Source organism: Mesorhizobium sp. M3A.F.Ca.ET.080.04.2.1 (genome assembly GCF_003952525.1).
In the GTDB taxonomy this organism is placed as follows: Bacteria; Pseudomonadota; Alphaproteobacteria; order Rhizobiales; family Rhizobiaceae; genus Mesorhizobium.
The window spans coordinates 2,654,833-2,880,554 of sequence record NZ_CP034451.1 but is presented as its reverse complement, the minus strand read 5'-3'; the positions used below and the strand labels follow the sequence as shown (position 1 = coordinate 2,880,554).

Annotated in this window: 206 protein-coding genes, 1 tRNA gene, 1 other RNA gene and 2 pseudogenes (2 of these 210 only partly in view); 116 read left to right on the top strand and 94 right to left on the bottom strand. The window is 63.9% G+C overall.

Annotated features, from left to right (window positions below; genetic code table 11):
- The 3 genes from EJ074_RS13735 to EJ074_RS13725 form a co-directional block, all read left to right on the top strand.
- Positions 1–283, top strand: partial view of a glycosyltransferase family 2 protein gene (locus tag EJ074_RS13735; protein WP_095806687.1) — the 3' portion only. The gene continues 668 nt to the left of window position 1, outside the view; the window shows 283 of its 951 coding nt (coding positions 669–951); its start codon lies beyond the left edge, outside the window; the stop codon is at positions 281–283.
- A gap of 74 nt (positions 284–357) precedes the next feature.
- Positions 358–1,254, top strand: a complete 897-nt coding sequence (gene galU / locus EJ074_RS13730; RefSeq protein ID WP_095806686.1) for a UTP--glucose-1-phosphate uridylyltransferase GalU — start codon at positions 358–360, stop codon at positions 1,252–1,254.
- A 167-nt stretch (positions 1,255–1,421) separates the two neighbouring features.
- Complete coding sequence (locus EJ074_RS13725) at positions 1,422–3,806, top strand: polysaccharide biosynthesis tyrosine autokinase (RefSeq protein ID WP_095806685.1); 2,385 nt, start codon at positions 1,422–1,424, stop codon at positions 3,804–3,806.
- A gap of 74 nt (positions 3,807–3,880) precedes the next feature.
- On the opposite strand, the gene EJ074_RS13720 is transcribed toward EJ074_RS13725, so the two are convergent.
- The 3 genes from EJ074_RS13720 to EJ074_RS13710 form a co-directional block, all read right to left on the bottom strand.
- Entirely contained in the window at positions 3,881–4,588 is a 708-nt protein-coding gene (locus tag EJ074_RS13720; protein ID WP_165349932.1) for a metallophosphoesterase family protein, read from the bottom strand.
- A gap of 204 nt (positions 4,589–4,792) precedes the next feature.
- Positions 4,793–5,872, bottom strand: a complete 1,080-nt coding sequence (locus tag EJ074_RS13715) for an acyltransferase (protein ID WP_095806684.1) — start codon at positions 5,870–5,872, stop codon at positions 4,793–4,795.
- Between the two features lie 130 nt (positions 5,873–6,002).
- Positions 6,003–7,910, bottom strand: a complete 1,908-nt coding sequence (locus EJ074_RS13710; protein WP_095806683.1) for a propionyl-CoA synthetase — start codon at positions 7,908–7,910, stop codon at positions 6,003–6,005.
- 478 nt (positions 7,911–8,388) lie between these two features.
- Here EJ074_RS13710 and EJ074_RS13705 point away from each other — a divergent pair, with 478 nt between their 5' ends.
- The 3 genes from EJ074_RS13705 to EJ074_RS13695 are packed head-to-tail and all read left to right on the top strand — an operon-like array spanning position 8,389 to position 10,093.
- Complete coding sequence (locus tag EJ074_RS13705) at positions 8,389–8,676, top strand: PqqD family protein (protein ID WP_095806682.1); 288 nt, start codon at positions 8,389–8,391, stop codon at positions 8,674–8,676.
- Positions 8,676–9,110: a lasso peptide biosynthesis B2 protein gene (locus tag EJ074_RS13700; RefSeq protein WP_095806681.1), complete on the top strand. Its 435-nt coding sequence runs from the start codon at positions 8,676–8,678 to the stop codon at positions 9,108–9,110. Before EJ074_RS13705 ends, EJ074_RS13700 begins: the two co-directional genes overlap by 1 nt.
- A complete protein-coding gene (locus EJ074_RS13695) occupies positions 9,107–10,093 on the top strand; it encodes a serine kinase (protein WP_095806680.1) in 987 nt (328 codons plus the stop codon). The genes EJ074_RS13700 and EJ074_RS13695 overlap by 4 nt, the downstream gene beginning before the upstream one ends.
- A gap of 109 nt (positions 10,094–10,202) precedes the next feature.
- Here the strand turns inward: EJ074_RS13695 and EJ074_RS13690 are convergent, their stop codons facing one another.
- Together EJ074_RS13690 and EJ074_RS13685 are read right to left on the bottom strand one after the other, a co-directional pair.
- Positions 10,203–11,237: a nucleotidyltransferase family protein gene (locus EJ074_RS13690; protein WP_095806679.1), complete on the bottom strand. Its 1,035-nt coding sequence runs from the start codon at positions 11,235–11,237 to the stop codon at positions 10,203–10,205.
- 92 nt (positions 11,238–11,329) lie between these two features.
- Entirely contained in the window at positions 11,330–12,022 is a 693-nt protein-coding gene (locus EJ074_RS13685) for a PIG-L deacetylase family protein (RefSeq protein WP_095806678.1), read from the bottom strand.
- Positions 12,023–12,143: 121 nt separating this feature from the next.
- Here EJ074_RS13685 and hrpB point away from each other — a divergent pair, with 121 nt between their 5' ends.
- From hrpB to nhaA, 4 genes are all read left to right on the top strand, one after another.
- Positions 12,144–14,645 (top strand): ATP-dependent helicase HrpB, encoded by a 2,502-nt coding sequence (gene hrpB, locus EJ074_RS13680; protein WP_095806677.1) that lies wholly within the window; start codon positions 12,144–12,146, stop codon positions 14,643–14,645.
- A gap of 48 nt (positions 14,646–14,693) precedes the next feature.
- Entirely contained in the window at positions 14,694–16,019 is a 1,326-nt protein-coding gene (locus EJ074_RS13675) for an ActS/PrrB/RegB family redox-sensitive histidine kinase (protein WP_165350077.1), read from the top strand.
- Between the two features lie 214 nt (positions 16,020–16,233).
- Positions 16,234–16,797 (top strand): ActR/PrrA/RegA family redox response regulator transcription factor, encoded by a 564-nt coding sequence (locus EJ074_RS13670; protein ID WP_095806675.1) that lies wholly within the window; start codon positions 16,234–16,236, stop codon positions 16,795–16,797.
- Positions 16,798–16,975: 178 nt separating this feature from the next.
- A complete protein-coding gene (gene nhaA, locus EJ074_RS13665) occupies positions 16,976–18,166 on the top strand; it encodes a Na+/H+ antiporter NhaA (protein WP_095806674.1) in 1,191 nt (396 codons plus the stop codon).
- A gap of 43 nt (positions 18,167–18,209) precedes the next feature.
- Here nhaA and EJ074_RS13660 read toward each other — a convergent pair whose 3' ends face one another.
- Positions 18,210–18,710: an MmcB family DNA repair protein gene (locus EJ074_RS13660; RefSeq protein ID WP_165349931.1), complete on the bottom strand. Its 501-nt coding sequence runs from the start codon at positions 18,708–18,710 to the stop codon at positions 18,210–18,212.
- A gap of 111 nt (positions 18,711–18,821) precedes the next feature.
- Here EJ074_RS13660 and EJ074_RS13655 point away from each other — a divergent pair, with 111 nt between their 5' ends.
- Positions 18,822–19,763 carry an IS1595 family transposase gene (locus EJ074_RS13655; protein ID WP_129553522.1) on the top strand — a complete coding sequence of 314 codons (942 nt, stop codon included), beginning with the start codon at positions 18,822–18,824 and terminating at the stop codon, positions 19,761–19,763.
- A 100-nt stretch (positions 19,764–19,863) separates the two neighbouring features.
- On the opposite strand, the gene EJ074_RS13650 is transcribed toward EJ074_RS13655, so the two are convergent.
- Positions 19,864–20,484, bottom strand: a complete 621-nt coding sequence (locus EJ074_RS13650; protein WP_129553521.1) for a winged helix-turn-helix domain-containing protein — start codon at positions 20,482–20,484, stop codon at positions 19,864–19,866.
- Positions 20,485–20,773: 289 nt separating this feature from the next.
- Between EJ074_RS13650 and EJ074_RS29685 the strand changes: the two genes are divergently transcribed.
- A complete protein-coding gene (locus tag EJ074_RS29685; RefSeq protein ID WP_165349930.1) occupies positions 20,774–20,944 on the top strand; it encodes a hypothetical protein in 171 nt (56 codons plus the stop codon).
- Here EJ074_RS29685 and EJ074_RS13645 read toward each other — a convergent pair.
- From EJ074_RS13645 to EJ074_RS13630, 4 genes are all read right to left on the bottom strand, one after another.
- Positions 20,941–21,207: a hypothetical protein gene (locus tag EJ074_RS13645; RefSeq protein ID WP_129553520.1), complete on the bottom strand. Its 267-nt coding sequence runs from the start codon at positions 21,205–21,207 to the stop codon at positions 20,941–20,943. The genes EJ074_RS29685 and EJ074_RS13645 overlap by 4 nt on opposite strands.
- A gap of 473 nt (positions 21,208–21,680) precedes the next feature.
- Entirely contained in the window at positions 21,681–21,887 is a 207-nt protein-coding gene (locus EJ074_RS13640) for a hypothetical protein (RefSeq protein WP_245454851.1), read from the bottom strand.
- A gap of 59 nt (positions 21,888–21,946) precedes the next feature.
- The gene (locus EJ074_RS13635) at positions 21,947–22,246 is read right to left on the bottom strand and encodes a hypothetical protein (RefSeq protein ID WP_129553518.1); all 300 of its coding nucleotides are present in this window, start codon (positions 22,244–22,246) and stop codon (positions 21,947–21,949) included.
- 210 nt (positions 22,247–22,456) lie between these two features.
- A complete protein-coding gene (locus EJ074_RS13630; RefSeq protein ID WP_165349929.1) occupies positions 22,457–22,729 on the bottom strand; it encodes a hypothetical protein in 273 nt (90 codons plus the stop codon).
- Positions 22,730–22,898: 169 nt separating this feature from the next.
- On the opposite strand from EJ074_RS13630, the gene EJ074_RS13625 reads away from it, so the two are divergent.
- On the top strand, positions 22,899–23,195 hold the full coding sequence (locus EJ074_RS13625; RefSeq protein ID WP_095806671.1) for an immunity 53 family protein: 297 nt from the start codon (positions 22,899–22,901) through the stop codon (positions 23,193–23,195).
- A 163-nt stretch (positions 23,196–23,358) separates the two neighbouring features.
- Here the strand turns inward: EJ074_RS13625 and EJ074_RS30605 are convergent, their stop codons facing one another.
- The 3 genes from EJ074_RS30605 to cueR all read right to left on the bottom strand — a co-directional run bounded on the left by EJ074_RS30605 (position 23,359) and on the right by cueR (position 24,432).
- A complete protein-coding gene (locus EJ074_RS30605; RefSeq protein WP_280952445.1) occupies positions 23,359–23,484 on the bottom strand; it encodes a hypothetical protein in 126 nt (41 codons plus the stop codon).
- Between the two features lie 131 nt (positions 23,485–23,615).
- The gene (locus EJ074_RS13620; RefSeq protein WP_095806670.1) at positions 23,616–23,909 is read right to left on the bottom strand and encodes a DUF1330 domain-containing protein; all 294 of its coding nucleotides are present in this window, start codon (positions 23,907–23,909) and stop codon (positions 23,616–23,618) included.
- Between the two features lie 109 nt (positions 23,910–24,018).
- The gene (cueR, locus tag EJ074_RS13615; protein WP_095806669.1) at positions 24,019–24,432 is read right to left on the bottom strand and encodes a Cu(I)-responsive transcriptional regulator; all 414 of its coding nucleotides are present in this window, start codon (positions 24,430–24,432) and stop codon (positions 24,019–24,021) included.
- Between the two features lie 227 nt (positions 24,433–24,659).
- Here cueR and EJ074_RS13610 point away from each other — a divergent pair, with 227 nt between their 5' ends.
- On the top strand, positions 24,660–25,277 hold the full coding sequence (locus tag EJ074_RS13610) for a L,D-transpeptidase (protein ID WP_129553517.1): 618 nt from the start codon (positions 24,660–24,662) through the stop codon (positions 25,275–25,277).
- 261 nt (positions 25,278–25,538) lie between these two features.
- Here the strand turns inward: EJ074_RS13610 and EJ074_RS13605 are convergent, their stop codons facing one another.
- The 4 genes from EJ074_RS13605 to EJ074_RS13585 form a co-directional block, all read right to left on the bottom strand.
- Complete coding sequence (locus EJ074_RS13605; RefSeq protein WP_129553516.1) at positions 25,539–26,108, bottom strand: NifU family protein; 570 nt, start codon at positions 26,106–26,108, stop codon at positions 25,539–25,541.
- A gap of 188 nt (positions 26,109–26,296) precedes the next feature.
- Positions 26,297–26,788 (bottom strand): universal stress protein, encoded by a 492-nt coding sequence (locus tag EJ074_RS13600; RefSeq protein WP_095806667.1) that lies wholly within the window; start codon positions 26,786–26,788, stop codon positions 26,297–26,299.
- Between the two features lie 94 nt (positions 26,789–26,882).
- On the bottom strand, positions 26,883–27,950 hold the full coding sequence (trpS, locus tag EJ074_RS13595; RefSeq protein ID WP_095806666.1) for a tryptophan--tRNA ligase: 1,068 nt from the start codon (positions 27,948–27,950) through the stop codon (positions 26,883–26,885).
- A 584-nt stretch (positions 27,951–28,534) separates the two neighbouring features.
- The gene (locus EJ074_RS13585; protein ID WP_129553515.1) at positions 28,535–29,293 is read right to left on the bottom strand and encodes an SDR family oxidoreductase; all 759 of its coding nucleotides are present in this window, start codon (positions 29,291–29,293) and stop codon (positions 28,535–28,537) included.
- Between the two features lie 97 nt (positions 29,294–29,390).
- Here EJ074_RS13585 and EJ074_RS13580 point away from each other — a divergent pair, with 97 nt between their 5' ends.
- Positions 29,391–30,317, top strand: coding sequence for a LysR family transcriptional regulator (locus tag EJ074_RS13580; RefSeq protein WP_095806664.1), 927 nt, complete (start codon positions 29,391–29,393; stop codon positions 30,315–30,317).
- A 518-nt stretch (positions 30,318–30,835) separates the two neighbouring features.
- Here the strand turns inward: EJ074_RS13580 and murJ are convergent.
- The 3 genes from murJ to EJ074_RS13565 are packed head-to-tail and all read right to left on the bottom strand — an operon-like array spanning position 30,836 to position 36,141.
- The gene (murJ, locus tag EJ074_RS13575) at positions 30,836–32,428 is read right to left on the bottom strand and encodes a murein biosynthesis integral membrane protein MurJ (protein ID WP_095806663.1); all 1,593 of its coding nucleotides are present in this window, start codon (positions 32,426–32,428) and stop codon (positions 30,836–30,838) included.
- A gap of 46 nt (positions 32,429–32,474) precedes the next feature.
- Complete coding sequence (locus tag EJ074_RS13570) at positions 32,475–35,279, bottom strand: [protein-PII] uridylyltransferase (RefSeq protein ID WP_095806662.1); 2,805 nt, start codon at positions 35,277–35,279, stop codon at positions 32,475–32,477.
- Between the two features lie 10 nt (positions 35,280–35,289).
- The gene (locus tag EJ074_RS13565; RefSeq protein ID WP_095806661.1) at positions 35,290–36,141 is read right to left on the bottom strand and encodes a glycosyltransferase family 25 protein; all 852 of its coding nucleotides are present in this window, start codon (positions 36,139–36,141) and stop codon (positions 35,290–35,292) included.
- A gap of 183 nt (positions 36,142–36,324) precedes the next feature.
- On the opposite strand from EJ074_RS13565, the gene EJ074_RS13560 reads away from it, so the two are divergent.
- From EJ074_RS13560 to EJ074_RS13550, 3 genes are all read left to right on the top strand, one after another.
- Positions 36,325–38,829: a heavy metal translocating P-type ATPase gene (locus EJ074_RS13560; RefSeq protein ID WP_165349928.1), complete on the top strand. Its 2,505-nt coding sequence runs from the start codon at positions 36,325–36,327 to the stop codon at positions 38,827–38,829.
- 43 nt (positions 38,830–38,872) lie between these two features.
- Positions 38,873–39,262, top strand: coding sequence for a DUF305 domain-containing protein (locus EJ074_RS13555; RefSeq protein ID WP_129553513.1), 390 nt, complete (start codon positions 38,873–38,875; stop codon positions 39,260–39,262).
- 96 nt (positions 39,263–39,358) lie between these two features.
- On the top strand, positions 39,359–40,204 hold the full coding sequence (locus EJ074_RS13550) for an aldo/keto reductase (protein WP_095806658.1): 846 nt from the start codon (positions 39,359–39,361) through the stop codon (positions 40,202–40,204).
- A 67-nt stretch (positions 40,205–40,271) separates the two neighbouring features.
- On the opposite strand, the gene mutS is transcribed toward EJ074_RS13550, so the two are convergent.
- On the bottom strand, positions 40,272–43,007 hold the full coding sequence (mutS, locus tag EJ074_RS13545; protein WP_095806657.1) for a DNA mismatch repair protein MutS: 2,736 nt from the start codon (positions 43,005–43,007) through the stop codon (positions 40,272–40,274).
- Positions 43,008–43,267: 260 nt separating this feature from the next.
- On the opposite strand from mutS, the gene EJ074_RS13540 reads away from it, so the two are divergent.
- A complete protein-coding gene (locus EJ074_RS13540; RefSeq protein WP_095806656.1) occupies positions 43,268–45,547 on the top strand; it encodes an NADP-dependent malic enzyme in 2,280 nt (759 codons plus the stop codon).
- 78 nt (positions 45,548–45,625) lie between these two features.
- On the opposite strand, the gene EJ074_RS13535 is transcribed toward EJ074_RS13540, so the two are convergent.
- Together EJ074_RS13535 and EJ074_RS13530 are read right to left on the bottom strand one after the other, a co-directional pair.
- Positions 45,626–46,750: a porin gene (locus tag EJ074_RS13535; protein ID WP_095806655.1), complete on the bottom strand. Its 1,125-nt coding sequence runs from the start codon at positions 46,748–46,750 to the stop codon at positions 45,626–45,628.
- Between the two features lie 375 nt (positions 46,751–47,125).
- Entirely contained in the window at positions 47,126–47,830 is a 705-nt protein-coding gene (locus EJ074_RS13530; RefSeq protein WP_095806654.1) for an antitoxin Xre/MbcA/ParS toxin-binding domain-containing protein, read from the bottom strand.
- A gap of 297 nt (positions 47,831–48,127) precedes the next feature.
- Here EJ074_RS13530 and EJ074_RS13525 point away from each other — a divergent pair, with 297 nt between their 5' ends.
- Entirely contained in the window at positions 48,128–48,331 is a 204-nt protein-coding gene (locus EJ074_RS13525) for a hypothetical protein (protein ID WP_095806653.1), read from the top strand.
- A gap of 164 nt (positions 48,332–48,495) precedes the next feature.
- On the opposite strand, the gene EJ074_RS13520 is transcribed toward EJ074_RS13525, so the two are convergent.
- Positions 48,496–49,488 (bottom strand): adenosine kinase, encoded by a 993-nt coding sequence (locus tag EJ074_RS13520; RefSeq protein WP_095806652.1) that lies wholly within the window; start codon positions 49,486–49,488, stop codon positions 48,496–48,498.
- A gap of 269 nt (positions 49,489–49,757) precedes the next feature.
- Here EJ074_RS13520 and EJ074_RS13515 point away from each other — a divergent pair, with 269 nt between their 5' ends.
- Together EJ074_RS13515 and EJ074_RS13510 are read left to right on the top strand one after the other, a co-directional pair.
- Positions 49,758–50,660: an EamA family transporter gene (locus EJ074_RS13515; protein ID WP_095806651.1), complete on the top strand. Its 903-nt coding sequence runs from the start codon at positions 49,758–49,760 to the stop codon at positions 50,658–50,660.
- A gap of 71 nt (positions 50,661–50,731) precedes the next feature.
- Positions 50,732–51,427 carry a sulfate transporter family protein gene (locus EJ074_RS13510; RefSeq protein WP_095806788.1) on the top strand — a complete coding sequence of 232 codons (696 nt, stop codon included), beginning with the start codon at positions 50,732–50,734 and terminating at the stop codon, positions 51,425–51,427.
- On the opposite strand, the gene EJ074_RS13505 is transcribed toward EJ074_RS13510, so the two are convergent.
- From EJ074_RS13505 to EJ074_RS13485, 5 genes are all read right to left on the bottom strand, one after another.
- Positions 51,424–52,236, bottom strand: coding sequence for an oxaloacetate decarboxylase (locus EJ074_RS13505; RefSeq protein ID WP_095806650.1), 813 nt, complete (start codon positions 52,234–52,236; stop codon positions 51,424–51,426). The genes EJ074_RS13510 and EJ074_RS13505 overlap by 4 nt on opposite strands.
- A gap of 76 nt (positions 52,237–52,312) precedes the next feature.
- Entirely contained in the window at positions 52,313–53,137 is an 825-nt protein-coding gene (locus tag EJ074_RS13500) for a hypothetical protein (protein WP_095806649.1), read from the bottom strand.
- A 64-nt stretch (positions 53,138–53,201) separates the two neighbouring features.
- Positions 53,202–53,873, bottom strand: coding sequence for an HAD family phosphatase (locus EJ074_RS13495; RefSeq protein WP_095806648.1), 672 nt, complete (start codon positions 53,871–53,873; stop codon positions 53,202–53,204).
- Entirely contained in the window at positions 53,873–54,358 is a 486-nt protein-coding gene (gene dut, locus EJ074_RS13490) for a dUTP diphosphatase (RefSeq protein WP_095806647.1), read from the bottom strand. Before dut ends, EJ074_RS13495 begins: the two co-directional genes overlap by 1 nt.
- Positions 54,359–54,442: 84 nt before the next feature.
- A complete protein-coding gene (locus EJ074_RS13485) occupies positions 54,443–54,913 on the bottom strand; it encodes an Lrp/AsnC family transcriptional regulator (RefSeq protein ID WP_095806646.1) in 471 nt (156 codons plus the stop codon).
- Between the two features lie 115 nt (positions 54,914–55,028).
- On the opposite strand from EJ074_RS13485, the gene EJ074_RS13480 reads away from it, so the two are divergent.
- From EJ074_RS13480 to EJ074_RS13470, 3 genes are all read left to right on the top strand, one after another.
- Entirely contained in the window at positions 55,029–55,286 is a 258-nt protein-coding gene (locus tag EJ074_RS13480; RefSeq protein ID WP_095806787.1) for a DUF6356 family protein, read from the top strand.
- Between the two features lie 13 nt (positions 55,287–55,299).
- On the top strand, positions 55,300–56,100 hold the full coding sequence (locus EJ074_RS13475; RefSeq protein ID WP_095806645.1) for a class II glutamine amidotransferase: 801 nt from the start codon (positions 55,300–55,302) through the stop codon (positions 56,098–56,100).
- A 164-nt stretch (positions 56,101–56,264) separates the two neighbouring features.
- Complete coding sequence (locus EJ074_RS13470; RefSeq protein WP_095806786.1) at positions 56,265–57,065, top strand: class II glutamine amidotransferase; 801 nt, start codon at positions 56,265–56,267, stop codon at positions 57,063–57,065.
- Positions 57,066–57,111: 46 nt separating this feature from the next.
- Here EJ074_RS13470 and EJ074_RS13465 read toward each other — a convergent pair whose 3' ends face one another.
- Positions 57,112–58,185: an FAD-binding oxidoreductase gene (locus EJ074_RS13465; protein ID WP_095806644.1), complete on the bottom strand. Its 1,074-nt coding sequence runs from the start codon at positions 58,183–58,185 to the stop codon at positions 57,112–57,114.
- Positions 58,186–58,255: 70 nt separating this feature from the next.
- Entirely contained in the window at positions 58,256–60,070 is a 1,815-nt protein-coding gene (locus EJ074_RS13460) for a winged helix-turn-helix domain-containing protein (protein ID WP_095806643.1), read from the bottom strand.
- 202 nt (positions 60,071–60,272) lie between these two features.
- Between EJ074_RS13460 and EJ074_RS13455 the strand changes: the two genes are divergently transcribed.
- The 3 genes from EJ074_RS13455 to EJ074_RS13445 all read left to right on the top strand — a co-directional run bounded on the left by EJ074_RS13455 (position 60,273) and on the right by EJ074_RS13445 (position 62,549).
- Complete coding sequence (locus EJ074_RS13455) at positions 60,273–60,554, top strand: DUF4242 domain-containing protein (RefSeq protein ID WP_095806642.1); 282 nt, start codon at positions 60,273–60,275, stop codon at positions 60,552–60,554.
- A 110-nt stretch (positions 60,555–60,664) separates the two neighbouring features.
- A complete protein-coding gene (locus EJ074_RS13450) occupies positions 60,665–60,826 on the top strand; it encodes a DUF1127 domain-containing protein (RefSeq protein ID WP_165349926.1) in 162 nt (53 codons plus the stop codon).
- Positions 60,827–60,956: 130 nt separating this feature from the next.
- On the top strand, positions 60,957–62,549 hold the full coding sequence (locus tag EJ074_RS13445) for a peptide chain release factor 3 (protein ID WP_095806640.1): 1,593 nt from the start codon (positions 60,957–60,959) through the stop codon (positions 62,547–62,549).
- A 159-nt stretch (positions 62,550–62,708) separates the two neighbouring features.
- On the opposite strand, the gene EJ074_RS13440 is transcribed toward EJ074_RS13445, so the two are convergent.
- Positions 62,709–63,176, bottom strand: a complete 468-nt coding sequence (locus EJ074_RS13440) for a VOC family protein (RefSeq protein ID WP_095806785.1) — start codon at positions 63,174–63,176, stop codon at positions 62,709–62,711.
- A gap of 274 nt (positions 63,177–63,450) precedes the next feature.
- On the opposite strand from EJ074_RS13440, the gene ilvD reads away from it, so the two are divergent.
- Entirely contained in the window at positions 63,451–65,295 is a 1,845-nt protein-coding gene (gene ilvD, locus EJ074_RS13435; RefSeq protein ID WP_095806639.1) for a dihydroxy-acid dehydratase, read from the top strand.
- 50 nt (positions 65,296–65,345) lie between these two features.
- Here ilvD and EJ074_RS13430 read toward each other — a convergent pair whose 3' ends face one another.
- A complete protein-coding gene (locus EJ074_RS13430; protein ID WP_095806638.1) occupies positions 65,346–67,100 on the bottom strand; it encodes an ABC transporter ATP-binding protein in 1,755 nt (584 codons plus the stop codon).
- Between the two features lie 173 nt (positions 67,101–67,273).
- Here EJ074_RS13430 and EJ074_RS13425 point away from each other — a divergent pair, with 173 nt between their 5' ends.
- Both EJ074_RS13425 and EJ074_RS13420 read left to right on the top strand, forming a co-directional pair.
- Positions 67,274–68,554 (top strand): amidohydrolase family protein, encoded by a 1,281-nt coding sequence (locus tag EJ074_RS13425; RefSeq protein WP_095806637.1) that lies wholly within the window; start codon positions 67,274–67,276, stop codon positions 68,552–68,554.
- Between the two features lie 81 nt (positions 68,555–68,635).
- Positions 68,636–69,559, top strand: a complete 924-nt coding sequence (locus tag EJ074_RS13420; protein WP_095806636.1) for a DMT family transporter — start codon at positions 68,636–68,638, stop codon at positions 69,557–69,559.
- 18 nt (positions 69,560–69,577) lie between these two features.
- Here EJ074_RS13420 and EJ074_RS13415 read toward each other — a convergent pair whose 3' ends face one another.
- Entirely contained in the window at positions 69,578–70,480 is a 903-nt protein-coding gene (locus EJ074_RS13415) for a phosphotransferase family protein (protein ID WP_095806635.1), read from the bottom strand.
- 100 nt (positions 70,481–70,580) lie between these two features.
- Between EJ074_RS13415 and EJ074_RS13410 the strand changes: the two genes are divergently transcribed.
- Positions 70,581–71,213, top strand: coding sequence for a methyltransferase domain-containing protein (locus tag EJ074_RS13410; RefSeq protein ID WP_095806634.1), 633 nt, complete (start codon positions 70,581–70,583; stop codon positions 71,211–71,213).
- A gap of 12 nt (positions 71,214–71,225) precedes the next feature.
- On the opposite strand, the gene EJ074_RS13405 is transcribed toward EJ074_RS13410, so the two are convergent.
- Positions 71,226–73,682: an FAD-dependent oxidoreductase gene (locus tag EJ074_RS13405; RefSeq protein WP_095806633.1), complete on the bottom strand. Its 2,457-nt coding sequence runs from the start codon at positions 73,680–73,682 to the stop codon at positions 71,226–71,228.
- Entirely contained in the window at positions 73,679–74,578 is a 900-nt protein-coding gene (locus tag EJ074_RS13400) for a phosphotransferase family protein (RefSeq protein ID WP_095806632.1), read from the bottom strand. Before EJ074_RS13400 ends, EJ074_RS13405 begins: the two co-directional genes overlap by 4 nt.
- Positions 74,579–74,961: 383 nt before the next feature.
- Between EJ074_RS13400 and EJ074_RS13390 the strand changes: the two genes are divergently transcribed.
- From EJ074_RS13390 to EJ074_RS13350, 8 genes are all read left to right on the top strand, one after another.
- Complete coding sequence (locus tag EJ074_RS13390; RefSeq protein WP_095806631.1) at positions 74,962–75,726, top strand: DeoR/GlpR family DNA-binding transcription regulator; 765 nt, start codon at positions 74,962–74,964, stop codon at positions 75,724–75,726.
- An 81-nt stretch (positions 75,727–75,807) separates the two neighbouring features.
- Positions 75,808–76,719 (top strand): LysR substrate-binding domain-containing protein, encoded by a 912-nt coding sequence (locus EJ074_RS13385; protein WP_095806630.1) that lies wholly within the window; start codon positions 75,808–75,810, stop codon positions 76,717–76,719.
- Positions 76,720–76,925: 206 nt separating this feature from the next.
- Entirely contained in the window at positions 76,926–78,080 is a 1,155-nt protein-coding gene (locus tag EJ074_RS13380; RefSeq protein ID WP_095806629.1) for an ABC transporter substrate-binding protein, read from the top strand.
- Between the two features lie 194 nt (positions 78,081–78,274).
- The gene (locus EJ074_RS13375; protein ID WP_095806628.1) at positions 78,275–79,273 is read left to right on the top strand and encodes an ABC transporter ATP-binding protein; all 999 of its coding nucleotides are present in this window, start codon (positions 78,275–78,277) and stop codon (positions 79,271–79,273) included.
- Between the two features lie 286 nt (positions 79,274–79,559).
- On the top strand, positions 79,560–80,465 hold the full coding sequence (locus tag EJ074_RS13365; RefSeq protein ID WP_176478388.1) for an ABC transporter permease: 906 nt from the start codon (positions 79,560–79,562) through the stop codon (positions 80,463–80,465).
- Positions 80,455–81,270, top strand: a complete 816-nt coding sequence (locus tag EJ074_RS13360; RefSeq protein ID WP_095806626.1) for an ABC transporter permease — start codon at positions 80,455–80,457, stop codon at positions 81,268–81,270. Before EJ074_RS13365 ends, EJ074_RS13360 begins: the two co-directional genes overlap by 11 nt.
- A 210-nt stretch (positions 81,271–81,480) precedes the next feature.
- Complete coding sequence (locus tag EJ074_RS13355; protein WP_129553512.1) at positions 81,481–82,908, top strand: gamma-aminobutyraldehyde dehydrogenase; 1,428 nt, start codon at positions 81,481–81,483, stop codon at positions 82,906–82,908.
- A gap of 185 nt (positions 82,909–83,093) precedes the next feature.
- Positions 83,094–83,579: an ester cyclase gene (locus tag EJ074_RS13350; RefSeq protein WP_129553511.1), complete on the top strand. Its 486-nt coding sequence runs from the start codon at positions 83,094–83,096 to the stop codon at positions 83,577–83,579.
- 337 nt (positions 83,580–83,916) lie between these two features.
- On the opposite strand, the gene EJ074_RS13345 is transcribed toward EJ074_RS13350, so the two are convergent.
- The 7 genes from EJ074_RS13345 to EJ074_RS13315 all read right to left on the bottom strand — a co-directional run bounded on the left by EJ074_RS13345 (position 83,917) and on the right by EJ074_RS13315 (position 91,312).
- Positions 83,917–84,231 carry a formate dehydrogenase subunit delta gene (locus EJ074_RS13345; protein WP_095806623.1) on the bottom strand — a complete coding sequence of 105 codons (315 nt, stop codon included), beginning with the start codon at positions 84,229–84,231 and terminating at the stop codon, positions 83,917–83,919.
- Positions 84,221–85,051 carry a formate dehydrogenase accessory sulfurtransferase FdhD gene (fdhD, locus tag EJ074_RS13340; protein WP_095806622.1) on the bottom strand — a complete coding sequence of 277 codons (831 nt, stop codon included), beginning with the start codon at positions 85,049–85,051 and terminating at the stop codon, positions 84,221–84,223. Before fdhD ends, EJ074_RS13345 begins: the two co-directional genes overlap by 11 nt.
- Complete coding sequence (locus tag EJ074_RS13335; RefSeq protein WP_095806621.1) at positions 85,048–85,272, bottom strand: hypothetical protein; 225 nt, start codon at positions 85,270–85,272, stop codon at positions 85,048–85,050. The genes fdhD and EJ074_RS13335 overlap by 4 nt, the downstream gene beginning before the upstream one ends.
- Before the next feature lie 58 nt (positions 85,273–85,330).
- Positions 85,331–88,243: a formate dehydrogenase subunit alpha gene (gene fdhF / locus EJ074_RS13330; RefSeq protein ID WP_095806620.1), complete on the bottom strand. Its 2,913-nt coding sequence runs from the start codon at positions 88,241–88,243 to the stop codon at positions 85,331–85,333.
- Between the two features lie 10 nt (positions 88,244–88,253).
- On the bottom strand, positions 88,254–89,810 hold the full coding sequence (locus tag EJ074_RS13325) for an NADH-quinone oxidoreductase subunit NuoF (protein WP_095806619.1): 1,557 nt from the start codon (positions 89,808–89,810) through the stop codon (positions 88,254–88,256).
- The gene (locus tag EJ074_RS13320; protein WP_095806618.1) at positions 89,807–90,286 is read right to left on the bottom strand and encodes a formate dehydrogenase subunit gamma; all 480 of its coding nucleotides are present in this window, start codon (positions 90,284–90,286) and stop codon (positions 89,807–89,809) included. Before EJ074_RS13320 ends, EJ074_RS13325 begins: the two co-directional genes overlap by 4 nt.
- 120 nt (positions 90,287–90,406) lie before the next feature.
- Positions 90,407–91,312 (bottom strand): LysR family transcriptional regulator, encoded by a 906-nt coding sequence (locus EJ074_RS13315; RefSeq protein ID WP_129553510.1) that lies wholly within the window; start codon positions 91,310–91,312, stop codon positions 90,407–90,409.
- Between the two features lie 181 nt (positions 91,313–91,493).
- Between EJ074_RS13315 and EJ074_RS13310 the strand changes: the two genes are divergently transcribed.
- Together EJ074_RS13310 and EJ074_RS13305 are read left to right on the top strand one after the other, a co-directional pair.
- Positions 91,494–92,135, top strand: coding sequence for a DUF47 domain-containing protein (locus tag EJ074_RS13310; protein WP_095806617.1), 642 nt, complete (start codon positions 91,494–91,496; stop codon positions 92,133–92,135).
- 3 nt (positions 92,136–92,138) lie between these two features.
- On the top strand, positions 92,139–93,143 hold the full coding sequence (locus tag EJ074_RS13305) for an inorganic phosphate transporter (RefSeq protein ID WP_095806616.1): 1,005 nt from the start codon (positions 92,139–92,141) through the stop codon (positions 93,141–93,143).
- Between the two features lie 19 nt (positions 93,144–93,162).
- Here the strand turns inward: EJ074_RS13305 and EJ074_RS13300 are convergent, their stop codons facing one another.
- On the bottom strand, positions 93,163–93,540 hold the full coding sequence (locus EJ074_RS13300; protein ID WP_095806784.1) for a VOC family protein: 378 nt from the start codon (positions 93,538–93,540) through the stop codon (positions 93,163–93,165).
- A 216-nt stretch (positions 93,541–93,756) separates the two neighbouring features.
- Between EJ074_RS13300 and EJ074_RS13295 the strand changes: the two genes are divergently transcribed.
- The gene (locus EJ074_RS13295) at positions 93,757–94,941 is read left to right on the top strand and encodes an Mrp/NBP35 family ATP-binding protein (RefSeq protein ID WP_095806615.1); all 1,185 of its coding nucleotides are present in this window, start codon (positions 93,757–93,759) and stop codon (positions 94,939–94,941) included.
- Positions 94,942–95,017: 76 nt separating this feature from the next.
- Here EJ074_RS13295 and EJ074_RS30600 read toward each other — a convergent pair whose 3' ends face one another.
- Together EJ074_RS30600 and EJ074_RS30595 are read right to left on the bottom strand one after the other, a co-directional pair.
- A complete protein-coding gene (locus tag EJ074_RS30600) occupies positions 95,018–95,275 on the bottom strand; it encodes an SRPBCC domain-containing protein (protein ID WP_245518829.1) in 258 nt (85 codons plus the stop codon).
- Positions 95,276–95,399: 124 nt separating this feature from the next.
- Positions 95,400–95,507, bottom strand: a pseudogene (locus EJ074_RS30595) (SRPBCC domain-containing protein); the annotation flags it as partial.
- Between the two features lie 150 nt (positions 95,508–95,657).
- Here EJ074_RS30595 and EJ074_RS13285 point away from each other — a divergent pair.
- Together EJ074_RS13285 and EJ074_RS13280 are read left to right on the top strand one after the other, a co-directional pair.
- On the top strand, positions 95,658–97,463 hold the full coding sequence (locus tag EJ074_RS13285; RefSeq protein ID WP_095806783.1) for an IlvD/Edd family dehydratase: 1,806 nt from the start codon (positions 95,658–95,660) through the stop codon (positions 97,461–97,463).
- Between the two features lie 126 nt (positions 97,464–97,589).
- Positions 97,590–97,988 (top strand): hypothetical protein, encoded by a 399-nt coding sequence (locus EJ074_RS13280; protein ID WP_095806614.1) that lies wholly within the window; start codon positions 97,590–97,592, stop codon positions 97,986–97,988.
- A 195-nt stretch (positions 97,989–98,183) separates the two neighbouring features.
- On the opposite strand, the gene EJ074_RS13275 is transcribed toward EJ074_RS13280, so the two are convergent.
- Positions 98,184–99,773 carry a trimethylamine methyltransferase family protein gene (locus EJ074_RS13275; RefSeq protein ID WP_095806613.1) on the bottom strand — a complete coding sequence of 530 codons (1,590 nt, stop codon included), beginning with the start codon at positions 99,771–99,773 and terminating at the stop codon, positions 98,184–98,186.
- Between the two features lie 222 nt (positions 99,774–99,995).
- Positions 99,996–101,489 carry a PLP-dependent aminotransferase family protein gene (locus tag EJ074_RS13270; protein WP_095806612.1) on the bottom strand — a complete coding sequence of 498 codons (1,494 nt, stop codon included), beginning with the start codon at positions 101,487–101,489 and terminating at the stop codon, positions 99,996–99,998.
- 337 nt (positions 101,490–101,826) lie between these two features.
- Here EJ074_RS13270 and pgi point away from each other — a divergent pair, with 337 nt between their 5' ends.
- Both pgi and EJ074_RS13260 read left to right on the top strand, forming a co-directional pair.
- Positions 101,827–103,470, top strand: a complete 1,644-nt coding sequence (pgi, locus tag EJ074_RS13265; RefSeq protein WP_095806782.1) for a glucose-6-phosphate isomerase — start codon at positions 101,827–101,829, stop codon at positions 103,468–103,470.
- A gap of 5 nt (positions 103,471–103,475) precedes the next feature.
- A complete protein-coding gene (locus EJ074_RS13260; protein ID WP_095806611.1) occupies positions 103,476–104,201 on the top strand; it encodes an HAD family hydrolase in 726 nt (241 codons plus the stop codon).
- Here the strand turns inward: EJ074_RS13260 and EJ074_RS13255 are convergent.
- Both EJ074_RS13255 and EJ074_RS13250 read right to left on the bottom strand, forming a co-directional pair.
- Complete coding sequence (locus EJ074_RS13255; RefSeq protein ID WP_095806781.1) at positions 104,198–104,824, bottom strand: 50S ribosomal protein L11 methyltransferase; 627 nt, start codon at positions 104,822–104,824, stop codon at positions 104,198–104,200. The two genes, EJ074_RS13260 and EJ074_RS13255, sit on opposite strands and share 4 nt — an antisense overlap.
- Positions 104,825–104,901: 77 nt before the next feature.
- Positions 104,902–106,938 carry a long-chain fatty acid--CoA ligase gene (locus EJ074_RS13250; protein ID WP_095806610.1) on the bottom strand — a complete coding sequence of 679 codons (2,037 nt, stop codon included), beginning with the start codon at positions 106,936–106,938 and terminating at the stop codon, positions 104,902–104,904.
- A 480-nt stretch (positions 106,939–107,418) separates the two neighbouring features.
- Between EJ074_RS13250 and EJ074_RS13245 the strand changes: the two genes are divergently transcribed.
- The 6 genes from EJ074_RS13245 to EJ074_RS13220 all read left to right on the top strand — a co-directional run bounded on the left by EJ074_RS13245 (position 107,419) and on the right by EJ074_RS13220 (position 113,166).
- Positions 107,419–109,017, top strand: a complete 1,599-nt coding sequence (locus EJ074_RS13245) for an ABC transporter substrate-binding protein (protein ID WP_095806609.1) — start codon at positions 107,419–107,421, stop codon at positions 109,015–109,017.
- A 47-nt stretch (positions 109,018–109,064) separates the two neighbouring features.
- The gene (locus tag EJ074_RS13240) at positions 109,065–110,072 is read left to right on the top strand and encodes an ABC transporter permease subunit (protein ID WP_095806608.1); all 1,008 of its coding nucleotides are present in this window, start codon (positions 109,065–109,067) and stop codon (positions 110,070–110,072) included.
- A gap of 26 nt (positions 110,073–110,098) precedes the next feature.
- Positions 110,099–110,983, top strand: a complete 885-nt coding sequence (locus EJ074_RS13235; protein WP_245420377.1) for an ABC transporter permease subunit — start codon at positions 110,099–110,101, stop codon at positions 110,981–110,983.
- Positions 110,983–111,834: an ABC transporter ATP-binding protein gene (locus EJ074_RS13230; protein WP_095806606.1), complete on the top strand. Its 852-nt coding sequence runs from the start codon at positions 110,983–110,985 to the stop codon at positions 111,832–111,834. Before EJ074_RS13235 ends, EJ074_RS13230 begins: the two co-directional genes overlap by 1 nt.
- Before the next feature lie 13 nt (positions 111,835–111,847).
- Entirely contained in the window at positions 111,848–112,672 is an 825-nt protein-coding gene (locus EJ074_RS13225; protein WP_095806605.1) for a dipeptide ABC transporter ATP-binding protein, read from the top strand.
- Positions 112,673–112,908: 236 nt separating this feature from the next.
- Positions 112,909–113,166 (top strand): hypothetical protein, encoded by a 258-nt coding sequence (locus EJ074_RS13220; RefSeq protein ID WP_095806604.1) that lies wholly within the window; start codon positions 112,909–112,911, stop codon positions 113,164–113,166.
- 150 nt (positions 113,167–113,316) lie between these two features.
- On the opposite strand, the gene EJ074_RS13215 is transcribed toward EJ074_RS13220, so the two are convergent.
- Complete coding sequence (locus tag EJ074_RS13215; protein ID WP_095806603.1) at positions 113,317–113,505, bottom strand: DUF2158 domain-containing protein; 189 nt, start codon at positions 113,503–113,505, stop codon at positions 113,317–113,319.
- 207 nt (positions 113,506–113,712) lie between these two features.
- Between EJ074_RS13215 and fghA the strand changes: the two genes are divergently transcribed.
- Entirely contained in the window at positions 113,713–114,549 is an 837-nt protein-coding gene (gene fghA / locus EJ074_RS13210; protein WP_095806602.1) for an S-formylglutathione hydrolase, read from the top strand.
- 87 nt (positions 114,550–114,636) lie between these two features.
- On the opposite strand, the gene EJ074_RS13205 is transcribed toward fghA, so the two are convergent.
- Positions 114,637–114,712: transfer RNA gene (locus tag EJ074_RS13205), tRNA-Thr, on the bottom strand.
- Between the two features lie 337 nt (positions 114,713–115,049).
- Here EJ074_RS13205 and EJ074_RS13200 point away from each other — a divergent pair.
- Positions 115,050–116,255, top strand: coding sequence for a hypothetical protein (locus EJ074_RS13200; RefSeq protein WP_095806601.1), 1,206 nt, complete (start codon positions 115,050–115,052; stop codon positions 116,253–116,255).
- 174 nt (positions 116,256–116,429) lie between these two features.
- On the opposite strand, the gene EJ074_RS13195 is transcribed toward EJ074_RS13200, so the two are convergent.
- Entirely contained in the window at positions 116,430–118,031 is a 1,602-nt protein-coding gene (locus EJ074_RS13195) for a cisplatin damage response ATP-dependent DNA ligase (protein ID WP_095806600.1), read from the bottom strand.
- 238 nt (positions 118,032–118,269) lie between these two features.
- On the bottom strand, positions 118,270–119,280 hold the full coding sequence (locus tag EJ074_RS13185) for a ligase-associated DNA damage response exonuclease (protein ID WP_095806599.1): 1,011 nt from the start codon (positions 119,278–119,280) through the stop codon (positions 118,270–118,272).
- A 208-nt stretch (positions 119,281–119,488) separates the two neighbouring features.
- Between EJ074_RS13185 and EJ074_RS13180 the strand changes: the two genes are divergently transcribed.
- Together EJ074_RS13180 and EJ074_RS13175 are read left to right on the top strand one after the other, a co-directional pair.
- Positions 119,489–120,403 (top strand): methyltransferase domain-containing protein, encoded by a 915-nt coding sequence (locus tag EJ074_RS13180; protein WP_095806598.1) that lies wholly within the window; start codon positions 119,489–119,491, stop codon positions 120,401–120,403.
- A gap of 72 nt (positions 120,404–120,475) precedes the next feature.
- The gene (locus tag EJ074_RS13175; RefSeq protein WP_095806597.1) at positions 120,476–120,862 is read left to right on the top strand and encodes a hypothetical protein; all 387 of its coding nucleotides are present in this window, start codon (positions 120,476–120,478) and stop codon (positions 120,860–120,862) included.
- On the opposite strand, the gene EJ074_RS13170 is transcribed toward EJ074_RS13175, so the two are convergent.
- From EJ074_RS13170 to EJ074_RS13140, 7 genes are all read right to left on the bottom strand, one after another.
- Positions 120,856–121,797 carry a glyoxylate/hydroxypyruvate reductase A gene (locus tag EJ074_RS13170; protein WP_095806596.1) on the bottom strand — a complete coding sequence of 314 codons (942 nt, stop codon included), beginning with the start codon at positions 121,795–121,797 and terminating at the stop codon, positions 120,856–120,858. The two genes, EJ074_RS13175 and EJ074_RS13170, sit on opposite strands and share 7 nt — an antisense overlap.
- Before the next feature lie 92 nt (positions 121,798–121,889).
- Positions 121,890–123,518 (bottom strand): ABC transporter ATP-binding protein, encoded by a 1,629-nt coding sequence (locus EJ074_RS13165; protein WP_095806595.1) that lies wholly within the window; start codon positions 123,516–123,518, stop codon positions 121,890–121,892.
- Positions 123,515–124,654, bottom strand: coding sequence for an ABC transporter permease (locus EJ074_RS13160; protein ID WP_095806594.1), 1,140 nt, complete (start codon positions 124,652–124,654; stop codon positions 123,515–123,517). The genes EJ074_RS13165 and EJ074_RS13160 overlap by 4 nt, the downstream gene beginning before the upstream one ends.
- On the bottom strand, positions 124,654–125,754 hold the full coding sequence (locus EJ074_RS13155; RefSeq protein WP_095806593.1) for a microcin C ABC transporter permease YejB: 1,101 nt from the start codon (positions 125,752–125,754) through the stop codon (positions 124,654–124,656). Before EJ074_RS13155 ends, EJ074_RS13160 begins: the two co-directional genes overlap by 1 nt.
- Before the next feature lie 30 nt (positions 125,755–125,784).
- On the bottom strand, positions 125,785–127,662 hold the full coding sequence (locus tag EJ074_RS13150) for an extracellular solute-binding protein (protein ID WP_129553509.1): 1,878 nt from the start codon (positions 127,660–127,662) through the stop codon (positions 125,785–125,787).
- Positions 127,662–129,539: an extracellular solute-binding protein gene (locus EJ074_RS13145; protein ID WP_129553508.1), complete on the bottom strand. Its 1,878-nt coding sequence runs from the start codon at positions 129,537–129,539 to the stop codon at positions 127,662–127,664. The genes EJ074_RS13150 and EJ074_RS13145 overlap by 1 nt, the downstream gene beginning before the upstream one ends.
- A gap of 217 nt (positions 129,540–129,756) precedes the next feature.
- The gene (locus tag EJ074_RS13140) at positions 129,757–130,410 is read right to left on the bottom strand and encodes a cytochrome c family protein (protein WP_095806590.1); all 654 of its coding nucleotides are present in this window, start codon (positions 130,408–130,410) and stop codon (positions 129,757–129,759) included.
- Between the two features lie 191 nt (positions 130,411–130,601).
- Here EJ074_RS13140 and EJ074_RS13135 point away from each other — a divergent pair, with 191 nt between their 5' ends.
- Together EJ074_RS13135 and EJ074_RS13130 are read left to right on the top strand one after the other, a co-directional pair.
- Positions 130,602–131,330 (top strand): 3-deoxy-manno-octulosonate cytidylyltransferase, encoded by a 729-nt coding sequence (locus EJ074_RS13135; RefSeq protein WP_095806589.1) that lies wholly within the window; start codon positions 130,602–130,604, stop codon positions 131,328–131,330.
- 26 nt (positions 131,331–131,356) lie between these two features.
- Positions 131,357–132,220 carry a prephenate dehydratase gene (locus EJ074_RS13130; protein ID WP_129553507.1) on the top strand — a complete coding sequence of 288 codons (864 nt, stop codon included), beginning with the start codon at positions 131,357–131,359 and terminating at the stop codon, positions 132,218–132,220.
- 9 nt (positions 132,221–132,229) lie between these two features.
- On the opposite strand, the gene EJ074_RS13125 is transcribed toward EJ074_RS13130, so the two are convergent.
- Genes EJ074_RS13125 through EJ074_RS13115 form a run of 3 tightly spaced genes read right to left on the bottom strand, consistent with a single transcriptional unit; the run spans position 132,230 to position 133,951 of the window.
- A complete protein-coding gene (locus EJ074_RS13125; RefSeq protein ID WP_095806587.1) occupies positions 132,230–132,529 on the bottom strand; it encodes a Dabb family protein in 300 nt (99 codons plus the stop codon).
- 16 nt (positions 132,530–132,545) lie between these two features.
- The gene (gene nudC / locus EJ074_RS13120) at positions 132,546–133,490 is read right to left on the bottom strand and encodes an NAD(+) diphosphatase (RefSeq protein ID WP_095806586.1); all 945 of its coding nucleotides are present in this window, start codon (positions 133,488–133,490) and stop codon (positions 132,546–132,548) included.
- Positions 133,491–133,531: 41 nt separating this feature from the next.
- The gene (locus EJ074_RS13115) at positions 133,532–133,951 is read right to left on the bottom strand and encodes an HIT family protein (protein ID WP_095806585.1); all 420 of its coding nucleotides are present in this window, start codon (positions 133,949–133,951) and stop codon (positions 133,532–133,534) included.
- Between the two features lie 179 nt (positions 133,952–134,130).
- Here EJ074_RS13115 and ffs point away from each other — a divergent pair.
- The 12 genes from ffs to EJ074_RS13055 all read left to right on the top strand — a co-directional run bounded on the left by ffs (position 134,131) and on the right by EJ074_RS13055 (position 146,973).
- An RNA gene (ffs, locus tag EJ074_RS13110) (signal recognition particle sRNA small type) lies at positions 134,131–134,227 on the top strand.
- Positions 134,228–134,333: 106 nt separating this feature from the next.
- Positions 134,334–136,166, top strand: coding sequence for a DNA polymerase III subunit gamma/tau (locus tag EJ074_RS13105; RefSeq protein ID WP_095806584.1), 1,833 nt, complete (start codon positions 134,334–134,336; stop codon positions 136,164–136,166).
- An 18-nt stretch (positions 136,167–136,184) separates the two neighbouring features.
- Positions 136,185–136,508, top strand: coding sequence for a YbaB/EbfC family nucleoid-associated protein (locus EJ074_RS13100; protein ID WP_095806583.1), 324 nt, complete (start codon positions 136,185–136,187; stop codon positions 136,506–136,508).
- Between the two features lie 216 nt (positions 136,509–136,724).
- A complete protein-coding gene (locus EJ074_RS13095) occupies positions 136,725–137,672 on the top strand; it encodes a cell wall hydrolase (RefSeq protein WP_095806582.1) in 948 nt (315 codons plus the stop codon).
- A gap of 116 nt (positions 137,673–137,788) precedes the next feature.
- Entirely contained in the window at positions 137,789–138,394 is a 606-nt protein-coding gene (gene recR, locus EJ074_RS13090) for a recombination mediator RecR (protein WP_095806581.1), read from the top strand.
- 172 nt (positions 138,395–138,566) lie between these two features.
- Positions 138,567–139,844, top strand: a complete 1,278-nt coding sequence (locus EJ074_RS13085) for a lytic murein transglycosylase (RefSeq protein WP_095806580.1) — start codon at positions 138,567–138,569, stop codon at positions 139,842–139,844.
- A 271-nt stretch (positions 139,845–140,115) separates the two neighbouring features.
- Positions 140,116–141,744, top strand: coding sequence for an ABC transporter substrate-binding protein (locus EJ074_RS13080; protein ID WP_176478387.1), 1,629 nt, complete (start codon positions 140,116–140,118; stop codon positions 141,742–141,744).
- A 24-nt stretch (positions 141,745–141,768) separates the two neighbouring features.
- Positions 141,769–142,830, top strand: coding sequence for an ABC transporter permease (locus tag EJ074_RS13075; RefSeq protein WP_165350075.1), 1,062 nt, complete (start codon positions 141,769–141,771; stop codon positions 142,828–142,830).
- A gap of 208 nt (positions 142,831–143,038) precedes the next feature.
- Positions 143,039–143,965 carry a nickel transporter permease gene (gene nikC / locus EJ074_RS13070; RefSeq protein WP_095806577.1) on the top strand — a complete coding sequence of 309 codons (927 nt, stop codon included), beginning with the start codon at positions 143,039–143,041 and terminating at the stop codon, positions 143,963–143,965.
- Positions 143,962–144,807, top strand: a complete 846-nt coding sequence (locus EJ074_RS13065; RefSeq protein WP_129553506.1) for an ABC transporter ATP-binding protein — start codon at positions 143,962–143,964, stop codon at positions 144,805–144,807. The genes nikC and EJ074_RS13065 overlap by 4 nt, the downstream gene beginning before the upstream one ends.
- Entirely contained in the window at positions 144,804–145,553 is a 750-nt protein-coding gene (locus EJ074_RS13060; RefSeq protein WP_095806780.1) for an ABC transporter ATP-binding protein, read from the top strand. The genes EJ074_RS13065 and EJ074_RS13060 overlap by 4 nt, the downstream gene beginning before the upstream one ends.
- A gap of 142 nt (positions 145,554–145,695) precedes the next feature.
- Positions 145,696–146,973: a 4-aminobutyrate--2-oxoglutarate transaminase gene (locus EJ074_RS13055; protein ID WP_129553505.1), complete on the top strand. Its 1,278-nt coding sequence runs from the start codon at positions 145,696–145,698 to the stop codon at positions 146,971–146,973.
- A 55-nt stretch (positions 146,974–147,028) separates the two neighbouring features.
- Here EJ074_RS13055 and EJ074_RS13050 read toward each other — a convergent pair whose 3' ends face one another.
- A complete protein-coding gene (locus EJ074_RS13050) occupies positions 147,029–148,282 on the bottom strand; it encodes an FAD-dependent oxidoreductase (RefSeq protein ID WP_095806574.1) in 1,254 nt (417 codons plus the stop codon).
- A gap of 433 nt (positions 148,283–148,715) precedes the next feature.
- Between EJ074_RS13050 and EJ074_RS13045 the strand changes: the two genes are divergently transcribed.
- From EJ074_RS13045 to EJ074_RS12965, 17 genes are all read left to right on the top strand, one after another.
- Entirely contained in the window at positions 148,716–150,005 is a 1,290-nt protein-coding gene (locus tag EJ074_RS13045) for an imelysin family protein (protein WP_129553504.1), read from the top strand.
- A 105-nt stretch (positions 150,006–150,110) separates the two neighbouring features.
- Positions 150,111–150,422, top strand: a complete 312-nt coding sequence (locus EJ074_RS13040) for a (2Fe-2S)-binding protein (RefSeq protein ID WP_095806572.1) — start codon at positions 150,111–150,113, stop codon at positions 150,420–150,422.
- Positions 150,388–150,873, top strand: coding sequence for a bacterioferritin (bfr, locus tag EJ074_RS13035; protein WP_095806571.1), 486 nt, complete (start codon positions 150,388–150,390; stop codon positions 150,871–150,873). The genes EJ074_RS13040 and bfr overlap by 35 nt, the downstream gene beginning before the upstream one ends.
- Positions 150,874–150,885: 12 nt before the next feature.
- Complete coding sequence (locus tag EJ074_RS13030) at positions 150,886–152,487, top strand: di-heme oxidoredictase family protein (protein WP_095806570.1); 1,602 nt, start codon at positions 150,886–150,888, stop codon at positions 152,485–152,487.
- Positions 152,487–153,566 carry an imelysin family protein gene (locus tag EJ074_RS13025; protein ID WP_095806569.1) on the top strand — a complete coding sequence of 360 codons (1,080 nt, stop codon included), beginning with the start codon at positions 152,487–152,489 and terminating at the stop codon, positions 153,564–153,566. Before EJ074_RS13030 ends, EJ074_RS13025 begins: the two co-directional genes overlap by 1 nt.
- Positions 153,567–153,817: 251 nt before the next feature.
- A complete protein-coding gene (locus tag EJ074_RS13020; RefSeq protein WP_129553503.1) occupies positions 153,818–154,924 on the top strand; it encodes a DUF1513 domain-containing protein in 1,107 nt (368 codons plus the stop codon).
- A 125-nt stretch (positions 154,925–155,049) separates the two neighbouring features.
- Positions 155,050–155,763, top strand: coding sequence for a tRNA (adenosine(37)-N6)-threonylcarbamoyltransferase complex dimerization subunit type 1 TsaB (gene tsaB, locus EJ074_RS13015; protein ID WP_095806567.1), 714 nt, complete (start codon positions 155,050–155,052; stop codon positions 155,761–155,763).
- A complete protein-coding gene (gene rimI, locus EJ074_RS13010; protein ID WP_095806566.1) occupies positions 155,763–156,257 on the top strand; it encodes a ribosomal protein S18-alanine N-acetyltransferase in 495 nt (164 codons plus the stop codon). Before tsaB ends, rimI begins: the two co-directional genes overlap by 1 nt.
- 30 nt (positions 156,258–156,287) lie before the next feature.
- Positions 156,288–157,088, top strand: a complete 801-nt coding sequence (locus EJ074_RS13005) for a lysophospholipid acyltransferase family protein (RefSeq protein WP_095806565.1) — start codon at positions 156,288–156,290, stop codon at positions 157,086–157,088.
- 40 nt (positions 157,089–157,128) lie between these two features.
- Positions 157,129–158,556, top strand: a complete 1,428-nt coding sequence (gene miaB, locus EJ074_RS13000; RefSeq protein ID WP_095806564.1) for a tRNA (N6-isopentenyl adenosine(37)-C2)-methylthiotransferase MiaB — start codon at positions 157,129–157,131, stop codon at positions 158,554–158,556.
- 79 nt (positions 158,557–158,635) lie between these two features.
- Entirely contained in the window at positions 158,636–159,685 is a 1,050-nt protein-coding gene (locus EJ074_RS12995; protein WP_095806563.1) for a PhoH family protein, read from the top strand.
- Between the two features lie 12 nt (positions 159,686–159,697).
- Complete coding sequence (gene ybeY / locus EJ074_RS12990) at positions 159,698–160,195, top strand: rRNA maturation RNase YbeY (protein ID WP_095806562.1); 498 nt, start codon at positions 159,698–159,700, stop codon at positions 160,193–160,195.
- Positions 160,196–160,223: 28 nt separating this feature from the next.
- Entirely contained in the window at positions 160,224–161,297 is a 1,074-nt protein-coding gene (locus EJ074_RS12985; RefSeq protein WP_095806561.1) for a hemolysin family protein, read from the top strand.
- Positions 161,298–161,406: 109 nt separating this feature from the next.
- Positions 161,407–162,996 (top strand): apolipoprotein N-acyltransferase, encoded by a 1,590-nt coding sequence (gene lnt, locus EJ074_RS12980; protein WP_095806779.1) that lies wholly within the window; start codon positions 161,407–161,409, stop codon positions 162,994–162,996.
- A gap of 140 nt (positions 162,997–163,136) precedes the next feature.
- Positions 163,137–163,556, top strand: a complete 420-nt coding sequence (locus tag EJ074_RS12975; RefSeq protein WP_095806560.1) for a helix-turn-helix transcriptional regulator — start codon at positions 163,137–163,139, stop codon at positions 163,554–163,556.
- A 165-nt stretch (positions 163,557–163,721) separates the two neighbouring features.
- Positions 163,722–164,987 carry a methionine adenosyltransferase gene (gene metK, locus EJ074_RS12970; RefSeq protein ID WP_095806559.1) on the top strand — a complete coding sequence of 422 codons (1,266 nt, stop codon included), beginning with the start codon at positions 163,722–163,724 and terminating at the stop codon, positions 164,985–164,987.
- Positions 164,988–164,992: 5 nt separating this feature from the next.
- Positions 164,993–165,694 (top strand): tRNA (guanosine(46)-N(7))-methyltransferase TrmB, encoded by a 702-nt coding sequence (locus EJ074_RS12965; RefSeq protein WP_095806558.1) that lies wholly within the window; start codon positions 164,993–164,995, stop codon positions 165,692–165,694.
- 17 nt (positions 165,695–165,711) lie between these two features.
- Here the strand turns inward: EJ074_RS12965 and EJ074_RS29680 are convergent, their stop codons facing one another.
- Entirely contained in the window at positions 165,712–165,873 is a 162-nt protein-coding gene (locus EJ074_RS29680) for a hypothetical protein (RefSeq protein ID WP_095806557.1), read from the bottom strand.
- 285 nt (positions 165,874–166,158) lie between these two features.
- Here EJ074_RS29680 and rimP point away from each other — a divergent pair, with 285 nt between their 5' ends.
- The 4 genes from rimP to infB are packed head-to-tail and all read left to right on the top strand — an operon-like array spanning position 166,159 to position 171,680.
- On the top strand, positions 166,159–166,791 hold the full coding sequence (rimP, locus tag EJ074_RS12960) for a ribosome maturation factor RimP (protein WP_095806556.1): 633 nt from the start codon (positions 166,159–166,161) through the stop codon (positions 166,789–166,791).
- A 46-nt stretch (positions 166,792–166,837) separates the two neighbouring features.
- Positions 166,838–168,430, top strand: a complete 1,593-nt coding sequence (gene nusA / locus EJ074_RS12955) for a transcription termination factor NusA (RefSeq protein ID WP_095806555.1) — start codon at positions 166,838–166,840, stop codon at positions 168,428–168,430.
- Between the two features lie 32 nt (positions 168,431–168,462).
- Positions 168,463–169,113 (top strand): RNA-binding protein, encoded by a 651-nt coding sequence (locus EJ074_RS12950; RefSeq protein WP_095806554.1) that lies wholly within the window; start codon positions 168,463–168,465, stop codon positions 169,111–169,113.
- Positions 169,110–171,680, top strand: a complete 2,571-nt coding sequence (infB, locus tag EJ074_RS12945; RefSeq protein WP_095806553.1) for a translation initiation factor IF-2 — start codon at positions 169,110–169,112, stop codon at positions 171,678–171,680. Before EJ074_RS12950 ends, infB begins: the two co-directional genes overlap by 4 nt.
- Positions 171,681–171,804: 124 nt before the next feature.
- On the opposite strand, the gene EJ074_RS12940 is transcribed toward infB, so the two are convergent.
- On the bottom strand, positions 171,805–172,182 hold the full coding sequence (locus EJ074_RS12940; protein ID WP_129553502.1) for a hypothetical protein: 378 nt from the start codon (positions 172,180–172,182) through the stop codon (positions 171,805–171,807).
- A 151-nt stretch (positions 172,183–172,333) separates the two neighbouring features.
- Here EJ074_RS12940 and rbfA point away from each other — a divergent pair, with 151 nt between their 5' ends.
- The 6 genes from rbfA (at position 172,334) to EJ074_RS12910 (ending at position 179,090) form a co-directional block, all read left to right on the top strand.
- Complete coding sequence (gene rbfA / locus EJ074_RS12935; protein WP_095806551.1) at positions 172,334–172,753, top strand: 30S ribosome-binding factor RbfA; 420 nt, start codon at positions 172,334–172,336, stop codon at positions 172,751–172,753.
- Positions 172,754–173,722, top strand: a complete 969-nt coding sequence (gene truB / locus EJ074_RS12930) for a tRNA pseudouridine(55) synthase TruB (protein WP_095806550.1) — start codon at positions 172,754–172,756, stop codon at positions 173,720–173,722.
- 118 nt (positions 173,723–173,840) lie between these two features.
- Positions 173,841–174,935, top strand: coding sequence for a magnesium/cobalt transporter CorA (gene corA, locus EJ074_RS12925; RefSeq protein WP_095806549.1), 1,095 nt, complete (start codon positions 173,841–173,843; stop codon positions 174,933–174,935).
- Positions 174,936–175,087: 152 nt separating this feature from the next.
- Positions 175,088–175,399 (top strand): 30S ribosomal protein S15, encoded by a 312-nt coding sequence (gene rpsO / locus EJ074_RS12920; protein ID WP_280952446.1) that lies wholly within the window; start codon positions 175,088–175,090, stop codon positions 175,397–175,399.
- A 383-nt stretch (positions 175,400–175,782) separates the two neighbouring features.
- Positions 175,783–177,930, top strand: coding sequence for a polyribonucleotide nucleotidyltransferase (gene pnp, locus EJ074_RS12915; RefSeq protein WP_095806546.1), 2,148 nt, complete (start codon positions 175,783–175,785; stop codon positions 177,928–177,930).
- A gap of 137 nt (positions 177,931–178,067) precedes the next feature.
- A complete protein-coding gene (locus tag EJ074_RS12910; protein WP_095806545.1) occupies positions 178,068–179,090 on the top strand; it encodes a class I SAM-dependent methyltransferase in 1,023 nt (340 codons plus the stop codon).
- 87 nt (positions 179,091–179,177) lie between these two features.
- Here the strand turns inward: EJ074_RS12910 and EJ074_RS12905 are convergent, their stop codons facing one another.
- The 4 genes from EJ074_RS12905 to fabA form a co-directional block, all read right to left on the bottom strand.
- Complete coding sequence (locus EJ074_RS12905) at positions 179,178–180,728, bottom strand: bifunctional diguanylate cyclase/phosphodiesterase (RefSeq protein ID WP_095806544.1); 1,551 nt, start codon at positions 180,726–180,728, stop codon at positions 179,178–179,180.
- A gap of 112 nt (positions 180,729–180,840) precedes the next feature.
- Positions 180,841–181,641, bottom strand: a complete 801-nt coding sequence (gene fabI / locus EJ074_RS12900; protein ID WP_095806543.1) for an enoyl-ACP reductase FabI — start codon at positions 181,639–181,641, stop codon at positions 180,841–180,843.
- A gap of 29 nt (positions 181,642–181,670) precedes the next feature.
- On the bottom strand, positions 181,671–182,891 hold the full coding sequence (fabB, locus tag EJ074_RS12895; protein WP_095806542.1) for a beta-ketoacyl-ACP synthase I: 1,221 nt from the start codon (positions 182,889–182,891) through the stop codon (positions 181,671–181,673).
- A gap of 125 nt (positions 182,892–183,016) precedes the next feature.
- Entirely contained in the window at positions 183,017–183,532 is a 516-nt protein-coding gene (fabA, locus tag EJ074_RS12890) for a 3-hydroxyacyl-[acyl-carrier-protein] dehydratase FabA (RefSeq protein WP_095806541.1), read from the bottom strand.
- 242 nt (positions 183,533–183,774) lie between these two features.
- Between fabA and irrA the strand changes: the two genes are divergently transcribed.
- Both irrA and EJ074_RS12880 read left to right on the top strand, forming a co-directional pair.
- Entirely contained in the window at positions 183,775–184,206 is a 432-nt protein-coding gene (gene irrA, locus EJ074_RS12885; RefSeq protein ID WP_095806540.1) for an iron response transcriptional regulator IrrA, read from the top strand.
- A 10-nt stretch (positions 184,207–184,216) separates the two neighbouring features.
- Positions 184,217–184,576, top strand: a complete 360-nt coding sequence (locus EJ074_RS12880; RefSeq protein ID WP_095806539.1) for a DUF4260 domain-containing protein — start codon at positions 184,217–184,219, stop codon at positions 184,574–184,576.
- A gap of 46 nt (positions 184,577–184,622) precedes the next feature.
- Here EJ074_RS12880 and EJ074_RS12875 read toward each other — a convergent pair whose 3' ends face one another.
- The gene (locus EJ074_RS12875) at positions 184,623–185,180 is read right to left on the bottom strand and encodes an SH3 domain-containing protein (protein ID WP_095806778.1); all 558 of its coding nucleotides are present in this window, start codon (positions 185,178–185,180) and stop codon (positions 184,623–184,625) included.
- Between the two features lie 168 nt (positions 185,181–185,348).
- Here EJ074_RS12875 and EJ074_RS12870 point away from each other — a divergent pair, with 168 nt between their 5' ends.
- Positions 185,349–186,350, top strand: coding sequence for a D-glycerate dehydrogenase (locus EJ074_RS12870; protein WP_095806538.1), 1,002 nt, complete (start codon positions 185,349–185,351; stop codon positions 186,348–186,350).
- 9 nt (positions 186,351–186,359) lie between these two features.
- Here EJ074_RS12870 and EJ074_RS12865 read toward each other — a convergent pair whose 3' ends face one another.
- The 14 genes and pseudogenes from EJ074_RS12865 to EJ074_RS12800 form a co-directional block, all read right to left on the bottom strand.
- The gene (locus EJ074_RS12865; RefSeq protein WP_095806537.1) at positions 186,360–186,773 is read right to left on the bottom strand and encodes a DUF126 domain-containing protein; all 414 of its coding nucleotides are present in this window, start codon (positions 186,771–186,773) and stop codon (positions 186,360–186,362) included.
- Positions 186,770–188,014: an aconitase X catalytic domain-containing protein gene (locus EJ074_RS12860; protein ID WP_095806536.1), complete on the bottom strand. Its 1,245-nt coding sequence runs from the start codon at positions 188,012–188,014 to the stop codon at positions 186,770–186,772. Before EJ074_RS12860 ends, EJ074_RS12865 begins: the two co-directional genes overlap by 4 nt.
- Positions 188,015–188,019: 5 nt before the next feature.
- The gene (locus EJ074_RS12855) at positions 188,020–188,508 is read right to left on the bottom strand and encodes a GNAT family N-acetyltransferase (RefSeq protein ID WP_095806535.1); all 489 of its coding nucleotides are present in this window, start codon (positions 188,506–188,508) and stop codon (positions 188,020–188,022) included.
- 4 nt (positions 188,509–188,512) lie between these two features.
- Positions 188,513–189,264: pseudogene (locus EJ074_RS12850) on the bottom strand (molybdopterin-synthase adenylyltransferase MoeB).
- A 123-nt stretch (positions 189,265–189,387) separates the two neighbouring features.
- Positions 189,388–190,545, bottom strand: coding sequence for a DNA replication/repair protein RecF (recF, locus tag EJ074_RS12845; protein WP_095806777.1), 1,158 nt, complete (start codon positions 190,543–190,545; stop codon positions 189,388–189,390).
- Positions 190,546–190,736: 191 nt separating this feature from the next.
- On the bottom strand, positions 190,737–191,855 hold the full coding sequence (gene dnaN, locus EJ074_RS12840; RefSeq protein WP_095806533.1) for a DNA polymerase III subunit beta: 1,119 nt from the start codon (positions 191,853–191,855) through the stop codon (positions 190,737–190,739).
- A gap of 359 nt (positions 191,856–192,214) precedes the next feature.
- Positions 192,215–193,687 (bottom strand): chromosomal replication initiator protein DnaA, encoded by a 1,473-nt coding sequence (dnaA, locus tag EJ074_RS12835; protein ID WP_245420368.1) that lies wholly within the window; start codon positions 193,685–193,687, stop codon positions 192,215–192,217.
- Positions 193,688–194,598: 911 nt separating this feature from the next.
- On the bottom strand, positions 194,599–194,865 hold the full coding sequence (gene rpsT / locus EJ074_RS12830) for a 30S ribosomal protein S20 (protein WP_095806531.1): 267 nt from the start codon (positions 194,863–194,865) through the stop codon (positions 194,599–194,601).
- A 243-nt stretch (positions 194,866–195,108) separates the two neighbouring features.
- On the bottom strand, positions 195,109–195,882 hold the full coding sequence (locus EJ074_RS12825) for an enoyl-CoA hydratase (protein ID WP_095806530.1): 774 nt from the start codon (positions 195,880–195,882) through the stop codon (positions 195,109–195,111).
- Positions 195,883–195,919: 37 nt separating this feature from the next.
- Entirely contained in the window at positions 195,920–196,810 is an 891-nt protein-coding gene (gene mutM / locus EJ074_RS12820) for a bifunctional DNA-formamidopyrimidine glycosylase/DNA-(apurinic or apyrimidinic site) lyase (protein WP_129553501.1), read from the bottom strand.
- On the bottom strand, positions 196,794–198,041 hold the full coding sequence (locus tag EJ074_RS12815; RefSeq protein WP_095806528.1) for a phosphopentomutase: 1,248 nt from the start codon (positions 198,039–198,041) through the stop codon (positions 196,794–196,796). Before EJ074_RS12815 ends, mutM begins: the two co-directional genes overlap by 17 nt.
- Positions 198,042–198,308: 267 nt before the next feature.
- On the bottom strand, positions 198,309–198,929 hold the full coding sequence (locus EJ074_RS12810) for a TadE/TadG family type IV pilus assembly protein (protein ID WP_095806527.1): 621 nt from the start codon (positions 198,927–198,929) through the stop codon (positions 198,309–198,311).
- A gap of 26 nt (positions 198,930–198,955) precedes the next feature.
- The gene (locus EJ074_RS12805) at positions 198,956–199,546 is read right to left on the bottom strand and encodes a TadE/TadG family type IV pilus assembly protein (protein ID WP_095806526.1); all 591 of its coding nucleotides are present in this window, start codon (positions 199,544–199,546) and stop codon (positions 198,956–198,958) included.
- A gap of 141 nt (positions 199,547–199,687) precedes the next feature.
- A complete protein-coding gene (locus EJ074_RS12800; protein WP_095806525.1) occupies positions 199,688–200,110 on the bottom strand; it encodes a pilus assembly protein N-terminal domain-containing protein in 423 nt (140 codons plus the stop codon).
- Between the two features lie 336 nt (positions 200,111–200,446).
- Here EJ074_RS12800 and EJ074_RS12795 point away from each other — a divergent pair, with 336 nt between their 5' ends.
- The 9 genes from EJ074_RS12795 (at position 200,447) to EJ074_RS12755 (ending at position 209,480) form a co-directional block, all read left to right on the top strand.
- Positions 200,447–200,617 (top strand): Flp family type IVb pilin, encoded by a 171-nt coding sequence (locus EJ074_RS12795; RefSeq protein ID WP_095806524.1) that lies wholly within the window; start codon positions 200,447–200,449, stop codon positions 200,615–200,617.
- 147 nt (positions 200,618–200,764) lie between these two features.
- Entirely contained in the window at positions 200,765–201,283 is a 519-nt protein-coding gene (locus EJ074_RS12790) for a prepilin peptidase (RefSeq protein ID WP_095806776.1), read from the top strand.
- A 192-nt stretch (positions 201,284–201,475) separates the two neighbouring features.
- The gene (gene cpaB, locus EJ074_RS12785) at positions 201,476–202,288 is read left to right on the top strand and encodes a Flp pilus assembly protein CpaB (RefSeq protein ID WP_095806523.1); all 813 of its coding nucleotides are present in this window, start codon (positions 201,476–201,478) and stop codon (positions 202,286–202,288) included.
- A complete protein-coding gene (locus EJ074_RS12780) occupies positions 202,285–203,814 on the top strand; it encodes a type II and III secretion system protein family protein (RefSeq protein ID WP_095806522.1) in 1,530 nt (509 codons plus the stop codon). Before cpaB ends, EJ074_RS12780 begins: the two co-directional genes overlap by 4 nt.
- A gap of 14 nt (positions 203,815–203,828) precedes the next feature.
- The gene (locus EJ074_RS12775; RefSeq protein WP_095806521.1) at positions 203,829–204,569 is read left to right on the top strand and encodes a CpaD family pilus assembly protein; all 741 of its coding nucleotides are present in this window, start codon (positions 203,829–203,831) and stop codon (positions 204,567–204,569) included.
- A 30-nt stretch (positions 204,570–204,599) separates the two neighbouring features.
- Positions 204,600–205,883 (top strand): CpaE family protein, encoded by a 1,284-nt coding sequence (locus EJ074_RS12770; RefSeq protein ID WP_176478385.1) that lies wholly within the window; start codon positions 204,600–204,602, stop codon positions 205,881–205,883.
- Positions 205,884–205,913: 30 nt separating this feature from the next.
- The gene (locus tag EJ074_RS12765; RefSeq protein ID WP_095806519.1) at positions 205,914–207,407 is read left to right on the top strand and encodes a CpaF family protein; all 1,494 of its coding nucleotides are present in this window, start codon (positions 205,914–205,916) and stop codon (positions 207,405–207,407) included.
- Positions 207,408–207,436: 29 nt separating this feature from the next.
- The gene (locus EJ074_RS12760; RefSeq protein ID WP_095806518.1) at positions 207,437–208,450 is read left to right on the top strand and encodes a type II secretion system F family protein; all 1,014 of its coding nucleotides are present in this window, start codon (positions 207,437–207,439) and stop codon (positions 208,448–208,450) included.
- A gap of 13 nt (positions 208,451–208,463) precedes the next feature.
- Entirely contained in the window at positions 208,464–209,480 is a 1,017-nt protein-coding gene (locus EJ074_RS12755; protein ID WP_095806517.1) for a type II secretion system F family protein, read from the top strand.
- A gap of 88 nt (positions 209,481–209,568) precedes the next feature.
- Here the strand turns inward: EJ074_RS12755 and EJ074_RS12750 are convergent, their stop codons facing one another.
- Positions 209,569–210,390 (bottom strand): tetratricopeptide repeat protein, encoded by an 822-nt coding sequence (locus tag EJ074_RS12750; RefSeq protein ID WP_095806516.1) that lies wholly within the window; start codon positions 210,388–210,390, stop codon positions 209,569–209,571.
- A gap of 344 nt (positions 210,391–210,734) precedes the next feature.
- Between EJ074_RS12750 and EJ074_RS12745 the strand changes: the two genes are divergently transcribed.
- The 3 genes from EJ074_RS12745 (at position 210,735) to EJ074_RS12735 (ending at position 213,409) form a co-directional block, all read left to right on the top strand.
- Positions 210,735–212,099 (top strand): leucyl aminopeptidase family protein, encoded by a 1,365-nt coding sequence (locus EJ074_RS12745; RefSeq protein ID WP_095806515.1) that lies wholly within the window; start codon positions 210,735–210,737, stop codon positions 212,097–212,099.
- 73 nt (positions 212,100–212,172) lie between these two features.
- The gene (locus EJ074_RS12740) at positions 212,173–212,523 is read left to right on the top strand and encodes a MarR family winged helix-turn-helix transcriptional regulator (RefSeq protein WP_095806514.1); all 351 of its coding nucleotides are present in this window, start codon (positions 212,173–212,175) and stop codon (positions 212,521–212,523) included.
- 25 nt (positions 212,524–212,548) lie between these two features.
- Positions 212,549–213,409 carry an NlpC/P60 family protein gene (locus EJ074_RS12735; protein WP_165349924.1) on the top strand — a complete coding sequence of 287 codons (861 nt, stop codon included), beginning with the start codon at positions 212,549–212,551 and terminating at the stop codon, positions 213,407–213,409.
- A gap of 30 nt (positions 213,410–213,439) precedes the next feature.
- Here the strand turns inward: EJ074_RS12735 and EJ074_RS12730 are convergent, their stop codons facing one another.
- Complete coding sequence (locus EJ074_RS12730) at positions 213,440–214,534, bottom strand: ISAs1 family transposase (protein ID WP_245454792.1); 1,095 nt, start codon at positions 214,532–214,534, stop codon at positions 213,440–213,442.
- Between the two features lie 139 nt (positions 214,535–214,673).
- Here EJ074_RS12730 and EJ074_RS12725 point away from each other — a divergent pair, with 139 nt between their 5' ends.
- The gene (locus EJ074_RS12725; RefSeq protein WP_129553500.1) at positions 214,674–217,205 is read left to right on the top strand and encodes a ligase-associated DNA damage response DEXH box helicase; all 2,532 of its coding nucleotides are present in this window, start codon (positions 214,674–214,676) and stop codon (positions 217,203–217,205) included.
- A gap of 120 nt (positions 217,206–217,325) precedes the next feature.
- On the top strand, positions 217,326–218,042 hold the full coding sequence (gene pdeM / locus EJ074_RS12720; RefSeq protein ID WP_129553499.1) for a ligase-associated DNA damage response endonuclease PdeM: 717 nt from the start codon (positions 217,326–217,328) through the stop codon (positions 218,040–218,042).
- 6 nt (positions 218,043–218,048) lie between these two features.
- Here the strand turns inward: pdeM and EJ074_RS12715 are convergent, their stop codons facing one another.
- Genes EJ074_RS12715 through EJ074_RS12705 form a run of 3 tightly spaced genes read right to left on the bottom strand, consistent with a single transcriptional unit; the run spans position 218,049 to position 222,655 of the window.
- A complete protein-coding gene (locus EJ074_RS12715; RefSeq protein ID WP_129553498.1) occupies positions 218,049–218,987 on the bottom strand; it encodes a DmsC/YnfH family molybdoenzyme membrane anchor subunit in 939 nt (312 codons plus the stop codon).
- A gap of 6 nt (positions 218,988–218,993) precedes the next feature.
- The gene (locus tag EJ074_RS12710; protein ID WP_095807743.1) at positions 218,994–219,728 is read right to left on the bottom strand and encodes a 4Fe-4S dicluster domain-containing protein; all 735 of its coding nucleotides are present in this window, start codon (positions 219,726–219,728) and stop codon (positions 218,994–218,996) included.
- On the bottom strand, positions 219,725–222,655 hold the full coding sequence (locus tag EJ074_RS12705; protein WP_129553497.1) for a molybdopterin oxidoreductase family protein: 2,931 nt from the start codon (positions 222,653–222,655) through the stop codon (positions 219,725–219,727). Before EJ074_RS12705 ends, EJ074_RS12710 begins: the two co-directional genes overlap by 4 nt.
- Before the next feature lie 278 nt (positions 222,656–222,933).
- Here EJ074_RS12705 and EJ074_RS12700 point away from each other — a divergent pair, with 278 nt between their 5' ends.
- Positions 222,934–223,842, top strand: a complete 909-nt coding sequence (locus tag EJ074_RS12700; RefSeq protein ID WP_129553496.1) for a LysR family transcriptional regulator — start codon at positions 222,934–222,936, stop codon at positions 223,840–223,842.
- Positions 223,843–223,845: 3 nt separating this feature from the next.
- Here EJ074_RS12700 and EJ074_RS12695 read toward each other — a convergent pair whose 3' ends face one another.
- Positions 223,846–225,102 (bottom strand): Hsp70 family protein, encoded by a 1,257-nt coding sequence (locus EJ074_RS12695; RefSeq protein ID WP_129553495.1) that lies wholly within the window; start codon positions 225,100–225,102, stop codon positions 223,846–223,848.
- Positions 225,103–225,363: 261 nt separating this feature from the next.
- Positions 225,364–225,722, bottom strand: partial view of a TIGR02186 family protein gene (locus EJ074_RS12690; RefSeq protein ID WP_129553494.1) — the 3' portion only. The gene runs 436 nt beyond the window's last position; the window shows 359 of its 795 coding nt (coding positions 437–795); its start codon lies beyond the right edge, outside the window; it ends in the stop codon at positions 225,364–225,366.

Here is a 225,722-nt window from a genome sequence, read left to right as displayed (position 1 = left end):
GCTCGAACTGCATCATGTCGAGGCGATGGCGTGCGCCGACGCCGCTTTCGCCGCTTCCCATGCCATGGACAGCGAGGCCCAGGCGGCGTTTGCCAGGCGCAGCCGCAGCCTGCGCAAGGCGGCATCGTTCCTGTCGCTGGTTCAGCACATCAAGGCGCGCGCGCCGCTCAAGGCGATACGCACCGCGCTCCGCGATCCGGCCGCGATCAAGCATCTCAGCATGCCGATCGCGGTACGGCTGAGAAGGGTTACGGCACAGTTTGCCGTGGGGGCGGGGAGGTGAAGCATGCCGGCAGATGGAATGTGTTTTTCATAGCCAGCAACAGATGAAATCGATCTCCGCAGAAGGAATATGCGATGCAGAAAGTCAGGAAGGCAGTCATACCGGTGGCAGGTCTCGGAACACGGTTCCTGCCGGCGACCAAGTCGATGCCGAAGGAAATGCTGCCCGTCGTCGACAAGCCTGTCGTGCAATATGCGGTGGACGAAGCCTTCGAGGCCGGCATCGAGCACATCGTCTTCGTCACCGGTCGCAACAAGGCGGTCATCGAGGACTATTTCGACCTCCATCCGGAACTGGTCGGAACCCTCGAACAGACCGGCAAGAAGGCGCAGCTGCAGTCGCTGGAAAGCCTGCTTCCGGTAGCGGGCGCCACCAGCTTCATCCGCCAGCAGTCGCCCCAGGGTCTCGGGCATGCCGTGTGGTGCGCGCGCGAGGTGATCGGCAACGAACCCTTCGCCCTGCTGCTTCCCGACATGGTGTCGTTCGGCGCGCGCGGATGCCTGGCCGAAACCGTCGATCTCTATGAGCGGACGGGCGGCAACGTCATCGCCGTCGAGCGCTGCGATCCCTCCGAAACCAGCAAATACGGCATTGTCGGGCGCGGCGCGGAAGTGGGCTCCGGCTTCGAGGTCACCGCCATGGTCGAGAAGCCTGCACCGGCCAACGCGCCGTCGAATTTCTACATCAACGGCCGCTACGTCCTGCAGCCGGAGATCTTCGCGCTGCTCGGCAACCAGCAGCGCGGCGCCGGCAACGAAATCCAGCTCACCGACGCCATGGTCCGCCTGGCACAGAGCCAATCGTTCCATGCCCAGCCTTTCAACGGCCGCATGTTCGATTGCGGCTCCAAGGAAGGCTTCATCGAGGCCACGATCGCCTTTGCGCTCGCGCGCGACGACATGAAGGGGCCAGTCATGGAGATGCTGCAGCAGTTCGTCCGGTCGCATGAGCGCCGGGAAGTAGCCGCATAATGCCCAAATTTTGGGTGCATATGCGAAATCGCGATGGCGCGACATCGACGCTGGCGCCCGGCCTTCCTGGCCGGGTGCCCCATGGCACGAATGTTGCGTGGTCTTTTCTGGTGACGACGCCACTTTTCGAAGGCCGCTAGAGCCTGCAACCTGGAATTGGACCGACGATGAACTATGCCAACTTCCCTCTCGATAAGAGGATGCCATTGCCCAATACCGAAGCGGAAAAGGGCGACGACTTCATCGACGTCGAGCGCCTGCTTGGCATGGCGGCCCGGCAGGTCAAGGTGGTGGCGGTCTGCGCCGTCATCGGCCTGTTCCTGGGCGTGGTGTATCTTCAGACCACGCCCAAGCAGTTCACCTCGCTTTCGAGCGTTTTGATCGACGAGGGCCTGAACAAGGTCGTGGACGACATCTCGGCCGCCAGCGCCACGGTGCAGACGGACGCGACTATCCTCAGCCAACTCGAAATCCTGTCGTCGGCGCGGCTGGCGTCGGTGGTGGTCGACAAGCTGAAGCTCGACCAGAACGACGAGTTCATGAACCCGCCGCAATCGGCCCTTGCCAAGGGCATCGGCTTTCTGCGCGGCGTGGTCGCCTATTTTCGCGGCGGCTCCGGAACGGATGACATTCCCGGCATCCAGAATGTCGACGCAGCGACGCGGGAGGCGATGATCACCGCAGCGCGTCACGACTACGCGGTGCTCAAGCTCCAGACGGAGCTGATGGCTGATCGCGTCGGCCGCAGCAACGTCATCACCTTGGGTTATCAGTCGACGAATCCGGCGCTCGCAACGTCGATCACCAAGGCCTATGCCGAGGCCTATCTCGCCGATCAGCTCAATGCCAGCTTCGACGCCACCGAGCGCGCGGCCGTCTGGCTGCAGGGCAGGCTGACCGAGCTCCGCCAGAGCTCGCAACAGGCCGCGATGGAAGTCGAGAAATTCAGGGCCGAGCATGGGCTGTCAGCGAACAGCGACGGCCAGCTGATGAGCGGCAAGCAACTGTCCGACCTCAACGCCCAGCTCATCATAGCGCAGGCCGACACCGCGCGCGCCAGCGCCCGCTACCAGCAATACAAGGCGATCGTCGACAGCGGCTCCGAAAATGCCTTCAACGATTCGGCGATCGCCGCCGATCAGCCGAGCAGCTCGGTCATCATCGGGCTCAAGACCCGCTATCTCGCCGTTTCCAAGCGGCTGCAGGATGTCGAGGCGAATTTCGGCAAGGATCATCCCCAGGCGGTGGCGCTGGCCAAGGAAAAGGCCGATGTGGCGGCGCAGATCTTCGGTCAATTGAAGCAGATCACCGAAAGCTACCGCAACGACTTCCAGGTGGCGCAGGCGCGCGAAACCGAACTCAAGCAAAAGATCGCGGCCGCTGCCGGCAGGAGCTCGATCGACAATGAATCGCAGGTGAGGCTGAGGGAACTCGACCAGCAGGCGCAGGCGCTCTCCACCCTCTACCAGACCTTCCTCAGCCGCTACCAGGAAGCTTCGCAGCAGCAGACCTTCCCTGTCGGCAAGGTCCGCATCATCTCGGATGCGAACATGCCGCTGGCCGCGTCGAGCCCGCGCACCCTGCGCGTGCTGGCGCTGTCGCTCGTTCTAGGCCTGATGCTGGGAGTGGGCTTCGGCGGTCTCAACGAGTTCAACGAGCGCTTCTTCCGGACGGGCGAGGACATTCGCGACCGCGTCGGCCTCAAGTTCCTCGGTTATCTGCCGATGATCGGCGGCGGCAAGCCCAAGGACGCTAAGTCGGACGACTCGCCGGCGGATGCCAAGGTCGCCAGCCTTTCGGCCGTGGAGAAACGGGCGCGAATGCGAGTCAGCATCGACGCGCCGGCCTCGATGTTCGCCGAGACGCTGCGTAACGCCAAGATCGCCTTCGATGTCGTTATGGAGGGCCAGGGCAGCCGGGTCATCGGCGTCATCTCGGTGCTGCCCGGAGAAGGCAAGTCGACCGTGGCGGCGAACCTTGCCGGATTGCTGGCCGCCAACGGCGCCAGGACGTTGCTGATCGATGGCGACCTGCGCAATCCGGGCCTCAGCCGCAGCCTCGGCATGGAGGCCGAGCATGGCCTGATGGAAGCCGTGGTCAGCGGGCAGACATGGCAGTCCGTCGGCAAGGTCGACCGCCAGACCAAGCTGGCGATCATTCCGGCCGTGCTGCGCGGTCAGTTCTCCCACACCAGCGAGCTTTTGAGCTCGGCCGGCATGCGGCGCTTCCTCGACAATGCCAAGGAGACATTCGAGTACATTGTCGTCGACCTGCCGCCGCTCGGCCCGGTGGTCGACGCCAAGGCCTTCGCGCCGTTTGTCGACGGCTTCGTCCTGGTCGCCGAATGGGGTCGCACCCCGCGCGCCATGGTCCGGTCGATGCTGGAATCGGAAACCTACCTCGCCGACAAGATCGTCGGCGCGGTGCTCAACAAGGTCGATCTGAAGAAGCTGGCGAAATATGGGTCCTTCGGCGGCTCGGAAAAATTCTTCGACCGCTATTCGAGCTATTATCTGGAGAAGCCCGAGACGCGCGCCAAGCAGGCCGCCTGATTGCGTTCCAGGACACTGCGGCGGCGGAGTGGGTTGGCGTTTTCTGTGAAAGCTGAACCGCTCCAAGGCTGCGCTCAGTCCCCCGAGGACAGCAACCGGCCGTATTTGCCGATGATCCGGACGGCGGTCAGCCGGCCGGTCCGGAAGGCACCGGTATCGATGCCGAGTCGACGCCCGTCCGGGTGCGGCGCGTCTTCGATCGTGTGCCCATGCACGACCCAGTGATCCAGGCGATTAGCGGCTGAGAGAAACTCTGATCGGATATTGAGCAGGTCGGCCTCGTCCTGCGTCTCGAGCGCGATTCCCGGCCTGATGCCGGCATGGACGAACACGAATCTCTCCGAGCTGACCATCACCGGCAGCGTGCGCATGAAGCCGACATGGCTGGCCGGGATGACCTCGCGGATGCGCGCGTCGACATCGTCGCTCGAACCATAGAGTTCGGCCAGCCGGTCCGGATCGATGCCATAGGAGAACAGCGTCTCGCGTCCGCCGACGCGCAGCCAGGGCTCGCGTGACAGAAGTCCGTCGAGATAGTTGAGCATCGCCACCTCGTGGTTCCCTGCCAGGCAGACGCGCAGAAAACCTTTTGGCGACGGTGCAATGAGATGCTCGATCACGCGACGCGAGTCGGGCCCGCGATCGATATAGTCGCCGAGCATGATGATGATCTTGCGGCCGCGGAACTGCAGCGCGTCGAGCAGGATCTTCTGCTCCAGCGCGAGCAGTTCGTTATAGCAGCCATGCACATCGCCGATCGCGTAAACCACAGTGTCCCGCATATCCAGGATCAGGCGTTCGCGCGGTAAGGGTCGGGGTCGTCTCGATCGCTGGAACAGGCTCACGGGATTGGCTCGGTGCTCGCACAGGCGCTGCGCCACACCGGCGCAGACCAAGCCTCGATATCATGCCGAATGCAAACAATTCCACACCAGCGCAGGCTCGCCCCGGCCAGGAACCGACCTGGTGTCAGGCAAGGTTCGCGCTCAGGCGGGCTTCAGCCGGTAGCGGAAAAGCGTGTGGTCGAGCAGAAGCCGGATACGCGGCTCGGCCTCGCTCGCCACCAGCCAGCTTGTCGCGACCATGGTTGCGCCGACGATCGGAATCGAAACGAGATATGGCACGCCCGTCCGCATCAGGCTGCCCAGCATCGCCGCGCCGACGACGTCGTGGATCAGATAGAGCGGATAGGTCATCAGCCCCAGCCGGCGCCAGCCGCGCCAGGAAAGATCGAGCCTGAGCGACCAGGCCATCAGTGCCACCGCCGCCAGGAAGATGACGATCGGGGGCGCATAAGGCATCGTGGCTCCAACCTTGAGGCTATGGACGTCCACCGAGCTCACGATCTGCAGCACGCCGCCGGCGAGGCACAGCGCGCAGAAGCCCAGGCGCGCCGCGGTCAACCCTTTGAACCGCATCAGCCACAGCAGCACGCCCACCGCGAAGAACGCGCCATGATGCACCAGCGTCAGCTGCAGCCAGCGCGTCTCCGCAAGGTCGGTCCAGCCGAAGGCGAAAAAGAGGCACCAGAACAGCGTGCTTGCGAGCCCGATGATAATCGCGACCGTCTCGATCAGGTCGAAGCGGCCAAGGCGCAGCATTGCCCAAACGATAGCGTAGAAGGCAATCTCGATGCCGAGCGTCCAGTAGACGCTGTCCACCCACGGCTCGAACGGCACGAACAACGCCGTGCGGGCAAGTCGCACCACGGCGTCGGTCGGCCAGGAAAGATCGGCCAGCAACAGCACGATCGCCGAGATCGGCGCGCAGATCCACACTGCCGGCGCCAGTCGCCTGACGCGCGCCTCGAAGAATTTGAGCGGCGTCGAGTTCTCGGCGCTGAAGGCGATGACGAAGCCGCTGATGACGAAGAACACCTGCACGCCGACCCAGCCTGAGCCGACAAAGGCCATCTCGGGATGGGCAGGGACGCCGCCGCTTGCGCAAGCCGAGACGCCGTCGGGGAATGCCCATACCCAGAAGCCGTAGTGATAGAACATCACCATGACGGCCGCCAGGAAACGCAATATGTCCACGCCGCCGAATGTTATTTTCTGCTGAGCCAATGCCGTGCCGCCGGATGGCCCCCCGCCGCAACTCTAGGGTGGCCTGCTGCGTCGCACAATAAAGATTGGGCGCTGCGGCAATCACAAAAATCGCCACGTCGCAACATCCCGAACGGTGGCGGGTATCGTGCTAGAGCCCGATGCCTCGTCCCTTCAACGCCGCCGTGATCTCGTCGAGAATTGCCGGATCGTCGATGGTCGCCGGCATCGACCATTCTTCCTTGTCGGCGATCTTCTGCATCGTGCCGCGCAGGATCTTGCCGGAGCGCGTCTTGGGCAGGCGCTTGATCGTGACCACCGTCCTGAAGGCGGCGACCGGACCGATGCGTTCGCGCACCAGCCCCACCACTTCGCTCTCGATGGCGGCGACATCCCGCGAGACGCCGGCGTTGAGCACCACGAAGCCGAGCGGCACCTGGCCCTTCATTGCATCGGCGATGCCGATGACGGCGCATTCGGCGACATCGGGGTGCGCGGCCAGAACCTCCTCCATGGCGCCCGTCGACAGCCGATGACCGGCGACATTGATGATGTCGTCGGTACGGGCCATGACATAGAGGTAGCCGTCCTCATCCATCATGCCGGCGTCGGCCGTCTTGTAGAAGCCCGGGAACTCCTCCAGATAGGCCTGGCGGAAGCGGGCATCGGCATTCCACAGCGTCGGCAGGCAGCCTGCCGGCAGGGGCAGCTTGACCACGACGTTGCCCAGCGTGCCGCGCGGCACGTCATGGCCGGCATCGTCGAGAATTTGGATGTCATAGCCGGGCATCGGCACGCCGGGCGAGCCGTATTTGACCGGCAGCAGCCCGAGCCCCGCCGGGTTGATCGTCATCGGCGAGCCGGTCTCGGTCTGCCACCAATGGTCGATCACCGGCCGGTTCAGCTTCTGCTCCGCCCATTTGATGGTTTCGGGGTCGGCGCGCTCGCCGGCAAGGAACAGCGTGCGGAATTTCGACAGGTCGTATTTCGGCACGAACTCGCCCTTGGGATCCTGCCCCTTGATGGCGCGGAAGGCCGTCGGCGCGGTGAACAGCGCCACCACACCGTGCTCCGCGATCACCCGCCAATAGGTGCCGGCGTCCGGCGTGCCGATCGGCTTGCCTTCGAAGAGCACGCTTGTCGCGCCATGCAGCAGCGGGCCGTAGACGATGTAGGAATGGCCGACCACCCAGCCGACGTCGGAAGCCGCCCAGAACACTTCGCCCGGCTTGACGCCGAACTCGTTGTCCATCGTCCATTTCAGCGCCACCATGTGCCCGCCATTGTCGCGCACGATGCCCTTCGGCTGGCCGGTCGTGCCGGACGTGTAGATGATGTAGAGCGGATCGGTGGCCATTACCGGGACGCAGTCGACATTGGCGCCGGCGGCCCGCTCGCGGGCGACCGCGTCGGCATAGTCGATGTCGTAATGGTCCTTCATCTCGCAGCGCAACTGGTCGCGCTGCAGGATGAGGCAGGCGTCGGGCTTGTGCCTTGACATCTCGATTGCTTTGTCGAGCAGCGGCTTGTAGGCGACCACGCGGCCGGGCTCCAGGCCGCAGGATGCCGAGATGATCAGCTTCGGCTTGGCGTCATCGATGCGGGTGGCAAGCTCATGCGAGGCGAAGCCGCCGAACACCACCGAATGTATCGCGCCGATGCGCGCCGTGGCGAGCATGGCAATGGCCGCTTCCGCCACCATCGGCATGTAGATGATCACCCGGTCGCCCTTGGTGACGCCCCGGTTCTTGAGCACGGATGCGAGCGCCACCACTTCGCGTTTCAATTCGGCATAGGTGAATTTGCGAACAGTGCCGGTGATCGCACTATCGTGGATCAGCGCCAGCTGGTCGGCGCGCCCGCCCGCGACGTGGCGGTCGATGGCGTTGAAGCAGGTGTTGCAACTGGCGCCCGCGAACCAGCGGCCATAAACGCCGGCTTCGGCATCGAAGACCTTGTCGTAGGGCGAATACCAGTCGATCGCCTTGGCGGCCTCGGCCCAGAACCCTACGGGGTCGCGTTTCCAGCCCTCATAGACTTCATGGTAGCGTGAGGCCATCGACCTTCCTCCTCGGAATATTTCGTCGTATGGCGAATAGCCTAAGCCGCTTCTGCCGGCCAGTCTTCCTGCATTTTGGCCGACATCGCCGCCAAACCGATCCGAGCGACGCTTCCAGGCGGAGCGCCGTTACACAAGCCGGGTCGAAAGTCGCTTACTTTTAGATAGGCAGTGCCGCAAGCATCAGCCCGACCCCGCCGGCGATCAAAATGGCAGCCGCCAAGGCTTTCCGATGGCGCTCGAAAGTCGTCGGAGCCCGATCCCAATTGTAACGCATACAACTCACTCCGCGGAACCCGGCGGACTCTTAGCTTACTTTGGGGAAGGATGGCAACCCTGGCGGTATCATTGCGCTCACCGCAACCAGCCGTCGTTCCGGCCGTCGCCGGGCCGATGCCCTGACGGCCTGATGCAGGCGATGGACAGCGCCGCATCGTCGCGCTAATTCCTCTCCGGCAATTGGGTCTGGAGCGCATCCTTGGTCGAAATCGCCTCTGAAACGGTGCTGCGCCTGGCGGACGACGCGTCCGTTCAGCATGTCGGAGACGGCGCGGTCGTGCTTTTGGCGCGCAGCGGCCAGCTCTACACTTGCAACGGCACCACCGAGGCCTTTCTCGACAAGGTCGACGGCGCACGCAGCCTCGACCAGATCGTCGGCCTGCTGTCGGATGAATTCGAAGTCGCCAGGGACACGCTCGACCAGGATATGGCCGAACTGGCGGCCGAACTGGTGGCCGAAGGCATCCTCGCCGACCCGGGCGCCTGATGGCCGACAGACCGTTCCTGCGCGCGCTGTTTCGCCTTCATCTGTGGCTGAGCGCGCGGCTGATGCCGGTCCTGATTGGCCAGCGTGACTTCGAGACGGTGCTCAAATGGGCGCCGCTCCAGGCGCCGACGCCCTATCGTGGCCTGCCGTCGGCCTACATCGTCGCCAGCGTCAACCGCACGGTCCGGCACCCCTGGCTGATGCGCGACCGCAGATGTCTGCGCGAAGGGCTGCTCGGGTTCCGTTTCCTGCGCATGGCGGGTTTTGATCCGGACCTGCGTTTCGGTGTCGATGCCAAGTCGATGCAGGAACCGCGCCTGTCGGCGCATTGCTGGGTCTGTCTGGACGATAAGCCGGTGGTCAGCGACAGCCTGCCCGGCATGGTGGAGATCTACCGCCACCACGCCGGCACTGCCAGGGCGAAGCCAGCTTGACCGCATCGGCCGCTTCCGTCTGCTATGATCTCAATGGCCGCGTCTTTGGCGTCGATGCACCGCGCCCCGAGCTCTGGCGGGATTTCGAGGCCATGCTTGGCAGCTTGCGGCTGGCGGCGCCGGCAAAGCCGGGCTTCAGGCTGAGCATCAGCGAGACGCAATCCCTGGACGAAGCGCCGGAAGGTTCGCTCGCCTTCGACGGCGAGGTGCCGCTCGACGGCCATTGCCGCATGATCGATGCCGGCTCGGCCCTCCATCTGATCTTCCCGGGTCGGCAGGCCGCCGCGATTCACGCCGCCGATGCCAAGGCCGAGATCCGGGTTCTGGCAGGCGCGAGGGTCCTCTGGACGTTGGGGATGCTGGCGCTCGACGCCGCCCTCGACGCCGGTAGCCAGCATATGCTGCACACTGCCGGCCTGACGCTGCCGGATCGCGACGGCGTGATCCTGATCCATGCGCCGAGCGGAACCGGCAAATCGACGACATCGCTGGCGCTGACGTCGCAAGGATTTGGCCTCTGCTCCGACGATGCCATGATCGTCGACGCCGCCTCATCAGCGCCTTTGGCCTGGGGGCTGCCGCGCGCGGCAAAAATCCACCGCAACACGGCCGCGATGCTGCCCTTCGTCTTGCCCTGCCTCGGTGGCCAATGGGACGGCAACGGCGAGCAGGCCGTGTCACTGGAGCGGCTGAAGGAAATTATCCGCATCGAGGATGCCGGTGCCCGGCCGGTCGCGGCACTGCTTCATCTCGCCCGCGCCGCCGACGGCCAGACCAGGCTCATACCCATGGCGAGGACCGACGCCATGGTGGCTTTAGCCGCCGACAATGTCAGGACCGGCATGACCGGCCTGCTGGCGATGCAGAAACGGCGGATGGCGACAATCGCCGCGCTTGTCAAAGCCGTGCCGACCTTCACACTCGAAGTGGGCGCAAGCCCGGCGGACGCAGCGGCTCTGATCCTTGCTGCGCTGGCTCGTTAATGCATGTCGTCCAGGAGTGTGTAGCGGTTCTGGGGCGACGACATGCGTAGAAACAAAGCCGAAAAGCGCGTCGGCTGAAGCCGTTTCAGCGCGACGTTTCCGGCGAACTCTATCGGCCTGAGGCCAAATAGGGCCTTGGCCGGGCCAGCCTCTGCACCCAGCGGAACGCATCGCGGCTCAGACGGGAGCGCATCTTCTCTTTCGAATTCACGCGAAGCAGCATGTTCCCCGTGATCAGCCATTTGGCCACACGTATCGCCAGATCCGGCTTGATGCGGCCGGCTAGCTCGATCGCCCGCGGCATGTCGAACAGATGTCCGGTCACGTTGAGCACGGTAGCCAACTCGAGCTCGATGCCGGTCATCCACGCCGCCTCCAGCAGGCGCGCTTCCGCTTCCGGCGATTGCAGCGCGCGCACGCCCTGCAGCACGTCGACGCAAAGCTGCAGCCGATGGAATTTGTGACCCCCGGCGGCATGGACGATGGCGATGGTAAGCAGCGAAGCCGGGCTGTCGGGTTCGTCGCCGTCGATGATCCGCAGCTCGCGAAAGCCGAGCGACAAGCGTCGGCGCATGCCTGAATCATGGACCAGATTGCCATGCAGTTCGATCAGCAGGCTGGAATTCTCGTTCTCCAGCCATTTGAATTCCTGCAGGTCGTGCGACTTGGCCTCGCCGCTGGCAAGCTTGAAGCCGCATTCGGCGATCACGCTGTTGGCTTCGCCGATGCTGGTCGGGTCGACCAGGATGTCGATGTCGGTGAACGGCCGGTCGGCGGCATGGCGATAGAGCTTGCGCGCGAAGACCGGTCCCTTGACGATCCGCGCCGGAACGCCTCTTGCCGCCAGAGCCTTCATGACGCGGTCGCCATGATATTGCAGCAGCATGGACTGGCCGGTTGCCAGTGTGGTCTGGTCGCGCAATTCAACCAACTTCTGCCGCAAGGCGGCATCGTCCGGCAGGTTGGCGTCGCCGCGCTCGCCGAGCTTGCGCAGCATGATCGGCAGCACGCCGTGGAACTCGGCATTTGTTAGCAAGGCCATCCAACGGCTCGCCGAAACGGTCTGGCCCCCGCCGGCCGGCGCTTCGGGGTCGGCGAAATCGAGCAGCAATTTCTCTTCGGCAGGCGAAAGTGATGGCAGCATCAGCTGGTAAAGTCGCGAATTGGCCGCCCGGATATCGCAGAAAAGCCGCGCCTAGGCCAGAGAGAGCATGTCGAACTGCCGGCGGCAGAGAACTAGCCGACCGGTTTGGTGCTTCCCATCACCGGCCGGAGCGGCGGCGCCGGCGGCAGCAATGCGCGTATGTCGGCGAAAGGAAAGACAGGCTCGAAGCGGAAAGCCTCGGCCAGCGCGCCGGGCCCGCCGTTGCACTGGCCGGCACGGAATTCATTCTGTATCCGCGCCCTGTCGACATAGTGCTCCGGACCCTGCGATCTATGCGCCCGGATCGCTTTCGCCTTGACGTCCCAATGATGGGAAATCTCGACATAGTGTGTCGGTGAGAAACCCGTGCCGCCGAGCGTGTCGGCATGCAGCACCGGTACCGCGAAGGATGCGGCGATGCGCATCCCGTCCGACAGCGCGCGGTGGTCGCCGTGATAGTCGTTCGGCGCATGCGTGATCGCGAGATCGGGCTCGATCTCGCCGATCAGTGCCTTCAGCGCGGCAATGAGAGCGGCATCCGCGACCAGTGACCCGTCGGGAAAATCCATGAAGCGCGGCGTGACCCCAAGCAGCCCGGCCGCCGCGGCCGCCTCACTGCGCCGCGCCTTGGCGAGCGCCGCTGGGTCGCCGCCCGTGCCGCCCCTGGCGCCATCCGTGGCTATCGCAAAGCTCAGCTCGGCGCCCAGCGCGGCATAGGCGGTCATCGTGCCGAACATGAAGATCTCGATGTCGTCCGGATGAGCGCCCAGCGCCAGTATCTTCACTTGCCTCTCCCGGAATGAAATGTGCCGAACGGGATTCTGCCCGGCCTGGCCGCCTGTGCAAGCTATTCGTGCAGTGACGCCGTCATTGCGCCCCGGCCATGGCCGCTGATATGCGGGCGCAATGAAGACAAGACCTTTGCCGGAGCTTCCGGTAACTGCCGTGCTGCCGGTACTTGCTGAGGCACTCGCCGCGCGCAATAGCGCCGTGCTGGTGGCGCCGCCCGGCGCCGGCAAGACCACGCTCGTGCCGCTGGCGCTGCTCGACGCGCCCTGGCTGGGCGAGGGCAGGATCGTGCTGCTCGAGCCGCGCCGGCTGGCCGCCCGCGCCGCCGCGCGCCGCATGGCCGAGCTGCTCGGAGAAGAGCCCGGCGGCACCGTCGGCTATGCCATGCGCATGGAGAACCGCATCTCGGCGCGGACAAAGATCCTCGTCGTCACCGAAGGCGTGCTCTCACGCATGATCCTCGACGACCCGGAACTGCCTGGCGTGTCGGCGGTGATCTTCGACGAATTCCATGAACGCTCGCTCGACGGCGATTTCGGTCTCGCGCTGGCGCTCGACGTGCAGGGCGCGCTCCGGCCGGACCTGCGTCTGCTGGTCATGTCGGCGACGCTCGATGGTGCGCGCGTCGCCAGACTTCTGTCCGGGGCTCCGGTGATCGAAAGCGAGGGCCGCGCCTTCCCCGTAGAGGTCCGTTACGACGAACGGCCGGCGGGTGTGGCGATCGAGGATGCCATGGCGAGGGCGGTGCGTTCGGCTTTGGCCACCGAGCCAGGCAGCGTGCTCGCCTTCCTGCCCGGACAGCGTGAGATCGAGCGCACCGCCGAGCGGTTGCAGGGCAACACCGCTGCCGACACCGATATCGTTCCGCTCTATGGCCAGCTCGACAACAGGATGCAGGACGCGGCGATCAGGCCGGCTCCGCCCGGCCGCCGCAAAGTGGTGCTGGCGACCTCGATTGCCGAGACCTCGATCACCATCGACGGGGTGCGGGTTGTCATCGATTCCGGCCTGTCGCGGCTGCCGCACTACGAGCCGGCGAGCGGCCTGACCCGGCTGGAAACGGTGCGTGCGAGCAAGGCCTCGGCCGATCAGCGCGCCGGCCGCGCCGGGCGCACTCAAGAAGGAGTCGCCATCCGGTTGTGGCGGGCCGAGCAGACGGCCGCGCTTCCCGCCTTCACGCCGCCGGAAATCCTCGAGGCCGATCTGTCGGGCCTGCTCCTCGACTGCGCCGCCTTCGGCGTCGCCGATCCGACCAGCCTGGCCTTTCTCGATCCGCCGCCGACACCGGCGCTCAACGAGGCGCGGACGCTGCTCCAGGCACTGCACGCCATAGACGACACCGGCCGGCTGACGGAGGCGGGCGCCGCGATGCGCGGATTGGCGCTGCCGGTGCGGCTCGCTCACATGGTGGCGGAAGCATCGACCACGGGTCATGCGCTCGAAGCGGCAGCGCTCGCGCTGCTGCTCACCGAGCGCGGCCTGGGCGGCGACAGCGCCGACCTCGAACGCCGGCTGATACGCTTTCGCGCCGAGAAATCGCCCCGCGCCAATGCCGCGCGGCAGCTGGCCGAGCGGCTTGCGAAGCAGGCCACCTCAAGGGGCGGGGTCGCCGGCCGCGTGCCCGGACCGACCCTTCTCCTCAAGGGGGAGGGTAAGAACGCCGGCGCTCTCCTCATCCACGCCTGGCCGGATCGTGTCGCCAGGGCGCGCGGCGAGCGCGGCCGCTTCGTGCTCGCCAACGGTTCGGGCGCGATGGTCGACGCCGCCGATCCGCTGGCAGACGAGACCTGGCTGGTCGTGGCCGACCTGCAGGGCAAGGCGCAGAACGCCCGTATCACCGCGGCGGCTCCAGTCGACGAAGCCGACATCCGCGCGGCTCTTGCCGACCGCATCGAGACCCGGCGCGACACGAGCTTCGACCGCGAGCGTCGCGCCGTGCGCGTGCGCGAGGCCGCGCGGCTTGGCGCCATCACGCTATCCGAGCGCATGCTGCCGCCGCCCTCCGGCGCCGATGCCGACCGCGCCATCCTGGACGCCCTGCGCCAGCATGGCCTATCGCTGCTCGATTGGGGCAAGGAGGCCGAGGCGCTGCGCCAGCGGCTCGGCTGGCTCCATCGCGGCCTTGGCGTGTCCTGGCCGGATGTCTCGGACCAGGCGCTGCTCGACCGGCTTGACGGCTGGCTGCTGCCCTTCCTGCAGGGCGAGGCCTCTTTTGCGGCGATCAGGCCGGCAACGCTCACAGCCGCCCTCATGTCGCTGGTCCCGCACGAGCTGCAGCGCAAGGTCGACGCGCTGGCGCCGACCCATTTCAATGCGCCGTCGGGCAGCCATGTGCCGATCCGCTATGACGGCGAATGGCCGGTGCTGGCGATCCGCGTGCAGGAACTGTTCGGCCTCGACCGCCATCCTGCGATCGCCGACGGCACGGTGCCGCTGACGCTGGAGCTCCTGTCGCCGGCGCATCGCCCGATCCAGACGACGCGGAACCTGCCGGGCTTCTGGCGCGGCTCCTGGGCGGATGTGCGCGCCGACATGCGCGGCCGCTATCCCAAGCATGTCTGGCCGGAAAACCCGCTCCTGGCGGCCGCCACCGCCCGCGCCAAGCCCCGCGGAACCTGAGAGAGTCATGCTCTATCGCTTCCGCGCGAGCGGATGTAATCCTTGTCCATGATCAAGATCCTGCGCACGCCCGATTTCCAGCAGAGCCAGCGTCTGCGGCTGAACACGCTGGTCCGCTTGCGCTGGCTCGCCATAGTCGGTCAGAGCCTGGCGGTTCTCGTCGTCGCCTATGGGCTGAAATTCCCGCTGCCGGTCTCGATGTGCTTTGCGCTGATCGCCTGCTCGGCCTGGATGAATCTGTGGCTGACCTTCCGCTATCCGGCGGCGCACCGGCTGGCGCCGCTCTCGGCCTTTGCCATCCTGACCTTCGACAGCCTGCAGCTTGCCGGCCTGCTCTACATGACTGGCGGCCTCACCAATCCCTTCTCGGTGCTGCTCTCCGTGCCGGTCGTCATCTCCGCCGCGTCGCTGCCGCTGCGCCTTACCGCAATCTTGGGGGCGCTCGTCATGGTGATGGCGAGCCTGCTGGTGTTCTTCCATCTGCCGCTGCCCTGGTATGAGGGCTCGCCGCTGCAGATGCCTTTCATTTATGTCGCGGGCATGTGGATGGCGGTGTTCGCCTCCATCGCGTTCACTGCCATCTATGCCTTCCGCGTCGCCGAGGAGGCTCGCCTGCTTGCCAACGCGCTTTCCGCTACCGAGCTGGTGCTGCAGCGCGAGCAGCATCTGTCGGCGCTCGACGGGCTTGCCGCCGCCGCCGCGCACGAGCTCGGCACGCCTTTGGCCACCATCACCGTCGTCTCCAAGGAAATGGAAAAGGCGATCGGCAAGGATTCGAAATTTGCCGACGACGTGAAGCTGTTGCGCTCGCAGAGCGAGCGCTGCCGCGAGATTCTCAAGCGGCTGACCAGCCTGTCCTCGGAAGGCGAGGCGCATCTGTCGCGCCTCCCGCTGACCTCGCTGGTCGAGGAGGTGACGGCGCCGCATCGCGATTTCGGCATCGCGATCCGCCTGCGGCCCGGGGAGCGCATCGGTCCCGAACCGGTCGGGCAGCGCAATCCGGGCGTCATCTACGGGCTTGGCAATCTGGTCGAGAACGCCGTCGACTTCGCCCGCGAATCCGTCACTGTGAGCTGGAGCTGGAACGAGACCACCGTCACCTTCTCGATCATCGACGACGGCAGGGGCTTCCCGGCCGAGATCATCGACCGCATCGGCGAGCCCTACATGTCGACGCGCCAGGGCACCGAGGCCGGCGGCGGCCTCGGGCTGGGGCTGTTCATCGCCAAGACCTTGCTGGAGCGGTCGGGCGCGACGCTCGATTTCCGCAATTCGAGCGGTCTCGGCGAAGGCGCGATCGTGCATATCGCCTGGCCGCGCGGCGCCTTCCTCAATTCCGAGCAGGCTTCCGCCTCCATGTTCGACAATGCCTGAGCACCCATGCGCATTGCGCATGGCAGCTCTGTTGCCGGCTCTAAAAATTGGACATTGCTGTTGCGGAATTGTATCTGCGTAAAATTAACGCATGTCGCTCTAAAAGTGTGCGGCGGTTTTGGGGAAGGCAGGCGTGGGGAAAAGGACTTTAAGGCGCATTGCTTGATCAGCGAGTAGGGCGACGCGCTTTAAGCCAGCAGGAACTCTGAAAGCGATGAGCGCAGACGAAAGCACCGGTGCAATGGTAGAGGGCGAGGACACCTCGCTGCTGATCGTCGACGACGACAAGCCGTTTTTGACCCGGCTTGCCCGCGCCATGGAAACCAGGGGCTTCACCGTCGACACCGCCGAGAGCGTCCAGGAGGCGGTGGCCAAGGCGCGCGCCAATCCGCCGGCCTATGCGGTGGTCGACATGCGGCTGGGCGACGGCAACGGGCTCGACGTCGTCGCCGCCATCCGCGAGAAGCGCGACGATGCCCGCACCATCATTTTGACCGGCTACGGCAACATCGCCACGGCGGTCACCGCCGTGAAGCTCGGCGCCGTCGACTATCTCTCCAAGCCGGCGGACGCCGACGACGTCTTCGCGGCGCTCACCCGCACCTCAGGCGAGCGCGCGGCCCCGCCGGAAAATCCGATGTCGGCCGACCGTGTGCGCTGGGAACACATCCAGCGCGTTTACGAAATGTGCGATCGCAACGTCTCCGAGACCGCACGCCGGCTCAACATGCATCGCCGCACCTTGCAGCGCATACTGGCCAAACGCGCGCCGCGCTGAGCGCGTCGTTTGGGGAGCCGTCGCAAGCTCACTGTTGGCGAAGGCCTCCCCAACGAAGCGACGGTCGTCTCGGCCATTCTCCAAGGCCCTGGGCGACTTGCGTCGCCGACAAGGCTTGCCCATCATCATGCCCATCATCATGAATGAATCCGGCCAACAGGTTGGGTAGGGAGGGGACATGCGCGACCAGCGGCCGAAATCGATGCTTCGCGAATTCCTTGACGGCGAGGCGGCCGGCGGCATCGTCCTGATGGCGGCTGCGGCGCTCGCCTTGATCGTCGCCAACTCGCCGCTCGCCGAAACCTATTTCGCGCTCCTGCATGCCTATCTCGGGCCGCTCAGCGTCTCGCACTGGATCAATGACGGGCTGATGGCGGTGTTCTTCCTGCTGGTCGGGCTGGAGATCAAGCGCGAGGTGCTGGACGGGCAGCTCTCCACCTGGCCGCGCCGCATGCTGCCGGGCATCGCCGCCGCCGGCGGTATGGTGGTTCCGGCGCTGGTCTATGTCCTCATCAACCGCGGCAACCAGGCAGCACTGTCCGGCTGGGCGATCCCGACCGCCACCGACATCGCCTTCGCGCTCGGCGTGCTGTCGCTGCTCGGCAGCCGGGTCCCGGCCTCGCTAAAGGTGTTCCTCACCGCTTTGGCCATCATCGACGATCTCGGCGCCGTCATCATCATCGCGCTGTTCTACACCGGCGGCCTGTCGCTCGCCTATCTGGGCGCCTCCTTCGCGGTCATCGCCGCGCTCGTCGTGCTCAACCGCATCCGGGTGATGAGCCTCATGCCTTATCTCGTGCTCGGCGCGCTGCTTTGGGTGCTGGTGCTGAAATCGGGCGTGCATGCCACGCTGGCCGGGGTGGCGCTGGCGCTCACCATTCCGCTCGAACGCTCCGCCGGCACGGGCCACGATGCCGAGCATTCGCCGCTGCACCGGCTGGAGCACGGCCTGCACCGGCTGGTGCCCTTCATCGTCATCCCGGTCTTCGGCTTCGCCAATGCCGGCGTCTCGCTCGGCGGCCTGAGCCTCGCCGCTCTGGTCGAGCCGCTGACCTTGGGCGTCGCCGCCGGCCTGGTGCTCGGCAAGCTGATCGGCGTGTTCGGCTCCTCGGCGCTCGCCATCCGCCTCGGCCTCGCCGACCTGCCGGCCAATGCCGGCTGGCTGCATATGATCGGCATTTCGTTGCTGTGCGGCATTGGCTTCACCATGAGCCTGTTCATCGGCCTGCTCGCCTTCGCCAACGACGCCGCCCTTCAGGACGCGGTCAAGGTCGGCATCCTCGCCGGCTCGCTGATTGCCGCGCTTGCCGGCGCGGCGGTGCTCCTGCTGGCGCCGGAGGCGGGTGGGGTCGAGGAGGAAATTGAATAGGGCCGCCGACGGGTGGAAATTTATTGCAAGCCCAAGCAGCCAGCTACTCGCTCTCGCCGTCCAGCACCGGCACCGAAACACCGGCGAGTTCCGCCGCCAGCAGCCGCGCGGCGCCCGCACGAGCAATCCGCAGCATCAGCGCCTTGCGCGTCGCCGCCGCCATGCGGTGCTCCGGCGCATCGCGCAGGATCTCGGCGCCGTAGCCGTCGGAGAGGATGAAGCCGCATTCCTCCGGAAAGATTTCCGCGGGCACGCCGGGATGGGTGGCAAAGAAGAAGCGGTCGGAGTGGAGCCGATAATCCGGCCATTTGCGGTCGACCCGAAAATCCTCGATCGACGATTTGATCTCGATGATCCAGATGTCGCCCTGCCGCGTCAGCGCCACGAGATCGGCGCGACGTCCGGTGGCCAGGGACAGCTCCGGCAGCACATGCGCGCCCATCTGGCTCAAGAGCCGCTGCACGCCGCGCCTCACCAGCATGGCGCGCTCGGACTGGCGACCGTCGATCAGAGGGTTGAGGGGAATCGGGGAAACGATCGGCATGGCCGGTACCATGCCAGATTTTGTTCACGGTTTGAACCCTCCAGTCGCCGGCGATTATCTGGTTGACAAACCCAACGGGAACTGCGATAACGATTCCAAGGAGTTATCGCTATGTCCGTTTTGTCCCGCCCCGAATTCCATGACGAAGCCAAGGCTTTCGAGCATGTCGAATCCATACTGTGGCCGAACGGTCCTGTTTGCCCGAAGTGCGGTAGCGTTGATCGCCACTACGCATTGAAGGGCGTTCGCACCAAGCCTTCGAAGAAGAACCCGAACGGCATCGAGCGTCATGGCCTGTACAAGTGCAGCGCCTGCCGTTCACAGTTCACCGTCCGCATGGGTACGATCTTCGAGGAAAGCCATCTGCCGCTCACCAAGTGGCTACAGGCCATCCACCTTATGTGCGCCTCTAAGAAGGGTATCAGCGCCCACCAGATGCACCGCATACTCGAATGCACCTATGAGGCCGCTTGGTTCCTGTGCCATCGCATTCGCCTTGCTATGGCTTCTGGCGCGCTTGCCCCGATGGGCGGCAATGGCAGCACCGTTGAAGCCGACGAAACCTATATCGGTCGTTTGCAAGGCTCGCCCCTCAAGCGTGGCGGCAGCGCCCACAAGAACACGGTCGTTACGCTGGTCGAGCGCGGTGGCCGTGCCCGTTCCTTCCATGTCGATACGGCGCGCATGGGCAACGTCATGCCTATCGTCCGCGCCAACATCGCCAAGGAAAGCGCATTGATAACCGACGAGAGCGGCATCTATCGCCGCGCGGGCCAGGATTTCGCCTCGCATGAGTTCGTCACGCACTCCAAGGACGAATATGTTCGCGGCAACGTCCACACCAATACGGTCGAAGGCTTCTTTTCGATCTTCAAGCGTGGCATGAAGGGCGTCTATCAGCATTGCAGCGAACACCACCTGCACCGCTACCTTGCCGAATTTGATTTCCGCTATTCGAACCGCGTTGCGCTTGGCGTCGATGACGGCACCCGCGCTTCCATCGCGTTGAACGGCGTCAAGGGAAAGCGCCTCACCTATCGCAGACCTGCTTGACGATAAGCGAAGGCACTACCGCAAGCCGGTGCAGTTAGAGCTACCGCTCTGGCGATACGCGAGGCACAGGAAAAAGCCGGGGCGATGAACCCCGGCTTTGCTATGCGAGCAAGTCCAAATATTGGTCGGCTTCGGCTTTCGGCATTGCCCGAAGTTCTTCCTCGGTCATGCCAGCTGCCTTCAGCTTGGCAAGTTGGTCTACAGAAAGCATGCGGGTATCGCCGAGGAATTCCTCATCTGACAGGAGCGGCGATGCAACCGCCTCACCCTTTTCGACAGGAGCGCCCTTTTTGAAACTCCTGTTGGGATACCATTCTTTGAGACCCCAAGTTCCGCGATCAACCTTCACCAGATCGCCAACTTCGTTGGAGCGGCGGGTAAGCACCGAGCCAATTGTGTTGACGGCATCTTTCGAGTTCAAAGCCAACCCACCACGCTTGAATGCAGCCGCGATGTCGGGATTTCGCAACGGTTGGCGCTTGGCTGCGAGCAACTTCTTTGCCGCGTCCACGATGGACATGCCAAGGAATGCACCGGGCGAATCAATATCGCCATTTTGTGCCGTAGCCGCCGCAGAAGGTGCGCCAGAATAAGGGCCGGCAGGCATCCCGCCTCGGATTGCTTCGATGGCGCTAATGGCTTGTTCTATTTGAGCCTTCTTGGCCCGCAGATCGTTAAGCACGACATCGTACGGGTCTGTGGACATTGATTCCACTGACATTTTTCTTGCTCCCAGAGCTTAGCAGTGTTATACGGGAGACCGTCGATACTGACTGCGAAGCAGCCGACAGGCGGCCTTCTCAGTGGGACATCAGGGGTCGTGGACCCCCTCCTGCTATTCTGACCGTCATCTTCTTCGCAACCTCCTCGTCTCTTGGCCTACCGGGCTGGGTTGAGGTTTCAGGGCTGTGCGGAGCCACGAACTCCACACAGCCCTTATCGCATGAGTCGGCATGTCATTCAAGCGTGCCTGTGTGGATTGCACACACACAAATCAAGCGGATGTCGCGATGAAAGAATCCCAGATCGAAAAATTCCGCAAAGCAGCGCGCGAACTTGGAACCGATCAGTCGGACGAAGCCTTCGAGGCCGCGGTTGAAAAGATCGCCAACGCGCCCAAGCTCACCAATGAGCAGATAAAGGAACTCGCGCGGCGCAAGCGTGACGACACCAAGAACTAGGCCTTCGGTTTCCCCGCATTGTATGGGTCGCTGAATTCCCAATCGGGCGGCGCGAGTTCGGCCATGTCGCGCATGATGCCTTGAAAGGCCCATTCGTCCATCGACCCATCGAACTCTGATGAAACAGTGAAGGGCGCGCCTCCCCAAGGCCAGCGCCACCATTCAGACGTGTTTAGCTCGGTCAGACCGTCAATGGGATAGCAGCCGTAGGACCGAAGGCGCTTCTCCCATTCGTGCCGCTGAAGCAGCCGAACTGCGATCATCAGGCGGCTATCTTAGCCACGTAGTCAGCGGTTGTCTGTTGCAGAGCTTCCGACGGGAGAGGGAGCCGTTTGCCCGCCATTGTTACGCGAACTGGCTTCCCAATCATTGCGCCGATTATCGTTTCAAGCGCTGGAATTATATCGGCTGTAACCAAGTCTGCCCGACTGTGCGACAGTCTAAAACCTGGCACGTCGGGGCTTGATACTCGAAGCCCGCCATCGGGCCGCTTTTCGAAGATCACCGAAACTCGCTGCAACTGCGAATGATCGATATGGCTCATGGCGTCCCCCAGTAGTGAACTGGATAGTAAAGTGATTTGCCGTGAAAAGCCATATCAGCCTCTTGACTCGAATCGGTTAACGAGTCCTCAGGCCGAAGGTTGCCGCGATTCACCCTTCGTTCACGACATTAGCGCAAGCTAACGTTAGGTCATGCATGTACAGCGTACCTGCCTAAGCCCTGGCGCCGATCCCTAGCCTTGCGTTGAATTCAAAAGCCGATCCCGGTGAGCGACGTGCAAAATCTGCATCTGCTCGAACAGGTCCAAAAGCTCTTCGGCTAGGTCAGTCCGGTAGCCCCTGTGGCGGAAGTCAGCAACGATCTCTCGCTGGCGCTCTATGTGGCGCTCTCCCAAGAGAACGTGGCGCTCTAGCATCTCAAGCGTCGTGGTTTCGGGCATAACCATCTCTTCCCAAGAGGGGACTGTACACCTTTAGGCGGTAGAAAGTCGAATGCCGGCTAGTCAGCGCTGGGGCTTTTCGATTGAACCTGACCTGATATCAGTTCCCAGCGGGCGACGTTCTCCGCTTGCGTTTTCATGAACTTGCGCAGGAATTTTTCGGCCTCCTCTGTCGGATGCCCATCCTGTGCGAGCTTTTCGATGAGAGCGCGCTGGCGTGCGATTATTGCTTCGCCTTCGACGAGTGCCGCAGCGAAGTCCCGCCATTTGCTCTCGGGGAGTTTGTCGTCCCGGGTTTCGTTTGTGACCGATCTTGGGGTTTCGGCATCCATTGCCGACAAGGATTCTGAATCCGCCATGTTGCCCTCATTTGCGGGGGCGAAGACCATTCCCCGCGAACGGGCAGATTATAACTCTACACGCTTAATTTCGCGAGTCCTTATGAATGCCGGCCTGTCTGGATTATATTCCTATCGCACCCTTGGTTTGTCAACCAGATAATCGCCCAGTCGCCAACTCTCTCGACGGCCTTCTAGCCTTCCACGCTCTGCAAAGCTGCGCCGGAACGATCACTGCGCCTGCAGGGCGTCGATTACCTTCGTGTCTGGCTTGCCGGTGCAATTGTCCCACATCACAAGGGATAATTCGGCTTGATTGAGCGAGCCGAGCTTAGGATCGTTCTTCATTGCCTCGTGAAACGCCGTCTCCATCGCCACCATCAAATTGTGATCGCTGTCGAGGTACTCTTTGCAGGTGACTTTTGCAGTATCGACCGTGTCCTCGGCGAAGGTCGGAAGAGCAAGCGTGGCGAAAGCGACTGATAGTGCAAAAATGCGGACCATGGTATTCCCCTCCCTTGCAAGAACCATCGCCCTCCGCACCTGAAATCATCAGCCCGTTATCCGGACCTGTCAAATATAGGATCATCCTAGTTGTGGGCGTCATATTCGACAAATCCGGCTTGGTTGAAGGCCGTCTTTCCATGCTGGGGCAGTTCGCTAGCTTAGTCTGATGGATGTTCTGGATTGGTTGGCACACTGGTACGAAGCCCAATGCGATGGGGATTGGGAACACGGGGCTGGTCCTTCAATCAACACCATCGATAACCCGGGTTGGTCATTAAAAATCGACCTAGCCGGGACAGACTGCGACGGACGGACCCTTGATCCAGTCTCGCACAATTATGAGCATGAAACCGACTGGTGGACGTGCTGGACAGAGGGCAACGTGTTTCACGGCGCCGGCGGCCCGCTCCAGCTTCGTTCCCTGCTTGAGAAGTTTCGAGAGTGGGCGACGCAAATTCGCTAGCGCGACCCAGCCCCAAAACAGGGGATGAATGCGGCGTCCCTCCCGGTGATCTCCCGCACGGACTTCAACGGCGCCGTACGAGTCCTGCATTGACCGATAGTGGTCTCATTGCGCGATATCAGTAGGCGACTTTATTTTTGACAAATCCGAATTTGACAGGGGCCTAGTTAACGTCGGTACCGGAGCCATCGCTATTATCATCCACTGGCGGCTGGGAGCTCACTTGTTGAGCCGTCAGCGCTTGCAGGCGGGCCGCCTTGACCAGTGTGGGCTTCTCATATTTCTTCATCTGCCAAATCCCCCTTTTTGCGAGGAGCATTGATTAGCAGCGGTTAAAGCAATGTGTCCATGCCCGCCGGCCGAGTGCCAACTGGTTTTGTCAAACGGTTATGCGGTCGATTGCAGGGCCCTTCACTCCAGCTACCCGAGGTCCCCTTCGAAGATCAGCAAGACGCGGCTCGACGCCTGCAGCGCGAACCGCTTCGCTTCCTCGTAAGCCGGGTCATCGTAGCAGGCCTTGGCAGCCTCCAATGACGGGAATTCGACGACGAGCACCCGGCCGGCATCGCGCGCCTCTTTAAGCAAGGGCGGCGTTTTCGAGGGGTTGGTGCGCGCCTGATACTTCTCGCCGATGGGTTTCCACAGCCGTCCATACTCGGCCTGCGCTTCCTGATCGGAAATCTCGGTGCCGATGATGAGCCAGTATCCCTTCACAGTTAAGCGCTCCTGCCGCTGAGTGGTGGTTGTTGCGAGCTAAGACCGGGATCGAGCGCCTGTCCAGCTTCACCTTCGTATGACGCGCACCTGGCCTGTCGGGCAGTCCTTAAGCGCCTACAACCCTGTCGTCCTCCGCCGTCCCCGCCATGTCGTCCAGGATCGGGCAGTCCGGCCGGCCGTCCCCGTGGCAGGCGTGGATCAGCTTCTGCAGTGTCGAGCGCATCGACTGCAGTTCGCGCACTTTTTCCTCGATCGCCCGGACATGGGCTGCTGCGATCTCGCGCACGTCATGGCTGGCGCGGTCGCGGTCCTGATAAAGCGCCATCAGCTGCCTGCAATCGTCGATTGAGAAACCGAGGTTGCGGGCGCGGCGCAGGAAGGCCAGCCTGTGGACGTCGTCGCCGGAGTAGTCGCGGTAGCCGTTGCCGGCCCGCGCCGGCCGGATCAGGCCGATCTCTTCATAGTAGCGGATGGTCTTGGCCGGCAGGCCGGAACGCTCCGCCGCATCGCCGACATTCATGCGCTCTCTCCTTGTTGACGGCGAGCCGTCGGACAGCCTCATTGATTTTGCTTCACAATCCCGAGAGCCATGTTGCCGAAATGCCGCAGTTCGGCGCATACCGTCAGGGAAGACCATGCATATAGGCAGCGCGAGCTTGGCAAGCAAAAGAAATGACAGCATGAATGATGGTTAAGAAAGGCGGCCAATTCGTGCCGCCGCTATTATGCAGGGCGTCGGACATCTTCATGCGCTTGAAGTCTTTTGCAATCGTCGCGGCTCTGGCGTTGTCGACCGCGATCAGCGGCTGCAGCACCATCGGCTCGCGATTGTTCACCAACAACTATGGCGCGATGACCGATGCCGGCTATCAGCTGCCGCGCATCCCGATCGAGAAGGTTCCGGCGCGCTTCCACCGGCAGGAGGTGGACTACGACACCAAGGAAAAGCCGGGCACCATCATCGTCGATACCCAGAACAAGTTCCTCTATCTCGTCGAGGGCGACGGCCTGGCGATGCGCTACGGCATCGGTGTCGGCCGCGAGGGTTTCGAATGGCACGGCACCGCCCGTATCGCGCTGAAGCGCGAATGGCCGACCTGGACGCCGCCCTCGCAGATGATCAGGCGCCAGCCGGAACTCGCCAAATTCGCCGGCGGCATGGAGCCGGGCCTGAAGAACCCGCTCGGCGCGCGCGCCATGTACCTGTTCAACAAGGGCGGTGACATGGGCTACCGCCTGCACGGCAGCCCGGAGTGGTTCTCGATCGGCAAGGCGATGTCCTCGGGCTGCATCCGCCTGATGAACCAGGACATCATCGACCTCTACGACCGGACCTCGGTCGGTGCCAAGGTCATCGTGATGTGATCGCGATGGCCGCGGCCAAAAGCTTTAGTGGGCGGACCGTCTAGGCAACAACAAGACGTCCAAAAACAGAAAACCGGGCAATTCGGCCCGGTTTTTTGTTTTTGGCGTGTTGCGGATCGACGCCCTTTTGAGAGTTCGCCCTGCTGAATCCATATGGTTTGGTTTTCGAGAACCGGAGCGGAGCGTACGTTTTGGTACGTGAGCACCGGAAGCGCAGGAAACCGAGCCAGATGGTCAGCAGGGTAGAACTATCAATGGGCGTCAGGCGACCTGCTCGACCTGCTGCACCTCCGGTACGAAGTGGCGAAGCAGGTTCTGGATGCCGTGCTTCAGCGTCGCCGTCGACGACGGGCAGCCGGCGCAGGCGCCCTTCATGTGCAGGAACACGGTGCCGTTCTCGAAGCCGCGGAAGGTGATGTCGCCGCCGTCCTGCGCCACCGCCGGGCGCACGCGGGTGTCGAGCAGTTCCTTGATGGTCAGAACCAGCTCCTCGTCAGCCTTGTCGTAGAACTCGCCGGTCTGGCCGGCGTCGCTCGCCGGAGCCGCGGACGCCATCACCGGCGCGCCGGACATGAAGTGCTCCATGATGGCGCCGAGGATGGCCGGCTTCAGATGCTGCCAGTCGGGCCCGTCCTTGCTGACGGTGATGAAATCATAGCCGAAGAACACGCCGGTGACGCCGGGGATCTCGAACAGCCGACCGGCCAGCGGCGAGGCTTCGCCGGCGCTGGCGGCGTCGCGAAAATCGGCGGTGCCGTCGCGCAGCACTTCCTTGCCGGGCAGGAACTTGAGCGTCGCCGGGTTCGGCGTCGATTCGGTCTGGATGAACATGGATATCTCCAGGCCCTTGCCGGGCCGATAGTTTGGAATAGTTCTAAATAGGCTCTATCGGCTGGACATTCAAGCGAAACGCGTCGCCCGAATGGCTGGCTGGCGGAATGTTTTTTCGGCCCTTTGCACTCACGCTGAGATGTACTGGTATTCGGGTCAGGCCGGCCTCACCGGAATACCTGCACATCTCAAGCCAGGCTCTCGATCTCCTCATCGGACAAATTCTGCGGCACCACGGTGACCGGAATCGGGAACGCGGCCCCCCGTCCGGCCACGGCGCTCACCAGCGGGCCGGGACCTTCCTTGCCGGCGCCGGCCGCCAGCACGAGGATGGCGATGTCCTGGTCCTCCTCGATCAGCTTGTGGATCTCTTCCGTCGGCTTGCCCTCGCGCACCACCAGCTCGGGCTCGATGCCGAGCTTCTGGCGTACTTTGTTGGCGTAGGTGTCGAGCGCCGCGCGCGCGGTCGCGTTTGCCTCCTCGCGCATGATCTTCTCGACGCCCAGCCAATGCTGGAAATCGTCCGGCTCGATCACATAGAGCAGCACCAGCACGCCGCTGGTGCTTTGCGCCCGCGTCGAGGCGTAGGCGACGGCGCGCTCGCATTCCGGCGTGTCGTCGATGATCGCCAGGAACTTGCGGCGATGGCCGATTTCGCGGCTAAGGCGTTTGGAAACCATGTCTGTCTGCTCGGTATGAGACTCGGCGCAATCTGCCACCGCCACGAACCGGCGGCAAGCCGCCGGCCGACAGGGCGATGGAAGGCGGGACCGATCAGTCCTGCAGCAGGCCGATGATGTCGCGTACCGTCTTCATCGTCCCCTCGGCGATCGCACGGGCACGATCGCCGCCGTCCTTGAGCACGGCGTCGACATAGGCGCGGTCGCCCTCGATGCGGCGCATCTCGGAAGCGATCGGCGCGAGCTTTTCCACGGCAAGGTCGGCGAGCGCCGGCTTGAACACGGAGAACTGTTGGCCGCCATATTCCTTCAGCACGTCGGCCTTGGAGATTTCGGCGAGCCCCGCATAGATGCCGACCAGGTTCTCCGCTTCCGGCCGGCTCTCCAGCCCGTCGACCTCGCTCGGCAGCGCCGCGGGATCGGTCTTGGCCTTGCGGATCTTCTTCGAGATGGTGTCGGCATCGTCCGTCAGGTTGATGCGCGAAAGGTCCGAAGGGTCCGACTTCGACATCTTCTTGGAGCCGTCGCGCAGGCTCATGATGCGCGCCGCGGGGCCGCCGATCACCGGTTCGGTGATCGGGAAATAGCCGTTCACGGTCTCTTCGCCGACCTCCATCTCGACGCCTACGCCAAGAGCGGCGATGCGCTCGGAAAAATCGTTGTTGAACTTCTGCGCGATGTCGCGGGTGAGCTCGAGATGCTGCTTCTGGTCCTCGCCAACCGGCACATGCGTGGCACGGTAGAGCAGGATGTCGGCGGCCATCAGGCTCGGATAGGCGAGCAGGCCGAGCGAGGCGTTCTCACGATCCTTGCCGGCTTTGTCCTTGAATTGCGTCATGCGGTACATCCAGCCGATGCGCGCCACGCAATTGAAGATCCAGGCGAGCTCGGCGTGCTGGATGACCCGCGACTGGTTGAAAACGATGTGCTTCTTCGAGTCGATGCCGGAGGCAAGGAATGCGGCGGTGATCGAGCGCGTCTGGTCGCCCAGATCCTGATGGACGAGCTGCGCCGTCAGCGAATGCAGGTCGACGACGCAGTAGATGCAGTCGGACTGTTCCTGGAGGGCGACGAATTTCTTGATGGCGCCGAGATAGTTGCCGAGATGCAGGTTGCCGGTCGGCTGGACCCCCGAAAAGACGAGTGGCTTGAAGGCGGACATGATTTCCCCATGGCTTGTGGAGGGCCGTATAAGCATGATTCCAAAAAGTTGCAGACTTTTTGGAGCCAATCATGCGGCTGGAAACCGCCCGGCGAAAGTCTTGCGACGGCGCGCTTATGGACGAAGGCGAATGCGGGATCAAGAGGCGCGATCCATGGCTTGGGTTGGCTCTAGCCAGCCAGAATTGAATTGCTGTGCCCTAGCGTCTTTCTGATTGGTCGCGGCTGTTTCGCCCGGACCGAACTTCCTGATGACGGCGTCTATCGCCGTGGCGCGCTCGCGCGGCGCCGGGCTTGCCGCCGTCTGCGGCATCGGCATCGCCACCGTCAGATTTAGACCAGGCTTGCCAAAGCAAGGCACGCAGCAAGAAACTCGGCCGTGAGATGGGAGAGCGACCGAAGTCAGATCGGCTCGCGCCAAGGGTCGTGGGGGTGATCGCCGAAGGCCGCAGTTACCGTTGGATTGCTCGCGATCTCGACATCAGCAAAAACACTGTTGCTGAGATCGCCAAACACAGGCGCGCGCAAGGTGAGTGACCGCGTGCCGCTCGCTAGAGGAACTGTTGCATGCGTAAACATTCTTTTTTAAAGCCGCGGCCCACCGAGCGTAAATCCACCGTCGATCAGAATGTCCTGGCCGGTGACAAAACGCGCGTCATCAGATAGCAACCAGGCAACCGTCCCGGCTACGTCTTCGGGTGTCCCGTTACGCCGGAGTGGCGCGTGAGCAGCCAGCTTGCCAGCCAAGGATGGATCGAGCGCCTCTTCAGCCATCGGCGTGAGAATGATCCCAGGGCTGATGCTGTTAACCCGAATATCTCGCGGTCCTTGCTCCATTGCGAGCGTACGCGTCATGGTGACAGTTGCCCCTTTGGTCGTAGCATAAACACCTGCGCCGGGCATCACGCTGTCGACTGTCCACGAGGCATTGATGACGATCGCGCCGCCCTCTAGGAACGGCAAGCAATGTTTGATTGAGAGAAATGTGCCCAGCACGTTCGTTGACATCAGGTCCGCAAAATCCGCAACCTCCGCCTCGGCTAGCGGCTTGAATTGTCCCAATATTCCCGCATTGGCGAAGAGGCCATCTATGTGTCCTGCTGTGTCAGCGACTTGCCCGAACAGTGCAGAAACTTGGTCCGAATTGCCGATGTCGCACGCCATCACTCTGGCTACCCCGCCGGTGGCCGTGATTTCAGCAGCCACTTGTTCGAGCAGCTCTAGGCGTCGCCCGACAAGGACGGTCTGCGCTCCCTCCGCAGCGAGGCGAATTGCAGCCGAACGCCCAATACCCGTTCCCGCGCCAGTGATGACGACTGTTTTCTTACTGAACCGCTTGACCATCCTTGAATCTCCTGAAGGTGTCCGCGCAGTTGTAATTATCTTCTCGGTAGCTGATAATAACCCAATTTTTTGGATAATTTGAAAGCATTTCCATTAAATGGACCTTCTTCGCTCTATGCAGGCGTTCGTTGCAACTGTGCAGGCCGGCTCCATGAGCGCGGCCGCGGTAGAGCTCGGGCAGTCGCCCGCGATGGTTGGGCAGCACATTGCTGCGCTGGAGCAGCGCCTCGGAACCCGTCTCCTCAACCGAACAACACGTAGGCAGAGCCTGACGGACTTCGGCTCCAGCTATTATGAGCAATGCCGCGATATTCTGGACCGGATTGCAATCGCAGAAGAGGCAGCCGAACTGCAGCAGACGACGGCACAAGGGATACTGCGTATAACCGCGCCGACGACTTTCGGCGCGCAAGCACTGATGCCTGCGCTCTCCGGCTACCGAACTCTAGCTCCTGATGTAGAACTCGACATCACTTTGACTGATCGGAATGTAGACCTCATTGAAGAAGGGTTTGACGTTGCTTTCCGCATCGGCGTGATGTCGGATAGCAGCATGATCGCTCGACCTTTAAAGCCCTATCGAATGGCGATCTGCGCCGCGCCAGAATATCTCGCGGACAGGGGAGTCCCCTCGCATCCCAAGGAACTGGTAGATCACGAAATTGTGGCGTTCACACCATCAGCGCACTCGGCCTGGAGATTTACCGGCAGAGAGGAAGACCTACGAGTCTCGCCGAGGCGAATGATAACCGTGAACAATGGTCAAGCTGTCCTTGCAGCAGCCCGAGCGGGCCTCGGCATTATCATGCAGCCTGAAATACTGCTGATGCGCGACATCGAAGCAGGCTGCTTGATCCGGCTTTTCCCGGATTGGCATCTTGGAGAGCGCCCCATGTGGCTGCTCTACTATCGCGACAGACGCATGACGCCCAGACTACGCAGTTTCATTTCTTTTGCCGTTTCGATCTTTGGCTCATCTACAGTCGCCGATAGAAATGATCGCCTGGAAGGTGGGGTATCGTGACAACTCAGCGGCGTTCAGATGCTTAGAGCGTCATTTTGCCCCTAGACCGAACCGACCCCTTCCTGGTCGCGCCGTGGGGCTATGCAACGTCGAAACTGGCCGGCGCCGGCTACCTCATCTATTCGGGCGTAAGGCTTATCGTCCTGGTTGAGAAACGCAGCGCAGCCGATGCTATATTGCCCGCCGGTGCGAAGAATTTCCGGACCAGCAGGGCCTTCTGGATCGGCTTTGCAACGAGCCTTGCCAATCCGCGTCGGCGCTTTCGGTTGCCAGTATCTTTGCCGTCGCCTTGCCGGCGCAGCCCTCGCTTGCCCTGGGGACTTCGCTCGCGGTCGCGCTCAGGGTGGCGATCTCGGTCGGCTGGTATGCCTGCGTGGTCTGGCTGCTCCGCCGAAGCGGTTTCCAACGGCTACCAGCGGCTGCGCCGTGCTATCGATCGCATCGCCGGCGGCCTGCTCAGTCTGTTCGGAGCCAAGCTGGCGCTGGAGCGCGGGCAAGCGCCGGCGGCTCGCTGGTCGTCATTCCGTTGGCGGCGGCGTGGCCTTTGCCGAGCCACGCCTGACGTTGCGCCGGATCATGCCGAAATCGGCGCCGCCGGTGCCGAAGGCGGTGATGAAGTAGAGCGCAGCACCCCCGCCGACGAGCGTGAGCAGCGTCGTCGCCTTGACCACCAGCGGCGAGCCGGGTCCGAGCTTCGCGGCGAAATAGTGCTCGGCGAAGTAAAGCGCTGTCGCCATTATGACGGCCGAAAGCACCAGCCGCGGAATCCGCCTCAACAGCGGCATGTCGCGCCCCCAATGGCCGCGGCGGATCAGCATGCCGAGCAGCATCAGCGCGTTGACCCAGCCCGCGATGGCCGAGGCGACGGCGATGCCCGGCGCACCCATCGACGGGAACAGGGACAAGGCGATGGCGACATTCACGCCGACCGAGATGGCGGCGAAGATCATCGGCGTGCGCGTGTCCTCGCGCGCGAAATAGCCGGGCGTGAAGGCCTTGATCAGCACGAAGGCCGGCAGGCCGAGACCGAAGATCGCCAGGATCGAGGCGACGACCGGCGTCGAATTGTTGGCGGCGAAGGCGCCGCGCTCATAGACCAGCCGCACGATCGGCTCCGACATCACCCAGAGCGCGGCTGCGGCCGGCAGCGTCATGAACAGCGTGAACTCGACCGAGCGGTTCTGCAGATTGGCGGCCTCGATCAGGTTCCCCGATTTCAACGCCCGCGACAGTTCCGGCAACAGCACGATCGCCACCGCCACGCCGACGACGCCGAGCGGCAGCTGGTAGATGCGGTCGGCGTAAGCCAATGAGGACACGGCGCTGTTCTGCCCCGAGGCGATCGCCGTGCCGACAAGCTGGTTGATCTGGGTGATGCCGCCGGTGATCGCGGCCGGCAGCGCCAGGATCAGCAGCCGCTTGACGTTGGGCGTCATCTTCGGCCGGCGGAAGCCGATCGAGATGCCGGCATGGCGCACCGCCACCCAGACGATGGCGAGCTGAACCAGCCCCGCCGCCAGCACGCCCCATGAGAGCCCGAAGCCGACATCATGGGCGTCCAGACCGTGATACCAGGCGTAAGCCAGCACGCTGATCAGGATGATGTTGAGGAAGGCCGGCGCGATCGCCGCCGCGAAATAGCGGCGCAGCGAATTCAGCATGCCGGCCATCATGGCGCCGAGCGACATGCAGATCAGGTACGGAAACATGATCGTCGCCAGCCGGACGGTCGTCTCGAATTTGCCTGGGATGTCGGCAAAGCCCGGCGCCACCAGATAGCGGACGATCAGCGGCATCGCCAGTTCCATGGCGATGGTGAGCGCCAGCAGCGCCGAGAACAGCACGCCGAACACTTCCTCCGAAAAGCGCTTGGCGCCGTCGGTGCCGTGCGTCTCGATCTCCTTGGCGAAGAGCGGCACGAAGGCGGCGTTGAACGCGCCCTCGGCGAACAGCCGGCGGAATGTGTTGGGAAACTGGAAGGCCGCGTTGAAGGCGTCAGCGACCGGCCCGGTGCCGAGCGCCGCCGCCATCAGCATCTCGCGGCCGAAGCCCAGCGCGCGGCTCATCAGCGTGCCGGAAGCGACCGTGGCGAATTTCTTGACAAGGCTCATGCGGTGAATGACTGCCTGCGCAATTGCGTCAAATGGATGGTGATGATCACTCGGCGGCCGCTGCCTTGGCCTTGCCGTTGCGTTCGGCCGCGTTGCCTTCGAGCGTGTCGATCAGCCGCTTGTGGATGGTGGCCGTGCGCGTCGGGCTGTCGATCTTCTGCCCGGTGAGGTCGGTGACGTAGAAGGTGTCGATGACCTTCTCGCCGAATGTGGTGATGTGCGCCGAGGCGATATCGAGCGACAGGTCGGACAGCGCGCGGGTGATCTCGGAGAGCAGGCCCGGCCGGTCCAGCCCCTCGATCTCGATAACGGAAAAGCGGTTCGACAGCGTGTTGCGGATCTCGGCGCGCGGTGGGATGCGGAACGCCTTGGCGCCGCGCTTAGGCTTGGTGCGTTTCTCGATCATCTCGGGCAGCCAGCTCTTGCCGGACAGCACGTCCTCGATCAGCCGCCCGACGCGCTCTGCGCGTCGCCTTTCGTCTTCGTCCAGGTCGAACTCCCGGGAGATCAGGATGGTATCCAGGGCCCGGCCGTCCGAGGTGGTGAAGATCTGCGCATCGACGATGTTGCCGCCGGCCGCGGCACAGGCACCGGCAATGACGGAGAGCAGGCGCGGATGGTCCTGCGCCAGCACGGTCACCTCGGTCACTGCCTCGAACTCATGCGTCTTGACCATGGTGGCGAGCTTCTTGCCGGCGGCATCCGCCTCGCGGACGAACTCGGCATGGCGCAATTGGTCCGGCAGGTCGACCGTCAGCAGATAATTCTCGTAATGCTGGGCGACGTAGCGTTTGCGCTCCTTGGCCGGCCAGCCAGCCAGCGCCTCCGCCAGTTGCTCGCGTGCTTCCGCCGTGCGCTCGGCGCGCGAGACTTCCGAGAAGCCGCCGGTCAAAAGCAGTTCGGTCTCGAAATAGAGCGTGCGCAGCAGCTGTCCCTTCCAGCCGTTCCAGACGCCCGGCCCCACGCCCCGGATATCGCAGACGGTGAGGATCAAAAGCAGTTTCAGCCGCTCCACCGATTGCACGATCGAGGCAAAATCCTCGATCGTCTTGCGGTCGTTGAGGTCGCGCGTCTGCGCCGTCATCGACATGACGAGATGGTTCTCGACCAGCCAGGCGACAGTCTCGGTATCGGCGGCCGACAGCCCCATATGCGGGCAGATGCGCCGCGCGATCCTGGCGCCGGCTTCCGAATGGTCCTCCGGCCGCCCCTTGGCGATGTCGTGCAGCAGCACCGCGACATAGAGCGCCTCGCGGCTTTTCTTCAGTCCCGGCATCAGCGAGTGCGACAGCGGATGAACCTTCGCGCCGTCGCCGCGCTCGATCTCGGCCAGCACGCCGATGCAGCGGATGAGATGCTCGTCCACCGTATAGTGGTGGTACATCGAGAACTGCATCATGGCGACGATCTTGCCGAAGTCGGGGATCAGCTTGCCGAGCAGTCCAGCCTCGTTCATGCGTCTGAGGTTGAGCTCGGCATTGCGGTCGGAGGTGAGGATGTCGAGGAACAGCCGGTTGGCTTCCTCGTCGCGCCGGAGCGATTTGTGGACGAGCCCGAGCGAGCGGGTGAGCAGCTTCAGCGCATCCGGATGGAATTCCAGCCCATGCTTGTCGGCGAACCAGAACAGCCGCAGCAGGTTGACCGGATCGCGCTCGAACACCATGTCGTCGGCGATGTTGATGCGGTGGTTGTCGACGATGAAGTCGGACGTGCCGGCAAGCTTGCGCTTGCGCCGTGAGAAGGTGAGGAAGATGCGGTTGAAGCCGGGCACATGCTTGGCCTGCTCCTCTTCCAGCGCCGCGCAGAAGATGCGGGTCAGGTCACCGACATCCTTGGCGACGAGAAAATAGTGCTTCATGAAGCGCTCGACCGCCGACAGGCCGGGATGCGTGGTGTAGCCCAGCCGCTCCGCGATCTCGCGCTGGATGTCGAAATGCACCCGCTCCTCGGCCTTGCCGGTGAGGAAATGCATGTGGCAGCGCACGGCCCACAGGAAATCCTCGGCCTTCTGGAACTCGCGATATTCGGCCCCGGTGAAGACGCCCTTCTCGACCAGCTCCTCGCCGGTGCGGACGCGGTAGAAATATTTGCCGATCCAGAACAGCGTCTGCAGATCGCGCAGCCCGCCCTTGCCGTCCTTGACGTTGGGCTCGACCAGATAGCGGCTTTCGCCCGCCTTGGCATGGCGTTCGTCGCGCTCGGCGAGCTTGGCCTGCACATATTCCGGCCCCGTGGTGCGCACCACTTCATGGTCGAACCGGGTGAGCAACTCGTCATAGAGCTTGCGTTCGCCCCACAGGAAACGCGCTTCCAGGATCGAGGTGCGGATGGTGACGTCGGTGCGCGAAAGCCTGAGGCACTCCTCGATGTTGCGGGTGGCGTGGCCGACCTTCAGCCCCATGTCCCACAGCATATAGAGCATGTATTCGACGATCTGCTCGCCCCAGGGCGTCTGCTTGTAGGGAAGCAGGAACAGAAGGTCGATGTCGGAGCCGGGCGCCAGCGTGCCGCGGCCATAGCCGCCGACCGCGACGATGGCCATGCGCTCGGCCGCCGAGCGGTTCTTGACCCTGTAGACATGCGTCGCGGCGAAGTCGTAGAGGGCCCGGATCAGCTCGTCCATCAGATGCGAGAGCCGCTCGGCGCAGGCGTTGCCGCCGCCATCTTCCTTCAGCATGGCTTCCGCGATCTTGCGTCCATCGGCCAGGCGGGCCTTGAGCAACTGCAGGACGGCCGCGCGTGTCGCCTGGCGGGAACCGTCCCCCGCATGGGCCGCGGTCAGCGCGGTCATGTCGCGGCGCAATGCCTCGCCGTCGATGATTTCGTCGAGTTTCAGGGAGATCTTTGCCATTCGGCGGCGTCTATAGCGCGTTTTTTTCGCGCTGTGTATGGGGCGGCCGGACGCGTGTTCGATACTGTTCGAAGGGCACGATCAACGATCGCCGCAGCCGGCAGAGATCCGCAAGCTGTTGCCATATCCGCCGGAATTCGCGCCTGATCCTGTCGCCGGATGATCCCTTCGGCTTTCTGTGGATGCCTCTCAGCTCAAGCTGCTCTTCGCGATCCTGCACGAGCAGGCTTGGGAACCGGATCATTCCTTGCGCGATGAAATGCTCCTGGGCGCAAAGCGCCGGCCGCAACTGGTAGATCGCCTCGACGGAAGGGGGCTTGAATCGCGGATTGAACAGCACGTGGTCGACCGGTCTGCTGATCACCTCGGTCGCCTCGAGCAGTGCTCCGGCGGCTCGTTTCGACACGATGTAGCCGGCGCTGCCGAGATGGACACCATGCAGCCTGCTTGCCGAAAATCCGCGACGGACGGCGAGGCGCCTGCGCGCAACGGTCGTTTTGTGGAAGAAGGTCTCGAGCTTGATGATGCCGGCATCGGCCGGGATCCAGCTGGCATCGGCAAGCAGTGCCCCTGCATTGCCCGAAACGAGCACGTCATCCTCGAACACGGCGACATAGGCATCGTCACCGGCAGCAATCCGCGACCAGCACTCCCTGTGGCTGAGCAGGCACGCGATCTCACCCTCGGTCATACGCAGTTTGGAAGCATGGTTTGCCGGCCGCGCCATTGAGGCAAGATCGGGCAGGCTCATCCCCTCGACGGCCGCGACCCGCTCGAATGGGACACCGATCCGGTCGAATTGGGCCGCGACATGGGCAAGCCTGTCGCTAGACCGGTCAAGGTTGATGACAAGGCATTTCATCGGGGGTATCGCCGCGCGCCAACTTGGCGGCTGCATAGCATGTTGCCTTGGTTTGGTGTGTATTTTTCGGCTCTGCCGCGGGCCTTGAGGCAAGGCGGCTCAAAAAGTCAGAAGCAGCCCTTGACCTTCCAGTAACTGGAAGGACTACCTCCACTTCAATTCGAAACGCCGGAGGCGCTGTTCATGGCCGACCATCACCACAATCACGCGCATGGCGCGCGCTGCTGCTCCGCCAAGGCGGCCGCGCCCGCCGCCGAGGCGGTTGCTCGCGACCCGGTCTGCGGCATGACGGTCGATCCTGCCGCCGGCAAGCCGACGGCCGAGCATGCCGCTCGGACGTTCCATTTCTGCAGCGAGCGCTGTCGCGCCAAATTCCAGGCCGAGCCGCAGCCCTATCTGACGGCTGTCGATCCCGTCTGCGGCATGAATGTCGACCGCGCAAGCGCGAAGCATTTTGCTCGCCATGAAGGGCAGGGGCTCTATTTCTGCTCGGCCACCTGCAAGGAGAGGTTCGAAGCCGATCCGGCAAAATACCTGGCGGGCCGACCGGCGCCGCAGCCGATGCCGAAGGGCACGCAATACACCTGCCCGATGCATCCCGAGATCATCCGCGACAAGCCCGGCTCGTGCCCGATCTGCGGCATGGCGCTGGAGCCGATGGGCCTGCCTACCGGCGACGAGGCCCCGAATCCGGAACTCGTCGATTTCACGCGCCGGTTCTGGATCAGCGCCGTGCTCTCGCTGCCGCTGCTCATCATCGCCATGGCGCCGATGCTGGGTCTGAGTTTCGAGCACGTCGTCGACGATAGGACAAAGACATGGGCAGAGTTGGTGCTGGCGAGCCCCGTGGTGCTGTGGGCAGCCTTCCCCTTCTTCCGCCGCGGTTGGGAGTCGATCCTGAACCGCAGCCCGAACATGTGGACGTTGATCTCGCTCGGCGTTGCGGCTGCCTTTCTTTACAGCGTCGCCGCAACTCTGTTCCCGGGCGTCTTCCCGCATCAGTTTCGAGGCCATGACGGCGCCGTGCCCGTTTATTTCGAGGCCGCCGCCGTCATCGTAGCGCTGGTGTTCCTGGGGCAGGTGATGGAACTCAGAGCCCGTGAACGCACCGGCTCTGCCATCCGCGCCCTGCTCGATCTCGCGCCGAAGACGGCGCGCCTGATCGGCGCCGACGGTTCCGAAACCGATGTGCCGCTCGACAGCGTCAAGGCGGGCGACCGGCTCCGCGTTCGTCCCGGCGATGCCGTGCCGGTCGACGGTGTCGTGCTGGAAGGCCGCTCGGCGATCGACGAATCGATGATCACTGGCGAACCGCTCCCGGTCGAAAAGACCGAAGGCGCACCTCTCACCGGCGGCACGCTGAACAAGAACGGCTCGCTGGTCATGCGCGCCGAGAAGGTCGGCGCCGAGACCACGCTGTCGCGCATCGTCGAACTGGTCGCCAAGGCGCAGCGCTCGCGCGCTCCGATCCAGGGGCTGGCCGACCGCGTATCCTTCTACTTCGTTCCGGCCGTCGTGGTGGTGGCCGTCATTGCCTTCGCCGCCTGGGCGGTCCTCGGGCCCGAGCCTGGCCTGATCTTCGCCATCGTCTCGGCGGTGTCGGTGCTGATCATCGCCTGCCCCTGTGCGCTGGGCCTGGCGACGCCGATGTCGATCATGACTGCCACCGGACGTGGCGCGCAGGCCGGCGTGCTGATCAAGGAAGCCGCCGCCCTCGAGCGTTTCGCTTCCGTCGACACTCTCATCGTCGACAAGACCGGTACCTTGACCGAGGGGCGCCCAAGACTGACCGATGTCGTCGCTGCCGACGGCGTCGATGAGGATGAGCTGCTGGGCCTGGCCGCGGGCCTCGAAAAGGGCTCGGAGCATCCGCTGGCCGAAGCGATCGTTGCGGGGGCCGGCGAACGCGGACTGAAGATTGCCGATGCCGGCAATTTCGAAGCCGTGACCGGCAAGGGCGTCTCCGGCACGGTGGCGGGCAGGAGGGTCGCGCTCGGCAATGCGGCGATGATGGCCGATCTTGGCGTCGACACCTCCGCACTGTCGGCCAAGGCCGAAGCGCTGCAGATCGACGGCAAGACGGCGATGTTCGTCGCCACAGACGGCAAGCCGGCCGGCATCGTCGCCGTCGCCGATCCGGTCAAGGCAACGACCGCCGAGGCGATCCAGGCCCTGCATGACAGCGGGCTGAAGATCGTCATGGCCACCGGCGACAACGAACGTACCGCCAAGGCGATTGCGGCCAGGCTCGGCATCGACGAGGTGCGCGCCGGCCTCCTGCCGGAGGAAAAGGGCGCGCTGGTCGACCAACTGCGCGCCAGGGGCGCCGGCGTTGCGATGGCTGGCGACGGCGTCAACGACGCGCCGGCGCTGGCTGCCTCCGATGTCGGCATCGCCATGGGCACCGGCGCCGACGTCGCGGTCGAAAGCGCCGGCATCACCCTGGTGAAGGGCGATCTCAACGGCATCGTCAGAGCGCGCACGCTCGCCCGGGCGACCATCCGCAACATTCGCCAGAACCTGTTCTTCGCCTTCCTCTACAACGTGCTCGGCGTGCCGATCGCCGCCGGCGTGCTTTATCCGCTCACCGGCACGCTGCTCTCGCCGATGCTGGCGGCGGCGGCGATGAGCCTGTCGTCGGTCTCGGTCATTGCCAACGCGCTGCGGCTGAGAACGTTGAAACTCTGACCGAAGTCCCCAGATACGAAATCAAGTCAAAAGGAGATGTTGAATGACCTTGGCCAAGAAAATCGTGCTGCTGTTGATGGCGGCAGGAATGCTGATCGCGGTATTCCTCGAAAGCGTGCCTGCGCAATCGGACGAGATGAAGCACGACATGTCGGGCATGGCGATGGGCGCGCAGAGCCCTGCCACCGTTGGCTTCAAGGCGGCGATGGACAAGATGCACCAGGATATGATGATCAACTACACCGGCAATGCCGACGTCGACTTCGTCCGCGGCATGATCCCGCACCATCAGGGCGCCATCGACATGGCCAAGGTGGTGATCGCCAACGGCAAGGATCCGGAAATCCGCAAGCTCGCCGAAGCTGTCGTCAAGGCGCAGGAAGCCGAGATCAAGGAAATGCAGGACTGGCTCCAAAGGCATCCGGTCAACTAGCAGGCCGTCGCCGGAAATCCCGACCAAAGCGCACGGCTTGAACTCTGGATTTCCAATCGCGACTGTGCTGCGATCCGGCATTCAGCGGAGCAAGCCATGCCCTCTACCATCAGGACCACCAGTCTCCCATCCGGCGAAACCGTTCCTGTGCTGGGGCAGGGCACCTGGAAAATGGGCGAGGATCGGCGCCGCCGCGCCGACGAGGTCGCGGCGCTTAAGCTCGGACTGGACCTCGGCATCACGCTGATCGATACGGCCGAGATGTATGCCGGCGGCGGCGCCGAGGAAGTCGTGGCCGAAGCCATTGCCGGGCGCCGCGACGAGACCTTCCTGGTCTCGAAAGTGCTGCCGACCAATGCCTCGCGTGCCGGCGTGAAGCGGGCCTGCGAGAACAGCCTGACGCGGCTCGCCACCGACCGCATCGATCTCTATCTGCTGCACTGGCCGGGCAGCGTGCCTTTGGCTGAAACCGTCGCAGCCTTCGAGGACTTGAAGTCGGCCGGCAAGATCCGCCACTGGGGCGTCAGCAATTTCGACACCGACGAGATGGAGGAACTCGTCGGCCTGCCCTCCGGCGGCAACGTCCAGACCAACCAGATCCTCTACAATCTTTCGCGGCGCGGCCCGGAATTCGATCTCGCGCCCTGGAGCCTGCAACGCGGCATTCCGCTCATGGCCTATTCGCCGATCGAGCAGGGCGCGCTGGCACGCAACGCCAGGCTGGACGCTGTGGCCGCCCGCCATGATGCCACCGCCGCGCAAGTCGCTCTCGCCTGGGTGATGGCGCACAAAGGCGTCATCGCCATTCCGAAAGCCAGCCGTCAGGATCATGTCCGCCAGAACGCAACCGCGCTCGACATCGGGCTGACGGCGCAAGATTTCGCTGACCTCGACCGCGCCTTCCCGCCGCCGACGCGCAAGCGCGGGCTGGAGATGATTTGAGTGAGGGAAGCTGCCGATCTCCCCCATAAGGAGGGAGATCAGCCGTCATCGCGGCTTTCGCCAGCCGTCAACGCAGCGCCAATCCCTTCAGCCGATACAGCGCCTCCAGCGCTTCCCTCGGCGTCATCTCGTCGGGATTGATGCCGCCGAGCGCTTCGCTTAGCGCGTCGTTCTTCGCCGGCTTCGGCGCTTCTCGTTTCACCGCAACCGAAAACAGCGGCAGGTCGTCGACCAGGCGGTTGGCCTTGCCCGAGACCTCGCCCTCCTCCAACTGGTGCAGCACCTCCTTGGCCCGCGCCACCACCGCTTCCGGCAGGCCTGCGAGCCGCGCCACCTGCACGCCGTAGGAGCGGTCGGCCGCGCCCTTGCCGACTTCGTGCAGGAACACCACGTCGCCTTCCCACTCCTTGACCCGCATGGTGACGTTGTGAAGCCGGGGCAGCTTGCCGGCGAGCGCCGTCATCTCGTGGAAATGCGTGGCGAAGATCGCCCGGCAGCGGTTCTTCTCGTGCAGATACTCGACCGCCGCCCAGGCGATCGACAACCCGTCGAAGGTCGCCGTGCCGCGGCCGATCTCGTCGAGGATGACGAGCGCCCGTTCGCCGGCCTGGTTGAGGATCGCCGCCGTCTCGACCATCTCGACCATGAAGGTCGAGCGGCCGCGCGCCAGATCGTCCGAGGCGCCGACGCGCGAGAACAGCCGGTCGACGACGCCGATATGGGCGTTCTGCGCCGGCACGAAGGAGCCGGTCTGCGCGAGAATGGCGATCAGCGCATTCTGTCTTAGGAAGGTCGATTTACCGCCCATGTTCGGGCCGGTGAGCAGCCAGATGGCGCCGGCCTTGGCCCCGGCGTCGGGCGAGAGATCGCAGTCATTGGCGACGAACGGGCCTTCGCCCGAACGCCGCAGAGCCTGTTCGACGACCGGATGACGGCCGCCGGCAACCTCGAAGGCGAGGCTGGCATCGACAAGCGGGCGGCACCAGCCCTCGCTTTCGGCAAGCACGGCCAGCGCCGACGAAACGTCGAGCACGGCGAGCGCCTCTGCGCCGGCCCGGATCCGCTCCGCCTCGCCGACCACCTCTGCCGTCAGCCTGTCGAAGGCGGCGAGCTCGATGCTGAGCGCCCGGTCGGCGGCATTGGCGATCTTCGATTCCAGCTCCGCCAGCTCGGTCGTGGTGAAGCGCATGGCATTGGCCATGGTCTGGCGGTGGATGAAGCGCGCCTTGGCCTCATCGCTGCCGGTCATGATCGAGTGATGGTTGGCGGTAACCTCGATATAATAGCCCAGCACGTTGTTGTGCCGAATCTTCAGCGAGCGGATGCCGGTCTCCTCGATCAGCGAGCGCTCCAGTCCGGCGATGACCTTGCGCGATTCGTCGCGCAGCGCCCGCATCTCGTCGAGCTCGGCGTGATAGCCGCTGCGCACGAAGCCGCCATCGCGCTTGATCAACGGCAGCTCGTCGTCGAGCGCCTCCCTGAGGTGGCGGGCGAGCGCCTCGGGCAGGGCGTTGATCGCGGCAAGCGCAGCGGCCAGCTCGGCCGGCAGGTCTGCCGTTGCCAGCAATGCGGCGATCGCGCCTGCCGCTTCGAAGCCGGCGCGCAGCGCCCCGAGGTCGCGCGGACCGCCGCGGTTGAGCGCCAGCCTGGACAGCGCCCTTGGCATGTCGGCGACGCTTTTGAGGCTCACGCGCAGGCCCTGGCAGAACCGCGTCTCGGCACGGAACAACGATACCGAGTCCAGCCTTGCCGCGATCGCCGCCGGATCGGTCAGCGGCGCCATCAGCCGGTCGGCGAGCAATCTGGCGCCGCCTCCGGTCACGGTGCGGTCGATCGCCTTGAACAGCGAGCCGTCCCGACTGCCGGAAAGCGTGCGCAACAGCTCCAGATTGGCCCGTGTCGCCGGGTCGATGAACAGCGTCGATCCGCTCTCCTCGCGCTCGGGGCGCGACAGCGGCGGCCGCTCGGCCTTCTGCGTCTTCTCGACATACGCGATCACGCCGGAAATCGCCGAGAGCTCGGCGCGCGAGAACGTACCGAAGCTGTCGGGGGTCGCCACCTCGAAGAAGCGGGCGATGCGGCCCGTGGCCGAGGCTGAGTCGAAGAGCGACGGCGGCTGCGGGTTGGCGACCCGGCCGAGAACGTCGAAAACCGGCCGCAGCTCCGGGTCGTGGAACACCGGCTCGGCGACGATCAGCTCGCGCGGATCAACGCGGAAAATATCGGCAAGCAGCCGTTCGGCCGTGGTTTCAGCCACTCGGAACGCGCCGGTCGAGATGTCGATCCAGGCCAGCGCGAAGCTGCCCTGGTTGCCCGCGCTGCTGCCCTTCACCCGCCCCAGCGCCATCAGGAAGCTCGATTCGGAAGGCGCCAGCAGCTTGTCCTCTGTGATCGTGCCGGGCGTGACCAGCCGCACCACGTCGCGGCGCACCACCGATTTCGAGCCGCGCTTCTTGGCTTCCGCCGGGTCCTCGATCTGCTCGCAGACGGCGACGCGAAAGCCTTGCCCGATCAGCTTTTGCAGATAGTCGTCCGCTGCATGCACCGGCACGCCGCACATCGGGATGTCGTGCCCCTGATGCTTGCCGCGCTTGGTGAGCACGATGCCGAGCGCCTGACTGGCCTTCTCGGCGTCATCGAAGAACAGCTCGTAGAAATCACCCATGCGGTAGAAGAGCAGCGAATCCGGGTTCGCGGCCTTGATCTCGATATACTGCTCCATCATCGGCGTGACGCCGCCGATGGCGGGCGCCGGCGTCGTCGCTTCCTGGGCGTCGGGGTCGGTCGGCATGTGCATGTTCATGCCCGGACGCTAGCAGATGTGGGCAGGCGGTTTAATGCCGAGTGCTCGAAAAGCAGGGGAAAGCGCCGGTCATGATGCCATTCCTGCCACAGCATCGCCGGACCGCGTTAACGTGCGATCCTGGCGGCTTCGCGCCGGGAACGGCGATTGCCCATGGCTTGGCGGTTTACAGCGGCGGCCTCTGGCCTTAATCGGAAAAAACAACAAAACACGGGCATCCATCTCAAGGGTGCCGCACCGGCGAGGAAATCAAGAGCATCATGGCCAGGAAAACCGAAAGCAGCGGCCCTTCCGTCAGCGCGCAGGAGGCGCTGGAATTCCATGCCATGGGGCGGCCCGGCAAGCTGGAGATCGTCGCCACCAAGCCGATGGCCACGCAGCGCGATCTGAGCCTCGCCTATTCGCCGGGCGTCGCCGTCCCGGTGCGCGCCATCGCGGAAGACCCGAGCCGCGCCTTCGACTACACGTCGCGCGGCAACATGGTCGCCGTCATCTCCAACGGCACTGCAATTCTTGGATTGGGCAATCTTGGCGCGCTCGCATCCAAGCCGGTCATGGAAGGCAAGGCGGTGCTGTTCAAGCGCTTCGCCGACGTCGATTCCATCGATCTCGAGGTCGCGACCGAAGATGCCGACGAGTTCATCAATTGCGTGCGCTTCCTTGGACCTTCCTTCGGCGGCATCAACCTCGAGGACATCAAGGCGCCGGAATGCTTCATCATCGAGCAGCGCCTGCGCGAGCTGATGGACATACCCGTCTTTCATGACGACCAGCACGGCACCGCCATCATCTCGGCCGCCGGGCTGATCAACGCGCTGGAGATCACCGGCCGCGACATGAAGAACACCAAGATGGTCTGCAACGGCGCGGGCGCGGCGGGCATCGCCTGCATCGAATTGATGAAGGCGATGGGATTCTCGCCGGAGAACGTCATCCTGTGCGACACCAAGGGCGTCGTCTTCCAGGGCCGCACCGAGGGCATGAACCAGTGGAAGTCGGCGCATGCGGTCAAGACCGAGGCGCGGTCGCTCGCCGAAGCGCTGGAGGGCGCCGACGTCTTCCTCGGGCTCTCCGCCAAGGGCGCGCTGACCACGGCCATGGTGCAGTCGATGGCGAAGAACCCGATCATCTTCGCCATGGCCAATCCCGATCCGGAGATCACGCCGGAGGAAGTGGCGGAGATCCGCACCGACGCCATCATGGCAACCGGCCGATCGGACTATCCGAACCAGGTCAACAATGTGCTCGGTTTCCCCTACATCTTCCGCGGCGCGCTGGATGTCCGGGCCACCACCATCAACGACGAGATGAAGATCGCCGCCGCCCGCGCGCTGGCCGAGCTGGCACGCCGCGACGTGCCGGATGACGTCGCCGCCGCCTACCAGGGCAACCGGCCGAAATTCGGCCCCAACTACATTATCCCGGTGCCGTTCGATCCGCGCCTGATCTCGGCCATCCCGCTCGCCGTGGCCAAGGCCGCGATGGAGTCCGGCGTCGCCCGCAAGCCGATCCTCGACCTCGACCGTTACGCGCAGGAGCTTTCGGCGCGCCGCGATCCGATCGCCTCGACCCTGCAGCGCATCTACGATCGCGTGCGCCGCCAGCCCAAGCGCATCGTCTTCGCCGAGGGCGAGGAAGAGCAGGTGATGCGCGCCGCCGTCTCCTATGTGAACCAGAAGCTCGGCACGGCGATCCTGCTTGGCCGCGACGACGTCATCAAGGAGAACGCCAGGCATGCCGGCATCGATCTCGACAAACAAGGCCTCGAGATCATCAACGCCCGCCTGTCGCGCCGCAACGGCATCTACACCGACTATCTCTACGAGCGCATGCAGCGGAAGGGTTTCCTGTTCCGCGATTGCCAGCGGCTGATCAACAACGATCGCAATCACTTCGCCGCCTGCATGGTGGCGCTGGGCGACGCCGACGGCATCGTCACCGGCGTGACCCGCAACTATTCCACCGCGCTGGACGATGTTCGTCGCATCATCGATGCCAAGCCCGGCCACCGCGTCATCGGCGTTTCGATCGTGCTCGCGCGCGGCCGCACCGTCATCGTCGCCGACACCGCCGTCCACGACATGCCGAATGCCGAGCAGATCGCCGACATCGCCGAGGAGGCGGCCGGCTTTGCCCGCCGCATGGGCTATGAGCCGAGGCTTGCGATGCTCGCCTACTCCACCTTCGGCCATCCGCAGGGCGAGCGTTCCGAGCGCGTTCAGGAGGCGGTGCGCATCCTCGACAAGCGCCGCGTCGATTTCGAATATGACGGCGAGATGGCCGCCGACGTCGCGCTCAACGCCCGCGCCATGGCGCAGTATCCGTTCATCCGGCTGACCGGTCCGGCCAACGTGCTGATCATGCCGGCATTCCACTCGGCGTCGATCTCGACCAAGATGCTGCAGGAACTCGGCGGCTCGACCGTCATCGGCCCGCTGCTGGTCGGATTGAACAAGCCGGTGCAGATCGTCTCGCTTAACGCCAAGGACTCAGACATCGTCAACATGGCGGCGATCGCGGCCTACACGGCGGGGAATTGACGAACGCCAACTACGGTAGGGACGAACAATAGGCCCGCGGCGATGCCGCGGGCCTTTCCGTTTGAGATCGTAGAGCGATCAGAACGAGCGCTGGAAGCGCAGGATGCCGCCGATATTGTTTTCCTTATCGGCTTTGGTGAAATTGGTGACGGTGTCTTCGCCAACGTGCAGATAGTCGACTTCGGCGGTGACCTTGAGACCCTTGACGATTTCATAGGCAATGTTCGCCGCGACGCCGAAATTCTTGCCTTCGTCATAGGAAAGCTGGGCGTTGAACGAGGTCTTCTCGTTGATGGTATAGGTGCCGCCGCCCCACACCGCCCAGTTGCCGCTCCACTGCTTGTAGAAGCCGCGACCGTGGGCATCCACGACGTTGCCTGCATCATCGTTGAGGTTGTCGTCGGTGCCGTAGCCGCCCATGATGAACAACGACAAGTTGTCCACCGGCTTGACGTCCAAGCGAACCTTGCCGGCCACCTCTTCGTAGTTGCTGTCATAGGCAACGACGCCGGTGATGGCGCCCCAGCCCTGTGTGTACTTCACGCCGCCGACCACATGCGGAACATAGCTGTCGATCGTGCCAACAGTGCCGGAGCCTTCTTCGAGCGAGACGACGGCCGAGAAGCCGTTACCTGCGTCGAAATAGTACTGCACGACGTTGGTGTCGAAATCGCCATAGGGAACCAGCGTATCCTGGATGACGCTGCCGGCGTAGCCGATGAACGTGTCGAAGGCGGATTCGTCCTTACCGACGCGGAGGCCACCGAGCTGGATCCAGGCGAACTTGACCGAGACACCCTTGTCGAAAGCAACATCGCTAGTTGCGCTGTTGCCAAAGTTGAAGCGCATTTCGGTGTAGGTCTTCAAGGTGCCGAGTTCGGTCTCCTGGCCGGTCCAGGTCTTGAAGGTGAAGCGGGTATTCTTCTTCCAAGTGTCCTGGACATCGCCGTCCTGGCGATCGGTCGCATGAGCACCGTCGAACGAGCCAATATCGCCAGCGCCGATGTCATAGCGGACATAGCCGCCGATGCGCAGGCAGGTCTCGGTGCCGGGGATGTAGAAATAACCCGCGCCGTAAACGTCGCAGATCTTGACATATTCGGCCGGTTCCGGCTCTGCGACGGTGACCGCGTCGGCGGCGTGGGCACCGGAAACTGCGATCAGCGCCGCAGCGGAGCCGAGAAGAAGGCTCTTGATGTTCATTTTCTTGAATCTCCAGTCAAAGGTTCAAGACAGGTTTCAGCATGCCCCACAGGCTCTGCCACCCCGTCCCCATCGATGAAAAAGCCGCGCACCCCAGCGCTTCTTCTTCGCGTTCGACATGGCGCAATTGAGTGTCGCGTACAACATAGATTGTGCCTGAAAACAGACTTTTCGAACCTTACAAAAGTCTTGTTGCACAAATATCACGTCATGTATTTGAGATATTGGCACATATTGTACAAAATATACGGTCAGCACAGGCAGTTAAGCAGAAAATGTGCCGGACGTGCCAAATATGATAGTTTTATGACAGAAAGTGATCTCGCTAAAATATTGATACGCTATGCGGACTGAAGGCAGCGAACCGTTTTCAAATCAGGTTTGGGAAACGCTTCGGGAAACGCGGACCACGTCCTCGATCATGTCGTCGCGGAGCAAGTCGATGGGAATACGGCCGTCGAGTTCGGGCGAAGGTCGGGTCAGCCAGAACCAGGCCAGCCTCGGATTGGTGATTGCCGCCAGCACCTCGCCTATGCCCGGTGCCGGCCTGCCGTCGACGAACTGAGCCAGCGGGAAAACATGCTTGCTGGCGCCCTTGCGCAAAGCAACGACTTCGCCCCGCCTTTGCCAGCGGTGCAGCGTCGAACGCGGTATGCCGAATTTCTCCTCAAGAAAGGTCGATCCGGCAACCTCACCGGCCCAGTCCTCTATCAGCATCGCCTGGAAGTCTGAAACCCGCACGGGTATTTGCGGGAACCCAGGCTGTCCTGGCGCCGGCGGCGGGGTTTCGTTGGCACAATGCGTATCAGCCGCACCGCCGCTCCTTTCCGCAATCGTCTGCAAGAACTCGGAGACAAGCGCGGTCCAGCCGCCCTTGAAGGATGTGATCGTGAGTTGCTCCGCCTGCGGGAGGAAGGGAAGCGCGGCCGCAACGCCGCCGGCGATCGCGCCGGCCGCAACCAGGACTTCGATATCGAGCAGCAAGCCATGTTGCATCAATGCCTGTTGCACAGCCTTGGCCACCAGCCGCGCCAGGGCGTGTTGCGAAATGCCTTCAGGCGGATTCTGAAATCTGGTCATGCATCTGCCTTGCGCGACGCGCTTCTCTGCCCAACTGCCACGGTAGAACGGCTACAAGGGAAAGCGGCAATCGCAATGGCAACGGACACAGTGTCCGGACAGGTCTCTGTCTAGCATTTCTCGGCACCCCAATTGCTGCGGGCGCTCCCAAATGTCAGCCACGCCAGCCCCAAAAGTGCCTTAGGTGCGGTCTATGACAGTCACGCGACAAGGCATGATGGATGTGCGCGGTAAGCACGCTTGAACGAATGACCGGAATGCGCGATTGTCATCCGCCCCCGTTAACACAGGTGAACGATGAACCGCAGGGACAAAGCGTCACCTTTCGTGCCAACTGAAATCCACGTCGGCACTGTGAAGGATGACAAGGGCGCTCTCGGCATCCTGTCGATCCATACAACCGAAGGCCTTTTGGATATCGCGCTCGACCTTCACGCCGCCGATGCCATCGTGAATGCGATTGGCGCTATCAGGTCGAAGTTGGCACTTGTCGGAGGCTAAGAAAACGCCCGGCTGAAACCGGGCAGGAGGTCTTTCTCAGGAGCCGATCGGATCAACGTATTCGGCATCGCTAATGTACGGCATGTTCATGACAGCCGGATGAAGCAATCCAATCAAACTGAACCACTGCCGACGGCCGCCGTCGGTTTGATGCGTGTCGGCGATTAAAGCAGCCCCGCCTGCTCGGCCTCGCGGCGCAAATTCTGCCTGGGCCTCGGCCCGATCTGCTGGATCACCAGCCCGGCGGCCAGCGAGCCGAGATCGCCGCAATCCTTGAGGCTGCGCCCGGCCGTGTAGCCATAGAGGAAGCCGGCGGCGTAGAGGTCGCCGGCGCCGGTCGTGTCGACCAATTCCTTGATGGTGGTCGCCTGGATGGTCACGGTCTCCTCGCCGCGCACGATCACGGACCCTTTCTCGGACCGCGTAACGGCGGCGATCTTGCAATCCTTGCGGATGGCGGCGAGTGCGTCCTCGAACGACGACGTCTGGTAGAGCGACTTGATCTCGTGGCTGTTGGCGAAGACGATGTCGACGGTGCCCGAGCGCATCAATTCCAGGAACTCGTCGCGGTAGCGATCGACGCAGAAGGAGTCCGACAGCGTCATCGACACTTCGCGCCCGGCGGCATGCGCCAGCTTCGCCGTCTGCCGGATCGCTTCCTTGGCGCGCGGCGGATCCCACAGATAACCCTCGAAATAGGTCACCTTGGCGCCGGCCGCCTTGTCGGCCTCGACGTCCTCCGGGCCAAGCTCGACGCAGGCACCGAGATAAGTGTTCATCGAACGCTCACCGTCCGGCGTGACGAAGATCATCGAACGCGCTGTCGGCGGCTCGCCCTTGAGCGGCCTGGTGTCGAAGGCCACGCCCTGGGCATGGATATCGTGGATGTAGATGTCGCCGAGCGCGTCGTTCGACACCTTGCCGAAGAAGGCGGCGCGGCCGCCGAAGCTGGCGACGCCTGCTGCCGTATTGCCGGCGCTGCCGCCGGAGGCCTCGATCGCCGGCCCCATGCGGCTGTAAAGCAGCTCGGCGCGCCGGGTGTCGATGAGGTTCATCGCGCCCTTGACGATGCCGTTGGTTTCGAGAAAGGCCTCGTCGCACTGCGCGATGATGTCGACAATGGCATTGCCGATGCAAAGCACGTCATATTCCGGCATCAATATCTCCGCCTGGGAACCCGCCGGCTTTCTGCCACGCCGGCCGGGCGCGGGTCTAGCGGGTCGCAGCCACTTTGCCTACCAAAATCGGCAGCCTTTCCGCTATGCGCGCTTTCCCTCATCACGGCCATCGCCCTGCCTGACTTTTCGCGTCTAACTGGACCATATCGGCCACACCCGCGGCGACTATGGTTGCATCCACATCGAAACATCTCCGTTTAGCCTTGAGCTACAAGCGGACCGATCCAAGTTTGCGAGGCGCGCCGGCAATGCCGACAAAGACGAATATGAGCACTGAACTGGCGCTGCTTGGCCTGCTGGCGGTGTTGTGGGGCGCCTCCTACACCTTCATCAAGATCGGCGTCGAGACGATCCCGCCGGTGACCTTCATCGCGGGCCGCACCTTGATCGCCGGAGCCATTCTGCTTGGCCTCATCCGCTGGCGCGGCCTTGCCATGCCCCGCGACGCCGTCAACTGGCGCCGCTTCATGTTCCAGGCCTGCCTGAACAGCGTCGTCCCGTTCACGTTGATCGCCGCCGCCGAACGCTCGATCGATGCCGGCCTCGCCACCATCCTCAACGCGACATCGCCGATCTTCACCTTCCTGCTGACCGCGCTCATCACCCGTCACGAACCGGTGACGCTGCGCAAGCTGATCGGCGTCGGCGCCGGTATCGCGGGCATATGCCTGATCGTCGGCACCGAGGCGCTCGGCGGTCTTGGCCATCAGCTCTGGGCGCAGCTTGCCGTCATCGCCGCCACCGTCAGCTATGCGGGGGCGGCCATTTTTGGACGCAATTTCAGGGGGCTCGATCCGATGCTCCCGGCGGCCGGCTCGATGATCTGCGGCGCGGTGATCCTGATACCGTTGAGCCTTGTCTTCGACCGGCCGTGGACACTGGCGCCCTCGACCGCATCGGTCCTCGCCCTCTTCGGCCTGTCGGTTTTCTCCACCGCGCTCGCCTTCTCGATCTTCTTCCGGCTTATCCACACGCTCGGCTCGGTCGGCACCACGTCGCAGGCTTATCTGCGCGTGCCGATCGGCGTCGGCATCGGCGCCGTCTTCCTCGGCGAAAGCCTTGGTCCGACGGCCTGGCTTGGCATGGGCTTCGTCGTCGCTGGCGTAGCCGCCATGACCATCCCGGCCCGGCAAGCCAAGCTTGCCCAGTAGAGCCTGGTCTTGTGACCGGGTTGGTCTGCGCCTATCTCGGAGACGTTCGATATCAGGACCTGGAAACCGCCGTGATCCTCGACGCCGCCCGCGCCGCCGCCAGCCGGCTGTTCTCGCCCGAATTCCGATCGGTCTTTCTGAAAACGCTTGGGCTGACCTTGCTGGCGCTGGCCGCGCTTTGGTTCGCGATCAGCAGCCTGTTCGAATGGCTGGCGCTGCCGTGGATCGATGCGCTGCTGCCTGGCCTGCCGGCCTGGGCGGGACTGCTTGGTCTCATCGTTGCCGGCATCGGCCTTGCACTGGGCTTGGCGCTGCTCATAGCGCCGGTCACCGCCATCATCGCCGGCTTGTTCCTCGACGATGTCGCCGACGTCGTCGAGCGCACCGACTATCCCGGCGATCCGCCCGGCCGTGCCGTGCCGGCGCTGCGCTCGCTGGTGCTGGCGGTAAAATTCTTCGGCGTGGTTATCCTCGGCAACATCGTCGCGCTGCTGTTGCTCCTGGTGCCGGGCATCAACATCGCCGCCTTCTTCGTCGTCAACGGCTATCTGCTGGGGCGCGAGTTCTTCGAATTCGCCGCCATGCGCTTTCGTCCCGAGGCCGATGCGAAGGCTCTGCGCCGCAAATATGCCGGCACGGTGTTTCTGGCCGGACTGGTCGTAGCTGCCTTCCTTGCCGTGCCGCTGCTCAATCTTTTGACACCGCTTTTTGCCGCCGCCCTGATGGTGCATCTGCACAAGGCTGTTTCCGCGCGGGAGCCGGTCTAGTCCTGCTCGGCAGCCCCCTCGCGGAACAGCGCCTGCAGCTTGCCGAACGGCATCGCGGCGCGGGTGAAGCCGAAGGTGCCGTCCTGCTGGATCTCGCGCGCCGCCGTCTCCAGCATGCCGAAGGCGAAGTTGGTCAGCCAGGGGCCGAGCGACACGCGCCTGACGCCGGCCGCAGCCAGGTCGGCGACGGTGAAGCTGGGCCGCGCCATCACATTGACCGGCCTCGTCACCGCCGAGCAGACCGTGCGCACCATCTCGACGTCGCTCAAGCCCGGCGCATAGAGCACGTCGGCGCCTGCCTTCTCGAAGGCCTGCAGCCGCCTGATCGTGTCGTCGAGATCGGTCCTGCCCCACAGAAAATTCTCGGCCCGCGCGGTGAAGACGAAATCATGCTTCAGGGCACGCGCCGCCTCGACGGCCGCGGCGACGCGTTCGACCGCATGCGAGAAATCATAGATCGGATTGTCCGGATCGCCGGTGTGGTCCTCGATCGAGCAGCCGGCCAGGCCGGCGGCTTCGGCCGCGAAGATGGTTTCGGCGGCCTGCTCGGCGCTGTCGCCCTTGCCGCGTTCGAGGTCGGCGGACACCGGCAGGTCGGTCGCCGCGGTCACGTCGCGGCAATGGTGGATCATCGCTTCGAAGGTCACCCCACCATCGGGCAGGCCGCGCGAGAAGGCGAAGCCGGCGCTGGTTGTGGCCAGCGCCTTGAAGCCGAAGGAGGCGAGAAGCTTGGTGGTGCCAACATCCCAGGGATTGGGCATGACGAAGGTGGAGGCATGCAGGTCACGAAAAATCTTGCCCTTGTCCATGGCGGTCCTCAAATCATGATCAGGCTTCGGGGAATTTATCGCGGGCGCCCGGTCCGGGCAAACGAATGCCTTCGGCTCAGAAGCGTTTCTCGTTCTCTGCTGACAAACGCTCGAACGCGTCGGAATCCGCCTTGTAGTGCGAGGCAGCCTTGTCCCAGCGATAGGTGACGGAAATATCGTGCGAGGCAGCCTTGGGGGGCGTGTCGTCGCAGCTTTCGTCGCTTGGCTCGGTCGCGTCCGTCACCGTGACCTTGATCGCTGCATAGGGCCGCTTCTTCGCGTTCGTCTGGAAGGCGAGGCTTTGCGTGCGCCTGTAGGCGCAGTAATTCTCGTCGAACGTATAGATTGCGTCGATCAGTTCGAAGCGGTCCTCCCGGACCATGATCAGCAGCGTGCCGACATAGCCCTGGTTCGAATTGAAATGCGTGCTCATCGTGACGATGGCATCGTCGCCGGCGCCGAGCGGGAGCTTGGCCGGCTCGCGGAAGGAGGTGCTCCTGTCGACTGCGACGTTCGCGGCGTCGAGCAGTCTCGGCTTGCCCGAGAGATCATAGAGCGCCAGCACGGCGAAACCCTCGGCACTGTCGGACGACTGGCCCAGGTCGTAGAGCATCACCAGCCGGTCCTTGCCGCCGGCCCAGATGGTGAGCACCGCAGCGGCCGGCATTGCGGCCGGGGGCGGCGAGCCGCCTTCGTCACCGCCGGTGATATGGCGGATCTGGACCGGCTGGCTGCCGCCGTCCGGCACGATCATCTTCGCCAGGTCGAGATAGGTCACGTCCGGGTGGCCGGGAATGGCGGCGCCGGGTTCCGGAAAGCTGACGGCCTGCGCTCCCGCCACCGTCCATAGACATGGCAGCAGCACGCAGGCAAGCACGAGACGCGACAATATGGAATTCATGAAAAGCGTCCCTCCGATACGCCCACTCTAGCTCGGAGCTTTGCGGCGCTCAGCCGGTCGGCGATCAGTGGATCGGCACCAGTCCGGCGAGCTCGCGCATGTCGTCGAACAGGATGCCGCCGGCTTCGGCCAGTCCATCGCGGTCGGACAACGGATCGGCATGATAGGAGAACACGCGCATTCCGGCTGCGATGCCGGCCTGGGTGCCTGCGACGCTGTCTTCGATGACGATGCAGTCGGCCGGCGCGAAGCCCATCGTCGAGGCGGCATGGAGGAAGAGGTCTGGAAACGGCTTGCCGCGCCCGACCATGGTCGAGGAGAACATGGCGTGTTCGAACAGCGGCAAAAGCCCGGTCTGGCCGAGCGTGATGTGCATCTTCGAGACCCGCGCCGAGGAAGCGACGCAGTAGGCGATTCCGGCGGCCCGCACCTTGTCGACGAACTCGCGCACATAAGGGATCGCCTCGACGCCATGCGCGAACAGATCAGGCAGCCCCGCATTCCAGCGGTCGACGAAATCCGCGCCGAGCCTGGCGTCGGTCTCCTCTTCGATTTGCTTCTGAACCGAAGCCATGCTGCGGCCGGAGAAATGCTTGCGGCAATGTTCGAAAGTGGTCGCAAAGCCGGCTTCGCAAAGCCATTCGGCAAGGCGGCGGTTGGCGAGATTCTCGGTATCGACCAGAACCCCATCGCAGTCGAAGATGACCAGCTTTGTCAGAGACCGTGCTGCAGACATCAAGCGGTGCCGGTCGATCCGAAACCGCCGGAGCCGCGCGCCGTGCCGCCGGCAAGCGCGCGCTCTTCGACCCCGACCTGCGTGACCGCGGCAAAGACGATCTGGCCGATGCGCATGCCCCGCGTCACCGCGAAGTCCTCGTCGCCGAGATTGATCAGCAGCACCTTCACCTCGCCGCGATAGTCGCTGTCGATGGTGCCGGGCGTGTTGAGGACGGTGAGGCCATGCTTGAAAGCAAGGCCGGAACGCGGCCGGACCTGGCCCTCCATGCCTTCCGGAATTTCCAGGATCAATCCTGTCGGGACCAGCGCACGTTTTCCCGGCAGGATCAGCAAGGGCCGGTCCTCCGGCACCGCGGCACGCAGATCCATTCCGGCGGCGCCAGTGCTTTCATAGGCCGGCAGCGGCAGGCCTTCGCCATGCGGGAGCCTGACGAAACCGACTGTTGGGCCGATGACGGAGGAAGGATGGACGGCTGTGCGCATGAGCCCACTCCTATCTGCGCGAATGCCGGTCCAGTCAACTCGACCGCAGCGCTATCAACGGCTTTCTTTCGAAGCGGTTCCGCGTCAGCGCAGTTCCACCGGAACGACGGTCGTCTCCTTGATCTCCTCCATGACGAAGGAAGCCGAGACATCCGACAGCGCCACCTTGGCGATCAGCCGCTGGTAGAGCCGATCATAGGCTTTGACGTCGGCGACGCGGGCCCTGAGCACGTAATCGAGGTCGCCGGACATGCGATAGACGCCGGTGATCTCGGCAAAGCCGGTCACCGCGGCGCGGAATTTCTGCAGCCAGTCGGGATCATGGTTGGAGGTGCGGATCAGGATGAAGACGGAAAGGCCGAGCCCGACCTTGTCGGCATCGAGCAGCGCCACGCGCCCGGTGATGACGCCATCCTCCTCCAGCCGCTTGACGCGCCGCCAGCAGGCGTTGCGCGACAACGCCACCCGCTCCGACAGCTGGTCGACGGAAAGCGTGCCGTCGCGTTGCAGCTCTGCCAGCAATCTTCGATCGATCTCATCGATTTCGACGGTCATGGTGGGATGAATGTCCCAAAAGGTGGCAAAATACAACGACAATCTAGGACCGATGAACCTTCGTCTCATGGCAAGCTACCCAGAATCGGGGCTCATCCCGGCAGGAGGAACCACCATGACGACACGGCTTACCGCGCTCTTCACCGCTCACCCCGAGAAGGTTGGCGAGACCTATTTCGGCCACATGGCCTTTGCCGCCTGGTTCTGTTCCCGCCTGTCGCTGGCCGCAGGCGCTGCCCTCGTTCACGCTTTCTTGCCATTTCTGTTCGAGACTACGGCCAGCCGAATCGTTCGCGAGCTCTATGAGCGCACGCACAACAGAGGCTCACACGCGGTGAAGGAGCCGGGGGCTCTCTTGGACCGCGCCCGATAGATGGTGGAATGCGATGTGCCGGTGGGCGGCCTATCTCGGTGAAGCGGTCTTCCTCGAAGACATCGTCACCGCGCCTTGCCATTCGCTGATCGCCCAGAGCCACTGCGCCCAGGAGGCCAAGTCGCCGACCAATGGCGACGGCTTCGGCCTGGCCTGGTACGGCGATCGTCCCGAGCCCGGGCTTTATCGCGACATTCTGCCGGCCTGGTCCGATCCCAACCTGAAAAGCCTCTGCCGGCAGATCAAATCCGGCCTGTTCCTGGCCCATGTGCGCGCCTCCACCGGCGGCGCCACCAGCCGCATGAACTGCCACCCCTTCGTCTCCGGCCGCTGGTCGTTCATGCATAACGGGCAGATCGGCAGTTTCGAGAAGATCCGCCGCGCGCTGGAGAATTCGCTCTCCGACGCCGTCTTCGACCAGCGCGAGGGCACCACCGATTCAGAGCTCTTTTTTCTCCTGATGATCGACGAGGGCCTGTCGTCCGAGCCGCAGGGCGCGGCGTCGCGGGCGGCGAGCCGCGTCATCGAGGCTTCGCGCCGCGCCGGCCTCGAGCCGTCCCTGAAACTCACCGCAGCCTTCTCGGACGGCCAGGCGCTCCATGCCGTGCGCTATGCGACCGACGATCACGCGCCGACGCTCTACACCTCACTCTTCCGCAAGGGCGGAGGCCGCTGCATCGTCTCCGAGCCCTTCGACCGCGAAGGTGGCGACTGGCAGGCGATCCCGCCGTCGAGCTTCGTCACCATGACCAGGGATGGCACCAATATTCGGCCGTTCGCGCCTGCAGCGAGCAAGCTGGCACTGGTCAGCTAAGCAGGTATCGACTTCAAAGCCCGGCGATCGACGGCGGCCCGTCTTCCGGCGGTTTCAACCAAGGCATCAGCAAAACATAAGCGCGGCGTAAGGACGCCAAACCGTCCCTCTGTCATCTGTGCGTCTCACGAGCGGCGACAACGTACGAAGAGAGGATGACAACCATGTGCAGATGGGCTGCCTATCTCGGCGAACCGATCTTCCTGGAAGAGATCGTCGCGGCACCCTCCCACTCCCTGATCGTCCAAAGCCATCGGGCCATGGAGGCGAAATCGCCAACCAATGCCGACGGCTTCGGCGTGGCCTGGTACGGCGACCGGCCGGAGCCCGGCCTCTATAGGGACATCCTGCCGGCCTGGTCCGATTCCAATCTCAAAAGTCTTGGCCGGCTGATAAAATCGGGCTTGTTTCTTGCCCATGTGCGCGCCTCGACCGGCGGCGCCACCAGCCGCATGAACTGCCATCCTTTCGTTTCCGGCCGCTGGTCGTTCATGCACAACGGCCAGATCGGGGGCTTCGAGAAGATCCGCCGTGCACTGGAGAATTCTCTCTCGGACGATTTGTTCGACCAGCTCGAAGGCACGACCGATTCCGAATTATTCTTTCGCTTGATGATCGGCGAGGATCTGTCGCAGGACCCGCATGGCGCGGCTTCCCGCGTCGCCGGCCTCGTTCTCGAGGCTTCGCGCCGCGCCGGCATCGAGCCGTCCCTGAAACTGACCGCCGCCTTCAGCGATGGAAAGGCGCTTCACGCGGTGCGCTACGCCACCGGCGATCAAGCCCCGACGCTCTATACCGCGGCCTTCGCCAAAGGCGTCGGCCGCTGCATCGTCTCCGAGCCGTTCGACCGCGATGGCCGCATTTGGCACGAGATCCCACAGTCGAGTTTCGTAACGATGACCAGGGACAGCACCAGTATCCGGCCGTTTGCGCCTGCTACGCCTCAGTTGGCGCTCGCGGGTTAAAGTCCCTCTGGCCGTCGTCGTACCGACGGTTTCCGGCCGGCAGCGGCTACTGGGTGAAGCGCGACATCGCATAAGGCGTCAGCAGCGCATCGCGCTCGCCGTAGAGGATCTCGCGGGCAGCAAACAATCCCACGGCGGGCGCCAGCGTAATCCCGGAATGGGTGACGGCCAGATAGAGACCGCCGACATTGTCGGCGCGGCTGACGATCGGGAACCCGTCGGCCGGAGTGGGCCGGTAGCCGATCGTGTGGAAGCCGAACTCCAGTCCTTCGGCGCCGCGCAGCATTGCCTTCATTGCCCCGAACAGCTCGCGCGCGGTGGTCTCCGGGTCCTCGCCCGGCGCGCCGCCGCCGAAATCCGAACCGGCGATGATGCGTCCCTCGGCCGTCTGGCGCATATGCAGATGCTCGGCGAGCACCAGCCCGTTGAGCAGCTTCGTATATGGACGCGAATGGACGATAAGACCGGGCGGCGTTGCGATCGGCAGCTTGATGCCGGCTGTCGCCGCAATTTCCGGGGCGCCGGTGCCGGCGGCAATCACCACCTCGTCGGCCGTGAGGGCTTGGCCGGAAACCATGACTCCCGTGACTTTGCCGTCGGACAGCGCCAGCGCATCCACGGTCCCGGCAACGACCCGCGCGCCGCGTCGTTCGGCATCGGACAGCAGCGCCTTTGTTGCCGCGACCGGCTCGGCTACGCCTTCTTCGGCGACATGGAGGGCCAGATCGGGAAGTTCGGCGATATTGGGCTCGATCCGCGCCGCCTGCTCGCGGCCGAGCCGCTCAATGCCGTAACCCCAGGAGGCGTGCTCGGTCGCGTAGGCTTCGAGTTTGTCTGTCGGCAGGCTCAAGCACAGGCTGCCGCACCAGGCGAGCGGCAGTTCTGGCAGTTCGCGCGCCAGACGCCGCCATTCCGCCATGGCCCGGATGCGCAGCCGGAAATAGGGTTCAGGATTGCCCCAGCAGGCATTGATCCAGGCGAAGGAATTCGGAGTCGCGACACCGCCGGCGCCGCTTTCGGAAACGACTGTTACGCTCGCGCCGGCCTTCGCCAGATGCCAGGCGATCGATGCGCCGATGATACCGGCGCCGATGACGATGACTTGTTTTGCGCTGCTCATGCTCAGGCCTTGGGCGGGACTGTTTCCCGTCATGCCATCGCGCCGGCCTGACCTCAAGCAGGAACCGGTCTTACACGCTGCCGACCGCCACCTTTTGCGCACCGGCAAGCAGGCCCATCAGTGCTTCGTATCGCTGCATCAGGCGTGGCGAGTCCACCTTCGTCGCGGCCGCCAGGACGCTGCCGAGCTCCAGCTCGGCGCCGGTGCGATCGCCAAGCCGGATGAGCAGCCCCGCGAGTGACAGCCGGGCGTCGGCGGCATTGATCGGCGAGCCGATCTCGCTCCAGCGGGCGCATGCCGTCTGCAGCTCTCGCGCGGCTTCGTCCAGACGATTCTCCTGTATGAACAGTTCGGCCTTGGCCTCCGCGGTGAGTGCCCGGATGGAGGCCATCGGCCAGCGTTGCGGGTCGGTATCCAGTTCGGCGATAACCGCCTTCGCGCGCTCCAGCCGATTGGTCCGCGCCGCCACCTTGGCAAGAGTGGCGAGCACGAGGCCGCGTCGCTGCAGGGTCGGCCAGCCGTTTCCGATGAGCGATCGCTCCAGCGCGCTGAAAGCGGCTTCCGCCTGCCCTTGCTCGAGCTGCAGCAGCGCAAGGCCGGGCTGGGGATCCCAGCCCGCGGCATGGCACGCGCGATAGGCGGTTTCGGCCTCGGCGAAATCGCCGGCGGCGAGATGGATGTCGCCCAGAACGCGAAGCGCATCGCCGGTTGCCCAGGGCGCATCGCGGGCCAGCTGGTCGAGCGCGGCGCGCACCAATGCCTCCGCCTCCTTGAGCGTGCCGTGGACGCCGAGCACTTCGGCTCGATGCAGCCGGCACGAACCCGACAGGTCCTCCAGACCGTGGCCCCTGCACCAGTCTTCGTAGCCAAGGGTCCATTGGTTGGCTCTCGCCCAGTCGCCAAAATTCCGGCAGGCCCAGAGAATGTTGCAATAGAGGATGCCGCCAACGATCGGATCGACGTCGCTGGAAAGACCGAGCGCGGCCGCGAAATCCTGGTCTTCCTGTCCGGACTTGGTTTCTCCGAGGCATAGCTTGAAGAAGCCGCGATAGATCAGGCCGAGGGACTCCACGACCGGATCATCGAGATGCTTGCCCACTTCCAAGGCCTGCTCGGCGAGGGCAAGCGCCTGTTCGGGCTCGGCTTCCGCACCCATCAGCCGCGCGCCCATCCAACACCACAGGCCATGCTCCCTGCTGTCCGTGGCGGTCGCGATAAGCTGCGCGGCGCGCTTGTGCCAGCCTTTCGCAACCGACAGCTCGCCCCGTTCCAGATGGATCCGCGCAAGGGTGATCGCCGGGGATGCCGCTCGCAGGCGCTCGCCCGCCACGCCGTATTCGGTTACCGCGCGCATCAGGAAAGGAATGGTTTCAGCCGGCCGCCCTATGCATTCCAGCGCCAATGCCCATTCCTCGAGGTCGGCCGTCAGCAACTCGTCCGCGGCATCCGCTTGGGCGAAGCAAGCCGCGGCCTCGTGCCATTTCCTGGCTGCGACGGCCGCGCGCGCGGACAGGATTGGCGAGCCGGGGCGCGACGGCTCGCTGTCCGCAACGGCACGAGCCGGCCGGGTCGCCAAAGCCGCCGGCTGATCCAGGCAAATGCGGTAGCCGAACCGTGGCAGGTTGCGCAGCGCCGTCTCCATGCCGCCCTGGCGAAGTACGCTCCGGGCAAGGCTTGCCACGCGCTGCAGCGAAGCCTCGGTCACCGTCACGCCGGGCCACAGCGTTTCGAGCAGCTCCTCCTTGCTCAAGGCCCGCTCCTGATGCCGCAACAGAATAGCGAGGAAATCGAAGACCAAGGGCTGCACCTCGATCTCTCTTCCGGCGAGGCGAAGAGCGCGGGAACCCTCGTTGAGCTCGAAGTCGCCAAAGCAATAATTCCCCATCGGCAGCAATCTCCGTAACGACAATGGGCAAAGGATCAGAAGAAGATAAGGCCGGCATAAGGACTGCCGGCCGCCTCATCCGTAATTCTCCGTCTGCCTGGCGGGCCAAGTGCAGTTTAGCTCAGCGGCCCCAGGAATGTCACCGGCAGCAACATCATCGCTCACCCGGAGGCATTTGAACCCAGATCAAGGAGATTGCGACATGCACAAATACATCATCGAACGGGAAATCCCCAAGGTCGGCACCTTCGAGCGCGAACAGCTTCGCGACGCCTCAAAGGCCTCGAACGCCGTCCTCGCCGAACTCGGCCCCGACATCCAGTGGGTGGAATCCTTCGTAGCGGACGACAAGACCTTCTGCGTCTATCTCGCCAAGGACGAGGCGATCATCCAGCGCCACGCCAAGATGAGCGGCTTCCCGGCGACCAAGGTGACGCAGGTCAAGCGCCTGTTCGATCCGACGACGGCATACGCCGCCGCGTGATGGGGGCATCGTGACGCTTCGCAGGAAACTGCGAGCAGTGCCGACCAGCCTTTTGGGAGGGCCGCCCGATGGCTCTCCCAATCCTTGTGCAAACCAGAGGAGATATGACCATGACCATTCTTGCGTCCGCCGTGGCGCGCATCGTCCGCATCCGCAGGGACCGGGCCACACTGGACGAATTGCCGGACTATCTGTTGCGCGACATCGGCATCGAACGGGCCGAGATACGGTGGATGACCAGCCACGGCAGTAGGCACGGTCGTCGGGTCTGAAACGAAGCGTTCGTTTGCCACTGCGAGATCCAGAAGGACAAACGCAGGCGTCGAACCGATCTGCCCGAAACTGTCGACAGGCCGGGAAAGCGCTGCTAGAAGCCCGCGCCACAGACAGGATTCCAAAAAATTGGCAGAAGACATCGAACAGGCGGTATCGCGCCGCCGCACCTTCGCGATCATCGCCCACCCTGACGCCGGCAAGACCACGCTTACCGAAAAGCTGCTTCTGTTCGGCGGCGCGATCCAGCTTGCCGGCGAGGTCAAGGCCAAGAAGGATCGCATCCAGACGCGGTCCGACTGGATGAAGATCGAGCGCGAGCGCGGCATCTCGGTGGTCACCTCGGTGATGACCTTCGAGTATGACGACAATGTCTTCAACCTGCTCGATACGCCCGGCCACGAGGACTTTGCCGACGACACCTATCGCACGCTGTCGGCGGTCGACTCGGCCGTCATGGTCATCGACGCCGCCAAGGGCATCGAGCCGCGCACGCTGAAACTGTTCGAGGTTTGCCGGCTGCGTGACATCCCGATCATCACCTTCGTCAACAAGATGGACCGCGAAAGCCGCGATCCGTTCGAGATCCTGGACGAGATCGAGCAGAAGCTGGCGCTGGATACCGCGCCTGTCACCTGGCCGATCGGCCGCGGCAAGACCTTTTGCGGCACCTATCACCTGGCGCTGAACGCGGTGCGCAAGAGCGACGACGAGAAGGAGCGCACGCCGGTCCACGGCCCGGATTCCAATCGCGTCGCCGGTCTGTTGCCGGAGAACGATCGCAACGACTTCATCGAGGAGCTGGAGCTCGCGCGCGAGGCCTGCCGCCCGCTTGATGTGGACGCTTTCCGCGAGGGTCATCTGACGCCGGTCTATTTCGGCTCGGCGCTGCGCAATTACGGCGTGCGCGACCTGATCGAGGCGCTCGGCGCCTTCGGGCCGCCGCCGCGCGCCCAGGAAGCCGACGAGCGAACGGTGGAGGCGACCGAGGCGAAGATGACCTCCTTCGTCTTCAAGATTCAGGCCAATATGGATCCGAACCACCGCGACCGCATCGCCTTCGTCCGCGTCTGCTCGGGCAAGCTGGAGCGCGGCATGAAGGCCAAGCTGGTGCGCACCGGCAAGCCGATGAGCCTGTCGGCGCCGCAGTTCTTCTTCGCCCGCACCCGCGTCACCGCCGACGAGGCCTTTGCCGGCGACGTCGTCGGCATTCCCAATCATGGCACGCTGCGCATCGGCGACACGCTGACCGAGGGCGAGGAGATCCTGTTCCGCGGCGTGCCGAACTTCGCGCCCGAGATCCTGCGCCGCGTTCGCCTCGGCGATGCGATGAAAGCCAAGAAGCTGAAGGAAGCGCTGCACCAGATGGCCGAGGAGGGCGTCGTGCAGCTATTCTCGCCCGAAGACGGCTCGCCGGCCATCGTCGGCGTCGTCGGCGCGCTGCAGCTCGACGTGCTGAAAGAGCGGCTCAACATCGAATACACGTTGCCGGTGGATTTCGAGATGTCGCGCTTTTCCGTTTGCCGCTGGATTTCGGCCGACGACAAGGCGGACGTGCAGCGCTTCATCGAGGCGCATCGCGGTGACATCGCCCGCGACCTCGACAACGATCCGGTGTTCCTGGCCCAGCACGCCTTCTCGCTCAACTACGAAGCCGAGCGCTGGAAAGCGATCCGCTTCACCGCGGTCAAGGACTACCAGATACGCGACAAGGCGGCGTGATTCTGGTGAATAGTGAATGGTGAATAGTAAGTAGTGAGTAGTAGGTAGTGAGTAGTAAGTAGTAGGCAGAAAGAGCGGGTGCCGATCCTCACCATTCACCATTCACCCTACTCACTATTCACTACTAACTACTCACTCCTCACTCCTCACTCCTCATCCTCACCCCTTCGCCGCTTCCTCGATCTTGGCGATGTCGATCTTGCCCATCTTCATCATCGCCGACATCACCCGGCCGGCCTTGGCCCTATCGGGATCCAGAAGCAGTCTCGGCAGCTGCTCCGGCACGACCTGCCAGGAGACACCGAACTTGTCCTTCAGCCAGCTGCATTGGCCGGGCTCGCCGCCCTCGGTGAGCCTCTCCCAGAAATAGTCGACTTCTTCCTGCGTCTCGCAGTCGATCGACTGCGACACCGCCTCGTTGAACTTGAAGTTGGGACCGCCATTGAGTGCCTGGAACGGCACGCCGTCGAGCTCGAACGTGGTCAGCAGCACTTTGCCCTCATCGGCGTGACCCTTGGGCCAACGCAAAACGCTCAGCACCTTCGAATTCTTAAAGATCGAGATGTAATGGTTCATGGCCTCTTCGGCCTGGCCGTCGAACCAGAGACAGGTGGTAATCTTTTGCATGTCGTGCTCCTCGGCTGGTCGCATTCGCTTCAACTGGACGGCGAGGCAGCATTTGAGCCTTCATTCCTCGCCGTGTGCCCCAAGGACGGCCCAACCGGGCGCTGTCCGACAGCTCGCCGGAAATTTCTCGACACGTGCCGGCTGGTAACCTCCGCGGTAATTGGCGCAGCGCAAAACTATGGCAAGGCCGGGCAGGGGTCGCTATAACCGCTGCCGATTGAATTCAGCGCCGCCGCGCCAGACTTGGGCGCGGCCAGCCAGCAAGGACAATTTGATGCCCGCCTATCGTTCCCGCACCACCACCCATGGCCGCAACATGGCCGGCGCTCGTGGCCTGTGGCGCGCCACCGGCATGAAGGACACGGATTTCGGCAAGCCGATCATCGCGGTGGTCAACTCCTTCACCCAGTTCGTGCCGGGCCACGTACATCTTAAGGACCTCGGGCAGCTCGTCGCGCGCGAGATCGAGAAGGCCGGCGGCGTCGCCAAGGAATTCAACACCATCGCCGTCGATGACGGCATCGCCATGGGGCATGACGGCATGCTCTACTCGCTGCCGTCGCGCGAGCTGATCGCCGATTCCGTCGAGTACATGGTTAATGCGCATTGCGCCGACGCCATTGTCTGCATCTCCAACTGCGACAAGATCACGCCCGGCATGCTGATGGCGTCGCTTCGCCTCAACATCCCGACCGTCTTCGTCTCCGGCGGACCGATGGAGGCGGGCAAGGTGGTGCTCGCCGGCAAGACGCAGGCGCTCGACCTGGTCGACGCCATGGTCGCCGCCGCCGACGACAAGATTTCCGACGAGGACGTCAAGGTCATCGAGCGCTCGGCCTGTCCGACCTGCGGCTCCTGCTCCGGCATGTTCACCGCCAATTCGATGAACTGCCTGACCGAGGCGCTCGGCCTGTCGCTGCCCGGCAACGGCTCGACTTTGGCCACGCATGCCGACCGCAAGCGCCTGTTCGTCGAGGCCGGGCACCTCATCGTCGATCTCGCCCAGCGCTATTACGAGCAGGAGGACGAAAGCGCGCTGCCGCGCAGCATCGCCTCGAAGGGCGCCTTCGAGAACGCCATGGCCCTCGACATCGCCATGGGGGGGTCGACCAACACGGTGCTGCACATTCTGGCCGCCGCGCATGAAGGCGAGGTCGATTTCACCATGGAGGATATCGACCGGCTGTCGCGGAAAGTGCCGGTGCTCTGCAAGGTCGCGCCGGCCAAGTCGGACGTGCACATGGAGGATGTTCACCGCGCCGGCGGCATCATGGCCATTCTCGGCCAGCTCGATGAGGCCGGTCTGATCAACCGCGATCTGCCGACGGTGCACACCGCTACGCTCGGCGAGGCGCTCGACCACTGGGACATCGCCCGCACCTCCGCGCAGAACGTGCGCGACTTCTTCCGCGCCGCGCCCGGCGGCGTGCCGACGCAGGTCGCCTTCAGCCAGGACCGCCGCTGGGACGAGCTGGACACGAACCGCGAGACGGGCGTCATCCGCTCGTCAAAGACGCCGTTCTCGAAGGATGGCGGCCTCGCCGTGCTGAAGGGCAATCTGGCGCTGGACGGCTGTATCGTGAAGACGGCCGGCGTCGACGAGTCGATCCTGAAGTTCACCGGCCCGGCCCGCGTCTTCGAGAGCCAGGATGCCTCGGTCAAGGCGATCCTCGGCAACGAGATCAAAGCCGGCGACATCGTCGTCATCCGCTATGAGGGACCGCGCGGCGGCCCCGGCATGCAGGAGATGCTCTACCCGACCAGCTACCTGAAATCGAAGGGCCTCGGCAAAGCCTGCGCGCTGATCACTGACGGCCGCTTCTCCGGCGGCACGTCGGGTCTGTCGATCGGCCACGTCTCGCCGGAAGCCGCCGAAGGCGGTGCGATCGGGCTGGTCAGGGAAGGCGACACGATCGAGATCGACATCCCCAACCGCACCATCCGCCTTGCCGTCAGCGACGCTGAGCTGGAGACGCGTCGTGCCGCGATGGCGGCGAAGGGCGCGGACGCCTGGAAGCCGGAGGAAAAGCGCAAGCGCAAGGTGACGACCGCGCTGCGCGCCTACGCCGCCTTCGCCACCAGCGCCGACAAGGGCGCGGTGCGGATCGTGCCGGAGTGAGCCAGGCTCCCCACCTTCTCCCGCAAGAAGGGGAGAAGGGGGAGCCAGCCCTACGGCATCAGCTGATATTCATAAAGCTTCTGATAAAGGCCGCCCTGCTTGAGCAGGGTCTTGTGCGGTCCGCTTTCCAGCACCTTGCCATTTTCCAGCACCACGATCGTGTCGGCCTGGTGCACGGTCGAAAGCCGGTGCGCGATCACGATCGTCGTGCGCCCGAGGGTGAGCTGCTGCAGCGCGTCACGGAACAGCGCCTCCGATTCGGCGTCAAGCGCGCTGGTCGCCTCGTCGAGCAGCAGGATCTCGGCATTGCGCAGCATGGCGCGCGCTATCGAGATGCGCTGGCGCTGGCCGCCCGACAGCAGCGAGCCGTTCTCACCCACTTCCGTCTCGTAGCCCTTGGCCATGGCGCTGATGAAGTCATGTGCGTTGGCCGCCTTGGCGGCGGCGATCACCTCGGCTTCGGTCGCATCCTGGCGGCCAAGCCGGATATTGTGCATGATCGTGCCGGCAAACAGGAACGTGTCCTGGCTGACATAGGCGATTTTTTCCCTGAGCGAGGCGAGCGTCGCTTGAGCGATGTCCTGGCCGTCCAACGTCACCTTGCCGCTCTGCGGGTCGTACATGCGCATGATCAGGTTCAGGATCGTCGACTTGCCGCTGCCCGAAGGCCCGACCAGAGCCGTCATCTTGCCAGGCGCCAGGGTCAGATCGAGGCCTTCGAACACCGGCGGGCTTTCGGGATAGGCGAAGCTCACATTCTCGAAGCCTATCTTGCCTGGCCCGGGCTGCAGCGGCTTTGCGTCTGGCTTTTCGGCCAGCGTCAGCGGGCGGTCGGCGAGCTGGAACATCATGCGCACGCCGACGATGCCCGTCTCCAGTGAAATGCGCACGCGGGCAAGGCGCTTGGCCGGCTCATAGGCGAGCAGCAGCGCCGCGATGAAGGCCATGATGTTGCCCGGCATCTGGCCGCCCTCGAGCACCAGGAAGCCGCTGACGAAGACCGCGCCGGCGATCGCCAGGCCGGCAAGCGTTTCCATCACCGGGCTGGTGGCGGCTTCCAGCGTGGCAATGTTGTTGGCGCGGTTCTGGACGTCGGACACCGCCTTGTACATTCGCTTGCGCATGGCGCCTTCGAGATTGAAGGATTTGACGACGCGCACGCCGATCGCCGTCTCTTGCATCACATGCACGATCTGTCCGAGCGAGCGGAACTCCATTTGCGCAATCTTGCGGACGCGCTTCAGGATGCGGTTGATGCCGTAGATGGCCACGGGCCCGACGGCGAAGCAGATCAGCGACAGCACCGGCTGCTGCCAGATCATGACCAGCACCAGCACGATCAACGTCACCAGATCGCGCACATAGGACGTCACGACAAGATCGAGCACGCTGCGCGCGGCCTGCGCGTTGTTGGTCATGCGCGTGATCAGGTCGGACGACGAGGTCGAATGGTAGAACTCGATGCCCTGCGCGAGGATGCGGTCATAGATCTTGCGCTGCCGGTCGGCGATGATGGCGTTGCCGACCCGGCTCATGAAATAGGCCTGGACGAATGTCGCGAGGCCCTTCAGGACGAAGATGGCGGCCACCCCGGCAGCGATCAGGTTGACGCGATCCGCTCTCTTGAAGACCACGAATTCATTGGTGATCTCCTTCAGGATCCAGGCGCTCGCCCCCGTCATGGCGGCTACCACCAGCATCGACACTATGGCGGCGCCATAGCCGAACTTATGCTCGTGGAAGGATTCCCGCACCAACCTCGCGATAAGGCGCTGGTTCTCCGTCGAGCGGAAGAAGCGAAACAAACGACCGCCCCCATGCTGGCTGCACGAATTTCGGATTCGCCACGGAGGCGAGAGGCGGCTTATAGAGCGAGTTGGGACCGGAGGAAACCTTTCGCGCTGGCGGAATGAAGCGGCAGCGAAGCAGGTGTCTTTTGCGCCACGACGGATGCCGATTCATGGGAGGATGACGACTGATGGATTTCGACCTCATCGTGCGCGGCGGCACGCTGCCGGACGGCAGGACCGCCGACATCGGCATCGCCGGCGAGACCATCCGGGCGATTGAACCCGAGTTGCCGGTTTCGGCTCGCACCGAAATCGACGCGCGCGGCAATCTCGTCTCCCCGCCCTTCGTCGATCCGCATTTCCACATGGACGCCACGCTTTCCTACGGCATTCCGCGCATCAATGCGTCAGGCACGCTGCTGGAGGGCATTGCGCTCTGGGGTGAATTGAAGCCGCTGCTGGCGCATGAAGCGGTGCGCGACCGCGCGCTCGCCTATTGCGACTGGGCGGTGTCGATGGGCCTGCTCGCCATCCGCACCCATGTCGATGTCTGCGACGACCGGCTGCTCGCCGTCGAGGCGTTGCTGGACGTCAAGAAAACCGTCGCGCCATATATCGACCTGCAACTGGTCGCCTTCCCGCAGGACGGGCTCTACCGTTCGCCCACGGCCCGCGAAAACACGATCCGCGCCCTCGATCTCGGTGTCGACATCGTCGGCGGCATCCCGCATTTCGAACGCACCATGGCCGACGGTACCCGATCCGTGACGGAGCTTTGCGAGATCGCGGAGAAGCGCGGCTTGATGGTCGACATGCATTGCGACGAGACCGACGATCCGCTGTCGCGCCACATCGAGCAGCTTGCCTATGAGACCCAGCGGCTCGGCCTGCAGGGCAGGGTCGCCGGCTCGCACCTCACCTCGATGCATTCGATGGACAATTACTACGTCTCGAAACTCCTGCCGCTGATCGCCGAGGCCGGTGTCTCAGCCATTCCCAATCCGCTGATCAACATCATGCTGCAGGGACGCCACGACACCTTCCCGAAGCGGCGCGGCCTGACCCGGGTGAAGGAGATGCTGGCGCTCGGCATCCGCGTCGGCTGGGGCCAGGATTGCGTGCTCGACCCGTGGTACTCGCTGGGCACTGCCGACATGCTGGACGTCGCCTTCATGGGCCTGCATGTCGCCCAGATGTCGAGCCCGGCCGACATGGCGCGATGTTTCGACATGGTCACCAACGTCAACGCCGCCATCATGGGCCTTGAGCATCTCGGCCTTGCCGTCGGCAAGCGCGCCAGCCTTGTCGTGCTCGATGCCGGCAACCCGATCGAGGCCGTTCGCCTTCGGCCGGAGCGCCTCTGCGTCATCGCCAGCGGCAAGGTGGTGGCGGAGCGGACAAGGCAAGAGACGCGACTATCGATCGCCGGCCGTCCGGCGCAGGTGAACCGGCGGCATAATGCTGGCTAGAGCCAGCCGATTCCCGCCGCTGGTCTTACCGATGGCCCGAATTTCCCTCGTCAAAGCGCCCGCTTACGGCTACGAGCCGGCATGGCCCGATCCCTTGCCCGCAATTTCACGATGAGGAACGCTCTGCTGGCCGGCATCCTTCTGATGCTGGCCGGGGACTTCATGTTCGCGCTCAACGACGCGATGGGCAAATGGATGGTCGCCAGCTTCTCGGTCGGCCAGGTGATGCTGATCCGATCGATCGGCGCCTTCATTGTGCTCGGCCCAATGATGGCGACCCAGGGCAAGGGCAAGTTGTTCCACATGGAACGGCCGGTGTTGCAGTTGTTGCGCGTGGTGGCGACCACGACCGATACCGGACTTTTTTACGCCGCGCTCGTCTATCTGCCGCTCGCCGATGTGATGAGCTTTTACATGGCCGGACCGATCTACGTCGCCGCACTTTCCCATTTTCTGCTCGGCGAGAAGGTCGGCTGGCGCCGCTGGCTGGCAATCATGGTCGGCTTTTGCGGCGTGCTGATCATCCTGAAACCCTCATCGGCTGCCTTCTCGCTGTCGTCGACCTACGCGCTGATCGGCAGCATCGCCTTTGGCTTGGCCATCATCCTCAGCCGGCGTTTGCGCGGCACCAGCGACACCACTTTGGTCACCTGGCAGACGATCGCCACGCTGCTCGTCGGCGGCGCGCTGACCATCGGTGGCTGGCGCACGCCGTCCGCGCTCGATTGCTGCGCCATGCTCTTGCTCGGCGTCGTCGCCTGCTCCGCCCACCTGATGATCACCAGGGCACTGAAGCTGGCGCCCGCCTCGACGCTGGCGCCGCTGCACTACAGCCTGCTGTTGTGGGCCGTTGTCTTCGGCCTGGCCTTCTTCGGCGAGGTGCCCAGCCCGCGCATCCTGGTCGGCTCGGCGATCGTCGTGCTCGCGGGCATGTTCATCTTCCACCGCCAGAAGGTGGTGGAGACCGAGGTCCCTCCGGAGAACGTGCCTAAGGGCGTCAATTAACGATAAGGATCTTGCAATTCAGCCTTCTCGCACAGCAGTGAGATGCCGCGAGAACTCCGCCGTCTCCATCAATGCCTTACATCGGGCAAAGCGGCCGTCGGCATAGGCGCGGAAATCATCGACCGGATTGTCGTTGGCGAGCTGGATCAGCCCCCACAGTGTCCACAGCAGATCGCACATCGCCTTGTAGATGACGAGGCGGCCGCGTTCGGCCGGCCGTGCGTCGCCGCCGAAATAGGCGCGCATCAACTCTTCGTCTTGAGCGGCGTCAAATCTGCCTTCGACCGAAAGGTCGCCAAGGTCCCAGAGCGGGTCGTTCATGCCCGAATATTCCCAGTCGACGATCCACATCCTGTCGCCCGCATCGAGGAAATTCTCGCAGAGCGGGTCGCAGTGGCAGGCGGCGAGCTGGATCGGGTGCGCGGCAAGAGCGTCGCGCACGCTGCCTGCCTCGCGCACCACGTCGTGGTAGCCGACGGGCAAGGCGACATCCTTGGTCGACAGCACCTTCAGATAGTCGTCGATCATGGCGAACAATTCGAAGCGGAAGGGAAAGACCGCGCCGGAAGAATGCAGCTTGCGGAAGGCCTCGCCGGCGCGCGCCGGGCTGCCCGGTCTGGTTTTGAACTTCTGAGGCGACATCGTCTCGGCGCCGGCGATGAAGCGTGTCGCCATCAGTCCCGATGCCGGATCGGCATGGAGCACCTCGGGACTGACGCCGGCCTTTGCCGCCTCGCGCGCCGCCACCGCCTCGTTCGCGCGATTGATATATTCCGCCGTGCCCTTGCCGGGGACGCGCAGGCAGATGTGGCCAGCCCTGTAGACGAGGTTGGTGAGGCCACCGAGGCGCTCCAACGGGCCGCTATAGCCGGCCAGTGCAGGAATTGCGGCCAGTGCCGCTCTCGCCTCGTCCATCGTCACCCCCGATTTTAACCTTCACACCATGTTTATGGCGGAACGGTTCCACAGTTTTCGCCGCTTGGCTATCATCGGATGCACAAGATTCGGCCCGGGAGCGGCAATGACGGACGGCAAGCACAACAGCGCGTTGAACGCCGCCTATGCGGCAACGCGGCCGGACGAAGTAGCCGCGATCTATGACAACTGGGCCGAAACCTATGACGCCGACATGTCGGCGGCCGGCTACCGCCATCCGACGATCTGCCTGGCGCTGATTGCCCGTCATCTCCCGCGTGGCGCCGAACCTTTGCTCGACGCTGGCGCCGGCACCGGCCTGATTGGCGAATGGCTGGCCATCACCGGCTATCCGAACGTCGAGGCGCTCGATATCTCGCAGGGCATGCTGGACCGCGCGGCCGCCAAGGGCGTCTACTCGGCGCTGCATCGCCTGGCCATGGGCGGGCCTTTGCCCTTTACCGACGGCGCCTATGCCGGCATCGTCTCCGCGGGCGTCTTCACCTCCGGCCATGTCGGCAGCGAGGGCCTGGACGAGCTGATCCGCATCTGCCGCCCCGGCGGCATCATCGTGCTGACGGTGAAGAACACGCTCTGGCAGGCCGGCTTTGCCGATCGAATCGCCGACCTCGAAGCGAAAGGCGCCGTGACCCGGGTCGAAGAGACACGGCCCTACGCCTCGATGCCCGGCGAGGGCGATACGGTGCCAAGCCGTTGCCTCGTGTTGCGTGTTCGCTGACCCGTTCTCGGACTAGCCTTTTATCTTCTCTCCCGCCGGATCGTACATCGGCCGGAGATGGATCCTTGCCGGCGTTCGATCCATCGCCACCACCAGTTCATAGTTGCCAGAGGTGAGGAAATCGTCGCTGACGCCGTCGGCGTTGCGCACATAGCCATAGCCGATGTTCTTGGTCACCGTGTAGCCATAGCCGCCACTGGTGAGGTAGCCGACAGGCTCGCCATTGCGCAGGATGGTCTCGCGACCGACGAGAACGATCTGCGGATCATCGACTGTGAAGCCGGCAAAACGCTTGGTCAGCGGCTTGCCGGCTTGCTTCTCCAGCGCACGCCGCCCGACGAAGTCGGTGTTCTTCCTGAGCTTCACCGCCCAGCCGAGCCCGGCCTCCTGTGGCGTGTCGTTCGGCGTGATGTCGGATCCCCAGGCACGGTAGCCCTTTTCCAGCCTGAGCGACTCCAGCGCCCGATAGCCGACAGGCCGAATGCCGTGCGGTTGTCCGGCCCTCATCAGCGCATCGAAGATTTCGCCGGTGGCGGAAATCGGCACATGCAGTTCCCAGCCGAGCTCGCCGACATAGGTCACGCGCAGCGCCCGCACCGCGTGGCCGGCAATCGATATCTCGCGCGCGTGACCGAACGGGAAGGCCGCATTGGAAACATCCGCATCCGTCACGGCGGCCAGCACATCGCGGGCACGCGGCCCCATCAGCGACAGCGTGCCGTAGTCCTCGGTGACGTCTTTCAGCGCCACGTCCAGGCCCTTGCCGACATGATCGCCGATCCAGGAAAAATCATGCGTGCGGAAGCCGGTGCCGGTGACGATGTAGAACCTGGCCTCGCCGAGCCGCGCCACCGTCAGGTCCGCCTCGATGCCGCCGCGCGTGTTGAGAAGCTGCGTGTAGGTCAGCCGGCCGACCGGCTTGCTGATGTCGTTGGCGCAGATCCAGTCCAGCGCCTTCAACGCATCGGCGCCCGCCACCTCATATTTAGCGAAGGACGACTGATCGAAGACGCCGACGCTTTCGCGCACATGGCGATGTTCGTCACCGACCGGGTCGAACCAGTTCTGCCGTCCCATCGAGTAGATGTCTTCGGCAGCCATTTCCTTGGGCGCGAACCAGTTCGGTCGTTCCCAGCCGAGCTTGGAGCCGAAGACGGCGCGCCGCGCCTTGAGCCGCTCGTAGAGCGGCGAGACGATGCGGGGCCGGCCCGAAATATATTCTTCGTGCGGGAAGCCGATCGTGTAGTGCTTGCCATAGGCTTCGAGCGTGCGGTCGCGGACCCAGTCGCGGTCGCGGTGCAGGTTGGAAAAACGCCTGATGTCGACCACCCACAGATCGAGCGGCGCTTCGCCGTCGACCACCCATTGCGCCAGCACCCAGCCGGCGCCGCCGCCCGAGGCAATGCCGAAGGCGTTGAAGCCGGCGCCGACGAACATGTTGGAACACTCCGGCGCCACGCCAAGGATGAAATTGCCGTCTGGCGTGAAGCTCTCCGGCCCGTTGATCATCTGCTTGACGCCGACATTGGCGAGCGCCGGCACGCGTTCGATCGCCTGCGCCATATGCTGCTCGAAGTGATCGTAGTCGTCGTCGAACAGGCGGAATTCCCAGTCGCTGGGAACGTCGCCCCCGGGCAGGCTGGTCGTCCAGGCCTGTGGATTCGGCTCATAGCCGCCCATCACCAGCCCGCCGACCTCCTCCTTGAAATAGGTGCGGCGGTCGGGGTCGCGGATCGTCGGCGCATCGCTGGCCAGCCCCTCGATCTTCTCAATGATGATGTACTGATGCTTGACCGGCTGCAGCGGCACGTTGATGCCGGCCATCGCGCCGACCTGGCGTGCCCATTGGCCGGCGCAGTTCACCACCTTGTCGCAGGCGATGTCGCCTTTTTCGGTCTTCACCGCCGTGATGCGCCCGTCCTTCATCTCGAAGCCGGTGACCCGCACCTCCTCGAAGAGTCTCGCGCCATGCATCCGCGCGCCCTTGGCCAGCGACTGGGTGATGTCGGACGGGCTCGCCTGGCCGTCGGTCGGCAGCCAGGAGGCGCCGACGAGGTCGCCGGTCTCCATCAGCGGCCACATCCGCTTCACCTCGGCCGGCGACAGAAGCTGCATGTCCATGCCGAAACTCTTGGCCGTCGTCGCCAGGCGCTTGAATTCGGTCCAGCGGTCGGCGTTGGTCGCCAGCCGCAGGCACCCGGTCATCTTCCAGCCGGTGGCGAGCCCGGTCTCGGCTTCGAGCCCCTTGTAGAGCTCGACCGAATATTTGAGCACGCGCGTAATCGAGGCCGACGATCGCAACTGCCCGACCAGGCCGGCCGCGTGCCAGGTCGAGCCTGAGGTCAGCTTGCCCTGCTCGAGCAGCACCACGTCGGCCTTGTGGTCACGCGCGAGATGGTAGGCCGTCGAGCAGCCGATGATGCCGCCGCCGATGACGACGATCCCGGCATGGCTTGGCAAGCTCGTCATGGCTTCAATTTTCCGTACTTCGTCTGGTAGTTCTCCAGCGCCGCATCGAGCCGCCTCAGGTTCTCCTCGGTATAGGCGACGTAGTCGATGCCCGGCGCGTGGAGGTAGAGTTCAGACACCATGCTCCACATCGCTTCGCGCAGCAGCGAGGCGCATTGCATGGCCGAGTGAGAGCGCAGGATTGCCTCGTCCGGCTCCTTCATGAAATAGGCCGTCAGGAATGCGAAGGACTCGTCATTGCTCAGGCCGGCATTCGACGCCGCTCCGGCGAGATCGAACATGGCGGTGTTGAAGCCGGCATATTCGAAATCGATCAGCCACAGCCTCTTGCCGTCGTCGAGGATATTTGCCGGCAACAGATCGTTGTGGCCGAACACGATCGGTAGCAGCTTCTGCGCCCGCTCGAGCTCGTCCGCCAGTTCCAGATAGCGCGGCAATTCATCCTTCTTGCGGCTGCCGCCCTCTTCCAGCGTGCGCGCATAGTCGCGAATGACATGGAACACCCAGAACATGAAACCGGCACCGGAGACATGGTTCGGCATCTCGCGATGGAAGCTGCGCAATAGCGTGGCCACATCGCGGAGATTGGCGCGCACGTCCTCTGCGAGAAAGGTTCTGGCGCCAAGAAACTGCGTCACCAGAATTCCGGGCTCGGCATAGCGCACGGCCGGCGCGAAGCCGGCCGCATGCGCCGCACGCGCCGTCATCACCTCACGCTCGCGAAAGACATGGTGGAACGGGAAGTCCTGGCCGAAGCGCACGACATGCCTGCCGGCGGCATCCTTGACCACATAGTTTTCATTGCTGAGTCCGCCCGGCAGCGGCTCGATCTCGATGCTGCCGGTCCAGCAGGGCAGGGCACGGATGCGATCTTCGGCAGTTAGGGGGGCACTCACGAGTTTGTTCCTGCGTCAGCCGGCCGTCGACGATGCGATGGTGAGAAAGAACAGAGAAGCCTCGTCGGTGCGGGACGTCGGGAGTGATATCCCGCACCGCACCGACGAGCCCCTTGGCCAGGTTTTCGGATCCCGGCATCCGCCCCCGCGGATTCGAAAATGTTTGCGCCAGGCACCTTCCAGAAGATCTGGTCAGTCGGTTGCGGCCCCACCATCACCCTCTCGTGGCAGTTCCGAGCCTGCGCAGGAATGATCTCACGCCAGTGTGAGTTGGCTGTCAACTGAAAGCTGTGACCTTTTTTGGGGGTTCTGCCCGAAAACATAAGCATTTCCTTTAAAAGCGTTAGGAATGCCTTAGAATCGGGCAAAACTCCGGCTTCCCGATGATCCATTCGAAACGGCATGGCGAGATCCTGCGGCTCCTGAGCGAGGAGGGCACGATCACCATTGCCAGCCTGGCTGACCGGCTTGGCGTGTCGCTGGAGACGGTGCGGCGCGACGTCAGGCCGCTCACCGACGCTGGTGCGATCCTGAAGATGCACGGCGCCATCAGCCTGCCGTCCATGGCGGGCGAGGCGCCGTTCGAGCGCCGCATGCGCGAGAATGCCGAGGCCAAGCGCAGCATCGCCCGCATGGTCGCGGCAACCATCCGCGACGGCGAGTCGATCATGCTGGACACTGGCACCACGACGTCCTTCCTGGCGCGCGAACTGCTCGGCCACCGTCGGCTGACGGTGGTCACCAATTCCTCCGACATCGCCCGCACGCTCGCGACGGTCAACGGCAACAAGGTCTACATGGCCGGCGGCGAGCTGCGCAGCGATTCAGGCGCGGCCTTCGGCGTCACGGCGATAGACTTCGTCAGCCGTTTCTCGGTCAATCATGCGGTGATCTCCATCGGCGCGGTCGACGCCGCCGCCGGCCTGACCGACTACGAGCTGGAGGAAGCGGAGTTCGCCCGTATGGTGCTGTCGCGCGGCCAGCGCTCGCTGGTCGTCACCGACCATAGCAAATTCGGCCGCCAGGGGCTGGTCCAGGTCTGCGGCTTCGATGGCTTTTCCGAGCTCGCCACCGACCAGCCGCCGCCGCGCGACATTGCCGCCGCGCTCAGCCAGGCCGGCGCGCGCCTCAGCATTGCGGCCGACTGAAGCGACATCTGGCTTGCCTGGAGCAGCAATCGATCGGCCGAGCACTTCCCTCGGCACTCGTCAGCGTGGTTTAGTCGGCCCATGGCCTTCACCATCCGCCAGCTGCAGTTCTTCGTCGCCGTCGCCGAGCAGGGCACGGTGTCGGGCGCCGCGCAGAACCTCTCCATCTCGCAATCCTCCGTCACCGAGGCGATCAAGGAGCTTGAGAGCGATCTCGGCGTCGAACTGTTCGAGCGCCATCCGCGCGGCCTCAACATCACCCACAAGGGCCATCAGTTCCTGCGCCACGCGACTAAGATCCTGGCCGATGTCTCGGACGCTCGCCGGACCTTTCTCGGCGATCAGCTGACGGCCGGCGGACGGCTGCAGCTCGGCGTCACCTCGCTGGTTGCAGGCTATGTGCTGTCCGACCTGCTCGCCCGCTACCGCCGCGCCTATCCGGGCGTCGAGGTATCGGCCATCGAGGACAATGGCGACTATCTCGAGCACCTGCTGGTCGGCGGCAAGCTCGACATCGCCGTCATGGTGACCTCCAACCTGCGCGACCGCACCGCGCTGCAGTCCGAAATCCTCGAGGTCTCCGCCTACCGCTTGTGGCTGCCGCTCAGTCACAAGCTCGCCAGCGCCGACATCATCGGCATCAGCGACATTGCCTCGGAGCCGCTCATCATGCTCACCGTCGACGAGATCGAGGAGAACACCGGCAAGCTGCTGGCGGCGATCGGCGCCAGGCCCCATGTCGCCTTCCGCACCCGTTCGGTCGAGGCCGTGCGCAGCCTCGTCGCCACCGGAGCCGGCGTTGCGCTGCTGCCTGACCTCATCTACCGGCCCTGGTCGCTGGAAGGTGACCGTATTGAATCCCGCGATATCTCCGGCACCCTGCCGGTTGTCCAGGTCGGCACCGTCTGGCGCCGCGGCTCGGGCCTGCCGCAGGCCGCGCGCGATTTCATCGGCCTCGCCCAGTCGCAGCGCATGGTTCGGCAGCGGATCTGACAGGCGCATATCGGAAAAACCGATATCGGCTTTCTGATAAATGAATTTGCGAAAGCGGATTTTTCACAGCACTTTTCCGTTCAGGAACAAAGCTGCTTGGGAACGCGGCTGCCGGAGCGCGTGCTGCTCCAGCGTTCAGGTTGCGCATAGCCAGGTCCGAACACCGGCCCGGTTTCGGGGTCATGCGCCAAAATGGGAGATCGACGATGAATGCATTCCTGAAGTCATGCACGGCGTTGACGGTTGCGCTGACCTTCTCGGGTCAGGCTGTCGCCCAGGTCAAGGAACTCGGCAAGGGCGAAGGCGAGCTCAATATCGTCGCCTGGCCGGGCTATATCGAGCGCGGCGAAACCGACAAGAACTACGACTGGGTGTCCGCCTTCGAGAAGGAGACCGGCTGCAAGGTCAACGTGAAGACCGCCAACACGTCGGACGAAATGGTCTCGCTGATGAATGAAGGCGGCTTCGACCTCGTGACGGCTTCAGGCGACGCCTCGCTGCGCCTCGTCGCCGGCAAGCGCGTGCAGCCCATCAACATCGACCTCGTCCCGAGCTGGAAGACGGTCGACGATCGCCTCAAGGACGCTCCCTGGTTCACGGTCGACAAGGTGCATTATGGCGTTCCCTATCAGTGGGGCCCGAACGTGCTGATGTACAACACCGATGTCTTCAAGGAAGCGCCCAAGAGCTGGAATGTCGTCTTCGAGGAAATGAAGCTGCCCGACGGCAAGTCGAACAAGGGCCGCGTGCAGGCCTATGACGGGCCGATCCACATTGCCGACGCGGCCAACTACCTGATGTTCCACAAGCCGGAACTCGGCATCAAGGATCCTTACGAGCTCAGCGAGGACCAGTACAAGGCCGCGCTCGACCTGCTCCGCACGCAGCGCACGCTTGTCGGGCGCTACTGGCATGATGCCGCCATCCAGGTCGACGATTTCCAGAACGAGGGCGTGGTCGCCTCCGGCTCGTGGCCGTATCAGGTCAACACGCTGGTCGCCGCCAAGAAGCCGATCGCCTCGACGGTGCCGGAGGAAGGCGTCACCGGGTGGGCAGACACCACCATGATGGAGGCCGACGCCGCTCATCCGAACTGCGCCTATATGTGGCTCGAGCACTCGCTGTCGCCGAAGGTCCAGGGCGACGTCTCGTCCTGGTTCGGCTCGCTGCCGGTCGTGCCGGCGGCCTGCAAGGGCAATGAACTGCTCGGCGACGAGGGCTGCAAGACCAACGGCTACGACAATTTCGACAAGATCAAGTTCTGGAAGACGCCGGTGTCGAAATGCGCCAGCCAGAACGGCCAGTGCGTGCCCTATTACCGCTGGGTGTCGGATTATATCGGCGTCATCGGCGGGCGGTAGATTCGCCTAGCCTTCAAAAGTTGGCGCTGCCCTTCACCCCTACCCTCTCCCCCCTGAAGAACGGGGAGAGGGGGTCGCCAACGCTGGAGTTTGTCCCTTCTCCCCCTCCTTTACGGGGAGAAGGTGCCGGCAGGCGGATGAGGGGCAGCAGCGCAGACGCCCGAATTTGAAAGCCTGAACCTTCAGGGCAGCTCATGACCGCCGCCGTTTCCTTCAAACAAGTCTCGCGCCATTTCGGCAGCGTGCGTGCCGTCGACGCGGTCGATCTCGATATCGCGCCGGGCGAGTTCTTCGCCATGCTTGGCCCTTCGGGGTCCGGCAAGACAACCTGCCTGCGCCTGATCGCCGGCTTCGAGCAGCCGACCGCCGGCTCGATCTCGATCTTCGGCGAGCGCGCCGAAGGCGTGCCGCCCTATCGGCGCAACGTCAACACCGTGTTCCAGGACTACGCGCTGTTTCCGCACCTGAATGTGCTGGACAACGTCGCCTACGGCCTGATGGTCAAGGGCATCGGCAAGGCGCAGAGGCTGAAGGCAGCGGAAGAGGCGCTGTCGATGGTGCGCCTGCCGGGCTACGGCGCGCGCCGCCCCGGCCAGCTCTCCGGCGGCCAGCGCCAGCGCGTCGCGCTGGCGCGTGCGCTGGTCAACCAGCCCAAGGTGCTGCTGCTCGACGAGCCGCTCGGCGCGCTCGACCTCAAGCTGCGCGAGAACATGCAGGAGGAACTGAAATCGCTGCAGAAGGTGCTCGGTATAACCTTCGTCTTCGTCACCCATGATCAGGGCGAGGCGTTGTCCATGGCCGATCGCGTCGCCGTCTTCAACGACGGCCGGATCATGCAGGTCGGCACGCCCGAGGACATCTACCAGCGGCCGAGGACGCGCTTCGTCGCCGATTTCGTCGGCTCCTCCAACGTGCTGCCACCGGACTTCGTCCAGCGCTATTCAGGCCAGCGCCGCTGGGGCAGCCTGCGCCCCGAATCCATTCGCGTCACGCGTGCGACGAGCGGCGACGGCGTCGCCGCGCGCATGGTCGCGACCAACTATTTGGGCGCCACGACGAGGCTGGCGCTCGATGCCGATGGGCTCAGGCTCCACGCCATGGTGCCGGCCGGTACCGAGCTGCCGGCCGAGGGCGAAGCGGTGATGCTCACCTTCAATCGCGAGAGCCTGCATCTGATGGACGAGCAGGCATGACAAAGGTTTGCGCGCGGCACCCCCCTCTGTCCTGCCGGACATCTCCCCCTCAAGGGGGGAGATCAGCAGTTTCTCGGCCTCGCCAATTCCGCCACGTTGGAGGTTGGCGAAAGCAGAAGCGACAGCCAATCTCCCCCCTAGAGGGGGAGATGTCCGGCAGGACAGAGGGGGGCGCGAAGGATCGCGGCTTCTCCTCATATCACCTCCGCCAAGACGGGGCGGCGTCATGACCATCGCCGCGCTCGATTCCAGCCCCGCCCCCGCCATCCTGCCGGGCAGCGGCGGCATGCGCGGCGCGCTGTCCGACCTCTTCTGGCGCCGGCCGAAGCTTCTGCTTCTGCTGATGCTGCTGCCGCCGGTGCTGTGGCTGGGCATCGTCTATATCGGCTCGCTCTTCGCGCTGCTTTTGCAGAGCTTCTTTTCGATCGACGAATTCTCCGGTCTCATCAACCGCGAGTTCACATTGAAGACTTACGGCGACCTGTTGCAGGCCGCCAATCTCGACATCATCCTGCGCACGGTGACGATGGCCGCACTGGTCACGTTCGCCTCGGCGGTCATCGCCTTCCCCATCGCCTATTACGCGGCGCGCTATGCGCGCGGCCGCTGGAAGGCGCTGTTCTATCTCGGCGTCATGCTGCCCTTGTGGTCGAGCTATCTGGTTAAGATCTATGCCTGGAAGCTGATCCTCGCCAAGGAAGGCATCCTCACCTGGCTGCTCGCCAAGCTCAACCTTCTGTGGCTGCTCGACGCCTGGCTGTCGCTGCCGATCGTCGGCGGCAACTCGCTGTCGGTGTCCTTCACCGGCACCTTCATCGTCTTCGTCTATGTCTGGCTGCCCTTCATGATCCTCCCCGTCCAGGCAGCGCTCGAGCGCGTGCCCGGCAATCTGGTCGAGGCCTCGTCCGATCTCGGCGCCTCGCCCGGCCAGACCTTCCGCAACGTTTTGTTCCCGCTGGCGCTGCCCGGCATCGTCGCCGGCTCGATCTTCACCTTCTCGCTGACTTTGGGCGACTACATCATCCCGCAGATCATCGGCACTTCGCGCCTGTTCATCGGCCAAGCCGTGTATTCGCAGCAGGGCACCGCCGGCAACATACCCTTAGCCGCCGCCTTCACCGTGGTGCCCATAGTCATCATGGGCTTCTACCTCTGGGGTGCCAAGCGCATGGGGGCCTTCGATGCGCTCTGATCGCGGCCAATCCGCTCCGCTCGGCCTGAAGATCGCCGCCGCCTGCGGCCTGCTCTTCCTGCATCTGCCGATCGTCCTGATCTTCGTCTACGCCTTCACCACCGAAGAGAAGAGCTTCGTCTGGCCGCCGCCCGGACTCACCACGCAATGGTTCGCCGTCACCTGGAACCGGCCGGATGTCTGGGAGGCGCTGTCGCTGTCGATCCGCGTCGCGGCGATCTCGACGGCGATCGCGCTGGTGCTGGGCACGCTGTGCGCCGCCGCGGTATCGCGCACGCGTTTTTTCGGCCGCGAGACCATCTCGCTGCTGGTCATCCTGCCGATCGCGCTGCCCGGCATCATCACCGGCATCGCGCTGCGCTCGGCCTTCGCGCTCGCCGACATCCCGTTCTCGTTCTGGACGATCGTGCTCGGCCACGCCACCTTCTGCGTGGTCGTCGTCTACAACAACGCCGTGGCCCGCTTCCGCCGCACCTCCGGATCGATGATCGAGGCCTCGATGGACCTTGGTGCCGATGGCTTCCAGACCTTCCGGCATGTCGTGCTGCCCAACATCGCCACGGCACTGCTCGCCGGTGGCATGTTGGCCTTCGCACTGTCCTTCGACGAAGTCATCGTCACCACCTTCACCGCCGGCCAGCAGCAGACCGTGCCGATCTGGATGCTCGAGGAACTGATCCGCCCGCGCCAGCGTCCGGTGACCAATGTCGTGGCCATGGTCGTCGTGCTGGTGACGCTGCTGCCGATCCTCTTTGCCTATTACCTGACCCGCGACGGCGACCAGATCGCGGGGGGTGGGAAATGAAACAGGTGAATGGTGAATGGTGAATAGTGAATAGTGAGTGGTGAATGGTGGCTAGTGAGTGGGGATTAGTGAGTAGTTGGTAGAAAGTGGTGGCGCGATATAGGAGTAATCAGTCGAAAACCTATCAGAAATCCGACCAACTGCTCACTGCTCACTACTCACTACTAACTACTCACCATTCACCATTCACTTCTCTTCAAGGAGAACCCCATGGACACCCAGATGCTGATCGGCTCGAAATTCGCCAAGGGCACCGAAGCCGAGGAGCCGATCCTCAATCCGAAAACCGGAGCGACCATTCTCAATCTGCCGGAAGCGAGCCCGGCCCAGATCGAGGCCGCGGTGGCGGCGGCCGGGAAAGCCTTGGCCAGCTGGTCGCGCACGACGCCGGCGCAGCGCTCCGGCTATCTCCTGAAGATCGCCGACCGCATCGAGGCTGAAGCGAAGGAGTTCGCAGCACTCGAGGCGCTCAACTGCGGCAAGCCGATCAACGCCGTCCTCAATGACGAGATACCGGCGATCGTCGACTGCTACCGCTTCTTCGCCGGCGCGGTGCGTTCGATGCCCGGCCAGGTCGCGGGCGAATATCTGCCCGGCCACACCTCGATGGTGCGGCGCGACCCGATCGGCATCGTCGCCTCCATCGCGCCCTGGAACTATCCACTGATGATGATGGCCTGGAAGCTGGCGCCGGCGATCGGCGGCGGCAACACGGTCGTCTTCAAGCCGTCCGAGCAGACGCCGCTGACGGCGCTGAAACTCGCCAGGATTCTCGCCGACATTCTGCCCGAGGGCGTCGTCAACGTCGTGCTCGGCCGTGGCGACAGCGTCGGCAACACGCTGATCAACAATGCCAAGATCAACATGATCTCGATCACCGGCGATGTCGCCACCGGCAAGAAGGTGCTGCAGGCGGCGGCCAAATCGGTCAAGCGCACGCATTTGGAACTCGGCGGCAAGGCGCCGGTGATCGTCTTCGACGATGCCGACCTTGGCGCCGTGGTCAACGGCCTGCGTGCCTTCGGCTATTACAATGCCGGCCAGGACTGCACCGCCGCCTGCCGCATCTATGCCGGCAAGAAGGTCTACGACAAGCTTGTCGCCGACCTCTCCTCGGCGGTCTCGACCATCAAGTACAATCACGCCGACGACACCGAGAACGAGATCGGGCCGCTGATCTCGCGCCGCCAGCGCGATCGCGTGTCGAGCTTCGTCGAGCGCGCCTCGGAACTGAAGCACATCGAGATCACCACCGGCGGCAAGCCGGGCGAGGGCTCGGGCTTCTATTACCAGCCGACCGTTGTTGCCGGCGCCCTGCAGGAAGACGAGATCGTGCGCCGCGAGGTCTTCGGCCCGGTCGTCTCGGTCACCCGTTTCGCGGAAGTCGACGAGGCGGTGAACTGGGCGAACGACAGCGATTACGGCCTTGCTTCGTCGGTGTGGACGAAGGACGTCTCGCGCGCCATGGCGACGGCGGCGCGCCTGCAATATGGCTGCACCTGGATCAACACCCATTTCATGCTGACCAACGAGATGCCGCATGGCGGGGTGAAGCAGTCCGGCTACGGCAAAGACATGTCGCTTTACGCATTGGAGGATTACACCGCCGTTCGCCATGTGATGGTGGCGCACGGATAGCCACTTTACCTCCCTTGCGGGATTGCGCCGATTTGCTTTTCGCAAACCGGTTGGCAATCCGGGTGAGGGGGAAGGCTTGGCGCCAAGCCGGAAACATCCCGATCCGACCGAGCTTTGGCTCGGTCACCTTCCCCGCAAGGGGAGAAGGAGAAGCAGGCAAAGCATTCAACCGAGGGAGGAAGACAATGCAACGCCGCCAGTTTCTGACATCAGCAGCCATCGCCGCGACGCTTCTTGCCGTGGCACCGTCCTTCGCGGGGGAAACCGCGCAATCGGTAGTCGAGGCCTATGTCGCGGCCTGGAACGCGCATGATTCGGCCAAGGCCGCCAGCTATTTCGCCGACGATGTCACCTACTATGACGCTTCCGTCGGCAAGCCGGTCGTGGGCAGGGACGCCGCCAAGACGGGCGTCATCGACAACTTCCTCAAAGCCGTGCCCGATGCGGTCTGGACGATGAAGGGCAGGCCCATGGTCGACGGCGACCGTGTATCCTTCGAATGGGAGTTCGCAGGCACCAACACCGGTGCCTGGGCCGACGGAACTGCCGCCACGGGCAAGAAATTCTCCTTCACCGGCGCCTCGATGTTCCAGGTCAAGGACGGCAAGATCGCGACCCAGAGCGATTATTACGACGCGCTCGGCTTCTACAAGCAGCTTGGCCTGATGTAGCGGCGGACTCCCCTCTCCCCTTGTGGAGTCCGGCGCGGTGGATCGGCGCGCAGACGCCGAGACGGACGAGGGGGTGTTCCAGCCTGGCGCCATGAGTCCACAGGCTGTGGCCCCAGACGACGTAGGGTTCCATTTCGACCATAGCAGAGGCCGGCCGTCGGCGGCAGCCAAGCGTTACTGCATGTCGCGCAAAAGTGTGCAGCGGTTTAGCGAAAACGACATGCATCAAAACAAAGACCTAAGGCGCGTCACCTGGATCCGTTGGATCCGTTTCAGGACGATGCGCTTTAGGGGGCTGGAATACAATAGTTTGGCGTTCGGGAGGCGGGCGCCGGGGCTATTGCTGCGGCGATGTGCTCTCGGCGCGAATGGGCCCGGCATAGCCGAGACTGTTGTCGGCCTGCTCCGGCGTCGGCGGGCGCTTTATTTTGGCAGAGGCTGCGATCACCAGGTCGTCGAAATGCTCGGTGCCGCCGTCCAGCATCTCGAACAACTGCCGCCGCATCCGCGGCTCCCAGAACTTGTTGATGTGCTCCGCGACGCCGGCAATGCCTTCCTCGCGCGGCTTCGAATGGAAGAACGCGGCGATCTGGTTGGCCATGCGCACCAGCTTTTCCCGCGTGCTCGTGATGTGGTCTTCGTCATGCGACATGCTTGGCAACTCCAGAAGTCACGCGGTCGGGGTGGGTGAAAATATCGAAATCGTCGCCGCGCACCAGCGCCACCAGCGTCATGCCGGCGGCCTCCGCGGTGCGGACGGCAAGGGCGGTCGGCGCCGAAACCGCGATGATGACGGCGGCGCCTATCGCGGCAGTCTTCTGCACCATCTCCACCGAGACGCGCGAGGTCACCACGACGGCGCCGCTCGCACCGTCGATGCCGGCTTTCGCCAGCGCGCCAGCGAGCTTGTCCAAGGCATTGTGGCGGCCGACATCCTCGCGCGCCATGACGATGCCCTTGCCCGGCACGTAGAAACCCGCAGCATGCACCGCACCGGTTTCGCTATGCAGAGGCTGCAGCTTCGACAGCAGCCGGACCGAACGGGTGATATCCTCCGCGTCAAGCGTAAGTTTCGACGAACCGACCTCGTCGACCGAGCGCATCGCCTCCTCGATGGATTCGATTCCGCACAGCCCGCAGCCGACCGGCCCGGCCAGCCTGCGACGCCGCGCCTGGAAGCGCGTGTTGGCCTGGTCCTTCAGCTTGATCTGGATGTCGATGCCGGCGCCAAGATCCTCGACTTCGATTGCTTCGATTTCTTGCCGGTCAGCAACGATGCCTTCGGTCAGCGAGAAGCCGAGCGCGAAATCCTCGAAATCGGCTGGACTTGCCATCATCACTGCATGGGTCGTGCCGGCATAGGAGAACGCCACCGGCGTTTCCTCCGGCACCATCCGGTTCGCAGCCGCAGTGCCGCCGGCGCGATGCGCCAACCGCGAGATCTGCGATATGGCCGGACGCTTGTGCATCAGACCCGCTTCATCCAGCTGGGTGTCAGCTCAGGAACGTCGCGCGCAATGGACTCGAACGCTTCGTAGTGCCCCTTGCCCATTATGTTAGCGACTATTCGCCGCAATTTGTCGAAGTCGTCTTTGGCCGCCTGATTTTGGATATCGCCAAGAAAGCCATCGAGCTCGGCCCCTTGCTTTTCGCAGAGGTGAAGGAGTCTCTCGTAAGCATCCTTTCGCGTCACCGTGCCACTCCGTAAGTGTAACCTCGCCCCAACCCTTCGAAGGCGAGGTTGTCAGCGACTACTCCGCCGCTTCCAGCGGGGCGATGCGGCGGCTCTGCCGCGCCTGCTCGTTATAGTCCTTTTGCCAGTCGGTCGGGCCGTTGGACGGCGATACCTGGACGGCGGTGACCTTGTATTCCGGACAGTTGGTCGCCCAGTCCGAGAAGTCGGTGGTGATCACGTTGGCCTGGGTGTCCGGGTGGTGGAACGTCGTATAGACGACGCCGGGCGACACGCGGTCGGTGATCTGCGCCCTCAGCGTGGTCTCGCCGGAGCGGCTTACCAGCCGCACCCAGTCACCCTCGCGGATGCCGCGGTTCTCGGCGTCATGCGGATGGATCTCCAGCCGGTCCTCGGCATGCCACATGACGTTCTCGGTGCGCCTGGTCTGCGCGCCGACATTGTACTGCGACAGAATGCGGCCGGTGGTGAGCAGCAGCGGGTAGCGCGGTCCGGTTCTCTCGTCCGTCGCCACATATTCGGTGCGGATGAACTTGCCCTTGCCGCGCACGAAGCCGTCGATATGCATGATCGGCGTGCCGAGCGGCGCCTTGTCGTTGCAGGGCCACTGGACCGAGCCGACGCGGTCGAGCAGCTCGAACGAGACGTTGGCGAAGCTCGGCGTCGTCTTGGCGATCTCGTCCATGATCTCGGACGGATGCTGATAGTTCCAGTCGAGCCCAATGGCGCGGGCAAGCTCCTGCGTCGCTTCCCAGTCGGCGTAGCGCGCCTTCGGCTCCAGCACTTTGCGCACCATGTTGATGCGGCGCTCGGCATTGGTGAAGGTGCCGTCCTTCTCCAGGAAGGTCGAGCCCGGCAGGAAGACATGCGCGTAATTGGCGGTTTCGTTGAGGAACAGGTCGTGCACGACGACGCACTCCATCGCGGCGAGGCCGCCGGCCACGTGCTTGGTGTCCGGATCGGACTGCAGGATGTCCTCGCCCTGGATGTAGATGCCCTTGAACGAGCCGTCGACGGCGGCGTCCAGCATGTTGGGGATGCGCAGGCCCGGCTCGTCGTCGAGCTTCACACCCCACAGGCTCTCATAGATGTCGCGAACCGCCTCGCCCGAGATGTGGCGATAGCCCGGCAACTCATGCGGGAAGGAGCCCATGTCGCAGGAGCCCTGCACGTTGTTCTGGCCGCGCAGCGGGTTCACGCCGACGCCCGGCCGGCCGATATTGCCGGTGGCCATGGCCAGGTTGGCGATCGCCATCACCGTGGTCGAGCCCTGGCTGTGTTCGGTCACGCCGAGGCCGTAATAGATCGCTCCATTGCCCCCCTTGGCGTAGAGACGCGCCGCGCCGCGGATCAGTTCCGGATCGACGCCGGACAGCTTGCCGACGGTTTCCGGACTGTTTTCCGGCAGGGCGACGAAGGAGGCCCAGTCCTGGAACTCGGCCCAGTCGCAGCGCTCGCGGATGAACGCCTCGTTGAACAGCCCTTCGGTGACGATGACATGCGCCAGCGCCGTCAGCACCGCAACGTTGGTGCCGGGCTTCAGCGGCAGGTGATAGTCCGCTTCGATATGCGCCGACTTGACCATCTCGGTACGGCGCGGGTCGAGCACGATCAGCTTGGCGCCTTCGCGCAGCCGCTTCTTCAGCCGCGATGCGAACACCGGATGGGCGGAAGCGGGATTGGCGCCGATGATCACGGCGACGTCGGTGAATTCGACCGAATCGAAATCCTGCGTGCCGGCGGAGGTGCCGTAGGTCTGGCCCAGACCGTAGCCGGTCGGCGAATGGCAGACGCGCGCGCAGGTGTCGACATTGTTGTTGCGGAAGCCCTGCCGCACCAGCTTCTGGACGAGGTAGGTCTCCTCGTTCGTGCAGCGCGAGGAGGTGATGCCGCCGATCGCGGTGCGTCCGTACTGATACTGAATGCGCCGGAACTCCTTCGCCGTGTGGGCGATCGCCTCTTCCCAGCTCACTTCACGCCACGGGTCGCTGACCTTCTCGCGGATCATCGGCGACAGGATGCGGTCCTTGTGCGTGGCATAACCATAGGCGAAACGGCCCTTCACGCAGGAGTGGCCGTGGTTCGCCTTGCCGTCCTTATAGGGCATCATGCGGATGACCTCGTCACCCTTCACTTCGGCCTTGAACGAGCAGCCGACGCCGCAATAGGCGCAGGTGGTCACGGCCGAGCGCTCCGGCATGCCCTTTTCGAGTACCGTCTTCTCGCGCAGCGCATCAGTCGGGCAGGCCTGCACGCAGGCGCCGCAGGAGACGCATTCGGAGGCGATGAAATCCTCGTGCATGCCGGCGACCATGCGTGATTCGAAGCCGCGGCCCTCGATGGTCAGCGCGAAGGTGCCCTGCACCTCTTCGCAGGCGCGCACGCAGCGCGAGCAGACGATGCACTGCGCCGGGTCGTAGGTGAAATACGGGTTGGATTCGTCGCGGGCGATGTAGTCGACGGCTAAAGAGCCATGGCCCGGCGCGACCCCATTCTCTTCCTTGACGTGATTGCGGCCTTCGACGCCGTAGCGGTTCTCGGCGAGACCGACGGACTTCGCCAACACGTCGAACTCGCTGGCGCCGGTTCCGGCCTTCTCGTTCCAGCCGGTCGGATGGTCGGAGACGTAGAGTTCCATGACGCCGCGGCGAATGGCGTCGAGGCGGTCGGACTGGGTACGCACCACCATGCCTTCGCCGACCGGCGTCGTGCAGGAGGCCGGCGTGCCGCCGCGGCCTTCGATCTCGACGAGGCAGACGCGGCACGAACCGAAGGAGTCCAGCATGTCGGTGGCGCAGAGCTTCGGGATCTCCACCCCGCCCTCCATCGCCGCGCGCATGATCGAAGTGCCTTCCGGCACGGTGATGCTCTGGCCATCGACGGTCAGCGTGATCTGCTTTTCGGACCGCGATTGCGGAGTGCCGTAGTCGATCTCTTCGATCAGTGTCGGGAAGTCGGCTTTGATGTTCATCTGCCAGCTCCTATTCAGCAGCCGCGCGCGCCGGCGCCGGCTTGAAATCCTCGGGGAAATGCGTGATCGAGCTCATCACCGGATAGGGCGTAAAGCCGCCCAGCGCGCAGAGCGATCCGAACTTCATCGTGTTGCAGAGGTCGGTGACCAAAGCGAGGTTCTTCTCCGCCTCGATGCCGGCGGCGACCTTGTCGAGAACCTCCACGCCGCGCGTCGAGCCGATGCGGCAGGGCGTGCACTTGCCGCAGCTTTCGATGGCGCAGAATTCCATGGCAAAGCGCGCCTGCTTCATCATGTCGGCGCTGTCGTCGAAGACGGTGAGGCCGGCATGGCCGATCAGTCCATCACGCTTGGCGAATTCTTCGTAGTCGAACGGCGTGTCGAACAGCGCGCGCGGGAAATAGGCGCCGAGCGGCCCGCCGACCTGCACCGCCTTCACCGGGCGCCCGGAGGCCGTGCCGCCGCCGATCTCGTCGACGATCTCGCCCAGCGTCAGACCGAAGGCCGTCTCGAACAGGCCGCCATGCTTGACGTTGCCGGCGATCTGAATCGGGATTGTGCCGCGCGAGCGGCCCATGCCGAAATCCTTGTAGAAGGCGGCGCCCTTGTCCATGATGATCGGCACCGAGGCCAGCGAGATGACGTTGTTGATCACCGTCGGCTTGCCGAACAGGCCTTGAATGGCCGGCAGCGGCGGCTTGGCGCGCACCACGCCGCGCTTGCCTTCGAGGCTGTTCAACAGCGAGGTTTCCTCGCCGCAGACATAGGCGCCGGCGCCGACGCGGATTTCCATGTCGAAGGCGTGATGCGAACCCAGCACGTTGACGCCGAGGACGCCCGCCTTGCGGGCGATCGCAACAGCCTTGTTCATCGTCGCCACCGCATGCGGATACTCCGAGCGGATATAGACGAAGCCCTTGGTCGCGCCGGTGGCGATGCCGGCGATCGCCATGCCTTCGATCAGCACGAACGGATCGCCTTCCATGATCATGCGGTCCGCGAATGTGGCGCTGTCGCCCTCGTCGGCGTTGCAGACGATATATTTGCGCTCCGATGCCGTATCCAGCACCGTTTTCCACTTTATGCCGGTCGGAAACCCTGCGCCGCCGCGGCCGCGCAGGCCGGATTCGGTGACTTGGCTGACGATCTCGGCCGGCGCCATGACGACTGCATTCTGCAGGCCTCTAAGGCCGCCATGCGCCTTGTAATTGTCGAGCGACAACGGGTCGATGACGCCGCAGCGCGCAAAGGTCAGCCGCGTCTGCTTGGCGAGGAAGGGGATCTTGTCCGGTGCGCCGAGCCAGCGCTTGTGGGGAGCGCCCTTGAGGAAGCCGCTGTCGAACAGGCTTTTCACGTCGGACGGCTTGACCGGCCCGTAGGCGACGCGGCCTTCCGCGGTCGCTACCTCGACCATCGGCTCCAGGAAATAGGCGCCGCGCGACCCGTTGCGCACGATCTTGGCCTCGACGCCGCGCTCCTTGAGCTCTTTCTCGATCGCTATGGCGACCTTTTCGGCGCCGAGCGCCAGCGCGCCCGAATCGGCGGGGATATAGATGCGCGGGATCATGAACGCACCTCCGCGACGATCTCTTCGATCTTCTCGTCATCGAGCCGGCCGATCACTTCGCCGTCCAGCATTGCCGATGGCGAGCAGGCGCAAAGCCCAAGGCAGTAGACCGGCTCCAGTGTAACCGATCCGTCGCGGGTGGTCTCGTGAAAACCGATGCCGAGCAGTTGCTTGACCTTGGCGGCGACGGCATCCGACCCCATCGACTGGCAGGCTTCGGCCTGGCAGAGCTTCAGCACATGGCGGCCGGCGGGCTGGGCGCGGAAATCGTGGTAGAAGGTAACGACGCCATGCACCTCGGCCCTGGAGAGGTTCAGCCCGTCAGCGATGACCGGCAGGGCCGCCTGCGGCACATGGCCGAACTCTTCCTGAATGCCGTGGAGAATCGGCAGCAGCGGACCTTCGAGGTCCTTCAATTCCTCGATGATCGCCGCTGTGCGCGACGCGATCTCGGTACTTGCAGGCTGCATCGGCATGCAGCGCCCTCCCTGGTTCTTCGCTAAGCCCTTACGAAATCAGAGGAAACCTCCGAGATCAATAAAGCTGTTTCGTTGTTTGATAGAAAATTTCTATCGAGCTCGCTCAGCCTGCATTGTCTAACGCATGCGGTGGGCGCGGATATCGTCTGCCAGCGCCATCGCCTCGTCCAGCAGCGCCTGCACCAAAGGTGTATGCGGCTCGCGAGGGGCCGCCACCAGCCCGACCGTGTGGCTGGCATCCGGATCGACGATCGGTATGGCCCGGATCGGCTCGGAAAAACCGAATGTTTCCGCGAGGTTAAGCGGCATGATCGAGGACCATTTGCCGGTCCGGATATGTGAGAACAGCACGATCATGGAGTTGGATTCCAGCGTCGGCCGGACCTGGACTCCGGCTTCTGCCAGATGCTGATCGATGATGCGGCGGTTTTGCATGTCCGGCGTCAACAGGCAGAGCGGCAGCTGGCTGATTTCGGACCACGTCACTTTGTCGCGGTCGGAATAGGGGTTCCCGATCGCCGTGATCAGTTGGTAGCGTTCGTCATAGAGCGGCACGCTGGTGACGCGCCCGAGCGGTTCGTTGTCGAGATAGGTGATGCCGGCATCGACATCGAAATTGCCGAGCAGCGACAGCACCTCGATCGAGGTGCGCGACAGGATCGAGAAAGTGACGCCCGGGTGCTTTTCGCGAAACGGCGTCGTCAGCCGCGCCACCATGGCGAGCGCCGTGGGAACCGCCGCTATGCGGATGCGACCCGAAAGGCCATGGCGCGCCGCGCGCATCTCCTCGCGCATGGTCCTCGAGTCGCCGACGATGCGCCGCGCCCACACCAGCACCTGCTTGCCTTCCGGGGTCAGGCCCTGGAAGCGCGAGCCGCGCAGCACCAGCATGACGCCAAGCTGTTCCTCCAACTGCTTGATGCCGGCCGACAGCGTCGGCTGGGTAACGCCGCACACTTCCGCCGCCCGGCCGAAATGCTCTTCCTTGGCGAGCGCGATGAAGAATTCCAGCTTGTCGATCATGCTGCGGAGACCGTTGTGGACTTTTGATCCGATCCTTCCGCGCAAGGTCGGGGAAATCCTCTTGCACCGCAAGCCGCATCTGCAATCGGCCGCATCCACATCTTTCAGCCGGCTCACTGTTTCCCAAGGCGCATTGCGGCGTTATGTCAGGGAATAGAATCTGCCGCGACGGGAGAAGGACATGCTGGGCTGGTTTCGCAGACTGCTGCCGCGCGAGGACCGCTTCTTCGATCTGTTCGAGCGACACTCTCGCACCGTGGTCGGCGGCGCCGAGGCGCTCGAGCAGCTTCTCCAGGGCAAGGACATCGACCGCTGGTGCCAGAAGATCATCGATCTCGAGAACGAGGCGGACGCCATCACCGCCGAGGTGCTGCTTGCCGTCAGGCGATCCTTCATCACGCCCTTCGATCGCGGCGACATCAAGGATCTGATCCAATCGATGGATGACGCCATCGACATGATGCACAAGACAGTCAAGACGGTGAAGCTGTTCGAGAAGCGAGAATTCGATCCGCTGATGCAGGAAATGGGCAGTGTCATCGTCCAGGCCGCGCGGCTGGTGGCCGAGGCCATTCCGTTGCTCGGCAAGGTCGGGGCGAACACGGCGCGGCTGAACGCCATCGCCGAAGAGGTCATGCGCGTCGAGGGCAGGGCCGACGATCTGCACGAACAGGGGCTGAAGGATCTCTTCAGGAAACACGGCAAGAGCGATGCCATGGCCTATCTGATCGGCTCAGAGATCTACGGCGAGCTCGAAAAGGTGGTCGATCGTTTTGAGGACGTCGCCAACGAGATCAGCGGCATTGTCATCGAGAACGTATAGGCGATGGACGCTACGATCGCCTTTCCCCTGCTGGTCGGCCTCGTCGCTGTCGCGCTGTTCTTCGATTTCCTCAACGGCCTGCACGACGCTGCCAACTCGATAGCAACCATCGTTTCCACCCGGGTGCTCAGGCCGCATTACGCGGTGTTCTGGGCGGCCTTCTTCAATTTCATCGCCTTCCTGTTCTTCGGCCTGCACGTCGCCGAGACCGTGGGCAAGGGGATTGTCGACGCCAGCATCGTCACGCCGGCGGTGATCTTCGCCGCATTGGTCGGCGCCATCGTCTGGAACATCGTCACCTGGATCGCGGGCATTCCCTCGAGCAGCTCGCATGCGCTGATCGGCGGACTGGTCGGCGCCGGCGTCGCCAAGGCCGGCATCGGCGCCATCGTCTGGTCGGGGCTCGGCAAGACGATCGCCGCCATCGTGCTCTCGCCGGCGACGGGGTTCGTCCTGGCGCTCATCCTTGTGCTCGTCGTTTCCTGGCTGTTCGTGCGCCAGACGCCGTTCGCCGTCGACAACTCCTTCCGTGTCCTGCAGTTCTTTTCCGCCTCGCTCTATTCGCTCGGCCATGGCGGCAACGACGCGCAGAAGACCATGGGCATCATCGCCGTGCTGCTCTATTCGCAGGGCATGCTCGGCCAGAGCTTCTACGTGCCGCTCTGGGTGGTCATCACCTGTCAGTCAGCCCTGGCGCTGGGCACGCTGTTCGGCGGCTGGCGCATCGTCCACACCATGGGTTCCAAGATCACGCGGCTCAATCCCATGCAGGGCTTCTGCGCCGAGACGGGCGGCGCCATCACGCTGTTTGCCGCAACCTGGCTTGGCGTGCCGGTGTCGACCACGCACACCATCACCGGCGCCATCATCGGCGTTGGCGCCGCCCGCCGCGTCTCGGCCGTGCGCTGGGGCATAGCCGGCAATATCGTGGTGGCGTGGGTGATCACCCTGCCGGCCACCGCCGCCATTTCGGCTCTCACCTATTTGGCCACGCGCCTGGCGGGCTGACGCGGACCGCCCGCCGAACCTACTCGCCCGCAAGGCACAGAATGTTGCCGTCGGGATCCCTGAACCAGGCCACCTTCATGCCGTGGCCGACATGAATGTCGCCCGCGAGAGTCAGGCCGGGCATCTCATAGTGCTCGAATGCGACGCCCTTCGATTTCAGCTTCTGGACGATTGCGTCGATCTGGCTCCCGACTGTCCAGGTCACAGCCGTCGCCTTGTTGGTTCCGGCGAATTCCGAATGATAAACGTTGATGTTGGTGTCGCCGCTTTTGTAGACGGCCAGTTCTTCCCCCATCTCGTCCACCTTCTTGAGCCCCAGCGTTCCCTCATAGAAGGCCTTGGCCCTTTCCAGGTCCTTCACCGCCAGGTTGGCTGTAGCATTGCTGTTTTCGAGCATGGCTGTCTCCTCCTGCGGATTGTCGCGCCCACGTCGCTCACGGATCGACATAGGGCGCATGATCCGATTGGCCATGGAACTCCTGCCTCGCCGGAGCCTTCCGCACTTCGGGCACCTGCCGATCTCTCCCTTGGCACGCCGGGTGCGCCGCTGCGCCACGGCTTGGTTCTGCCGGGAAACTGCACTATCTGGAACGCATAAAGCTGAGGAAAGATCATGGCCGTCACCAAGGAATCCGTCATCGAGCGTCTGAAGACGGTGAACGGGCCGGACTTCACCGGCAACATCGTCGATCTCGGAATGGTTTCCGAGATTTTCATCGCCGACTCCAAGGTGTTTTTCTCGATCACCGTGCCCGCTGCCCGCGCCCAGGAACTGGAGCCGTTGCGCGCAGCCGCCGAGCGTGCGGTCAAGGCGATTCCGGGTGTCGCAAACGCCGTCGTCGCGTTGACCGCGGAGAAGAAGGGCGGCGGCATGGAGGCGCCGGTCCCGCCCCGCCAGTCGTCGCAGGCAGCGCCGCCACGGCCCGCTGCACCGGCGGCGCCGCAGCGTGCCGTGCCGCAGGCGCCGGCTTCGCAGAGCCACGGCAAGCGCGGCGTGCCCGGCATCGATGCGATCATCGCGGTTGCCTCCGGCAAGGGCGGCGTCGGCAAATCCACGACTGCCGTCAACCTGGCGCTCGGCCTTGCCGCCAACGGGCTGAAGGTCGGCGTGCTCGATGCCGACATCTATGGCCCGTCGATGCCGCGGCTGCTCAACATCCGCGGCCGGCCGCAGACCGTCGACGGCAAGATCCTGAAGCCGATGCAGAATTACGGCCTCAAGGTGATGTCGATGGGTTTCCTCGTCGATGAGGAGACGCCGATGATCTGGCGCGGCCCGATGGTGATGTCGGCGCTTACGCAGATGCTACGCGAAGTCGAATGGGGCCAGCTCGACGTGCTGGTGGTCGACATGCCGCCCGGCACCGGCGACGCCCAGCTCACCATGGCGCAGCAGGTGCCGCTTGCCGGAGCCGTAATCGTCTCGACGCCGCAGGATCTCGCCCTGATCGACGCCCGCAAGGGCCTCAACATGTTCAAGAAGGTCGATGTGCCGCTGCTCGGCATCGTCGAGAACATGAGTTATTTCCTCGCCCCCGACACCGGCAAGCGCTACGACATTTTCGGCCATGGCGGAGCGCGCCGCGAGGCCGAACGGCTCGGCGTCACTTTCCTTGGCGAGGTGCCGCTCGAGATGGGTATCCGCGAAAGCTCCGACGCCGGCGCCCCGGTTGTTGCTTCCAAGCCGGAGGGTGCCGAGGCCAGGATCTATCGCGACATCGCTTCGAAGGTCTGGAACAGGGTTCAGGAGGAGCGCGGCGCGGCGGAAGCCGCCGTGCCGTCGATCGTGTTCGAGTGACCCTGCTTTCGGGGAGCATTACTGCATGTGCGCAAAACTGTGCAGCGGTTCTTTCTCGCCCATTCGGCAAGCAAAGTCATAAGACAAGCGCGCCGCCTGGATCCGTTTTCAGCGCGACGCGCCAACCTTCTGGCCGAACGTCGAGAAGAACTGACCGGCAAGCTTCTTCGACGTCGACTCGGATCAGCCGGCTGCCGAGCTGGGCGATCTTGCCGCCGACATCGGCCATCGCCGCATATTTCAGGATCGTCGTGTCCGCACCGTCGGCAGCCAGCGTCACATCGGCGCCGCCCTTGGCGAAGCCGGCGATACCGCCCTTGCCTTCGCCCTGGATCGTATAGGAATGCGGCGGTTTGAGATTCTTCAGCGTGACCGGCCGTTGAACGTCGCCTTTTGATCGACCCGATCTTCGGCACCACGGTAGCAGCCATCTCAGTGTTGGATTTCTTTTCGAGACCTTGGCAGCCGGGAATGGCCTCCTTCAGGATGGCAGGGTCGTTGAGCCCTTCCCGCACTTTTTGCAGGGGTGCGGCGATGCGCTCCTCGCCTTCGATCACCAAAGCCATCAAAACCTCCCGGATTGCTGGCTCCGATTGGTCCTAGCGCGGGCCCCGCTATATGTCTATCGCACCAAAGTGCGGGTTCGTGGCGCGGCTGCCTCTTGCTTGCATGCACGCGTTGTCATATCGATTTGTCATACAAATACGGAGACCATGATGGCCGGCGCCCCAACCAAGAAGAAGAAATTTCGCTCGCAGGAGTGGTTCGACAATCCCGACAATCCGGGCATGACGGCGCTCTATCTCGAGCGTTACCTCAACTACGGACTGACGCGTGCCGAACTGATGTCCGGCAAGCCGCTGATCGGCATCGCCCAGACGGGGTCGGATCTCTCGCCCTGCAACCGCCACCATCTCGAGCTTGCCAAGCGCGTGCGCGAGGGCATTGTGTCGATGGGCGGAATTCCCTTCGAGTTCCCGTGTCATCCGATCCAGGAAACCGGCAAGCGGCCGACTGCGTCGCTCGACCGCAACCTCGCCTATCTCGGTCTGGTCGAGGTGCTTTACGGCTATCCCCTCGACGGCGTCGTGCTGACCATCGGCTGCGACAAGACCACGCCTGCGCTGCTCATGGCAGCGGCCACCGTCAATATTCCGGCCATCGCACTTTCGGTCGGGCCGATGCTCAACGGCTGGCACAAGGGCAAGCGTACCGGCTCGGGCACCATCGTCTGGGAATCGCGCCAGCGGCTTTCGGCCGGCGAGATCGACTATGACGAGTTCATGGACATCGTCGCCTCCTCGGCGCCCTCGACCGGCTATTGCAACACCATGGGCACCGCCACCACCATGAACTCGCTGGCCGAGGCGCTCGGCATGCAACTGCCGGGTTCGGCCGCCATCCCCGCGCCTTATCGCGAGCGCGGCCAGATCGCCTACGAGACAGGCAGGCGTATCGTCGACATGGTGCATGAGGACCTGAAGCCTTCCGACATCATGACCCGCCAGGCCTTCGAGAATGCCATCGTCGTCAACTCGGCGATCGGCGGCTCAACCAACGCGCCGATCCATCTCAACGCGATCGCCCGTCATCTCGGTGTGCCGCTCGACAATGACGACTGGCAGAAGGTCGGCCTCAACGTGCCGCTGATCGTCAACCTGCAGCCGACGGGCGAGTATCTCGGCGAGGACTATCACCATGCCGGCGGTGTGCCCGCGGTTGTCGCCGAACTGATGAGGGGCGGCGTGCTCCCCCACCCCGATGCCCTCACTGCCAACGGCAGGTCGATCGGCGACAATTGCCGCGGCGCGGTCAACGAGAATCACGATGTCATCCGCAGCATCGACAAGCCGCTGAAGGCCAATGCCGGTTTCATCAACCTGAAGGGCAACCTGTTCGATTCCGCGATCATGAAGACCAGCGGCATCTCGCCGGAATTCCGCGAGCGCTATCTGTCCAATCCGAAGGATCCGGAGGCCTTCGAGGGCAACGCCATGGTGTTCGACGGGCCGGAGGACTATCACGCCCGTATCGACGATCCGGCGCAAGGCATAGACGAGAATACGATCCTGTTCATGCGCGGCGCCGGTCCGGTCGGCTATCCGGGCGGAGCCGAGGTGGTCAACATGCAGCCGCCGGCCCACCTCATCAAGAAGGGCATCCATGCGCTCGCCTGCATCGGCGACGGCCGCCAGTCCGGCACCTCCGGCTCGCCGTCGATCCTCAACGCCTCGCCGGAAGCGGCGATCGGCGGCGGCCTTGCGCTGCTCAAGACCGGCGATCGCGTCCGCATCGACCTCAAGAAGGGCACGGCCAACATCCTGGTCAGCGACGAGGAGATCGCCAAGCGGCGCGCAGCCTTGCAGGGCAATGGCGGCTATCACTATCCCGAGCACCAGACGCCGTGGCAGGAGATCCAGCGCGGCATGGTCGACCAGTTCTCGGCCGGCATGGTGCTGAAGCCGGCAGTGAAGTACCAGGACGTCGCGCATACCAGGGGCGTGCCGCGCGACAACCACTGACCTGTATTCAGTAGGGTCAAACGGGGCGGCCTGCCGGCAGGCGGGTCGCCCTTCATCTCGCCTTGCTTCGGCCGCGCCGGATATCCAGATAAGCGTCATCTCGACCGGCTCCGGGGCAAGACCATCATGACCAGGCGGCGCTCATCTCTCGGCTTCCTCGGCGTGTTCGGCCGCTCGGGCGACCTGCGTCAGCTCGACGACGCCCTGCGCGCGGCCGACCTGCATCCGGCCCTGGTGCCGGAGGGCGTCAAGCTCACCATCGTCAATCTGATGAAGGATCATTGGCCGCAGGACCCGCCGCCGCACGCCTACACGTCGGTCGCGCAACTCTGCAGCTATTGCGTCGCCGGACCGGAAACCTTCGAGCAGGCCAATGGCAGCGAGGCGACGCTGGAAGCCGAGCGCCGCATGGAGGCCGCGCTCGAAGCCGGCGACAGTCTCGACGCGCAGATCGTGCTGATGACGCTGCACGCAAAGCTGATCAATGCCGAGGTCGTCGAGCGCTACGGACTGACCGCGGAGTAGGATGCGTTGAGGTTCAGGTCAGGCCGAGTCGAAAACGGCATTTTCCGAGAACCGGCCTACGCCGGCCGTAGCCTTCATAGAGCGGAAACACTTGTGACGGCTTCGGCCGGCGAAGGCCGGAGCGGAGCGTACTTAAAGTACGTGAGCACCGGAAGCGCAGGAAGATGCCGTTTGCAGGCCGGCCTCACCTGAAGATCAGCCGCCCATCTTGATGCGCGACAGCTTGATCATTTCGCCGAAGCGGGCGCGCAGCTTGTCGTCGACCAGCCTTGAGATGTGGCGCGGAAAACGCTCGGCCAGCACCCGTTTCTTCTCGGCGATCGCCCGCTGCAATATGTCGGGCCGGCCCTTCTCGTTCCATTCCTTTGGCGAGAAGCGGTCGCCGACCGCAGGGTAGAAATATTCGGTCTGCATCAGCTTCAGCGTCTGCTCGTTGCCGAGGTAGTGCCCCGGCCCCTTCAGGCAGACATCGGCAATCGTCTCGATCGACAAGGCATCGTCCGTCACCTCGACGCCGCGCACACAGCGCAGGCAGTGGCCGAGCATGTCGTTGTCGATAATCAGGCTTTCCAGGCAGAAGCCGAGCAGCGAGGCGTGCATGCCGGCCGATTCATAGACGAGGTTGAGGCCGGACAGACCCGCCATCACATTGGTGATGCCCTTCTCGTAGCCGGCCTGGATGTCGGGCAGTTTCGAGTCGGTCATGCCGGCGGCCGAACCGCCCGGCAGGTCGTAATATTGCGCCATCTGCGCGCAGGCGGCGGTCAGCACCGACTGCTCGGCCGAGCCGCCCGACATGGCGCCGGTTCTGAGGTCCGAGACGAACGGCCAGGTGCCGAAGATCGCCGGATGCCCAGGCTTGATCGCGTTGACATAGACCAGGCCCATCAGCACTTCCGCCACCGCCTGGACAACAGCGCCCGCAATCGCCGCCGGCGCCGTGGCACCCGCCTGGCCGGCCGACAGAAGCAGGATCGGAATGCCGCCCTCGACGCAGGCTTCGAGTACGCCGCAGGCATCCTCGGCGAACTTCATCGGCGGCACCACGAAGCAGTTCGAGTTGGAGACGAAGGGTCGTGCGCGGAAATTCTCCTCGCCGCCGGCGATCGCATAGAGCATCTCCAGGGCCGGCTTGACGTTCTCGCGCACGGTGAACGAGGTGCCGACATGCTTGGATGTCCCCATCACGCAGGCGTAGAGCGTGTTGAAGTCCATCTCGAGCGGATCCGGGATGTCGCGCGGCACCATGGTGCGCTGGAAGAAATGGATGTTGTCGAGTCCGTCGACGAGGCGGGCCGCGTCATAGATGTCCTGCAGCTGCGATTCGCGATATTCGCGCTTCTCGACGTCGACCAGATGCACGGCGGCCCCCGCCGTGCCGTAGTGCACACGTTTGCCCTGGATCACCATGTCATGCTTCGGGTCCTGGCCGTGCAGCGTGAAGTGCCGCGCCGCCGTTTTTATCGTGTCGAGGACCAGCGCTCGCGGCAGGCGGATGCGGCCGTCATCGCCATAGGTCGCACCGGCCCTGGTCAGCGCCTCGATGCAGGACGGGATGGCGTTGGCGAAGCCGACCGTCTCCAGAAGCGTCAGCACCGCCTCGTGGATGCGCTCGCGATCGTTCAGGCTCAATGGCCCGTAGCTGCCGCCCTCGAGGCCGGCCCGTACCGGACGGATGTCGTCGGCGAGGGGCGCCGCCCGCATCGCGCGGCGCGCTTCGCGCCCGCCGGAGCGCCGCGAACGCTGGTCCGCCGCCGCTTCCTGCTTCTCGAGAGCCACTGACATGGAAGGCACTCCACCTTAGCTTTTTCGGGGCAGGATGCGCGGCGGTTGGTCCACCATCGGCCTGCCTCATCCCCTTTGTTGCTCGACTATGCCGCCGGCATTGGTACAGCCTATGAGCCAGCCTGTGCCGTCGGATATGCCAAGGTGCTAAAGCACAAGCGAGTGCAAAAGCAAAGGGAGCCGGCTTGCGCCGCCTCCCTTTCAAGAAGTTGGTCCCTATGATCAGGCCGCGGCGGGTCTGCGGCCGGCTGCCGTGGCGAGTTCCCGGATGCCGGGCTCAATGTGCTGCAGCGAGATAGAGGAGATGCCCAAGCGCATGAAACGCGTGGGTTTTTCGCTGCGGTCGAAGAAGCGGTCGCCGGGTTCGATGATGACGCTGCGCGAGGCGGCCGCTTCAGCCAGGCCGCGTGAATCGGTGCCGCGCGGACCCTCCAGCCAGAGCGATGTACCGCCGGCCGAGTCGGTCGAGCGCCACTCTGGCAGAAAAGCGGAAATCGCATGGACCAGACGCTTGCGCCGCTCGTCGAAAGCGGTGGAGAGCCTGCGCACCAGCGCCTCGTGATGGCCGAGCGACAGGAACAGTGCGACGGCGCGTTGGTTGTTAGCCGGCGGATGCCTGAGCATGAAGCGGCGCAACGCGCGAAGTTCGGCGATCAGCCCTGCCGAGGCGACGATGTAGCCAAGCCTGAGGCCCGGCGCCAGCGTCTTCGACATCGAGCCGACATAGATCACCCGGCCCGAGCGGTCGAGGCTCTTCAGCGCCTGCTGCGGCGCCTCGTCGAGCAACTGGCTGTCATAGCCGTCCTCGATGATGATCTGGTTGTTGCGGTTGGCCCGCGCCAGGAGATCCTGTCGCCGTTCCGCCGACATCGGTACCATGGTCGGGCAATGGTGGCTGGGCGTGACGAAGACGAAGCCGGAATCCTGCGGGATCGAAGAGGTCACGATGCCGGACTGGTCGACCGGAACCGGCTGGATATCGGCGCCGGCCAGGCGGAAGATCGAGCGGGCGTCGGGATAGCCCGGATCTTCCATCGCCACCTTCGAGCCCTTGGTCATCAGCAGCGATGCGAGCATGTAGAGCGCGTTCTGCGCCCCCAGGGTGACGATGATCTCGTCCGGGTTGGCGAAGATGCCGCGCCGCGGCAGAAGCCTGGCCTGGATCTGCTCGATCAGCAGCGGGTCGTCGCGGTCCACCATGTCGGACGCCCAATTGCGGATCTCCAGCACCGCGAGCGCCATGCGGTTGCACTCGCGCCATTCGGCGGTCGGGAACAGCGCCGGGTCGAACTGGCCGTAGACGAAGGGATAGGAGGATTTGATCCAGTTGTCGTGCTTGGCCGGCGGCGGCATGTCGCTGGCTGCGATCTGCCGGCGCGCCTTCCAGTCGATCTCGTTCTGCTGGTCCGGCGCCTTCTGGTGCGGCTTGGCGGGCGTCGCCAGCACGTCCGGATTGACGAAATGGCCGCGCCGCTCGCGCGCCACCAGGAAGCCCTGGTCGACCAGCTGCTGGAAGGCCAGCACCACCGTGCCGCGGGCAACGCCGAGTTTTTCGGCCAGAATCCGGCAGGATGGCAGCGGCATCGACGCGGCGATCTGGCGGTCGAGGATGGCTGCGACAATCGCCTGGCGGATCTGCGCCTGGAGGGTTTGTCCGGATTCGGCCGAAATCCGGAACAGGCCGGACCATATGGCCGTGTCATTGCGCTGTGGCATGGGAGATGTTCCTCGGATGGCCAGCTGTTTTCACTTGGCTGGACCAGTCGAGTGTATGGGTGGCACAAGGGGTTGCGCCAATCAATTTTTCTGATCGCTGGGATTTATGCCAGTGATCCATTGGTCACTGGGATTTATGATCCATTGGTGGCGGAAGCGATCCATTGCCTCAAGCGATGCTGCACTGCGTAAACAAAGCGTGACGCGCTGCGTCATTGCCGCGCTTGAATCGAAGGGAATTCAGTCGGATAAATTTGCCGCAACCGCGAACGCGACGACATGCGCCGGAAACATCCAGCCTGTTAAGATGGCCGCAAAAACCGCCAGGAGCCCGACAGTGGATCAATCTTCCTTCGACAAGCAAGTCGCCGCCTTGCGCGAACAGCGCGCGGCGGCCAAGGGCACGATGCGCGAGGTTTTCGCGGCTGATCCAATGCGCTTTGAGCGGTTTTCCGCCACCGACGGAGACCTCCTGCTCGACTGGTCGAAATGCGCGGTCGACGCCGAAACGATGGCGATGTTGGAAAAACTGGCCGGCGCCGCCGATCTCGAAGGCCGCCGCAGCGCCATGTTCGAAGGCAGGAAGATCAACATCACCGAGAACCGTGCCGTGCTGCACACGGCGCTGCGCAACCTGACCGGCAAGGGGATCGTGCTCGACGGTCAGGACGTCCAGGCCGACGTCCTAGCCGTGCTCGACGCCATGGGTGCCTTCGCCGATGCCATCCGTTCGGGCAAGGCGGCGGGCGCTACCGGCAAGAAGATCACCGACATCGTCAACATCGGCATCGGCGGCTCCGATCTCGGTCCAGCCATGGTCACGCTGGCGCTGGCGCCCTACCATGACGGGCCCAGCGCGCATTACGTCTCCAATGTCGACGGCGCCCATATTCACGACACGCTGAAGGAGCTTTCCCCGGAAACGACACTGTTCATCGTCGCCTCCAAGACCTTCACCACTGTCGAGACGATGACCAACGCCGAGACCGCCCGCAAATGGGTGGAGAAGGCGCTGGGCAAGGAGGCGATCGGCAAGCATTTCGCCGCCGTCTCGACCGCGCTCGATCTTGTGGCGAAATTCGGCATCGCTTCCGATCGCGTCTTCGGCTTCTGGGACTGGGTCGGCGGCCGCTATTCGGTGTGGAGCGCCATCGGCCTTCCGGTGATGATCGCCATCGGCCCGCGCAACTTCCGCGCCTTCCTCGACGGCGCGCATGAGATGGACGAGCATTTCCGCTCAGCACCGCTGCAAGAGAACCTGCCCGTTTTGCTCGGACTGATCGGCTGGTGGCACCGGGTGGTCTGCAGATATCCGGCCCGCGCCGTCATACCCTACGACCAACGCCTGTCCAGGCTGCCGGCCTACCTGCAGCAACTGGACATGGAATCGAACGGCAAGAGCGTGACGCTCGATGGCGGCGCGGTGGCCACGCCGACGGGGCCGCTGGTATGGGGCGAGCCCGGCACCAACGGCCAGCACGCCTTCTTCCAGTTGCTGCATCAGGGCACCGACTTCATCCCGGTCGAGTTCCTCGCCGCCGCCGTCAGCCACGAGCCTGAGCTGAAGCAGCATCATGACCTACTGCTCGCCAACTGCCTGGCGCAGGCGGAAGCTTTCATGAAGGGGCGCACGCTGGAAGAGGCGCGCGCGCAGATGCTGGGCAAAGGCATGAAGCCCGCCGATGTCGACAAGATCGCACCACACCGCGTCTTCTCCGGCAACAGGCCGTCGCTGACCATTCTCTACAGGAAGCTCGATCCGCGTACGCTCGGGCGGGTGATCGCGCTTTACGAGCATCGCGTCTTCGTCGAGGGGACGCTGTTCAACATCAACTCGTTCGACCAGTGGGGCGTCGAATTGGGCAAGGAATTGGCGACGGGCCTGTTGCCTGTCGTTGAAGGCAAGGAGACTGCCGCAAACCGCGACGCCTCGACTGCCGGACTGGTGGCTCATATCCACCAATTGCGCGGCGCGGAGTAAAAAGATTGGCGGATATCAAGGGAATTCTGTTCGACAAGGACGGCACGCTTGTCGACTTCAACGCAACCTGGCTCGGCATAGCCGACTTCATGGCCATGGACGCTGCCGAGGGCGATCGCTGGAAGGCCGACAGGCTGCTCGCCGCCGCCGGCTTCGACTTCGTCAGCAAGCGCTTCAAGCCCGATTCGATCTTTGCTTCCGGCTCCAACATGGATGTCGTCGAACTCTGGTTCCCCCGCCTCTCGGACGAGGATCAACTGCTTGCGGTTCGCCGTTTCAACGAGATCACTTCGGTGCAGGGTTCGTCCATGGCTGTCGCGCTGCCGGGGGTCGTGGAATCGCTGCGGCTGCTGCACAGGCAGTCCTTTCGGTTGGGCGTCGCCACCAACGATTCGACCAGCGGCGCCGAGAAGACCCTGGTGACGCTCGGTGTGGCGCAGCTCTTCGAAGCCGCCTACGGCTATGATTCGGTCGCCAATCCCAAGCCGGCGCCGGACACCGTCCTCGCGTTCTGCGATCTGACCGGGCTGAGGCCGCCGGAGATCGCCATGGTGGGAGACAATCGCCACGACCTCGAAATGGCCCGCGCCGGCGGCTGCGGACTGGCGGTCGGCGTTCTCTCCGGAACCGGCACGCGCGACTCGTTGGCGTCGATCGCCGATGTCGTTCTGGATTCGGTTGCCGACCTGCCGGATTTCTTGTCGGCGCGGGTGAGCGTGGCGGCGGGTTAGCTGCTCAACGCAAACACCCCGCTTGGCCTCGCCTCCCTACCGCCGTTTCCTCCGACATCTGCCACCTGATATTCCGCCAGCAGGCGAAGCCGGGATCGGGGAAGCCAGGCGCGGCCGGGATCGCCGACCAGCACGTCAATGCCGGCGGCGAGGCAGCGGTCGAGGAATGGCATCATCCGCTGCCCGACCTGCTTCGCGTAGAAGATATCGCCCGCGAGCACCAGGTCGATCGCCGGCGGCGAACCGGCGGTAATGTCCTCGCCGACAATCGAGATGGCAACGCCGTTGGCTTGCGCGTTGAGGCCGAGCGCGACAACACCGTTGCGATCGATCTCCGCCGCTATCACCGCGCGCGCCCCGGCCTTTGCCGCGGCAATTCCGACCAGGCCGGAGCCGGCCCCGAGATCGAGCACGCGGCGGCCGGCGACGATCGATGGCCGGTCGGGAACGAAGCGCGCCAGCACCGCGCCGCCGGCCCAGGCATAGGCCCAGTAAGGCGGCTGCGGCTCGGCCGCGTAGCCCTCGGCATCATCGTCCGGCTCGAGCAGCCGCCTCAGCCCGCTGCCGGGATGCGCCGTGTAGAGGCGGATCTCCGGCAGCGACGGCACCGGCGATAAGCCCATGTTCGCCTTGATGAATTCGGCCGGGTCGAGCCGTGTGGCCCGCTCTTCGGTTGCGCCGGCAGTTTCGCGGCTCAAATCTACTCCCGCAACGCGCGCCGCAGGATCTTGCCGACCGGCGTCTTCGGCAATTCGGTGCGGAATTCGATGTATTTCGGCCGCTTGTAGCCGGTCAGGTTCTGGCGGCAATAGGCGGTCAGCGTCTCGAGGGTCAGCGCCGGATCCTTCCTGACCACGAACAGCTTTGGCACCTCGCCGGAGTGCTCGTCCGGCACGCCGATCGCCGCCACTTCGAGCACGCCGGGGTGCTGGGCCACCACCTCTTCCAGTTCGTTGGGATAGACGTTGAAGCCGGAGACCAGGATCATGTCCTTCTTGCGATCGACGATCTTGGTGTAACCCTGGTCGTCCATGAAGCCCATGTCGCCCGACTTGAAGAAGCCGTCCTTGGTCATCACCTTGGCGGTTTCGTCAGGCCGGTTCCAGTAGCCTGCCATCACTTGCGGGCCGCGGATGCAGATCTCGCCCACCTCGCCGAGCGGCACGTTGTTGCCGTCGTCGTCGCGGATGGCGATCTCGGTCGATGGCAGCGGCAGGCCGATCGTGCCGGTAAACTCGCTGGAGCTGAACTTGTTGGCGGTCGCCACCGGCGAGGTTTCGGAAAGCCCGTAGCCTTCACTCACAGGCCGGCCGGTGAGCGCCTTCCAGCGCTCGGCCACGCCCTTCTGCACCGCCATGCCGCCGCCCAGCGTCAGGATCAGCGGCTTGAAGTCGAGCTTGCGGAAATCCTCATTGTTGAGCAGCGCGTTGAACAGCGTGTTGAGCCCGGGGAAGATGTGGATCGGGTATTTCTGCAGTTCCTTGACGAAGCCCGGTATGTCGCGCGGGTTGGGGATGAGCACGTTCTGGGCGCCTTGCTGCATGCCCATCAGCGCATTCACCGTCAGCGCGAAGATGTGATAGAGCGGCAGCGCGCAGACGAAGTTGAGGTGCGCCGGCTTCGGCTTGACGGTGTAGGCATCCTCTACCCAGAGCGAATTCTGCGCCACATTGGACAAAACATTGCGATGCAGCAGCGTTGCGCCCTTCGAGATCCCGGTCGTTCCGCCCGTATACTGCAGGAAGGCGATGTCGTCGCCCGAAACGGTGGCCTGCTCGAAGCTTAGCGCCGCGCCCTGCTTCAGCGCGGCGTTGAAGCCGACATGGCCGGGCAGCGACCAGGCGGGAACCATCTTCTTCACCCGGCGCACGACGAGGTTGACGATTGTGCCCTTGAGGGCGCCGAGCATGTCGCCCATCGTCGCGACCACGACATGCTTGACCGGCGTGCGGGCGATGACGGCCTGCAAGGTGTTGGCGAAGTTTTCGAGAATGACGATCGCCTGCGCGCCCGAATCCTTGAGCTGATGCTCCAGTTCACGCGGCGTGTAGAGCGGGTTGACGTTCACCACTGTGAAGCCGGCCCGCAGGACCGCCATCATCGCCACCGGATATTGCAGCACGTTGGGCATCATCAGCGCCACGCGCGCGCCCTTCTCCAGTCCCTTCGACTGCAGATAGGCGCCGAAGGCGGCCGAAAGCCGCTCGAGTTCCGCATAGGAGACTGACTTGCCCATGCACACGAAAGCCGGCTGGCCGGCAAACTGCCTGCAGGCGGCGACGAGGAAGTCTCCGATGGAGTTGTGGGACAGCGGTCCGATCTCGGCCGGCATGTTCTTGGGATAGTTCTTCAGCCACGGTTTCTGCGGCAGTCCGGCGGTAAGCTCCGTGATCGCCTTCGGCAGACGCTTGGCTGGGGCGGAAGCCGCGGCCGCCGGCGTGATCTTGGCCGCGGGTCTGGCTGCCGCAGGCTTGGCCGCCGCTTTCGGGCCAGTCTTGGCCGGCTTTGCGGCGGCGGGTTTGGCGGCGGCCTTCGACTTTGCTGCCGGCTTGGCGGCGGCCTTCGACTTTGCTGCCGGCTTGGCGGCAGCCTTTGACTTTGCTGCCGGCTTGGCGGCAGCCTTCGGCTTCGGCGCGGCGGCGGTCTTGGCTAAAGACGCGTTGGACGCGCCGGTCCCCACGGCCGGCTTTGCGGCGGCTTTTGCCTTTGAAACCGTCCTCTTTGCTGCCTTTGCCAACTCTTCCCTCCCTGGCGTTCCTAGTCTTGCCTGCCTCGTCTGCCGCGCTTGCCTCCGTTTTCGAAAGCGTCCTCCGCTGCAGCCGACAAGGCTCCCAAGAAATCCGGCGTTCTGTCTATGTATTGCCTCTGGCTGCGGCCGTGCAAGTCTTGCCCCAGCGGCAGCAGCGGGAAAGATCTGCCGTCGAAAATCCGTTCTCCTGCTCTCTTGCGGGAGAGGCTTGGGCTGCAACGCGGCGCTGATGGAAGGCGAGGCGGCCGATTTTCGAGGGGCGGGCGATCAATAAAAAAATGCAGTCGTTAACAATGTCGTGAGCAGAAAAATCTGCTCGTTTTTTCTGCGATTTGAGCAAATTTCGGATTCTTTTCCTGCTTCCCATGGGGTACGCAAGCGGGGTGTTCCAAAGCCCTGAAAACGGTGCTTATATGCGCGCTTCGCGAGCCTGATAGAGGGGCTTGGAAGAACATCAGGGAGTGCTCAATGAAAAAGACAATGGCTTTTGCAGCCGCGTTGCTGGCTGCAAGCGTCCTTGGCGGGATGGCCAATGCAAAGACGCTTGTCTATTGCTCGGAAGCGTCGCCGGCCAACTTCGATCCGGGTACCACGACCGGCGGCAACGATTTCGATGCCTCGTCGCGTACCGTCTATTCGCGCCTGGTCGAGTTCAAGCATGGCGGCACCGAGATCGAGCCCGGCCTGGCCGAAAAATGGGAAATCTCGGACGACGGCCTGGTCTACACCTTCCATCTGCGCAAGGGCGTGAAGTTCCAGACCACCGACTATTTCAAGCCGACGCGCGACCTCAATGCCGATGACGTGGTCTTCTCCTTCGATCGCCAGTTCAACAAGGAAAATCCCTGGAATGGCGACAAGTATCTGCCGAACCTGACCTGGGACTACTACACCGGCATGGACATGCCGAAATACGTCGCCAAGTGGGAGAAGGTCGACGACCTGACCGTCAAGCTGACGCTGACCGAGCCGAATGCGCCGATGCTGGCCAATCTCGGCATGGACTTCGCCTCGATCGTATCGAAGGAATATGCGGACCAGCTCCAGAAGGACGGCAAGATGGCCGACTTCTCGACCAAGCCGATCGGCACCGGCCCGTTCCAATTCGTCGACTATCAGCTGGATTCGGTCATCCGCTATGCGGCGAACCCCGACTACTTCAAGGGCAAGGAGAAGATCGACGACCTCGTCTTCGCCATCACGCCTGACGCCACCGCCCGCATCCAGAAGGTGCTGGCCGGCGAATGCGATGTGGCGCCCTATCCGAACCCGGCCGATATCGCCACGATCAAGGCCAACCAGGACGTGACCCTGATGGACCAGGCCGGTCTGAACATCGGCTATATGAGCTACAACACGACCATCCCGCCGCTCGACAAGCCCGAGGTGCGTCATGCGCTCAACCAGGCCATCGACCGGGAAGCGCTGATCAAGTCGCTGTTCCAGGACGCCGGCGCGACGCCGGCCCAGAACCTGATCCCGCCGACCATGTGGTCGTGGAACAAGGACGTGAAGTTCGATTCCTACGATCCGGATGCTGCCAAGAAGGTGCTGGCCGATGCCGGGCTGAAGGAAATCCAGCTCTGGGCATCCGACCGCGTTCGTCCGTACAACCCGAACTTCCAGCGCGCCGCCGAACTGATCCAGGCCGACTGGGCCAAGGTCGGCGTCAAGGCCGAGATCGTCAACTACGAGTGGACGAAGTACCGCGAGGAAGGCAAGAAGAAGGAGCGCCCCGGCGCCTTCCAGATCGGCTGGACCGGTGACAATGGCGATCCGGACAACTTCTTCGCCACCCTGTTTGCCTGCTCCGCCATCGGCGTCTCGAACTACTCCAGCTGGTGCGACAAGGACTTCGAAGATCTGATCCAGAAGGCCAAGAAGACCAGCGATCAAGCCGAGCGCACCAAGCTCTACGAGCAGGCGCAGGTCATCTTCCAGAAGCAGGCTCCGGCCTTCCTGCTGGCGCACAGCCAGGTCTATGCGGTCGTGCGCAAGAACGTCAGCGGCTTCATGATGGACCCGCTCGGCATCCATCGCTTCGACGGCGTCGACAAGGCCGAATAGAACCTCTAGGGCGGGCGGCGCGGAATGGCGCCGCCCCCTTTTTCAAGATGATCCGATATCTCCTCAATAAGATCGCGCTCCTGATCCCGACGCTGGTCGGCATCACCATCTGCGCCTTCGCCTTCGTCCGGCTGCTGCCCGGCGATCCGATCCTCGCCATGGCCGGTGAGCATGGCGTCAGTCCCGCCCGTTACGAGCAGCTCAAGGAACAGTTCGGCTACAACCTGCCGATCTGGGAGCAATATGCGCGCTATGTCGGGGAAGTCGCCACCGGCGATTTCGGTGTCTCGATCTCGTCCAAGCGTCCGGTCATCGAGGAGTTCAAGACACTCTTCCCGGCAACGCTGGAACTGTCCTTCTTCGCCATGATCTTCGCCATGGTGCTCGGCATCCCCGCCGGCATCTTCGCCGCCGTCAAGCGCGGCTCATGGTTCGATCAGTCGCTGATGGGCACTGCGCTGGTCGGCTATTCCATGCCGATCTTCTGGTGGGGCCTGCTGCTCATCATCTTCTTTTCCGGTTATCTCGGCTGGACGCCGGTGTCCGGCCGCATGGGTCTGCAGTTCTTCCTCAAGCCGATTACCGGCTTCATGACCATCGACAGCATCATCTACGGCAAATGGGACGCCTTGCGCTCGGCGCTCAGTCATCTCGTGCTGCCGGCGATCGTGCTCGGCACCATTCCGCTGGCGGTCATCGCGCGCCAGACGCGCTCGGCCATGCTCGAGGTGCTGGGCGAGGACTATGTCCGCACCGCGCGCGCCAAGGGGCTATCGGCGGCCCGCGTCGTCGGCGTGCACGCTTTGCGCAACGCGCTGATCCCGGTGGTCACCACCATCGGCCTGCAGGTCGGCACGCTGCTGGCCGGAGCCATCCTCACCGAAACCATCTTCGCCTGGCCGGGCATCGGCAAGTGGATGGTCGATTCCATCTTCAAGCGCGACTATGTCGTCGTACAGTCGGGTCTGCTTCTGATCGCGCTCATCGTCATGGCCGTGAACCTCATCGTCGACGTGCTCTACGCCGTCATCAATCCGCGCATACGGGCAGCGTGATGAGCCAGTCGACCGAAATCGCCCCAATGGCCGCCGGCAGTCCGGATCGCCTCACCGGCCTCAGGACCTTCTGGCATTACTTCTCCGTCAACCGCGGCGCCGTGATCGGCCTGCTGGTGTTCATCCTGCTGGTGCTGGCGGCGCTGTTTGCGCCGCTGCTTGCGCCCTATGCGCCTGACGTCCAGGACAAGACGGCGTTCCTCAGGCCTCCGGCATGGCAGACCGGCGGCAGCTCGCAATATATCCTCGGCACCGACCCGGTCGGCCGCGACATCCTCTCGCGCCTGCTCTATGGCGCCCGCTTCTCGCTGCTGATCGGCGCCGTCGTCGTCACGCTGGCCCTGGTCGGCGGCATCACGCTCGGCCTGCTCGCCGGCTATTTCCGCGGCTGGGTCGATGTCGCGATCATGCGCGTCATGGATCTCATCCTCGCCTTCCCGTCGCTGCTTCTGGCGCTGGTGCTGGTCACCATCCTTGGTCCGGGCCTGTTCAATGCGATGCTGGCGATCGCGCTGGTGCTGCAGCCGCATTTCGCCCGCCTGGTGCGCGCTGCCGTCATGGCCGAGAAGAGTCGCGAATACGTCGTGGCGGCTAAGGTGGCCGGCGCCGGCCATCTGCGCCTGATGCTGGCGACGATCCTGCCCAACTGCCTGGCGCCATTGATCGTTCAGGGCACGCTGTCCTTCTCCAACGCCATCCTCGAAGCCGCCGCTCTCGGCTTCCTCGGCCTCGGCGCGCAGCCGCCGACGCCGGAATGGGGCACGATGCTCGCCTCCGCGCGCGAGTTCATCCTGCGCGCCTGGTGGGTGGTGACCTTCCCGGGCCTGGCGATCCTCATCACCGTGCTTGCCATCAACCTGATCGGCGACGGTCTGCGCGATGCGCTCGATCCGAAGCTCAGGAGGTCGTGATGGCGCTGCTCGACATCCAGAATCTCGTCGTCGAGTTCCAGACCGCGTCCGGTCCGTTCCGCGCCGTCGACGGCGTGTCGCTCCATGTCGACGAGCGCGAGGTGCTTGCCATCGTCGGCGAATCCGGCTCCGGCAAATCGGTGTCGATGCTGGCCGTGATGGGCCTGCTTCCGTGGACGGCCACCGTCACCGCCGACCGCATGAGCTTCAACGGCCGCGATCTCCTCAAGATCAGTCCGGCCGACCGCCGCAAGATCATCGGCAAGGATATCGCGATGATCTTCCAGGAGCCGATCGCCAGCCTCAATCCCTGCTTCACCGTCGGCTTCCAGATAGAGGAGGTGCTGCGCTTCCATCTCGGCATGGATCGCGCGCAACGCCGGGCGCGGGCCATCGAGCTCCTGAAGCAGGTCGGCATTCCCGAGCCGGCCGAGCGGCTCAACTCCTTCCCGCACCAGATGTCGGGCGGCCAGTGCCAGCGCGTGATGATCGCGATGGCGATCGCCTGCAATCCGAAGCTGCTGATCGCCGACGAGCCGACGACGGCGCTCGACGTCACCATCCAGAAGCAGATCCTCGATCTGCTGGTCTCGCTGCAGGCCAAGTACGGCATGGGCCTGATCATGATCACCCACAATATGGGCGTTGTCGCCGAAACCGCCGACCGTGTCATCGTCCAGTACAAGGGCCGCAAGATGGAGGAGGCCGACGTGCTGTCGCTCTTTGAATCGCCGAAGAGCAACTACACGCGCGCGCTGCTTTCGGCGCTGCCTGAGAACGCCGTCGGCGACCGGCTGCCGACCGTCTCCGACATGCTGTTCGAGCCGGCGCCCTCGGAAGCCAGGGCATGACTGGAGCCAGCGCATGACCAAGGTCGTCGAAGGCAAGAACATCGTGCGCGACTACCATGTCGGAGGCGGGCTGTTCCGCCCCGCGCGCACCGTGCACGCTGTGAAGGGAGTCACCTTCAGCGTCGAGAAAGGCAAGACGCTGGCCATCGTCGGCGAAAGCGGCTGCGGCAAGTCCACCCTCGCTCGCATCATCACGCTGATCGATCCGGCGACGTCCGGCGAGCTCTACATCGACGGCAACAAGGTCGACATCGCAAGGGACGGCCTGAGCAAGGAGATGCGCCGCAAGGTGCAGATCGTGTTCCAGAACCCGTATGGTTCGCTCAACCCGCGCCAGAAGATCGGCGACGTGCTCGGCGAGCCTCTGCTCATCAATACCGACAAGCCGGCCGAGGAACGGCGCGACCTCGCCATGAAGATGCTGAAGAAGGTCGGCCTCGGACCCGAGCACTACAACCGCTATCCGCATATGTTCTCGGGCGGCCAGCGCCAGCGCATCGCCATTGCCCGCGCGCTGATGCTGAACCCGAGCCTCTTGGTGCTGGACGAGCCGGTCTCGGCGCTCGACCTCTCGGTGCAGGCGCAGGTGCTCAACCTGCTCGCCGACCTGCAGGACGAATTCCAACTGACCTATGTCTTCATCAGCCACGATCTTTCGGTGGTGCGCTACATCGCCGACGACGTGATGGTCATGTATTTCGGCGAAGCGGTCGAATACGGCCCGCGCGAGGAGGTCTTCTCCAACCCGCAGCACGGCTACACCAAGACGCTGTTTGCCGCCACGCCGCGCGCCGACATCGCCTCGATCAAAGCGAGACTGGCGAAGAAGGCGGCCTGAGGCCAAGGTCAGGCGCGATCGCGTGCTCTCCCAATATGAGCGCGTCACAGAACGGCCCGCCGCCTGCGACGCGACGCCGGATGGCGAGAGAGGCGATAGGCTCGATGGCTCGCTGAAACGATCGCGGGGTTGAGGACGTCACGATCCACTGACGGATATGTGATCGCGCCGTTCACCCCGCATTCAGCCGGCCACGTGCTATCTGGTCGCGGGGGTGACCACGGAGAATCCTACTCATGCTCACCAGATATATTCTGCCCCTTGCCGTCGCCGCAGGCACCTTGATGCTGTCCAGCGTCGGCTCGCAGGCAATGCCCATGGCAAAGCCAAGCGCCGCTCCGCTGCCGATCGAAAGCGTCGGCTGGCGATGCGGTCCCGGCTGGCACATGAACCGCTGGGGCAATTGCGTGCCGAACCACCGCATGTTGATCCGGCCGAGGCGCCATTGGCACCCCGGCTTCTGGTACCATCACCGCTGGCACCCGGGTCATTGAAACTGGTGATCCTTCAAAGGATCGCCTTGGACGCCCGCTCCGGAAACGGCGCGGGCGTTTCTTCGCGCACGCATCGAGCGGTCAAACCCGACATTCTTCCCGAGCGACGGCACCACGCCCGACCAGAGTGATCCACGACTGACCGCGAAGCTATTTCGGCGTGTCCACGACCACCAGTTGGTCCGGCTTGAAGCCGGCATGCTGCGGTGTCCAGACGTCGCCCTCGCGGTTGAACCAGTGGCAAAGATAAGTGCCCGAGGCGGCGCCGTCGCTGATCGTCATTTGCGGGCCCCCGGATTTCAGCCTGACGACGTCACCGGTCTTGAAACTGTAGGGCATTTTGACCTCCCATGCTGATGCCGGGATTCTCCCACCAAACGCCGCGCCCAACAATGGCCGATGCTTTTCGCCGGTTGCTGCAGGATGCTGGAAGCGGCAAAACCGCTTCTTGCCTCAGGGCGGCTTCGATTTTGCAAGCTCCGAGGTTGCGGGTGCCCGGTCGGGCAGCTAAGCCGGTTCGAAAATCCGCGACGAAAGGCAGAACCGATGAAGGTCATCTCCACATCCAAAGCGCATGGCGGCATCCAGGGCGTCTATTCCCACGCCTCCGAGGTCTGCGCCTGCGACATGACCTTTGCCGTTTTTGTGCCGCCGCAGGCCAAGGAAGGGCCATTGCCCGTCCTCTGGTACCTGTCGGGCCTGACCTGCACGCACGCCAATGTCATGGACAAGGGCGAGTACCGGCGCCAGGCGGCCGAACTGGGCCTCGTCGTCGTTTGCCCCGACACCAGCCCGCGCGGACCTGACATTGCGGACGAAAAGGACAATTGGCAATTCGGCAGTGGCGCCGGCTTCTACCTCGACGCCAAGCAGGAGCCCTATGCCAAGAACTACCGCATGTACTCCTACCTCATCGAGGAATTGCCGGCGCTCTTGGCCGCCAATTTTCCGGTCGACATGTCGCGCCAGTCGATCTTTGGCCATTCGATGGGTGGGCATGGCGCGCTGACGATCGCGCTGAAGAATCCGGAACGGTTCAAGAGCTGCTCGGCCTTTGCGCCGATCGTGCAGCCCAGCACCGCAGGCTGGTCGCGCCCGGCATTCGAGAAATATCTCGGACGGGACGAGAAGAACTGGCGCGCCTACGATACCACGCTGCTCATCGAGGACGGCTACCGCTTCGCCGAATTCCTGGTCGACCAGGGCACCGCCGACGGGTTCCTCCAGGACGGTCTGCGTCCATGGTTGCTGGAAGAGGCTTGCGGCAAGGCAGGCATCGAGCTGACGTTGCGCATGCAGGACGGCTACGACCATTCCTACAACTTCATGTCGACCTTCATGGGCGACCATCTGAAGTGGCATGCCGAGCGGCTGGCCAGGTAGGGACCGCAACGCCAGTTGCTTGCCCAGACGACCGAACTTCAGATCGGGCGGGAGGGGCGTTATCCTGTGTTGGCCGGAAGTGAAAACTGGTGCCGCTTGCGTGACTCGAACACGCGACCCCATCATTACGAATGATGTGCTCTACCAACTGAGCTAAAGCGGCCCGGGGAAGCGCTGGGCTTCCAAGATGCGCTGCGTGATAGACTCAACCGGCCGCCAATTCAAGATGCTCAGCGGCGAATTCGGGCCAATTCGCCTCGAACGCGGCTGCGCCATGCGGTTCGCGTCTTCTCGCCCGCCCATCGGCTGGTGTGGTTGATCGCGTGATCGGCGGCAAATCCCAGCCGGCCCCGATCCATAAAAAGGTGTTGATTCCCCAGCAAAAACCGCCGAAATGGGGCTTTGGACGCGCTGGCAAAGGCAGCCGCTCGTCCGTTGCTTGGTTGGTCGCCTGCGGCCAACGATCATCGGATGGCAGCGCACGTGCAGAGGGATCTCGCTTGGACGCCATCGAGAAAGCGATCCGCAACGCCTTCGAAAAAGGCAATGCCGAGGACCGGGCGTTCCGCGAGAGGGTCTACCGCTCGGCCTTTGCGGCGCTGGATCGCGTGCTGCAGGCCAATCCTAACCTGACGGTCGAGGCCGCGATCAGCCGCCGCAAGGCGGTGCAGGCCAAGATCACCGAGATCGAATCCGAATTCCTGCCGGCGGTTCCGGACGTAACGCTGCCGCCGGATAGCATAACGCTGGCGGTCGCAGATGGAGCGGCGACGCCTGCTGTCGATCAGTCGCCGCAGGATTCGGCGCCGCCGGTGGACGCGCCGGGGCAGGCGCCGGCTGAAGCGGCACCGCCGCCGGCGATCCAGGTCGACGGGCCGGTTCAGCCTGACACGTCGGACGTGCCGCGCTCGCGCGTGCTGCCCGTCGTGCCCGACATCATGCCGGATGAAACGGCACTGCCGGATGCGCCGTCGCTCGATGATTCTCCCGGGGCTCCGGTCGGCAGCGGTGGCGCCGAGGTGGCGCCGGATCGTGACGAACGCCGGATCAGGGGCCGGCGCCTGCCGCTGACGGCGATCTTCGTTGTCGCGACGCTGCTGGCCGCCGCCGGCATCGGCCTCTATTTCGCGATCCAGACCGGCGTCTTCAAGACGGCCGCGCAGCTCGACACCGGCCCGCCGGAAGCGCCTCCGACCATCGAGGAAGAAGACTCCTCGCAGCCCGGCGAAGCCGGCTCGCCGCAGAAGCCGGGCGAGGCGGACCAGGCCAAGAACTGGATCAATGTGTTTTCGCCCAGCGATCCGACGCATGTCAGCACCCCGTCCGACGCCGCTGCCGAGGTGATGAAGGACGATACCGGTCAGTTCCTGCGCATCCGCTCCGGGGCCTCCGGCTCGGCCATCGCCTTCGACGTCGGCCAGGGCGTGCTGGAAAAGCTCGCCGGCAAGCATGCCATGTTCGACATCATCGCCCGCTCGGAAGAGGGCAAGGAGACCCAGATTTCGGTCGACTGCAATTTCGGCGAACTCGGCGATTGCGGCCGCAAGCGCTATGCTGTCGGCCACGAGCGCAACGAATATCTGTTCGACGTGCAGTTCCCGGACAAGCATCCGGGCGCCGCAGGCACCATCGCCATCAACTCCGACTTCGACAAGCAAGGCAAATCCGTCGACATCTACGAAGTCCGCGTTTCGATCGCGCAGTGAGTTGTCGGTCGTTGCCACGCCAGTCCGAAGCAGGCGCGGGTGGGATGGGGCAACTAGAGCAGTTCAGCTTTCACAGAATCGCTGACCCGCTCTAAGTTTTTGATTGTGCGCAATTCCGGACGGAAAACCGCTACACACTTTTCCTGGAATTGCCCGAGCTCGGATTTTATCTAATCAGCTGTCGAGCAGCGCCTGCAGCGTCTCGATCCGGTCGGCCTCGGCCGCCGGCTTGTCCCAACGCAGCCGCGAGATGCGCGGGAAGCGCATCGCGACGCCCGACTTGTGGCGCGTCGATCGGTTCAGGCCTTCGAAGGCCACCTCCAGCACCAGGCCGTTCCTGCGGTCGGCGCGCACCGAGCGCACCGGTCCGAACCGCTCGATCGTGTTGTCGCGGACATATTTGTCGATCTGCCTCAGCTCCTCGTCGGTGAAGCCGAAATAGGCCTTGCCGACCGGCACCAGCTCTTCCGATCCTTCCGGTCCGGCCCAGACGCCGAATGTGTAGTCGGAATAGAAGCTCGAGCGCTTGCCGTGGCCGCGCTGCGCATACATCAGCACCGCGTCGACCGTGTGCGGATCGCGTTTCCATTTGAACCAGGGTCCCTTCGGCCGTCCGGCGAGATAGGCGGAATCCCAGCGCTTCAGCATCACCCCTTCGATGATCGGATGCGGCGGCGTCTGGCGCAGCCGCTCCAGCGCTCCCCAGTCCCGAAATTCGACCAGCGGCGAGAGGTCGAAGCGGCTGGGATCGAGCGTCTTGACGAAGGCCTCGAGCCGTGTGCGGCGCTCGGCGAAGGGCAGGCCGCGCAAATCCTCGCCGTCGATCTGCAGCGCGTCGTAGCAGCGCATGAAGGCTGGATATTGCTGCTGGATCTTTGGCGACACGCTCTTGCGGTTCAGCCGCTGCTGCAGGTCGGAGAAGGTGCCGGTGGCTTCGCGCGGGTCGCCGACCAAGAGCTCGCCATCCAGCGCCGCCTCGAAATCCATCGCCGCGGCCAGGTCCGGGAAGGCGCCGGAGACGTCGTCGCCGGTGCGCGAATAGAGCCGGCGGATGCCGCTTTCGCACACCGCTTGCACTCGGATGCCGTCCCACTTCCATTCCGCCGCGTAGTCGCCGGGATCGAGTTTGTCGAGGTCGCCGTCGTCGACGGCGTTGGAGAGCATCACCGGACGGAACAGCGCCAGCGCTGCGCTCTTCGGCTTTTCCGCCCGGCCTTCGAGCCAGGCGAACAGCTCGACATAGGGCGGCGCCAGCCCGTGCCAGAGTTCCTCGATCTCGGCGACATCGACATGGCCGAGATCGGCCAGCGCCTGCTTGGCGAGCCGCGCCGACACGCCGATGCGCAGGCCGCCGGTGACGAGCTTGATGATGGCGAAACGCGCCGAAATGCTGGCGCTGTCGAGCAGCCGCGCCAGCACCCTTGGCCCATCGGAGCGGCTCGCCGCCTGCAATCTCCCGACCACCTCGGCCAGCGTCGGGGCATGGTTCGCGATATGGCCGGCGGGCTGCGGCCAGACCAGCGACACCGTCTCGGCAAGGTCGCCGACATAATCGTAGGAATAGCCGAACAGCACCGGATCCATGCGCTCGACCACCAGCGTGCGCAGCATCGCGGGCTTCACCGCCGCGATCGACAGATCGCCGGTGATCGCGGCCAGCGCCAGCCCGCGATCGGGGTCCTCCACGCTGCGGAAATAATCGGCCAGCAGCGTCAGCTTGCCGTTGCGCGACGGCGTCAGCACCAGCCGGTCGAGGAGCTCGGCGAAGCGGTTCATGGCTGGGTGAGCCTGGCCAATAGCGAAAGCCAGCGCGCGGCGCCCCCCTCTGGCCTGCCGGCCATCTCCCCCTCAAGGGGGGAGATCAGATGTCGCGCCGGCTTTCGCCAGTCTTCGGCGTCGCAGGAGATGCGCCGGCGCTGAAGCTGCCGATCTCCCCCCTTGAGGGGGAGATGGCCGGCAGGCCAGAGGGGGGCGCCGTAGAGTGCAGCGGCGGAGATTGGTGATCGGTATTGCATCAATCGCCCTCGTCCTCATAGCCCACGAGATGCAGCGGCCGGGCCGCGATGCCTTCGAGCTCGCACCAGCGCACCAGGGCTTCCTCGCGGCCATGCGTCACCCAGATCTCCCCGGCTCCCGTCTGCTTGATCGTGGCGATCAGCTCGTCCCAGTCGGCATGGTCCGAAATGATCAGCGGCAGCTCGACGCCGCCCTGCTTGGCGCGCTGGCGGATTCGCATCCAGCCCGACGCGAAGCAGGCGATCGGGTCGGGGAAGCGCCGTGCCCAGCGGTCGGCGAAGGCGGCCGGCGGACCGACGACGATCGCACCTTCGAAATCGGCCTTGCCGCCGCTTTCGACCGTCGCCGGCTCCAGCGTGCCGAGATCGATTCCCTGGCGCTGGTAGTATTCGCTGAGCTTGGCCAGCGCGCCGTGGATATAGATCGGCCTGTCATAGCCGGCGTCGCGCAGCAGCCGCATCACGCGCTGCGCCTTGCCGAGCGCGTAGGCGCCGATGAGATGCGAACGCTCGGGAAACTGCGCCGCCGATTTGAGCAGCCGGGCGATCTCCTCGCTGTCCGGCGGATGCCGGAACACCGGCAGGCCAAAGGTCGCCTCGGTGATGAAGACGTCGCAAGGGATCGGCTCGAACGGCAGGCAGGTTCCGTCCTTCTGGCGCTTGTAGTCGCCGGAGGCGACGATGCGTATGCCACGGTGTTCGACGGCGATCTGCGCCGAGCCGAGCACATGCCCGGCTGGATGGAAGGTTACGGAAACGCCGTTGAGATCGATCGTCTCGCCGAGCACGGCGGCCTGCTTCTTGCCGGCAAAATCCTCGCCATAGCGCAGTGCCATGATGTCGAGCGTCTCTTGCGTGGCAAGCACCGAGCGGTGGCCGGAGCGGGCATGGTCGGAATGGCCGTGCGTGATCAGCGCGCGGCCCACCGGCCGCACCGGGTCGATGAAGAAATCGCCGGGCGGACAGTAGAGCCCTTCCGGCCGTGGCTTGAGCAGGTCGCTGGCGCGCATCGTCTTCAAGATAGTGGCTAAATGCGTGGCGGGAAGCCTGTTGCAAGAGACTGCTGACTCGTCCTAGATCGTGACGCGTTTCGTTGAAACGCCGTCACGATCCAACTCTTTGTTGGAGCATGATCTCTCTCCGAAAAGCTGTTCCCACTTTTCGGATCATGCTCTGGAACCGTCCGCCGGTGCCATCGCCGGGTGAGATCCTTCGACCATGAAACCGCTTCAGGCCTCGTCCGGCGATTTGAGCGCCGACCGCCGCGCCGACTTCGCCGAGATGCTGCTCGCCTGCGGCGAGCCCGCGCAGGCGGCGGAGCTTTTGCTGGGCGCGCTGGAGCTTGCGCCGCAATGGGCGGCCGGCTGGTTCCGCCTCGGCGAGATGCAGGAGGCGGCCGGCCTTTCCGATCAGGCCGTCCAGGCCTGGAGCATGGCGCTGAAGCTGGACGCGACAGACCGGTTGGGCGCCGCGCTCAAGCTGCAGTTGATCGGCCATGCGCCGGCCTCGACAGCCCCGCCCAGCGCCTTCGTTGAAACGCTCTTCGATCATTTTGCCGATGGCTTCGAGGAGTCGCTGGTCGAAAAACTCGGCTACCGTATACCGCAGTTTCTCTCCCTGGCCATTCGTGCGGCAAGGCCCGGCCGCTTTCGGCTCGCGCTGGACCTTGGCTGCGGCACCGGGCTGATGGGCGAAAAACTGCGGCCCATGGTCGATCGGCTCGAGGGCTACGACATCTCGGTCGGGATGTTGAGGAAGGCGCGCGCCAAGGGCGTCTACGATCTGCTTTCCAAGGCTGATCTGCAGCATTTCTCCCAATCCGGCGCGAAAGCCGACCTCGTCGTCGCGACCGACGTCTTCATCTATGTCGGCGCGCTGGAACGCATCGTCGCGGCCATTGCCGAGGCGCTGGTCGACGGCGGCGTGTTTGCGTTCTCGGTCGAGACGCTTGCCGACGGCACAGATTTTGCCCTGACGCCATCGCGGCGCTACGCGCATTCCGAAGGTTATGTTCGCAGGGTCCTGACCGAGAGCGGCTTTTCGATCCGGTCGTTGGACAGCACGGTCATCCGGCACGACCGCCGCGAGCCTGTCGAGGGCTTGGCCGTCGTGGCGGAGAAGTCGAAGATTTGAACGGTGATCTTGCTGCGAAAAAGCCCGAATCGCGTGTCGGGTTGGACGGCGCGGAGATCGCAGGAGGGACCCATGCGCTGGAACATGCTGGTATTGGCATCTTGCCTGGCGGTGGCGGGCTGCGTCGGCGGCAGCTCGATGTCGGAACGCCAGGACGAGAATGTCCAGTCCTCGCTGCAATATGACAGCGTGCCCTGCGATCAGTTGCTGGCCAACCGCAACGCGCTGGCGCAACAATACAATCTGCCGGTCACGGCAAAGCCGACCTTCTCCAATCCGGCGATGGGCTTTGGTCCCTTCACGCCGGACATGCGCTCCAAGGCGCAGCGGGATACCGACAAGGCAAGCGGCGAGATCGATGCCATGAGCCGTTCGATCGAAAGGCGCGATTGCGGCAAGCCGAAGAAGAACGACAAGCTCGCGCTTCCCGGTTCGAAGCCTGCTTCGCAGCCTCAGTAACCCGCTTCGCGGTCGACGAGATTGTCGAGCTTCTCGCCTCGCTCGAAGGCGGCCATCTGTCTAAGCATGATCGGCACCAGATGCGTAGGGTCGGAGGTCGCCGCCGCATGCGGCGTGACGAACACTTTCGGATGGCCCCACAGCGGGCTGGTCTTCGGCAGCGGTTCGACCTCGAAAACGTCTAGGCTCGCTTCCTTCAGCGTGCCGTCATCAAGCGCGCGCTGGATGTCGGCGTCCCTCTGCAGCCGGCCACGGCCGGCATTGATCAGCACCGCGCCGCCGAGGCCATTGCGCTTGCGCAACTCCTTCAGCACGCCGTAATTGATGATTCCCTGCGTTTGCGGCGTGAGCGGCAACAGCACCACCAGTATGTCCGTGGCGTTGAGGAACGGGATCAGTCCCGCTTCGCCGGAATAGGTCGAAACCCCCTTCATCGGCCGATCGCTGCGTGACCAGCCATTGACCGCAAAGCCAAGCGACAAGAGCGCCGACGCTGCCGAGCGGCCGAGATTGCCAAGCCCCATGATGCCAACGGAAATATCGTTGGCCGCGCGCTGCGTCGGTTCGTGCCAGATCTTTTTTGACTGTTGCGCCCGATAGAGCATCCCCTGGCGGTGATGGTCGAGGACCCGCCAGGCGACAAATTCGGTCATATGTTGCGTCAGATTGTCGGCGACCACGCGGACGATCGGCACATCCGGCAAGCCGGGATCGGCGAAGATGTGGTCGACGCCGGCGCCGACCGAGAAGATGGCGCGCAGGTTGGGCAGCCCGGAGAGCAGGTTGGGCTTGTGCTTCCACACCACCGCATAGTCGATCGAGGGATCGCTCGGGCCCGCGGGCTCCAGCACCACCTCGCGTTCGGTCGACAGCAATTCGTGCCAGCGTTGCGGGTGAAAGCCAGTAAGGGCAAGCAGGACTTTGCCTTTTTCCATTCTCGGATTTCTTCTCTGTTGTGTCGGCCCTGAAGCCATTCCAGGAAAAGTGCGTAGCGGTTTTCCGTCCGGAATTGCGCAAAGCAAATATGCTACTCGCTCACCACGCCGGACGGGGCCGTCTCGATGCGGAATGCAGCAGAGATCAGAGCCCTTGTATAGTCGGTCTGGGGGCTGCCGAAAATCTGTTCGGCTGGTCCGGCTTCGACGATCTGGCCGTTGCGCATGACGATCACGTCGTTCGCAAGGGCGCGGATCACTTTCAGGTCGTGGCTGATGAACAGGTAGGCGAGATCATGCTTTGCCTGCAGGTTGCGCAGCAGATCCACCACCTGCGCCTGCACGCTCATGTCAAGCGCCGAGGTCGGCTCGTCGAGCATGACGAACCGCGGATTGAGCACCATGGCGCGGGCGATGGCGACGCGCTGGCGCTGGCCGCCCGAAAATTCATGCGGATAGCGGTGGCGCGTTTCGGGATCGAGCCCGACTTCCTTGAGCACCTCGACCACCTTGTCGTCGCGCTCGTCGGGGGTCAGCTTCGATGCATGGATCTTCAGCCCTTCCTCGATGATCTCGGAAATGGACATGCGTGGACTGAGCGACCCGAACGGATCCTGGAAGACGATCTGCATCTCGCTTCTCAGCGGCCGCATGGCGCTGAACGAAAGCTCGTTGATGTCGCGGCCGTTGAAATTGATCGTGCCGGTCGAGGAGATCATCCTGGCCAGCGCCAGCCCGAGCGTCGTCTTGCCGGAGCCGGATTCGCCGACCACGCCGAGCGTCTGCCCGGCGCGAACCGTCACGTCGATGCCGTCCACCGCCTTCACATGGTCGACGGTGCGGCGGAAGAAGCCGCGTTTGATCGGGAACCAGACCTTGATGTCCGTGCCCGTGATCACCGCCTTGGCGTTGGCATTCGCCGCCGGCGGCTTGCCCTTCGGCTCGGCGGCCAGCAGGTGCTTGGTGTAGGCATGCTGCGGGTTGGCGAAGATGTCCTTGGTCGGGCCCGTCTCGACGATCTTGCCCTTGGTCATCACGCAGACGCGGTCGGCGACCTTCCTGACGATGCCGAGGTCATGGGTGATGAACAGCATCGACATGCCCTTGCGGCTTTTCAGGCCTGCGAGCAGCTCGAGGATCTGTGCCTGCACGGTGACGTCGAGCGCCGTCGTCGGCTCGTCGGCGATCAGCAGCTCCGGCTCGTTGGCCAGAGCCATGGCGATCATGACGCGCTGGCGCTGGCCGCCCGAGAGCTGGTGCGGATAGGCGTCGAGCCGCTTCTGCGGATCGCGGATGCCGACCTCGGTCAGCAATTCCAGCACCCGCGCCCGCGCCTGCCGGTCGCCAAGCCCCTGGTGCAGCTTCAGCACCTCGACGATCTGCTGCTCGATCGTGTGCAGCGGATTGAGCGAGGTCATCGGCTCCTGGAAGATCATGGTGATCTTGTTGCCGCGAACGCCGCGCAACGCCTTCTCGTTGGCGCTCAGCAGATCGGCGCCATGGAACAGGACCCTGCCCGAGGGATGGCTGGCCGTGGGATAGGGCAGGAGCTTCAGCACCGACAGTGCCGACACCGACTTGCCGGAGCCGGATTCCCCGACGAGTGCCAGCGTCTCGCCTTTGGCGATGTCGAAGGAGATATGATCGACGGCAACCGACTGCATGCCGCCCTGTGCGAAGGCAACGCTGAGGTCACGGACGGAAAGCAGCGGCTCGCTCATTTGAACGTCTTGCGCGGATCGAAGGCGTCGCGCGTCGCTTCGCCGATGAAGACCAGCAGCGACAGCATCAGCGAAATCACGATGAAGCCCGAGATGCCTAGCCACGGCGCGTTGAGGTTGCGCTGCGCCTGCTTGAGCAGTTCGCCGAGCGAGGCGGAGCCCGGCGGCAGGCCGAAGCCGAGATAGTCGAGCGAGGTGAGCGTCGAGATCGAGCCTGAGAGCAGGAAGGGCAGGAAGGTCAGCGTCGCCACCATGGCGTTGGGCAGAAGGTGACGGAACATGATGGTGAGGTTGGGCACGCCAAGCGCCCGTGCCGCGTTGACATATTCGAAGTTGCGCGCGCGCAGGAACTCGGCCCGCACCACGCCGACCAGCGCCACCCAGGAGAACAACAGCATCAGCCCGAGCAGGATGAAGAAGCCGGGCGGCAGGATGGCGGCGACGATGAGCAGGAGATAGAGCACCGGGATCGCCGACCAGATTTCGATGAAGCGCTGGAACAGAAGGTCCGTCCAGCCGCCGAAATAGCCTTGCACCGCGCCCGCCGCGACGCCGATCAGCGAGGAGCCGATCGTCAGGATCAACCCGAACAGCACCGAGATCCTGAAGCCGTAGATGAGCCGGGCCAGCACGTCGCGTGCCTGGTCGTCGGTGCCGAGCCAGTTCCAGTTGCCGACGATGCAGTTGGGGTCGGCCTCGCCTTGCGGATACTGGCTGCAGCGCGCCTTCCTGTCGTAGAGCCAGGAGGGTTTGGCGGGTGCCGCTTCCGGAATGGCGTTGTTGACCGTCTGGTAGGAGTAGCGAACCGGCGGCCAGATCATCCAGCCATTGGCATTGATCTCGTCCTGGATGACCGGATCGCGATAGTCGGTCACCGCATAGAAGCCGCCGAACTTCTCTTCCGGATAGGCGACCAGCACCGGAAACAGGATCTCGCCCTTGTAGGAGGCGATGATCGGCTTGTCGTTGGCGATGAGTTCGGAACCGAGCGACAGCACGAACAGGACGAGGAATATCCAAAGCGACCAGAAGCCGCGCCGGTTCGCCTTGAAGTTCTGCAGCCGCCGCTGGTTGAGCGGCGACAGCCATGGCCGGGCGGGCCGGCGCGCAGTGGTCTCGGCGGCTGCCTGCGCCATCAGATGTCTCTCCGCTCGAAATCGATGCGCGGATCGACCCAGGTATAGATCAGGTCCGACAGCAGGCCGACGAACAGGCCGAGTAGCGAGAAGATGTAGAGATTGGCGAAGACCACCGGATAGTCGCGGTCGATCACCGACTTGAAGCCGAGCAGGCCGAGGCCATCGAGCGAGAAGATGTTCTCGATCAAGAGCGACCCGGTGAAGAAGGCCGAGATGAAGGCTCCGGGAAAGCCAGCGATGACGATCAGCATGGCATTGCGGAAGACATGCCCGTAAAGCACTTTGCTCTCCGACAGGCCCTTGGCGCGCGCGGTCACTACATATTGCTTGCGGATCTCCTCCAGGAAGGAGTTCTTGGTCAGCAGCGTCGTGGTGGCGAAGGCCGACAGGACCAGCGCCGTCAACGGCAACGTCATGTGCCAGAAATAGTCGATGATCTTGTCAGGCCAGGACAGTTGGTCCCAATTATCGGAGACGATGCCGCGCAGCGGGAACCAGTCCCAGAACGAGCCGCCGGCAAACAGCACCATCAAAAGAATGCCGAACAGGAAACCGGGGATGGCGTAGCCGACGATGACGACGCCGCTTGTCCAGACGTCGAAGGTGGAGCCGTCCTGAACCGCCTTGCGGATGCCGAGCGGAATCGAGATCAGGTAGGAGAGCAGCGTGATCCACAGCCCGATCGAGATCGAGACCGGCATCTTTTCCAGGATCAGGTCGAGCACCGAGATGTCGCGGAAATAACTGTCGCCGAAATCGAAGCGGGAATAATTCCACAGCATCATGCCGAAGCGCTCGAGCGGTGGCTTGTCGAAGCCGAACTGCTTCTCCAGCTTCTTGATGAATTCCGGATCCAGCCCCTGCGCGCCGCGATATTTCGAACTGACGTCGCCGGCGACGTCGAAATTGGGAGCGTTGGCGCCGGCGTCCCCGCCGCCGCCACCGAGGCGATCGGTCCCGCCCTGGTTGGTGAGCCTGGCGATCACCTGCTCGACCGGGCCGCCAGGAGCGAATTGGATGACGGCGAAGGAGATCGCCATGATGCCGAACAGCGTCGGGATCATCAGCAGGATGCGGCGCAGTATATAGGCGCCCATCAGCCTGCCGGGCCTTTATGAATGTGAGTATCAGGCTTTGCCAATTTTCGCCGCCTTGCCCTTGTCGACCCACCACAGCGCTTCGACCGGGAAGCCGAAATCGGGTTTGTGCTCGGGAAAGCCGAACATGTCCCAATAGGCGCTTCGATGATTCGCCGCGAACCAACTTGGAATCCAATCGCGCCGCGCGCGCAAGACCCGGTCGAGCGCGCGCATCGCGATCGTCAAGGTTTCGCGGTCCTTGGCTGCGCCGACGGCATCGATCAGTGCGTCGATCGCCGGGCTTGCCGTTCCCGGCAGGTTGCGTGAGCCCGATATGGCCGCGGTGCGCGAGTGGAAGAAGATTTCGAGATCGTCGCGGGTCGGTGTCGCGGTGAACGAGAAAGCAGCGGAGATGAGATCGAAGTCGAACGAATTCTGCCGCAATTGATATTGCGCCGCGTCGACGAGCCGGATGGAGGCATGGATGCCGACAGCCTTCATGTTCTCCACCCAAGGCGCATAAACCTGCTCGAAGGTTTCGTCGTCGACCAGGATCTCGGCCGACAGCTGTCCGCCCTTGTCATTCTTGACAAAGTCGCCCGACCGCTTCCAGCCGGCATCGGCGAGGAGCTTGACCGCCTGGCTCAGCAGCTTGCGATCGCGCCCGGAACCGTTCGATACTGCCTGGGTCACCGCTTCGCCAAAAGTCTCGGGCGGGATCTGATTTCGCAACGGTTCCAGCAGCGCCAGTTCCTGCGGTGACGGCGTGCCTTCGGCGCGAAAATCCGATTTCTCGAAGCAGGACTGCGAGCGCTGGTAGGAGCCATAGAAGAAATTGCGTCGCGTCCATTCGAAGTCGAAGCAGAGCGCGATGGCCTGGCGCACACGCGGGTCGCGAAACTGCTCGCGCCGCTGGTTGACGGCGGTGGCCTGCATGGCAGGCACCGTATCCGCAGGGAATTCGTGCTTGACCACCTTGCCGGCGACGGCGGCCGGAAAGTCGTACTGCTTGGCCCAGACACGGGAGGTGAATTCCTCGCGGTAGAGGATTTCCCCCTTCTTGAACGCTTCGAAGGCAACGTTGCGGTCCTGGTAGAACTCGACGCGGATCCGCCCGAAATTGTTCTGACCTCGATTGACCGGAAGGTCGTTGCCCCAATAGTCGGGCACCCGCTCATATTCGATCCATCTCCCTGCCGACCAGCGCCCAACCTTGTAGGCGCTTGAACCCAAGGGTGGGTTCATCTGCGAGGAATCGAATGGGTTGGCCGTGTAGAAGGCCTTCGACAGGATCGGAAACAGGACGACGTTGAGGATCGTGCGTGCCGTGTGCTTGCCGGAGAATTTGAGCTGCAGCGTATGAGCATCGACGGCGACGGCGTCTACCAGATGCGTCAACGGCAGCGCGTAGTCCGGATGACCCTTGTCCTTCAGCAGCTTGAAGGTGAAGGCGGCGTCCTCGGCCGAGAGCGGCGTGCCGTCGTGGAAGCGTGCCTGCGGGCGCAACGAAAAGGTGAAGCTGTTGCGGTCGTCTGAAATCGTGACGCTCTCGGCGACCAGCCCGTAGACGGCGTCGGGCTCATCGAACGCCCTCACCATCAACTGGTCGAAGCACATTTCCATCCGTTGCGGTGAATCGCCTTTGGGAACGAAGGAATTCAGCGTGTTGAAGGTGAGCGGGCTTTGATTTGCGCCCCAGTTCGGCGGCAGGAAATTGAACGTGCCGCCCTGCGGTGCGTCGACATTGACATAGTCGAAATGCGTGAAGTCAGGCTTGTACTTCAAGTCGCCGAAGGCCGACAGGCCATGCAGTTTGACTCCGGTCGGCGTCTCGGCGAAAGCCAGGCCCGGCAGCAGCGCTGCGGCGGTCGCCGCCGCGCCGAGCGCCAGGAAGTCGCGACGAGGAAGCACCGGCTGCCGCCCCATCAGTTGAGTGCCTTGTACTTGGCTGCCAGCGCGTTTTCTTTGTCGGGATCGATCCACCAGGAATCGATATCGACGCCGCGGTAGCTCGGCTGCTTCTGCGGCATGCCGAACTTGTTCCAGTAGGCGAGCCACACCACCGCGCGGTAATATTGCGGCACGACGTAGTAGTTCCACAACAGCACCCGATCGAGCGCATGGGTGGCGGCGACGAGGTCCTCGCGGTCGGTGGCGAAGATGATGCGGTCGACCAGCGCATCGACGACTGGATTCTTGATGCCGGAATAATTGCGCGATCCCGGCGTCTCCGCAGCCTTCGAGCTCCAGAAATCGCGCTGCTCGTTGCCGGGCGATTCCGACTGACCGAGCTGGCCGATGATGACGTCATAGTCGAAATTGTTGCGGCGGTTGATGTACTGGGTTGGATCGATGATGCGCAGCGTCGCATCGACGCCGATCTTGCGCAGATTGGCGATCCAGGGGCTGGAGATGACCTGATCCGTGTCGGCCGCGCCGAGGACCTCGAATTTGAACGGCTGACCGGTCTTGGCGTTCACCATCTTGCCGCCCTTGATCACCCAGCCCGCCTGGGCGAAAAGATCGACCGCCTGCTTCAGATATTTCCGTTCCGACTGCGGCGAGTCATAGACCGGCAGCTTGAATTCCTGCGTGAACAGTTCGGGAGGCAGCTTGTCGCGGTACTTTTCCAGAATTTCCAGTTCCTTGCCTTGCGGCAGCCCGCTCGACGCCAGCTCGGTGCCTTGGAAATAGCTCTGCGTGCGCGTGTTCGAGTTGAAGAACAGCGTGCGGTTCATCGTCTCGAAGTCGAACGGATAAGTCAGCGCCGCTCGCACCAGCCGATCCTGGAACAGCGGCCGCCGCTGATTGAGCATGAATGCCTGCATCGGCTCCGGCGAGGTGGTCTTGAACTCTTTCTTGATGACGTCGCCGGCCTTGGTTGCGGGGAAATTGTAAAATGTCGCCCAACGCCTTGAGCTGTTCTCCGACTTGATATCTTGAAGTCCGCCTTTGGTGAAAGCTTGCCAGGCGGCGTTGTCATCCAGGATGTAGGTGAAGCGCTGGGTATCGAAGTTTTCGCGCCCGATCTTCACCGGCAGCTTGGCGCCCCAGTAGTCGGGCACGCGCTGCCAGACGATCTCCGAACCTGGCTTGAAGCTGGCGATCTTGTAGGCTGCCGAACCGAGCGGCGGCTCGAGCGTCGACTTTGTGATGTCGCGCTTCTTGCCGCTGGCGTCGGTGCCTTCCCACCAGTGCTTCGGCAACACAACCAGATCGCCAAGGATCTTGGGCAATTCGCGATTGCCCTTCTGGTTGAAATGGAACTCGACCTCGCGATCCGAGACGGCGACCGCTTCGGTCACGTTCTCGAAATAGCGGCTGTACATCGGGCTGTTGGCCTTCAGCACCTGGAACGACCAGATCACGTCGTCGACGGTGATCGGCTGGCCGTCATGCCATTTGGCTCGAGGGTTGAGCCGGTAGGTCGCGGACGAATAATCCGAGGGATACTTATAGGCCTCGGCGACCAGCGGATGGCTGACGCTGCCTTCGTCCGTCGCCTGATCCATCAGCGTGTCGTAGAGAAGCCCGCCGCCGAACTCTGCGAAGCCGGCCGCCGGCGACCCCTGCACGATGTAGGGATTGAAGCTGTCGAAAGTGCCGACGACAACGGTGTTGTACGTGCCGCCCTTCGGCGCGTTCGGATTGACGTAGTCGTAGCGCTGGAAGTTGTCGCCGTACTTGGAGGGACCGATTAGCGAGGAGGTGGTGCGCCATTCGTCGGCGAAGCTGGCCTGCAGGCTGACGATAAAGGCAACCGCCAGCGATGCGAAAAATGTCGGGGAGCGGCCCACCGTCATGCGTTCTCCTCGTCACGAGCCTTCGAGCGTTTGACGCAATTCCGAACGGAAACCGGATCCCACTTTTCCTGGAATTGCTTCGCCCACCGGCAATCTAGATCATTTGACGCCGGTGAAAACCGCAAGCGACGGCTTTTGTCGCCACGTATGCGGTTTTCCTAACAGAAAAGCCGGAACGAACCCGGCTTTTCTGAGGTTGCCTTCAATGACAAATTGTTTATTGAGCGGGCGCCGCCGGCTTTGCCGGCGCGGCTCCTTCTGCCGGCTTGGCGGCTTCCGCCGGCTTCGCGCCTTCGGCGGGCTTGGCTTCGGCCGAAGCACCCGGCTGCGGCAGCGGCTTCGGACTGTCCGACAGCGTGCGCAGATAGGCGATCACGTTGGCGCGGTCTTCATCCTTGGGCAGGCCGGCGAAGCCCATGGCCGTGCCCTTCACGAACTTCTTCGGCGCGTTGATGAAGTGGTTGAGATTATCGTAGGTCCACTTCTCGGCGCCGCCCTTCGAAAAATCCTTCATGCCGGCCGAATAGGCAAAGCCTTCATGCTCGGCGACAGGGCGGTCGACGATGTCCCACAGATCAGGGCCGACCTTGTTGGGGCCGCCCTTTTCGCCGGAGTGGCAGGCCTGGCACTTCTTGAAGACGGCCGCGCCCGCCTCGACATTGGCGGTGGCGAGCAGGTCTGCGATCGGCTTGGCTTCGGCGGCAGGTCCAGCGGCGCCGCCTTCGGTCGGCTCGGCCGCCTCGATGGCGAAGCCGGGCTTCTCGGGCGCCGGCGAGGCGAACAGCGCATCCGAGACGATGCCCACCGAAAACACGATGAAGACGGTACCGAGGAATCCGCCGAGCAGCTTGTTGACTTCGTTGGAATCCATACGCCCCTTGCTCCCTTTTCCGGCGGACCATCCCGTCCACTCCGTCCGTCGGTATCGCGAACGGCCTCGAAGGCCGGTTAAATCGCGCGGAAACTAGGTCTTTTGCTTCGGCGTTGCAACACCTATAAGGGCGCTTCCAGTGAGACCTTTTGCCACTTTCCATCCGCTTTCCCGGCCGCCTCGAAAGTCCCATGTCGACATTGATCCTGATCCCCGCCCGCATGGCCTCGACGCGCCTGCCGGGCAAGCCGCTGGCAGACATTGCCGGCGTGCCGATGATCGTGCATGTCGCGCGCCGCGGAACCGAAGCCGGGCTTGGCCGCGTCGTCGTGGCGACCGACAGCGACGCGGTTGCGGACGCCGTTCGCTCGCATGGCTTCGAAGCGGTCATGACACGGTCGGATCATGAATCGGGGTCCGACCGCATTTTCGAGGCGCTCACCGCGCTCGATCCGCATGACAAGGTCGAGACCATCGTTAATGTGCAGGGCGACCTCCCGACCATCGATCCCGAAATCATCGGCGCATCGCTGCGGCCTTTCGCCGACGCCGCTGTCGACATCGCCACGCTCGGCGTCGAGATCGTCCGCGACGAGGAGAAGACCAACCCGAACGTCGTCAAGATCGTCGGCTCGCCGCTGTCGGAGACCCGGCTCAAGGCGCTCTATTTCACGCGTGCCACAGCACCCTGGGGCGAGGGGCCCCTCTACCACCACATCGGCCTCTACGCCTATCGGCGCGCTGCACTCGAACGCTTCGTGGCGCTGACGCCGTCGCCGCTGGAGCGCCGGGAGCGGCTGGAGCAGTTGCGGGCGCTGGAAGCCGGCATGCGCATCGACGCCGAAATCGTCCGATCGCTGCCGCTCGGCGTCGATACGCCCGCCGATCTCGAGCGCGCAAGGCGAATTCTTTCAAACTGAGACCTCCGCAAGAGAGACTTTGGCGCATGCCCGAAAAGATCAACAGAATTTCCTTCCAGGGCGAACCAGGCGCCAACTCCGACACCGCCTGCCGCAACATGTTCCCGTCGATGCAGCCGTTGCCCTGTCCGACCTTCGAGGATGCCTTCAATGCGGTCGAGACCGGCAAGGCCGAACTCGCCATGATCCCGATTGAGAACACCATCGCCGGGCGCGTCGCCGACATCCACCATCTGCTTCCGGAATCCAGGCTGCATATCGTCGGCGAGTATTTTCTGCCGATCCACTTCCAGCTGATGGTGCTGCCCGGCGTCAGGCGCGAAGAGATCAAGACCGTGCACAGCCATATTCATGCGCTTGGCCAGTGCCGCAAATACATCCGCAAGAATGGCTGGAAGCCGGTGGTCGCCGGCGACACCGCCGGTTCGGCGAAGTTGATTTCCGAGCTCAAGGACCGGACCATGGCCTCGCTCGCGCCGGCGCTCGCCGCGGAACTCTATGGCCTGGACATACTCGAGAAGAATGTCGAGGACACCGACAGCAACGTCACCCGCTTCGTCGTGCTGACCAAGAACAAGCAATGGGCCGAACGCCCGTCGGCCGATGCCAAGATGATGACCACATTCATCTTCCGCGTCCGCAACGTGCCGGCCGCGCTTTACAAGGCCATGGGCGGCTTCGCCACCAACGGCATCAACATGACCAAGCTCGAGAGCTACCAACTCGGCGCCTTCACCGCGACGCTGTTCTATGCCGATATCGAGGGCCATCCCGACGATCCGCTGGTCAAGCTGGCGCTCGACGAACTGCGCTTCTTCTCGCGCGAGATGCGGATCCTCGGCGTCTATCCGGCAAGCGCGTCGCGCGAGCAGTGGAAGATCGCGGATTAGGCCGACGAGCTAAAACCCGAGCGGCACGTAATCGATCTCCATGAACGCCTCGACCTCCGGCATCCAGCGGTCGCGGACGAAGGCGACATGGTCGGGGTGCTCGTTGTATCGGGTGTAGGCGGCCTGGTCGGCGAACTCCATCGAGAAGCCGAAGCGATAGTCGTTCTTGGGGCTGACCTGCCGCAACTGCTCGAAATGAGTGACGCCCTTGATCCCGGCGAGGATCTTCTTGGCGTCATGGAGGAAGCGCTTCTCCTCCAGAGAATGCGGCGCATGCTTCAGCGTGAACACGACGGTGTGACGGATCATTGCCCCTCTCCGGCTTTCATTGCGCGCTGTCGACCCAGGCGCGGATGAGGTGATGCGCGATCGCCCCTTTCGGCGGCGTGATCAGATTGTCGGGATGCGTTCGCTCCAGCATGGAGCGGACCTCCTCGCGCGCAAACCAGCGGCAGTCCTCCAACTCGTTGAGATCGGCCTGGATATCCTCGTTGAGCGGTTCGCCGAAACAGCCGATCATCAGCGAATAGGGGAACGGCCAGGGCTGGCTGGCATGGTAGACGACGCGGCCGAGCCGAATCCCGGCTTCTTCCAGCGTCTCGCGGCGCACCGCCGCCTCGATGGTCTCTCCCGGTTCGATGAAGCCGGCAAGCGCCGAATACATGCCCGGCGCGAAATGGCGTCCGCGCCCCAGCAGGCATTTCTCGCGCGTCACCGTCAGCATGATCGCCACCGGATCCGTGCGCGGAAAATGGTCGGTGCCGCAGGTCGGGCAGTGTCGCCTGTAGCCGCCCGCCCGCATTTCCGAAGGATTGCCGCATTTGCTGCAGAAGGCGTGGCTGGCATGCCAGGCAAGCAGCGCCGCCCCTTGCGCCAGCGCTCCGGCCGCGCCCTCGTCGATCAGTCCCTGCATATAGACGGAGCGGTAGTCGATCGCTTTGACCGTCTCGGGCAGACTCTCCGGCTCGATGCCGGCGGGCACGGCCAGCACCGGGCCGCTGTCGGAAATGCCGAGCAGCACGCCGCGCTCGAGCGAGGCCTCGTAGGGCTGACTTTCCGCCGCCCCAAACCAGGGATCGAATCTGCCGTCCTCCAGCTTGAGATAAAGCCGGCCGCCATGCATCAGCAGGAGCCGCGTCGATCGGTCGGCGAGCGCCTTTTCCACGGCGTCGTCGGCGCGGTTTTCCGATTGCCGGTCGATCTGATTGCCGGCAAAGCCGACGAACTGGCTCGGCTCGCGCAATGGCGCGTCAAACAGGCGAAAGCTCATGGGGACTCGAAAAATTGTTCGGAACGGTGTGAGGCGTCAGTCTATAGCGCTGCCTTGATGGTTTCGGCAAAGCGACGGATCTCGGAACTTTTGTAGGGCTCGCGTATGCCGTGCCCCCAAACGGGTCCGGGCCAGCCGGGATCGCCCTCGGACCGGGCGATGACGTGGACATGCAGCTGGCGCACGATGTTGCCGAGCGCCCCTGTGTTGATCTTGGTGCAGCCGGTCGTCTTCTTCAGCGCCTGCGCCACCATGTTGGTTTCGAAGATGAGCATGGTCTGGTCGAGCGGAGTCATCTCGTGAATCTCTTCTACGCCTGGGCGTTGCGGCACCAGAATGAGCCACGGCCAGCGCCGGTCGTTCATCAGCCTGAGTTCGCACAGGCCGAGCCACATCAGCTGCTCGCTGTCCGCTTCGAGCCGGGCATCCAGCGCAAATCCGGCCTTGAGGCCCGGCAGCATAGGCGTTTCCTTCGTTTTTTGTGAATGCTTCAAACCCTGAACGCTAGAGCGGCGGCAAGGTGGCTGCAAGTGATTCATTGGCCGCTGCTGCGGATTTGAAGGCTTTCCCGCCTATGGGGCCGGCGCGTCATTCACCTCTACCCTTGCATTTCGCCGCCGAATTGCCGATATGGAGCGCGGGAGGTTGGTGGTGGACGATCCACTCGCCAACCGGGTCAGGTCCGGAAGGAAGCAGCCCTAACGAGCCCGGAACGGGTCATTGTTCCAGCCTCCCGCCTCTTCGCCTTGCTCCCGCGACATTGACGGCGCCAAGCCGTGCGGGCGAGACTGTGCGCAGGAATCGGCCGCCTTCCGTCGCGGTCCTTGGAGCTTTTGACGGCGAATGAGCGAAGCCGGAAATGTGGGGGCTGAAAGTCTGGAGACAGGCAAGGCCGGCGCCTATCGCGTGCTGGCCCGCAAATATCGTCCCTCCAATTTTTCCGAGCTGATCGGCCAGGAGCCGATGGTCCGCACGCTGACCAATGCCTTCGCCACAGGCCGCATCGCCCAGGCCTGGATGCTGACCGGCGTACGCGGGGTCGGCAAGACGACGACGGCGCGCATCCTGGCGCGGGCGCTCAACTACAAGACCGCGACCGTCGACCAGCCCTCTGTCGACCTCTCAATCCCTGGCGAGCATTGCCAGGCGATCATGGAGGGCCGCCATGTCGACGTGATCGAAATGGACGCCGCCTCGCATACCGGCATCGACGACATCAGGGACATCATCGACCGCGTGCGCTACGCGCCGGTGTCGGCCCGCTACAAGGTCTATATCATCGACGAAGTGCACATGCTCTCCACCCAAGCCTTCAACGGCCTGTTGAAGACGCTGGAAGAGCCGCCGCCGCACGTCAAATTCATCTTCGCCACCACCGAGATCCGCAAGGTGCCGATCACCGTGCTGTCGCGCTGCCAGCGCTTCGATCTTCGACGCATCGATGCCGGCGCGCTGGTCGCCCATCTTGCGGCGATCGCCGCCAAGGAAGGCATCTCGGTCGACGACGAGGCGCTGGCGATGATCGCCCGCGCCGCCGAGGGCTCGGCGCGCGATTCGCTCTCCATCCTCGACCAGGCGATCGCCCATGGCAGCGGCGCGGTGAGCGCAGAGGCCGTGCGCGCCATGCTGGGGCTCGCCGACCGCGCCCGCATCATCGACCTGTTCGAGCATGTCATGAAGGGCGATGTCGCGGCGGCATTGGCCGAATTCCGGGCGCAATATGATACGGGCGCCGATCCGGCCGCCGTGCTCACCGATCTTGCCGAATTCAACCATCTCGTCACCCGGCTGCGTTTCGTCCCGTCCGCGGCCGACGATGCTTCGCTTTCCGAGGACGAGCGCCGGCGCGGCGCCGAATTCGCCAGCGCGCTGTCGGTGCGCGTCCTGTCGCGCACCTGGCAGATGCTGCTCAAGGGCATTCCCGAGGTGCAGTCCTCGAACCGTCCTGTCAGTGCCGGCGAGATGGTGCTGATCCGCCTGGCGCATGCCGCCGACCTGCCGACGCTCGACGAGGCATTGAAATCGCTGGAGGATGCCGCACCCGTTGCCAGTGGGGCGCCGCGCGCCAACGGGGCGCCGGCCAGCGCAGCCGTGCCAGGCCCCGGCAATGGCGGCGGCGCAAGCGCGGTGGCACAGGCGCGGATGCCGGCCTCCAACGGTGGTGCGCAGACGATGCGGCTGGTCGAGGCACAGCCCGTGCCGGCGGCCTTCGTTCCGGCACCCGAGCCGGTCGTCGAGACGCCCGCCGTTCCGGTGAAGTCGCTGGCCGATATCGCAGCCCTCGCCGACGCCAATCGCGACATCGCCTTCAAAGTGCTCTTGAAGCGCTGCGTGCGGCTGGTCCGCATCGAGCCCGGCCGCATCGACGTCAGCCTGACCGACGACGCGCCGAAGATGCTGCTCAACGATCTGACGTCCAAGCTGCGCGCCTGGACCGGTCGCAACTGGCTGGTCTCGCTTTCGAAGGACGAGGGCGGCCAGACCCTGGCCGAAATGGAGACGACGAAGCGCGAGAACGCCTTCTCGGATGCCAGGAGCGACCCGACTGTCGCCGCGATCCTCGCCCGCTTCCCCGGCGCGAAGATCATCGATGTGCGCATTCCCGATACACCGGAAGCCGAGACGGCCGATGCAGATCTGCCCGTTGAGCCGGCTTCCGACGACGAAGACAGCTGAAGCAAAAGGATCATAGGGATGAAGGATCTTCTCGGCCTGATGGGCAAAGCGAAGGAAATGCAGGCCAAGTTCCAGGCCATGCAGGACGAGATCGCGACTCTCGAGGCAACCGGCCAGGCGGGCGGCGGCCTGGTCAGCGTGACGCTGACCGGCAAGTTCGAAATGAAGGCGCTGAAGATCGATCCGTCACTGCTTAAGGCCGATGAGGCCGAGATCCTGGAAGACCTTCTGCTCGCCGCGCACAATGATGCCAAAAATAAGGTCGAGCAGGTCATGCAGGAGAAGACCAAGGCGTTGACCGCCGGTCTGCCTATACCGCCCGGAATGAAATTGCCGTTCTGAGACGTCTGCCGTCAGTTAATTGATTGTGAACGGAAATCGAGCCCCGCCGGCAGTATTAACTATTTGCCGGCGTTGCTCACGGGCTCATTTCCGGACATTCATAAAGTTTTACCCAAGTCCAGATATTGCTAACGATCTAGCCATCTTTTTGCCTGAAAGAGTCTCATTCTTGCCACATCTCGGGGCGGGCTGGCATCTGGAAATGAGGCTTTTTTGTTGATCGCGACGCGATGGAAGACGCCGCTGCTTATCGGCATCGTCACTTCCCCCTTGTTTCTGGCCGGCTGCAGCCAGACCACCTCACATGGCATGTCGGTGGCGAGCCTGGCCGACGCCGTCACGCCGAGCTTTCTGAGCTCGCGTTCCTACACGATGAAGGACAAAGAGTGCCTGCAAAGGGCGATGTTCTTCGAGTCCAACCGGTCGAGCCGCGACGGCATGATCGCCGTCGGAACGGTGGTGATGAACAGGCTGCGTTCGGGCCAGCATGGCAGCACGATCTGCGAGGTGGTCGGCGAGAAGGGCCAGTTCGCCCCCGGCGTGCTGACGCGGCCGATGAACTCGAGGGCGCTGCCCGACGTCGAGGAGGCGGCCGAGGCGGTGCTCAAGGGCGAGCGCAAGGCCAAGCTCAAGAACACGATGTTCTTCCATACCGCCGGCCTGCGTTTCCCATATAACAACATGCACTACACGATGGTCGCCGGCGGCAATGCCTTCTATGAGAAGCGCGGCCGCAACTGGCGGCCGTTGCCGGACGAACCGACGGTCGCCCTGGCCGCGGCCGCACCGCAGAAAACCGCGCCTGCCGCGCCGGTGCTGGTTGCTTCCGCCGAGCCGGTGGTCAAGACGATCGTGCATCCGGATCCGGCCAAGCAGGCCGGCATGAATTCGGCTGCCGCGCCGGCCGAGACCTATGTGACCGCGTCTATCGCGCCGGCGCAGAAGTCCGGCCGCGTCACGGCGAAGCAGACGGTGGTGGCCATGCAGGAGCCGATGGAGGAGCCGGACGCGTCCCGCTTCGGCGGCTCGTTGAAGGGCCGCTATATCACTTCGGTGCCGAGCGCTCCGCAGGAAGCGGCGATGGGCTTCCAGTCGACGCCTGAGAACACCGACGCGATCGGCGCGCTGATCGTCAGCCAGAGCCGGCCGCTCCAAACCTACTGAACGGTCCCGTCTTCGACGACCCGCCTCGGCAGCAAGGCGTCGGGCTTTTCGTTTTGACGCGATTGCGGGCGGAAAACCGCTTCGCACTTTTTCTGGAATTGCTCTAGACCAGAGCGATGTCGAAACGAATCGCCGGTCCGGAGATCGAACGCCTGATCCAGCTTCTGGCCAAGGTGCCGGGGCTCGGTCCGCGCTCGGCACGGCGCGCGGCCCTCCATCTCATCAAGAAGAAAGAGCAACTGCTCGCGCCGCTCGCGGCCGCCATGGGCGAGGCGGTCGACAAGGTGCGCATCTGCTCGACCTGCGGCAATGTCGATACGTCCGACCCCTGCATGATCTGCACCGATCCGCGCCGCGATGCCGGCACGTTGATCGTCGTGGAGGATGTCTCCGACCTCTGGGCGCTGGAGCGCGCGGCGGCCATGAACGTGCGCTATCACGTGCTCGGCGGCACGCTGTCGCCGCTCGACGGCATCGGCCCCGACCAGCTCAACATCCGCTCCCTGGTCGACCGCATCGCCGGCGGCGAGGTGAAGGAAGTCATCCTCGCCGTCAACGCCACCGTCGAGGGTCAGACCACGGCGCATTACCTGACCGACCAACTGTCGGGCTTCGCGGTCAAGGTGACCAGGCTCGCGCATGGCGTTCCGGTCGGCGGCGAGCTCGACTATCTCGACGAAGGCACGCTCGCCGCGGCGCTGCGTTCGAGGACGGTGTTTTGAGGGATTGGGGGGTAGTCTGGCAATGACAGCATTCCTTCGCGCCCCCCTCTGTCCTGCCGGACATCTCCCCCACGAGGGGGGAGATTGGCAGTTTCGCCCTCGGCGCTCTTCCTGCAGCGCTGGCGATTGGCGAAAGCCGACGCGACCGTCAATCTCCCCCCAAGTGGGGGAGATGTCCGGCAGGACAGAGGGGGGCGCGACAGAACGCGGCTTTTCCAGGTTCAGCGTTGTGCTTCTTCTGCTCGCACTACTCAGTGTCTTCCTCCCCACCCCCTCCCTCGCCGCCCCCATCGACGACCAGTTCCGCTCCTGGCTGCAGACAGACCTTTGGCCCGAGGCCAAAACCAAAGGCATCTCCAAGAAGACCTTCGACGCTGCCTTTCTAGGGGTGAAACCGAACCTGAAACTGCCGGACCTCGTCATGCCCGGCGAGCAGCCGACGACGCCGCAGAAGCAGCACCAGGCCGAGTTCGGCCCGCCCGGCAACTATTTCGCCGAAAGGACCGTTCGCGCCGTCACCGCCGGTGGTCGGACGCGCGAGGGCGCGAATGCGCGAGTGCTGGGGCTGATCGAGAAGCGCTATGGCGTGCCGGGTGAGGTCGTGCTGGCGATCTGGGGCCGGGAGAGCGGTTTTGGCGCCGCCAAGATGCCCTACGACGCCTTCGAGGTGCTGGGCACAAAAGCGTTCATGTCGACCAAGAAGGATTTCTTCCGCACCGAGGTGCTGGCTGCGCTCGAGATCGTCGAGCGCGGGCTCGCTCCGGTCAACGCCATGAAGTCGTCCTGGGCCGGTGCGCTTGGCCAGCCGCAATTCATGCCGACTTCGTTCCTCAAGCACGCCGTCGACTTCGACGGCGATGGCCGCCCCGACATCTGGAACTCGACGCCGGACATTCTCGCCTCGATTGCCAACTACCTCGTCCATTATGGCTGGGTCCGGGGCCGTGGCTGGGGCTTCGAGGTCACGGTGCCGGCGAAAGTCTCCTGCTCGCTCGAAGGCCCCGATCAGGGCAAGAAGATTGCCGACTGGGCGGCGATGGGCATTGCGCGCGTCGGCGGCAGGGCGTTCCCGGCGAGCGAGCTGAAGGCCGAGGGCTTCCTGCTCATGCCCGCCGGCCGCAACGGTCCAGCCTTCATCGTCACGCCGAATTTCTACGTGCTGAAGGAATACAACACCAGCGACCTCTACGCGCTGTTCATCGGCCATGCCGCCGATCGCATCGCCAAGGGCGACGCCACTTTCGCCGGCGCCTGGGGCGCGGTCGGCGATCTGCATCGTTCCGACATCGCCGCCTTGCAACGGGCGCTGGAGGCCAAAGGCTACGATGTCGGCAGTGCCGACGGCCTGCCCGGCTTCAAGACGCGCCGCTCGATCGGCGCATGGCAGGCGAAGAACGGCAGGGCCGCCACCTGCTTTCCCGACGCAGCGCTGGTTGCGCAACTGCAGTAGCGGCGACATCCCGGCGTCGCCTAGGGTGAGCAAATTCTTTCCGTTCGGCGGCTTTAAATAGCCGCGTAGAGTTGGACGCTTAGCTGTCCGTCCTGGTCCAATAAGCTGTCTTGCAGATAGGCGCTGCTGGTTCGAGCACCGCCGAATAGGGTGTTGACCAACTGGACAAAAAACACGACGCTACGTGGTCCAAGCCGCTGTCGGCTTCGAGAAGAATAATGCAATTCTGAGCCGGGAACTCAGCTCAACAAAACAGGGAACGATCACCATGATGCTGGAAAAGTTTGCTTTCCGTGGCTTGCTTGCTGGCGCGGCGATGGCTGCGCTGCTCACGGCGCCTGCTTTCGCCGTCACGCCCGCCGACACGCTGGTCGAAGGTTTCGCGTTCGACGACATCATCACCATGGATCCGGGCGAGGCGTTCGAGCTATCGACCGCAGAGGTCACCGGCAACACCTATGATCTGCTGGTCCGGCTCGACCTCAGCGATACCTCCAAGGTCAAGGGCGACCTTGCGGAGAGCTGGACCGTTTCCGACGACGGCCTGACCTATACCTTCAAGCTCAAACCCGGCATGAAGTTCGCCTCCGGCAACCCGATCACAGCAGCGGATGTCGCCTATTCCTTCGAGCGCGCCATCAAGCTGGACAAGAGCCCGGCATTCATCATCAACCAGTTCGGCATCAGCGGCGACAACGTCACCGAAAAGGCCAAGGCGGTCGACGACACCACCTTCCAGTTCGTCGTCGACAAGGCCTATGCGCCGAGCTTCGTGCTCAACTGCCTGTCGGCCACCGTCGCCTCAGTCGTCGACAGCAAGCTGGTCAAGGAACATGTCGCTGCCGTCACACCGAGCGCCGACTACAAATGGGACAATGACTTCGGCAATGCCTGGCTGAAGACCGGCTATGCCGGCTCCGGCCAGTTCAAGCTGCGTGAGTGGCGCGCCAATGAGGCCGTCGTGCTGGAACGCAACGACAATTACAATGGCGAGAAGGCCAAGCTCGCCCGCGTCATCTACCGCTACATGAAGGAAAGCTCGGCGCAGCGTCTGGCGCTGGAGGCCGGCGATATCGATGTCGCCCGCAACCTCGAGCCGAACGACCTCGACGCCGTCGCCAAGAACGCCGATCTGACGACGACGAGCGCGCCCAAGGGCACGGTCTATTATATCAGCCTCAACCAGAAGAACCCGAATCTCGCTAAGCCCGAGGTTCGACAGGCATTCAAGTATCTGGTCGACTATGATGCCCTGAGCTCGACCATCCTCAAGGGCATCGGCGAGATCCACCAGTCGTTCCTGCCCAAGGGCGACCTCGGCGCCGTCGACGACAATCCCTTCAAGCTGGATGTCGCCAAGGCCAAGGAACTGCTCGCCAAGGCCGGCCTGCCGGACGGCTTCAGCGTGACCATGGACGTGCGCAGCAAACAGCCCGAGACAGGCATGGCGGAATCGATCCAGCAGACGTTGGGACAGGCCGGCATCAAACTGGAGATCATCCCGGGCGACGGCAAGCAGACGCTGACCAAGTACCGCGCCCGCAACCATGACATCTATATCGGCCAGTGGGGCCAGGACTATTTCGATCCGAACTCGAACGCGCAGACCTTCGCCTCGAACCCGGACAATTCCGACGGCGCCAAGATCAAGACGCTCGCCTGGCGCAATGCCTGGGATATTCCGGACCTGACCAAGGAGACCGAAGCAGCGCTGCTGGAGAAGGACTCGGGCAAGCGTGCAGACATGTACAAGGACCTGCAGCAGAAGATCCTCGACACCAGCCCCTTCGTCATCATCCATCAGCAGCTGGAAGTGGCTGGACTGCGCAAAAGCCTCAAAGGCTTTGCGCTCGGCCCGAGCTTCGACACCAACTTCGTCGGCGCGGTTTCGAAGGAATAGTGTCAGCGGGCGCGCCACGTGAGCGTGGCTGAAACCCAGGCGACGGCCGGGCGCGGCAGCGCCCGCGGCGTCGCCATTCTATCGTCGCTCGGGAGTTTCCTGGTGATCGCGGTAACGACCTATCTAGGTCTTCTCGCGGTCACGTTCTTCATTGGCCGCGTCATCCCGATCGATCCGGTGCTGGCCGTGCTCGGCGATAGGGCCCCGACGGCCGTTGTCGAGCGTACGCGTCGCGAGATGGGTCTCGACCTGCCGCTGATCGAGCAGTTCTATATCTACGTCAAAAGCGCCCTCAACGGCGATTTCGGTACCTCGGTCCTGACCACCAATCCGGTGATGTCGGACATCCGCCGCGTCTTTCCGGCGACGATCGAGCTCGCCACGCTGGGCACCATCATCGGCGCCGTCATCGGCGTGCCGCTCGGCGTGCTGGCAGCGGTCCGGCGCGGCAGCTTGGTCGATCAGATCGTGCGCATCATCGGCCTGATCGGTTATTCCGTGCCGATCTTCTGGCTTGGGCTTCTTGGCCTCGTCCTGTTCTACGCCAAGCTGCAATGGGTCGCGTTTCCGGCGCGGCTCGACGTCGTCTACGAGTACAGCTTTACGCCAGTCACCGGCTTCTATCTCCTCGATGCGGCGATGCAGGGCCAGTGGGACGTCTTCTACGACGCTTTCCGCCACATCATCCTGCCGGCCTCGCTGCTCGGCTATTTCGCGCTTGCCTATATCAGCCGCATGACGCGCTCCTTCATGCTGAACGAGCTGGCGCAGGAATACATCGTCGCCGCGCGCGCCAAGGGCCTGTCCGAAACGCGCGTCATCTGGGCTCATGCCCTGCGCAATGCCGCGGTGCCGATGGTGACGGTAATAGCGCTGTCCTATGCGAGCCTGCTCGAAGGCTCGGTGCTGACCGAGACCGTGTTCTCCTGGCCCGGGATCGGCCTCTATATCACCAATTCGCTGCAGAACGCCGACATGAACGCGGTGCTCGGCGGCACCATCATCATCGGTTCGGTCTTTATCGCCATCAACCTTCTGTCCGATCTGCTCTACCGACTGCTCGATCCAAGGACCAAGGCCGGATGAGCAGGGGTATCGCACTTTCGGGCTTGGCTGCGGCCAACCACCCCCACTCCGGCCCTTCGGGCCACCTCTCCCCCTGCCCGGGGGAGAGGAAAAGCTGGTCGCCCGCTTGGCGCCTTTCCTCTTCCCCGTCGACCGCTCCGTCGAACGGGGAAGAGGTGGTCTGCGAAGCAGACCGGAGTGGGGGTCGACAGCCTCAAGAGGCATCGTCATGACCGCCTCCGACGCCGCCCCCCTCTCCCGCCGCGAATGGCTGCTCAGCGAACGGCCGGCTTCGCGCGTTCAGGCAAGGCTCGGCCGCGCCTATGTGGCGTGGCGGCGCTTCTCAGCCAACCGGCTGGCTTTAGTCGGCCTGTTGATCATCATCGGGCTCTTGGTGGTTGCTGCCTTTGCCGATGTGCTGGCGCCCTATTCGCCGACCGTCGGCGATCTCAAGAATGCCCGCCTGCTTCCGCCCGGCGCCGTGCACTGGTTCGGCACCGACGATCTTGGCCGCGATATCTATTCGCGCATCATCTATGGTTCGCGCTGGACGCTCTATGTCGTGATCCTCGTCGCAGTCATCGCCGCGCCCATCGGCCTGCTCGTAGGCACCGTGGCCGGCTATGCCAGCGGCTGGATCGATGCGATTCTGATGCGCATCACCGACATCTTCCTCGCCTTTCCGAAGCTGGTGCTGGCGCTTGCCTTCGTCGCGGCCCTCGGTCCGGGCATCGAGAACGCGGTGCTGGCGATCGCCATCACCTCCTGGCCGCCCTACGCGCGCATCGCGCGCGCCGAGACGCTGACGGTGCGCAACTCCGACTACATCAAGGCGGTGCAGCTGATGGGCGCCTCGCCCTTCCGCATCGTGCTGCGCCACATCATGCCGCTGTGCATCTCATCGTTGATCATCCGGGTGACGCTCGACATGGCCGGTATCATTCTGACCGCCGCCGGCCTCGGCTTCCTCGGCCTCGGGGCGCAGCCGCCGCTGCCCGAATGGGGCGCGATGATCGCGTCGGGCCGTCGCTTCATCCTTGACCAGTGGTGGGTGGCCGCCGCGCCGGGAGCCGCGATCCTCGTGGTCAGCCTGGGCTTCAACCTGCTCGGCGACGGCCTGCGCGACGCGCTCGATCCCCGGAGCGGCGACCAATGAGCGGTGACAAGAACACGCTTCTCGAAGTCGACGACCTGCGCGTCACCTTTCCGACCCGCACCGGCGTCGTGCAGGCGGTCCGCGGCGTCACCTTCTCGCTAGGCCGCGAACGTCTGGGCATCGTCGGCGAGAGCGGCTCCGGCAAGTCGCAGACCGGCCGCGCCACCATGGGGCTGACCCCGCCCCAGGCTGAGGTGTCGGCCAAGAGGCTCAGCTTCGACGGCATCGATCTGCTTTCGGCATCGGTCAGCCAGCGACGGGCGCTGCGGGGCAATCGCATCGCCATGATCCTGCAGGATCCGAAATATTCGCTCGATCCGGTGATGACCATCGGCCGTCAGATCGTCGAGACGCTGCGCACGCATGAGAAGGTGTCCAGGGCCGAGGCGCGCGAGCGCGCGTTGGCGATGTTGCGGGCGGTGCAGATCCGCGACCCGGCCCGCGTCTTCGACCTGCACCCGCATGAGGTCTCGGGCGGCATGGGCCAGCGCGCCATGATCGCCATGATGCTGATCGCCGGGCCGGAACTGATGATCGCCGACGAGCCGACCTCGGCGCTCGACGTAACCGTTCAGCTCGATGTCCTGAACATTCTCGACCGGCTGGTCGCCGAGCGCGGCATGGGATTGATCTTCATCTCGCACGATTTGCGCCTGGTCTCCTCCTTCTGCGATCGCGTCGTCGTCATGTATGCCGGCAAGGTGGTCGAGCAGCTTAAGGCGTCCGAGCTGCGCGATGCGCAGCATCCCTATACGCGCGGCCTGCTCAACTGCATGCCGAGGATCGGCTTCGAACGCCATCCGCTGCCGGTCCTCGACCGCAAGCCGGAGTGGGCGGCGTGACGGCCGCTATTGTTATCGAGGCAGCGGAGGTGATCTTCGATCGCTTTCGTGCGCTGAAGGGCGTCAGCCTCGAAGTGAGGGAAGGTGAATCCTACGGATTGGTCGGCGAGAGCGGTTCAGGCAAGTCGACGCTTCTCAAGGCCATTACCGGCCTGGCGCCCGTCTCGTCCGGGACCATCACCGTCAACGGCAAGACGCTCGGCAAAAGCCGCGACAAGGCATTTTATCGTGACGTGCAGATGGTCTTCCAGGATCCGTACGGCTCCCTGCATCCGCGCCAGACCGTCGACCGGCTGCTGCAGGAGCCTTTAGCCATTCATGGCGTTGCCGACGGCGAGAAGCGCATCGAGCGCGCGCTCGACGAGGTCGGTCTCGGCAAGGGCTTCCGCTTCCGCTACGCGCACCAGCTCTCCGGCGGTCAGCGCCAGCGCGTCGCCATCGCCCGGGCTCTGATCCTGGAGCCATCGATCCTGCTGCTCGACGAGCCGACCTCGGCGCTCGACGCCTCGGTGCAGGCGGAGGTGCTCAACCTGCTCGAAGAAGTGCGGCGGCGGCGCAAGCTCACCTTCCTGATGGTCAGCCACGACCTCGCCATCATCACCCATATGTGCGAGCGGCTGATGGTGATGCAGAACGGCGAGGCGGTCGAGACGCTGACCGCGAGCCAGCTGATCGGCCATCGCGTCAGCCAAGACTACACGCGCAACCTGCTCAGGGCTTCCGAGGGCTTTGTCCGGACGGCCTGAGCGGCCTTTTCCGCGGCGGCAGGAGGTTCGCAGGCCCAATCGACTGGGCTCTGGTGCTGACTTGAGCAAAACGTGAAATAAGCTCAGAACAGGTTCAGCGGCATCAACACGAACGGGCTTTGCACCCCCGATGAGGGACGATATGAAGAATTCGGCCATTTCCGAACGCAAGAACCAGTCGATCTCGCGCGGCGTCGGCATGACGACGCAGATCTATGCCGACCGGGCCGAGAATTCGGAAATCTGGGATGTCGAAGGCCGTCGCTACATCGACTTCTCCTCCGGCATCGCCGTGGTCAACACCGGTCACCGGCATCCGAAGGTGATCGAGGCCGTCAAGGCTCAGCTCGACCGCTTCACCCACACCTGCCACCAGGTCGTGCCCTACGAGAGCTATGTGCGATTGGCCGAACGTCTGAACGGCATTCTGCCGGGCAAGTTCGACAAGAAGACCATCTTCGTCACCACCGGCGCCGAAGCGGTCGAGAACGCGATCAAGATTGCCCGCAACGCCACCGGCCGCCAGGCGGTTATTGCCTTCTCCGGCGGTTTCCACGGCCGCACCTTCATGGGCATGGCGCTGACCGGCAAGGTCGTGCCCTACAAGGTCGGCTTCGGCGCCATGCCGGCCGATGTCTTCCATGCGCCGTTCCCGGTGGCGCTGCGTGGCGTCTCGGTCGCGGATTCGCTCGCCGCGCTCGACAAGCTGTTCAAGGCCGATGTCGATCCGGGCAGGGTCGCCGCCATCATCGTCGAGCCGGTGCAGGGAGAGGGCGGCTTCTACGAAGCGCCGCGCGACTTCATGGCGGCGTTGCGCAAGATCTGCGACCAGCACGGCATCCTGCTCGTTGCCGACGAGGTGCAGACCGGCTTTGCCCGCACCGGCAAGATGTTCGCCATGGAGCATCACGACGTCGCGCCCGATCTCACCACCATGGCCAAGAGCCTGGCCGGCGGCTTCCCGCTGGCGGCTGTGACCGGCCGCGCCGAGATCATGGATGCGCCGGGCCCGGGCGGGCTCGGCGGCACCTATGGCGGCAGCCCGATCGGCGTCGCCGCCGCCCATGCGGTGCTCGACGTCATCGAGGAGGAAAAGCTCTGCGACCGTGCCAACGCGCTGGGCAGCCGGCTGAAGCAGAGGTTGGTTTCCATCCGCGATGACGTGCCGGAGATCGTCGACATCCGCGGACCGGGCTTCATGAACGCGGTCGAGTTCAACGACGTCAAGAAAGGCCTGCCGTCGGCGGAATTCGCCAATGCGGTGAGGCTGAAGGCCCTCGACAAGGGCCTCATCCTGCTCACCTGCGGCGTCTACGGCAACGTCATCCGCTTCCTGTCGCCGATAACCATCCAGGACGGCGTCATGAACGAGGCGCTGGATATTCTGGAGAGCTCGATCCGCGAGGCGCGCGCGGCATAATCCCGAAAGCTGAGAACCGACTTTCGGAAAAGACCATGCTCTGCAGCAAGCCGGCTTAACCCGCCGCCCGTGCCGGTTCGTTCTGACTGAAAGCGGCAAGCGCTGCCTTCAGCGCGTCCGGCCCGCCCGCGACTGTCTGCGGCGTCGGCGAAAAACCGGCGCCGAGCATCTTGCGGCCGAGCATGTGATCCGCCGGACGGTTGACGGATTCGATGCCGAGCAGCCGGTTGCCCGCATAATGATAGATCGAGAACTTGTTCTCGGCTGGCTCGCCCAGCACCACGTGGCTGTCGCCGCCTTGCGTCAGTCCGACCATCTGCAGCTTCATGTCGCCGATATCCGACCAGAACCACGGCACGGCGGAATAGGGCTCGGCGTGTCCGAGGATGGTGCGCGCGGCAAGCCGCGCCTGGTCGGTGGCGTTCTGCACCGATTCCAGCCGCACGTCACCGCCGGTGAACCAGTGCCGGTAGGAGGCGGCGTCGCCGATGGCGAGGATTTCCGGGATCGAGCTCTGCATATGATGGTCGACGCGGATACCGTTGCCGATCGCGATGCCGGCGGCTTCCGCCAGCTCGACATTGGGCACCACGCCGATGCCGATGATGACCAGTTGCGCCGCCAGGCGCTCGCCGCTCGATGTGATCGCGGCCGAGACGCGTCCGCCTTCGCCTTCCAGACGGGCAACGGTCGTGCCGGTCAGCACGCGCACGCCCATCGCCTCAAGGCGCTGGCGCACATGCGCCGCGATCACCGGCGCCACCGCCCGGCCTAGCAGCCGGTCGAGGGCCTCGACGACAGTGACCTTGCGACCGGCGGCCCTGAGCGTCGCCGCGATTTCCAAACCGATGAAGCCGCCGCCGAGGATGACGACATCCTCGCTGTGCGCACTGAGTTCGCGGATCAGGCGCGCGTCGCCCAACGAGCGCAGCGAAACCACCCCGGCGAGTTCCGCGCCCTCGAGCTTGAGCAGACGCGGGCGGGAGCCGGTCGCAAGCACCAGCCGATCGAAGGGGAGCATCCCGCCGCCCGCCACGTCCAGCCTGCGCGCGCCGACATCGATCCTGTCGATCCGCAAGCCCGGCCGATAGTCGATGCTGCTGCCGGAATAGAAGGCTTCGCCGCGCAGAGGCTGCGGTTTTGCTTCGGCATCCTTGATGAAGGTCTTGGACAGCGGCGGCTTGTGATAGGGCAGTTCGTTTTCGTCGCCGATCAGGATGACCGGCCCGTCATAGCCTTCCTCGCGAAGGCTCGCGGCCGCCTGCACCCCGGCATGACCGGCACCGACAATCACAACCCCGTTCGTCATCGCAATCCTTTGCCTTCAAATCTAGGATTTTCCGGCAGGTGGCGATTGTCTGCCGCCGCCGCAAGTGCCTTGGTCCGGGTCGCACCCAGAATGGCTGCCTGTCAACCGCAAGGATTCCGCATCGGCAGGGCATAATGCGGCAGATAAAGTTGACAGTTCTAGTTTAGAATAATTCTAAACAGTTGTTTCAATTGATTTTTCTGTGGCGCGCCAGTTGACTTCCGGCGTCTTCGTCGGTTTATGGAGGCCCTGCGCCGCGGGCGCATCCCTTTGATGTCTGGGCCTTGAACCCTTTCGATTGGAGGCATTGGTGTCTTTCTTCCGCGAACCGCGCGTTGGCGCGGCTTATCTTTTGCCCGGCGGCATGCCCACGTTTCGGCACGGCTTGGCGCGCGCGCCTTTTACCGAATTCCCAAGGAACTGGAGAACGATAATGACAACCCGTAATGGCGGCCGCTTGGCTGCGATCTGCGCCACGGCCGCGCTGACGGCGGCGGTGTTCGTGCTGCCGGCCAAGGCTGAGACCGACGCCAAGGCCGTCATCAAGACCTATGCCGACATCGCGCTCGCCAAATACCAGGACTCGCTGACCACGGCGCAGGCGCTCGACAAGGCGGTCGACGCTTTGCTGGCCAAGCCTTCGACGGAGACGCTGAACGCGGCCCGCGAGGCCTGGAAGGCGGCGCGCGTCCCGTATCAGCAGACCGAGGTCTACCGCTTCGGCAACAAGATCGTCGACGACTGGGAAGGCAAGGTGAATTCCTGGCCCCTGGATGAAGGCTTGATCGACTATGTCGCCAAGAGCTACGGCACCGAGTCCGACACCAATTCGCTCTATACCGCCAATGTGATCGCCAATAAGGAGATCGAGATCAACGGCAAGAAAGTCGACGCCTCCAAGCTTTCGCCCGAGTTCCTGTCCGGTACGCTGCAGGAAGCCGGCGGCGTCGAGGCCAATGTCGCAACCGGCTACCATGCCATCGAATTCCTGCTCTGGGGCCAGGACCTGCACGGCACCGGCCCCGGCGCCGGCGAGCGGCCCTACACGGACTACGATCTCAAGAACTGCACCGGCGGCAATTGCGACCGCCGCGCCGAATATCTGAAGTCGGCGAGCGACCTGCTGGTGTCCGACCTGCAGGAGATGGTCGACGACTGGAAGGAAGACGGCGCCGCGCGCAAGAACCTCATCGACGGCGAGCCGAGCGCCGCCATCTCGGCGATCTTCACCGGCATGGGCTCGCTCTCCTACGGCGAACTCGCCGGCGAGCGCATGAAGCTTGGCCTTCTGCTGCATGATCCGGAAGAGGAGCACGATTGCTTTTCCGACAACACCTACAACTCGCACCTCTACGACGCGACCGGCATTCGCGCCGCCTATCATGCGAGCTACACCCGGCTCGATGGCACCGTCGTCTCGGGGCCTTCCGTGTCCGACATGGTGAAGGCAGCAGACCCGGCGATCGACCAGGAACTGTCCGGCAAGCTGGAGGTGACCGTCGCCAGAATGGAAGCGATCAAGGCCCGCGCCGTGGCCGGCGAGGCCTATGACCAGCAGATCGCCGAGGGCAACGTTGAAGGCAACGCCACCGTGCAGGCGGCAATCGACGCGCTGGTCGACCAGACCAAGTCCATCGAGCGCGCCGTCGGTTCCCTGAAGCTCAACGCGATCGCCTTCGAGGGCTCGGACAGCCTCGATGCTCCGGACAAGGTGTTCAAATAAGCCTGCGCCTATTCCCAGAAGGTGGAAGTCGGTTTTTGGACAAAATCATGATTGATTGAGAACCAGCCAACGGTGCCGGGCGGCGCCGTCAGCCAGGGCAAGTGAATGCTGATCTGTCATTGCAACATCATCACTGAAAAGGAGATCGAGCAGACGATCATCGCACTGCTTGATGAAGATCCCTGGCAGCTTATCGTGCCGGCGAAGGTCTATCACGCCATGCACAAGCGCGGCCGCTGTTGCGGCTGCTTCCCAAATGTGGTGGAAACGATCATTCGGGTCACCGAAAACTACCATGCCCGTTCGGAGGTGGGCGGCGTGGACATCGTTTCACATCTGGACCGCGTCAGAGGCTTGCGCGGCCAATTCGGGAGCAGAACCCATGAAAGGCGAACCGCAGGTCATCGAGCGGCTTAACGAAGCTCTGTTTCTGGAGCTTGGTGCCGTCAACCAATACTGGGTCCACTACCGCCTGCTCGAGGACTGGGGATACACCAAGCTGGCGAAGAAGGAACGGGCGGAATCGATAGAGGAGATGCACCACGCCGACCGGCTGGTGGCCCGCATCATTTTCCTCGAAGGGCATCCGAACCTTCAGTCCGTCGCGCCGTTGCGCATCGGGCAGAATGTGAAGGAAGTGCTCGAATCCGATCTTGCCGGCGAATATGACGCGCGCACGGCCTACAAGCGCTCGCGCGATATCTGCCAGGAGGCGGGCGACTACGTGTCGATGAAACTTTTCGAGGAACTGCTGGCCGACGAGGAAGGCCATATCGATTTCCTGGAGACGCAGCTCGACCTGCTCGCCTCGATCGGCGAGGAAAAATACGGCCAGCTCAACGCCGATTCGGCCAACGAGGCGGAGTAAGGACATGCGGGAATGCGGCGCCCCGTAGACGTCTTGCGCCGCGCGCGACAGGTGGAGAGCCGAAGCCTGCCGCTCCAGAAGACCCCGCGATACCAGATTTGTCGCGGGGCATCGCTTCTGCTGGCGCTATCTGCCTCGGCCATGGCCGGCGAGACTGGTAGCGCCGGCCTTGCCGCCAGCCGCACCGATTTGACGCCCAAGGATGAGGCGAGGGTCCTCGCCGTCACGCGGCCGACCACGGACTTTTCCAAGCCCGAGCCGTTCGAACTGATGCAGGGCGGCGCCGGCACTTCGCGCAAGGATCCCAGCCGCGACGCGTTCTCGCAACCGGCCGCCAACATCACCTTCGAGGAAGAAGGCAACTTCAAGCTCGGAAACGCCCTTTTCCGCAAGAACTGGGTGTCGTCGCCTTCGTCGACCCAGGCTTCGGACGGGCTTGGTCCGCTGTTCAATGAACGCGCCTGCCAGAATTGCCATCTGAAGGATGGCCGCGGTCGTCCGCCGGAAGGCGGCGCCGGCTCGACCTCGATCTTCCTGCGGCTCGCCCGCGATGCAGGCAGTGCCGAGGAGAAGGTGGCGCTTGCCGATCGCAAGGCGCTGAACTTTCCCGATCCGGTCTACGGTTCGCAGTTGCAGGAACTGGCAGTTCCCGGCCTGAAGGGCGAAGGCCGGATGCGTATCGACTATCAGGAAGAGAAGGTGGCGCTCGGCGACGGCAGCATGGTTTCCTTGCGCAAGCCGAGCTATTCCATCGACGGCCTCGGCTATGGGCCGCTCGATCCGGCCACGAGCTTGTCGCCGCGCCTGACGCCGCCGATGATCGGCCTCGGTCTCATCGAGCAGATCGCCCCCGTCGATATCCTCGCCCATGCCGATCCGGACGACCGCGACGGCGACGGAATCTCCGGCAGGCCGAACATCGTGCGCGACGAACTGAGCGGTGAATTGACGCTCGGCCGCTTCGGCTGGAAGGCGCAGAGCGCATCGATCCGCCAGCAGGCAGCCGACGCCTTTGCCGGAGACATCGGCATCTCGACGCCGGAATCGCCCAAACATTGGGGCGACTGCACCGCGGCCGAAAAGGTCTGCCTTGCCATGCCGAACGGCGTCCAGCAGCGCCTTGGCACGGCGGAAGCGCCGCCGCCGGTCATGGACCTCGTCACCTTCTATTCACAGAACCTTGCCGTGCCGGCCCGCCGCGACATCGACGCGCCGCAGGTGCTTGCCGGCAAGCAGCAGTTTTATGGCATGGGCTGCATTTCCTGCCACACGCCGAAATTCGTCACCTTGCGCGGCACGCCCAACAAGGCGCAGGCATTCCAACTGATCTGGCCCTATTCCGACTTTCTGCTGCACGACATGGGTCCGGGCCTGGCCGACGGGCAACGTGTGGGGGAAGCGACCGGCAACGAATGGCGCACGCCGCCGCTCTGGGGCATCGGCCTCACCGGAACGGTCAACGGCAACACGTTCTATTTGCACGACGGGCGCGCGCGCAGCCTCGCCGAGGCAATCCTGTGGCATGGGGGCGAGGGCCGCAAGGCTCGCGACCGCTTTGCGGCCGCCAGCGCCGCCGACCGCGATGCGCTGATCAAATTTCTGGAGTCGCTCTGATGTTGAACCGCCTGGCAGCCGCCCTTGCTCTTCCGTTCTTTCTGGCCGCCGCAATGCCGGCATCGGCGGCGGTGAAGGCCTCCGATGTGATAGGGCGTGCGATCGACGGTTTTGTCCGCCCGGCCTACGCCAGCCTGGACGATCATGCAGCCAGCCTGGCCAAGGCAATGCGCACGCTTTGCGAGGCACCGTCGCAGCAAAGTCTCGAGGCGGCGCGCGCCGATTTCTCGGCCACCGTCGAAGCCTGGTCGGTGGCCGAAATCATCGCCTTCGGGCCGATCAAGCAGAACAATCGACTGGAGCGCATGCTCTACTGGCCGGACCGCAAAGGCATCGGCCTGAAGCAGGTCCAGGCAGCCCTCGCCGCCAAGGATCCGGCAGCAGCCGATCCGCTGCAACTAGCGGGCAAGAGCGTGGCCATGCAGGGGCTCGGCGCGCTGGAATTCGTGCTCTTCGGCGATGGCGCCGATGCTCTTGCCGGCGCGGACGATCCCTATCGCTGCGCCTATGGCGCTGCTGTCGCCGACAACATCAAGACTATGGCCGGCGATGTCGCCGATGCCTGGAACAAGCCCGATGGCTTCGCCGCGCTGTGGGCCAATCCTGGGCCGCAAAACCCCGTCTATCGCGACGGCACCGAAGCCGTGACGGAACTCGTGGGCGTCTTCATCAACGAGCTGGAAATGATCCGCGACGTGCGGCTCAAGGGGTTCCTCGGCGCGAAGCCGGAGGCCGACAAGCCGAAGCAGGCGATCTACTGGCGTTCGCAGAACACCGCGAATTCGCTGGCCGGAAATCTGACCGGCATCGATCGACTCTTCCGGGCTTCAAAGCTCGGCGATGCGCTGCCGGCCGATGCCCGGTGGATGGGCGAATCCATTCACATCCAACTCGTCAACGGCGTGGCGACAGTGAAATCCGTCACCGGTCCGATCGACAAGGCGCTGGGCGACCCTGCGCAGCGTGACAAGCTCCAACACTTCGCGCTGATCACCTCCAGCCTCTCGACCCTGATCGGCACCAGGATGACCGCCGAGTTCGGCCTGACCGCCGGCTTTTCGTCGCTGGATGGGGACTGAACAATGATGTCGGGAGCGGTGTGGATTTCGCAGGACCGACTCGGACGCTTTGGAAGTTCGGGCGAGCTTGCTTTGCGGGGTCGCATGTTCCCGAAATTGGCTGAAACTTTCTTCCCGTCGTCATCCACGGGCGAAGCAAGGAGCGAAGCGACGCGGCGCAGACCCGTAGCCTCCAACGTTTGCGATCATCAGTTCGCGCGACCGGTACTTGCCGTGTCGTGGAGCGACCCTATGCCCTTGAGGGCCATCTCATGAGAACCCGACTGATCGATCGCCGCGACTTCCTGCGCGCCGCGGGGGCGAGCTTCGCCGCGGGCATGGCGCCGCGCGCCTGGGCGGACACGCTTGCGGCGGACGCGGTCTTTGCCACCGCCTTCGTCAAGCGCGACGGCGGCTTCGGCGCCGCCGTTCTCTCCGAGGCCGGCAAGGTCCTGCACACGGTCGATCTGCCCGACCGTGGCCATGACGTCACCTTCGACCCGGTGTCGAAGCGTTCCGTCGTCTTCGCTCGCCAGCCCGGCACCTTCGCGGTTGTCTTCGACCATGCCGGCCGCGAGCCGCCCTTGACCATCGCCAGCATCGCCGGCCGGCATTTCTTCGGCCATGGCGTGTTCTCGCCCGACGGCGCGCTGCTCTATGCCACCGAGAACGACTTCGACAACGCCGCCGGTGTCGTCGGCATCTACGACGCGCGAGTGAAATTCAGCCGCATCGGCGAGTTCCCGACCTACGGCATGGGACCACATGAGCTCCTGCTGCTCGGCGACGGCAGGACGCTCGCCATTGCCAATGGCGGCATCGAAACCCATCCGGACTTCGGCCGCGCCGAGCTCAATATCGCGACCATGAAGCCGTCCTACACGCTGGTCGACCGCATCTCCGGCGATCTCATCGAAAAGCACGAACTGCCGGCGGCGCTGCACCAGCTCTCGATCCGCCACATGGATTGCGATCAGGCTGGAACGGTCTGGTTCGGTTGCCAGTATCGCGGGCCGGCGTCAGACCGTCCGGCGCTTGTCGGGCGCGCCTCGCGCGGCAAGGGGTTGGAACTGCTGGAGATGCCGCAGGACGTTCTCTCCGGCTTGCGCAACTATATCGGCTCGGTCGCTGCCAATCCGTGCGCCGGCACTGTCGCCCTCACGTCGCCGGAGGGAAATTCGCTTGCCGTCATCGATGCTGCCAGCGGCCGCATCCTGGCGACCAAATCGCTTGTCGAGGTCTGCGGACTGGCTCCCGACGGTGCCGGCTTCATCGCCAGCACGGGCGCCGGCGACATCGTCGAAGGCAATGGTGAAACGCGCTCCGAGCCAGACTATGTCTGGGACAACCACATGCTGCGCATTGAGCCGACCGCCTGAGCGCCGATCAACTTCAGATGGCCTCGTTTTGAAGCGAATCAATATTTGTGCGCGCTGCCCCTTGCGGCGGCGAGCCGTGGCGGGCACAGGGGATTGTGTTTGAACCGAAGCTTTAACCGGCCGCCATGAAGCTGCTTGCCATCGACTGCGCCGCCAATCTCTGTGCCGCCTGCGTCTATGACGCCACGGCCGTCGCTGAGCTTGGCCGCGAGGTGCTCGACCTCGGCAAGGGGCATGCCGAGCATCTGATGGCGGTCATCGATGCCGTATTGAAGGCAGCCGGAACGGACTATGCCGGTCTCGGTGCCGTCGCCGTCTCCATCGGTCCGGGTTCGTTCACCGGCCTGCGAGTAGGTGTCTCGACGGCCCGCGGCCTGGGGCTGGCGCTGAAGATCCCCGCGATCGGCGTCACCACACTGGAAGCGCTGGCTGCGGAGGCGGCACACACCTTTCCCGGCCGCATTGTGCTTGCAGCACTTGATGCCGGCCGCGAGGAAATCCATGCGGCTCTGTTCGATAGTGCGTTAGTCCCGACTTACGGTCCTACCGTGACGTCGTTGGCCGAGGCGACCACCATGGCCCTCGACGCAAAGGCGGTCCTCGCCGGCACCGCCGCGCAGCAGATTGCTGCGGCCGCTCGAACTACCTTCGATTTCGGTCCGGATGCGGCCACCGCCGACATCGCGACCTATGCCCGGTTGGCTGCCGCCAGGGGCCCGGGCGAGAAGCCAAAGCCGCTCTATTTGCGCGGCGCCGACGCCAAGCCGCAAGCTGGCTTCATACTGCCGAGAAAGCATGATGCTGGCGCGCTCGGGTCTCGAGAGGGAAAAGAATCCTGATGCGCATACCCTTCTTTCAGCCGCGCCGCAGGGAGTATGCGCTGGAACCGTTGACGATTGCCGACAGCGAGGTTGTCTCCGTTCTGCATCAGGAGGATTTCGTCCGGCCTTGGACAGAGGCTGAATTCGCCGCTCTGCTCGAACAGGACACCGTGTTCGGCTATGCCGCGCGCGAGACCGGACAGGGAGCCAAACCGCCGGCCGGCTTCGTGCTGGCGCGGCTTGCGGCCGGCGAGGGCGAGATCCTGACGGTTGCCGTCGCCCGCGCGCATCGCCGCCAGGGCCTCGGCTGGCAGTTGATGGACGCGGTGCTGCGCGAACTGCACGCGCAGCGCGCCGAGGCGCTTTTCCTCGAGGTCGACGAGACCAATGCGCCGGCCATCGGCCTTTATCGCCGGCTCGGCTTCCGTCAGGTCGGCCAGCGCCCGAATTATTACCGCTCGACCGAGCACGGCCCGACCGGCGCGCTTGTCATGCGCCGCGATCTTCGCTAGCCAGTTTTTGCTAGGGGGACCTCGCGCGGAATGACAAAGAAGCTGAGGATCTTTCTTGCGCTGGGCTATGTCGCCCTGGGCTCGCTCGTGCTGGTGCCGCTGCAGATCCTGTCGATGAAGACCGGACTGTGGCCCGAGACCGTCATTCTGAAAATCTGGCACCGCATGATCCTGAGGGCGCTCGGCATACGCGTCCACGTCAAGGGCGCGCTGGCCGCCCAGCGCCCCTTGCTGATCGTGGCCAACCACGTCTCATGGACCGACATCATGGTGCTCGGCTCCTTTGTCGACGTGAAGTTCATCGCCCGGGCCGACATGGAAGGCTGGCCGCTGATCGGCATGCTGTCCAAGCTGCAGCGCACCGTCTTCATCGAGCGAGAGCGCAAGCGCACCTCCGGCGACCAGGCGAGCGAGATCGCCAGCCGCATGGCCAAGGGTGATGCCATGGTGCTGTTTGCCGAGGGTTCGACCGGCGACGGCAATCTGGTGCTGCCGTTCAAGAGCACTCTGTTCGGCGCGGCCTCGATGGCGATTTCGGAAGGGGCGGCGGAACAGGTGTTCATCCAGCCGGTTGCGATCGCCTATACCCGGCTGCATGGCGTGCCGATGGGCCGCCGTCACAGGCCGATTGCCGCCTGGATCGGCGACCAGGATCTGATGCCGCACCTGAAGGTGCTGCTTGCCGAGGGCGCGCTCGACGCCGAGGTGCATTTCGGCGAGCCGGTGCCGTTCTCCAAAGGCTCGAACCGCAAGGAAACGGCAAGACGGATGGAAGGCAGGGTGCGGGAAATGGTTCAGGGGGCGCTTGCCGATCCGAGCCCGAGCAGATGACGTCTGTTTTTTGTCGCCGAAAGGCGTTAGAAGCCGCGAAATGGACTTCAATACGATAGAACGCGACGACATCGGCACCGGCCAGGACGCCTCAGTCAGGCCCACCGCCACGGCAAAGACCGCCGCCACGGCAAAGAAGGTCTTCGTCAAGACCTATGGCTGCCAGATGAATGTCTACGATTCCCAGCGCATGACCGATGCGCTGGCCGCCGACGGCTATGTCGCCACCGATGTGGTCGACGACGCCGATCTGGTGCTGCTCAACACCTGCCATATCCGCGAGAAGGCGGCGGAAAAGGTCTATTCCGAGCTCGGCCGGATCCGTGACATGAAAGCCGAGCGCGCCGAGACGGGCCGCGAGCTTTTGATCGGCGTCGCCGGCTGCGTGGCACAGGCCGAGGGCGCCGAGATCATCCGTCGGGCTCCCGCTGTCGATCTCGTGATCGGCCCGCAGACTTACCACCGGCTGCCGGACGTGCTGGCCAGGGTGCGCAGCGGCCAGAAGATCGTCGAGACCGACTATGCCGTCGAGGACAAGTTCGAGCACCTGCCGCAGCCGAAGCGTGCGGCGGTGGCAAAGCGCGGCGTCACCGCCTTCCTCACCGTTCAGGAAGGCTGCGACAAGTTCTGCACCTTCTGCGTCGTGCCCTATACCCGCGGCTCGGAAGTCTCGCGGCCGGTGGCGCAGATCGTCGCGGAAGCCGAGCGGCTGGCCGAGGCCGGTGTGCGCGAGGTCACGCTGCTCGGCCAAAACGTCAACGCCTGGCACGGCGAAGGCGAAAATGGCCAGGAATGGGGTCTCGGCCGACTGCTCTTTCGGCTGGCCGAGATCCCCGGCTTGGCACGGCTGCGCTACACGACCAGCCATCCGCGCGACATGGACGACGAATTGATCGCCGCGCACCGTGACCTGCCGGCCTTGATGCCCTATCTGCATTTGCCGGTACAGTCTGGTTCTGACCGGATCCTGAAGGCGATGAACCGCAGGCACACGTCCCGCCACTACCTGGCGCTCATCGAGCGCATCCGCGCTGCCCGCGCCGACATCGCCATGTCGGGCGATTTCATCGTCGGCTTTCCCGGCGAGACGGAGCAGGATTTCGAGGCGACGCTGCAACTGGTGCGCGACGTGAACTACGCCTCGGGCTTCTCGTTCAAATATTCGTCGCGCCCAGGCACGCCTGGGGCCGAAATGGACGGCCATGTGCCGGAGGCGGTGAAGGACGAGCGGCTGCAGCGTCTGCAGACTCTGCTGTTGAAGCAGCAGCAGGATTTCGCCCACGGCCTAGTCGGCAAGACCATCGGTACGCTGATCGAGAAACCGGGCCGCCAGGCCGGCCAGAAGGTCGGTCGTTCGCCCTGGCTCCAGCCGGTTATTGTTGATGAAAAGGCCGGCGAAATCGGTGACATTATCAACGTACGAATCACAAGGACGGGCTACAATAGCCTGTTCGCCGAGTTGGCCTGATGCATGTCGCACTAAAGTGCTCGCGGTTTTGGGGCAACGACGTGCATAGCCGCAAGCCTCGGCAGATGAGGAGAGACGGTTGAGCGCTGCTGAACTGAAGAACGTGACCCCGAACCAGGCATCCGGGGCTTCCGACATGGCGCACATCGTTCTCACCTTCGACAACAACAGGCTTGCCAGCGCCCTTTACGGCCAGTTTGACGAGAATCTGGCCAGGATCGAGCAGAAGCTCGGCGTCGACATCCGCTCGCGCGGCAACCAGCTCAACATCAAGGGCACGGCCTCCGCCGCCGAGCAGGCGCGCCGGACGCTGGATACGCTCTACGGCATTCTGCAGAAGGGCGTCGACATCGGCCAGTCCGACGTCGATGGCGCCGTGCGCATGGCGATCGCCGCCGACGATCAGCTGACCCTGCCGACGATGGAGCGCAAGGGCAAAGTCTCGGCCGCCCAGATCGCGACGCGCAAGAAGACGATCTACGCCCGCTCGCTCAACCAGGACGCCTATATGCGGGCCCTGGAGCGCTCCGAAATGGTCTTCGGCATCGGTCCCGCCGGCACCGGCAAGACCTATCTGGCAGTGGCGCACGCGGCGATGCTGCTCGAGCGCGGCATGGTCGAGCGCATCGTGCTGTCGCGCCCGGCGGTCGAAGCGGGCGAGCGGCTGGGCTTCCTGCCCGGCGACATGAAGGAGAAGGTCGATCCCTATCTGAGGCCCCTCTACGACGCGCTTTACGACATGATGCCGGCCGACAAGGTGGAACGGGCGATCGCCGCCGAGGTGATCGAGATCGCGCCTTTAGCGTTCATGCGCGGCCGCACGCTGGCCCACGCGGCGGTGATCCTCGACGAGGCGCAGAACACCACGCCGATGCAGATGAAGATGTTCCTGACCCGTCTCGGCGAGAATTCGCGCATGATCGTCACCGGCGATCCGACGCAGATCGACCTGCCGCCCAACACCAAGTCCGGCCTTGTCGAGGCGCTGCGCATCCTCGACGGCGTCCCCGGCATCGTCACGGTCCGCTTCAGCGAGGGCGACGTGGTGCGGCATCCGCTGGTCGCCGAGATCGTCAAGGCCTATGACCGCGACGGCAAGCTCGCCAGGGGGCTGGGCGCGGAAAGCTGATCAAAAGGCCGCATGGCTGAAGAGACGAGAAACGCCGGCGCAATGCCCGTCGACATAGATATTTTTGTCGAGGCCGGCGACTGGCCCGCCGAAGGCGAGCTGACGCGCCTGGTCGATCGCGCCGTCGAGAGCGCCTTTGCCGAGACCGGCGCGGACGGCAGCTCGGAGCTCAGCATCGTTTTTTCCGACGATGCTCATATCCGGACCCTCAACGCCGCATGGCGCCGCAAGGACAAGCCGACCAACGTCTTGTCTTTCCCTGCTTTTCCGTTCCCGAAAGGCGGCAAGCTGCCGCCGATGCTGGGCGACATCGTGCTCGCCTCCGAGACCGTGGCCCGTGAGGCCGCACTGGAAGCAAAGCCGCTCGAGAACCATATCACCCATCTCGTCATCCATGGCCTGCTGCATCTTCTGGGCCATGATCACGAGACCGACGCCGAGGCGGAGGAGATGGAGGCGATAGAGCGAGCGGCGCTTGCAAGGCTTGCCATTCCCGATCCCTACGCGTAACAAAAAAAGGCCAATTGACCGAAAGACGATGAACGATAAACCAGAAACTGCCGCCCGTCCGGACGCCGGCAGTGCGACCAAGCCTTCCGAAAAGTCGGAAGAGGGCTCCAGTCCGAGCATTTTGACCGGCAGCGTGGCCGTCGAGCCTTCGCATGCCGGTCCGTCACTCTTCGATCGAGTGCTCGGCCTGTTCCGGCACCGCAACGGCACCAACCTGCGCGAGGAGATCGCCGGCGCGCTCGCCGAGACGGCGAGCGATGCCGAGTCCTTCTCGCCCGGCGAACGCGCCATGCTCAACAACATCCTGCGCCTGCGCGAGGTGCGCGTCGAAGATGTGATGGTGCCGCGCGCCGATATCGAGGCGGTCGAGATCACCACCAAGCTTGGCGATCTGCTTGGCCTGTTCGAACAATCCGGCCACTCCCGCATGCCGGTCTATTCCGAGACGCTGGACGATCCTCGCGGCATGGTGCACATCCGCGACGTGCTGGCCCACATCACCAAGGTCGCCCGGGTCAAGAAAGGCCGCGCCAGCAGGAAGGCTCCGGCGCCGGCCGCGCTCGATCTCGCCCAGGTCGACCTCGCGCGCACCATCGGCGATCTCGACCTGATCCGCCCGGTGCTGTTCGTCCCGCCCTCGATGCTTGCCTCCGACCTGATGGGCCGCATGCAGACGACGCGCACCCAGATGGCGCTGGTCATCGACGAATATGGCGGCACCGACGGATTGGCCTCGCTGGAAGACATCGTCGAGATGGTGGTCGGCGACATCGAGGACGAGCACGATGACGACGAGCCGATGGTCACCCAGGCCGGCGAGGGCGTCTTCGTCGTCGACGGCAAGGCCGAGATCGACGAGGTCGCCAAGATGATCGGCGAAGATTTTACCGCCGGCGAGCATGGCGAATATGTCGACACCATCGGCGGCATGATCTTCAACACGCTCGGCCGCGTCCCCGCCAGGGGCGAAGTCGTGCAGGCCATACCTGGCTTCGAGTTCCATGTCCTCGACGCCGATCCGCGCCGCGTCAAGCGCGTGCGGATCGTGCAGAGCCAGAAAGGCGAGCGCCGCCGCCGCGCCGCCCGCGCCGAGCAGGCCTGAGGCGTGTCCGGTCTCTAGGATCTGCTGATTTCAAAGCACCGTCATTTGGAGCATGCGGCGCGGCCTGTTACATCTTTGGCTCCCTGATTCGCGCGACTTGGGAAGCTATATGCAGCGCTTTGCCGGCCGGATAATTCTGCTGTGGGGGTGGCGGCGGGCCCTGCTGGCGTTTCTTGCCGGTGCGCTCGCGGTCCTCGCCCAGGCCCCCTACGACTTCTTCGCCGTCTGCTTCGTCTCGTTTCCGGTCCTGGTCTGGCTGCTGGACGGCGCGACCGGCGAAGCCTCCGACGGCTGGCTGCGCCGGCTTCGGCCGGCCTTCGCCACCGGCTGGTGGTTCGGCTTCGGCTATTTCCTCGCCGGCCTGTGGTGGATAGGCCAGGCGCTGCTGGTCGAGGCCGACAGTTTTGCCTGGGCGCTGCCCTTTGCCGTGGTCGGCATCCCGTTCGCGCTCGCCTTCTTTTATGGCTTCGCGACGGTCGTCGCCCGGCTTTTCTGGACTAGCGACATCGGCCGCATCGCCGCGCTGGCCTTCGGCTTCGGCCTTGCCGAATGGCTGCGCGACGTCCTCTTCACCGGCTTTCCGTGGAACGCCGTCGGCTACGCCGCGATGCCCGTGCCGCTGCTGATGCAGAGCGTGTCGGTGACCGGCATGATCGGCATGAACACCCTCGCGGTCTTCGTCTTTTCCCTCCCGGCGCTTGTCGCCGCGCGCCGCCACCTCAAGCTTGGCGCGGCTCTTCTTGCGATCCTCGTCGCCGGCCATGTCGGCTTCGGCTATGTCAGGCTTGCCGCTCCGCCCAAGCCGCAAACCCGTGCGGTCGTTGTTCGCATCGTTCAGCCCGCCGTCGATCTCGGCGAGAAATGGGACGCCTCGGTGCGCGACCGCATCTTCGCCACCCTGCTGGGCATATCGGCAAAGGCGCCGGAGCAGGGTCATGCCAGGCCGCAGTTGATCCTGTGGCCGGAGACCTCGGTGCCGTTTCTGTTCACCGAGCGCCCGGATGCGCTGAAGGCCATCGGCGACATGCTGGGCGATGGCCAGATGCTGATCGCCGGCGTGGTGCGCGAGGAGGGCGGTTCGGGGAATGCCGGCAGCCGCTATTACAACTCGGTGGTGGCGATCAACGACAAGGGCGAGATCGCCGACGCGGTCGACAAGGTGCATCTGGTGCCGTTCGGCGAATACCTGCCTTTCGCCGACCTCTTCAGCCGTTTCGGCGTTGGCCAGCTGGTTGCCGGGCCGATGAATTTCGCGGCCGGCAACGAACGTCATGCCATCATGCTGCCGAATGGCCTGCGTGCCGTCCCCTTCATCTGCTACGAGGTCATTTTTCCCGACCTCGTGTCGGATGATGCTGCGTCGGCCGACCTCATCGTCAACGTCACCAACGACGCCTGGTTTGGCGACACTCCAGGACCGTATCAGCACTTCAGGCAGGCGCAGGTTCGTGCGGTGGAAAATGGGTTGCCCTTATTGCGTGCAGGCAACAATGGCATCTCGGCCGTTGTCGATCCGCGCGGGCGCATTGTCGACGCGCTCGCGGTCGACGCGCGCGGCGCCATCGATGCGCACGTGCCGGTTTCCAATCAGGCGTTTTTGTCCGCCCGCCAGAGGCGCATTAACGGATTGCTGATCATGTTGCTTTTTGCCCTGACGGCCGTCGCATTCAGCGTAAGGCAGCGGCTACGGGTCAATTGACAGTCGGCACATTAGAAACTCATACTGTAACGCCTAAAATTTTCTCGAAGTCGGATGGAGGGGGCTGTTGGGGCAGTTGGCTCCGGCTTCGTTTAGGCAAACAAAATAGAAAAAGCCGGAAAAATTCGGCGAGGAAAAAAATGACAGAAGAGAACAAGAAGAAGCCGAATCCGATCGACATCCATGTCGGGAGTCGTATCCGGCTTCGCCGCAATATGCTTGGAATGAGCCAGGAAAAGCTGGGTGAAAATCTCGGCATCACGTTTCAGCAGATCCAGAAGTACGAAAAGGGGACGAACCGGGTCGGCGCCAGCCGTTTGCAGGCGATCGCCTCGATTTTGAGTGTTCCCGTCGCCTTCTTCTTCGAGGATGCCCCGGGCCAGGAGACCGCGGGCAATCGAGGATTTGCCGAGGATGCATCGATGGCGTTCGCCATCGAATTCTGCGGCAGTCCGGAGGGGCTTCAGCTCAACCGCGCCTTCGTCAAGATACCCGACGTCAAGGTGCGCCGTCGAATAATCGATCTGGTGAAATCGCTTTCCGCCGACGATTCCGACTGATCGGCTTTTGTGGCTCCGGCGGCATTCTACCGCCGGTGGCACAAGGCAACTGTGCTGACATTCATGCCAGATCCGTCGCGCCGCTTGACGAGCGCCGCCCGGCACCGCTAACACGTGGCGCGCCAAAATCGGCAGGCTTGCCGATCTTTTCAAGAGGGGACACCCGTGACGCGGCAGAACTATCTCTTCACCTCGGAATCCGTTGCCGAGGGCCATCCCGACAAAGTCTGTGACCGCATCTCCGACGAGATCGTCGATCTGGTCTACCGCGAAGCCAAGAAGACGGGCATGGACCCGTGGAAGGTGCGCGTCGCCTGCGAGACGCTGGCCACCACCAACCGCGTCGTCATTGCCGGCGAGGTCAGAGTTCCCGAGACGCTGCTGAAGAAGGACAAGGCCGGCAACATCCTCAAGGACGCTGCGGGTCACCCTGTCGTCAACCCCGCCAAGTTCAAGTCGGTCGCCCGCAAGGCGATCCGCGAGATCGGCTACGAGCAGGCCGGCTTCCACTGGAAGACCGCCAAGATCGAGGTGCTGCTGCACGGTCAATCGCCCGACATCGGCCAGGGTGTCGACAATGCCGCCGACCGGCAGGGCGAGGAAGGCGCCGGCGATCAGGGCATCATGTTCGGCTATGCCTGCCGCGAAACGCCCGATCTGATGCCGGCGCCGATCTACTACAGCCACAAGATCCTCGAATTGCTGGCCACCGCGCGCCATGAAAACAACGGCGAAGCCGGCAAGCTCGGTCCTGACGCCAAGAGCCAGGTCACCGTGCGCTATGTCGACGGCAAGGCTTCGGAAGTGACGCAGATCGTGCTTTCCACCCAGCATCTCGACTCGAACTGGGATTCCAAGAAGGTTCGCAAGGTCGTCGAGCCCTATATCCGCGAGGCGCTGGGCGACCTCAGGATCGCCGATGACTGCAACTGGTACATCAATCCGACCGGCAAGTTCGTCATCGGCGGACCCGATGGCGACGCTGGGCTCACCGGGCGCAAGATCATCGTCGACACCTATGGCGGCGCCGCGCCCCACGGCGGCGGAGCCTTCTCCGGCAAGGACACCACCAAGGTCGACCGCTCGGCCGCCTATGCGGCGCGCTACCTCGCCAAGAACGTGGTCGCCGCCAAGCTAGCCGACCGCTGCACGATCCAGCTGTCCTACGCGATCGGCGTTGCCCAGCCGCTGTCGGTGTATGTCGATCTGCATGGCACCGGCAAGGTCGAGGAGGCCAAGCTCGAGCAGGCCCTGCGCGAGGTCATGGACCTGTCTCCATCCGGCATTCGCCGTCACCTCGACCTCAACAAGCCGATCTACGCCAAGACCTCGTCCTACGGTCATTTCGGCCGCAAGGCCGGCCGCGACGGATCTTTCTCCTGGGAGAAGACCGATCTCGCCAAGGCGCTCAAGGACGCCGTCGCCGCCTGATATCCGTGGAAGACAAGGACCGGCCGCGCCGCTCGACCGAAGCTTTCTTCGGTCGACGGCACGGCAAGACCATTCGGCCGCAGCAGGCGATCGCGCTTGAAAGCGGCCTGCGCGCCTACCGGCTTGACCTGGCCGCCGCGGCGCCGGCCGATCTCAAAACACTGTTCAAGGTAGACGTTTCGGCGCTCCAGCTGGAAATCGGTTTCGGCGGCGGCGAGCACCTGCTGCACCGCGCCCTGGAAGCGCCGGCAACCGGCTTCATCGGCGTCGAGCCTTTCGTCAACGGCATGGCCAAGATGATGACGGCGCTCACCGCGCGGCCGCTTGGCAATCTCAGGGTCTATGACGACGACGCCACGCGTCTGCTCGACTGGCTGCCGCAAGCTTCGCTCGACGGCATCGACCTGCTTTATCCCGATCCCTGGCCGAAGAAGAAGCACTGGAAGCGCCGCTTCGTCAGCCCCGCCAATCTCGACCGGTTCGCCCGGGTGCTCAAAGCGGGCGGCCGGTTCCGCTTTGCGTCGGATATCGACAGCTATGTGAACTGGACGCTGCTCGCCTGCCGCGCCAGTGGCGCATTTCTTTGGCAGGCCAATGAGGCTTCCGACTGGCACCGACCCTACCAGGGCTGGTCGGGCACGCGCTATGAGGCAAAGGCCCTACGCGAGGGCCGACGTCCCGCCTATCTTACTTTCATCCGGAAGTAGGGCTGGCTATCGCCGGCTCAGAAGCGGCGGATTCGTTCGAAAGCGGTCGGGTCGATGCCGAGCTTCTTCAGGTCGCGGCGGCGTGGCTGGCGTCCTGCCTCGACGGCCTGCGATGCCGATGCGGCGCTGCCGAACTTGGCGAGCAAGTCCCCGACGACGAAAAACAATCCGCGTTCCATGACTGATACCTTTCGCGCGCCATCGCGCGCCCTTTCTTCTTAACGTCGCAACGTAGATGGGTGCTGGCAGGCGGCAATCCAGGTCCGATGTCGCATAGCCCCTATGCTCAGCAAGCAAGGCTCGTCCGGCTGCGGTGTGACTGAGGTTACCAGCAGACTTGAAACCCAGGCGCGGATCGTCTATATCAGCCGCAAATTCTTGGTCGGTATGACGAAGAGTGGGTCCACCCGGTCCCGCTCTTTTTTATTACCTGCCGGCCGGAGCGACAAAGCGACAGGGATCCGATGACTGCAGCGGCAGGCGAGGCCGACGACCGTATCATCCGCGAAAGCGGCATCGATGCGCGCATTGCGCTGATCGTGCAGCCGGTTCTGCGCGCCGTCGGCTTCCGGCTCGTCAGGGTGCAACTGACCGGCCAGAACGGGCTGACGCTGCAGATCATGGCCGAGCGCGAGGACGGCACGATGACCGTCGAGGATTGCGAAGAGGTCAGCCGCGCGGTGTCGCCGGCGCTGGATGTCGAGGATCCGATCGAAAAGGCGTATCATCTCGAAGTGTCGTCGCCGGGCATCGACCGGCCGCTGGTGCGCAAGTCGGATTTCGCCACGTGGACCGGCCATCTGGTCAAGTTGGAGACGTCGGTCCTTGTCGGCGATCGCAAACGCTTCAAGGGCAAGATCGCCGAGGCCGACGCCGAAGGCATCCTGCTGGAGCGCGACAAGGCAGCCTATGGCGAGGAGCCGAGGGTGCGCGTGCCCTACGATGCGATTGCCGAGGCGCGCCTGGTGCTGACCGACGACCTGATCCGCGACGCCCTGTCGAAGGACAACAGGGCACGCAAGGAAGCAAAAAAGCGCCGGGGCGAGGCCGAAGATGCCGCAGCCGGTGAAGAAAACGAAATCGAACAGGAAAGTTGATTGAGTTTCCGGGCCGCTGGCCCGAAGCGAAGTCGGGAGAAAGACAATGGTTGTAAGCGCCAACAGGCTCGAACTGCTGCAGATCGCCGATGCGGTCGCGCGTGAAAAGTCGATCGACAAGCAGATCGTCATCGCCGCTATGGCCGATGCGATCCAGAAGGCGGCGCGCTCGCGTTACGGCCAGGAGACCAACATCCGCGCCGATATCAATCCCAACACCGGCGAGATGAAGCTGCAGCGGCTGATGGAAGTGGTCGAGAAGGTCGAGGACTATGCGACCCAGATCGCCCTTTCGACGGCACGCGAGCGCAACCCCGATGCCCAGATCGGCGATTTCATCGCCGAACAGCTGCCGCCGATGGATTTCGGCCGCATCGCCGCCCAGTCGGCCAAGCAGGTCATCGTCCAGAAGGTGCGCGAGGCCGAGCGCGACCGCCAGTATGATGAGTACAAGGACCGCATCGGCGAGATCGTCAACGGCACTGTCAAGCGCGTCGAATACGGCAACGTCATCGTCGACCTCGGCCGTGGCGAGGCGATCATCCGTCGCGACGAGCTGATCCCGCGCGAAAACTACAAATATGGCGACCGCGTCCGCGCCTATGTCTACGACGTGCGCCGCGAGCAGCGCGGCCCGCAGATCTTCCTGTCGCGCACCCATCCGCAGTTCATGGCCAAGCTCTTCACCATGGAAGTGCCGGAAATCTACGACGGCATCATCGAGATCAAGTCTGTCGCCCGCGATCCGGGCTCCCGTGCCAAGATCGCCGTCATCTCGCGCGATTCTTCCATCGACCCGGTCGGCGCCTGCGTCGGCATGCGCGGCAGCCGCGTCCAGGCGGTGGTCGGCGAGCTCCAGGGCGAGAAGATTGACATCATCCCGTGGTCGCCTTCGGCGGCTTCCTTCATCGTCAATGCGCTGCAGCCGGCGGAAGTCGCCAAGGTGGTGCTGGACGAGGACGCGGAGCGCATCGAGGTGGTGGTTCCGGACGACCAGCTGTCGCTGGCGATCGGACGTCGCGGCCAGAACGTGCGCCTTGCCTCGCAGCTCACCGGGTGGGACATCGACATTCTGACCGAGCAGGAAGAGAGCGAGCGTCGCCAGAAGGAATTCGTCGAGCGTTCGGCGCTCTTCATGGAAGCCCTCGACGTCGACGAGATGGTCGGCCAGGTGCTTGCCTCCGAAGGCTTCACCAGCGTCGAGGAGGTCGCCTATGTCGACTCGGGCGAAATCTCCTCTATCGACGGCTTCGACGAGGACACCGCTTCCGAAATCCAGTCGCGCGCCCGCGAATATCTCGAGAAGATCGAGGCCGAGCACGATCAGAAGCGCAAGGCTCTCGGCGTCGAGGACGAGCTGCGCGAGATTCCCGGTATCACCACCGCCATGATGGTGACGCTTGGCGAGGATGGCGTGAAGACGATCGAGGACTTCGCCGGCTACGCGGCCGACGACCTGATCGGCTGGAAGGAGCGCAAGGACGGCGAGACCAAGGTATATCCCGGGGTGCTTGCCGATCACGGCGTTTCGCGTGCCGATGCCGAGCAGATGGTGCTGGCTGCCCGTAGGAAGGCCGGCTGGATCTCCGAGGAAGAACTGGCCGCTCAGGAAGCGGCTGGCGAAACCGTCGGTGCGTGAGGTGAACCCGCATCACAACGCCCGGGAACGAGATGAACGATCGCACCTGCATCGTTACGCGCAGGCAGGCCGAAGCGGATGAACTGATCCGCTTCGTCGTCGGCCCGGATTCGGCCGTCGTTCCGGACATCAAGAGAAATCTGCCCGGCCGTGGTTGCTGGGTCACCGCTGATCGCCTACATATTGACAAGGCAGCGGCCAAGAACCTGTTTGCCCGCGCCTTCAGGGCGCAGGTCACCGTTCCCGCCGATCTCGGCGGCATGGTCGACGGACTGCTCTCCAGATCCGCTCTGGGCATGCTGGGCCTTGCTCGCAAGGCCGGTTCGGTCGTTCTTGGCGCGGCCAAGGTCGAAGCCGCGGTGCGCGACGGAGAGGCGCTCTTCGTGCTGCATGCGATCGAGGCCTCGGACGACGGCGTCCGCAAGATCAGTCAGGCACGGCGGGCAACCGTCCATCTCGGCGGTCCCGCCATCCTTGCCTACAAACTTTTCTCCGAGGCCGAGTTGAGCTTGGCATTGGGGGGTACAAATGTGATACATGCTGCCGTCCTCGCGCAGGATGCGGGAAAGGCGGTTGAGAAGCGCATGGTCGCGCTCGACCGGTATCGGGGCGGTACCCCGGACGATCTGGCAATGCTTGCGGCCGTTGCTGACGAAGATGATGCCGCAGAGGATATGGAATGAGCGATACGAAATCGGGCGACGACAAGACGTTGAGCGTTACGCCGAAGAAGACCTTGACGCTGAAGCGTCCTGGCATCGAGCAGGGCACCGTGCGCCAGAATTTCTCGCACGGCCGCACCAAGTCGGTCGTGGTCGAGACCAAGAAGCGCAAGTTCTCGCTGCCCGGCGATAAGCCGGAGCCGGTGGCGCCGTCCGTCTTCACGCCGAAGCCCGCAGCGCAGGCTGCGCCCGTGGTGCAGGAAGCGCCGAAAGCGCCGCCCGCCCCGGAACGCTCCGGCATGGTGCTGAACGAATTGTCGCGCGGCGAGATGGAAGCCCGCCGCAGGGCGCTCGAAGGCTCCAAGGCCCGCGAGATCGAGGACCGGCAGCGTGCTCAGGAAGAGGCCAAGCGCCGCGCCGAGGAAGAAGAACGCCGCAAACGCGAGCGCGAGGACTCCGCGCGCCGTCAGGCTGAGGAGGAGGCACGCCTGCAGGCTGAAGCCGAATCCCGCCGCCGTGCCGAGGAGGAGGCGCGCCGCCGTGCGCCGTTGGCAGCCGACGCCGCCACGGCCGACGACGACGAGGAGGTCAAGCCGAGGCGTGTCGGTGCAGGTGGGGGTGGCGCTGGTGCGCCTGCCCGCCGCCTTGCCACGCCCGAAGTGGCGCGGCCGGCCAAGCCCACCAAGGGTGAGGAAGACCGCCGCCGCGGCAAGCTGACGCTGAATTCGGCGCTTTCCGACGACGACGCGCGTGGCCGTTCGCTGTCGTCGATGCGCCGCCGCCAGGAGAAGTTCAAACGCGCGATGCACAACGAGCCGCGCGAGAAAGTCATGCGTGAAGTGATCCTGCCCGAAACTATCACCATTCAGGAACTGGCGCAGCGCATGTCCGAGCGCGCCGTCGACGTGGTCAAGTTCTTCATGAAGCAGGGCCAGATTTTGAAGCCGGGCGACGTCATCGACGCCGACACGGCCGAACTGGTCGCCTCCGAATTTGGTCATACCGTCCGCCGCGTCGCCGAGTCCGACATCGAGGAAGGCCTGTTCAACATCGCCGACCGTGCGGAAGATCTGGTGTCGCGTCCGCCCGTCGTGACGATCATGGGCCATGTCGATCATGGCAAGACCTCGCTGCTCGACGCTATCCGCAACGCCAACGTCGTCTCCGGCGAGGCCGGCGGCATCACCCAGCACATCGGCGCCTACCAGGTCGAGAAGAACGGCCAGAAGATCACCTTCATCGACACGCCCGGCCACGCCGCCTTCACGGCGATGCGCGCCCGTGGCGCCCAGGTCACCGACATTGCCGTGCTGGTGGTGGCGGCCGACGACAGCGTCATGCCGCAGACGATCGAATCGATCAGTCACGCCAAGGCGGCCGGCGTGCCGATCATCGTGGCGATCAACAAGATCGACAAGCGCGACGCCGATCCGCAAAAGGTGCGGGCCGAGCTTCTGCGCCACGAAGTCTTCGTCGAATCGATGGGCGGCGAGGTTCTGGACGTCGAGGTCTCCGCGACCAAGGGCACCAACATCGACAAGCTGCTCGAGGCGATCCTGCTGCAGGCCGAAATCCTCGACCTCAAGGCCAACCCCGACCGCACCGCCGAAGGCGCGGTCATCGAGGCCAAGCTCGACAAGGGCCGCGGCCCGGTTGCCACGGTGCTGGTGCAGACCGGCACCCTGATGCCGGGCGACATCCTCGTCGCCGGCAACGAGTGGGGCCGCGTGCGCGCTCTCGTCAACGATCGCGGCGAGCATGTGCCGGAGGCACCGCCGGCAATGCCGGTCGAGGTGCTGGGCCTCCAGGGCACGCCGCAGGCCGGCGATCGCTTCGCCGTCGTCAACAACGAGGCGCGGGCGCGCGAGATCACCGAGTACCGTCAGCGGCTGGCGCGCGAGAAGGCGGTGGCCAAGCATGCCGGCCAGCGCGGCTCGCTCGAGCAGATGATGTCGCAGTTGCAGACGAGCGGGCTCAAGGAATTCCCGCTGGTCATCAAGGGCGACGTGCAGGGCTCGATCGAGGCGATCAACGCCGCGCTCGAAAAGCTCGGCAATGACGAGGTGCGTGCGCGCATCGTCCATTCGGGCGCCGGCGGCATCACCGAAAGCGACGTCTCGCTGGCCGAGACATCGGGCGCGGCGATCATCGGCTTCAACGTCCGCGCCAATGCGCAGGCGCGCAACGCCGCCGCCGCCGCAGGCATCGAGATCCGCTACTACTCGATCATCTACAACCTCGTCGACGACGTGAAGGCGGCCCTTTCCGGCATGCTCTCGCCCGAGCGGCGCGAGACCTTCATCGGCAATGCCGAGATCCTCGAGATCTTCGATATCTCGAAGGTCGGCAAGATTGCCGGCTGCCGCGTCACCGAAGGCAAGGTCGAGCGTGGCGCAGGCGTGCGCCTGATCCGCGACAACGTCGTCATTCACGAAGGCACGCTGAAGACGCTCAAGCGCTTCAAGGACGAGGTTTCGGAAGTGCCGGGCGGCCAGGAGTGCGGCATGGCCTTCCAGAACTACGAGGACATGCGCGTCGGTGACACCATCGAGTGCTTCCGCATCGAGATGGTAACCAGAACGCTGTAGCATCGGCATATGGAGGAAGAACAAAGTCTCGAGTATCGCTTTGTTCTTTCTCCTGCCGATTTTTCGGCCGCCTATTCAAGGCAAATGAAGAGCATCGCTCTGGCGCCTTGGGTAGACTGGGTTGCTACCTTCTCGTCGGCATATCTCTCGTTCTTGCCACGAATTTCGTCGACAGCTCAGGCGCTTTGGCGGGTGTGCTCGGTGTGGTGGGGATGATCATCACCACCGGCGTCCTTTGAAATCTCAGCCTTGTCTTCGCAAAAAAGGAAAAGGTCCCCAATTTTGAGCCCGAATCCACCTTGATCCGGGTACGTTCGTCCGGCGTCTCGAAATGTGTAGCAGACTCGGCGGTGAATCTCGGTTGGAAGTCGGTCGAAAAAATTACGCTGACTGAATTCGGGATCGGATTTGCCACCAAAGAAGGTGGATGGTTTATCCCGATCAGCGCCTTGGGGTCAGCAACCACCATGGAGACCGAGTACGAAAAGATCGTATCCGTCATGAAGTCGAGCCAGTTCGTTGACGAGATGGATCAGTCCGTTCCACGCATATTGCACTGATCAGGCGCAGGTATTTTGGCGGGGGTAGCCAAGCTAGAGCAACAGCGCTAAGTGAGCGGCTCAGGCGGTTCGAACCCGCGAAGGAAGAGTTCCATGTCAAGACAATCCACGGCTGGCCCCTCCCAGCGCATGCTGCGCGTCGGCGAGCAGGTGCGCCATGCGCTGTCCGAAACCCTGCAGCGGGGCGAGATCGTCGATCCGGTGATCGAGAACGCCGTCGTCTCGGTCTCCGAGGTTCGCATGTCGCCGGATCTGAAGATTGCCACCGCTTTCGTCTCGCCGCTTGGAGTCGTGGACACCGATGCGGTGGTTGGAGCGCTCAACAGGCATGCGAAATTCATCCGCGGCCGCGTCTCCGGCGCGCTCAGGCAGATGAAGTACATGCCGGAGTTCCGCTTCCGGCTCGACACCTCGTTCGACAATTTCGCCAAGATCAACGAATTGTTGAAATCGCCCGAAGTCGCGCGCGATCTCGACGACCGGAATAAGAACAACAACAAGGACGAGGAATAGGTGGCGCGTCGCGGCAAGAAGAAAGGTCGGCCGGTATCGGGCTGGGTGGTGCTGGACAAGCCGGTCGGCATGGGCTCGACCGAGGCGGTCTCGAAGATCAAATGGCTGTTCCAGGCGGAGAAGGCCGGCCATGCCGGCACGCTCGACCCGCTCGCCTCCGGCATGCTGCCGATCGCGCTTGGCGAGGCCACCAAGACCGTGCCTTACGTGCAGGACGGGGCCAAGGTCTACCGCTTCACCGTCGCCTGGGGCGAAGAGCGCTCGACCGACGATCTCGAAGGACCAGTGACGAACAGCTCGGACAATCGGCCGGCTGAGGCGGAGGTGAGGGTGCTGCTGCCCAAATACACCGGCGTGATCATGCAGACGCCGCCGCAATTCTCGGCCATCAAGATCGCCGGCGAACGCGCCTATGATCTCGCCCGCGAAGGCGAGACGGTCGACATTCCTGCCCGCGAGATCGAGATCGGACGTCTCGAGCTTATCGAGCACACCGGCGATCGCAGCGTCTTCGAGGTCGAATGCGGCAAGGGCACCTATGTGCGGTCGCTGGCGCGCGACATGGGCCGCGACCTCGGCTGTTTCGGCCACATCGCCGAGCTAAGGCGCGTCGAGGTCGAGCCGTTTACGGCGGATGATTTCGTCACCGTCGCCGAACTGGAAGCGGCGCGCTTCGGCGGCCAAACCGATGAAAGCGCGAGAGATGAAAGCGCGGACGAGGCCCCTGCCGACTTCGGCGCCATAGATGCGCTGCTGGTCGAGACGGCCGCGGCCCTCGACTGCCTGCCGCAGGTCGCCGTCAGCGACGATGCGGCGACCAAGATCCGCCTCGGCAATCCCGTCATCATCCGCGGCCGCGATGCGCCCGTCGAGGCCGACGAGGCCTGCGCCACCGCGCGCGGCAAGCTCGTCGCCATCGGCGCCATCGAGCAGGGCATGTTCAAGCCGAAGCGTGTCTTTGTCGGGTAAGTCTCGGCTAAGGCCTTGAATCCGTGCATGATCCTCTCGCAATCCCGATTCCGGCCGGCAAGGCGATCGGTTAGTGTGACCGCGCGGCTGATCTTGGGGCGAACGGTGTCGAGGGCATATGGCAAAGACTGACACGGCAAGGAAAAGAGCGTCGCTGAGGATGCGACGGCCGCCGGTCGGCGCCTCGCCTGGCACTCTGATCGCCGATCCGGCCGCGCGGCGCAGCGAGCTCAGGCTGACGCTGATCTCGCCCGAAAAATTCAAGACCATCGAAAACGCCAGCCTCGACGATCTCAGCACTCATTGCGACCGGTGGCCGATCGTCTGGCTGGACTGCACGGGGCTGGCAAACATTGCGCTGATCGAGGAGATCGGCCGGATCTTCAACCTGCATCCGCTGGCGCTGGAGGATGTCGTCAGCACCGGCCAGCGTCCGAAAGTCGACTTCTTCGAGGACCACGCCTTCGTCGCCATGCGCATGATCGACGACGTCACCGCCCACCGCTACGAGCAGATCGCGGTGTTCTTCGGCGCCAATTTCGTCGTCACCTTCCAGGAACGCGAAGGCGATCCGTTCGATCCGGTCCGCAAGCGCGTCGCGAGCTCCGAGCCGAACCGGCTGCGCGCGCGCGGCGCCGACTATCTCGCCTACGCGCTGATCGACGCCATCGTCGACAGCTATTTTCCGCCCATCGAGGCGGCAAGCGAACAGGTCGACGGCATCGAGGATCAGATGCTCAACACGACGCACAAGCATCAGATGCGGCAGTTGCATGAGTTGCGGCGTGATGCCAACGTGCTCAAAGGCGTGCTGTGGCCGATGCGCGATGCGCTGGCCACGTTGATCCGCAACGACGTGCCTTATGTGAAGGCCGAGACCAAGGTCTTCCTCAACGATACGCTCGACCATTCGCTGCGGCTCATCGAATTGGTCGAGAACCAGCGCGACATGCTGACCGGCCTGATCGAGATGCACCTGTCGCTGACCCAGGCGCGCACCAACGACGTCATTTCCTATCTGACGATCGTCTCGGTGATCTTCATGCCGCTGACGTTCCTGGTCGGCGTCTGGGGCATGAACTTCGATCCCGACACCTCGCCATGGAACATGCCGGAGCTGAAGGCCTATTACGGCTATCCGGCGGCGCTGCTGTTCATGGGACTGGTCGCCGTCGCGCTGGTTGCCTTCTTCAAATGGAAGAAGTGGCTGTAGTGCAAGGCAAAACCGCTTATTCGACGGCAGGGATCTGCGACAAAGCCGGCTTGTGAATAGGGCTGGTGTTTTCCGGGGAATTGCACTATATGCGCCGCAGCTTCGCGCCCTGACGCGTTGCTTGCACCGGCCCCTGCTGGACGACATCCCGGCTGAGGGCGTCCCGTTTCCTCGAACAGATAAGGAAAAACACGATGTCGGTTACTGCCGAGCGCAAGAAAGAATTGATGACTGAATTCGCAACCGCCAAGGGCGACACCGGCTCTCCGGAAGTCCAGGTGGCCATTCTTTCCGAGCGCATCAAGAACCTGACCGAGCACTTCAAGGACCACAAGAAGGACAACCATTCCCGCCGTGGCCTTCTCGCTCTCGTTTCCCAGCGCCGCAGCCTGCTTGATTACCTCAAGCGCAAGGACGACGCGCGCTATCAGTCGCTGATCGAGAAGCTCGGTCTGCGTCGCTGACGAATTGACCGGCGGGCTCTCCTCGGAGGGCCCGCCGGTCGCGCATTGGCGCATCGGCTGGTCCGGTGTTCCATGCTGGCAATGGAGCGCGATGCGCTCCGGAGTTCGCAAATCGCGCGCGACGCGTTCCGAAGACAGGATTTTCGGCGTCACGCGCAGGGCCGGCCGACCGGTCGGCCAGACCCGGTTCCGAAAGCGCAGAGGGTCATTCGGAACCGCCCGTGGACGGTCATGGGGCAGGATTGCAGGATGCTCGCTCGGCTTTGTCAGCCGTATCTTTTCGAGCTTCCCGTTGTCTTGCCCGTGGCTGCCCGAAGGAAGCCAGGAAGGGAGAACCGCGAGCCGTGAGACGGCGCGGCCCTTCCGCATATGAAGGACAAGATATGTTCAATCACCACAAAGTCGAAATCGAGTGGGGCGGCCGTCCGCTCATCCTGGAAACCGGCAAGATCGCGCGCCAGGCTGACGGCGCGGTGCTCGCCACCTACGGCGAGACCGTCGTGCTTGCCACCGTCGTTTCCATGAAGGAGCCGAAGCCCGGCCTCGATTTCTTCCCGCTTACTGTCAACTACCAGGAAAAGACCTATGCCGCCGGCAAGATCCCGGGCGGCTATTTCAAGCGCGAGGGCCGTCCGAGCGAGAAGGAAACGCTGGTTTCCCGCCTGATCGACCGCCCGATCCGTCCGCTCTTCGCCGAAGGCTACAAGAACGACACCCAGATCGTCGTCACCGTCATTCAGCATGACCTGGAGAACGACCCGGACATCCTTTCGATCGTTGCCACCTCGGCTGCTCTGACGCTGTCCGGCGTGCCCTTCATGGGCCCGATCGGCGGCGCCCGCGTCGGCTACATCAACGGCGAATATGTGCTCAACCCGCATATCGACGAGATGGAGGAATCGAAGCTCGACCTCGTCGTTGCCGGCACCAGCGATGCCGTCCTGATGGTCGAATCCGAAGCCAAGGAGCTCTCCGAAGACCTGATGCTCGGCGCCGTCATGTTCGGCCACAAGAGCTTCCAGCCGGTGATCGATGCGATCATCAAGCTGGCCGAGGTCGCAGCCAAGGATCCGCGCGACTTCACCGCGCCGGACTATTCCGCGCTCGAGGGCGAGATGCTCAAGATCGTCGGCGACGAGCTTCGCGAAGCCTATAAGATCACCGACAAGCAGTCGCGCTATGCCGCGGTCGACGCCGTCAAGGCGAAGGTCAAGGCTGCGTTCGCTCCGGCCGAAGGCGAGGAGGCGAAGTACACCTCCGAGCAGATCGGCACGGTGTTCAAGGAGCTCCAGGCCAAGGTCGTGCGCTGGAACATCCTCGATACCGGCTCGCGCATCGACGGCCGCGACCTGAAGACCGTTCGCAAGATCGTGTCCGAAGTCGGCGTCCTGCCGCGCACCCACGGTTCGGCACTGTTCACCCGCGGCGAGACGCAGGCCCTGGTCGTTGCCACGCTCGGCACCGGCGAGGACGAGCAGTTCGTCGATTCGCTGACCGGCATGTACAAGGAGAAGTTCCTCCTTCACTACAACTTCCCGCCCTACTCGGTCGGTGAGACCGGCCGCATGGGCTCGCCGGGCCGCCGCGAGATCGGCCACGGCAAGCTCGCCTGGCGCGCGATCCGGCCGATGCTGCCTTCCGCCGACCAGTTCCCCTACACGCTGCGTGTCGTCTCGGAGATCACCGAGTCCAACGGTTCGTCCTCGATGGCCACCGTCTGCGGCACCTCGCTGGCGCTGATGGATGCCGGCGTACCGATCGCGAAGCCGGTGGCCGGCATCGCCATGGGCCTGATCAAGGAAGGCGAGCGCTTCGCGGTGCTCTCCGACATCCTCGGCGACGAGGACCACCTCGGCGACATGGATTTCAAGGTCGCCGGCACCGCCAATGGCGTCACCTCGCTGCAGATGGACATCAAGATCGACGGCATCACCGAGGAGATCATGAAGATCGCGCTCGGCCAGGCCAAGGACGGCCGTCTGCACATCCTGGGCGAGATGGCGCATGCGATCTCCGGCGCGCGCGCCGAGCTCGGCGAGTTCGCGCCGCGCATCGAGGTCATGCACATCCCGACCGACAAGATCCGCGACGTCATCGGCTCCGGCGGCAAGGTGATCCGCGAGATCGTCGAGAAGACCGGCGCCAAGATCAACATCGAGGATGACGGCACGGTCAAGATCGCCTCGGCCAACGCCAAGGAGATCGAGGCGGCGAAGAAGTGGATCCACACCATCGTCGCCGAGCCGGAAGTCGGCGAGATCTACGAAGGCACGGTGGTCAAGACCGCCGACTTCGGCGCCTTCGTCAACTTCTTCGGCCCGCGTGACGGTCTCGTCCACATCTCGCAGCTCGCCAATGAGCGCGTCGCCAAGACCTCCGACGTCGTCAAGGAAGGCGACAAGGTGTGGGTCAAGCTGATGGGCTTTGACGAGCGCGGCAAGGTCCGCCTGTCGATGAAGGTCGTCGACCAGGCGACCGGCAAGGAAATCGTGCGCGAGAAGAAGCCGGAAGGCGAGGAAGACGCCGCCTGATCGGCCTTAGGCATGTCGCCCAAAAGTGCGTAGCGGTTTTGGGATGACGACATGCATCAGACGAAACGCTTCAGATAGATCGAGACGGGCGCGCCGCAAGGTCGCGCCCGTTGTCGTTTGACACGCAGGGGAGAACCATGGCCGCGGAGCCGCTGAAGACGCTGTTCCATCCCTTCGAGGCCGAGGCGCTCCCGCTGCCGAACACAGGCGCCGAGATTCTGTTTCTGGGCGCCGAGCCCAGTTTTCCCCTGCCCGAAGGCTTCGATGTGAAGCTCAGTCTGGTGCAAGGCTTCCGGACGCATTTCCGCGCGCTGCAGGCCTCCGGCTACACCATCACGCCGCGGGCGCAGGGCTCCGGCTATGACATGGCGCTTGTTCTGGCGGGCCGCCATCGCGGCCAGAACGAACTGCGCATCGCCGAAGCCATCGATCGGGTCGCGCCGGGTGGCCTGATCCTGGTCGCCGGCAGCAAGGAGGACGGTATCGACAGCCTGCGCAAGCGGATCACCAAGCTGGTGCCGCTCGAAGGCCATCTGCCCAAGCACCATGGCGTCGCCTTCTGGTTCCACCAGGCCGGCGCGCAGGCCGCCGCAGCGCTGCGCGCCGCCAACACCGGCCTGCTTGTCGAGGGGCGCTACCACACCGCACCGGGCATGTTCTCTTTCGATCGCGTCGATGCCGGCTCGAGACTGCTGGCCGCGAACCTGCCGAAGGATCTTGGTGGCAATGTCGCCGATTTCTGTGCCGGCTGGGGCTATCTGGCGTCGGAGATTCTGATCCGCTCGTCCGGCCTCTCCGGTCTCGACCTCTACGAAGCGGACTTCGAAGCCTTGGAGGCGGCCAGGCTCAACGTGCCCAAGCTCGATATTCGAGATGCCGTCGAACCGCGCTTCATCTGGACCGATCTGCTCAAGGAAGTGGTCGAGCGTCGCTATGACGCCATCGTCATGAATCCGCCCTTCCACAGCGGTCGGGCGGCCGAGCCCGACATCGGCGCCGGCATGATCCGGGCTGCGGCCAAGGCGCTGAAGCCGGGCGGCCGGCTATGCATGGTCGCCAATCGCCAGCTGCCTTACGAGCCGGTGCTGGCTGCCGCCTTTTCCAGCCATGCCGAGCTTGCCCGCGACGGCATGTTCAAGGTGTTTTCGGCGCGGCGCTAAAAAGCAATTTCAGGAAAAGTACGCAGCGGTTTTCCGTCCGGAAATGCTTGGATCACAAAAGCAAATTCCAGGAAGAAAGTGACCGGCTCAGTGCAGGCTGACGATGCGCGGCGGCGTCGTGCCATGGGCGACGCGCGCCTTGCCGAACTCGACCTTGAGCGGCGCCGGCCGGCCGAACAGGTAGCCCTGCACCACCTCGCAGCCGGCGGCTCTCAGCAGCGTCGCCTGGTTTTCGGTCTCGACGCCTTCGGCGATGATGCCGACGCCAAGCGCCCGCGAAAGCCCGACGATGGTCGAGACTACGGCTCCCGAGTTGGAGTCGGTGTCGATGCGGCTGACGAAGGAGCGGTCGATCTTGAGCTTGCCGAACGAAAAATCGATCAGGTAGCTCAGGTTGGAATAGCCGGTGCCGAAATCGTCGACGGCCACCGAGATGCCCATGTCGGCGAGCTGCTGCAGGATGACTGCGGCACGGTCGCGATCCTGCATCATCGCCGTTTCGGTGACTTCGAGCTCCAGCCGCGACGGCTTCATGCCGGTCGACGCCATCGTATCGCGCACGATGCCGACGAAGTCCTTGGTCATGAACTGGACAGGTGAGATGTTGACGGCCACGAAGCACTCCTCGGGCAGATACTGGGCATCGCTGCAGGCTTTGCGCAGCACCCATTTGCCGATCGGATTGATCATGCCGGTTTCTTCAGCGATCGGAATGAATTCCATCGGCGGGATCATGCCGCGTTGCGGATGCTTCCAGCGGATCAGGGCTTCGTAGCCGACGATACGGCCGCTCGGCAGGTCGAGCTGCGGCTGGTAATGGAGATCGAAGTCGCCGCGGTCGAAGGCGAGTTTCAGTTCGGATTCGATCCATTGCCGGTGATCGGCAACCCGCCCCATGTCGGCCTCGAAGACCGACCAGTTGCCGACGCCGCTTGCGCGTGCATTCTGCAGCGCCAGGTTCGAGCGGCGCAGGATGAGCACCGGGTCGACGCCGTCCTTCGGCATCGCCACGATGCCGACCGAGATGCTGACGGACTGCAGATGGGTGTCGAGGTGGTAAGGCTCCATCATTTCGTTGATGAGCTTTTCGACGAACCGTTCCAGCGATCCCTTGATCTCGCGGTCCGGCAGCAGCACGGCGAATTCGCCGGCGCCGAGCCGTCCGATCACGGCGCTTTCCGGCATAGCCTCCTTCAGCCTCTTGGTGAAGGCGCGGATCAGCCCGTCGCCATGGCTGTAGCCGATGGCATCATTGATCTGCTTGAAGCGGTCGATGTCGATATCGATCAGGTAGACCGGTTCGGCGGTCTCGATGGTCTCGACCGCGGCGGCGGCGACCTTGCCGACCAGGGCGGGGCGCGACAAAAGACCGGTCAGCTTGTCGAAATGCGTTTCCTTGAAGACGTATTCGGCCGATTCATCGACGCCGGCGAAGAAGGAGAGCGCGGCGCCGCCCGCGGCCAGCGCACAGAGCGCGGCGATGATGCCCGCCATCGTTCCCGCCTGCATGCCGGCCATGCCATCGCCAAAACCGAACCGCAGCCCCCAAAGCCCAAGCATAAAACTGCCCATGGCGGAACTGGCGATGGTGATCAGCCGGAACAGCGGTGTCCGTTTCGGATTGCTGACTGCAGACATGCAGGATCCCTGGTTGCGGGATCTTCTAGCGGATATCCCTTAAAATGAGTTTCCGCCGATGCCTCCAATTTTACCGGAAGCTCTTGTTCGCCGCGGCGGACGATTCCTTGGTTCAGTCGTTCTGCTTCAGTTCGTCGAGCGTCGGCATGGAAACAATATGGTAGCCGGAATCGACATAGTGGATCTCGCCGGTGACCCCCGAAGACAGATCGGAAAGCAGGTAGAGCGCGGAGCCACCGACTTCGTCGATGGTCACGGTGCGCCGCAGCGGCGAATTGCGCTGTTGATAGGAGAACATGTGCCGCGCGTCGGAGACGCCGGAGCCGGCGAGCGTCCTGACCGGCCCCGCGGAGATGCCGTTCACCCGGATGCCGCGCGGACCGTAGTCGTTGGCGAGGTAGCGCACGCTTGCCTCCAAGCCGGCCTTGGCGACGCCCATGACGTTGTAGTTTGGCATGACGCGTACCGATCCTGCATAGGTCAGCGTGATCATGGAGCCGCCGTTGGTCATCAGCGCGGCGGCGTTGCGCGCGACCTCGGTGAAGGAATAGCAGGAGATCACCATGGTGCGCACGAAATTGTCGCGGCTGGTGTCGGCGTAGAGGCCCTTGAGCTCGTTCTTGTCGGAGAAGCCGATGGCGTGGACGACGAAATCCAGCCCGCCCCAGGCATCGCCCAGCGTTTCGAAGGTCGCGGCGACCGAGGCGCTGTCCTCGACGTCGCAGGGTACGACCAGCGAGGCGCCGACCTTCTCGGCAAGCGGCTTCACCCGTCGCCCGAACGCGTCGCCCTGATAGGTGAAGGCAAGCTCCGCCCCGTGCTCGGACAGTTTCTTGGCGATCCCCCATGCGATCGAATGATCGTTGGCAACACCCATGACAAGCCCGCGCTTGCCCTTCATCAGCCCGTCCATGCCCGGCAATCCTTTTAAAAACGCTGGCCTTATGCGGAATAGCGCTGGAAAATCAGCGTTGCGTTGGTGCCACCGAAGCCGAAGGAATTGGACAAAACGGTGTCGATCTTGGCGTTGTCGATGCGTTTGCGCACGATCGGCATGCCCTCGAATTCCGGATCGAGTTCCTCGATATGGGCGCTCTCGCCGATGAAGCCGCCCTGCATCATCAGGATCGAATAGATCGATTCCTGGACGCCCGCCGCGCCCAGCGAATGGCCGGTGAGCGACTTGGTCGAGGTGATGAAGGGCATCTTGTCGCCGAACACCTCGCGGATGGCGCCCATTTCCTTGGAATCGCCGACCGGCGTCGAGGTGCCATGGGTGTTGATGTAGTCGACCGGCGTCGAGATCGTGGAGAGTGCTTGGCGCATGCAGCGGACGGCGCCTTCACCGGACGGCGCCACCATGTCGTAGCCGTCGGAGGTCGCCCCGTAGCCGACGACCTCGGCATAGATCTTGGCGCCGCGCGCCCTGGCGTGCTCCAGTTCCTCCAGCACCAGCACGCCCGCGCCGCCGGCGATGACGAAGCCGTCGCGGTTGACGTCATAGGCGCGCGAAGCGGTCGATGCCCTGTCGTTGAATTTCGACGACATCGCGCCCATGGCGTCGAACAGATCCGACATCGTCCAGTCGAGGTCTTCGTGGCCGCCGGCGAACATCATGTCCTGCTTGCCCCACTGGATCAGCTCATAGGCGTTGCCGATGCAATGCGCCGAAGTCGAGCAGGCGGACGAGATCGAGTAGTTGACTCCGTGGATCTTGAACCAGGTGGCCAAAGTGGCCGAAGCGGTCGAAGACATCGCCTTCGGCACCGCGAACGGGCCGATGCGCTTCGGGCTGCCGTTCTTGAGCGTGGTCTCGGCCGCTTCGACGATGGTCCTGGTCGATGGCCCGCCCGAACCCATGACGATGCCGGTGCGCTCGTTGGTGATGTCGCTTTCGCCGAGCCCGGCGTCGGCGATCGCCTGGTCCATGGCGACGTGGTTCCAGGCAGCACCCTGGCTGAGGAAGCGCATGGCGCGGCGGTCGATCATGGCCGATGGGTCGAGCGTCGGCGCGCCCCAGACCTGGCAGCGAAAACCATGCTCGGCGAAGGAGTTGGAGAAGCTGATGCCCGACTTGGCATCGTAAAGCGAGGCCTGCACCTCATTGGCGTTGTTGCCGATCGACGACACAATGCCGAGGCCTGTCACTACGACCCGTCTCATTCGCAACTCCTTCCGGCGTATTTGGCGAAAAACCTGGTCGGTATCCGCCTTCGATCACACGCAAAATACATTGTCGCAGCGACCTTTGCGCGTCGCAGGACGCGCCGGCCGCCGCGGCGAGGCGATCAGGCGGCCGACTGCTTGGACAGGCCGACCTTCAGATCCGTTGCCGCGTATATGGGTTCGCCATCCGCCTTGAGCCAGCCATCGGCGATTCCGAGCACCAGGCGACCGCGCATCACGCGCTTGAAATCGATGCCGTATTCGACCTTCTTGACCGAGGGCGTCACCATGCCCTTGAATTTCACCTCGCCGGTCGAAAGTGCCATCCCCTTGCCCGGCTCACCAAGCCAGCCGAGATAGAAGCCGGTCAACTGCCACATGGCGTCGAGGCCGAGGCAGCCCGGCATGATCGGATTGCCGATGAAATGGCAGGCGAAGAACCACAGGTCCGGCTTGATGTCGAATTCGGCGCGGATGAAGCCCTTGTCGAAAGCGCCGCCGGTCTCGCGAATCTCGGTGATGCGGTCGAACATCAGCATCGGCGGGTAGGGCAGTTGCGCATTGCCCGGCCCGAACAGTTCGCCGCGGGCGCAGGCAAGCAGTTCCTCATAGTCATAGCTGGACTTTTGAGCCGCCATAAATCTCCGTCCCCGTGTTCGTTCGGGCGGCAGGGCGCCCTTGTCGTTGGTTTCCTAACACACTCTGTTTGCGGCCGGAAACCGGCGTTTGCGCTTACCCCGTGCGCCTGCCCGGGTCAATGCGCGCTATTGATCGCATTTGGGCGACAGAATATATGTCGAGTGCTGTCCAGTTTTGGCTTTGACGTCTTTTTGCCATTCTGGACCTGTTAGAGGGCTGGGCCACAAGCTTCGACGCATAGATGGATTTGGGCTGCCGGAAGGAAAATGTCGCTGTGGACAAGCGGGTTCGCGAAGCCGGCCTGAGGCCGACACGCCAGCGCATCGCGTTGGCCGACCTGCTTTTCGCCAAGGGCGACCGCCATCTGTCGGCCGAAGAACTGCACGAGGAGGCGATCGCCGCCGGCGTGCCCGTCTCGCTGGCAACCGTCTACAATGCGCTGCATCAGTTCACCCAGGCCGGCCTGCTGCGCATCCTTGCTGTCGAAGGGTCGAAGACCTATTTCGACACCAACACCTCCGACCATCACCATTTCTATGTCGAGGGCGAGAACAGGATCTTCGATATCGCCAGTGGCCCGGTCTGCGTCTCCAACCTGCCGGAGCCTCCGGAAGGCATGGAAATCGCCAATGTCGATATCGTGGTGAGGCTGCGCCCCAAGCGCCGCGACTGATCCGCCTGGCATGAGGCCCCTCGATCTGACGGTCCGGTTTGAATGGGTCGTCGCGGCCGTGGTGGCCATCATCTTCTACAAAATGACCGCTGTGTCATGGTGGCTGTTCGCCCTGCTCATCCTGGCACCGGATCTGTCGATGCTGGGCTATCTCGCCGGGCCGCGTGTCGGCGCCGTCACCTACAACGCCCTGCACATCCTGATTGCCCCGCTTGTCCTGGGGCTCGCCGGCGTCCTGCTCGCCGGTCCGATCACCACCGCCGTGGCGCTAATCTGGATCGCCCACATCGCCATCGACCGCGCCCTCGGCTACGGCCTGAAGCTTCCCACCGGTTTTCAGGATACGCATCTCGGCCGCATTGGCCGCTAAAGTGGGAACCGGTTTTCGGACAAGATCATGGTCCAGATGAGAAGGTTCAGTTCTTGACCTTTTCGCCCGGATAGGCGCCCCAGACCTGCGACTGGGCGATCCAGCCGGTATGGCCATCGAAGGTCATTTCGCACCACTGGCCGTCGCATTTCTTGATCGAGCCCATCACCCCCGGCTCGAGAATGGCGGTCACGCCGGCGTCCTTGTCGGCACTCTCGAGCAGATTGATTCGGCCGCCCTTGCTTCGCTGCCAGGGCGCGACGATCGCTGTGCGGCGGCCGGAGAGCAGCGACTGGTTGATCCAGCCTTCCGAGCCGTCGGCATCGCGCACGCGCCGCCAGGTATCGAATTCCTGGATGACTTCCATCGGCAGCCCGGCCTTCATGTACATCCAGTCCACCGAGTAATTGGCGCCGGGGCCGACGCGCGAGTTGACGCGGCCGGATTTGAGGCTGACGAAGCGCGGCAGCGGCAGGCCACTGGGGCCCAGCGTCACGGTCTGTGCGGGCGCGGCCGCGCTTTGCGCCGATGCCTGCAAAACGCAAAGCAAGCCGCCGAGGGCGGCTGCGCTGAAAGCCAGGCGAAGCGACGCGAAACCAGACACTTTCGTTCCTTTCGGCGCCCGCCCGGCGGGGTAAGCGCCCATTTTTCTTTGTCTTCGGCGGCACCGCTTGTTACAGGAGTGGGCGGAGACCGTGATTGGCTTCAAGTTTCGCCTGTCTTGGTTAAAGAGGTCTCAACGAGATCGGTTCGAGGAAGCTTCGGGAATACAATGGCAGGCAAAAAACGGCCCCTCGTCGTCATCACGCGCAAGCTGCCCGACCCGGTCGAAACCCGCATGCGCGAGCTGTTCGATGCGCGCCTCAATGTCGAGGACCGGCCGATGACCCAGCCGGAGCTGGTGGCGGCCGTCAAGGAAGCCGATGTGCTCGTCCCGACCATCACCGACCATATCGACGCCGCGCTGATTGCCCAGGCCGGCGAGAACCTGAAGCTGATCGCCAATTTCGGCAACGGCGTCGACAAGATCGACGTGGACGCGGCGGCCAAGAAAGGGATCACCGTCACCAACACGCCGAACGTGCTGACCGAGGACACCGCCGACATGACCATGGCGCTGATGCTGGCTGTGCCGCGGCGGCTCACCGAGGGCGCCAATGTGCTTACCGGCGACAAGAATTGGGCCGGCTGGTCGCCGACCTGGATGCTCGGCCGGCGTATCTGGGGCAAGCGGCTCGGCATCGTCGGCATGGGCCGCATCGGCACGGCGGTTGCCAGGCGCGCCAAGGCGTTTGGCCTTTCCATCCATTATCACAATCGCCACCGCGTGCTGCCTGCCGTCGAGGACGAGTTGGAGGCGACCTATTGGGAGAGCCTCGACCAGATGCTGGCCCGCATGGACATCATCTCGGTCAACTGCCCGTCGACGCCGGCGACCTTCCACCTGCTGTCGGCGCGGCGCCTGGCGCTGATGCAGCCCTCGGCCTACATCGTCAACACCGCGCGCGGCGACATCATCGACGAAGAATCGCTGATAAAGCTGATCCATGACGGCAAGATCGCTGGCGCCGGGCTCGACGTCTACGAGCACGAGCCGGCGCTGAACAGCAAGCTTCTGAAGCTCGCCGCGAAGGGCAAGGTCGTGCTGCTGCCGCATATGGGCTCGGCAACGCTCGAAGGCCGCATCGATATGGGCGAGAAGGTGATCATCAACATCCGCGCTTTCTTCGATGGCCACCGCCCGCCGGACCGCGTGTTGCCGCTCAGGACCTGAGGGACGTTGTCAGGCGGCGAGGGTAACGGCGCCGTCGTCGGAGACTTTGACGGTGCTTCCGCGATAGGCTTCGAACGCGCTGCGCTGGAGCCGTACCGCCATTGGTGTTTCCAAACCCATTTCGCGGGCGACGATCAGGCCGAGAAGCAGGATGGCATCCGGTTCGTGGAGCACCAGCGCCGCCGGTGCATGACCGCCATGGACGAGTTCCAGCAGGACTGCCGAAGCCGACGACGAGCCGATAGTCCCGGGCAGGAAGAGCACACGCCCGGAGATGGTCTCGCCATGTTGCGGATGGCGGACATCGGCTATGCGGCCGGTCTTCGGGTCGACGCCGCCCCAGAAACTGATCGGCGCCGTCAGCACCAGCGCTTCGCCTTCGCCGGACTTGCCCGCAACCAGGATTTCGGCTGCCGTCGTCATGCGGCGATTTCCGTGAATACCGGCTTGCCGGTGATCGCGCTTTCGACACAGTCGGCGAGAGAAGCGTAGAGGACCGCATAGCCGGTGTTGCCGGGCGCATAGTGCGCGAACTTGCCCGAATTGGTCATCAACACGCCGCCGGCAAGGTCGGGCATGATCGGCGTCACCACCACGCAGGTGTCGGCGACGATGATCACGCCGCTTGCTTCGAGCGACCTGCGCTGGCCGTTCCGTTCCAGCAAGGCAAGGACATGTCGGCCGGTGCAGGCGTAGATCGGCACGGCGAGCCGCCTTCCGGCGATGAGCCGCTCGAGCATGTCGAACTCCGCCTGCGACAGATGCGGACTGCCGATCGCTACAGCGTCGATGGCTCGCGCCTTCGCGGCCGTCGACAAGCCTGCCTGGGCGCTCGCTGTCATCCGGGACGTGACGTGGATCACCGTCTCCGGCTGACTGCCGCCAAGAATCGTTTCAGCGTCGGGTGCCTCCGGCGTTACGCCGGCGATGTGGAAAAGGCCGACTGCGCCGGATGACGCCGCGGCCGCACCGAACGCCTTCAGCGCATCCTCACCGGGATGGGTGGCCACACCGGTGACGACGCCGATCGCGTCGCCGACCTCGCGGCCGTAAAGGCTGCCCAGCACCGGCCAGGCGATCTCGGATGCGAGGAAGGAAGGCGAGATGGCCGACACGTCGAACACCAGCTGCGCCCACCGGTTCTCGGTGCGGTGTAACCCATAATCTGGCGCGCGGCCGACGATGGCGCAGGCGATATCCAGGAAATCGCCATAGCGGTTGGTGCGCGCGCCAAGCACCGAATTGCAGAACACCACGGCGTTGGACTCGCCCCAGGCGACGTCGCTGCCCAGCGCCGGCCGGTGCCCCGCCTGGTAGGGGGCGCAGGTCCAGCTCTGCTCGCAGCCGAGCTTGCGGTAAGCCTCCATCATGCGCCGCGCCATGTCGCGCTGCGGTTCTTCCAGGCGGATGCGCGAGCAGCCCATCAGATCGAGTGCCCCGACGTTGAGCGTCGAACGCACCGCCACCTTGGCGCCGCCCTCGACCAGTCGTTCCGCGAACAGCGTGCCGGAATCGCCATGATAGAGCGCGCCGTCGATATGCGCCGAAGCGATCGGAATCAGCTTCGGCGCACCGAGCAGGCGGGCGGTCTCGGCAACGATGCGCATCGCCATCGCCCCGCCGTCATGGCCGGCGGCGATGGCCTGTTCTTCGGGGTTAAGCATCAGGCTCAAGACACCACCTTGCGCATGGTGATCGAGGTGGGCCGGTGATAGCCCGCATGTGCTGTCCGGCCGGTCTCGCGAAAGCCCATCCGTGCGAAGCTCGCCTGGTTTGCAGTCAGTTCGATGCGGGTCTGCAACTCGATGCCGTGCTTGCCGCGCCGATGGGCAAGATCCTCCACGGCCTGCATCAGGCGGGCTCCCAGACCTTGCCCCTGATGCTCCGGCTCGACCGCAAGTTTGCCGACGTAAAAGTCCTCCGCCCGCTCCAGCGCGAAGACGCAGCCGACGATCCGGCCGTTTTCGATCGCCAGGAATCCCGTTTCCTGTTGTGCCTTGTGCTTGAGGTTTTCGGGCGTCAGCAGATGCGCCGAGGAAGGTGGGTCGATGATGCCCTCCATATAGGCGAAGGCGCGTAGGATCAGCGCCAGAAGCTCGTCCCATCGGTCGAAGTCGGGCGGAAGCTCGGTGACGACGGCTGCGGCCGGCTGGTCCATCTGCTCAGCTCGACTTGTAGCGGATGGTTTCGAAGCGGGCAGTGAGCCCGTCATAGAGCAGAAGCCGGCCGACGAGCGGTTCCCCGATGCCGGCAATCAGCTTGATCGCTTCCATCGCCTGCAGCGTGCCGATAACCCCTGTCAGCGCTCCGATAATGCCGGCGACGGCGCAGGACGGCACCACACCTTCGGGCGGCGCTTCAGGGAACAGGTCGCGATAGCTTGGATTGCGCTTGCCGTCGGCACCCGTCTCGTAAGGCTTCAGCACAGTCACCGATCCGTCGAAACGGCCGACTGCGGCGGTGACCAGGGGCTTGCCTTCCAGGGCGCATGCGTCGGCCAGCGCATAGCGCGTTTCGAAATTGTCCGAACCATCGACGACAAGATCATAGCGGGCGACGAGGGCAGGGGCGTTTTGCTCGGTCAGTCTGAGCCGATGCAATTCCACCGCGACATTGGGGTTGACGCGCATGATCATCGCCGCGGCGCTGTCGGTCTTGGCCATGCCGATCGTGTCGCTGCCATGGATCACCTGCCGCTGCAGGTTGGACAGCGAGACCGTGTCGTCATCGACGATGCCGAGAGTGCCGACGCCGGCAGCGGCAAGATATTCAAGCACCGGCGCGCCCAGCCGGCGCCGATGACCAGCACGCGCGCACGTTTCAGCTTCTGCTGGCCCGCGCCACCAATCTCGGGCAGCACGATGTGGCGAGCGTAGCGTTCCAGTTCTTCGTCGGTGAGGGCCGCAGCTGTCATGGCGTGACCTTATAGGGACGGGAAAATACACGGGCAAGGCGCAGCCTTGTCCCGCAGGGTATGGGCATGCGCAGCTTTGTCCCGCGGCGTAGGCGCTGACGCCCCGCTGGGTTGTTCAAAAAATCAGCCGGTCGGCCCGACGCTGCCGTGATCGACGGTCAGGAACTGCGCGCGTCCGGCGAGGCTGGAAAACAGCGCCGCATCGGTACCGGTCATGAAGGCCTGGCAGTTCAGGTCCTCGAGGATGGAGAACAAGGCGGCGCGCCGCCCACTGTCGAGATGGGCGGCGATCTCGTCGAGCAGCAGGATCGGCGTCAGGCCCGACATCTCGCCGGTCAGCCTTGCATGCGACAGCACGATGCCGACCAGCAGCGCCTTCTGCTCGCCCGTCGAGCAGAGCTCCGCCAGCATCGATTTCGGTCGGTGGCGGACCACGAGGTCCGAACGATGCGGGCCGTCGAGCGTACGGCCGGCGGCGCGATCCCGCTCGCGTCCGCTGGCAAGTGCAATTCGGAACCGCTCCTCGACATCCACAGCCGGCGCGATGGCGATTTCGCTCTCCAACTCGCCGGCGAGGCTTATGTCTGCCTGCGGAAACGGGCCGCTGCCGGGCAGCCTGTCGATCATGGCGGCAAGCAGCCGGACCAGTTCGGCGCGCGCCGCCGCGATCGCCACGCCGGTCTCCGCCATCTGCGTCTCGATGGCGTCGAACCAGGCGCTGTCGCGGGAACCGTCTGTAAGCAGCCGATTACGGCTTCGCATCGCCTTCTCATAGTCCAGCGCCCGCTGGCCGTGGCCGGGATCGATGGCCAGCACCAGCCGATCGAGAAAGCGTCGGCGGTCGGCGGCAGGCCCTGGGAACAGCCCATCCATCGCCGGTGTCAGCCAGACGACGCGCAGCCACTCCAGCATGTCCTCTGCCGACTTCGCCGCGGCGCTGTTGATGCGAACCCGCCTGCCGCTTTCACCGGCGGCATCGCTGCCGGCAATGCCGGTGCCGATTTCGACCTGGCCCTGCGGCCCCTCGATCCGGGCGTGCAAGGCAAAGCTGCCGTCACCGCCCTCGCGCGCGACGTCCGCATAGGGCGCGCGGCGCAGCCCGCGTCCGGGCGTCAGCAGCGAGATGGCTTCCAGCAGATTGGTCTTGCCGGCGCCATTGTCGCCCGACAGCACCACCGGGCCGGCCGCGAGGTCGAGCGAAAGCGCCGCGTAGTTGCGGAAATTGGTAAGTGTTAGCTTACTTATGTAGCTCTGCTGCCGAAGCTGTTTGGCTTCCTCGATCACGGCGACATGTCAGGCCCACTAGAGCAATTCCAGGAAAAGTGTGACACGGTTTTCCGCCCGGAATTGCATCAACAAAGAGACCGACGCAATTCCAGGAAAAGTGTGACACGGTTTTCCGTCCGGATTTGCGTCGAAACAAAGGGGCGGGGCGGTCTCCGTTCCCGGGAAACGATGAACCGCTCTCCGGCCTACACCCGCATCGGCATCAGCACGTACAGCGCGGTCTCGTCGGCCATGTCATGGATGAGCGTCGGCGAGCCGGCATCTGCCAGCATGAATTTCGCTTCCGACCCGGTGAGCTGGGCGGCGACATCGAGCAGGTATTTGGCGTTGAAGCCGATCTCGATCGGATCCGATGAATAGTCGGCCGCCAGTTCCTCGGTGGCGCTGCCCGAATCCGGATTGTTCACCGCGAGCGTGAGCTGGCCGTCATTGATCGACAGTTTCACGGCCCGGCCGCGCTCGGAAGAGATGGTCGAGACGCGGTCGACGGCGGCGGCAAAGCTCTGCCGGTCGATGATCAGCTTCTTGTCGTTGCCGGTCGGGATGACACGCTGATAGTCCGGGAAAGTGCCGTCGATCAGTTTCGAGGTCAGGACGACGCTGCCGATGGTGAAGCGAATCTTGGTGTCCGACAGTTCCGTCGTGACTGCGACATCCGGATCGTCGACCAGCTTCTGCAGCTCGCTCACCGTCTTGCGCGGAATGATGATGCCGGGCATCCCCTCGGATCCCGCCGGCGCGTCGATCTCCGCGCGCGCCAGGCGATGCCCGTCGGTGGCCACCGAGCGCAGCTTCAGCTTGCCGCCGGCTTCATGCGTGTGCAGGAAGATGCCGTTGAGGTAATAACGCGTCTCCTCGGTCGAGATGGCGAACTGGGTCTTTTCGATCAGTCCCTTCAGCGCCACCGAATCGAGGCGGAAGATGTGCGAGAAGGAGCCGGCCGAGAGCTCCGGGAAATCGGACTGCGGCAGGCACTGCAGGCGGAAGCTGGACCGGCCCGAGGTCACGGTCATCGCATTGCCGTCCTCGTCGGTCTTCAGCATCACCTCGGCGCCGTCCGAGAGCTTGCGCACGATGTCGTAGAGCAGATGCGCCGGAACCGTGGTCGCGCCGCCGCGCTCGACCTTGGCCGGGGTGGCTTCCGTCACCTCCAGGTCGAGGTCCGTGGCTTTCATCTCGAGGCTGGCGCCGTCGGCGCTGAGCAGCACATTCGACAGGATCGGAATGGTGTTGCGCCGCTCGACCACGCGATGAACGTGGTTGAGGGACTTCAGGAGATTTGACCGTTCCAGGATAACACGCATGACGAAACAGGCTCGCTTCAATGAATGAGCGGGTCACCAGGAAGCGGCGTCCCCGCGAAAGCTCCGAAAAGCTCAGAATCTCTGTAAGCTGACAGTAAAAAGCCCGCAAACGCAAGCCCGCGACACCGGTTCCGACCGGTTGCGCGGGCTTTCTGGGGATAAAGCCGGCGACGCCCGTCGGCCGGCGCAATCCTGGGAAAACTGCGTGGCGGTTTTCCGTCCAGAATTGCGCAAAACCAAATACATCTCGCCCGAAACTGCGCAGCGAGTCCGGCACGGCGATCTGCACAACAACAAAGACTGAAGCGCGCCGCCCAGATCCGTTTCGGAGCGGCGCGCTTTGCTCCTTTTGCGAGCAGTCAGGCTTGGTCGTTGATCAGCCGGCGCAGCAGTTCCAGCTCCTGCGCCAGCGTATTGTCGGCGCCGGACAGATCCTCGATCTTGCGCACCGCGTGCAGGACCGTCGTGTGATCGCGGCCGCCGAAACGCCGTCCGATCTCGGGCAGTGAACGCGGCGTCATCACCTTCGACAGATACATCGCGACCTGCCTCGGTTTGACGATGGTGCGCGTGCGCCGGTTGGACAGAAGTTCCGTCTTCGAGACGTTGTAGTGGCGCGCCACGATGCGCTGGATGTCCTCGATGCGCACCCGCTTCGGCTCGCCCGACCTGTAGATATGGCCGAGGATCTCGTCGATACGGTCGATGCTGATCTGCGGCTCGAAGGACTGGCGGAACAAGAGCTGGTTGAAGGCGCCTTCGAGTTCCCGTCCGCTGCCCGTCACCGTGCGAGCGACATGATTGAGGATCTCGTCCGAAATCTCGAGCGAGGCGTCGTCGTTCTTTGCCGTTGCAAGCCGCAGCTTGAGCATGCCCAGGCGCATGGCGAAATCCGGCGCCGACATTTCGAGCGCCACGCCGCCATTGAGGCGCGAGCGGACCCGTGGCTCCAGCGATTCCAGTTCCGATGGCGGCCGGTCTGCCGCGACCACGACCTGCTTGGCGCTGTCGAGCAGCATGTTGATCAAATGGCAGAACTCGTGCTGGATCGACTTGCCCTGCAGGAATTGCATGTCGTCGATGATCAGAAGATCGATGTCGCGCAGCTGCTCTTTCAGCGTCAGCGCATTGTTGTCGCGGATCGCGGTGGCGAAGCGCCACATGAAATATTCCGCCGTCAGGTAGACGACGCGAGACTTCGGGTTGTGGCGCAGCGATTCCGCCGCGATCGCCTGCAAGAGGTGCGTCTTGCCGAGCCCGACGGTCGCATGCAGGAAAAGCGGGTTGAAACGCACCGCGCTTGATTGCGATTCCGCCACCGCCTTGGCCGCGGCGAAGGCCACGCGGTTCGAAGGGCCTTCGATGAAGGAGCCGAACGTGTAGCGCGGGTCGAGCGGGGACCCCAGAACATTGTGGCGAAACTCGGTTTCCGCGGGCACGCCCTGGCGCGGAGCCGGCGCCCGTTCCATCCGACCGGGGTTTGCTGTGCCTGCCGCGAGCGCTGTCTGCGTCTGCTTGGTCATCTTGCGCGCGGGCGCGACCTCGGGCTCGACGGTGTTGCGGCTCTGCCGCGTCGCCGTCCGCACGACGATCTCGATTTTGAGGATATCCGCATCCTCGTGCTTCCACAGTTCGGCAATGAGGTCGAGATAATGGCCGTTGATCCACGACCGCAGGAAGGCTGTGGGCACGGAGATGCGCACAATGCCGCGGGATGCCTCGGCAACCTTCATACGTGCGAACCAGCTCGAATAGACTTCAGCCCCCAGACGCGCCTTCAGTTGAGCCTTGACCCGCTCGAACTTTTGCTCAGCGTCGCTGGATGCCGCCATGTCGTCCCCTCCGACAAGGGTTGCTGGAAATGGGAGTTCGCCCGCTATCTCCCTTTCGATGCCGCTCTGCATGATCAAGTTCCTTGTCTTCTCGTACCCTTGTTACGCCGGGGGTGCGCCTCCTGCACCCTTTGGTCCGACGACCTTATGATTGTTGCGCCGCCATCGCCGCCGATGGCCATGCAACACCGCGCAAGGGACCGTGCCGGCTCTTCCAAGCCGGCTGCCTGATCACGCCAGGGCAATACAACACCGTCCGGCGAAAACGCCGGCGCGACGTCAACCTGCCATGTACTATTACGCCAGTCCCCTACCCGCACCGAAGAGACAAACCAAGCCGTACGCGGAATAGCTCCACGTCATGAAACTCTGCCATTTTTCGCTGGCCGATTTCAGGCTTAGGTCAGGGGCCAAAGCCCGTCCCCTCGATGACTGGACATTACCGAAATCGCTGTGGACAGGGCAAGGCCACGTCTAACGGATTTTTAACGAATCTGGTTAGCGAAAGCGGGCTGGAAGACCATGCCGCAGCGGCACATTTTGACAAAGCCATTGTGATTCAAACCCTTTTCCGGCGAATGTGAAAAAGGCCACACCTTCGGAAATTTTCTGAAATAATTCGCTTGACACCAACTTGTCCCCCGGCGGCAACTCGCGAGTTGAACAAGCTGTGGATGACTCTCGGCAACTACCTGAAAAATAAAAGAATTTTGTGACAGATCGTCTGTGGCTATTGGCTGCAAAGCCTGGGCGACAGCATAAGCGAACATGTATATGCCGGCAAAGCAATCGCAACGTCACAATCTTGGCCGGGCATCATTTTCGGACGTTCTTTTTAAGTACTTGCCGGCAAACGAAAAACCCGGCCTGTTCGGCCGGGTTCGAAGATACGCCAATCCTGCGGAAACGGGTCAGGCCGACAGCACTTTGACCCGGTGAGCCAGCCGCGACACCTTGCGGGACGCCGTGTTCTTGTGGATCACGCCCTTGGTGGCGGCGCGCATCAATTCCGGCTCGGCGGCCTTGAGGGCTTCCACCGCCGCGGCCTTGTCGCCGGCGGCGAGAGCCTCTTCGACCTGGCGCACATAGGTACGGACACGCGAGCGGCGATTCTTGTTGATCGCCGCGCGGCGGGCGATCTTGCGCGTTGCCTTTTTGGCCGAGGACGTATTGGCCATGATGCCTCTCTTCTGATCTGGTGAGCGCCAGCGGTTCGCCGCAGGGCGCAAAAAACAAACGGGCAGCCACAGGGCCGCCTCGGTTGGTGCGGCTTATAGTTCAGCTTTTCCGGCGCGTCAACGCCGCTTCGCTGTCTTTTTGGCGGCCTGAAGCACGGCTCGCTGAACCGGAGCCAAGTGACGCGCCGCGATCCCCTTCTTCATCAATGCCCTATCCCAGAATGTCTTCGGAAGCGACATGGATCAGCGGTTGGTGAAATCCGGCTTCCGCTTCTCGACAAAGGCCGCCATGCCCTCCTTCTGGTCGTCGAGCGCGAACAGCGAATGAAACAGCCGGCGCTCGAACCGCAGCCCCTCGGCGAGCGTCGTCTCGTAGGCGCGGTTGACCGCCTCCTTCGCCATCATCACCGAAGGCAGTGAGAAATCGGCGATCGTCGCGGCCGCCTTGACGGCCTCCTCGACGAGATTCCCGGCCGGCACGATCCGCGACACCAGCCCGCAGCGCTCGGCTTCCGCCGCATCCATCATACGGCCGGTCAGGCACATATCCATCGCCTTGGATTTGCCGACGAAACGGGTCAGGCGCTGCGAGCCGCCCATTCCGGGTATCACCCCAAGCGTGATTTCGGGCTGCCCGAACCTGGCATTGTCGGCGGCAATGATGAAGTCGCACATCATTGCCAACTCGCAGCCGCCGCCGAGCGCGTAGCCGGCTACCGCCGCGATGATCGGCTTGCGGTTGCGCGTGAGCTCTTCCCAGCCGGCGAACAGATCGTGAGCATAGGCGTCGACGAAGGAGACCGCCTGCATCTCCTTGATGTCGGCCCCGGCCGCAAAGGCCTTTTCGGAACCGGTGATGACCATGGCGCCGACGCCGGCGTCGGCTGCGAAAGCGCTCGCCGCCGCCATCACTTCCGCCATCACCTGCGAGTTCAAGGCGTTCAATGCCTTGGGCCTGTTCAGCGTGATCAGCCCGACCTTGCCGCGCGTTTCCGCGATGATGGTTTCGTAAGCCATGGCGTCGTCTCCTCGTCCCTCGGCAGATCGGTCTAGCCTACCGCTGACAGGTCCGGCAATAGAATGTCGAGCGACCGCTTTGCACGATGCGATCGATGTGGCCGCCGCAGCCGGGCTTTGGGCACGGCTCGCCTTCGCGGTCGTAAACCGCGAACGAGTGCTGGAAATAGCCGAGCGACCCGTCGGCCTGAACATAGTCGCGCAGCGACGATCCGCCGGCAGCGATCGCGTCGGCGATGACCGACCTGATCGCCTGCGCCAGGCGCTCGCTTTGTTCCCGGGCCTTCTTGCCGGAGCCGGCGAGGGTGCCCGCCTCGCGCAGCGGCGACAGGCCGGCGCGCCACAGCGCTTCCGACACATAGATGTTGCCGAGCCCGGCGATCAGCCTCTGGTCCAGCAACGCAGCTTTGAGTGGCGCCCTGCGGCCTTTCAGCAGTGAGGCAAGCAGGCTGCTGTCGAGCGCGTTGCCGGTCGGCTCGACGCCCAGCCCGGCCAGCATCGGATGCGCGTCCGGCGCGCCCTCGGCGAACAGCATGAAGCCGAAACGGCGCGGGTCATTGAAGGTGATGCGCGAACGGACGCTGCTCGGCGAGACCACATCGAACACGACATGGTCGTGGGCGGAGCTTTTCGAGCGCTCGTGATGAAACACGCCGGGAATGTCGCTGGTCTCGGGATTCTCGACGCGGAATGATCCGGACATCCCGAGATGACAGATCAGCACCGGACCATCGTCCACATGCATGGTCAGATACTTCGCCCGCCGGCCGAGCGCAGTGATCGTCTTGCCCGCCAGCCGCTCCGAGAAGCGCTCGGGGAGGGGGAAGCGAAGGTCGGGGCGGCGCGCCTCGACCTTGACGAGGCGCGCGCCTTCCAGGACCGGTTGCAGACCGCGCCGAACCGTTTCGACTTCAGGCAGTTCTGGCATGGCCGCCCATCGCTGCCAGGAAGGAAGTGCCGTTGCGACCGGGCGCGAGGCCAAGGTGCTCCGCGACGGTCTCGCCCATATCGGCGAAGGTCGATCGCAAGCCGATGTCGCCGCCCTTCAGCCCTGGTGCGATGCCGATTACGGGAACGCGCTCGCGCGTGTGGTCGGTGCCGCGCCACGTCGGATCGTTGCCATGGTCGGCGGTGAGCATGAGCAGGTCGCCCGGCCGGACACGGGAGAGTGCCTCCGGCAGCCGGCGGTCGAAGGCTTCGAGCGCTCCGGCATAGCCGGCGACGTCGCGCCGATGGCCGAACTCGGTGTCGAAATCAACGAAGTTTGCAAAGACCAGGTCACCTTCGCCGGCATCGTCCATGGCGCCGAGCGCCTTGTCGAACATCGCCATGTTGCCGCCCGCCTTTCGAACCTCCGATATGCCACGATGGGCGAAGATGTCCCCGATCTTGCCGATGGCGATAACCTTGCTGCCGCGCTCCGTCAGCCGGTCGAGCAGTGTCGGCTCCGGCGGCGGCACGGCAAAGTCGCGCCGGTTGTGGGTGCGCTGAAAGGTGGCCGGCGTTTCGCCGACGAAGGGCCGCGCTATCACGCGTCCGATCTTCAGCCGATCGACCAGCCGGCGCACCGTCAGACAAAACTGATAAAGCCTTTCGAGGCCGAAATGCTCTTCATGCGCGGCAATCTGCAGCACGGAATCGACGGACGTGTAGCAGATGGGCTTGCCAGTGCGGATATGCTCTTCGCCAAAGCGCTCGATGATCTCGGTTCCAGGCGCATGGCAATTGCCGAGGATGCCGGGCACCTTGCCCTCGCGGACGATGGCGCCGGTCAGGTCGGCGGGAAACGCGGGCACGGTGTCCGGAAAATAGCCCCAGTCGAAGCGCACCGGCAGGCCTGCGATCTCCCAGTGGCCCGAGGGCGTGTCCTTGCCGCTGGACACCTCCTGGGCGGCTCCGTGGAATGAGGAGGCCAGCAGCGCCTTGTCGAGACCGAACGATTGTCCTGTCGCGATACGGGCCGCTTGCGCGAGCCCGAGCGAGACCATGTTGGGCACCGCGAGCGGGCCCCTTCGCAAAGCTTCCCGATCGGCGCTGCCTTCCGCGCAGGCCTGGGCGATGTGGCCGAGCGTGTTGGACCCGGCATCGCCATAGCGTTCGGCGTCGGCCGCGCCGCCGATACCGAAGGAATCGAGAACGAACAGGAAAGCGCGCGCCATGATGTCTTCATTGCCAGTCCGAGGAGCCAGACATAGGGTTCCGCGGCGGCGTTGGCAAATCGGAAACCAGACTGGAACGAACCGGCGCACGCGGTTGAGCACGGGGTGATGTCGAGGGCCAGCGGTGGTCATGGCCGGCAAATCCGCGGCAAGGAAGATGCGAGGCGGATGACCCTTTCGGCTGGGAGCCGACCGGGGTCGATGGCCCGCCGGCCAATTCCGGCGGCACGCTTGTCGGGTTTGCGGCTGCAGGCGGCCCGAAATAACTCAGCAATCGCTGCAGGGGACGGTCGGGCTGCGGCGCGGCCTCAGATAATAGGTCTCGCCCATCGATATGTTGCTGAAGGCCGAGGTCAATCCGAGCGCCTGCGCGTCGTCCGCGGACCAGGTGATGATCGGCTTGTAGCCGAGATTGCTTTCCACCCTGACAAGGAAGGTGTTGCGGATCTTCAATGTCGTGGGAACCGTAGTGATGCTGTCCTTCGCAGCATCGGCGCTGTAAGTGTTGCCCACCAGCTTGCGCGACCATGCCACCTGCACTTTCGGCGATGCTTCGTCGGTGATCTGTATTCCGGTGATGATGATCGACGGCGACGAGCGGTTGTAGGGCTGCAGGGTCGAGCTGCCGATCTTCATGATCGCGTCGAGGTCGGCCTTCACCACGCTCTGCTGCTGGGTGACAAGATCCGCCACCATGCTGCCGATGCGGCTCACCTTCTTGCTGGTCTCGATGGCCTGCGAGGCTTCCATCGTGACGAAATACATGATCAGCAGGACAGGCACGATGAATGCGAACTCGATGGCCGCGACGCCCCGGCGATCGCGGCAGAACCGCATCGCTTTCGCGGTGATGGCCGAAATTCCCCGATATGCCCCCGCACGGTACATGCTCTAGCCTCCACTCCGCGGCAGTATCAGTCGTCGAATGGTTCGTTCTGCCACGTCACGGACGCGAAAAGCAGGGTGTTGCCATCCTTCAGATTGGCCATCGACCTGGCCATGAAGTCGGTCATCACGGGCCATTTGTAGAAAACCCGCAGCATGTTTTTCGATTCGGCCAGGCCTGGCGAAACCGAGAAGCTTGTCGAGCTCGCCCCCTGCGTCAGGACGATGTCGCCGTTTTCGATCTTGAATCCCGCCGTGGCGGCGTCGGCGAAGCTGGCATATTCGCGCAGATCGACCAGCAATCCCGGGCAGTTTTTGGCGACCATGATCTCAAGCTTGCTGCAGATCAGCTGCTTGATCGATGTTTCGGTCACGTCCGCCTTCTTGATCTGGCCGGTCCGCAGCTGGCGCGCCACGTCGTCGGTAGCGTTGGCCATGACCTCCTGCCCGGCAAATGAGATGCAGCTTTCGAGAATCGCAAAGACGAGCAGCGCGAAGGGAATGGCCAGCATTGCGAATTCCATCGCCGTGCTGCCGCGTCTGTCGCTGAAGAAACCGGGGCGGCGCTTAGCCTGCGTCGTGCCGTTCCTGCCGTGCCCCGGTGTCGGATCCTCGCCCATGTCCCGTTCCCGCCGATCCTTCGATATCGGCCGCAACTTAGCCAAAACCAATTGAAGTCGGGTTTGGAGGACCGTTAAACTCCTGGGAATTCTTGTAAGCCCGCATTAACGTCACCGGCGCCCGGTGCTCAGTGTCCGCGGTCAGTGGCCCGCGCTCATCTCGGCTTCGGAAGCCTTTTCGGCCTCGCTCTTGTAGGAGCTCTCGCAATAGGGGGTGCACGACATGGTCTGAATCTCGGCGCGCCTGTAGATGCGCACCGTGGTGGCCGCCTGCCGCGTGACGATCACCTGCTCGTCGATGATAGGGCTGCCCTCCGAATCCATTACCACCAGATTGGTGACGCCAAATCCTTTGCCGGTGAGCACGATGGTCGAGGAGTCCTGCACAGCCGCGTCGGCGATCGCCGGATTGCCGACCACGACTGTGTCTGCCCCGCGCGACAATTTGATGATCTTGGCCTGGTTCATGGTGACCTCGATGCCCGGGCCGGCCTTGGCCGGCACCACGAAAGCGGCGGTCGCCAGCAGCGCGGCAACTGGAAGTGACGACTTCAACCCGATCATTGATGCGCTCCGAGGCGGCAAACTTTTCAACGGAACATGAACGAGAATGGTGAACCAACGGTTAAGTCCGGGCGGGACACGATAGGGGATTGCACTGCAAGTAGGACATGCAGTTCGCCATCCGCTTTTTTAGCAAAGTCGCGGGTGCCTCGGTCTATGGGGCTTTTTCGGCGCTTAGTGCGCAGTTAACCAAGCAATAGCTTCGCCGCCGGAAAGGAATCGGTAAGGCTGTTTATTAAGCCGATCGAAAGGCCTTCTCCCTAGATTGGCAGCATCCGATCAACCGCCAAGAGAAGTTGACGGAAGTGCTGTAACACGTGGAGTAGGAGCTCTCGAATGTCTAACCTCATCGCACGTTTCGTGAAGGACGAATCCGGCGCAACGGCTATCGAATACGGTCTGATCGCTGCCCTCATCGCCCTCGCCATCATGGTCGGCGCCGGCTCGCTCGGCGATGCCCTGAACAACAAGTTCCAATTTATCGCTGACGAGGTCAAAAACTCGTAATCGCTGCCGAGTATATTCAGCGAAAAAGGGCCGCCTCTGGCGGCCCTTTTTGATGAGCCGAAGTGGATTGGACCATTCGTCCTCATCGATCGTTAATCCGCCAGGCCTAGACTGAGCCGAGAATTCTCGCCGCGGGCACCTATGTCCATGCTTGAAGCCGTGATCTTCGTCGTTTTTCCCTTCTGCATGCTGTTTGCAGCGATCTCGGACACGCTGTCGATGACGATCGCAAACCGGGTTCCGGTGCTTCTGCTGGCGACGTTTGTCCTGGTGGCCCCGCTGACCGGCATGGATTGGGCGCCTTTTGGCTGGCATTTGGCGGCTGGCGGCCTCGTCCTGGCCTTCACCTTCGGCCTTTTCGCGCTCGGCGGCATGGGCGGCGGTGATGCCAAGCTCTTGGCCGCGACCGCGGTCTGGATGGGCCTCAACATCCATCTTCTCGAATATCTGGTGATCTCGACGATCATCGGCGGGCTGCTCACATTGGCCATCCTGGCCTACCGGAAGTCGCCCTTGGCGGCCTACACCGGCCATAACCGCTTCCTGCGCCATTTCGCCGACCAGGCCGTGGGCGTGCCCTACGGCATCGCGCTCGGGCTCGGCGGGCTCCTAGTCTATCCGGATTCGCCGCTGATGGCCTGGGCGCTGGCAAGGCTGACGGCCTAGCCGTCCCCACGATGACCGATTGGTTCAAAGGCGGCTTGGCCGCCTTTTTCGTTAACGCCGGCCGTTCATTCGAATTTGAATAAACGTTAAATTAATCACGATCGTAAGTATTGCATTAACCTTGTTTTGACGATTGCGGCTGCAAAGTCCGGCCTGGCTAGGTGGTTTGCCATAGGCGAAGGGTACGGACGAATGCCAGCATCCCGACTGATTATTCTGGGCGTGGCGGTGGCCGCGGCGGGTGGCGCCGGTTATGTTGCAAAGAACATGGTGGTGGCGCCGCCGCCCCAGATCGTGGTTGGCGCTCCGAAGGCGCCGGCCATAGCGTTGCAGGACGTCCTGGTCCTTTCTGGCGACGTCCCGATGGGCAGTCCGCTGGAGAGCAACATCCGCTGGGAAAAGTGGCCCTCCGACGGCGTCAATGCAAACTTCATCACCCGCGCCGCCGAGCCCGATGCGGTGGAAAAGCTCAAGGGCTCCGTCGCCCGCGTGGCACTGTATACGGGCGAACCCTTGCGCCGGTCCAAGCTCATCGGCGAAGGGCAGAGCTTCATGTCGTCGATCCTGCCGTCCGGCATGCGAGCCGTCGCCACCGCGATATCGGCGGACACGTCGGCGGGCGGCTTCATCCTTCCGAACGACTTTGTCGACGTCATCATGACCCGCCGCGCCGACGGCGCCAACGGCGGCAGCGGCTTCAACACCGAGACGATACTGAAGAACATCCGTGTGCTGGCCATCGACCAGACCATCCAGGAAGACGAAGAAGGCAAGAAGACCAGGGTCGGCCAGACCGCGACGCTTGAGCTGACGCCGCAGCAGGCTGAAATCATCACCGTGGCGCAGCAGATGGCGGATCGACTGACGCTGGCGCTGCGCCCGATCACCGATACGAACGAAAAGAACCTGGACGAGGCCGACTACTTGATCAACGGCAACGGGCGCCGCGGGACAGTGCGGGTGATCAAGGCAGGCGAAGTTTCCGAAGTGGGAGCAAGGAAATGAGGCTAAATGGTAAACTGCCGTTGACGCTGGCGGCGGCGATGGGCCTGCTCCTTGCTGGCTTGAACGCGCCCGGCCTTGTCGATGCGAGAGCCGCAGCCAAGACGGCCGGCGTTTCGGCGTCGGTGGCAACGCAGCGCGTCAAGCTCGGCCTCAACAAGTCGGTGGTCATCGACCTGCCGAGCGACGCTTACGACATCCTCGTCGCCAACCCGGCGGTCGCCGACGCGGTGACCCGCACCGCACGGCGTGTTTATCTGTTCGGCAAGGCGGTCGGCGAAACCAACATCTTCGTCTTCGGTCCCAATGGCGAGCAGATCGTCAGCCTGGATCTGGCCGTCGAACGCGATGTCGCCGGCCTGGAAGATTATCTCAAGCGCTTCATTCCATCCTCCGAGATCAAGGTCGAGCTGCTGAACGACAACGTCGTCCTCACCGGAACCGTGGACACCCCCCTCGATGCCAAGCGCGCGGTCGATCTGGCGACCATCTTCGTTTCTGGCGGTGAAGCGACGACCGGTCAGTATTCGCAGACCGCGGCCGGCGGCTCGGCCAATGGCGGCGTCGACATCAACAACCCCGACAGCGAGCGCCGCGTCTCCAAGATCGTCAATCTCCTGCAGATCATCGGCGACGATCAGGTCACGCTCAAGGTGACGGTCGCGGAAGTCAGCCGCTCGGTGATGAAGCAGCTCGGCGTCAACATGGTCGGCAATGGCGGCAGCGATGGCATCTCCTGGGGTGCCCTGAGCGACACCTTCACCGGCCTTGGCAAACCCATTTCGAATTCGAACATCGCCATCGGCACCTCCGCTCTCCAGGCCTACATTAACGCCATGGAACAGGCTGGCGTCATGAAGACCCTGGCCGAGCCTACGCTGACCGCCGTGTCCGGCGAGAAGGCGACTTTCAAGGTCGGCGGCGAGTACAACATGGTGAACAGCGTCAGCGCGAACGTTTCCACCGACAACCAGACCGGCATTAGGACGTACTCCGTCGAGAAGATCGAATACGGCATCGGCCTGGAGTTTCAGCCTGTGGTGCTGTCTCCCGGCCGCATCAGCCTGAAGGTCAGGACTTCTGTCTCCGAACCGACGACGGAAGGCTCCGTGGCGTTTTCAGCCGGCGGAACGAGTCCGGGCATGAATGCCTTGTCGCTGCGCAAACGTCTGGCCGACACGACGGTGGAATTGCCTTCGGGCGGCTCGATGATGATTGCCGGTCTCGTCCGCGACGACGTCCGGCAGGCCATCAACGGATTGCCCGGGCTGACGAAGATCCCCGTGCTCGGCACGCTGTTCCGCAGCCGCGATTTCGTGCGCAACGAAAGCGAACTCGTGATCATCATCACGCCCTATCTGGCGAAGCCGGTTGCGCGCAACGAACTGGCCAAGCCGGACGACAATTTCAACCCGCCGAGCGATGGCGCCGGCATGTTCCTTGGGCGCGTCAACCGCGTCTACGGCACCATGCAGACCGACAGGCCTCCGGGCCGCTATCACGGCGTCGTTGGCTTCATCTACAAGTGAGCGGGGAAGCGGACATGTATCAGTCAGCATCGAAGACCATGACGATCGCAGCGGCAGGTTGGGGCCGCGAGCGGATTCGGCGGTCCGCAGTCCCGGCTTTGGCGATGGCGCTGGCGGCATCGCTCGCCGGCTGCGCCAGCTGGCACCGCGACAGCGTGACGGTCGGAGCGATCCCCGACGACTATCGGACGAATCATCCGATCGTCATTGCCGAGAAGAACCAGAAGATCGATATTCCGGTCGGCGCCGGCGATCGCGGCATGACCGGTTCGCAGCGCGACACGCTGCTCGGCTTCCTCGACGGCTACGACAGGAGCGCGGCCCCGGCGCTGACGATCGCGACCCCGGTCGGCTCTGCCAACGCCGCGGCCGCTGCCGCGGCCAGCCGTGATTTCGCCAGGCTCGCCATGGCCGCCGGCGTCAGGCGCAACAACATCGTCATGACCTCGTATCAATCGGCCGTGCCCGAGGCATCGGCGCCGGTGCGCGTCGCCTTTGTGGCGGTGAGGGCCCAGACGGACAGATGCGGGCGTTGGCCCGAAGATCTGACCCAGACGTCCGAGAACAAGCACTATGCCGATTTCGGCTGCTCCTATCAGAATAACCTCGCCGCTCAGATGGCCAATCCCAACGATCTGCTGGGGCCGCGCAAGCAGTCCCAGATCGACGCCGAGAACCGCGGCGCCGTGATCGACATCTACCGCTCGCGGGGCATATCGGACGAGTTCCTGGGCAATTCGGAAGTGACTTACTAAGGCCGCGCAATCCACGAAAAGAGCATGACGATGAGCAATCTTGCCTACGACACGCCCTCGGATGTCGGCGACGCCTCGCAACAGGACATCGCCGCCATGCAGGCGCTGCGGCCGGTGCCGCGCATCTCGATCCAGGCCTTTTGCGAGACGGAAGGCGTCGCCAATCCGATCGAGCGCGCCGGCGCGGATCGCCGCATGGCCAAGGCCCACGTCAAGGTTCACATGGGCGGCATCGCCACGGCGATCGAGTTCTACCAGTCGGCGCCGACGCCCAACCTGATCCTGCTGGAGTCGCGCAGCGAACCGAAACAGCTGCTCGAGCAGCTTTCCCATCTCTCCGAATATTGTGATCCGTCCTCGAAGGTGGTGGTGATCGGCCACTACAACGACGTCGGCCTCTATCGGGAACTCATCCGCTCCGGCATTTCCGAATATGTGATCGCGCCGGTCTCCATGACCGACATCGTCAGTGTCGTGTCGTCGATCTTTGTCGATCCGGAAGCCGATCCGATCGGGCGCTCGATCGCCTTCATCGGTGCCAAGGGCGGCGTCGGCTCCTCGACCATCGCTCACAACGTCGCCTGGGCGATGTCGTCACTGTTCAAGTCCGAGGTGGTGGTCGCCGATCTCGATCTTGCCTTCGGCACGGCCAACATCAATTTCGACCAGGACCCGGCGCAAGGCATCGCCGAAGCGGTATTCGCGCCCGAGCGGGTCGACGAAGTCTATCTCGACCGGCTGCTCGCGCAATGCGCCGAGCATTTGTCGCTGCTCGCTGCACCCTCCACGCTCGAGCGCGTCTATGATTTCGATTCCGACGCCTTCGCGCAGGTCATCGAAACGGCGCAGCGCAGCGCGCCCCTCCTGGTGCTCGATGTCCCCCACATCTGGAGCGGATGGTCGAAGAGCACGCTGATCAAGGCCGACGAGATCGTCATCACGGCAACGCCTGAGCTCGCCAACCTGCGCAACACCAAGAACATGATGGACATGCTGAAGCGGCTGCGTCCGAACGATCCGCCGCCGAAGCTGGTCATCAACCAGGCCGGCGTGCCGAAACGGCCGGAGATCGCCGCTTCCGACTTCGCCGAACCGCTCGGAATCACGCCCATGGCGGTGATCAACTTCGACCCGCTGCTGTTCGGCAATGCGGCCAACAACGGCCGCATGCTGGGCGAGATGGACGCCAAGAGCCCGGTTGTCGGCACCATCAACGAGATCGCGCATGTGCTGACCGGGCGCAGCGAAATCAAGTCCAAGAAGAAGGTTGGCCTGGGCTCGCTCCTCGGCAAGCTCTCGCTCAGCAAAAAGTGACGCTTTCATCGCGGCATCGGGTAGTCGATCATGTTTGGTAAAAGAGGCACAGATGACGGCAATCGGGCGAAGCCCGAATTCCGTCCGCCAGCACCGGCTCCCGCCGCTCCCGGCACCGCTGCGACGGCGGTTCTCGAACGGCCGGCCGCGGCCAGCGCGCCCGCCACGCCGCCCCCCCGCCGCGCGGTCGAGCCGCCGCCGGTGGCGCCCGAGCCTCCAAGAAGGGTTCAGCGCGAGCGCAGCGAGACCTATTACGACACCAAGAGCCAGGTCTTTTCGGCACTCATCGACACCATCGACCTGTCGCAGCTCGCCAAGCTCGATCCCGAGAGCGCGCGCGAGGAAATCCGCGATATCGTCAACGACATCATCGCGATCAAGAACTTCGCGATGTCGATCTCCGAGCAGGAGGAATTGCTCGAGGACATCTGCAACGACGTCCTGGGCTATGGGCCGCTGGAGCCGCTGCTCGCGCGCGACGACATCGCCGACATCATGGTGAACGGCTCCAAGAACGTCTACATCGAGGTCAACGGCAAGGTCGAGCAGACCGGCATCCGCTTTCGCGACAACCAGCAGCTGCTCAACATCTGCCAGCGTATCGTCAGCCAGGTCGGCCGCCGCGTCGATGAATCGAGCCCGATCTGCGACGCCCGCCTTCCGGACGGCTCGCGCGTCAACGTCATCGCGCCGCCACTCTCCATCGACGGCACCGCGCTCACCATCCGCAAGTTCAAGAAGGATAAGCTGACGCTCGATCAGCTGGTCAAGTTCGGCGCCATCTCTCCGCATGGCGCCGAGATCCTGAAGATCATCGGCCGCGTCCGCTGCAACGTCGTCATCTCGGGCGGCACCGGCTCCGGCAAGACGACACTGCTCAACTGCCTCACCAACTATATCGACCGCGAGGAGCGCGTCATCACCTGCGAGGACTCGGCCGAGCTGCAGCTGCAGCAGCCGCATGTGGTCCGTCTCGAAACACGCCCCCCGAACCTCGAGGGCGAGGGTGAGGTGACCATGCGCGACCTGGTCAAGAACTGCCTGCGCATGCGGCCCGAGCGGATCATCGTCGGCGAGGTGCGCGGACCGGAAGTGTTCGACCTTCTCCAGGCGATGAACACCGGCCATGACGGTTCGATGGGCACCATCCACTCCAACAGTCCGCGCGAATGCCTGAACCGCATGGAATCGATGATCGCCATGGGCGGCTACTCTCTGCCGCAGAAGACCGTGCGCGAGATCGTCGTCGGATCGGTGGACGTGATCATCCAGGCGGCCCGCCTGCGCGACGGTTCGCGCCGCATCACGCACATCACCGAGGTGATCGGCATGGAAGGCGACGTCATCATCACCCAGGACCTCGTCCTCTACAACATCAAGGGCGAAGACTCGAACGGCCGGTTGATCGGCGAGCATGTGTCCACCGGCATCGGCCGTCCGCATTTCTGGGATCGCGCCCGCTACTATGGCGAGGAGCAGCGCCTCGCCAACGCGCTCGAGGCCATGGAGAAACGTTCTGACTGATGCAGCTGGAGGCGTAGGGGTCCAGGTCGATGTTCGGAATTGACAACACCGTACTGGCGTTCGTCGTGCTTGCCGGCTTCAGCGCCGGGGCGGTGGCTTATGCGTTCCTCTTCAACCGCATCAGCAACGAGAAACAGGTCGGCAAGCGGCTTGAGACGATCAAGGCCGCGGAGACCGACCATTCGGTGGCGAAGGCTTCGCGCGACCGCGCCGCGGAAGCCGTCAAGCGGCGCAAGTCGCTTCAGGACTCGCTGAAGCAGCTCGACGAGAAGCAGAAATCGAACGACCGCATCGTCAAGAAGCCGCCGCTGAAGACCCAGCTCCGCCAGGCCGGCATGACGGTTTCCATCGAGCGCTTCTACCTTTACTCGGTGGTCTGCGGCATCGCCCTGACGGTGCTCGCCTTTTTGGCGGGCGCGCCGTTGCTCGTGCTGCCGGGCGCCTTGCTGGCCGGCGCCTTGGGCCTGCCGCGCTGGTTCGTGTCTTTCCGCCGCGCTCGCCGGGTCAAGGCATTCCTGGAGGAATTCCCGAACGCCCTCGACATCATCGTGCGCGCCGTCAAGTCCGGTCTGCCGCTGAACGACGCGATCCGCCTGATCGCCAACGAGTCGCCCGAGCCGGTCCGCGCCGAGTTCCGCCGCGTCGTCGATTCCCAGCAGGTGGGCATGTCGATCCCCGACGCCACCCTGCGCATGCCCGAAACCATGCCCTGCACCGAGGCGGGCTTCTTCGGCATCGTCATCCAGATCCAGTCGCAGGCCGGCGGCAATCTCTCCGAGGCCCTGGGCAATCTTTCGCGCGTGCTGCGCGACCGCAAGAAGATGAAGGCCAAGGTCCAGGCGCTGTCGATGGAAGCCAAGGCGTCCGCCGTCATCATCGGCGCGCTGCCTTTCGTCGTCGCCTTTCTCGTTTATCTTTCGAGTCCGAATTACATCATGCCTCTGTTCACCACGAGCGTCGGCAATCTGATCCTCGGCTGTTCCGCCGTGTGGATGTCGATCGGCATTCTTGTGATGCGCAAGATGATGAATTTCGAAGTGTAGGGGTGAGCATCCCATGACCGACCAGGTTGTCAGAACCCTTACTGATCCGTCCTTTCTGATCGCCCTGCTGGTCGGCATTGCGGTGTTTGCCACCGTCTTCACGCTGTTGCCGGCGCTCGGCGGCAACCAGCTCAAGTCGCGCATGAAGACCGTGGCGTTGGAGCGCGACGAACTGCGCGCCAAGCAGCGCGCCCGACTGGCCAACGAAGCCGATCGCCGCCGCAAGGGCGGCCTGCGCGAGGAGCAGTCGATCGGCATGCGGAACATCGTCGAGCGGCTGGATCTTCGGCGCGCGCTTGCCGATGAAGGCACATTGCAGAAGCTCAAGGTGGCGGGTTTCCGGGGCCAGAATCCGCTGACGCGCTTTCTGTTCTTCCGCCTGGTCCTGCCCTTCGTCGGATTTGCCCTGGCGGCCGTTTACCTGTTCATGCTCGGCGGGCTGCCGCAACAGCCGCCTTTCATCAAGCTGTTCGTCTGCGTCGTCGTCGCCTATGGCGGCTTCTACGCGCCGATCCTCTACGTCAACAACCGCGCGGCCAAACGCAAGCAGTCGATCCAACTGGCGTGGCCGGACGCGCTCGACCTGATGCTGATCTGCGTGGAATCAGGCATGTCGGTGGAGGCGGCGCTGCGCAAGGTCGCCGACGAGATCGGCGGACAGTCGGTGGCGCTTGCCGAGGAGTTCGTGCTCACAAATGCCGAACTCTCCTATCTGCAGGAGCGCAAGGTTGCCTATGAGAACCTGGCCAGCCGCACCGGTCTGGAATCGGTGAAGTCGGTGTCCCAGGCGCTGGTCCAGGCCGAACGCTACGGCACCCCGGTCGCCACTGCGTTGCGCGTGCTGGCTTCGGAAAGCCGGGACATGCGCATGAACGCGGCCGAGAAGAAGGCGGCCGCGCTGCCGCCGAAGCTCACCGTGCCGATGATCCTCTTCTTCCTGCCGGTTCTGTTCGCCATCATTCTCGGCCCTGCCGGCATCCAGGTCAGCCAGCGTGGCATCTTCGGCGACCACAACTCCAGCAGCAAGTAGGCGAGCCAGTTCAGGAGCAAAACAAAAGCCGCGCGGCTGATGCCTGCGCGGCTTTCGACGTCTTGATGTGACCGGGACCGGCCTGCTGTCAGTTGGTCGCGGCCTTCGCCTTGTCCTGGGCCTTGAGCTGGTTCCAGGCATTCTGCTGGGCGAGCATCTGCCGCAGATAGGCGACGTTGGCCTGCGCCTGTTCCGGCGACAGCTCCTGCGAGGCGATTTTCTCGGCTTCGTCGAACCGGCCTTGCAGGCCGACGACCAGCGCCAGATTCTGGCGCACCCGGCTGTCGGCATTCGGCTGCTGCGCGGCGGAGCGCATGTAGGTTTCCGCGGTGCGGAGGTCCCCCTCGAGCACGTAGGACATGCCGAGGTTGGACAGGATCGAGGGTTCGTTCGGCTTCAGCTCGAGCGCTTTGCGGTAGTCCTGGCGCGCCTCGTCCCTTTGGCCCATCTGGTCGAGGATCGCGGCTTCCGCCGAAACCAGTCGCCAGTCCGGATATTCCGGCGTCTGCGCGCGGCGCACGGCATCGAGCGCCGGCTCGAACTGCCCGTTGGCGGCGAGCGCCTTGCCGTAGGCGGCAAGCACGTCGCGATCCTTGGGGTAGGCGATCGCCAGCTTGCGCATTACCGCCAGCGACTGATCGGCGTCGCCGTCCATCTGCAGGGCCGCTGCGAAATTGGTCGCGATCCGCTTGTCGTTCGGATTCCGGGCGTAGGATTCGCCAAGCCTGGTCGTCGCGCTGTGCAACTCGGCGGCCGACATGGTTTCCAGCGGCCTGGAGTCGGAGCGGGATATGGAGCCGGTTGTGAGCTTGCTGGTGCTGCCGCACCCGGCGACGCCGGCGGCCAGCGCCGCCACCAATGCCGTGCTGATCAGACGCTTGCCTGTGATGTTGAACGCTTTGATCGGCATCGGCGTCGGGTCTCCGTTCCTGCGCGACCATTGGCTGGCCGTCTCTCCCTTCGCAGAAATATTCTGTTAACCCTAACGGACAGTTAACGATCGGCTGTCGGCGAATGTCTTTGCTGCCTGCAACTGCCTTCGCCAGCCAGTTTGGGCGCGACGGACATGCTCGCCGCGCGGGCGCCCGCGCGGCTGCCATTGCCTTGCATTCCTGACTGCCGGGCTGGGCGCCGTTTACGCGAGCGCGGCCATGGCGATCCACAAGAGTGTCCGAATTGCCGTTGGAATCTCGTCATAGTTCTGCCAGTGAGACAGGTCAGAGCCGCTGAGAAACCCAAGCCGGAGAGCATCGAATGCCTGTCGAACTCGTCGAAGGGAACCAGACGGCGGCACTGCCGGTCCACCTGGTTCGAAAGGATCGTCTCGAAACCGTCGGGCTTCCGGAGGCCGCCATGGCCTGGGCCCGGGCCAACGGCTTTTCCGGCGAGGCGGGCCGCACGCTGATCCTGCCGGGCGAGCACGGAGCCATCGCCGGCGCGCTGTTCGGAACCGGCGACGGCGAGAACGCGCTTGCGGTCGGTGCCCTGGCTCGCTCGCTGCCTGAAGGCGACTGGTATTTTGCCCAGGATTTGCCGCAGCCGGATCTCGCCGCGCTTGCCCTTTTGCTCGGCGGCTACAGCTTCACCCGCTACGGCAAGAAGCCGGGCAAGGCGTCGCGTTTCGCGCTGCCGGCGGGGGCCGACGGCCGGCATGTCCGCGACATCGCCGACGGCGTCTTTCGGACACGCGATCTGGTCAATACGCCAACCAGCGACATGGGACCGGCCGAACTGGAAGAAGCCGTGCGGACGCTGGCCGCCGAGCATCGCGCCGACGTCTCGACGATCAGCGGCGATGATCTCCTGATCCAGAATTTCCCGATGATCCACGCCGTCGGCCGCGCCTCGACCAGCGCGCCACGCCTGGTTGACATGACTTGGGGGCCAAGCGATGCACCCAAGGTGACGCTGGTCGGCAAGGGTGTCTGCTTCGATACAGGCGGGCTGGACATCAAGCCGTCGTCCGGCATGCTGTTGATGAAGAAGGACATGGGCGGCGCGGCCAATGTTCTGGGCCTGGCGTCCATGGTCATGGCGGCGAAACTCCACGTGCGGCTGCGGGTGCTGATCCCTGCTGTGGAGAATTCGATCGCCGGCAACGCCTTCCGGCCGGGCGACGTGCTGAGGAGCCGCAAAGGCATCACCGTCGAGATCGGCAACACCGATGCGGAAGGCAGACTGGTTCTGGCCGACGCGCTGGCGCTTGCCGACGACGAGGAGCCCGGCCTGCTGATCGACATGGCGACGCTGACGGGTGCCGCCCGCGTTGCGCTCGGTCCCGACCTGCCGCCGTTCTACACTGGTGACGAGGCACTGGCGTCCGACATTGCGGCGGCGTCGATCGCGGTGGAAGATCCTCTGTGGCGCATGCCGCTCTGGCGGCCCTACGACGCAAAGCTCAACTCCAAGATTGCCGACGTCAACAACGTCACCACGGACGGTTTCGCCGGCTCGATCACGGCGGCGCTGTTCCTCAAGCGCTTCGTCGAAAAGACCGCCGGCTGGGCGCATTTCGATATCTTCGCCTGGAACCCGAGCGATCGTCCGCATGGTCCGACCGGCGGCGAGGCGCAGGGCATTCGGGCGCTGGAGCGGGTGATCTCGCAGCGTTTCGGCTAGTGCGCTGCATGCAAGCCGGCGAAATGCCCGGGACTGAAACGGAACCGAAACAATTTGCGGTCATGCTGGGGCGATGTCGATCTCGATGCGCCCGAGCCAGGCTTTGCGATTGTGGCAGCAGGTGATGCTGTCGCAGGTGCGCGAGGGCGAGCCCGATCTCACCATGCGCCAGACGGCGATCCTGTTCACCATCTACCTCGATCCGCCGCCGCATACGGTGCGCGGGCTGGCGGCCAGGCTCAACGTCACCAAGCCGGTTATCACCCGCGCGCTCGACACGATGGGCGCGCTGAAGCTGGTGTCGCGCCATCGCGACGAACTCGACAAGCGCAATGTCCTGATCCGGCGCACGGTGGAGGGCGCGCTCTTTGTCGAGCGCTTCGGCGATGGTATCGTCGCCAGGGCGCACGAGTTGCCCATCTGACCTTTTCAATGGACGGATTGCCGATTTGACCGCCAGGGACGCCCGCCTTCACGCCTTTCGTTCCGACCTTGCCGATGCCAGGCTGAAAGGGAGGGTGGCGGCCGACCGCTTCGTCGCCGGCCGCCCGGCGCGGATCGCCGCCTCGGTCGCCGATTTGCGCAAGACGCCGCGCCCCGATGCCGGCGTCGACACGCAGGCGCTGTTCGGCGACGACGTGCTGGTCTTCGAGGAGGCGGAAGGCTGGGCTTGGGTTCAGGCCGAGGCCGACGGTTATGTCGGCTATGTCGCGGACACGGTGCTGGGCCCGCGCGAGAAGACGCCGACCCACATCGTCTCGGTGCCGCGCACCTTTGTCTATCCCGGCCCGGACCTGCGCTTCCCGACAGCTGGCCAATTGTCGATGGGGTCTTGCGTGACGGTGACACGCTCCGCCGAAACGCGCGGCACGCATTATGCGCTGCTCCCCTCCGGCCAGGCTGTCATCGCCCGCCATCTGCGGCCGCTCGCCGAGGTCGGCGATGACTATGTCACGATTGCCGAAAGCTTCCTCGGCACGCCCTATCTCTGGGGCGGCGTTTCCGGCTTCGGCATCGACTGCTCCGGTCTCGTCCAACTGTCGATGCGCATGGCCGGCCGCAACGTGCTGCGCGATACCGACATGCAGGCGGCGAGCATTGGCTCGCCATTCGAGCCCGGTCCGGATTTCTCAGGACTGCGGCGCGGCGACCTCGTCTTCTGGAAAGGCCATGTCGCGATCATGACCGACGCCAAAGACATGGTCCACGCCAACGGCCACACCATGCTGGTCTCGCGCGAGGGGCTGAAGGAGGCGGTTGAGCGCATCAGCTATCTTTATGGCGGCCCGACGGGGTTTAGGAGGCCATAGCGCCTTTGCCTCTCCCTTGTCAGGGCAGGGCTATCGCATATGAGTAAGCGCCTGGATGAGGTAGTCGTCATTCCAGGCGCATTTCTTGATGCGGTGGCTAATGGGGACTTTGTCGACATCGGCGCCCTGAAGGATGTTTCTGGCGATGCGGTTGAGGAGCGCGGTGTTGGCGGGAGCATTGTCCTTGCGGGCGCGGGATTGATCCTCGTCCAGATGGACGTCGAGCATCCAATGCAGCCCATTCTCGATCTGCCAATGGGCTCTTGTGAGTTCGAGCGCCTGTTGCGGTGATAGCAATGTGGAAGCCATGAACAGGCGCGTCAGCGGCTTGGTCTGGTCGCGCCGGCTGGTGATGCGGATGAAGGCTTTGTGACCGGGCATCAGCGGTTCGGCCGCCGCCACGACCTCGGCCTGCCGCCATTCGCTGCGGCCATGGCTGGTTTCAGTCCGCTCCGCGACAGCGGGGGTGATCTCGGTCAGTTGTTGCTTGGCGTGAGCAACCCAGTGCCGGCGGTTTCCTTTAAGCGCGAGCAGGTAGTCGCCGCCGCGTTCGGTGATGGCCTTTGCCATGCGCGTGTGACAGTGGAGCGCATCGGCGGTGACCATTCTGCCAGTAAGATCAATGAGTTCGACGACCCTGAGGGCTGCCTCGACCTCGTTCTCTCCGGCGCCGGGCGATACCGCCGCCAGACACAGCCGCGTCTCGGCGGCGAAGGCTGACACCGTCAGCGGCGGACTGGCCGCAAGGCCCTTCTCATAGGCTCGCCGCAGCGCCTTGCCGTCGAGCGAGACCACCTCCTCGCAGGCACGCGCGAAGCCCGCGGCAAAGGCGGCGAAAGCACGGCCGAACGCCTCTGGATCCAGCAGCCGCAACAGCCGCGAGAAGGTGTCGTGGCTGGGCGCCACCTCATATTCGATCAACCGCGACAGCGCCTGCTTGCGCTCTTGCGCGAACAACGAGAACTCCGTCGCATTGCTCGCCCCGCACAGGCTCGCCGCGATCATCATCACGATCAAATCGCCAAGCCGATGCGTGGCATTGCCGGCGCGCGGATCGGGCAGCGCGCCAAAATAGCTCTCAAGGCTGGAAATGGCAGTCTCTCCTTCGTTCGACTGCCTGCCCAAAGAATCCCTTCTCAGGCCAACTTCAAGTCCCAAAAAGCCATATGCGATTCCCCTGCTTGTCAGGGGGAGAAGGGAGAAATGATCCCCTTTTGTTCCGATTCTTCTTGGCGATGGCGGCCCGCCGCGCTACCTCTGGCGTGTGACAGAGCAGCCGCGCCTTGCCGAACTGAATGCCGCCGTCGTCCTGCCCGAGCCATTCGTCAAATGGTTTGCCGCAAAGGGCTGGTCGCCGCGCGCCCATCAGCTCGAACTGCTGGCGAAGGCTCAAGGTGGACAATCGGCCTTGCTGATCGCGCCGACCGGCGCCGGCAAGACGCTGGCTGGCTTCCTGCCTTCGCTCACCGAGCTTGCCAAACGGCCGCGCCGCAAGCCGGGCGAAGCGCATCGCGGCATCCACACGCTCTACATCTCGCCTCTCAAGGCACTGGCTGTCGACATCGAGCGCAATCTCGGCAGGCCGGTCGAGGAGATCGGGCTCCCGGTCACCATCGAGACACGCACCGGCGACACGCCCTCGCACAAGCGCCAGCGGCAGAAGCTGGCGCCGCCCGACATATTGCTCACCACGCCCGAACAGCTTGCCCTGCTGATCGCCTCGAACGATGCCAGGCGCTTCTTCGAGGACCTGCGCTATGTCGTGCTCGACGAACTGCATTCGCTGGTCACCTCGAAACGCGGTCATCTGCTGGCGCTCGGCTTGGCGCGGCTGCGCGCTTTTGTCCCCAAGCTGCAGACCATAGGCCTGTCAGCCACAGTCGCCGAGCCGGACGAATTGCGGCGCTGGCTGGTCAGCCAGGCTTCCCCGGGAGCGATGTCCGAGCTTATTGTGGTCACCGGCGGCGCGAAGCCCGAAATCTCCATCCTCGACTCCGAAGAGCGGGTTCCCTGGGCCGGCCATTCGGCCCGCTACGCCACCCCGGAAATCTACCGCGAGATCAAGCGTCACAAGACCACTCTGCTCTTCGTCAACACACGCAGCCAGGCCGAGTTGCTGTTTCAGGAACTGTGGCGTGTCAATGACGACACGCTGCCGATCGCGCTCCATCACGGCTCGCTCGACGTCGCGCAGCGGCGGCGGGTCGAAAAGGCGATGGGCGAAAATGCGCTGCGTGCCATCGTCGCCACCTCGACCTTGGATCTCGGCATCGACTGGGGCGACGTCGACCTGGTCGTGCATGTCGGCGCGCCGAAGGGCGCCAGCCGCCTGGCGCAGCGCATCGGCCGCGCCAATCACCGCATGGACGAGCCCTCCAAGGCGATCCTCATTCCTGCCAACCGCTTCGAGGTGCTGGAATGCCGGGCGGCGCTGGACGCCAACTATCTCGGCGCTCAGGACACGCCGCCTCTCGTAGACGGAGGGCTCGACGTGTTGGCGCAGCACGTGCTGGGCTGCGCCTGCGGGGCGCCTTTCCATGCCGATGCGCTGTTCGACGAAGTGACCACGGCTACGCCTTATGCGGGTCTCGACAGGCCGACCTTCGACAGGGTCGTCGAGTTCGTCGCGACGGGCGGATATGCACTGAGAAATTATGAGCGCTATGCCCGTATCCGCCGGACCAAGGAGGGCTTGTGGCGGGTATCCAATCCCCGCATGGCTCAGCAGTACAGGTTGAATGTAGGCACCATCATCGAAGTGCCGGCGCTCAATGTTCGCTACGTCCAGGCTGGAAGCAAAGGCGCTGCCTCGCGCGGCGGCAGGGTGCTGGGAAAGATCGAGGAAGCGTTTCTGGAGACCTTGACCCACGGCGACACGTTCATGTTCGCCGGCAGGGTCCTGCGCTTCGAGGGCATCCGCGAAAATGAGTGCTTCGTGTCGAACGCTCCCGGCAGCGACGCGAAGGTGCCTTACTATGGCGGAGGCAAGTTCCCGCTCTCGACCTATCTCGCCGAGCAGGTGCGCGCCATGCTCGACGATCCGCAGCGCTGGAAGAAGCTGCCCGAGCAGGTGGCGGACTGGCTGCGGTTCCAGGCCGACAAGTCCGTCCTGCCGAAGCGGGACGATCTGTTGATCGAGACGTTTCCACGCGGCAACCGGTACTACCTCGTTGCCTACCCGTTCGAAGGCAGGCTCGCGCATCAAACGCTCGGCATGCTGCTGACCCGCCGCCTGGACCGGGCGGGCGCCAAACCGGTCGGCTTCGTCGCCACCGACTATGCACTGGCCATCTGGTCGCTGGCCGACATGGGCCGGATGTTCAGCAACAGAAAGCCCTCGCTCGCCGCGCTCTTCGATCAGGACATGCTCGGCGACGATCTCGAGGCATGGTTCGCCGACAGCTGGCTGCTGAAACGCACCTTCAGGAACTGCGCGCTCATTTCAGGGCTGATCGAGAAGCGCCATCCCGGCAAGGAGAAAAGCGGCCGCCAGGTCACCGTGTCGACAGACCTGATCTATGATGTGCTGCGCAGCCATGAGCCCGACCATATCCTGCTGCAGGCGACCCGTGCGGATGCCGCGACAGGATTGCTCGATGTCAGTAGGCTTGCGGAGATGCTCTCGCGCATCCGCGGTCGAATCGTGCATAAGAATCTCGAACAGATATCGCCGTTGGCGGTGCCGATCATGCTCGAGATCGGCAAGATGCCGGTGCATGGCGAGGCGGACGAGACGCTATTGATGGATGCCGCCACCCTCGTCGAAGAGGCCATGGGGCCGGAAATGATGGACTAGAGCAATTCCAGGAAAAGTGTGAAGCGCTTTTTCGTCCGGAATTGCAGCAAGACAGACAGATAGAGTGGTTCGCCGTTTCGGTGAAACGGTGAACGGCTCTGAGAGAGGGTCACGAAGGGGATGAATTTTTCGCTGTCGCGCGCGTCGCTGATCGCCGAGGCCGATCTTGTCGGCATCGCCGGCGAACGCGCGGTCTGCGACCGGCGCGGCGGGCTCTACTTCCCCGATCTGCGGCTGCTTGCGGTCTCCGACCTGCATCTCGAGAAAGGCTCGTCCTTCGCCAGGCGCGGCACCCTCATCCCGCCCTACGACACCAGCGCGACGCTGCTGCAACTGCAGGCGGTGATCGCCGACTATCAGCCGCGCATCGTTGTCAGCCTCGGCGATTCCTTCCACGATGGCGGCGGCGCCGGGCGCATGCACCAAAGTTTCCGCGATCGTCTGGAGGCGATGATGGCCGGCCGCGACTGGTTCTGGGTCGCCGGCAACCACGATCCGGATGCGCCGGCCGACTTGCCCGGCGAGACGGTGAAGGAACTCGCCATTGGTGCGCTGCTGTTCCGGCACGAACCTTCAAAGCAGAGGGTGGAAGGCGAGATCGCGGGTCACCTGCATCCTTGCGCGCGCATCGTGCAGCGTGGCCGCTCGGTCAGGCGTCGCTGCTTTGCCGGCGATGGCGGCCGCATGATCATGCCGGCCTTCGGCGCCTATACCGGCTCGCTCAACGTGCTCGACCGCGCCTATGCGGGCCTGTTCCGGCTGGAAACGCTGGTGGCCTATATGCTGGGCGCCCAACGCATCTTCGCTATTTCCGGCTCGATGCTGCGGCCGGGCTGATGTCCGCTACCGACCATAGTAGAGCGTTACGGTGTGCTTCGCTTCCGCGAAGAACAGCCAGCGCTCTACCAGCATGCCGGCGAACTGCAGGAGCGCTGCAAGCACTGACGCCGTTGCGGCCGCGACTGGCCATGGCAAGAGGAACGCAATACCCAGCAGGACAGCGGGCGCGGCAAAAGCCAGGAAGTTCGTGATCCGCCGCAGCCTCGCGCTGTGCTTGCGTGCGATGCGGAATCCCATTTCCTTGAGCACGTAATTTTCCTCGGTATGCGGCCACTCGATCGAGCGCACGGTGCCGCCGGCCAGGCCCGTCGCCGCATTGGTGCTGGTCGGGAGCTCCAGCCGGTCATTGTGCCGCCATGTCGCCAGCTTCCAGCCCCAGCCGGCGAGCGTGGCGAGCCCCGCGCAGGCCAGCACTGACGTCGACCCGCGGCCGAAACCCTGAAGCAGGGCGTTGAGCAACACGGCGCCGGTCATGGCCGCGAAGACAAGATAAGCCGGCAAAGTATAGCGGCTGTGCCACTGCGCGATCGGCTTCAGCGAGGCATAGATCATGCCCGTCGCGCCGACCGTGGCAGCCCCTCCGGCCGCTGCCAGCAGTCCGGCAACGGCCACCCAGCCGCCGCTTCGCCCAAGGACTGCCCAGCCGATGCCGAACAGCGCGGCCGGAATGAACGTCGCGACCGACGCCACGCCCTCGCGCGACAGCCAGGAACTGCGCCACTGCGAGAAGGCGCGCCAGGCTCTCTCGGGTCGCCCCAGATGGCCGGTCGAGGAGAGGAGGCCAGCGACAATCAGGCCAAGCGCCAGGGCCATGCTGACAAGTCCGAACCAGAACCCTGGTTCAACATACCCCAAGCCGCCGAGCACGCCGAGCAGCGCCAGCAGGCCATAGCCAGCGCCGGTCGCAGTGGTGAAGAAAACGACGGAGATGGCGGGATGCATCGTGGATCAGTTCGAAAGCATGCGGTCGATCCAGCCGAGGAATCCGCCTTCGGCGCGGATAGGCTCCAGCGCCGGCGCATCCACTCTTGCGGCGCGCTCGGTGCGAGCGCGCGGCGGCAGGTATCTATTGGTTGGTTTGTAGCCAAGCTCCGGCATCAGCTCGACGCCGCCGCGCGCCTCGACAAGCTGCGAGATCGCCGAAGCCGGATCGCCGAGATCGCCGAAATGCCGGGCGCTGGTCGGGCAGGCGGCGACGCAGGCCGGCACGCGGTCCTCTTCGGCCAGATTATCGTTGTAGATGCGGTCGACGCACAGCGTGCATTTCTTCATCACACCGACGTCCGTGTCGAACTCGCGCGCGCCATAGGGACAGGCCCAGCTGCACAGCTTGCAGCCGATGCATTTGTCCTCGTCGACCAGCACGATGCCGTCCGAAGCACGCTTGTAGGAAGCGCCGGTCGGGCAGACGGTGACGCAGGCCGGCTGTTCGCAATGCAGGCAGGAGCGCGGGAAGTTGACCGTGCGACCGCCCATCTCGGTCATGTGCTCGTAAGTGTGCACGCGGTTGAACCAGACGCCGTCGACATGCCCGCCATAAGGGTCGATGTCGGTCAGCGGCGCCATGTGGCCGCCGGTGTTCCATTCCTTGCAAGCGGTGACGCAGGCCTGGCAGCCGACGCAGGTGTCGAGGTCGATGACGAGACCGAGTTTTTTCTCGGTATGCGCGGGAAGACAGGTCATTCCGCGGCCTCCCTTTTTATGCGGAGCGCTGCGCCGAAGCGAAGCACGTCAGGCGGCGGCTCGACATCTGGCGGCTGGCTGAAGCGTTCGAATTGCGGCTCGGTGAAACCGGCTTCTTGCCGTTCGCATCTGGCGATGCGCACGCGCACGTCGAACCATGCCGCCTGTCCCGTGACCGGATCGGAATTCGAATATCGCTTGCCGTTGGCATCGGCCGCGGTCTGGTCGGCGATGATGTGGTTGAGCAGGAAGCCGCGATTGGATTCCGCCGCGTCGTCCTTCAGCCCCCAGCTGCCGCGCCGCTTGCCGATCGCGTTCCAGGTCCACACCGTGTCCGGGTTCACGCCGTCGATCAGCTTGATCTGCCCTTTCACCCGGCCGTTGACGCTCTCGATCCACACCCAGTCGTCGTCGGCCAGGCCGAGCCCGATCGCTGTCTGACGGTGCACGAACAGCCTGTTCTGGCTGGTGATCTGTCGGAGCCACGCATTCTGCGAACCCCATGAGTGGTACATGTGCATCGGCCGCTGCGTCAGCGCATGCAGCGGATATTTGTCGACGTCGACAGTGTCGTCCTCGAAGGGGGCATACCAAAAGGGCAACGGGTCCATATAGGTCTCGATGCGGTCGCGCTCCGCCTCGGACGGCTGCAGCTTTCCATGGCCGCGCGCGGCGAGCCGGAAGCGCTGCATCGGTTCCGAATAGAGCTGGAAGACGATTGGCTCCGCTTTCGGTATGAAGCCCATCTGCACCGCAAAATCGAGATAGGCGCGGTTGCCCATCTTGTAATAGCGCTGGTCCTCGCTGAAGTCGTGGTGCCAGAAGCCGCCATTGTCGATGTAGCGCTGCAGCTGGTCCGGATTGATCTCGCCCTTGCCGATTGCGTCGCCGTTCTTGCCGCGCCAGCCGGCAAGCGGGCCGATGCCGGGCGCGCGTTCATGGTTGACGATGTAATCGGCATAGTCGCGGTACCTGGCCGAGCCGTCCTCGGCGACGAAGCCGGGCAAGCCGAGCCGCGCGCCGAGTTCGATCAGCACCGACTGGAACGGGCGCACATCGCGGTCCGGCTGCACGACCGGATGGCGGATGGCATCGCCCGGCCCGTCGGCATGGCTGATCGGCCGGTCGAGCAGGCTGATGCAGTCGTGCCGCTCCAGATAGGTGGTGTCGGGCAGCACCAGGTCGGCGAATGGCACCGTCTCGGAATAATAGGCGTCGGAATAGATGATGAAGGGAATCTTGTAGTCGCCAGCCTCGTCCTTGTCGGTCAGCATGGCGATCGTCTCGACCGTGTTCATGGACGAGTTCCAGGCCATGTTCGACATGTACATCATCAACGTGTCGATCGGATAAGGATCGCCTGCCCAGGCATTGCGGATGACGCTGTGCATCAGCCCGTGCGCGGCTAGAGGCGCTTCCCAGGAATAGGCCTTGTCGATGCGGATCGGTTTGCCGGCCTCGTCGAGCAGCAGATCGTCGGGACCGCAGACGAAGCCGAGCGGCATGCCTTCCAGTGCGGTCATCGGTCGGACATTCTTGCCGGCGGGCTTCGGCCCCGGCGGCGCCGAGCGCGGGTAGGGCGGCTTGAAGCGGAAGCCGCCTGGCACGTCCACGGTGCCCAACAACACCTGAAGCAGATGGATGGCGCGGCAGGTGTGAAAACCGTTGGAATGGGCTGAGATGCCGCGCATGGCGTGCATCGACACCGGTCGCCCCTTGATCGTCTCATGGCGGCGGCCCGCCCAATCGGTCCAGGCGATCGGCAATTCGATCGTCTGTTCGAAGGCGACGTGCGCCAGTTCCGCCGCGATCCGGCGGATCGTCTCGGCGGGGATGCCGCACCGGCCGGCGACCGCATCCGGCGAATAGCTGTCGTCGAGGTAACGGTCCGCGATCAGCTGGAACACCGGCACGCAGCGCCGGCCGCCGACCGTGTAGCCGCCGGTCAGCGCCGGCTTCGTTTCGGAGTCGGTTGCGCAGACCGGAGTTTTTGCCACCCTGTCCCAGACCAGGAGATTGCCGCCGCCGTCGCGAACGAGCAGCCCGTCATCGGCTGCGCCGGGCTCCTGGATCACCAGGGCTGCAGCGTTGGTGTAGCGCAGCAGATAGTCGAGATCGACGCGTCCGGCCTTGAGCAGTTCGTGGATCAGCGCCAGCACGAACAGGCCGTCCGTGCCCGGCCGGATGCCGATCCAGTCGTCGGCGATCGCATTGTAGCCGGTGCGGCACGGGTTGATCGACACCACCTTGGCGCCGCGCGCCTTGAGCTTGCCGAGGCCGATCTTGATCGGGTTGGAATCATGGTCCTCGGCGACGCCGAACAGCATGAAGTATTTCGTGTTGTCCCAGTCGGGCTCGCCGAACTCCCAGAAAGAGCCGCCGATCGTGTAGAGGCCGCCGGCCGCCATATTGACCGAGCAGAAGCCGCCATGGGCGGCGAAGTTCGGCGTGCCGAACTGGCTTGCCCACCAGCCGGTCAGCGATTGCGACTGGTCGCGCCCAGTGAAGAAGGCGAGCTTTTTCGGATCGGTGCTGCGGATCGCCGACAGCCGCTCGGTGGCGATGGCGAATGCCTCTTCCCACTCGATCTCCCGGAATTCGCCCGCGCCGCGCGGTCCGCTGCGCAGCAGAGGCTTCTTCAGCCGCGCCGGGCTGTAATGCTGCATGATGCCGGCGCTGCCCTTGCCGCAGATCACGCCGCGGTTCACCGGATGGTCCTTGTTGCCGTTGATGTAGCGCACCTTGCCGTCCTTGATGTGGACGTCGATGCCGCATCGGCAGGCGCACATGTAGCAGGTCGTCTTGGCGATGCGGTCGGAGACGCTGGGCGAGGTGTCGACGCCATCGCCTTCGTCGGGCGCGCGCGTCTCGGCCAGCGGCCGTTGCGACGGTGCGGAATTGGCGCCGCGCGGCGGTGCGTGTTTCATGATCCGCGAACGCTCTTGACGTCAGCAGTCTTGGCTTTCGTCTTCGGCCCCGGTCCACGCATGTAATGGAGTTCCGGATGGTAGCGCTCGCCCTGGAACAGCCGCTTCAGACGGCGGCTCCAATGCGCGAAAAGGGATCTGAGGCGTCCCATCATTCCAACTCTTGCGGCGCGGCCGCCAATTTTTTCCAAACTCCCGCAAGAATTTAGAACAGGTCAATCAATCTGTCTAACAAGTTGCTCTTGTAATTCCGATCGTATTTGCTTCTTAGTTGATCTATGACCCTGGATCAGTTGCGCATATTCGTCGCCGTCGCCGAGCATGGCCATATGACCAAGGCGGCCGAGTTGCTCGGCATCTCGCAATCGGCCGCCTCCGCTGCCATCCGCGCGCTTGAAAGTCAGCATGGCGTGCGTCTGTTCAACCGGGTCGGCCGCAATATCGAGCTTGCCCAGACCGGCCACCGCTTCCTGCCGGAGGCGAAGGCGGTCCTTGAACGCGCCGCCGCCGCGCACAATGTGCTCGAACATGTGTCACAGACCGTGACCGGCAGCCTGTCGATCGCCGCGAGCCAGACCATCGCCAGCTATTGGCTGCCGCGCCGCCTCGCCTCGTTCCATGAAGCCTATCCGGCGGTGCGCCTCAGCGTCACCATTGGCAACACAAGGCAGGTCGAGACCAATGTGCTTGATGGCCGCGCAGATTTCGGCCTGGTCGAGGGGCGCACGGAGTCGGACATCCTGCGGCGTGCCCGGGTCGACGAGGACCGGCTCATGCTGGTGGTGGCGCGTTCGCATCCGGATATCCCGAAGACGTCGGCGGGCAAGCTCGACATCAGGGCATTGCGTTGGATCATCCGGGAAGGCGGTTCGGGTACACGTGAGGCGCTCGAAGACTTCGCCCACGGCGAGGGGGTTTCGCCGGCAGAGCTGCAGATATTTCTCGTGCTGCCGAGCAACGAGGCGGTACGCCAGGCCGTGGAAGCCGGTGCCGGCGCCACCATCATCTCCGAGCTTGTCGTCGCGCGCTCGCTGGCGGAGGGCAGCTTGAGGTCCGCGCCAGTCGATTTGCCGAAGCGTGATTTCGCCATGATCACCCACCGCGACCGGCAGGCGAGCCTGGCGCAGATGGCGCTCAAGGCGCATCTGACCGGCAAGGTGGAAGCGCCGACGGGGGACCGGAGCTAACGGTCAGCCGAATTTGCGCTGTGCGTCCAGCGCCAGGCCGAGCCCGACCGAGCCGAACATGTCGCCTTCGATGACGGAGGCCTGCGGCACGAGCGAAAGGATACTGCGCTTCGCCAGCGGGATCGCGGTGGAACCGCCGGTCAGGAACACCGCGGTGATGGCGCAAGCCTGGACGCCGGCATCGGCGATCGTCTGGCGGACCGTCGCAGTCACCCGGTCGATGTCTGCCCTGATCGTCTCTTCCAGGCCGGATCGCGTGATCTCGGCCGCAAAGCGCGCGCCGGGCAGCGACACCTTTACCTCGGCCGCGGACTGGTCTGTCAGCGCGATCTTGGCTCTTTCGACCAAGCCGGCCAAGGCATGCCCATAGCGGTGCTCGACGATGTGGATGAAGCGGTCGACCAGGTCGGCGCGCTCGGCCTCGAATCGGACTTGCTTCAGGTCCGACATCGCCTTGGCGGTGTAGACGAGGTTGATGCGCTGCCAGGTCGCGAGGTCGATGAAGTAGCTCGCCGGCAGATTGCGCTTGTGGTCCTTGGTCCGCGTCAGATAGCCGAGCTCGGGCATGATATGCGCAATGCTGAGCAGCCGGTCGAAATCGGTTCCGCCGATATGGATGCCGCGGTTGGCGAGGATGTCGCTCTTGCGATCGCCCGAGCGGGCGCGCTCCGGCGACACGCGCACCACCGAGAAGTCGGACGTGCCGCCGCCCATGTCGACGATCAGCGCCAGTTCTTCGCGGGCAACGTTCTGCTCGTAGTCGAGCGCCGCCGCGATCGGCTCGAACTGGAAGGCGATGTGCTTGAAGCCTTGCGCATGCGCCGCCTTCTCCAACTCGCCCTGCGCTTTCGCATCGGCCTCGGCATCGTCGTCGACGAACTGCACCGGGCGGCCAAGCACGACGCGCTCGACCGGACCGCCGGCATCGTCCTCCAGCCGCTTCTTGAGATGGCTGATGAAGAGCCCGATGATATCGGTGAAGCCGATCAGGCGCGCCTTGATGCGCGTCTTCTCGTTGGCGAGCGAACTGCCGAGCACGCTCTTCAGCGAGCGCATCAGCCGCCCTTCGATGCTGTCGGTGTAGTCGGTGATCGCACGGCGCCCGAAATAGGTATGGCCGTCCTCGAAGTTGAAGAACACGGCGCTTGGCAAGGTGGGCTGTTCGCCCTCCAGCGCCACAAGTCGCGCCTGCCCGTTCCGGATCACGCCCACCGTCGAATTGGACGTGCCGAAATCGATGCCGCCGAATGCCGATTGCATAGCAGCCTCCTGTCGTTGGTTCTGTCGCAGCAGGTCGCTGGCGGCGAAAGACGTGCCGTCATCCGGATGGCCGGACCGCCTGCCGAAATTTGAATGTGTGTGTTTGTCCTTAGTGCATGTCGCCCAAAAGTGTGCAGCGGTTTTGGGCCGGACGACATGCACCAAAACAAAGACCTGAAGCGCCTCGCGATGCGCTTCAGCTGGGAGGCGGCGACTTATCGCAAAAGCGGGAAAAGGGAAAGCCTTCTTTTGCGCTGGGCGTCAATCCTTGCGGAAGACGAGCCTTCCGAGCCAGCCCGTGAGCATGGCGAGCGAGACGGCGAAAACGCCGTAGAAGAAGGAATAATCATGCGCGACGCGGAAGATCGACTGCTCGAAGCCGGACTTGCGGATTTCGAGCTGGGCGGAGCTTTCCTTGACGAACATGCCGCTCTTGAACAAGAAGGCGCGCGCCTTGTGGGTGCCGACCGGGATGTTGGGCGCCAGCCGGACGGTGGCGCGGAACAGGTTCTGCGACAGGAACTGCACGCCGCCGACATTCTCGCTATAGAGGCCGGTCGCTGCCTTGCGCTCGCGCAGCGCGGCGGTGAATTCTTGGATCGTCGCCGGACTGTCGGTCT

Excerpts from the sequence above, each read along its gene's own strand:
- recR (WP_095806581.1), top strand. The coding sequence starts at position 137,789 with ATGTCGAAACGAATCGCCGGTCCGGAGATCGAACGCCTGATCCAGCTT.
- EJ074_RS13540 (WP_095806656.1), top strand. The coding sequence starts at position 43,268 with ATGGCCAGGAAAACCGAAAGCAGCGGCCCTTCCGTCAGCGCGCAGGAG.
- EJ074_RS13640 (WP_245454851.1), bottom strand. The coding sequence starts at position 21,887 with ATGCCCGAAACCACGACGCTTGAGATGCTAGAGCGCCACGTTCTCTTG.
- EJ074_RS12770 (WP_176478385.1), top strand. The coding sequence starts at position 204,600 with ATGAGCAATCTTGCCTACGACACGCCCTCGGATGTCGGCGACGCCTCG.
- EJ074_RS13725 (WP_095806685.1), top strand. The coding sequence starts at position 1,422 with ATGAACTATGCCAACTTCCCTCTCGATAAGAGGATGCCATTGCCCAAT.
- EJ074_RS13505 (WP_095806650.1), bottom strand. The coding sequence starts at position 52,236 with ATGGACAAGGGCAAGATTTTTCGTGACCTGCATGCCTCCACCTTCGTC.
- EJ074_RS13440 (WP_095806785.1), bottom strand. The coding sequence starts at position 63,176 with ATGCAAAAGATTACCACCTGTCTCTGGTTCGACGGCCAGGCCGAAGAG.
- EJ074_RS13325 (WP_095806619.1), bottom strand. The coding sequence starts at position 89,810 with ATGATCCCGCGCATCTATATCCCCGCCGATTCGGGCGCGCTGGCGCTC.
- EJ074_RS13220 (WP_095806604.1), top strand. The coding sequence starts at position 112,909 with ATGCTCACCAGATATATTCTGCCCCTTGCCGTCGCCGCAGGCACCTTG.
- EJ074_RS13355 (WP_129553512.1), top strand. The coding sequence starts at position 81,481 with ATGGACACCCAGATGCTGATCGGCTCGAAATTCGCCAAGGGCACCGAA.
- bfr (WP_095806571.1), top strand. The coding sequence starts at position 150,388 with ATGAAAGGCGAACCGCAGGTCATCGAGCGGCTTAACGAAGCTCTGTTT.
- rbfA (WP_095806551.1), top strand. The coding sequence starts at position 172,334 with ATGTCAAGACAATCCACGGCTGGCCCCTCCCAGCGCATGCTGCGCGTC.
- EJ074_RS13185 (WP_095806599.1), bottom strand. The coding sequence starts at position 119,280 with ATGCGCGCCAGCGACCTGCTCAAGCCACGGCCGGAAGGGCTCTACTGT.
- EJ074_RS12760 (WP_095806518.1), top strand. The coding sequence starts at position 207,437 with ATGTTCGGAATTGACAACACCGTACTGGCGTTCGTCGTGCTTGCCGGC.
- mutS (WP_095806657.1), bottom strand. The coding sequence starts at position 43,007 with ATGAACATGCACATGCCGACCGACCCCGACGCCCAGGAAGCGACGACG.
- EJ074_RS13495 (WP_095806648.1), bottom strand. The coding sequence starts at position 53,873 with ATGTCTGCAGCACGGTCTCTGACAAAGCTGGTCATCTTCGACTGCGAT.
- EJ074_RS12700 (WP_129553496.1), top strand. The coding sequence starts at position 222,934 with ATGACCCTGGATCAGTTGCGCATATTCGTCGCCGTCGCCGAGCATGGC.
- EJ074_RS13230 (WP_095806606.1), top strand. The coding sequence starts at position 110,983 with ATGGCGCTGCTCGACATCCAGAATCTCGTCGTCGAGTTCCAGACCGCG.
- EJ074_RS13610 (WP_129553517.1), top strand. The coding sequence starts at position 24,660 with ATGCGCTTGAAGTCTTTTGCAATCGTCGCGGCTCTGGCGTTGTCGACC.
- EJ074_RS12740 (WP_095806514.1), top strand. The coding sequence starts at position 212,173 with ATGTCGATCTCGATGCGCCCGAGCCAGGCTTTGCGATTGTGGCAGCAG.
- dnaA (WP_245420368.1), bottom strand. The coding sequence starts at position 193,687 with ATGGCGGCATCCAGCGACGCTGAGCAAAAGTTCGAGCGGGTCAAGGCT.
- tsaB (WP_095806567.1), top strand. The coding sequence starts at position 155,050 with ATGAAGCTGCTTGCCATCGACTGCGCCGCCAATCTCTGTGCCGCCTGC.
- EJ074_RS13485 (WP_095806646.1), bottom strand. The coding sequence starts at position 54,913 with ATGACCGTCGAAATCGATGAGATCGATCGAAGATTGCTGGCAGAGCTG.
- cpaB (WP_095806523.1), top strand. The coding sequence starts at position 201,476 with ATGCCAGCATCCCGACTGATTATTCTGGGCGTGGCGGTGGCCGCGGCG.
- nudC (WP_095806586.1), bottom strand. The coding sequence starts at position 133,490 with ATGAGCTTTCGCCTGTTTGACGCGCCATTGCGCGAGCCGAGCCAGTTC.
- EJ074_RS13700 (WP_095806681.1), top strand. The coding sequence starts at position 8,676 with ATGGCCGACAGACCGTTCCTGCGCGCGCTGTTTCGCCTTCATCTGTGG.
- EJ074_RS12695 (WP_129553495.1), bottom strand. The coding sequence starts at position 225,102 with ATGCAATCGGCATTCGGCGGCATCGATTTCGGCACGTCCAATTCGACG.
- EJ074_RS12975 (WP_095806560.1), top strand. The coding sequence starts at position 163,137 with ATGACAGAAGAGAACAAGAAGAAGCCGAATCCGATCGACATCCATGTC.
- EJ074_RS12815 (WP_095806528.1), bottom strand. The coding sequence starts at position 198,041 with ATGGCGCGCGCTTTCCTGTTCGTTCTCGATTCCTTCGGTATCGGCGGC.
- EJ074_RS12755 (WP_095806517.1), top strand. The coding sequence starts at position 208,464 with ATGACCGACCAGGTTGTCAGAACCCTTACTGATCCGTCCTTTCTGATC.
- EJ074_RS13055 (WP_129553505.1), top strand. The coding sequence starts at position 145,696 with ATGAAGAATTCGGCCATTTCCGAACGCAAGAACCAGTCGATCTCGCGC.
- EJ074_RS13255 (WP_095806781.1), bottom strand. The coding sequence starts at position 104,824 with ATGGGCTTATCGCCGGTGCCGTCGCTGCCGGAGATCCGCCTCTACACG.
- EJ074_RS12715 (WP_129553498.1), bottom strand. The coding sequence starts at position 218,987 with ATGCATCCCGCCATCTCCGTCGTTTTCTTCACCACTGCGACCGGCGCT.
- EJ074_RS13365 (WP_176478388.1), top strand. The coding sequence starts at position 79,560 with ATGCGCGGCGCGCTGTCCGACCTCTTCTGGCGCCGGCCGAAGCTTCTG.
- EJ074_RS12805 (WP_095806526.1), bottom strand. The coding sequence starts at position 199,546 with ATGGGCGAGGATCCGACACCGGGGCACGGCAGGAACGGCACGACGCAG.
- EJ074_RS12870 (WP_095806538.1), top strand. The coding sequence starts at position 185,349 with ATGGCAGGCAAAAAACGGCCCCTCGTCGTCATCACGCGCAAGCTGCCC.
- EJ074_RS13570 (WP_095806662.1), bottom strand. The coding sequence starts at position 35,279 with ATGGCAAAGATCTCCCTGAAACTCGACGAAATCATCGACGGCGAGGCA.
- EJ074_RS13270 (WP_095806612.1), bottom strand. The coding sequence starts at position 101,489 with ATGCCACAGCGCAATGACACGGCCATATGGTCCGGCCTGTTCCGGATT.
- EJ074_RS13215 (WP_095806603.1), bottom strand. The coding sequence starts at position 113,505 with ATGCCCTACAGTTTCAAGACCGGTGACGTCGTCAGGCTGAAATCCGGG.
- EJ074_RS13670 (WP_095806675.1), top strand. The coding sequence starts at position 16,234 with ATGAGCGCAGACGAAAGCACCGGTGCAATGGTAGAGGGCGAGGACACC.
- EJ074_RS13390 (WP_095806631.1), top strand. The coding sequence starts at position 74,962 with ATGATCCATTCGAAACGGCATGGCGAGATCCTGCGGCTCCTGAGCGAG.
- EJ074_RS13635 (WP_129553518.1), bottom strand. The coding sequence starts at position 22,246 with ATGGCGGATTCAGAATCCTTGTCGGCAATGGATGCCGAAACCCCAAGA.
- EJ074_RS13565 (WP_095806661.1), bottom strand. The coding sequence starts at position 36,141 with ATGAAATGCCTTGTCATCAACCTTGACCGGTCTAGCGACAGGCTTGCC.
- fabB (WP_095806542.1), bottom strand. The coding sequence starts at position 182,891 with ATGAGACGGGTCGTAGTGACAGGCCTCGGCATTGTGTCGTCGATCGGC.
- EJ074_RS13195 (WP_095806600.1), bottom strand. The coding sequence starts at position 118,031 with ATGAACCGCTTCGCCGAGCTCCTCGACCGGCTGGTGCTGACGCCGTCG.
- EJ074_RS13235 (WP_245420377.1), top strand. The coding sequence starts at position 110,099 with ATGGCCGCCGGCAGTCCGGATCGCCTCACCGGCCTCAGGACCTTCTGG.
- EJ074_RS13140 (WP_095806590.1), bottom strand. The coding sequence starts at position 130,410 with ATGGATTCCAACGAAGTCAACAAGCTGCTCGGCGGATTCCTCGGTACC.
- EJ074_RS12865 (WP_095806537.1), bottom strand. The coding sequence starts at position 186,773 with ATGACGACGGCAGCCGAAATCCTGGTTGCGGGCAAGTCCGGCGAAGGC.
- EJ074_RS13170 (WP_095806596.1), bottom strand. The coding sequence starts at position 121,797 with ATGGAAAAAGGCAAAGTCCTGCTTGCCCTTACTGGCTTTCACCCGCAA.
- EJ074_RS12775 (WP_095806521.1), top strand. The coding sequence starts at position 203,829 with ATGTATCAGTCAGCATCGAAGACCATGACGATCGCAGCGGCAGGTTGG.
- EJ074_RS12765 (WP_095806519.1), top strand. The coding sequence starts at position 205,914 with ATGTTTGGTAAAAGAGGCACAGATGACGGCAATCGGGCGAAGCCCGAA.
- trpS (WP_095806666.1), bottom strand. The coding sequence starts at position 27,950 with ATGTCCGCCTTCAAGCCACTCGTCTTTTCGGGGGTCCAGCCGACCGGC.
- EJ074_RS13065 (WP_129553506.1), top strand. The coding sequence starts at position 143,962 with ATGAGCGGTGACAAGAACACGCTTCTCGAAGTCGACGACCTGCGCGTC.
- EJ074_RS13720 (WP_165349932.1), bottom strand. The coding sequence starts at position 4,588 with ATGCGGGACACTGTGGTTTACGCGATCGGCGATGTGCATGGCTGCTAT.
- EJ074_RS13530 (WP_095806654.1), bottom strand. The coding sequence starts at position 47,830 with ATGACCAGATTTCAGAATCCGCCTGAAGGCATTTCGCAACACGCCCTG.
- EJ074_RS13045 (WP_129553504.1), top strand. The coding sequence starts at position 148,716 with ATGACAACCCGTAATGGCGGCCGCTTGGCTGCGATCTGCGCCACGGCC.
- EJ074_RS13420 (WP_095806636.1), top strand. The coding sequence starts at position 68,636 with ATGGCCCGATCCCTTGCCCGCAATTTCACGATGAGGAACGCTCTGCTG.
- EJ074_RS13405 (WP_095806633.1), bottom strand. The coding sequence starts at position 73,682 with ATGACGAGCTTGCCAAGCCATGCCGGGATCGTCGTCATCGGCGGCGGC.
- pnp (WP_095806546.1), top strand. The coding sequence starts at position 175,783 with ATGTTCAATCACCACAAAGTCGAAATCGAGTGGGGCGGCCGTCCGCTC.
- lnt (WP_095806779.1), top strand. The coding sequence starts at position 161,407 with ATGCAGCGCTTTGCCGGCCGGATAATTCTGCTGTGGGGGTGGCGGCGG.
- EJ074_RS13425 (WP_095806637.1), top strand. The coding sequence starts at position 67,274 with ATGGATTTCGACCTCATCGTGCGCGGCGGCACGCTGCCGGACGGCAGG.
- EJ074_RS13005 (WP_095806565.1), top strand. The coding sequence starts at position 156,288 with ATGACAAAGAAGCTGAGGATCTTTCTTGCGCTGGGCTATGTCGCCCTG.
- galU (WP_095806686.1), top strand. The coding sequence starts at position 358 with ATGCAGAAAGTCAGGAAGGCAGTCATACCGGTGGCAGGTCTCGGAACA.
- EJ074_RS13345 (WP_095806623.1), bottom strand. The coding sequence starts at position 84,231 with ATGTCGCATGACGAAGACCACATCACGAGCACGCGGGAAAAGCTGGTG.
- EJ074_RS13105 (WP_095806584.1), top strand. The coding sequence starts at position 134,334 with ATGAGCGAAGCCGGAAATGTGGGGGCTGAAAGTCTGGAGACAGGCAAG.
- dut (WP_095806647.1), bottom strand. The coding sequence starts at position 54,358 with ATGCGCACAGCCGTCCATCCTTCCTCCGTCATCGGCCCAACAGTCGGT.
- EJ074_RS13410 (WP_095806634.1), top strand. The coding sequence starts at position 70,581 with ATGACGGACGGCAAGCACAACAGCGCGTTGAACGCCGCCTATGCGGCA.
- EJ074_RS13125 (WP_095806587.1), bottom strand. The coding sequence starts at position 132,529 with ATGATCCGTCACACCGTCGTGTTCACGCTGAAGCATGCGCCGCATTCT.
- EJ074_RS13585 (WP_129553515.1), bottom strand. The coding sequence starts at position 29,293 with ATGGTCAAGCGGTTCAGTAAGAAAACAGTCGTCATCACTGGCGCGGGA.
- EJ074_RS13240 (WP_095806608.1), top strand. The coding sequence starts at position 109,065 with ATGATCCGATATCTCCTCAATAAGATCGCGCTCCTGATCCCGACGCTG.
- EJ074_RS13275 (WP_095806613.1), bottom strand. The coding sequence starts at position 99,773 with ATGTCAGTGGCTCTCGAGAAGCAGGAAGCGGCGGCGGACCAGCGTTCG.
- EJ074_RS13515 (WP_095806651.1), top strand. The coding sequence starts at position 49,758 with ATGCCGACAAAGACGAATATGAGCACTGAACTGGCGCTGCTTGGCCTG.
- EJ074_RS13500 (WP_095806649.1), bottom strand. The coding sequence starts at position 53,137 with ATGAATTCCATATTGTCGCGTCTCGTGCTTGCCTGCGTGCTGCTGCCA.
- EJ074_RS13675 (WP_165350077.1), top strand. The coding sequence starts at position 14,694 with ATGATCAAGATCCTGCGCACGCCCGATTTCCAGCAGAGCCAGCGTCTG.
- EJ074_RS12985 (WP_095806561.1), top strand. The coding sequence starts at position 160,224 with ATGAACGATAAACCAGAAACTGCCGCCCGTCCGGACGCCGGCAGTGCG.
- EJ074_RS13100 (WP_095806583.1), top strand. The coding sequence starts at position 136,185 with ATGAAGGATCTTCTCGGCCTGATGGGCAAAGCGAAGGAAATGCAGGCC.
- fdhF (WP_095806620.1), bottom strand. The coding sequence starts at position 88,243 with ATGAACATCAAAGCCGACTTCCCGACACTGATCGAAGAGATCGACTAC.
- EJ074_RS12780 (WP_095806522.1), top strand. The coding sequence starts at position 202,285 with ATGAGGCTAAATGGTAAACTGCCGTTGACGCTGGCGGCGGCGATGGGC.
- fabI (WP_095806543.1), bottom strand. The coding sequence starts at position 181,641 with ATGGACGGGCTGATGAAGGGCAAGCGCGGGCTTGTCATGGGTGTTGCC.
- EJ074_RS12800 (WP_095806525.1), bottom strand. The coding sequence starts at position 200,110 with ATGATCGGGTTGAAGTCGTCACTTCCAGTTGCCGCGCTGCTGGCGACC.
- EJ074_RS13245 (WP_095806609.1), top strand. The coding sequence starts at position 107,419 with ATGAAAAAGACAATGGCTTTTGCAGCCGCGTTGCTGGCTGCAAGCGTC.
- ybeY (WP_095806562.1), top strand. The coding sequence starts at position 159,698 with ATGGCTGAAGAGACGAGAAACGCCGGCGCAATGCCCGTCGACATAGAT.
- EJ074_RS13165 (WP_095806595.1), bottom strand. The coding sequence starts at position 123,518 with ATGAGCGAGCCGCTGCTTTCCGTCCGTGACCTCAGCGTTGCCTTCGCA.
- EJ074_RS12790 (WP_095806776.1), top strand. The coding sequence starts at position 200,765 with ATGCTTGAAGCCGTGATCTTCGTCGTTTTTCCCTTCTGCATGCTGTTT.
- EJ074_RS13025 (WP_095806569.1), top strand. The coding sequence starts at position 152,487 with ATGTTGAACCGCCTGGCAGCCGCCCTTGCTCTTCCGTTCTTTCTGGCC.
- EJ074_RS12795 (WP_095806524.1), top strand. The coding sequence starts at position 200,447 with ATGTCTAACCTCATCGCACGTTTCGTGAAGGACGAATCCGGCGCAACG.
- EJ074_RS13470 (WP_095806786.1), top strand. The coding sequence starts at position 56,265 with ATGTGCAGATGGGCTGCCTATCTCGGCGAACCGATCTTCCTGGAAGAG.
- EJ074_RS13550 (WP_095806658.1), top strand. The coding sequence starts at position 39,359 with ATGCCCTCTACCATCAGGACCACCAGTCTCCCATCCGGCGAAACCGTT.
- EJ074_RS13650 (WP_129553521.1), bottom strand. The coding sequence starts at position 20,484 with ATGTCAGTGGAATCAATGTCCACAGACCCGTACGATGTCGTGCTTAAC.
- corA (WP_095806549.1), top strand. The coding sequence starts at position 173,841 with ATGGCAAAGACTGACACGGCAAGGAAAAGAGCGTCGCTGAGGATGCGA.
- pdeM (WP_129553499.1), top strand. The coding sequence starts at position 217,326 with ATGAATTTTTCGCTGTCGCGCGCGTCGCTGATCGCCGAGGCCGATCTT.
- EJ074_RS13130 (WP_129553507.1), top strand. The coding sequence starts at position 131,357 with ATGCCCGAAAAGATCAACAGAATTTCCTTCCAGGGCGAACCAGGCGCC.
- EJ074_RS13350 (WP_129553511.1), top strand. The coding sequence starts at position 83,094 with ATGCAACGCCGCCAGTTTCTGACATCAGCAGCCATCGCCGCGACGCTT.
- EJ074_RS13150 (WP_129553509.1), bottom strand. The coding sequence starts at position 127,662 with ATGGGGCGGCAGCCGGTGCTTCCTCGTCGCGACTTCCTGGCGCTCGGC.
- mutM (WP_129553501.1), bottom strand. The coding sequence starts at position 196,810 with ATGCCAGAACTGCCTGAAGTCGAAACGGTTCGGCGCGGTCTGCAACCG.
- EJ074_RS13295 (WP_095806615.1), top strand. The coding sequence starts at position 93,757 with ATGGCCGTCACCAAGGAATCCGTCATCGAGCGTCTGAAGACGGTGAAC.
- EJ074_RS13180 (WP_095806598.1), top strand. The coding sequence starts at position 119,489 with ATGAAACCGCTTCAGGCCTCGTCCGGCGATTTGAGCGCCGACCGCCGC.
- EJ074_RS13300 (WP_095806784.1), bottom strand. The coding sequence starts at position 93,540 with ATGCTCGAAAACAGCAATGCTACAGCCAACCTGGCGGTGAAGGACCTG.
- infB (WP_095806553.1), top strand. The coding sequence starts at position 169,110 with ATGAGCGATACGAAATCGGGCGACGACAAGACGTTGAGCGTTACGCCG.
- EJ074_RS13280 (WP_095806614.1), top strand. The coding sequence starts at position 97,590 with ATGACCAGGCGGCGCTCATCTCTCGGCTTCCTCGGCGTGTTCGGCCGC.
- rimI (WP_095806566.1), top strand. The coding sequence starts at position 155,763 with ATGCGCATACCCTTCTTTCAGCCGCGCCGCAGGGAGTATGCGCTGGAA.
- EJ074_RS13535 (WP_095806655.1), bottom strand. The coding sequence starts at position 46,750 with ATGAACATCAAGAGCCTTCTTCTCGGCTCCGCTGCGGCGCTGATCGCA.
- EJ074_RS13690 (WP_095806679.1), bottom strand. The coding sequence starts at position 11,237 with ATGCTGCCATCACTTTCGCCTGCCGAAGAGAAATTGCTGCTCGATTTC.
- EJ074_RS30605 (WP_280952445.1), bottom strand. The coding sequence starts at position 23,484 with ATGAAGAAATATGAGAAGCCCACACTGGTCAAGGCGGCCCGCCTGCAA.
- EJ074_RS13175 (WP_095806597.1), top strand. The coding sequence starts at position 120,476 with ATGCGCTGGAACATGCTGGTATTGGCATCTTGCCTGGCGGTGGCGGGC.
- rimP (WP_095806556.1), top strand. The coding sequence starts at position 166,159 with ATGACTGCAGCGGCAGGCGAGGCCGACGACCGTATCATCCGCGAAAGC.
- EJ074_RS12750 (WP_095806516.1), bottom strand. The coding sequence starts at position 210,390 with ATGCCGATCAAAGCGTTCAACATCACAGGCAAGCGTCTGATCAGCACG.
- EJ074_RS12950 (WP_095806554.1), top strand. The coding sequence starts at position 168,463 with ATGAACGATCGCACCTGCATCGTTACGCGCAGGCAGGCCGAAGCGGAT.
- fabA (WP_095806541.1), bottom strand. The coding sequence starts at position 183,532 with ATGGCGGCTCAAAAGTCCAGCTATGACTATGAGGAACTGCTTGCCTGC.
- EJ074_RS12940 (WP_129553502.1), bottom strand. The coding sequence starts at position 172,182 with ATGACGGATACGATCTTTTCGTACTCGGTCTCCATGGTGGTTGCTGAC.
- EJ074_RS13555 (WP_129553513.1), top strand. The coding sequence starts at position 38,873 with ATGACCTTGGCCAAGAAAATCGTGCTGCTGTTGATGGCGGCAGGAATG.
- EJ074_RS13450 (WP_165349926.1), top strand. The coding sequence starts at position 60,665 with ATGACCATTCTTGCGTCCGCCGTGGCGCGCATCGTCCGCATCCGCAGG.
- fghA (WP_095806602.1), top strand. The coding sequence starts at position 113,713 with ATGAAGGTCATCTCCACATCCAAAGCGCATGGCGGCATCCAGGGCGTC.
- EJ074_RS13645 (WP_129553520.1), bottom strand. The coding sequence starts at position 21,207 with ATGATCGCAGTTCGGCTGCTTCAGCGGCACGAATGGGAGAAGCGCCTT.
- EJ074_RS13145 (WP_129553508.1), bottom strand. The coding sequence starts at position 129,539 with ATGACGGTGGGCCGCTCCCCGACATTTTTCGCATCGCTGGCGGTTGCC.
- EJ074_RS13385 (WP_095806630.1), top strand. The coding sequence starts at position 75,808 with ATGGCCTTCACCATCCGCCAGCTGCAGTTCTTCGTCGCCGTCGCCGAG.
- dnaN (WP_095806533.1), bottom strand. The coding sequence starts at position 191,855 with ATGCGTGTTATCCTGGAACGGTCAAATCTCCTGAAGTCCCTCAACCAC.
- nhaA (WP_095806674.1), top strand. The coding sequence starts at position 16,976 with ATGCGCGACCAGCGGCCGAAATCGATGCTTCGCGAATTCCTTGACGGC.
- miaB (WP_095806564.1), top strand. The coding sequence starts at position 157,129 with ATGGACTTCAATACGATAGAACGCGACGACATCGGCACCGGCCAGGAC.
- EJ074_RS13085 (WP_095806580.1), top strand. The coding sequence starts at position 138,567 with ATGTCCGGCAGGACAGAGGGGGGCGCGACAGAACGCGGCTTTTCCAGG.
- EJ074_RS13655 (WP_129553522.1), top strand. The coding sequence starts at position 18,822 with ATGTCCGTTTTGTCCCGCCCCGAATTCCATGACGAAGCCAAGGCTTTC.
- EJ074_RS12710 (WP_095807743.1), bottom strand. The coding sequence starts at position 219,728 with ATGACCTGTCTTCCCGCGCATACCGAGAAAAAACTCGGTCTCGTCATC.
- EJ074_RS12705 (WP_129553497.1), bottom strand. The coding sequence starts at position 222,655 with ATGAAACACGCACCGCCGCGCGGCGCCAATTCCGCACCGTCGCAACGG.
- nikC (WP_095806577.1), top strand. The coding sequence starts at position 143,039 with ATGACCGCCTCCGACGCCGCCCCCCTCTCCCGCCGCGAATGGCTGCTC.
- EJ074_RS12880 (WP_095806539.1), top strand. The coding sequence starts at position 184,217 with ATGAGGCCCCTCGATCTGACGGTCCGGTTTGAATGGGTCGTCGCGGCC.
- EJ074_RS13520 (WP_095806652.1), bottom strand. The coding sequence starts at position 49,488 with ATGCCGGAATATGACGTGCTTTGCATCGGCAATGCCATTGTCGACATC.
- EJ074_RS13560 (WP_165349928.1), top strand. The coding sequence starts at position 36,325 with ATGGCCGACCATCACCACAATCACGCGCATGGCGCGCGCTGCTGCTCC.
- EJ074_RS13455 (WP_095806642.1), top strand. The coding sequence starts at position 60,273 with ATGCACAAATACATCATCGAACGGGAAATCCCCAAGGTCGGCACCTTC.
- EJ074_RS13020 (WP_129553503.1), top strand. The coding sequence starts at position 153,818 with ATGAGAACCCGACTGATCGATCGCCGCGACTTCCTGCGCGCCGCGGGG.
- rpsT (WP_095806531.1), bottom strand. The coding sequence starts at position 194,865 with ATGGCCAATACGTCCTCGGCCAAAAAGGCAACGCGCAAGATCGCCCGC.
- EJ074_RS13135 (WP_095806589.1), top strand. The coding sequence starts at position 130,602 with ATGTCGACATTGATCCTGATCCCCGCCCGCATGGCCTCGACGCGCCTG.
- EJ074_RS13580 (WP_095806664.1), top strand. The coding sequence starts at position 29,391 with ATGGACCTTCTTCGCTCTATGCAGGCGTTCGTTGCAACTGTGCAGGCC.
- EJ074_RS12825 (WP_095806530.1), bottom strand. The coding sequence starts at position 195,882 with ATGGCTTACGAAACCATCATCGCGGAAACGCGCGGCAAGGTCGGGCTG.
- EJ074_RS13465 (WP_095806644.1), bottom strand. The coding sequence starts at position 58,185 with ATGAGCAGCGCAAAACAAGTCATCGTCATCGGCGCCGGTATCATCGGC.
- EJ074_RS13305 (WP_095806616.1), top strand. The coding sequence starts at position 92,139 with ATGGACGCTACGATCGCCTTTCCCCTGCTGGTCGGCCTCGTCGCTGTC.
- EJ074_RS13380 (WP_095806629.1), top strand. The coding sequence starts at position 76,926 with ATGAATGCATTCCTGAAGTCATGCACGGCGTTGACGGTTGCGCTGACC.
- EJ074_RS13160 (WP_095806594.1), bottom strand. The coding sequence starts at position 124,654 with ATGGCGCAGGCAGCCGCCGAGACCACTGCGCGCCGGCCCGCCCGGCCA.
- EJ074_RS12860 (WP_095806536.1), bottom strand. The coding sequence starts at position 188,014 with ATGCTTAACCCCGAAGAACAGGCCATCGCCGCCGGCCATGACGGCGGG.
- EJ074_RS13155 (WP_095806593.1), bottom strand. The coding sequence starts at position 125,754 with ATGGGCGCCTATATACTGCGCCGCATCCTGCTGATGATCCCGACGCTG.
- EJ074_RS13605 (WP_129553516.1), bottom strand. The coding sequence starts at position 26,108 with ATGTTCATCCAGACCGAATCGACGCCGAACCCGGCGACGCTCAAGTTC.
- EJ074_RS13115 (WP_095806585.1), bottom strand. The coding sequence starts at position 133,951 with ATGCTGCCGGGCCTCAAGGCCGGATTTGCGCTGGATGCCCGGCTCGAA.
- EJ074_RS13080 (WP_176478387.1), top strand. The coding sequence starts at position 140,116 with ATGCTGGAAAAGTTTGCTTTCCGTGGCTTGCTTGCTGGCGCGGCGATG.
- EJ074_RS13360 (WP_095806626.1), top strand. The coding sequence starts at position 80,455 with ATGCGCTCTGATCGCGGCCAATCCGCTCCGCTCGGCCTGAAGATCGCC.
- EJ074_RS13525 (WP_095806653.1), top strand. The coding sequence starts at position 48,128 with ATGAACCGCAGGGACAAAGCGTCACCTTTCGTGCCAACTGAAATCCAC.
- cueR (WP_095806669.1), bottom strand. The coding sequence starts at position 24,432 with ATGAATGTCGGCGATGCGGCGGAGCGTTCCGGCCTGCCGGCCAAGACC.
- nusA (WP_095806555.1), top strand. The coding sequence starts at position 166,838 with ATGGTTGTAAGCGCCAACAGGCTCGAACTGCTGCAGATCGCCGATGCG.
- EJ074_RS13310 (WP_095806617.1), top strand. The coding sequence starts at position 91,494 with ATGCTGGGCTGGTTTCGCAGACTGCTGCCGCGCGAGGACCGCTTCTTC.
- EJ074_RS29685 (WP_165349930.1), top strand. The coding sequence starts at position 20,774 with ATGAAAGAATCCCAGATCGAAAAATTCCGCAAAGCAGCGCGCGAACTT.
- EJ074_RS12855 (WP_095806535.1), bottom strand. The coding sequence starts at position 188,508 with ATGGACCAGCCGGCCGCAGCCGTCGTCACCGAGCTTCCGCCCGACTTC.
- EJ074_RS13050 (WP_095806574.1), bottom strand. The coding sequence starts at position 148,282 with ATGACGAACGGGGTTGTGATTGTCGGTGCCGGTCATGCCGGGGTGCAG.
- hrpB (WP_095806677.1), top strand. The coding sequence starts at position 12,144 with ATGAAGACAAGACCTTTGCCGGAGCTTCCGGTAACTGCCGTGCTGCCG.
- EJ074_RS13040 (WP_095806572.1), top strand. The coding sequence starts at position 150,111 with ATGCTGATCTGTCATTGCAACATCATCACTGAAAAGGAGATCGAGCAG.
- murJ (WP_095806663.1), bottom strand. The coding sequence starts at position 32,428 with ATGAGCCTTGTCAAGAAATTCGCCACGGTCGCTTCCGGCACGCTGATG.
- EJ074_RS13625 (WP_095806671.1), top strand. The coding sequence starts at position 22,899 with ATGGATGTTCTGGATTGGTTGGCACACTGGTACGAAGCCCAATGCGAT.
- EJ074_RS13285 (WP_095806783.1), top strand. The coding sequence starts at position 95,658 with ATGGCCGGCGCCCCAACCAAGAAGAAGAAATTTCGCTCGCAGGAGTGG.
- EJ074_RS12745 (WP_095806515.1), top strand. The coding sequence starts at position 210,735 with ATGCCTGTCGAACTCGTCGAAGGGAACCAGACGGCGGCACTGCCGGTC.
- EJ074_RS13030 (WP_095806570.1), top strand. The coding sequence starts at position 150,886 with ATGCGGCGCCCCGTAGACGTCTTGCGCCGCGCGCGACAGGTGGAGAGC.
- EJ074_RS12910 (WP_095806545.1), top strand. The coding sequence starts at position 178,068 with ATGGCCGCGGAGCCGCTGAAGACGCTGTTCCATCCCTTCGAGGCCGAG.
- EJ074_RS13460 (WP_095806643.1), bottom strand. The coding sequence starts at position 60,070 with ATGGGGAATTATTGCTTTGGCGACTTCGAGCTCAACGAGGGTTCCCGC.
- EJ074_RS13660 (WP_165349931.1), bottom strand. The coding sequence starts at position 18,710 with ATGCCGATCGTTTCCCCGATTCCCCTCAACCCTCTGATCGACGGTCGC.
- EJ074_RS13600 (WP_095806667.1), bottom strand. The coding sequence starts at position 26,788 with ATGGTTTCCAAACGCCTTAGCCGCGAAATCGGCCATCGCCGCAAGTTC.
- EJ074_RS29680 (WP_095806557.1), bottom strand. The coding sequence starts at position 165,873 with ATGGAACGCGGATTGTTTTTCGTCGTCGGGGACTTGCTCGCCAAGTTC.
- EJ074_RS13480 (WP_095806787.1), top strand. The coding sequence starts at position 55,029 with ATGACGACACGGCTTACCGCGCTCTTCACCGCTCACCCCGAGAAGGTT.
- EJ074_RS12905 (WP_095806544.1), bottom strand. The coding sequence starts at position 180,728 with ATGTCTGCAGTCAGCAATCCGAAACGGACACCGCTGTTCCGGCTGATC.
- irrA (WP_095806540.1), top strand. The coding sequence starts at position 183,775 with ATGGATTTGGGCTGCCGGAAGGAAAATGTCGCTGTGGACAAGCGGGTT.
- EJ074_RS13630 (WP_165349929.1), bottom strand. The coding sequence starts at position 22,729 with ATGGTCCGCATTTTTGCACTATCAGTCGCTTTCGCCACGCTTGCTCTT.
- EJ074_RS13475 (WP_095806645.1), top strand. The coding sequence starts at position 55,300 with ATGTGCCGGTGGGCGGCCTATCTCGGTGAAGCGGTCTTCCTCGAAGAC.
- EJ074_RS13375 (WP_095806628.1), top strand. The coding sequence starts at position 78,275 with ATGACCGCCGCCGTTTCCTTCAAACAAGTCTCGCGCCATTTCGGCAGC.
- ilvD (WP_095806639.1), top strand. The coding sequence starts at position 63,451 with ATGCCCGCCTATCGTTCCCGCACCACCACCCATGGCCGCAACATGGCC.
- EJ074_RS13315 (WP_129553510.1), bottom strand. The coding sequence starts at position 91,312 with ATGATCGACAAGCTGGAATTCTTCATCGCGCTCGCCAAGGAAGAGCAT.
- EJ074_RS13320 (WP_095806618.1), bottom strand. The coding sequence starts at position 90,286 with ATGCCGATGCAGCCTGCAAGTACCGAGATCGCGTCGCGCACAGCGGCG.
- EJ074_RS13710 (WP_095806683.1), bottom strand. The coding sequence starts at position 7,910 with ATGGCCTCACGCTACCATGAAGTCTATGAGGGCTGGAAACGCGACCCC.
- EJ074_RS13225 (WP_095806605.1), top strand. The coding sequence starts at position 111,848 with ATGACCAAGGTCGTCGAAGGCAAGAACATCGTGCGCGACTACCATGTC.
- EJ074_RS12810 (WP_095806527.1), bottom strand. The coding sequence starts at position 198,929 with ATGTACCGTGCGGGGGCATATCGGGGAATTTCGGCCATCACCGCGAAA.